Raw genomic sequence first — 222,810 nt, forward strand, 5'->3', positions numbered from 1 at the left:
CCTGGAGTCTGTGGGAGGGCCAGACCATCCGCCTGCTGCCCGACGCGGCCAACACCGCCAAACACTCCAACGACGCCTTCTCGCTGGCCTTCGCACGCATCGAGAACCACTACTTCGTGCACGATGGCTGGTTCGAGGAGGGGCAGCTGATTCGCGACGCGCACAGGCTGGCCGGCGTTCCGGGTGTGATCGTGCAAGGGCGTTACGACGCCTGCACCCCGGCCCGCACCGCCTGGGATCTGCATCGTGCCTGGCCGCAGGCCGACTTCCATATCGTGCCCGATGCCGGCCACGCGTTCAACGAACCCGGCATCCTGGACCTGCTGATTGAGGCCACCGACCGTTTCGCGGACTGAGCACGGGGCTTTGTGATGGCCGGGATAATCCCGGCCATGAACACCTTAGACGAGTGGCTGGCCCATTGCGAGCGCCAGCATCCCCAGGGCATCAGCGGTATCGAGCTCGGCCTGGAGCGGGTGCAGCGGGTGGCGCAGCGCATGCGCCTGTCCATGCCCTGCCCGGTGATCACCGTGGCCGGCACCAATGGCAAAGGCTCGACCTGCGCCATGCTGGAGGCCATCTACAGCGAGGCGGGTTACCGCACGGGCGTCTACACCTCACCCCACCTGGTGCGCTTCGAGGAGCGCTGCCGCGTAGGGCGTGAACCCGTCGCCGCCGATGCCTTGCTACCTGCGTTTGCCGAAGTGGAGCGTGCGCGACTGGGCGATGGCGGTTCCGGCGACGAGGGCCTCGTGGTGCTGACCTATTTCGAGTTCACCACGCTGGCCATCCTGCGCACGCTATCGGACAGCGGCATCGACGTGGCCATTCTGGAGGTGGGCCTGGGCGGCCGGCTGGATGCGGTGAACATCATCGACCCCGACTGCGCCGTCATCACCTGCATCGCGCTGGACCACATGGCCTTGCTGGGCAACGACCGCGAAGCGATCGGCTACGAGAAGGCCGGCATCATGCGCACGGGACGGCCGGTTGTGCTCAGCGATCCGGTGCCGCCGCAGAGTGTGCTGGACCGGGCGCTCGAAGTCGGCGCCCAGCTCTGGCGCATCGGCAAGGACTTCCATTTCGCGGGCGACAAGCAGCAGTGGGGCTGGGCCATGCACCCGTCCCAGGGCGGACGCAAGTTCAGCGGTCTGGCCTATCCGGCCCTGCGCGGCGCCAACCAGCTGGTGAACGCCTCGGGTGTCCTGGCCGCCGTCGAGGCGCTGCGACCCAGCCTGCCGGTGACGGCGCAGGCCGTCCGCAACGGTCTGGCCATGGTTGAGCTGCCCGGCCGCTTCCAGATCGTGCCCGGAGAGCCTGCGCTCGTGCTCGATGTCGCCCACAACCCCCATTCCGTGGCCGCGCTGGCCGAGAACCTCGACGCCATGGGCTACTACCCGGTCACGCACGCGGTGTTCGGCGCCATGGCCGACAAGGACCTGCCTGCCATGCTGGAGCGCATTGCGCCGCTGATCGACCGCTGGCACCTCACCGATCTGCCACTGCCGCGCGCCAGCCGGGCGACCGATCTGGCCGCGGCGCTTGATAGTGGCGCCAGCAAGGCGCCGGGCGGGCGTTCGCGGGTGGCCGGATGCCATCCGTCGCCGATGGAGGCGCTGCGCGCCGCGGTGCTGGAGGCAGACCCGGCTGATAGAATCGTGGTCTTTGGTTCCTTCCACACGGTGGGGGGTGTTCTGAAGGATGGCGTGCCGCGTCTGGCGGCCAGGCACCTCGCGAACTGATCCTCTCCGCGATCTCCGCCGGACCCATTTCCGCATGCTCACATCCCGTTCCGGTTCTGCGGGCCACACCGCCTCACCGCCGCCGCAAAGCATCGAGGCCGTGCGTCGTCGGGCCAGGCACCGCCTGATCGGGGCGGCCGTGCTGGTGCTGGTCGGGGTGCTCGGTTTCCCGTTGCTGTTCGATACGCAGCCGCGCCCGATCACTGTGGATGTGCCGATTGAGATTCCTGCTCGCAACACGCCCTCAACACCCGGGCCGAAGACAGAGGCGCCTGCCGCTGCCAGGCCGGCGCCAGTGGCAACGGCCGACAGCCTTGCCGCGCGTGAGGAGGTGGTCGAGCCCAAGGCTGTCGCCAAGCCGGCCGACAAGCCAGTTGAAAAGCCTGCTGAGAAGCCCCAGCTTGAGAAGCCTGCGGCCGACAAGGCAGTGGCGGAGAAAGCCACAGAAAAACCATCAGAAAAGCCCTCCGACAAGGCCGCCACCGGTAACGAGCGCATCGTGGTGCAGGTGGGCGCCTTTTCTGAAGTCGAACGTGCCCGCGAAGCACGACTGAAGCTGGAGCGTGCCGGTCTCAAGACCTACACCCATGTGGCGGAGACGCCGCAAGGGCGTCGCATTCGCGTGCGGCTGGGGCCCTTCGCCACACGCGCGGAGGCTGAAAAGGCCGCGGAGCGCGCCAAGGCGCTGGGCCTGTCGACGGCCCTGCTCTGGTTGTGATGGCGTCGGCCCGAGGCCTGGGGGCGGCGACATGAATGCAGTGGATGGTTTGCTGCTGTTCGTTCTGCTGCTGTCGGCCGTGGTGGGCATGTGGCGGGGCCTGGTGTACGAAGTGCTTTCTTTGATGGTCTGGGTGGCGGCGTTCGTGCTGGCCCAGGCCTACGCAGGAGAGGTGGCGCGTCTGCTGCCGCTGGACGGGCTCTCAGCGGCCCTGCGCATGGCGGTGGCATTCGTCCTGGTGTTCGTGGCCTGTGCGTTTGCTGGCGGGTTTGTGGCGTGGCTGGTGAAAAAAATGGTAGCGGCCGTGGGTTTGCGCCCCATTGACCGTGTGCTGGGTGGTGTGTTTGGCCTGCTGCGTGGTGCAGTGGTGCTGCTGGCGGTGGCGGTGGTGGTGGGCATGACCCCGCTCCAGTCGCAACAGGCCTGGCAGACCTCCACGGTGGCGCAGCTGCTGGGTGACAGCCTGCAGGCCCTGCGGCCGCTGCTGCCCGAGCCGGTCGCCCGCTACCTGGCCTGAGTCGACAGTCTTTGTTTCGTTGAGGATCTGATCATGTGTGGAATCGTGGGCGTGGTGAGCCAGGCGCCTGTCAATCAGCTGATTTACGACGCCCTGTTGCTGCTGCAGCACCGGGGACAGGATGCCGCCGGCATCGTCACCCAGCAGGGGCGCAAGTTCTTCATGCACAAGGCCAAGGGCATGGTGCGCGACGTGTTTCGCACCCGCAACATGCGCGCGCTGCCGGGCAATGTGGGCCTCGGCCAGGTGCGTTACCCCACCGCGGGCAATGCCTTCAGCGAAGAAGAGGCTCAGCCCTTCTACGTCAACGCGCCGTTCGGTCTGGTGATGGTGCACAACGGCAACCTGACCAATGCCCAGGGTCTCAAACAGGAGCTGTTCCAGACCGACCACCGCCACATTAATACCGAGAGCGATTCCGAGGTGCTGCTCAACGTGCTCGCGCACGAGCTGGAAAAGTCCACCCGCGGGGCCTCGCTCAAGCCGGCCGACGTGTTCGCCGCCGTGCGTGGCGTGCACCGTCGCATCAAGGGCTCGTACGCGGTGATCGCGCTGATCGCGGGCCACGGTCTGCTGGCGTTTCGCGATCCCTTCGGCATCCGTCCGCTGTGTATCGGCCGCAATGCCGACGGCTCGCGCATGGTCGCAAGCGAATCGGTCACGCTAGAAGGCAACGGCTTTGAACTGGAACGCGATGTCGCACCCGGCGAGGCCGTGTTCATTAACCTGGATGGCCAGGCCAGCTTCGAGCAGTGTGCGGACAGGGTCAGTCACAACCCCTGCATCTTCGAATATGTCTACTTGGCCCGACCGGACTCGGTGCTCGACGGCATTTCGGTCTACCAGGCGCGACTGAACATGGGCAAGACCCTGGCCAAGCGCCTGGTGTCCACCGTGCCGCCGAGTGAAATCGACGTGGTCATTCCGATCCCGGAGTCCTCGCGTCCCAGCGCCATGGAACTGGCGCAGATCCTGGGGCTGCCTTACCGCGAAGGGTTCGTGAAGAACCGCTACGTCGGCCGCACCTTCATCATGCCCGGTCAGGGCGTGCGCAAGAAGTCGGTGCGCCAGAAGCTCAACGTGATCGCCAGCGAGTTCAAGGGCCGCAACGTGCTGCTGGTGGACGACTCCATCGTGCGTGGTACGACTTCCAAGGAGATCGTGCAGATGGCGCGCGACGCCGGTGCGCGCAAGGTCTACATGGCCAGCGCTGCGCCGCCCGTGCGCTACCCCAATGTGTACGGCATCGACATGCCCACCGCACAGGAGCTGGTGGCGCACGACCGCACGGTCGAGCAGGTTCGCGAACTCATCGGCTGTGACGCACTGATCTACCAGGACGTGGACGCGATGAAGCAGGCCATCGCAGCGCTCAACCCGAAACTGGCTGGCTTCGATGCCTCTTGTTTCGATGGGGTGTATGTGACCGGTGACATCACGCCCGAGATCATCGCGCGCATGAACCAGGGCCGCGACCAGACCGAAGAGGGGCAGGAAGACAGCTCGCGCCTGGCCCTGCCCAACGCCCAGACCGCCTGATCCCTTATGTCTTCGAACGCGAAATCCGCAGACGCGCTGCACCGCGAAACCCTGGCGGTGCGGCTGGCGACCGAGCGCAGCCAGTACGGCGAGAACTCCGAGGCCCTTTACCTGACCAGCGGTTATGTGCAGCCGTCCGCCGAAGACTCCGCTCGCCGCTTCGCCGGTGAAGACGACGGTTACACCTACGGCCGGTCCGGCAACCCGACGGTCACAAGCTTCGAGATGCGCCTGGCCGCCATGGAGGGTGCCGAGGCCTGCATGGCCACCGCCTCGGGCATGGCAGCGGTCATGCTGATGTGCTTCAGCCTGCTCAAGGCGGGCGACCACGTCGTCATTTCGCAGTCCATGTTCGGTTCCACGCTCAAGCTGATCGGTTCCGAGTTCGCCCGCTTTGGCGTGGAGACTTCGGTGGTGCCGCAGACCGATCTGGCGGCATGGCGCGCGGCCATGCGGCCCACGACCCGCCTGCTGTTTGCCGAAACACCCACCAACCCGCTGGGCGAGGTGTGCGACATCCAGGCCCTGGCCGATCTGGCGCACAACGCTGGCGCGTTGCTGGCCGTGGACAACTGCTTCGCCACACCCGCGCTGCAGCGCCCCAGCGCGCTGGGGGCCGACATCGTCATGCATTCCGGCACCAAGTACCTGGACGGGCAGGGCCGTGTGATGGCCGGCGCCCTGTGCGCCAGGGAAGCCATGGTGCGCGAGAAATTCCTGCCGGTGCAGAAGAACTCGGGCATGGTGCTCTCGCCATTCAACGCATGGGTGGTGCTCAAGGGCCTGGAAACGCTGGACCTGCGCATGAAGGCGCAGAGTGCGCAGACGCTGGCACTGGCGCACTGGCTGGAGGCCCACCCCGCTGTGGGCCGCGTGTACTACCCCGGCCTGGCCAGCCATCCGCAGCACGAACTGTCCATGCGCCAGATGAACGGTATTGGTGGCGCGGTGCTGTCGTTCGATGTGAAGGCTGGCAGTTCTGAGCAGGCACGCGAGCGCGCCTTCCATGTGCTCGACTCGCTGCAGGTCCTGTCGTTGTGCACCAACCTGGGTGACACCAAGACCCTGTGCACCCATCCGGCCAGCACCTCGCACGGCAAGCTTTCCGAAGCGCAGCGGCAGGCCGCTGGCATCGGCCAGGGCCTGATCCGCGTGGCCGTGGGCCTTGAACACCTGGACGACATCCGCGCCGACCTCGACCGCGGGCTCTCCAGTCTCTGATTTTTCTTTTTTCCCATGACCGTCCGCACCCGCTTCGCACCATCGCCCACCGGCTTCATCCATCTGGGCAACATCCGTTCCGCGCTCTACCCGTGGGCCTTTGCCCGTGCCACCGGCGGCACCTTCATCTTGCGCATCGAAGACACCGACCTGGAGCGCTCCACCCAGGCTGCGGTGGACGTGATCATCGAGGGCATGAAGTGGCTGGGCCTGGACCACGACGAGGGCCCGTTCTACCAGATGCAGCGCATGGACCGCTACAAGACGGTGCTGGCCGAGATGCAGGCCCAGGGCCTGGTCTACCCCTGCTACATGAGCGTGACCGAACTCGACGCGCTGCGCGAACGCCAGATGGCCAACAAGGAGAAACCACGCTACGACGGCACCTGGCGACCGGAACCCGGCAAAACGTTGCCCGCGATCCCCGAAGGTGTGAAGCCGGTGCTGCGCTTCAAGAACCCGCAAGGCGGTTCGGTGGTGTGGGAAGACAAGTGCAAGGGCCGCGTCGAGTTCAGCAACGACGAGCTCGATGATCTGGTGATTGCGCGCCCCGACGGCACACCCACCTACAACTTTTGCGTGGTGGTGGACGACATCGACATGGCGATCACGCACGTGATCCGTGGTGATGACCACGTCAACAACACGCCGCGCCAGATCAACATCTTCCGGGCCCTGGGCAAGGAGCCGCCGGTCTACGCCCACTTGCCCACCGTGCTCAACGAGCAGGGCGAGAAGATGAGCAAGCGCAACGGCGCCAAGCCGGTGACGCAGTACCGCGACGAAGGCTATTTGCCCGATGCGATGGTGAACTACTTGGCCCGCTTGGGCTGGAGCCACGGCGACGACGAGATCTTCAGCCGCGCGCAGTTCCTGCAGTGGTTCAACCTCGACCACCTGGGCACGAGCGCCGGCCGCTTCGACGACGCCAAGCTGCGCTGGGTCAACGCCCAGCATCTCAAGGCGATGGACGACGTGGCGCTGTCGGCGTTGGTCGCTGAGCAGTTGTCCAAGCGTGGCATCGCAGGCGACGAACGCCTGCCCCGCATCTGCGGCCTGTTCAAGGACCGCTGCGACACCACCGTGGCGTTGGCCGACTGGGCGGCTGCCTTCTATGCCGACGTGGCACCCTCGGATGCCGAGCGCACGCAACACATCACCGACGTTGTTCGCCCCGCATTGCAGACCTTGGCCAACAAGCTGGTTGACTGCGCCTGGGACAAGGCCAGCCTTTCCGCTGCAATCAAGGAGACCATCACGGCGCACGGCCTGAAGATGCCGCAACTGGCCATGCCGGTGCGCGTGCTGGTGATGGGCACGGCCCAGACGCCGTCGCTTGATGCGGTGCTGGAACTGCAAAATCGTCAAACAGTTTTGTCGAGGTTGCAGAAAGCCTGAAAAATGGTCTATAATTTGAGTCTTGCTGATTCGCACTGAGTTGTTCGCAACAAAGCAAAATCAGCATCCCAGAAATGGATTTCGTGGGGGTATAGCTCAGCTGGGAGAGCGCTTGCATGGCATGCAAGAGGTCAGCGGTTCGATCCCGCTTACCTCCACCAAAATTGAAGAATTGGGCAACGTAGTTTTGCTACAATGCACAGTTCGGTTCTTAGGTTTTGACCCTATCGTCTAGAGGCCTAGGACATCACCCTTTCACGGTGAGTACCGGGGTTCGAATCCCCGTAGGGTCGCCAAGTTTGTGGCACTTGGCTCTGCTGCGAGAGCAGCAGGCGAAAGCTGCACCACTGCGGAGTGGTAGTTCAGTTGGTTAGAATACCGGCCTGTCACGCCGGGGGTCGCGGGTTCGAGCCCCGTCCACTCCGCCAGTTTTGATTAGCCGTTCAGATCTCTGGTCTGAACGGCTTTTTCATTTCTGCAACGCGCGTGCCGGCGTGTCTGCTCTTACGTTTGCGCATTGCTGAACTGTGGCCGCCGCTTCACCAGTCCCGTTGACAGGGCTGTGCCTGCCATGATGACGAGGCCGCAGCCGATCATCCACGGGGTGATGGCTTCGTCGAGAAAGACGCGCCCGTAAATCAGTGCGAACACGGGTACCAGGAACGTCACGGTGAGCGCCTTGCTAGGTCCTGCCTGGGCAATGATGCGAAAGAACAGGACGTACGCGAGCGAGGTGCACAGCAGGGCCACGGCGATCAGCGCGCCCCACGCGCCGGTGCTGACAGGCTGGTCCGGCCACAGCCACAGCGTTGGCAGCGCCAGCCCCAGGGCGGCTCCAATCTGGCTGCCCGAAGCCGTGGCCAGCGGATGGACGCCGGTGAGGTGGCGTTTGGTGAAGCTGGCCGCCAGCCCATAGCAGAACGTGGCAACGAGACAGGCCAGCATGGCCAGCAGGGCTTGTCCAGCGGAGGCGGCCCCCGGTGCCAGGCTGAAGCCGGATTTGCCGATCACCAGCAGGCAGACCCCCACGAAACCAACGGCCAGGCCCGTGGCGCGCCAGGCGTCGGGCCGGTCCTTGAGCCATGCCCAGGCCACCAGAGCCCCGGTCAACGGCACCGTGGCGTTCAGGATCGACGTCAGGCCGGTGCTGATGTGCATCACTGCATACGCGAACAGGGCGAACGGGATTCCTGAGTTGAGCAGGCCGACGAACAGGATGTGGCCCGCACGTCTCCTGAAATCGCTCCACACACCTGCGACCAGAAACACCGGCAGCAGGAACAGCGCCGCGAGGGCCACCCGCAGGCCCGCTGTGGGCAAGGCGCCAAATTCGGCCGCACCCAGTCGCATGAAGAGAAAAGACGAGCCCCAGAGGGCGGCGAGCAAGAGAAATTCGAGAACAAGTGTGGGCGACATGGCTTCAGTGTGCCGTCAAAGGCGGTGTGACACGCCACTCCGTTGATGAAGTTCGCTCCTGGCTTTGATGCACTTTGTCGATCAATGCTCCTTCGAGCCGCAGAAGTGCCTGCTTGCGGTCCAGCCCGCCGGCATAGCCAGTCAGTGAACCGTTGCCGCCGATCACACGGTGGCAGGGCACCACGATGGACAGGGGATTGCGACCCACGGCAGTGCCCACTGCGCGCATGGCTCGGGGCTTGCCCAGACCGGCGGCCAGGGCGCCGTAGCTTGTGGTGGCTCTGGCCGAAATCTTCATCAAAGCGTGCCAGACTGTCTGCTGGAAAGCGGTGCCTTGTTTGAAATCGAGGGGGAGATCGAAGCCCTGGCGCTGCCCCTGGAAGTACTCGTCCAGCTGCTGCACCGCTGCGTCGAACACCGGATGGGACGACACGGTGGGCCAAGCGGCCAGCCGGTCGGCGGTGGGGGCATGGCGTTGCCGTTCCACAAACCAGAGGCCCGCCAGCCCCTCGGGGCTGGCCACCAGCCGCACATCGCCCAGCGGGCTGCCCACGATGGTCTGGACGCGGCGGTCAAGAGTGGTGTTCATGGGGAATCTCCTCGGGAAGGTGGAAATGTGAGGGCGAGGCCCAAGTGCGGATCACGGCGTAGCTGCGCCAGGGTTGCCAGCGCCGGGCGATGCGTTCGGCCTCCCGTCGGGCCGCGGTGGCGGGCAGGTCCCGCAACCCCAGCGCTTGCAGGAGCACGACGTCGCCGCTGGGCCAGGCATCGGGCCAGCGCAGCGCCCGCATCGCGATGTACTGGGCAGTCCAGGGGCCGATACCGGGCAGTGCTTCCAGGCTCTTCAGGGTCGATGCCGGGTCGGCGCGACCGTCGAGCACCAGACAGCCATCCGCCACTGCGCGCCCCAGCGCGCGGATCGCCTGCTGGCGCTGGCGCACGATCCCGATCTCGCCCAGCACCTTCCCATCGACGTCGGCGACTGCCCCGGGGGTCGGGAACAGCCGCTGCAGACCCGGTGGACCATCAGCCAGCGGGGCGCCCAGCCGCTCCACCAGACGGCCGCACAGGGTGCGGGCGGCGGCCACCGTCACCTGCTGACCCAGCACGGCGCGTACCGCCAGCTCGAAGCCGTCAAACGCACCGGGTACGCGCATTCCGTCGCAGCTTGGGAAATCGGGGTGGAGCACGGCGTCGATGGCCTGAGGGTCGGCGTCAAGGTCCAGGGCCACCCGCACCCGGTCGATGACTGCGGGCAGTGCCGGCAGCAGGCCCTCGCTCACCCGCAGAACGATGCGGTGCTCGTCCTCAAGGAATCGGATCTGCAGCCAGCCGCAGGCGACGGTGCCCCGTACCGCGATGCGCAGTGTTCGCGCCAGGTTCTGCTGCACCGGGTCGACGGCTTCGAGGCCCGGTAGGGCCCGGTCGGCGAAGAAGCGCAGAACCTCCTGGACCCGGTACGGCGGTCGCCAGGAGAGCCGCACCTCGGCCGGTGCCCGGGTGGCTTTGGGTAAACCGAGGGACCGGCTGCGCCGCAGCTGGGTCGGATTGAGGCCGTAGCGGCCCACGAAGGCGTCGTTGAAGCGGCGCAAGCTGCTGAATCCAGCGGCCAGTGCCACCTGCGATACCGGCAGGTCGGTGTCGGCCAGCATCTGTTTGGCGGCCAAGAGGCGTCGTGTCTGCAGGTACTGCAGGGGCGAGACGCCCAGCCGGTTCTCAAACAGGCGGCGGATGTGGCGTGCACTCACGCCCAGGCGTGCCGCCAGTTGCTCCAGCGGCGGTTCATCCGCCCCCGTGTGCCAGGTCTCCGGCGCGTCCAACAAGGCCGTGGCCTGGCGGATCAGGATGTCCCCGGCGTCCTCCGTCGACCAGTGGCGGTCACGCGGCGCGAGCTCCGGCCGGCAGCGCAGGCAGGGCCGAAAGCCCGCCTGTTCGGCTTGGGCGGCGTGTTCAAAGAACAGGCAATTGTCGCGTTTGGGCGTGCGCACCCGGCAGATCGGGCGGCAATAGATGCCGGTGGAGGTGACGCCGGTGAAGAAACGGCCGTCAAAGCGGGCGTCGCGCGCGCTCAGCGCTCGGTAGAGGGCGTCGTCGTCGGGCAGGTTGGAGTGCTCCATGGCGGCCATCGTAGGGGTTTTGTCGAGCCGAGACTGGCCATTTCCGGACATGTCCTGGGCCGGCAGGCCTGGCCCGGCCACCTACAATCGCCGGTTTGTTCTCCCGAGCGACGACCATGCAAGTGACCGCCTCCATTTTCAAGGCCTACGACATCCGGGGCATCGTTCCAGGCGCCCTCAACGAAGCGGTGGCGGAAGCCCTGGGCCTGGCTTTCGGCACGGTGGCCCTGCAGCAGGGTGAGCGCTCGGTGGCCGTGGGCCGCGACGGGCGGCTCAGCGGCCCGGGTCTGTCGGCGGCGCTGATCCGGGGCCTGGTGGCCGCGGGCATCGACGTGATTGACATCGGCATGGCGACCACACCCATGCTGTATTTCGCCGCCAGTACCCTCTGCAGCAGCGGCATCCAGGTCACCGGTAGCCACAACCCAAAGGACTACAACGGTTTCAAGATGGTTATGGGCGGCCGGGCGATCTACGGCGAGGACATCCAGGCCCTGCGCCGGATGATGGAAACCGAAAGCCATGTGCGTCAGGACGGCGGCCGTGTGCGCCATGTCAATGTGCTCAAGCCCTACACCGACCGCATCGTCGGCGACGTGAAGCTCTCGCGCCCGATGAAAGTGGTGGTCGACTGCGGCAACGGCGTCGCCGGTGCCTCGGCCCCGGCGCTGTTCCGGGCCCTGGGCTGCGAGGTGATCGAGCTGTTCAGCGAGGTCGATGGCGAATTCCCGAACCACCACCCGGACCCGAGCAAGCCCGAAAACCTGCAGGACGTGATCCGCACGCTGCGCGAGACCGACGCCGAACTGGGCATGGCCTTTGATGGCGACGGCGATCGCCTGGGCATCGTGACCAAGGACGGCCAGACCATCTTCCCCGACCGCCAGATGATTCTGTTCTCGCAGGATGTGCTCTCGCGCGTGCCGGGCGGCCAGATCATCTTCGACGTCAAGTGCTCGCAGCGTTTGGCGCCGGCCATTGAGGCGGCCGGTGGTGTGGCCAACATCTACAAAACTGGCCATTCGCTGATCAAGGCGCGCATGAAGGAGCTGGACAGCCCGCTGGGCGGCGAGATGAGCGGCCACATCTTCTTCAAGGAGCGCTGGTTCGGCTTCGACGACGGCAGCTACGCCGGTGCACGCCTGCTGGAGATCCTCAGCCGCAGTCCCGATGCCAACGCTGTGCTCAACGCCTTGCCCACCTCGCACAGCACGCCGGAGCTCAACGTGGCCTGCGCCGAAGGCGAACCACACGCGGTGGTGGAACAGTTGCTGACCCTTGCGCGCTTCGAGGCGCCCGCCAAGGTCTCGACCATCGACGGTCTGCGCGTCGACTGGCCCGACGGTTTCGGCCTGATCCGCGCCTCCAACACCACGCCGGTGCTGGTGCTGCGATTCGAGGGACACACCCCTGAGGCCCTGCACCGCATTGAACACGCCATGCTGGATCTGCTGCGCCAGGTCAAGCCGGACGCGGTGGTGGGTGCGAGCGCGCACTGAGGGACTGCGGGTGCCGAGCAGCCACGACGTGTCCCTGGACCCTTCGCGCCTGAGCGGTGGTGCCCTGGGAGCGGTCACCATCATCGTGGTCACGCGCGAAAGCGCGCACTGCCTACCGGCCCTGAACACGCTGCTGTCGCGCTGCCCGAACGTCATCGTGTCGGACAACGGCAGTGCCGACGGTACGGCCGGATCGGCGCGCCGGCTCTGGCCGCATGCGATCGTGCTGGACCATGGCCGCAACCTGGGTTTTGGCGCTGCCAACAACCGTGCGCTGGCCCGGGTGCAGACCCCGTTCGCCTTCCTGCTCAACCCAGACTGCGAAATCGACGGTCCGGGTCTGGAAGCCCTGCTGGCAACAGCGGCGGCCATGCCCCAAGCCGCGGTGCTGGCGCCGCAGCTGGTCAGTGCCTCCGGCAAGCCCGAGATCAACTACCGTTTTCCGCAAACCTGGTGGGCACCTCGCGGTCCGGGGGCGTCGGGTCCCACCTGTGTGGGCTTCGTCTGTGGCGCGGCGATGCTGCTGCGCATGGCTTCGTTTCGCGAGGTCGGATTCTTCGACGAGCAGTTTTTCCTCTACTACGAGGACGACGATCTGTGTCTGCGCCTGTTCAACGCGAAGCTGAACATCGTCGTGGTGCCTGCCGTGCAGGCCATCCACCACTCGCGCGGTTCGGTGCGCGGCGCGTCGCCATGGCGGCATGAGTACGCGCGGGGCTTTCACCACGCGCAGTCCAAGCTGCAGTTCGCTACCAAATACCGCTCGCGCGAGGAGGCCCAGCGACTGCGCCGCTGGCTGTTGCTGACCACCACCCTGGGGCTGCCCCTGCGGGCCATCGTGTTTTCGCCCAAGCTGCTGGCCCGCATGTTCGGCCGCTGGCGCGGGCTCATCGGCTGGAGGGCCCGTGGCTGAACATCGCAAGCCGACGCTGTGCATCGGCATCCTCACGCTCAACGAAGCCCACCGAATCGCACGCTGCATCCAGAGCGCGTCGTTCGCCGACCAGGTGGTGGTGATCGACAGCGGCAGCGAGGACCGCACGCGCGAGATTGCGCAGGAGATGGGCGCCCAGGTGCACCTGTATGCCGACTGGCGCGGGTTTGCCGAGCAGCGCAACCGGCTCATGGCCCATGTAAAGGCCGACTGGATCTTCTTCCTGGACGCCGATGAGGTGATCCCGCCCGGCCTGCAGGACGAGATCCGCGCGGCGGTGGTGTCCAGTGAGAACGCCGTCTGGAAGATCTACTGGGACCAAGTGGCGTTCGGCCGCACCCTGCACCGCATGGCCAAGACCGAGGGCGGCGTGTGGCGGTTGTTCCGCACCGACCAGCTGCTGCGTTACGAAGGCGTGGTGCACGAGCACGCCGTGTTGCGCGACCCGGCCACGCCCGTGAAGACCTTCCGCACCCGGCTGCTGCACCACTCGCGCGAGTCGGTCTACGGCGGACTGCTCAAGATGGCGCAGTACGCTCAGCTGGGCGCGGTGCGCCGCGTGCAGGCCGGACGCCGCGGTGGCGTGCTGCGCGGGCTGGCCTCGGCCACCAGCAACTTCATCCGTCTGTACATCTTCCGGCGCGGCTTCCTGTGCGGCGCGGAAGGCTTCCTGTTCTGCCTGTTGGTGGCACTGGAGTGCTTCTTCCGCTACGCCATCATCCGCTACGACCGGCCGGTGCCCGGTGACACCATGGTCAAGCGCTGAGTCGCCGCCTACCTCCTGAACCCGGCACCCCATTCCCACGACAAGCCTGCAATGAGTTTCCGAACGTTGGCCCGCAGGGCCGCCATCTACAGCCTGGCGCTGCTGTTCGGCGCGTTTCCGATGTCGGTGGCGCTGGCCAACAGCCTGATGCTGATCGTCGTCGTCCTGTGGGCGCTGAGCCTTGATGGCACGGACCTGCGCGAGTTCCTGCGCAGCTCCTGGGCCAACCCGGTGGTGCGCCCGGCGCTGGCGCTGGCGCTGTTGATCGTCCTGGCCTCGTTCTGGTCGCCGGCCACCTGGGCAGAGATTGGGGGCTACTACAAGAAGTACGTGAAGTTCCTGCTGCTGCCGGTGTTCATCTTCCTGCTGGCGCGCCGCGAGGACCGGGCCCATTGCTGGACGGCGTTCGGTCTGGCGCTGCTGTTCACACTGGTGTCCACCTGGCTGAACGTGTGGTTCCAGCTGCCCTGGTCGCGCACCTACAACCAGGGCTTCGGTGCCGACCACACGGTGTTCAAGGACCACATCTCGCAGGGCATCATGATGTCGCTGTTCACCGTCCTGTGCGCGCACTGGGCGATCAAGGCCACCTCGAACTGGAGCAAGGTCCTGTGCTGGCTGGTGGCCGGGCTGGCGGCAGTGAGCATCCTGGTGCTGACGCAGGGGCGCACCGGCTACCTCAGCCTGCTGTTGGCGACGGTGGTGTTCTCGCTGTCGGTGCTCTGGCGCCGCCCGCAGATGCTGCTGGGTGTGGTGCTGGTCGGTGCCTTGGCCCTCATGTCGGCCTACACACTCTCGCCGCAGTTCCAGCACCGGACCAACCTGGCGTGGCAGGAGGCGCAGAACCACAGCGCGGGCACCGTGACCTCGATCGGCGCGCGGATTGAGGTCTGGCGCTTCATGGTTCGGCAGACCGACTTCGACAACGCCAAGCTGATGGGGGCCGGAACGGCGTCCTACCCGGTACTGGCGCGTTCGTATTTCAAGGACCCGAAGTTCTGCGACGCCATCTGTCCGCATCCGCACAATCAGTTCATCCTGTTCTATTTCGAGCAGGGGCTGCCGGGGTTCGTGCTGATCCTCTGGTTCATGGGCGCCATCGTGCGGCAGGGGCTGCGCTTCAACTCGACGCACCGCGCGCTGATGCTGGCGTTCGTGAGCATCATGCTGACCTCGAACATGACCCACAGCTCGCTGTGGCTGTCGACCGAAAGCCACTTCTTCATCCTGATGACCGCGCTGCTGATGGCATCGGCGGGCCAGCGTCGCACGCCGGTCGCTCAGGCCTCGCCGGCGTAGCCTTTGAGCAGGTCGTCCCAGCGCGCCTCGTCCCAGTAAAAAGGACTGCGCCGACCCTGTTCCTTGCGCAGCGACCGGCGCAGACGCTCCAGGTTCTCCTGCTTCCAGGCCCCGTCTGGGCGCACGTCGCATTTGTCGAAGTCCACGATCCAGGCGCGGCCCTGCGCATCCAGCAGCAGGTTGTGGCAGTTCAGGTCGGAATGGAACACCTGGCGGTCGTGCAGCTGGCGGATGGCGCGTCCGAGTGCGATCCAGTCCGCGGCGGGCAGCGGGCCTTCGGACAGTGCCTGGGCCACGTTGCGGGTCTGCGGAATCATCGCGACCACGATGTCGGCGGTGTGGCCGATGAGGCCCCGCACCTGTCGTGCGGCCACCGGTGCGGGCACCGGGAGGTCCCAGGCGCGCAGGCGGCGCAGCAGGGTGAACTCGTTCATGGACCGGCTGGACAGAGGCGCGCGCCCGAAGTAGCGGTCGGGGCTCAGCCGTGCCATCAGGCCACCGCGCCGGTAGTGGCGCAGCACGCCCTCGCCGTGGTCCAGCGCGACGCGGTGGGCCTGGCCGCGGCCACTGCCCGTCGCCAGCGCCGTGCTTTCGCTGGATGGCGGTGTGAACAGGTCCGGCGTGGCCTCGGCCACCTGGGCAGGGTCGAACCAGATGGTCTGGCCGTCTGGCGATGAGGTCTGGGCCGGCGCGAGGCGCTCGGGCCGCATCGGGCCCCAGACCTGGTGCAGTGCCTGCAGGCTGCGCTGGCTGCTGCCCTGCTGGCGCAGCACGAAGTCGCGCGCCTGCTGGCCTTTGCGCTGCAGCAGGGCCTTGTCGCGCATCCACTGCGCTGCGGTGTGCAGCATCAGGCGGGCCGAGTCGACGCGCTCACCCGCGCCGCAGGCCTCGACGTCCTGGTACAGCTCCTGGAAGTGGTGGGTGTGCGGGCCGAACAGCACCGGCCGGGCGCAGGCCATGGCCTCCAGCGCGTTGTGGCCGCCGATGGGCACCAGGCTGCCGCCGATGAAGCAAACGCTCGCGTGCAGGTACCAGGTGCCCAGCTCGCCCATGGTGTCGGCCAACAGCACCGCGGTGCCGGCCGCGGGTGTTTCGCCGCGGCTGCGCCGCACGAAGTTCAGGCCGCTGGCGGTGATCTGTTCGGCCACCTCGTCGAAGCGCTCCGGGTGACGCGGCACGAGGATCAGCAGCGCGCCGGGGTGCTGGCGCGCCAGCTCGGGCCAGGCCAGCAACAGGGCCGCCTCTTCGCCGTCGTGGGTGCTGCCGGCCACCACGATGGGCCGCCCCGCCAGCCAAGGCAGGCGGTCGGGACTCTCGGGCGTGTCGCGCTGGTCGAACTTGAGGTTGCCGGTGAGTACCAGCCGGTCGGCGGGCACGCCCAGGGCCGCGTAGTGCTCCACGCTGGGCGCGTCGGCCGCAGCGACCACGGCCATCTGCGACCACACGGGCGCCATCAGGGCGCGCCAGCGCTGGTAAAACTGTGCCGAGTCGGCGGACAGGCGGGCGTTGACCAGGGCCACAGGCGTGAGCCGCTGCCGGCACTGCCAGAGCATCTCGGGCCAGATCTCGCGCTCGATAAGCACCAGCAGGGAGGGCTGCAACCGGTCCAGGAAGCGGCGGGTGGCGCCGGGCGTGTCCATGGGCGCGAAGACGTGGCGGATCTGGTCGCCCCAGTGAGAGCGCAGCGTGCGTGCGCCCGTGGGCGACTGGGTGCTGACCGTGATGGCATGGTCGGGCCAGGATTCGCGCAGCGCTGCGATCAGTGGGCGCGCCGCCTGCACCTCGCCCACGGACGCGGCATGGATCCAGAGGCCGCCCATGGACGCGGGCTCGATGCGGATGAAGCCCAGCCGCTCGCGCAGCCGCTCACGGTAGCCGGCGTCCTTGCGGCCGCGCAGCCACAGCCAGCCCAGCAGGGGCAGCGTCAGACTTCGCAGCAGCAGCCGGTAGCCGTGCTGGGCCAGGCTGGCCTTGTTCAGCGCCAATGGTCGGCGACCCACTGGGTCGGCAGGACGCGGCGGTACCACTTGCCGCTGACACCGGCGATGGCGTCGGGTGGGTTGGGCTTGCCGTGGAAGGCGATGAGGCGGGCGCCCTTGGGGATGGTGGGCGGCTTGAACCAGCCCATGATGCCCGGCTGCAGGCAGTGGCGCTTGAAGCTGCGGCACCACTCTTCGGGCCAGTAGCTGAGCTTGCCCTGGCGCGCAAGGTAGAGCGTGATGAACTCCTGCTCGTTGCGCACCGGCGCGACCGAGGCGGGGTAGTCGTTCTTCAGATGCTCAAGCGCATCGGCGTGCGCGCCAATGGTGTAGAGGTAGCACGAGGTGTTGCCCGTGCCGTCTTTCTTGTCCCATTCCTTGATCACGATGAACTCGCCCTTCTGCTCGAAGAACGGGTCCAGGCTGTCCAGGATGACGATGTCCAGGTCCAGGAACAGGGTGCGGCCCTGCAGGTCGTACAGCGGGTTCGCGAACGAGGTCAGCTTGAGCCAGCCGTGACCGAAGGTCCAGGGTTTGCGCTGGTCGAACTCGTCGAAGCCGACCATGGGGATGGGCTTGACCTCGACGGCGGGGTCGATGCCGGCGCCGTCATCGGTCAGACAAACAAAACGGAACGGCCGGTGCAGGTGGCGGCGGACCATGCTGTGCAGCTTGTTGACGTACTCGGGGCCATACTTTTTGCCCCATTTGATGCACAGCACATTGACCGCTTGCATGAATCACCTTTGGCTCTCACCCCGCAGGCGGACGACATGTCCGCCGCAGGAGGTGCAGCAGTTTATCGCAGCACCGCTGCCGGGAAGATCAGCGGGCGAGCAGGGTGTTGACCGGCTGCAGGTCGTCCGCCTTGAGCACGCCGCCGGCCTGCTTCAGGCGCAGTTGGCCCACCAGCACGTTGTAGCGCGCCACGGCCAGATCGCGCTTGGTCTGGAACAGCTGGCTCTGGGCGTTGAGCACGTCGATGTTGATGCGCACGCCCACCTGGTAGCCCAGCTTGTTCGCGTCGAGCGCGCTCTGGCTGGACGCCTCGGCCGCTTCCAGGGCCTTGACCTGACTGGTGCCCGAGACCACGCCGAAGTAGGCGCTGCGGATGGCCTGCGAGATGTTGCGCAGCGCGGTCTCGCGGTCGGCGCGCGACTTCTCGACCAGCGCAAGCGCTTCGCGGACCCGGTTCTCGATCGCGTTGCCTGCGTACAGCGGCAGGTTGAACTGCAGGCCGACGCTGGCATTGTTGGTGCGCACGTTGCCGGCAGTCGGGAAGTTCGAGTTGGGGCCGCGCGCCACCTGGTACTGGCCGACCAGGTCCAGCGTGGGCTTGTGGCCAGCCTGGGCCTTTTGCACCTCGACCTCAGCGATCTCGAAGGCCTTGTCGGCCTGGCGCACCGCAGGGTGCTGCGTCAGCGCCTGTTCCACCCAGGCCTCGGCGCTGGCGGGTTGCACCGCCGGCAGGTTCACGGGCGTGGCCAGGGGCTTCGGGCTGGCGCCGCTGCGGCCGACCAACTGGTCGAGGGCGAGCTTCTTGACCAGCAGATCGTTGCTGGCGGCGATCTCCTGGGCCAGCACCAGGTCGTAGCGGGCCTGGGCCTCGCGCGAGTCGGTGACGGTGGAGGTGCCGACCTCGAAGTTGCGCTTGGCGGCGGCGAGCTGCTCGGCCACGGCGGTCTTCTGGGCCTGCACGAAGGTCAGGGTGTCCTGCGCGGCCAGCACGTCGAAGTAGGCCTGTGCGGTGCGCACCATCAGGTCCTGCTCGGCGGCCTCCAGCTGGGCGCGGGCGATCTCCACCGAGAGCTGGCCCTGCTCGTCGTTGTAGCGGTTGACCGGGCGGTACAGCGGCTGGCTGGCCGAGAGGGTGAGGTTCTGAGAGTTGCTTGTGCGGCTGGTGTCGGTGACGTCGTTGCGGCTGTTGGTCCAGTTGGCTCCGGCGCCCAGCCCCGCCTGCGGACGCAAGCCGGCCTTGGCCTGGTCGGCCTTGGCCAGGTTGGCGTCGTACTGGGCACGTGCCGCCTGCAGCGTGGTGTCGTAGCCCCGTGCGGCCTCGTACAGCTCCACCAGGCTCTGGGCCTGGGCACCCGCCGCACCCAGCGCGAGAGCGACCGCGAGGGACAGGCGGGTCAGGGCTGAAAGGCGAGGAGCGAAAGACGGGGCGGTCATGGGGTTTCCTTGGGAACGGGGCGCGCGCGAGGTCAGTAGGTCGGAACCCCGGGATCGCGTTGCTGGGACCAGGCGTCGATGCCGCCGTGGACGTTGACGACGGCGGTGAAGCCGTTCTGGATCAGGAAATGCGCCACCTGGGCGCTGCGTGCGCCGTGGTGGCACAGGCAGGCGATGGGTCGGTCGCGTTCGAGTTCGAGGTAGCGGGCCGGGACGCTGCGCATCGGCATGGCCACCAGCTCGAAGCCGTCTGGCCGGACCGAGGCGGTCTGCAGTTCCCAGGGTTCGCGCACGTCCAGCACCACCGGCAGCACACCGGGCTTCTGTGCGCTGGCGTGCTGCAGCCAGTCGTCGAGTTGGGCGGGGTGGATGGCTTGCATGGCGTCGCGGTTCAGAAGGAGAAGCGCGAGGGCTCGGCAAAGTTCCGCAGGCGCGGCGCGATCGTGTCCCAGGGCTGCTGGGTGCTGAAGCCGGCATCGTCCACGCGGGTGACGACGGTGGCGCGCATCACCGGCTCGTGGCCGACGATGGTGACCAGGCGGCCGCCCTTGGCCAGCAGGGCCAGCAGCCCGGCCGGCACTTCGGCGACCGAGCCGGCCACCAGGATGGCGTCCCAGGGGCCTTCGGCGGCGCAGGCTGCGAAGCCGTTGGCGGCGGCGTCGGCGACCCGCACATCGGCGTTGGTGATGCCGGCCTGCTGCAGGTTCTTGCGCGCGGCGCTGGCAATGGCCTCATCGATTTCCAGCGAGACCACGCGCTGGGCCAGGCTGGCCAGCAGGGCGGTGGTGTAGCCGCTGCCGGTGCCGATCTCCAGCACCTTGTCGGTCGGTTTGATGGCCAGGTCCTGCACCATGCGGGCCTGCACACGCGGGGCGAGCATGACCTGATCGGCGCCCTGGCCCAGGGGCAGCTCCATGTCGACATAGGCCAGCGCCTTCTGCGCGGGCGGGACGAACTGGTCGCGCTTGACGCGGTCGAGCAGCTCCAGCACGGCCGGGTCCAGCACCTCCCAGGGGCGGACTTGCTGTTCGATCATGTTGAAGCGGGCGCGGTCGAGGCTCAGGGGCGTCGAAGAGGTCATTTTGATACTCCGGTGGGTATATTAGCCGATCTGTTCCGATTTTACCGAGCGGGGGTCATCGGGCTGCTGACGCTGCCGGCACAAAGCCCAGCCGGCGCCGCACCCAGTTCGCCAGATCGTCCATGTAGCAATAGACCACGGGCACCACCACAAGGGTCAGGATCGACGAGGTGATCACGCCACCGATCACGGCCTGGCCCATGGGGGCGCGCTGCTCCGAGCCCTCGGTGAGGGCGAAGGCCAACGGCACCATGCCAAAAACCATGGCGAGCGTGGTCATCAGGATCGGGCGCAGCCGCACTTTGGCGGCCAGCAGCAGGGCGTTCTCGCGGTCCAGCGGCGGCTGGCCTTCGAAGCCCTCCCTGGCCCGGATCGCGAAGTCGACCAGCAGGATGGCGTTCTTGGTCACCAGGCCCATCAGCAGCACGATGCCGATGACCGAGAACATGCTCATGGTCGAACCAAACATCAGCAGCGCCAGCACCACGCCGATCAGGGTCAGCGGCAGCGAGGTCATCAGCGCCAGCGGCTGCAGGAAGCTCTGGAACTGGCTGGCCAGGATCATGTAGATGAAGATGATCGCCAGCGCCAGCGCCGAGACGGCATAGGCGAACGACTCCTGCATGTTCTTGGTTGAGCCGCCGAACTCGTAGCGGTAACCGGGCGGGAAGCTCATCTGGTCGAGCACCTGGCGGATCTCGCCCGAGACCTCGCCGGCCGAGCGGCCGTAGACGTTGGCGCTGATCGCGACCTCGCGGTTGAGGTTGCGGCGGTTGATCTGGTTCGGGCCGGTGGACTCGACCACCTCGGCAATCTGGCCCAGGCGCACCACACGCGCCGAGCCGTCGGCGTTGTTGCCGACCACGAAGGGCAGTTGTTCCAGGTCGTCGGCGCGGGCACGCTGCTCCGGCGCCAGCCGCACGTTCACGTCATAGCTCTCGCCGTCGGCCGCACGCCAGTTGCCCACGGTCTGGCCGGCCACCAGGGTGCGCAGGCTGCTGGCCACCGCGGCGCTGTTGAGGCCCGCGTCGGACGCGATCTCGCGGCGCATCACGATGTCCACCGTGGGTTTGTTGGGCTTGACGCTGGCGTCCAGGTCGACCAGGCCGACGATGGGTCGTACGCGTTCCATCACCTGGGTGGTCAGGCGCTCCAGCTCGGCCAGGTCGTCGCCCTGCAGCGAGAACTCGATCTGCTTGTTGCCGCCCACCGGGTCGAGCAGGCCGGCGTGGGTGACGGTGATGCCGGGTACGGTGCGCAGCCGGTCGCGCAACTTCGCGGCCATGGCGTCGGCGTTGAGCGTGCGCGCCTGGCGGTCCACCAGGCGCACGTAGACGCTGGCGTACATGGTGCCCTGCGCGTTGCCGGTGTTGATGGTCGAGAGCGTGTACTTCACCTCAGGGAATTCGCGCAGGATGGCCTCGACCTGCTTCGTCTTCGCCTCGGTCGCCTGCAGCGAAGAGCCCACCGGCGTGTGGAACGAGAGCGAAGTCTCGGAGAAGTCGGCCTTGGGCACGAACTCGGTGCCCAGCAGCGGCAGCATGAAAACACTGCCGACGAAGACCGCCAGCGCCAGCGCCATGGTGGACAGCTTGTGCGTCAGCGACCAGCGCAGCGCGCCCTGGTAGGTGTCGGCCAGGCGGTCCTGCACCTGGTCGAACCAGCCGGTGATGCGGCCGATGGTCTTGTCGTAGAGCGAGGTGGGTGCGAGGTGTTTGCCGTGTTTCTCGATCTCGGGGTCGTGCCAGACCGAGGACAGCATGGGGTCGAGCGTGAAGCTCACGAACATCGAGATCAGCACGGCCGCGACCATGGTGATGCCGAACTCGTGGAAGAACTTGCCGATGATGCCGCCCATGAAGCCTATGGGCAGGAACACCGCGACGATGGACAGCGTGGTGGCCAGCACCGCCAGACCGATCTCCGAGGTGCCGTCCATGGCGGCATCGAACGGGCGCTTGCCCATTTGCACGTGGCGCACGATGTTCTCGCGCACCACGATGGCGTCGTCGATCAGCAGGCCCACCGACAGCGTCAGCGCCATCAGCGTGATCATGTTGATGGTGAAGCCGAACAGGTTCATGAAGAAGAAGGTGCCGATCACCGAGATCGGCAGCGTCAGGCCGGTGATCACCGTCGAGCGCCACGAGTTCAGGAACAGGAACACGATCAGCACCGTCAGCAGTGCGCCCTCGATCAGGGTGCGGCGCACGTTCTCGACCGAGACCCGGATCGGCCGCGAGCCGTCGGCAATCGGTTCGAGCTTCACGCCCGGCGGTAGATCGGCTTTCAGTGCTTCGACGGCGGCCTTCAGCCCGTCGGTGACCGCAATGGTGTTCTCGTCCTGTGCCTTTTGCACCTGCAGCAGCAGCGTGCGCTGGCCGTTGTAGAGCGCCAGGCTTTCGACCTCCTGCGTGCCGTCGCTCACCCGCGCGACCTGCGACAGGTGTACGGGGCTTCCGCCGCGCCGCGCCACGATGATTTGCTCGAAATCCTGCGGGTTCTTCAGGCGCGAGAGCACCTGCACCACGCGGTCGCGCTCGTTCGTCTTGAGCGTGCCCACTGGCAGGTCCTGGTTCTCGTTGCGCACCGCCGTTGTGACCTGGTCGGCGGTGACGCCCAGCGCTTCCATTGCGGCTGGATCGAGGTGGATGTTGACCGCGCGCCGGGTGCCGCCCACCAGGGTGACCGAGCCCACGCCGCGCACGTTTTCCAGCCGCTTCTTGAGCGTCTGCTCGGCCCAGGTGGTGAGTTCGACCGCGCTGGGGGACTTGCCGTTCGATGTGTCCGGCAACACGGCCACAGACCAGATGGCACGGCTGGCCGGATCGAACCGCAGCACGCGCGGTTCCTTCACGTCGGTGCGGAAGCTCGGCTTGAGGATGGCGATCTTCTCGCGCACGTCGTCGGCCGCCTTGCGGCCGTCGATGTGCAGCTGGAACTCGATGATGACGACCGACTGGCCTTCGTAGCTGCGGGAGGTCAGGGCGTTGACGCCGGCGATGGCGTTGACCGACTCTTCGACCTTCTTGGTGACCTCCGATTCAACGATCTCGGGCGAGGCGCCGGGGTACTCGGTGGTGACCACGACCACGGGGAAGTCGATGTTGGGGAACTGGTCGACCTTCAGGCGCTGGAAGGCGAACAGCCCCAGCACCAGCAGGGCCAGCATGACCATGGTCGCGAAGACCGGGTTGCGCAGCGAAACGCGGGTGAACCACATGGTGCGGCGCTCAGTTGGCGGCGGCCTTGGCCGGGACCGTGGCGGCGGGCGCCGCCAGCTTCACCTCGGTGCCTTCACGAATCAGCCCGGCCTGCACACGCAGCAGCTGCGTGCCCGCGGGCGCGGCGGCCACGCTGTCGACCACCAGCATGTTCTCCCCCTGGTGCTGGCCCTGGCGGCCCAGCGTGACCGGCACATGGGCGATCTTGCCGCTCTGGATCACCTGGATATAGGGCTGGGGCTTGTCGTTGCGCACCGAGGACAGCGGTACCGCCAGCGCCTGGAGCTGGCCGGTGACGATCACACCCTGAGCGAACAGACCCTGTCGCATGCCGGCCGTGGCGGGCAGGCGCAGGTAGACCAGCACGCTGCGGCTGCCGGCCTGCACGCTGGGGTTGATGCGCGCCACGGTGGCGTCGACCGGCTTGTCAAGACCTTCAACCTGGAGCCGTGCCTTCTGACCCACTGCCACACGGGCGGCGTCGGCCGGGGCCAGAGCGGCCTCCAGCTCGAAGCCGCTGAGGTCCACCACCTCCAGGATGCGGGCGTCCACACCGACGCGCTCGCCGTTCTGCACCAGCCGGGCCGAGACCTGGCCCGACAGCGGCGCGCGCAGCGTGGTGTCGCCCAGCGCCTTGCGCGCGATGTCCAGCGCCGCGACGGCGGCCTGGTGGTTGGCCTCGGCGGCGGCCAGGTTGTTGGTCGAGGTTTCCAGCGCGGTGGCCGAGATGAAGCCCTGTTGCACCAGCGACTGGTTGTTGTCCTGTGCGCGCTTGGCGATCGCCACCTGCGCCAGCGCCGACTTCGCCTGCTGCTCGGCCTGGCGCACGCGGGCCTGAGCTTCGGTGCTGTCGATGCGGGCGACCACTTCGCCCGCCTGGACCGCATCGCCCTCGCGCTTGGTGATGCCCTGCACCTCGCCGGCCACGCGGGCCTTGATGGCCGCGGTCTGCAGCGCGCGCAGCGAACCCGAGACGCCGACCGACTGCGCCAGCTCCAGCCGCTCCACCGTGGCCACGTCCTGTGGCGGCAGCTCGTACACAGGTGCCTTCTGCGCGGCGACGGCGGCTGCGGTGGCGGCCTCGTTCTGCGCCTTGCGCTTGCCCAGCGCACGCGCCACGCCCAGGGCGATGGCGATCACGAGCAGGGCCAGCAGCAGCCATTTGATCCAGCCGGAACGGGAAGCGGGTGCGTTCATGGGTTTTTGGGAAGAGGTCTGGTGTTCAGGGGCGCACGCGCATGCCGTCCAGCAGCAGGCCGACCTGCGTGTCGAGGAAGGCCTGCGGGTCCAGCCGGTCGGCGGGCGGGCAGCAGGGCGCCATGGAGTGTTTCCACATCAGCAGGAAAATCATGGGTGCGATCAGGCTGTAGACCGCGCTGTCCAGGTCCATCGGCCGGAAGTCGCCGCGGTCGACGCCGCGCTGCAGGACGCGCTTGAGCAGGTCCTTGCCGGGGTCGATCACCTCGTGCTGGTAGAAGTTGGCGATCTCGGGAAAGGTGCCAGCTTCGCTCATCACCAGCTTGGTGATGCCCGAGGCGTCCGTCATGCCGATGCGTTCCCACCAGGCGTTCATGGTGTAGCGCAGCAGTTCGGCACTGCTGCCCTGGAAGGCGTCCAGCTCGTTGTTCCACTCGCCGAAGCGGCCGGCAATGGTTTCGCGCACCACCGCCTTGAACAGCTCTTCCTTGCTCGGGAAGTAGAGGAAGAGGGTCCCTTTGGAGACCCCCGCGCGCGCGGCGACTTCCTCGACGCGCGTGGCGGCGAAGCCTTTTTCAACGAACAGGGCGAGCGCGGCGTCCAGCAGTTCGCCCGGGCGGGCTTCCTTGCGGCGTTCGCGTTTGGTGGGGGAGAGTGCGGAATTCATCTTCTAATGACTGACTGGTCAGTAGTTTAGTTCCGCACCCCCGCAGCGTCAATCTGCGCCAGCAGCGTGCGCAGGTGGGCCGTCACATCGGCCGGCCAGTCCGCCGCCAGTGCGTTCACCCGCGCCAGATCGCCCGCGAAGAGCGCGCGGCTCACCTCTTCGTACTGCGGGAGGTCGCCGCACACGATGGACATGAAGCGGTAGGCCGCCTCGGTGGCGCGCCGTTGCGCGTCGGCTGGGCCACCTTCGCGCATGGCCGACTGCACCAGCTTGCGCAGCGCGACCGAGGCGCCGCCGGGCTGTCGGGCGAGCCAGTCCCAATGGCGCGGCAGCAGGGTCACCTCGCGGGCGGTCACGCCCAGCTTGGGCCGGCCGGGGCCGCGAGGTGCGTCGCTGCCCGGTGCTTCGTCTGATTCGTTGGCGGCCGGGGAGGCGGGCAGCTGCGCCAGCAGCTGGGCGGCGGGCGTGCGCCAGTTCAGTTCGATGCGTTCGCTGGTGACCGCGTCGAGCACCAGCGGCAGCACCTCGGGCTGTGCCGCCAGGCGCTGCTGCACGGCGGCGATCACGCCGGCCGGCTCGCCGCGGGCGAGCCGGCGGTGGTGTTCAAAAACGATCCAGTGTGGAGAAAGCGATGGCATGTGAGCGGCGTCCGAATATTACCCGGGTAAAAGTATAATTCATTTTTACCCGGGTAATAAGTGGGCCGCCGCCTTCAGGGGGTCGCCGCACGCAGGGCCAGTGCCCGCTCCACGATGCTGGCGGCGTCCACCGCGAAGAAGCGCCGCAGCGCTGCACGTGTGTCGCTGCGGCCAAAGCCGTCGGTGCCCAGGGTGGCGCAGGGCCGCCCGGCGGGCAGGTAGGCGCGCACGCTGTCGGGCACGGCGCGCACGTAGTCGGAGGCGGCCACGATGGGGCCGCGGGTCTGGCCCAGCAGGCGAGCGATGTAGGGCTCGGCCGCGCCCGCCGCGGCACCTTCGCGCGCCAGTTCGCTCCAGCTGGTGACGCTGACCACGTCGACGCCCAGGCCCTGCGCCGCCAGCTGCTGCGCGGCCTGCCGCACCTCGCCCAGGATGGCGCCCGAGCCCATCAGCGTGACGCCGGGTCCTTCGGCCGGTCCCAGGCGCTCGAACAGGTAGGCCCCGGCGATCACGCCGGCCGCCACGCCCTCGGGCAGGTCGGGCTGGGCGTAGTTCTCGTTCATCAGCGTGACGTAATAGAAGACGTCGCGCTGCTGCTCCAGCATCTCGCGCATACCGTGGTCGAGGATGACGGCGAGTTCGCCCGCGTAGGCCGGGTCGTAGGCCTTGCAGTTGGGGATGGTGGCGGCCACGAGGTGGCTGCTGCCGTCCTGGTGCTGCAGACCCTCGCCGCCCAGCGTGGTGCGGCCCGAGGTGGCGCCCAGCAGGAAGCCGCGGGCGCGCTGGTCGGCCGCGGCCCAGATGGCGTCGCCCACGCGCTGAAAACCGAACATCGAGTAGTAGATGTAGAAGGGCAGCATGGCCAGGCCGTGCACGCTGTAGCTGGTGGCCGCAGCCGTCCAGCTGGCAATCGCCCCGGCCTCGCTGATGCCTTCTTCCAGGATCTGCCCGTCCTTGGCCTCGCGGTAGCTCAGCACCGAGCCGATGTCTTCCGGCGCGTAGCGCTGGCCCACGCTGCTGTAGATGCCGACCTGCTTGAACAGGTTGGCCATGCCGAAGGTGCGCGCCTCGTCGGCCACGATGGGCGCGATGCGGGGACCGAGCGTCGCGTCCTTGAGCAGGTTGCCCAGCATGCGCACGAAGGCCATGGTGGTGCTCATCTCCTTGCCGCCGGCGGCCAGGGCGAACTGGCCGTAGCTGTCCAGGGGCAGCACCGGCACCGCCTCGCAGGTGGTGTAGCGGCGGGGCAGGTGGCCGCCCAGCGTGGCGCGCCGCGCGTGCAGGTACTGCATCTCGGGGCTGTCGGCCGCGGGTTTGTAGAAGGTGAGGCTTGTGGCCTGCTCATCCGTCAGCGGCAGGTTGAAGCGGTTGCGGAACTCGATGAGGTCGGCGTCGTCCAGCTTTTTCTGGCTGTGCGTCGTCATCTTGCCCTGCCCCGCTTGTCCCATGCCATAGCCCTTTTTGGTGTGGGCCAGGATCACCGTCGGCTGCCCCTTGTGGGCGGCAGCGGCGGCGTAGGCGGCGTGAATCTTGACGAGATCGTGTCCGCCGCGCTTGAGGCGGTCGATCTGCTCATCGGTCATGCCCTGGGCCAGGGCGGCCAGTTCGGGGTTCTGACCGAAGAAGTGTTCTCGGTTGAAGCGGCCGTTCTTGGCCGCAAAGGTTTGCATCTGGCCGTCCACCGTGCCCTGGAGCGCGCGCACCAGGGCACCGCTGCGGTCGCGGGCGAACAGGCCGTCCCAGTCGCTGCCCCAGACCAGCTTGATCACGTTCCAGCCCGCGCCGGCAAACAGGCGTTCGAGCTCGTCGATGATGCGGCCGTTGCCGCGCACCGGGCCGTCCAGCCGCTGCAGGTTGCAGTTGACCACCCAGACCAGGTTGTCCAGCCGCTCGCGCGCGGCCAGGGTGAGTGCGCTCATGCTCTCGGGCTCGTCCATCTCGCCGTCGCCGAACACGCCCCAGACCTTGCGGCCGGCGCAGTCGAGCAGGTTCCGGTCACTCAGGTAGTGCATGAAGCGCGCGTGGTAGATCGAGCTGATCGGCCCCAGGCCCATGGAGCCGGTGGGGAACTGCCAGAAGTCGGGCATCAGCCAGGGGTGGGGGTAGCTGGAGAGGCCGCGCGCACCGTGTTCGGGCGCCACGATTTCCTGCCGGTAGTGTGCGAGGTCGGCCTCGCTCAGGCGGCCTTCGAGGAACGCACGCGCATACACACCCGGCGCGCTGTGCGGCTGGAAGAACACCAGGTCGCCGCCATGGCTGTGACTGCGCGCGTGGAAGAAGTGGTTGAAGCCGGCTTCGAACAGGTCGGCCGCGCTGGCGTAGCTGGCGATGTGGCCACCCAGTTCGCCATAGGCCTTGTTGGCGCGCACCACCATGGCCAGGGCGTTCCAGCGCATCAGCGAGGCCAGCCGCTCCTCGATGGCCAGGTCGCCCGGGAACGGCGGCTGGTCTTCGACCGCGATGGTGTTGACATAGGGCGTGTTGCGCTCGGGCTGCCAGCCCACGCGCTGTTCGTGCGCCAGACGCGCCAGTTCGTCGAGCATGGCGCGGGCGCGCGCCGGTCCCTGGGTGTCAATGAGCGAGCGCAGGGCGTCGCGCCACTCCTGTGTCTCGGCCGGGTCGAGGTCGGGGGTGTCCAGGTGCATGGGGTCGGTGCGGCTGTTCAATGGCATTTCTCCGGGTGAGCGCAGAACTGTAGGCAGGGTGCACGCGCATTTGTTGCCGGACTTGCTGAACAATAGGCCTCTTGCCGGCACAAAACACCGCACATCGAATGAAAAGCAGCACAAACCACCTCGACGCCACCGATCGCCGGATTCTGGAAGAGCTCCAGCGCGACGCCAGCCTGTCCAACGTCGAACTCGCGCGCCGCGTGCACCTCTCGCCTTCGCCCTGCCTGGCCCGGGTGCGCGCCATGGAAGCCAGCGGGCTGATTCGCCAGTACGTGGCCCTGCTGGACGCGGGCCAGCTCGGCCTGCACCTGAACGTGTTCGTTTCCATCAGCCTCCGGCAGCAGAGCCGCAAGGCGCTGCAGGCCTTCGAGGAGCGCATCACCCTGCGCGAGGAGGTGATGGAGTGTTACCTGATGTCCGGCGACGCCGACTACCTGCTGCGAGTGGCGGTGCCCGACATGCCGGCGCTGGAGCGCTTCATCCTCGAACAGCTCTCGCCCATCGCCCAGGTCGAGAAGATTCGCTCGTCGTTTGCGCTCAAGCAGGTGCGCTACAAGACGGCGCTGCCGCTGGAGCCGACCTGAGGTTCTGGCTTCGCCTGGCCGCCCTCAACCCAACCGGATGCCCACCCGTGTGATGCGCCCGCCCTCCAGCGCGCGCACGCTCAGCTCGGCCGCGCCGAGCATGGCGCTGTCGCCCTCGACCGCGGGGCGGCGCAATTCCTCGCGCATCCAGGTCGCCACGTCGGTCTGCGCGTCGGGCGGCACCGGCAGGCCATAGAACGCGCACAGCGTGTCCATCGGCGTCGCGCCGTCTATCACGAAGTCGCCGAATACCAGGCGGTTCGCCCGCAGGTCGTCCGGTTCGGGCAGCGCCAGGCCCAGGCGCCGCGCGCTCCAGGCGATGGTCGAGCCCTGCAGCAGCAGCGAGGTCAGCACCACCACGAAGGCCACGTTGAAGAAGGTCTGCGCGCCGGGCACCCCCGCCATCAGCGGGAACATGGCCAGCACGATGGGCACCGCGCCGCGCAGACCCACCCAAGAGACGAACACGATCTCGCGCGGCGGAAAGCGCAGCGGCACCAGACACAGCGCCACCGCCAGCGGCCGCGCCACCAGCATCAGCACCAGCGACACACCCAACGCAGGCCACAGCGTGGGCAGCAGCATCGACGGCGTGACCAGCAGGCCCAGCAGCAGGAACATGCCGGCCTGCGACAGCCAGGCGTAGCCGTCCATGGCCGAGAGCGTGGACCGCACCTGCCGCCGCGCGCGGTTGCCCGCGATCACGCCCATGGCGTACACCGCCAGAAAACCCGAGCCGCCCAGCCAGGTGGTCGCGGCGAACACCGTCAGTCCGCCCGAGACCAGCAGCAGCGCGCGAATGCCGCCGCCGCCGTCCTCGCCGCGCCCCAGCCGCTTGAGCAGCTCGGCCATCGCAAAGCCGGCGCCCAGCCCCAGTGCCCCGCCCCAGCCGAACTGGAGGGCCAGCGAGCGCAGCACTTCCAGCGCCGACAGTCCTTCGCCGGACCCTGCGGTGGTCGCGGCCAGCGCCACGCCGATGAGCGCCAGCGTCAGGTACACCGCCATCGGGTCGTTCATGCCCGACTCGATCTCCAGCGTCGCGGCCACGCGCTCGTTCAGCCGCACACCCGAGGACTTGAGCAGCGAGAACACCGCGGCCGCGTCGGTCGAGCCCACGATGGCCCCCACCAGCAGCGCCATCGGCCAGGGCAGGTCCAGCAGCCAGCGCGCCGCTGCACCGGTGATGCCCGCGCTGAGCACGACGCCCAGCGTGGCCAGCACCAGCGAGGGCTTCAGGCCGGTGCGGAAGGTGTCGAAGTCGGTGCGCAGACCGCCATCGAGCAGGATCACCGCCAGCGCGATGTTGCCGACCCAGAAGCTCAGCCGGAAGTCGTTGAACACCAGCCCGCCCGGCCCGTCTTCGCCGGCCAGGATGCCCGCCAGCAGGAACACCAGCAGGAAGGAGAACCCGGCCCGCGTCGAGACCACGCCAGCGAGCACGCTGACGAACACCAGCGCGGCTGCAACCAGCAGCGGCAGGGCGAGGAAATCGAGTGAAAGGGCCATGCCCGCAAGCTAACAGAATGTGTGCCAGCTTGGGGTGGGGGGCTGCCAGTCGGGGTGTGAGGGCCACATGGCGTCGGGCCGCCGCCTCGTGCCATGCCGAGTGCACTACGCCGGCAGATCCTCGTGCAGGCAGAGGCAGTTGCCCTCGGTGTCCATGAACCAGGCGGCCTTCTCGGCGCCGAGCACGCAGACGTGGTTCACCGTTTTCAGGCCTGGAAAGTCATAGTCCTCGAACACCACGCCCGAGCGTTTCAACTGCTCGATGCTGGCGGCGATGTCGCTCACCTGGAAGCTGATCGCGGTGTGGTCGGCCTTGGTGCCGTCGGGTTTGAACCCGCCTGGCGCCAGTCCCAGGCAACCCTCGTAGAACGCCCGTGCGCGGTCGATGTCTTTCACGGGCAGCATGGTGGTGACAGAAGCAGTGGACAACATACCCAGTCCTTTCGCTCGATCCGGCCATCTTCAAGCCGCCTGGCGCCCGCCAGGCCACCGTACCGGCGCAACAGCAGAGGCCTGCCGGTGCGCCGGCGCCAGTGGCCCTCATCGGGAAGCGGGGCCTTGTCACCAGTACCATGCCGGCTCCCCACCACTGGAGCACCGGCATGCGACCAGCCACCAGGCCCACCACCATCCAGCTCACACCCTCGGACATCGAGCGGGCGCATGGCCTGCTTGACGTGTTCAGCGAGGCCTTCGAGGACCCTGACACTTACGAACGCGCGCGGCCCGGGCCGGACTACCTGCGCCGTCTGCTGGGGTCCGACACCTTCATCGCCCTGGCCGCAGTGCAGGGAGACCAGGTGGTGGGCGGACTGGCCGCCTATGAGCTGCACAAGATCGAACAGGCGCGCAGCGAGATCTACATCTACGACCTCGCCGTGCGCGCCAGCCACCGCCGGCTCGGTGTGGCCACCGCGCTCATCCGCCACCTGCAGGCACTGGCCCGGCAGCGCGGCGCCTGGGTGGTGTATGTGCAGGCCGACCACGGCGACGACCCGGCGGTGGCGCTGTACACCAAGCTGGGTGTGCGGGAAAACGTGATGCACTTCGACCTGCCGGTGGACCCTGCCTGAGCCGAACATGGATACCCTCGAACTCTTCATCGACCTGCACCAGAACAACCCCCGCCAGGGGCCGGCGGGGACGCGCAGACCGAACTCGTGCTGCGCCTGACCGTGACATCCGAACTCACCTGGACCACGGACACCCGCCCGGCCGAACTGCAGGCCTTCTGGGACGCCGCCTACCCCGAAATCGCCACCGCCGCAGACAAGATCCGCGTGCTGGAGCGGCACGGCTATTCGCCGCTGGGCTACTTCGTGCTGCCCGAGACCTGCTGGCGCGATGCCTACTACCGCCCGCTGCGGGAGGGGTTCGCCGACTTCCTGAACCGCCACGGCCACAGCGAGGCGGCGACGGCCGTGGTGGCGGAACACGAGCAGGAGATTGCGCAGTACGAAGCAAACTCGACGTACTTCAGCTATGGCGTGTACGTCGCCAGGCGGGGCGCATTCACGCAGACCTCCCGCCTGTCCCCATGACGCTGCCCTTCGAATACCAGAACCCCACGCTCCAGTTCGAGCGCTTCATGGTCGACGCCCGCGACTGCGCCGGGCTGCCCACCACCAACATGGCCTGGAACATGGTGGTGGGTGTGCTGCACGCGTTCCGCCAGAGATTGACCGTGCCGCAGGCCCTCGCTTTTGCGGCCGTGTTGCCACCGGTGACCCGGGCGCTCTTCATGGAAGATTGGCCCTTCGATCGGGCGCCAGTGCCTTTTGGCGGGCCGGACGAGTGGCTGGCAGACGTGCGTGCCGTGCGCACGGAGCACAACTTCTCACCCGCCGACTCGGTGGTGTCCGTGGCGACGGCTTTGCGTCGGCATGTGGATGTGGCGGCTTTTGAGAAAGTACTGGCGCAGCTGCCACCTGAGGCCCGCCGGTACTGGCAAGCGAGACCTGCCCAATGACACCCACCCGGCTTCAACTCCAGCGCTGGCAGGCGCTCAACAGCGAGCAGCGTGAGCAAGTGCTGGCCCTGCACATCTCGCCCGAGCAGATCGAGTTCGCCGGCACCACCGCGCAGGCCGTTTCGGTGTGCGAAGACGCCCCGACGGACGAGGTCGCCGGCCTGGCCATTCTTGAATCGGCGTCGCCCATTGGCTTTGTGCTTCTCAGCCGGGTAACCCGGTTGCCGGATTGGGCCCCAGCGGGCTCTGCTGCGCTCAGGGCCATGCGCATCGACAGCCGCGAGCAGCGCAAAGGCCACGGACGCGCTTCGCTTGCGGAGGTGGCCGCGTGGGTGTCGGAACACTGGGCGTCCTGCAAGACGCTCGCGCTGTGTGTGGACGACCAGAACCTGGCCGCCCGACGTGCTTATGAAGTGGCGGGGTTCACCGAGTACGCGGAGCCGAAGGTTGGGCGGATCGGGTTGGTGCGGTACCTGTGGAGGTCGTTGATTGAGCCGCAGCCTTCGTCCGACAATTCAGGCGAATCGGCGTGACGGGCTGGATCCTCGATAAACATGAATCACCAAGAACTGCATCGACTGGCCAATGGCCGACGCATCATGCACCTCTGCCTCTTCGGCTGGCTGGGCATGACCGCGTTTCAGCTGGACAGCACGCCTCTGCTGCTTCCTTTGTTTCTGCTGCTCAGCGGTGCAGCAATGACGGGCAGCGCCAGGGTGACAGGAGCGGTCGGCATGACGAGGCTGGCGCGCTGGGCATGTGTCCTCGGTGCCGCCGTACCCATTGTTGGCCTGCTGGTCATGGGGTGGCTGTCATCGAAAGCTCGGCGACAGTTGTTGGCTGCTGGATGGACGTTGGGCATGTTCGAGGCTCGTGCGCCGATTGACCGAGGTCGTTGCATCAACGAACCCGTCGGGCCCATGGGCGATGAGTCTCGATAAACATGCACAGACTCAGATGACCGTGCGCATCTGTCCCGAGCCAGACCGGTTTGCCATTCCTCCGTCCGATGGAAGGCAATTGCTGCCGTTCTACCGTGACGTGTTCGAGGCCGTCTTTGTACTGCTCCACCCGTTTCTGCGCCCCACAGGGACACCGCTTGAACGCTTCCTGGATGGTCCTGATGTTGATCGTGAGCACATCTGCCGCATCTGTGAAGCCGTTTCCTGGGCCCAGGTTCAGCAACTGGGCAGCTTCTCGTCACTGGCCGAGATTGACATTGCCTTGCGCACTCAGATCCACGGGCTGCGGGAGGGATTTGCTTCGCCGACTCTGGCCGGGCAGCTTCAGTCCTGTCTGGACAGGTCGGGGCTAGTTCAACCCGTAGAAGGCTGTTTCTCTGAACTGACCCATGACAAAGTATTGGCCTTTATTCAGGAGGAAGGTCATTCATGGGTCTGGGTAGGCGATGAGTTCGGCACCGAACGCAAGCTGCACTGGATTGACGACCTCAAAAAGCCCGACTCCGACGTGACGGTGGGCCGGCGCAGTGTCTTCACGCCAGATAAGAGCCTCTTGTGGACAACGCACTGGGATAGTCACTTCGCGTTCGTGTGTGGCTCGGGTCGGACGATTGATCGGATGGCCAACGACGAGCGGTTTGAGGGGTTTCGGTGTGATCGGGACACCGAGGTGTACTGGAGCCTTCAGCAACGATGAGCCAGAAACAAGAAGGGCTGCCACTGGCAGCCCTTCTTGTTGAGGCATGCAACCCGTTCAGTTCGCGAACGCCGCGATCCCCGTGATCGCACGGCCCAGGATCAGGGCGTGCACATCGTGCGTGCCCTCGTAGGTGTTCACCACTTCCAAGTTCACCAGGTGGCGGGCCACGCCGTATTCGTCGCTGATGCCGTTGCCGCCCATCATGTCGCGGCTCATGCGGGCGATGTCCAGCGCCTTGCCGCAGCTGTTGCGCTTGAGGATGCTGGTGATCTCGACGGCGGCCGTGCCTTCGTCCTTCATGCGGCCCAGGCGCAGGCAGCCCTGCAGGCCCAGGCTGATTTCGGTCAGCATGTCGGCCAGCTTCTTCTGGATCAGCTGGTTGGCGGCCAGCGGGCGGCCGAACTGCTGGCGGTCCAGCACGTACTGGCGGGCGCGGAAGTAGCAGTCTTCGGCGGCGCCCAGCGCGCCCCAGGCGATGCCGTAGCGCGCGCTGTTCAGGCAGGTGAACGGGCCCTTCAAGCCACGCACCTCGGGGAAGGCGTTCTCTTCCGGCACGAACACCTCGTCCATGACGATTTCACCGGTGATGGAGGCGCGCAGGCCGACCTTGCCGTGCACGGCCGGGGCGCTCAGGCCCTTCCAGCCTTTTTCCAGGATGAAGCCGCGGATCTGGCCGCCGTCATCCTTGGCCCAGACCACGAACACGTCGGCGATCGGGCTGTTGGTGATCCACATCTTGGCGCCGGACAGGCTGTAGCCGCCGTCGACCTTCTTGGCGCGGGTGATCATGCTGCCGGGGTCGCTGCCGTGGTTGGGTTCGGTCAGGCCGAAGCAGCCGATCCATTCACCCGTGGCGAGCTTGGGGAGGTACTTCTGCTTCTGCGCTTCGCTGCCGAATTCGTTGATCGGCACCATCACCAGCGAGCTCTGCACACTCATCATCGAGCGGTAGCCGGAATCCACGCGCTCGACCTCGCGCGCCACCAGGCCGTAGCAGACGTAGTTCAGGCCGGCGCCGCCGTACTGCTCGGGGATGGTCGGGCCCAGCAGGCCCAGCTCGCCCATTTCACGGAAGATGGACGCGTCGGTGGTCTCATTTCGGAAGGCCAGCTGCACGCGCGGCAGCAGCTTTTCCTGGCAGTAGGCGCGGGCGGCGTCCTGCACCTGGCGCTCGTCGTCGGTGAGCTGGGCGCTGAGGTGGAACGGGTCTTCCCAGTTGAAAGTGTTCTTGCTCGTGGCCATGGTGCGGGTCTCCGTGTGAATGGGTGGTGCTCAAGTGGGACGGATTGTCGCGGCACCATGAATAGCTGTCTAATATTGATTGCCGATTGATCAATACGCAGAGCAGATTCATGGAATTCCGTCACCTGCGCTGTTTCACCGTGCTCGCCGAGGAGCTGCACTTCGGCCGCGCGGCCCAGCGCCTGGCCATGACGCAGCCGCCGCTGTCCATGGCCATTCAGCAGCTCGAAGCCGACGTGGGCGCGCGCCTGTTCGAGCGCAACAGCCGTGGCGTGGCGCTCACTGCCGCCGGCCAGGCCTTTCTGCCGCGCGCGCAGGCGCTGCTGGAGCAGGCGGCGCTCGCCGCGCGCGAGGCGCGCGACGTGGGCCAGGGGCTGGCCGGGCAGCTGCAGATCGGTTTTGCCGGCACGGTGCTTTACCGCGGTCTGCCGCAGGTGCTGCGCGAGTTCTCAAAGGCGCACCCCAAGCTGCGGCTGGCGCTGCGCGAGCTCTCCAGCAGCGAACAGCTGGTGGAGCTGGTGCACGATCGGCTGGACCTGGGCTTCGTGCACACCACGCGCGTGCCGGCTGGCTTCTCGCAGATCCTGGTGTCGAGCCAGCCGTTCATGGCCTGCCTTCCGGCCAGTCACCCGCTGGCGAAGAAGCGCCAGCTGTCCTTGCAGGCGCTGAAAGAAGAGTCGTTTGCCATCGTCATGCGCGCGGTATCGCCCGACTACCACGACCGCATCCTCGCCGCCTGCGCCGACGCGGGCTTCGAGCCCGCGCTGGGTTTCGAGTTGCGGCACTGGCTGAGCGTGGTGTCGGTCATCGCGAAGGGCCTGGGCGTGGGCCTGGTGCCCGCGGCGCTGCAGCAGGCGGGGCTGCCGGGCGTGGTGTTCCTGCCGCTGGAGCAACCGCTGGCGCCCTACGACACGCACTGCCTCTGGCGCACCGGGCGCGACCAGTCGGCGCTGGGGGTTTTTCTGGCTGCGGTGCGCGAGGTGGCGGGCGGCTGACGGGGCGGTGCGACCACCACCCTGAACGGGATGGTCAGGCGGCCGCCTGTTCGGGTTGCCAGCGCAGGTCGGCGATGTCGCGCGACGGCGGGGCACCGAACATGCGCCGGTATTCGCGGCTGAACTGCGACGGGCTTTCGTAGCCCACGCGGAAGGCTGCGGTGGACGCGTCCAGGCGGTCGGACAGCATCAGCCGCCGAGCCTCGGTCAGGCGCAGCTGCTTCTGGTATTGCAGCGGGCTCATGGCAGTGAGCGACTTGAAATGGTGGTGGAAGGTGGTCAGGCTCATGCCCACCTCGCGCGCCAGGGTCTCCACCCGCAGCGGTTCCGCAAAGCGGGCGTTCAGGCTGGCAATGGCGCGGGCCACCTGGTGGCTCTGCGTGTCCACGGTGGCGATCTGGCGCAGCCGCCCGCCCGCCTCGCCCGCCAGCAGCCGGTAATGGATCTCGCGCCGTATCAGCGGCGCCAGCGCGGGAATGTCCTGGGGCTGGTCCAGCAGCGCCAGCAGGCGGTCGAAGGCTTCGAGCAGTGGCGCCGTCAGGGCGCCGGTGGTCATCGCGCGGGTGTCGGCCTCGGGCCGGCGGACCGTGGCTGGGGGCATCTCCAGCATCAGCGAGGCGATGTCGCGCCAATCCAGTCTCAGGGCCACGGCCAGGTAGGGGCGTTCGGGGCTGGCCTGCATCAGCGCGGTCTTGACCGGCAGGTCCATCGACGTGATCAGGTAACGGTCTTCACCGTAGCTCAGGCTTTCATTGCCCAGCACCACGCGCTTGCTGCCCTGCACGATGACGGCCACACACGGCTCGTAGACGCTGCAGCTGTTCAGGGCCGGTTCGTCCAGGCGCATGAACATCAGGCCAGGGATCTCGGACGGCTGGAACATGCCGTTGCTGTTGGCCTTTTCCTGGATGCGCCACGCCAGCGAGGCACGGGGTGCGTTCAGGGCATCAAGAGTGGAAGGATCGGGCATGTCTGTCCTCGATTGGGGAGCAGCCGCGCATGGTATCGGCGCTGGCGGGTTTGTGTGGTGCGGTCGAAGGAATGGGCAAGCATCGCGCAGGTTCTGGCTAGCGCAGGCACGGAGTTCGGTTCCACACTGCGCCCCTTGTGATGCCTTGCCCCACAACAACCCAGGAGAAACCATGACCCCCTTGCAAGTCAACGGTCGCGCCCAGTCGCTGGACGTCGATCCCTCCACGCCCGTGCTCTGGGCCTTGCGCGACACGCTGGGCCTGACCGGTACCAAGTTCGGCTGCGGCGCGGCGCTGTGCGGCGCCTGCACCGTGCACGTCGATGGCCAGGCCGTGCGCTCCTGCGTCACGCCCGTCGCCAGCGTGGCGGGCAAGCAGATCACCACCATCGAAGCCGTCACCGCCGGTGACGACCGCGTGGGCAAGGCCGTGCGCGACGCCTGGGTCAAGCACGACGTGGCCCAGTGCGGCTACTGCCAGAGCGGCCAGATCATGAGCGCAACGGCCTTCCTGAAGTCGCTGCCCAAGGGGGCGCAGCCCAGCGCCGCCGACATCGACAGCGCCATGGCCGGCAACGTCTGCCGCTGTGGCACCTACGCCCGCATCCGCGCCGCCGTGGCCGATGCCGCCCGCGCCCTGGCCTGAAGGAGACAACACCATGTTCAACGCCATCTCCACACAAGAACTCCCGCGCGCCCTGCAACTGATGCTGGTCCGCGACCAGGCCCCCACGTCCGTCGCCGAACTGCCGCGCCGCACGTTCCTCAAGCTCGGCGCCGCCAGCGGTTTTGCGCTGGGCATGTTTCCGCTGCTGTCGCAGGCGCAAGGCACGGCCGCCGCCCCCGCCGCGCTCAAGCCCACACAGGTGCCTGGCGCCTTCGTCGCCATCGCAGCCGACGGCACCGTCACTGTCACCGTCAACCGGCTCGAATTCGGCCAGGGCGTGCAGACCGCACTGCCCATGGTCCTGGCCGAGGAGCTGGACGCCGACTGGAGCCAAGTGCGCAGCCAGCTGGGCACCAACGACATGGCCTACGCCGATCCAATGTTCGGCATGCACCTCACGGGCGGCTCCAACTCCATCAAGCACAGCTTCACCCAGTACCGCGAACTGGGTGCCCGCGCCCGGGCCATGCTGGTGCAGGCGGCCGCCACGCGCTGGGGGGTGGCCGCGGCCAGCCTGCGCACCGAGAAGGGCGTGGTCATCGGTGCCGGTGGCCGGCGCGCCACCTATGGCGAACTGGCCCAGGCCGCCATGGTCCTGCCGGTGCCGGCCAGCGTCACGCTCAAGGACCCCAAGCAGTTCCGCCTGATTGGCCAGCCCACCACGCGGCTGGACGCCGCTGCCAAGAGCAGCGGTCGGCAGGACTTCGGTATCGACGTGCGCCGCCCCGGCCAGCTGACCGCCGTGATCGCGCGGCCGCCGGTGTTCGGCGCCAGACTCAAGTCTGTGGACGACACGGCGGCGCGTGCCGTCAAAGGCGTGAAGGCCGTGCTGCGCGTGCCGCTGGACCGTGGCGCGGAGGGCGTGGCCATCGTGGCCGACGGTTACTGGCCGGCCAAGACCGCGCGCGACGCGCTGAAGCTGGAATGGGACACCAGCGCGGTCGAGAAGGTGGACAGCGCGCGCCAGCTGGCGCAGTACCGCACGCTGGCCAGTCAACCCGGCGCCAAGCACTTCGACGCCGACATGGCGCCGCTCGCGAACGCCCCGAAGAAGATCGAGGCCGAGTTCGTTTTCCCGTACCTGGCGCACGCGCCCATGGAGCCGCTGAACTGCACGGTGGAGCTGTCCGAGCAGGGCGCCACGCTGTGGGCAGGCTCGCAGATGGCTGGGCTGGACGGCATGGCCGCCGCGCGCACGCTGGGCCTCAAGCCCGAGCAGGTGAAGGTGCTGGTTCAGTCGGCCGGCGGGGGCTTCGGCCGGCGCGCCATTCCCACCAGCGACTACGTGGTGGAGGCCTGCACCATTGCCAAGGCCGCCCAGGCCGCCGGTCTGCGCGCGCCGGTGCGCACGTTGTGGAGCCGCGAGGACGACATCAAGGGCGGCTACTACCGGCCCATGCACCTGCACCGCGCGCAGGTGGGCTTTGATGCGCAAGGCCAGGTGCTGGCCTGGGACCACGTGATCGTGGGCCAGTCCATCCTCGCCGGTTCGCCCTTCGAGGGGATGATGGTCAAGAACGGCGTCGACATGACCGCGGTGGAAGGCATGCGCGCGCCGTACCCGCTGCCCATGCGGCTGACGGTGCACCACCCCAAGATCAACGTGCCGGTGCTGTGGTGGCGCAGCGTGGGCAGCACCCACACGGCCTTCGTCATGGAAACGCTGATCGACCAGATCGCCCGCGAAACGAACCAGGACCCGGTGGCCTACCGCATGAAGCTCTTCGGCGCCGAGCACCCGCGCCACCGCGCGGCCCTTCAGCTGGCGGTGGACAAGAGCGGCTACGGCAAGAAGACTCTGCCCGCAGGCCGCGCGTGGGGCGTGGCGGTGCACGAGTCCTTCGAGTCGGTGGTGGCCTACGTGGTCGAGGCTTCGGTGAAAGACGGCCAGCCGGTTCTGCACCAGGTCACGGCCGGCGTGCACTGCAACCTGGTGGTCAACCCGCGCACCGTCGAGGCGCAGGTGCAGGGCGCGGCGCTGATGGGCCTGGGCATGTGCCTGCCGGGGGCGGCCATCACACTCAAGGATGGCGTGGTCGAGCAGCAGAACTTTGGCGATTACACCGTGGCGCGCATCACCGACATGCCCGCCATCGCCGTGCACACCGTGCCCAGCGCCGACCCGCCCACCGGCATGGGCGAACCCGGTCTGCCGCCGCTGGCGCCGGCGTTCGCCAACGCCATCAGCCGCCTCACTGGCCAGCCGCTGCGCGAGCTGCCCTTCAAGCTGGCTTGATGAACACCGCTATGGAAGACCTGGACACCCAAGTCCTGCGCTGCGCGCAGGCCTGGCACACCGCAGGGCTGCCGGTGCTGCTGGTCACGGTCACACGCACCTGGGGCTCCTCGCCCCGGCCGCCGGGCTCGCTCATGGCCATCAATGGCCGGGGCGAGGTGGTGGGCTCGGTCTCGGGCGGTTGCATCGAGGACGACCTGATCCGCCGCGTTCGCGACGAGGGTGTGGACGCGGTGTGTGCCCAGGGCCGGCCCGCCACGCTGCGCTACGGCATCTCGGCCGACCAGGCGCACCGCTTCGGCCTGCCCTGCGGCGGCACGGTGGAACTTGTGCTGGAGCCGGTGGCCGCGCACAGCCGCCTGCCCGAGTTGCTGCAGGCCAACCTGGAGCGGCGCAGCACCCAGCGCCGGCTGGACCTGCGCAGCGGCGCGGTGGACCTGCAGCCCGGCCGTCGCGACGGCGTGCCGGAGCTGACCGACGCCGCCCTGTTCACCCATTTCGGGCCGCGCCACCGGCTGATCCTCATCGGCGCGGGCGACCTCTCGCGCTTCCTGAGCCAGATGGCGCTGGGGCTGAACTTCGAGGTCATCGTCTGCGACCCGCGCGAGGAGCAGCACGCCGGCTGGGCGCTGGACGGCGTGACCCTCAGCCGCGAAATGCCGGACGACCTGATCCTGCGCCTGAAGCCTGACGCCCGCACCGCCGTGGTGGCGCTGACGCACGACCCCAAGCTCGACGACCTGGCGCTGATCGATGCCCTGCAGTCCGAGGCCTTCTATGTCGGCGCCATCGGCTCGCGCCGTCACACCGGCCTGCGCCGCGACCGCCTGCGCGAACACTTCGGCCTCGCCGAGGCCGAGCTGGACGCGCTGCATGGCCCGGCCGGGTTGTTCATCGGCAGCAAGACGCCGGCCGAAATCGCACTGTCCATCATGGCCGAGGTGGTGGCGGCGAAGAACGGCGTGGCACGGGCTGCGACGGTCCCTGTGGCCGAGGGCAAGGCCGCACTGCCGGCGGGCGGCCATGCGCCGGGCATGGACATGGCCGTGACCTGCAAGGTGTGACCCGGGCGGGGCATACTTGCCCGGCAAGGAGACCACCATGACCCATTCAACCATCGTGCTCGGGGGCGGCTGCTTCTGGTGCACCGAGAGCGTGTACAAGGAAGTGCGCGGTGTGACCGACGTGGAGTCGGGCTACAGCAACGGCCAGGCCCCGCGGCCCAGCTACGAAGACGTGTGCACCGGCACCACCGGCTGCAACGAAGTGGTCAAGCTCGAGTACGACCCCGAGCAGGTGAGCACGCGCGAGTTGCTGGAGATCTTCTTCGTGGTCCACGACCCGACCACCCTGAACCGCCAGGGCAACGATGTGGGCACCCAATACCGCAGCGGCATCTACTTCACCACCGAGGAGCAGCGCGCCACCGCGCAGGCGCTGATCGACGAGCTGACGGCCGACAACGCCTTCGGCCGGCCGATCGTGACGGAGGTGCTGCCGCTGGCGAACTACTGGCCCGCCGAGGAGTACCACCAGGACTTCTTCGAGCGCAACCCGCACCAGGGCTACTGCATGGCGGTGGCGGCGCCCAAGGTGGCGAAGTTCCGCAAGACGTTTGCCAGGCTTGCGAAGTGATTTAAAGCCCAGGGCTCCGGCGCGAAGTGTCTGAGCCAGGAATGCCGCGGAACCGGCTTTGCCGGGCCGCAGGCGTTGCCCCCTAAAGGGGGTCGGGCGAAGCCCGGCGGGGGTGGGTCAATTTCGGCCAGAGCACGATGACGGCCAGTCCGCCGAGCACGAGGGCGCCCGCACCCAGCTTCCAGCCCGGCAGGGCCTCGCCCAGTGACAGCGCCGAGGCGCCCATGCCGAACACGGGCACCAGCAGCGCCAGGGGCGTGACGGTGGCGGCGGGGTGGCGGGCCAGCAGCCAGTTCCACACGCCGTAGCCGAACAGGGTGTTGCCCAGCGCCTGCCACAGCACGCTGCCCCACACCACCGCGTCGGCGCCCTGCAGGGCCGCGGTGATGGCGGGCACCCCTTCGGTCAGCACCGAGATGAGCAGCAGCGGCGGCACCGCGAACGCGCTGCTCCAGACCATGAAGTGCAGCATGTTGACCGGCCCGAGCGACTTCACGACCAGGTTGGCGCAGGCCCAGAAGAAGGCCGCACCGATCACCAGCATCAGCCCCACCAGGGTGACGGTGGCGTCCAGATGCGCGGCGATGACACCCAGCCCCGCCAGCGCCAGCAGCAGGCCCGTGACCTGAAAACCCCGCACCCGCTCGCGCATCAGCACCAGGGACATGCCGATGGTGAAGAACACCTGAATCTGAACGACCAACGAGGCCAGCCCGGGCGAGATGCGACCCTGGATGGCCAGGAACAGCAGACCGAACTGGCCCACGCCCAGCAGCACTCCAAAGGCGGCCAGCTTGCGCCACGGCGCGGTGGGGCGCGGAATGAACAGCAGCCAGGGCAGGGCCGACAGGGCAAAGCGCAGCGTGGCAAACAGGAAAGGCGGCAGCCCGTCCAGCCCCCAGCGGATGACTACGAAATTCGTACCCCAGACAAAGACAACGGCGAGGGCAAGCAGGAGGTGGGAGGGGGGCAATCGGGGCTCCGCGGGCGGTGGGGAGGGCAGTGTATCGGCCGGGTCCGTCGCCGGTCGGTCGCGCCCGTGCGTGACATTGTTCCGAATGGGCGTCAGACAAGAGGTTTCAGTCGCTCGCTACAACCTGTAACAAAAGCATTCAAACCCGGAAAAGGCTTGATTTTCCTCAACTTTTTTCGTGATCTGACTTCAGTCTGACGTGCTGCTTGCCGATGAAGTGGGTGTACCGGCATTCCGTCCCAAGACGCGCACCAGCAGCGTCGATGCCTGGTGCAGAGGACACAGGCATGAACAAGTCTTACAGGTCGATCTGGAATCCAAGCCTGGGTTGTTATGTCGCGGCGCCGGAGAGCGCCACGGCCCATTCGTCGGGGACCTCGTCGGCGCGTGCGGTGCGCAGCAGCTGTCCGGCGCGCAGCCGTTCGGTGATGGCGCTGGAGCCCCGCATCCTGTTCGACGGCGCCATGCTGGTCACCGCCGTCGAGACCGATGGCGAACAGGCCCCCGAGTCCAGCGCCGTTGAAAACGCCGACACGGCGGAGCCAGACGCCAGCGAGCAGCCGGCGGCCACCACCGGGCACACCCCCGCCACAGAGACGAGCGACGACGACACCAGCGAAGTCGCGGTGACGGAAGAGACATACGAGGCCGCCGCGCAGGAGGTGGACGCCGCTGCGGAGGAACCGCCCACCCCAGACACCAACGCCAGCACCGACGACGATTCCGACGACGACACCGACCTGGCCACCGAGCCGGCACCGTCGGCTCGCAACGAAGTGGTGTTTGTCGATGGCCGCGTGAGCGACCCCGGCGCCTTCGCTGCCGACGGCCGCGAAGTGGTGGTGCTCTCGACCGGGCAGGACGGCCTGACCCAGATCGCCAACGCACTGGCCGGCCGCACCGGCGTCGATGCCATCCACATCGTCAGCCACGGCAGCGATGGACAGCTCCTGCTGGGCAGCAGCGCCATCACCGCCGATACCATCCAGACCACCCAGCTGACGTCGCTGCAGTTGATCGGCCAGGCCCTGTCCGCCGACGGCGACATCCTGATCTACGCCTGCGACTACGCTGCCGGCGCCGACGGCCTGCAGGCGATGGACCTGATCGCCGACATCACCGGCGCCGACGTGGCCGCCTCCACCGACGCCACCGGCCACGAGTCGCTGGGCGGCGACTGGGCGCTGGAGCAGAGCACGGGCGAGATCGAGGCCCAGTCACTGGACATGGCCTCGTGGGAGGGCGAGCTGCCCGCCTATACCGGCGACGCCCTGGCCACGAACCTGACGCTGTCGGGCAGCGCCACCGCCGTGGCGCCCGACACCATCCGCCTCACACCCAACACCGGCGGCCAGAGCGGTGGCGCGCAGTCCTCGTTCGAGATCGACCTGACCGAGGACTTCAGCCTGTCGTTCAGCGTCTACCTGGGCACCAGCGACTCGGGGGCCGACGGCGTGACCTTCATCATGCACAACGACCCCGATGGTGCGCTGGCACTGGGCGACACGGGTGGTGGGCTCGGCGCGATGGGCATTGCCAACGGCGTGGTGATCGAGTTCGACACCTACAACAACGGCGGCCCCGACCTCGCCAACGACCACACCTCGATCTGGGACTCCGACAGTGGCGAGGTCATCGTGGCCGCGCAGGACCTGGGCGACATCGAGGATGGCACCTGGTACCCGGTGGAGGTGAGCTGGGATGCGGCGACCGAAACCCTGTCCTACTCGTTCAATGGCGTGTCCATGGGCAGTGCCACGGGCCTGCTGTCGGCCGGGCGCTTCGGCTCTGGCAGCACGGTGCACTTCGGATGGACCGCCGCCACCGGTGGCGCCATGAACGAGCAGGCGGTGCGTATCGACTCGTTCACCGGTGAAGTCAACTTCGCACCCGTCGCGACCGACGACGCCTTCACCGTCAGCGAAGACGGGTCGACCCTGCTCGGGCAGGTGCTGGCCAACGACAGCGACCCCGAAGGTGGCGCGCTGAGCGCCACGCCCCTGAACGCCGTGGGCTCGGCGGGCGGCAGCCTCGGCACCGACGACTCGGGCAACCTGGTGTTCCTCCCGGGCTCGTCCTTCGACGACCTGGCCGCGGGCGAGACGCGCGACACCACCTTCACCTACACCCTGCATGACGAACAGGGCGCCACCGCCACCGCCACCATCACGGTGACCGTGCAGGGCGCCAACGACGCACCCGATGCCCAGAACGACCACTACGACGTGACCGAAGACGGCGCCTACACCCTGGGCAGTGTGCGCGCCAACGACAGCGACGTCGACAGCAGCGAACTCTGGGCCGAAATCAACACCACGGAAGGCTCCAACGGCGGCACCTTCACCCAGGACGACGCCGGCAACCTGATCTTCATTCCCGGCAGTGCTTTCGACAATCTCGCCGCAGGCGAGACGCGCGACACCAGCTTCTCCTACGTGCTGCACGACAGCGAGGGCGGCCAGTCGTCGGCCACGGTCACCGTCACGGTGCACGGTGTGAACGACGCGCCGGTGGCCGAGGCGGATCAGTATGTGGCCTCGGAAGACGCGGCCATGTCCCTCGGCCGCGTGACGGTGAACGACACGGATGTGGACGGCAGCGAACTCTGGGCGGACACCTCGGCCACCGGGGCCGGCGACCAGGGCGGCTTCTTCAGCTTCGACGACTCGGGCAGCCTGGTCTTCAACCCCGGCACCGACTTCGACGACCTGGGTGCGGGCGAGAGCCGGGACACGCAGTTCGTCTACACCCTCTACGACGACCTGGGCGCCAGCACGACCGGCACCGTCACCGTGACCGTGCTCGGGGCAAACGACAACCCGGTGGCCCAGGACGACAGCTTCGACGCCGACGAGGATGCGTTGCAGTCGCTGGGGAGCCTGACGGGCAACGACAGCGACGCCGACGGCGACGAGCTGCAGGTGGTGTTGCCCGGCGTCGTGACCGGCAGCACCGGCGGCCGCTTCTGGCTGGACGACTCCGGCAGCCTGATCTTCGACGCCAACGGCGACTTCGACGACCTGGCCTCCGGCGACACGCGCGAGACCTCGTTGACCTATTCCGTCACCGATGGGCTGGGTGGTTCCTCCGAGGCCACGGTCACTGTGACGGTGCATGGTGTGACCACCGATCCGGGCCAGGACCCGCCGCCCCAGGGTGGCGATGAAACGGGTGTGGCCCCCGACTCGCCCACGTACCCCAACCAGATCGTGTTCGTGGATGCGCGCGTGCCCGATCCCCAGGCGTTTGCCCTCGACGGCCGCGAGCTGGTGATCCTGTCCACCGAGACCGATGGGCTGGACCAGATCGCCAGCGCGCTGGCCGGTCGCACCGGCATCGAGGCGATCCACATCGTCAGCCACGGCAGCGAGGGCACGGTGACCCTGGGCCTGGGCGACATCAACGCCGGCAACGTGCAGGCGGGGCAGATCCAGGCCCTGCAGACCATCGCCCAGTCGCTGACGGTGGAGGCCGACATCCTTATCTACGCCTGCGAGTTCGCGGGCGGCCAGGACGGCTTGAACGCCATGCTGCTGCTCTCGCAGTACACCCAGGCGGACGTGGCCGCCTCGCTGTTCGTCACCGGCTCGCCCACACTGGGCGGCAACTGGTCGCTGGAGGCCACGGTGGGTTCGGTGGAAGCCACGGCCCTGGCGCCGCAGAACTGGAACCACCTGCTGGACGTGCCGCAGGCACCGCAGGAGCCTCAGGTGGCGCCGGAGCAGACGCAGCCCCAGGCACCGCAGCGCGCCGACGCCACCCCGGTGGCCAAGCGCTTCTTCCTGACGCCGACAGACGCGGCCCCCCAAGAGCGCTCGGCGGACGGGCTGCGCCACATGCACACCGCCGCCGAGCCGCGCGCGCTGTCCCTTGAATCGCCCGGTACCGTCCGGGTCCAGGGGCTAGAAACCGTGTTGCGCGAACGCGTGGCCGCCGCGCAGCCCCTGCCGTCCACCGACCTGGCTCCGGCGCTGCCCCAGGCCGATGCACAGGCGCCCGCCACCGACACGGGTCTCACACCGGTGTGGCCGGTGGAGCGCCCGCAGATCTGGAGCGCATCGCAGCCCTGGCTGGACGAACTGGCGGTCCAAGACGCCGAGGCCGACGACGCGCCACAGGCCGCACCGGGCTTGCGCGCCCAGCTCAGCCAGTGGGCCCAGTGGGGCATGGGCCGGCCGCTGACGCGCGCCGTGGCCCGCGCCTGAGGCGGCTCAGGGCTGGTGCAGCCGCCCGGCCGCGAACCGGGTCTGCCGGTGCGTGGCCTGGCGCGCCAGGTCCGGGTCGTGGCTGACCAGCAGCATGGCGCAGTCGCTCTCGGCCATGGCTTCGCACAGGGCGGCCATGGTCTCGCGCTGGGTCAGCGCGTCCAGCCGCGAGGTGGGCTCGTCGGCGAACACGAACACCGGCTGCAGCAGCATGGCGCGCAGGATGGCCAGACGCTGCAGCTCGCCGCCCGAGACCTCGCCGGGCAGGCGATCGAGCAGCTCGTCCGACAGGCGCAGCCGCTGCAGCCAGTGGGCCATGGGGGTGGCGTCCAGCCGGTGCAGTTTGAGGAGATCGTCGAGACCCCGGCGGATGGTCTGGCCGGGTGCGAACGAGGCCACCGGGTCCTGGTAGAGCTTCTGGAAGCGCCAGGCCGGCACCCCGGCGCGGCGCCGGACCGTGCCCTGGCGCGGTGTGAGTGCGCCCACCATCACGTTGCCCAGCGTGGTCTTGCCACAACCGCTGGGGCCGACCACGGCCACCGACTCGCCCTCGGCAATCGGCAGGCTCGCACCCTGCAGCACGGCGCGTTCGCCAAAGCTCACGCTCACCTGCTCGGCGGCGATGACCGTGTCGCCCGCTGCCGCTCCGCGCGCCGGGGCCAGCGAGGGCCAGTGGCGCGGCTGCGCCGCGATCAGCTCGCGCGTGTAGCCATGCTGCGGCGCCTGGAGCACCGTGTTCACATCGCCCGCTTCCACGATGTGGCCCTGGCGCATCACGGCCACGCGCCCACCCAGCCGCAGCGCCAGGTCCAGGTCGTGGGTGATGGTCAGCAGTGCCTGGCCCTGCTGCTGGGCGTCGGCCAGCAACCGGGCCACCTGCTCGCAGGCACCGGCGTCCAGGCCCTTGGTGGGCTCGTCGGCGATCAGCACGCGCGCATCGCTCTGGCTGGCGCAGGCCATGCCCACGCGCTGTGCCATGCCGCCCGAGACCTGGTGCAGCCACTGCCGACCGGCGTGGGCCAGGCCCAGCGCGGCGAGGTGGCGGTCGGCCTGCTCCAGCGCCTCGGGCCAGCGGCGGCTGGCGGCGTAGCGGCCGGCCTCGGCCACCTGGGTGCGCAGGCGCATCACCGGGTTGAGGGCGGTCCAGGGTTCCTGCGGAAGCATCACGATCTGGGTGCCCCACAGCGGCTGTGTGAGCGTGCGCTGGCCGTGCGTCTCGCGACCGACGATCTGCACCTGGCCGCTGGCCTGCATGACGCCGGGCAACGTGCCCATGATGGCCTGGGCCAGCAGCGACTTGCCCGCGCCGGATTCACCCACCAGGGTGAGCCGTTCGCCGGCCCGCAGCTCGAAGCTGCAGCCTTGCAGCAGCATCCGCCCCACGGGCAGCGCCTTGCTGGGTCGCAATGCGATGCACAGGTCCTGCACACGCAGCACGGTCTCGCCGGCGATGTGACTGGGTGTGTTGGGTGCGTTCATGTGGGCACTCCTGTGTGGACCTCATCGGCCGCGCGGCCGACCACGGCCTGCAGCGCACCGATCACCAGCACCAGCGCCACCACCGGTGCGGCGAGCAGCCAGGGCGCTTCGTAGTAATAGGGCAGGGCCTCGGTCATCATCAGGCCCAGCTCGGCCTGAGGAGGGCGCAGGCCCACGCTGATGAAGCCCAGCGCGGCAATCGCCAGCACGGCCGTGGCGACCGCGTAGGCCCACAGGCGGGCCAGCACACCCGCCACCGGGCGCAGCACGTGCCACCAGGCGATGTAGGCCGGGCCGAAGCCCAGCAGGCGCGCCGCCTGCACCGGCTGTCCCAGCAGGGCCGAGCGCGTGTGCGAGCGCATCAGGCGGAAGAACTCCACCCAGGCGGTGAGCACCAGGCCGCTGTAGAGCGCCCACTTCTGGCCCGGGGCCATGGCGGCGATCAGCAGCACCCAGAGCAGGCCGGGGATGGAGGCCACCGCGTCGGCCGCGACCGACGCGGCCCGGTCCACCCAGCCGCCGCGCGCCGCGGCCAGCAGACCCAGCACCGTGCCCAGGGCCACGGCCAGAGCGGCCGAGGCCAGGGCCAGGCCGAGCGAAGTGCGCAGGCCTTCACCCAGTCGGGCCAGCTGGTCGCGGCCCAGGTGGTCGGTGCCCAGCCAGTGCGCGGCGCCAGGCGCCTGCAGGCTGGCCATCAGGTCCTGCGTGTGCGGGTCGGGCGCCAGGAACGGGGTGAGCAGCGCCGTGGCCGCCACCCCAGCCAGCAGTGCGCTGGAGACGAGGGTTGTGGCTTTCATGGGGTGGGCTCCGCGGTGGGGTTGGCGGGAGCCGGTGCGTCGGGCTGGCGGCGCGCGGTCTGCGCGTCGGCCAGGCGAGGGTCCAGCCCATGCAGCAGCAGGTCCACCGCGCTGCTGAGCAGGACGAACAGCAGGGCCATGGTGACGGCAGTGCCCTGCACCATGGGCACATCGCGCGCGATGACGGCGTGCACCAGGGCGTGGCCGATGCCGGGCCAGGCGAACAGGGTCTCCACCACCACCATGCCTTCGATCAGCAGCACCAGCTGCACGCCCGCATAGGCCAGCGTGGCCAGCAGGACCTGAGGCAGTGCGTGGCGCCACAGGGCGGCGCGCAACGGCAAGCCCTTGACCTGGGCGAACTCGAACGCGTCCGAACGCAACAGCCTCAGCGCCACGTCGCGCACCACCTGGGTGAAGCCGGGACACAGCGCCAGGGCCAGCGTGAGCGCTGGCAGAACGACATGGTCGGCCTCTTCATGGCCGGCCACCGGGAACCAGCCCAGTTCCACCGCCAGCAGCGTGGACAGCACCACACCGATGAGGAAGGACGGGCTGGCGCGCAGCACGGTGTTGAGCTGGTCGATGGCGTGGCGCAGCCAGCCATCGGGGCGCAGCGCGGTCCAGAGGCCCAGCGCCAAGCCCAGGAGCAGCGCCAGGGCCCAGGCCACCAGCGACAGCCACAGGGTGTGACCCAGCTGCACCGCGAGCAGCGAGACCACCGTGTCGCCCAGCACCACCGAGCGGCCCAGGTCGCCCTGCGCCATCTGCCCCAGCCAAGCGGCCCAGCGCACGAGGGCCGGGCGGTCCAGGCCGAGTTCGGCGCGCACCGATTCCGCGATCTCGGTGTTGACCACGTCGTAGCCGTAGCGGCCGGCCGCGATGCGGTAGGCCGAGTCGCCGGGCAGGGACTCGGCCATCACGAAGCACAGCGTGCCCACGGCCAGCAGCACGAACACCACCTGCAGCAGCAGGCGGGACAGCAGACGGCCCGGCATCACGCGGCCCAGCCCATGCGGCTGATGCGGTAGCTGCGCTCCAGCGGGTCCACGCTCACGTTCACCAGGCGCGTGCTGGCGGTCATGGAGTGCTGGTACCAGGCCACCGGAATGACCGGCAGCTCGGCCTGCAGAACGGTGGCGATGGCGCCGCGCAGCGCGGAGCGGCGCTTGGGATCGACCATCAGGCTCATGTCGGCCAGGGTCTGGCTGACCTGGACGCTGTGCCAGCCCATGGCGCCCCAGTCGCCGCCCTTGGGGCCGAAGTCCTGCAGCAGGATGCCCAGCGGGTCGGGCACCAGGCCGTAGTTGCGGGCCACCAGGGCCAGCTCCAGCGAGCCGTTCTGGTGGCCGCTGGGGATCTCGCTGGAGTTGCCGATGCTCACCGCCATGTCGATGCCCACGGCTTTGAGTTGGGCCTGGATCGCGGTGGCCAGGGGCGGCAGTTCCGGTCGGTCGGAGAAGGTGCGCAGCGTGAGCTTGAACGCCTCGCCGGCCTGGTTGCGCAGCACGCCGTCGGCGCCCGCCTGCCAGCCCGCCTCGCGCAGCAGCGCGCGCGACTGTTCAAGGTTCTGCGCCAGCGGCGCCAGGCCGGGCACATGCCATTCGGCCACGGCCGGCGGGAACAGCTGGGTGGCGGCGGCCTCGGGCGCGCGCATCAGGGCGGTCGCCATGCCGCTGCGGTCCAGCGCCAGACTCATGGCCCGGCGCACCCGCAGGTCGGCCAGGAAGCGGTGGCCGGCGTTGACCTTGATGTAGATGGTGCGGGGCAAGGGCAGCCGGTGGAGCTGCAGTTTGCGGTTGGCGCGCAGGCGCTCGTAGCCCACCGGGTCGTGGGTGTAGACCAGGTCGGCCTGGCCCGACGAGGCCATCATGCCCCGCGTCTCGCCGCGCGAGGCGCCCAGATAGTCCACCGCCTCAATCACCGGCTTGCGACCATCGAAGCCCTCGAAGCGGCGCGTGCGCAGGGACTGCGGCGCCTGGACCTCAACCACCTGGTAGGGACCGGAGCCGATGACCTGCCGCACGCTGCCGTCGGCCGCGTACGACGCGGGCGCCAGGATCAGCGTGCTGTTGTGCGCGAGGAAGGCCGGCAGCGCACTGAAGGGTTTGGCCAGCCGGAACACCAGCTCGCCGCCCTTCGCCGCGATCTGCTGCGCGCCCGTGTTGCGCAACAGGCCAGGCTGGGCCAGGGCCCGTTGCAGGCAGGCGGCCACGGCCTCCGCGGTGACCGGGGTGCCGTCATGAAAGCGCGCCGTGGGGCGGATGGCAAAGCGCCACTCCAGCCCGTCGGCCGAGGTGGTCCAGCGGCTGGCCAGGCCGCCCACGAACAGGCCCTTGTCGTCCACCTCGACCAGGGTTTCGGCCACCTCCAGCCGCGTGAAGATGTAGCCGGTCTTTGACGGGTCGAGGGTCATCACCTCCCAGGGGGAGACCACCTTGAGCGTGCGGGTGCCCTGGGCATGGACCAGGCTGGTGGGCAGGGCCGCGGCGGCGGCGGTCGCCTGCAGCAGGCGACGGCGGGTGTGGTTTGGCAGAGGCATGGCGGTTCTGATTGACATATATCAATTGATAATTATTCGCAATAAGAATGATCTTAGCGGATAGCGGATAGCGGATAGCGGGCGGGGCATCCCGCCGGCATCCCGGGCGGCGGTCAATGGGTGACCTGAGGCGGAGCGACCGACTGCGAAAGCCCTTGCAGGAGCAGGTCCCTGGGCAGATCGCGGCCGATGAACACCATGCGCGACTCGCGCGTTTCACCGTCGCGCCAGGGGACACCACGGTCCGCTCCCATGAGCATGTGCACGCCCTGGAACACGATGCGGCGGGCTTCACCTTCGATGTGAAGGATGCCCTTGTAGCGCATCAGTTTGGGGCCATGCACCTGCACCATGGCACCCAGGAAGTCTTCGATGCGCGCCAGGTCCAGTGGCCGCGTCTCGCGAAACACGAACGAACTCACATCATCGTCGTGCGCGTGGTCCACATCGGTCAGGAAGTCGGGCTCAATCTCGAGGATCGCATTGAGGTTGAAGCCGCGCAGGTCCAGCACTTCCTGCAGGTCGATCTGGCCGAAGCTGGCATCGGTGATGGCGGCGCGCGGGTTCATGCGCATCAGCCGTGCCTTGAGGGTCAGGATGTCGGTCATCGGCACCAGGTCGGTCTTGGTCAGCACGATGCGGTCGGCAAAGCCCACCTGTTCCTGCGCCTCGTGGTGTTCGCGCAGTTGATCTGGCGCATGCACCGCGTCCACCAGCGTGACGATGGCGTCCAGCAGGTAGTGCATGCCGATGTCTTCGTCGACGAAGAAGGTCTGCGCCACCGGCGCCGGGTCTGCCAGGCCGGTGGTCTCGATCACCACGCGGTCGAACGCTAGCGCGCCCGCCTGGCGCTTGGCGGCCAGCTCACCCAGGATGCGCACCAGGTCGCCGCGCACGGTGCAGCAGATGCAGCCGTTGTTCATCTCGACGATCTGCTCGCCGGCGTCCTGCACCAGCAGCTCGTTGTCGATGCCGGATTCACCGAACTCGTTCTCGATCACGGCGATGCGCTCGCCATGGTCTGCCTTGAGGATGTGGTTGAGCAGCGTCGTCTTGCCGCTGCCGAGGAAGCCGGTGAGGATGGTGACGGGGATCAGTCCTTGGGACATAGTGTGCTCCTGCGGTCAGGCGGTTTCGGCGGTGGCTTCCCATTGCGGGAAAGGGTCGGGCAGCTCGGACCACCCCTTGAGGCCCTTGCGGCTTTCGGTGTAGTTCAAGTGCATGGCCTTCCAGGCCTGCTCGATGGCGGCGCGGTCCAGGTTCCGGCCGATGAACACCACCTCGTTGAGGCGGTCGCCCCAGGGCTCTTTCCAGCGCGCCTCGATGGCCTGGCGTTGTGGCGATCCCTTTGACGGCCAGCGGTCGCGCGGGGCACTGGCCCACCAGCGGCCCACCGGTTCGTGGGTGGCGGTGTTGCCGGCGCGGGAGTAGCTCACCACCCACTGCGGCCGGCTGGCCAGCCAGACGTAGCCCTTGGCGCGGATCAGGCCCGGCAGGGGCAGGTCCATGAAGGTGGAAAAGCGCCATGGGTGGAGCGGCTCGTGGCTGCGCAGCACGAAACTCTCGATGCCATAGGCCTCGGTCTCGGGCGTGTGCTCGCCTTCGAGTTCGCGCGCCCAGCCGGGCATGGCGCTGGCGCGTTCCAGGTCGAACCGGCCGGTGCCCAGGATCTGCCGCAGCGGCACCTGGCCGTGGTCGGCGTAGACGACCTCGGCCACCGGGTTCAGTGCCTTGACCACGGCGGTCACCTCGTCGCGCCTCGCCGCATTGACCTTGTCGATCTTGTTGATGACCACCACGTCGGCAAACTCGATCTGGTCCGTCAGCAAGGCGGCCAGGGTTCGGTTGTCCTCGGGGCCGGCGGTCTCGCCTCGCTGTTCCAGCAGGTCGGTGCTGGTGAAGTCGGCGAGCAGGTTGAGCGCGTCCACCACCGTGACCATGGTGTCGATGCGGGCCACCTGGTTGAGCGACTCGCCGTCCTCGTCTTCAAAGTCGAAGGTGGCGGCCACCGGCATGGGTTCGCCGATGCCGGTGGACTCGATCAGCAGGTAATCGAAGCGCCCTTCGGCCGCGAGCTTGCGCACCTCCAGCAGCAGGTCTTCGCGTAGCGTGCAGCAGATGCAGCCGTTGCTCATCTCGACCATCTTTTCTTCGGTTCGTGAGAGCGCGGCGCCCGCGTTCTCGGCTCCGAGCTCGACCAACGAGGCGTCGATGTTGACCTCGCTCATGTCGTTGACGATGACCGCCACGCGCAGGCCGTCGCGGTTGGCCAGCACATGGTTGAGCAGCGTGGTCTTGCCCGCGCCCAGGAAGCCCGAGAGCACGGTCACGGGTAGGCGTCGGTCGCGTGGTGCAGCGTTGAAACCCATGGTCGTGCGCCGGTTCACTGGCCTTTGATGGCCTGTGTCATGGCCATGGTGTTGACTCGCATCATGGCCATGTAGGTCCCGGCCGGGCCGCTGGTGTCCGACAGGGAGTCGGAGAACAGCTCGCCAGCGGGCTTGACGCCCGTTTCGCGGCCAATCTGTTCGATCAGTCGCGGGTCGGAGATGCTCTCGACAAACAGGGCCTTGATCTGTTCCTTCTTGATCTGGCGCACCAGCTGGGCCACGCCCTTGGCCGAAGCTTCGCTGTCGGTGCTCACACCCTGTGGCGCCAGGAACTTCACGCCGTAGGTCTTGGCGTAGTAGCCGAAGGCGTCGTGCGAGGTGATGAGCTTGCGCTGCCCGGCCGGGATGGCGGCCCAGGCGGCCTTGATTTCGGTGTCCAGCGTCTGGAGCTGGGTGGTGTAGGCCGCGGCGTTCTTCCTGTAGCCCTCGCAGCCGGCGGCGTCGGCCGCGCACAGGCCCTTGGCGATGTTGGCCACATAGGTGATCACATTCGGGACGGCCTGCCAGGCGTGCGGGTCGAGTTCGCCGTGGTCGTGGTGACCGTGTTTCCCGGCTTTGTGGTCGTGGTCGTCTTCTTCGGTCTGCAGGGGCTTGATGCCCTGGCTGACCAGCACCGGTTGGCCCCTGTACCCGGCGGTCTTGAGCAGGCGCTGCATCCAGCCTTCAAAGCCGAGGCCGTTGGCGAACACCACCTGGGCCTGCGCCACCTGTTTCGCGTGCGAGGGTGAGGGCTGGAACACGTGCGCGTCGGCACCGGGGCCGACCAGCACGTCCACCTGAACGCGATCACCACCCACCTGGCGGACGAGATCGCCCAGGATGCTGAAGCTGGCTACGGCCTGGATGGGGGCAGTGGTCTGGGCGTGGCCCAGCGGGCTGAAGGCGAGGGCGCCGAGCGTGACAAGCGACGCAATGGCGCGACGACGAAGGTACTGTTGCATGGTGCGGGTCCTTGGAATGAGATGGGAGGAGAAAACGGTTCAGGCCCGCAGGTGGCGCGGGCCGGTGGGACGCTGGCGCAGCACGCCGCGCGGCGCGAAGGCCATGGACAGCAGGTAGACCGTGCCCAGGCCGAGCACGATGACCGGGCTGGTCGGCCAGTCGGCGTGGTAGGACAGCAGCAGGCCGGCGATGGACGTGAGCAGCGCGATGCCGGTGGCCACGGCCACCAGCGGGCCGAGGCGCCGCACCCAGAAGCGCGCGCTGGCGGCAGGCAGCACCATGATGCCCACCGCCATCAGCGTGCCCAGTGCGTGGAAGCCGGCCACCAGGTTGATCACCAGCAGGGCCAGAAAGCCGACGTGCGCCACCGCGCCCAGCCCGCTGACCTGGCGCAGGAAGCCCGGGTCCAGGCATTCGAGGATCAGCGGTCGTCGGATCAGGAACAGGGTGACCAGCGTCACGCCCGTGATGCCCCAGAGCAGCGCCAGCGCCGCATCGTCCAGCGCCAGCACGGAGCCGAACAGCACATGCAACAGGTCCACGCTGTTGCCGCGCACCGAGACGATGAGCACGCCCAGCGAGAGCGAGATCAGGTAGAAGGCCGCCAGGCTGGTGTCCTCGCGGATCAGCGTGTGGCGCGCCACCAGGCCGGAACCGATGGCCACCGCCAGACCGGCGACGATGCCGCCCACCGTCATGGCCGCCAGCGACAGGCCAAACAGCAGGTAGCCGATGGCCGCGCCCGGCAGGATGGCGTGCGCCATGGCGTCGCCCGTGAGGCTCATGCGCCGCAGCATCAGGAACACGCCCACCGGAGCGGCCGACAGCGCCAGCGCGATGCAGCCCAGCAGGGCCTGGCGCATGAAGGCGAATTCGATGAAGGGACCGAAGATCAGGTTGCCTTCGTTCATGGCGTGGCCTCCAGCGCGGGGCCCTGCGAGTGCATGTGCGGGTGATACCCCCTGGCGGGCGAGCCGGTCTCGCATTCGCCGGCCTGCTCGTCGAAGGGTTCGCGCAGCGACTGCGCGCGGGCCCAGTTCGCGTCGGTCAGCACCTCGGCCGTGGCGCCCCAGGCCACCGGCTCGCGCGCCAGCAGCAGGGTCTGGGGGAAGTGTTCGCGCACCTGCGCCAGATCGTGCAGCACGGCGATCACCGTCTTGTCCTGGCGCTGCCAGCCGTGCAACAGGGCCAGCAGGTCGGCGGTGGTGCGCTGGTCCACCGCGGCAAAGGGTTCGTCCAGCAGCACCACGGGCGCGTCCTGCAGGACCAGCCGCGCGAACCGCGCGCGCTGCAGCTGCCCGCCCGAGAGCGTGTCCAGCCCGCGCCTCTCGAAGCCCGAGAGGCCGACCGCGGCCAGCGCGGCATCGCACTGCTGCCGGTGCGCGGCGGTGAAACGCCCGAGCGCGCCGACCCGCCGCCACAGACCGCTGGCCACCATGCCACGCACGTCGATGGGAAAGCTGGCGTCGAGCTCGCTGTGCTGCGGCAACCAGGCGATGTGCTCGCGCCGCAGGCCTTCGATGTGGCCCGACAGCGGCGCCAGCGCGCCGGCCAGCGCCTTGACCAAGGTGCTTTTGCCGGCGCCGTTGGGACCGACCACGGCCACCAGCGCACCGGGTTCAATGTGCAGGCTCAGGTGGTGCACCGCCGGGTGGCGCTCGTAGCCCAGCGTCAAGTCGCGCAGGGTGATGGTGGGGGCTTGGGGGCCTGTCATTGGGCTGTGTAAACTGTTGCAACTCAATTGCGATAGCGCGAATGTTAACGCAACATTGTTGCGATAATGGAGGCCTTCCATGGCAACCCGACCCAGCCCCAAAGAACCGGTGACCGTGCCGGCCGAGATCCAGACCCGTCTGGAAGCCGCCGGCCTGCGCCGCACCCTGGCCACACGCGCGGTGCTGGGCCTGTTCCTGGCCAACCCGCAGGGCACGCTCAGCCACGCCCAGGCCCTGGCCTCGCTGCAGACGCGCGGGCTGGATATCAACCGCGTCACCCTCTACCGGCTGCTGGAACGCCTGGCCGCCTGTGGTGTGCTGCAGCGCCAGACCGACGACGACGCGCGCACCTGGCGCTTCCGACTGGCCGACCTGAGTGAGGACGGCACTGCGCCGCGCTTCGAATGCGACGCCTGCCATCGGCAGTTCCGCCTGGCCTCGGCGAGCGAACCGGCGCGGGCCGTGGCCGACGAGCTGATGCGCACGCTGGCGGGCATGGGGCACCGCGGCCTGCGGCTGGACATGGCCGTGCACGGCACCTGCGCCGACTGTGCCGACCCTGCGGGCAGCCCGGCGACGGAGCCCCGCCCGTGATCGAGACCCGCGGCCTTGCCTTCTCCTACCCGCAGGCGCCTGTCCTGAGCTTCCCCGACCTGGTGGTGCCGCATGGCGGCACGCTGCTGCTGCGCGGGCCCTCGGGCAGCGGCAAGTCCACCTGGCTGGCCTTGGTGGCGGGCCTGCTGACGCCGGCGTCGGGCGAGGTGGTGGTGGCCGGGCAGACGGTGCACACGCTGGCCGGCGCGGCCCGCGACCGCTGGCGCGCGCGTTGCCTGGGTTTTTTGCCGCAGAAGCTGTTCCTGAGCGAAGCGCTGTCGGTGGCCGACAACCTGGCGCTGGTGTTCTTCGCCGCCGGACTGCCGGTGGACCGGGGCGCCATCGGGCGTGCGCTGTCGGCGCTGGACCTGTCTTCTCTGGCGGAGCGCAAACCGTCGCAGCTCTCGGGTGGCCAGGCTCAGCGGGTGGCATTGGCGCGGGCGTTGCTGCTGCAGCCCAAAGTGCTGCTGGTCGACGAACCCACGGCCAGCCTGGACGACGAGGCCTGTGCGGCCGCGCTGGCGCTGCTGCAGCGTGGTGCCGCCGAGGTCGGCGCGACGCTGGTGATCTCGACCCACGACGCACGCGTGGTGCAGGCGCTGCCCGCCGCGCAGACGCTGCGGCTGGCGAGGGAGGGAGTGGCATGAACGTGCTGAGCCTGTCCTGGCGCTACCTCTGGTCGCGTCCGCTGTCCACGGCGCTGAACCTGCTGTTGCTCACACTCGGACTGGCTTCGATCGCCTTCGTGCTGATCGCACAGCACCAGGTGGACCGTGCGTTCGAGCGCGACCTGCAGGGCATCGACGCGGTGGTCGGCGCCAAGGGCAGCCCGATGCAGCTGATCCTGGCGGGTGTGTTCCACATCGACGTGCCGCCGGGCAACATCCCTCTGGACGAGGTGAAGAAGCTGCAGGCGCACCCGCAGGTGGCGCAGCTGATTCCGCTGAGCCTGGGCGACAACCTGCAGGGCTTCCGCATCGTCGGCACCACGCCGGACTACGCGATCCACTACGGCGCGACCCTGGCGCAGGGCGCGTTCTGGACCGCGCCGATGCAGGCGGTGCTGGGCGCCCAGGTGGCGCGCAGCACCGGTCTGGCGCTAGGCCAGTCTTTCGTCGGTGCGCACGGCCTGGGCAGCGGCGGCGCGGTGCACGGCGAGGCGCTCTATGCGGTGAACGGCGTGCTCGCGCCCTGCGGCTGTGTGCTCGACCGGCTGGTGCTGACGGCGACCGAATCGGTTTGGAAGGTGCACGACGACATGCACGCCACCGAGGACATGGACGAAGAAGACCGCGCGGCCATCGAGGCCGACCGGGAGGTGACGCTGGCCTTGATCCGCTACCGCACGCCGCTGGCGGCCGCGAGCTTTCCGCGCTTCATCAACGACAGCACGCCGATGCAGGCGGCCTCGCCGGCGGTGGAGATCACGCGCCTGCTGAGCATGGTGGGTGTGGGCACGCGTGTGCTGCAAGGCCTGGGCGCGGTGCTGCTGGCGGTGGCCGGGCTGTCGGTGTTCATCGCGCTCTGGGGCGCGGTGCGCGAGCGCCGCCATGACCTGGCGATGCTGCGCATGCTCGGCGCGCCGCCGACCCGCGTGGGCGCGCTGGTGCTGTGCGAATCGCTGTGGCTGGCGCTGATGGCCTGCACGCTGGGCTTGCTGGCGGCACACGGTCTGACCGCGCTGATGGGGCAGATGTTGATGGACCAGCAGTCGCTGGCCATCACGGGCTGGCAGTGGGTGCCCGCCGAAGGGTGGGTGCCGCTGCTGGCCCTGGGGGTGGCGGTGGTGGCGGCGCTGGTGCCGGCCGTCAGCGCCTATCGGGTCGATGTGACCCAGTTGTTGAACACGAGGTGAAACCGATGAAAAAGACCGCTCTCTTCCTGGCCCTGTCCGCCTGCATGACCACCGCCGCGCTGGCGCAGCACTCCGACAAGGAACTGCAGGAAGACATCCAGCGCCACCGCGCCATGGCCGCGGCCCACGAGGGCGCGGCCAAGTGCCTGGAGACCAAGAAGGACGAGAAGGTCTGCATGGCGGAACTTCAGGCCGCGTGCAGGGGTCTGGCGATTGGCAAATACTGTGGGATGAAGCACGCGCATTGATGGCCCACCCCCGCGCCGCGCTTCGCGCGTCACCCCCTCAAGGGGGCAACGCCTGCGGCCTGGCGAAGCCAGTTCCGCGGCGTTCTCGAATGAAGTCCTTGCTCTCGATATGAACTTTCTTTCTCGTTGCTTGCTGTTGCCGCTGGCTTGTTTCTCCGGGTTGGCGTTGGCGCAGCTGACGTCGCCCATTGGCACGCCTGCCGCGCCGGCCGCCGGGGCTGCAGCCGATCCCGTCGTGCCGCCGCATGTGCAAGGGCAGGGGGCTGGGGTGCACAGTCCGCTGTCGCCGTTTGCGCCGCTCAAGCCGCGCGAGGACGTGGTGCCCTGGTCGCTGCTTACCGACATCAAGACCGAGGTGAAGAACAAGCGCATCACACCGGTCTACACACCTGGCGTGCAGGCTCTGAACCAGAAGATGCAGAAGGTGCAGGGCTTCATGCTGCCGCTGGGGCCGGGCGAGCAGCAGCGCCACTTCCTGCTGGCGTCGGTGCCGCCCACCTGCTCGTTCTGCACGCCCGGCGGGCCAGAAAGCATGATCGAGATCCGCACCCGCGAGCCGGTGAAGTACAGCCTCAATGCGGTCGTGGTCGAGGGCAAGTTCCACGTGCTGCAGAACGACCCCTATGGCCTGTACTACCGCATGACCGAGGCGGTCGGTGTCAAGTAGCGCTGGTGCTGTAGGCTGCGGGCGGCGGCGTGAACACCGCGCCGTCCAGGCCCATCGCCATCGTGCCCACCCACCATGCAGTGTAGAGCGCGACGAACCCCCAGAGCCAGCGCCGGTCCGCACCCGCAGTGGCCAGCAGGGCCCCAACCAACGGGATGAACTGCTGGGCATGCATGCCCACGAAGTGCGCCGGCCGCAGGTCACCACCGCCCAGGTGCCAGCCCACCACCGGCAGACCCGCGCCCGACGGTGGCTGCACCGAACCCAGCAGGCCGCCAGCCCCTGCGCCGAGCACGAAGGTCAGCACCAGCCCCAACACCACTGAGCTTCGCCACACGGGCGACAGGTCGGCGCGGCCGTGGCGCGTGATGCGCCAGGCCAGCACCGGCTGCGTCGCCGTCATTGCCAGCGCACCCAGGCCCATCAGCGTGTACATGACCTGGTGGAACGGGCTGCTGAAGTTGAAGTGCGAGGCCTGGCCCAGCGCCGCCTGCAGCGTGATGTAGCCGATCTCGAACAGGCCGGCGGCCAGGGCCACCGCCACCAGCGCGCGCACGCTGGCGTGGCGCCGCTGTGCCTCGGGCAGCAGACCGACGAACCAGGCGGTGCTGAGCCAGAACAACCCGATCGAGGCCATGAACTTCAGCGGTTTGATCCAGACGTTGACCTCGCGCACGGTGCGTTCGTCCAGGCCCAGCGCCACCAGCGCCGGGAGCATGGCGGCCCAGATCAGCAGGGCGGCGATGGTGAGGGTGCGCTGGCGTTCGAGGGCTTCGCGCAGCAGGGCAGACGGGGCGATCAAATGTGTGCGGTCCGGCGCGATGGCGAGGGTGAGGGTGGAGGAGGGTTTCATGGGGCGACTCCGGTGGTGGATGGGACGGCGGAACGGCGGACGCTGCGGACCAGGGCAAAGGCCAGCACGCCCAGCGGTCCGAACAGGAAACACAGCACCAGCAGCGGCACGAGCAGGGCGTGCGGCCAGCCCAGGCGCGCGGCCTCGGCGGCGATCCAGCTGCCGACGAAGAGGTCGAAGGCCAGGTAGTGCACCCATCCAGCCACCAGCACGCCGGGCACGTCGAACAGCGCGCGCACCTCGGCCGGGCTGCCGAAGCCGCCTTCGCCGCGCCAGTGGGTCAGCAGCATCAGGGCGTACACGGCCGACAGCAGGACCGGCACCGCGCGGCCGGACAGCCAGCGCGCCCGGGCGCTCCAGGGCGCATGCGCGGGCGAGGCGATCAGGGCGATCCAGGCCAGCAGCGCCAGCGCATTGCAAAGGGAAAACACGGTATCCGGGGACATTGGTCGCTCCTGGGCGGGTTTCGCTGGTATCAACTAGACAGTGTCTGGTTGGATATCGTAGAGAGTCGACTTGACAGTGTCAAGTGATGCACACTCGGGCCATGCCTCCTCGTTCCACAGACCCCGCACAGCCCGACCTGAAACAGCGCATCCTCGAAGCCGCCGAGCACCTGCTCGAGGCCGAGGGCCTGGCAGCGCTGTCCATGCGCGAGGTGGCGCGTCGCAGCGGCGTGACCCATCAGGCGCCGTACCACCACTTCGCCGACCGCGAGGCCATCCTGGCCGAGCTGGTGATGCGCGGCTTCACCGAGCTGAGCGCCCGGCTGGCGCGGGCCAACGAGCAGATCTCCGACGTGGGCCGGCTGGAGGCGGGCATCGCCTCAGGCCTGGCCTATGTCGGCTACGCCATCGACCACCCGGGCGTGTTCCGGGTCATGTTCCGCCCGGAGCTGTGCGACGTCACCCGCTTCCCCGAGGCCCAGAAGTCCGGCACCTCGGCCTATGCGCAGCTGGAGCGGCTGGTGTCGGAAATCCACGGCGCCGACCAGGTGGCCACGCTCGCCATGGTCTATTGGTCGCAGGTACACGGCCTGGCCTGTCTGGTCATCGACGGACCCGTGGGTGTGCAACTGCCCGGGGCCGCCGAGCGGCGCGCTTACGCCCGGTCCGTGCTGGAGCCCTTTGCGCGCCAGATGCTGGCCCAGACCGGGCAGGGTTGACGGGGCGCGGGTAGCATCGCCCGGGTGAACCTCGCCAGCCATCCCGTCGTCGCCTCCCTCACCCCCGTTTTCCTGCTGATCGCCCTGGGCTACTTCGCCGGGCGCCGCGACTGGATCCGCGAGACCGCGGTGCGGGACCTCTCCAACTTGGTCTTCCTGCTGCTGATTCCCGCGCTGCTGTTTCGAACCATGAGCGGCGTGCACGTCGAGGCGCTGGACCTGCGGCCACTGGCGGCCTATTTCCCTGCCGCGCTGCTGCTGCTTGCTGCGTCCATCGCCTGGCGCGGCTTCAACCGCTCCAGCGTCGTGATGGCGCTGGGCGGGGTGTTCTCCAATATGGTGATGATCGGCATCACCCTGGTCGAGCTGGCCTACGGCAAGGCGGCACTGGTGACGCTGCTGACCCTGGTGTCGGTGCACGCGCTGATCCTGCTCACCGTGGGCTCGGTGGTGCTGGAACTGGTGGTCGCCCGCGAGGTGCGCGAAGGTGGCGACCGCGCGCCCCATGTGCTGGAGACCGCCTGGTCAGCTTTCAAGGGTGCGCTGATCCACCCCATTCCGCTGCCCATCATCAGCGGCCTGCTGTTCGCCCAGACTGGCTGGAGCCTGCCGGCGGTGGTCGACAAGCCGCTGCAGCTGCTGGGCAGCGCCTTCGGCCCGCTGGCCCTGGTGCTGGTGGGGGTCACGCTGGCGCGCACGCCACTGGGCGGGCATCTGAAACCCGCGCTCTGGATCACGGCGTCCAAGAACCTGCTGCTGCCGCTGCTGGTGGGTGTGTCGGCCTGGGCCTGGGGCATCAGCGGCCTGCCGCTGACGGTGATGGTGGTGGCCGCTGCGCTGCCCATGGGCGCCAACGTGTTTCTGTTCGCGCAGCGCTACGAGGTGGCCGAAGGACTCACGACTGCCGCCATGGGGCTTTCCACCACGCTGGCGCTGTTCACGCTTTCCCTCGTCATGCTCATCATGTCCTGGCTGAATTGACGAGGCGCGTGTTTCACTGGCTGATTTTTCTGGCTTCCTCGACCTGGTACTCAAAGTAGCGCTGGATGCCGAAGGCCAGACTGCCCATCAAGGCGATGGTGCCCACCAGCAGGCTCAGTACCAGAGCACCGATGGTCAGCCAGTTGGTCGCGCCGGCGCCGTCCTCGGGTGCTTGGTGTGGGTTGAACCAGCCGTTCCAGCGCGGCCGGTCGCTCAGCGCATAGACGATGCCGGCCAGGCAGCTGGTGGCGATGCTCATGCCCAAAAAAGGTATCAGCAACCACGACAGCACATCGTCCTGCCCCAAGGTCTGTACGCGCTCGACGCCCCACCAGCCCAGCGCCGACGCGATGGGGTGCAGCCACCCGATCCAGTCGCCCAGACCGCGCAGGTAGAAGCGGTGCAGGCCCATGTGGCCACCCAGGACGGCGAGCCACACGGTCAGGGTCTTGTTCTTTTTCGGATGGCTCATGCCCCGGCCTCGGGCGGCGTGCGGTCGCCCTCGCCGATGGCGCGCTGCATCATCACGATGTCCAGCCAGCGACCGAACTTCCAGCCACAGGCCTGGACGACGCCGACCTGTTCGAAGCCCAGGGCCTTGTGTACGCCGATCGAACCTGCGTTGGCCGAATCTCCGATCACCGCCATCACCTTGCGGATGCCGCCGCGTTCGAGCGCGGCGAGCAGCTCGGCCAGCAGCGCGCGGCCCAGACCCTTGCCGGCAGCTTCGGGGGCGAGGTAAATGGAGTCTTCTACCGAGAAGCGGTAGGCTGGTCGCGGCTTGAACCAGTTGCCATAGGCATAGCCCAGGATCTCGCCCGCTTCCTCCACCACCAGCCAGGGCAGACCCTTGGACAGCACGTCGGCGCGGCGGGCGGTCATCTCTTCCAGGGAGGGGGGCGTGGTCTCGAAGGTACCCGTGCCGTGCAGCACATGGTGGGCGTAGATGCGCGTTACGGCAGGCAGATCGTGCTCGGTGCTGGGGCGGATCAGGGGCATGGGAGGGGTAGAAATAAGGTGCTTGGGTTCTGTAGGCAGCCGGCTATAATGGCAGGCTTTGCAGCGTTTCGCTGGCCGGGTGGTCAGTCGTGTGTCTCAAGCGCTGCGAGAAAACACTGTCACGTGTTGTGCCGGTGTTCACCACCACCCGAAGGATAAATCATGGTCGTCATTCGACTCTCCCGCGGCGGCGCCAAGGCCCGTCCGTTCTACAACATCGTGGTCGCCGACAAGCGCAACCGTCGCGATGGCCGCTTCATCGAGCGCATCGGCTTCTACAACCCCCTGGCCAAGGGCGGCGAAGAGCCCCTGCGCATTGCCCAGGACCGCCTGACCTACTGGACCGGCGTCGGCGCCGAGCCGTCGGACACCGTGGCCCGTCTGGTCAAGCAAGCCGCCGCCAAGGCCGCTGCCTGATCGCCCTGCGTTCGCAGTGATCCCCTCGAGCGGCCCGTTCGAAGCATCGCCTCTGCCGGCGGATGCGGTCGAACTGGGCCGTTTTCTTGACGCCTGGGGCGTCAAGGGCTGGGTCCACATCCAGCCGCACAGCGCCGATACCCGCGCGCTGTTCGAATCATCTGATTGGTTCCTGTTGCCGCCCGAAGCCCGCTTCGCGCGTGGCTTTTCGGCGTTTCCAGGCCCTGTGCATGTGCGCGTGGCAGAGATCAAAGTGCATTCCGATGGCCTCGTCGCCCGTCTGGAGGGTGTGGCGGACCGCAATGGTGCCGAGGCGCTCAAGGGCGTGCGCATCCATGTGCCCCGCAGCGCCTTCCCGGCCGCCGCCGACGGGGAGTACTACTGGGTCGACCTGATCGGTCTGGACGTGGTCAACCGCGAAGGCGTGCATCTCGGAGTGGTGCGCGACCTCATGCCCACCGGTCCGACCTCGGTGCTGGTGATGGAATACACCGAGACGGTGGATGGCGTCGCCAAGATGGCCGAGCGCATGGTGCCTTTTGTGGCGGCCTACATTGACGATGTGGACCTGAAAGCCCGCCGCATCACCGCCGACTGGCATACCGACTACTGACCGGAGCGCGCCATGCGCTTTGACGTCATCACGCTGTTTCCCGAGCTCTTTGAGCCGTTCTTCCGCAGCGGCATCAACCGCCGTGCGTTCGAATCGAAGCAGGTGGACGTGCGCCTGTGGAATCCCCGCGACTTTGCCGAGGGCAACTACCGCCGCGTGGACGACCGCCCGTTTGGCGGCGGGCCGGGTATGGTCATGATGGCCGAGCCGCTGTGGCGCTGCCTGCAGGCCATCCGCGCCGACCGCGCCGACCGCGCCGACCCCGAGGGGGGCTGCGCGCCGGTGGTGCTGTTCTCGCCCATCGGCCAGCGGCTGGACCATGCCATGTCGGTCGGCTATTCGCAAAGCGCGGGAGCGGTGCTGGTCTGCGGCCGCTACGAAGGCATTGACCAGCGCTTCATCAACGCCTGCGTGGACCGCCAGATCAGCCTCGGCGACTTCGTGCTTTCGGGCGGCGAGATTGCGGCCATGGCCCTGCTGGATTCGGTGGCGCGCCTGATGCCGGGCGTGCTGGGCGATGAGGGCAGCCACCAGCAGGACAGCTTCAATCCGGCACTGGATGGCCTGCTGGACAGCCCGCACCACACCCGGCCCGAAGTCTGGAACGGTCCGGAGGGCTCTGTCGCAGTGCCCGAGGTGCTCATGGGCGGGCACCACGAGCGCATAGCGCGTTACCGCCGGGAGCAGAGCTTGGCCCTTACCGCCCACCAGCGGCCGGACCTGCTGGCGCAGGCCCGGGAGGCCGGGCGGCTCTCGTCCGCCGACGAAGTTTTCCTGCGCTCCCTGAAAAAGCTATAATCCAAGGCTTTTCGATCCTCTGGCCGGCCGTTGTGACCGGTGACCGCTTCCAGCGCGGTCAGGGAATTACAGCCTCTTGTGTAGCGCGGCCACGATCGTTGAACAGGAAACCATGAACCTCATCCAGACCCTCGAGCAGGAAGAAATTGCTCGCCTTGGCAAGACCATCCCGGCATTCGCCCCTGGCGACACGGTGATCGTCAACGTGAACGTGATCGAAGGCACCCGCAAGCGCGTGCAGGCCTACGAAGGCGTGGTGGTCGCCCGCCGCAACCGTGGCCTGAACTCCAGCTTCATCGTGCGCAAGATCTCCAACGGCGAAGGCGTGGAGCGGACCTTCCCGCTGTACAGCCCGCTGATCGCTTCGATCGAAGTCAAGCGCCGCGGTGACGTGCGCCGTGCCAAGCTGTACTACCTGCGCCAGCGCAGCGGCAAGTCGGCCCGCATCAAGGAAAAGCTGGGCGCATAAGCGCACTGCTTTCGCCAAGAGCCGCTCACCCGAGCGGCTTTTTTGTGCCTGTTTCATACTCGTGACCATGTCCTCCTCTGCACCAACGCGCTATCCACCCGCCTTTGATCCGCGCCAGGTGCCCGTGCTGCAGGGGGCCGGCGCAGAGGCGCAGGAAGCCGTATCTCCCAGTCGCCTCACTCCCGAAGGGCTGCGCGAGCGCTTCGCGCGCCCTCCGGTGTGGACTCCGGAGCTGGTTCGCGAGCGCCGTTTCACCGACCGGGCGCCAGCGCCAGCGGCTGTGCTGATCCCGCTGGTGGTGCGCGAGCGCCTGGGACTGTTGCTGACACAGCGCACGGCCCACCTGTCCACCCACTCCGGGCAGATTGCGTTTCCCGGAGGCAAGGTCGATCCCGAAGACCGGGACGCCACGGCTGCCGCCTTGCGCGAAGCCCAGGAGGAAATCGGTCTTGAACCCGTGCACATCGAGGTGTTGGGCAGCCTGCCGGAATACGTGACCGGTACACAGTTCCACATCACACCGGTGGTGGCACTGGTGCATCCTGGGTTCGCGCTGCTGCCCAACCCGGGCGAAGTGGACGATGTGTTCGAGGTGCCGCTGGAGTTCCTCATGGATCCGGTCAACCACCGCCGCCATGGATTCGAGTGGAACGGTGAAATGCGCGAGTGGTATTCGATGCCCTACCAGGAAGGTGCGACGGAGCGCTTCATCTGGGGGGCCACAGCCGGAATGCTGCGCAACCTGTATCGTTTCCTCACCGCCTGAGGCGTCGGGCCCTGCGGGGCGCTCGCTATCATCGGGCCATGATCTTTTTTGCCATCCTGCTGGCTTTCCTGATCGAACAGGCACGTCCCCTGTCGATCGACAACCCCGTGTTTGCTGGTCTGCGAAGCTGGGCCCGGCTGGTGCGCCGCAACCTGGACACCGGCCAGGCGGTGCACGGATGGCTGGCCTGGGGTTTGGCCACCATGGTGCCGGGCCTGCTGGCGACCCTGGTGTACTGGGGCCTCTGGCAGTTCAGCAACGTGCTGTCATTCGTCTGGCTGGTGCTGGTGCTCTATGTGACGCTGGGCTTTCGTCAGTTCAGCCACCACTTCACCGACATCCGACAAGCGCTGGAGGTGGGTGACGACCTGCTCGCCCGTGAAAAGCTGGCGCAGTGGCTGCATGTGGAAACCAGCAGCCTGCCCCGGGCCGAAGTGCTGCGGCAGGTGATCGAACAGTCGGTGCTGGCCGCGCACCGCCACGTCTTTGGTGTGCTGGCGGCGTTTGTCGTGTGCTGGCTGCTCGGACTGGGGCCTGCCGGGGCGGTGTTCTACCGCATGGCCGAGTATCTCTCGCGCAACTGGCGGATGCGCCCCGATGGCACTCCCAGTCAAGCCACCCAGCAGGCCGCAGCCACGGGATGGCAGTGGATAGACCATGTGCCTGCCCGCGCGACCGCGTTGGGTTTCGCGGTGGTGGGCAACTTCGAGGAGGCTGTGGCGAGCTGGCGGGGTGAAGCCGAACAGTTCGGTCCGGGCACCGATGGCGTGGTTCTGGCCGCCACTTCCGGCGCAATCAACGTGCGTCTGAACGCTCGCGAAGGAAAACCGGAAGAGGCCGAAGGCGTGGCGACCAAGCCCGAACCCCAGCTGGCCCATTTGGCCAGCGCAGTCGGCCTGGTATGGCGCAGCGTGGTGCTCTGGATGCTCCTGCTGGCGCTGTTGACGCTGGCCCGGCTGCTTGGCTGAGCAGGTCAGTAGCTCCGCTTGGCGGAGAGCTCGGCAAACAGGTCTTCATAGATGCGGTAGCGGGTGGGGGCGATGATGTGGTCGTCACCGGAGGCCTCGCCCTGCACCTTGGCGCGCACCCCACAGCCGGGTTCGTGCAGATGGGTGCAGTTGTAGAACCTGCACGCGCCGAGCGCCGCGCGCAGATCGGGCATGAGGCTGGCCAACCGGGTCGCGTCGATGTGGTTCAGGCCAAACTCCTGGAAGCCGGGCGAATCGATCAATGCGGTGGTGCGCGCCGTGTCGACCCAATACCAGGTGGTGCTGGTGGTCGTGTGCTTGCCCGAGTTCAGTGCACGCGAGATTTCACCCGTCTGTGCCTGGGCCTGTGGCACCAGGCGGTTGACGAGGGTGCTCTTGCCGACACCGGATGGGCCGAGCACCAGGGTGGTCTTGCCCTCCAGTCGCTGCACGAGCGCGTCCAGGCCAGAAGAGGCATCGTGCTCGCCCTTGAGCCGCAGTGGCAGCACCGTCAAACCCATGGCGCGGTAGGGGGCCAGCCGCTCCCAGGCACGCTCGAACAGGGCGCCGAGATCAGCCTTGTTGAGCACGATCAGTGGTGCTATGCCTTCGGCCTCTGCGGCCACCAGCGCGCGCGTCAGCTGGCTCTCGGAGAACTCCGGCTCGGCCGCCAGCAGCACCAGCACCTGGTCGAGGTTGGCGGCGAACGACTTGGTGCGCAGTTCGTCCTGGCGGTAGAAAAGGTTGAGCCTTGGTTCGACCCGCTCGATGCTGCCTTCATCCCCGGTGGGCATCCAGTGCACCCGGTCGCCCACCACGGCCTGGCTTTTTTTTCCTCTCGGGTGGCAGATGCGGCGTTGTCCGTCCGGGCTCTCGACCAGGCAGTGCCGCCCGTGGGCGGCGACCACCAGTCCGATATCGACAGAGCCCTCGGATTCCGGTGCCCGGCCCGCGGCATCGGCGCGCGAACGGGAGTGGGGCGAGTGGTTCATGCGGCCGCACCCTGCAGACGCGCAATGCGCTCGCTGGCAGGCGGGTGAGAGTAGTAGAAGCGGGCGAACACCGGGTCGGGGGTGAGGGTGCTGGCGTTGTCCTTGTAGAGCTTGAGCAGGGCGCTGGCCAGGTCGTTTCCATCGGTATGGGCGCAGGCGTAGGCGTCTGCCTCGAACTCGTGGCGGCGCGAGAGCTGCGCAATCAGCGGCGAGAGGAAGTAGGTGAACAGCGGGACCACCATCAGGAAGAGCAGCAGCGCCAGTGCGTCGTTGGGGGCATCCAGTGACGGCACCACGCCCAGCCCGGTGTAGAACCAGGCTTGGCGTGACACCCACCCCAGCACCGCAAAGCCCACCAGGCTGAGCGCGAACATCAGCACGGTGCGCTGCAGGATGTGGCGCCGCTTGTAGTGGCCCAGTTCGTGCGCCAGCACGGCGTCGATCTCCGGCGGCGCGAGCTGTTTGAGCAGGGTGTCGAAGAAGACCACGCGTTTGGCGGCGCCGAAACCGGTGAAGTAGGCGTTGGCGTGGGCGCTGCGCTTGCTGCCGTCCATTACGAACAGTCCCTTGGCCGCGAAGCCGCAGCGCTTCATCAGGTCGTTCACGCGGGTTTTGAGTGTTTCGTCCTGCAGCGGCTCGAACTTGTTGAACAGAGGGGCGATCAGCGTGGGGTAGAGCACCAGCAGCAGCAGGTTGAACACCATCCAGGCTCCCCAGGCCCAGAGCCACCAGGTGGGGCCGGCAGCGCCCATGAGCCACAGGACCAGCGCCGCAATGGGCAGCCCGATCAGTGCGCCAACCACGGCACCCTTGAGCAGGTCGCCGAGCCACAGGCTCAGGCTCATCTTGTTGAATCCGAAGCGCTCTTCGAGCCGGAAGGTTGACCACCAGCCCAGCGGCAACGTCAGCACCGCGCCGATGAGCGTGAACGCGCCCAGCAAAGCGAGCTGTTGCCACATGCCGGGCTCCATCCACTGCAGCAGCCACTGGTTGAGCGCATGCAGTCCGCCCAGCAAGGTCCAACCCAGCAACAGGGCGGCTTCGATGGCCGATTCGAGCATGCCGAAGCGGGCCTTGGCGACGGTGTAGTCGGCGGCCTTGCGGTGGGCATCCAGCCCAATGGTGGCAGCGAACGGATCGGGGACCCGGTCGCGGTGGCGAACCACATGACGGATCTGCCGGCTGGCGAGCACCGTGCGGACGATCAGTCCGCCCACGAGCAAGGCACAGAAGAGGTAGGTGAAGGCGAGGGCGCTGCTGTCCATGTCCGAGAGTCTATCGAAGCGGCGCCATGGCTGCCGCGCAGGGACATGGCGGTCATCGGCGAAAATCGGCGCATGAGCCAAGACCACACCAACCCGGCTGCGATGGCCGCCGAAACCCCTGTTCCCACTTTGAGCAAGAGCGACCAGAACCTGGTTTGGCTCGATTGCGAGATGAGCGGGCTAGACCCTGAAAAGGAGCGCTTGCTGGAGATCGCTGTGGTGGTCACGGGCCCCAACCTCGAGCCCCGGGTGGAGGGGCCGGTATTTGCCATTCACCAGAGCGACGCGGTCCTCAATGGCATGGACGCCTGGAACAAGGGCACCCATGGCAAGAGCGGCCTGATCGACAAGGTCAAGGCCAGCACCATCGACGAAGAGCAGGCACAGGCCGAGCTCCTGGCCTTCATCGGCCAGTACGTGCCAAAAAATGGCTCCCCCATGTGCGGCAACAGCATCGGGCAGGACCGGCGTTTTCTGGTGAAGTACATGCCCAAGCTGGAGGCGTATTTCCACTACCGCAACCTGGACGTGAGCACCATCAAGGAACTGGCCAAGCGCTGGAAGCCTGCGGTCTACGACAGCTTCAAGAAACACCAGAGGCACACGGCACTGGCCGATGTGCATGAGTCCATCGACGAGCTGGCTCACTACCGCGAGCACTTCCTCCGGATGGACTGAGCTCTCGGCAAAGACAACAAAAAAAGGGCCTGCGGCCCTTTTTTTGTTGTCGTCTGCCGGAGTGGCCTTTAGGTTCTCAGAACACTGTGAGGCTGAACCAGTAGGCCACCGCCGCCACAAAGGCCGACGCCGGAATGGTCAGCACCCAGGCCCAGACGATGTTGCCCGCCACCCCCCAGCGCACCGCGCTGGCGCGCTGCACCGAACCCACGCCGACGATGGCGCCGGTGATGGTGTGGGTGGTCGACACGGGAATGCCCAGCGCCGTGGCCAAGAAGAGCGTCATCGCACCGCCGGTCTCTGCGCAGAACCCGCCCACCGGCTTGAGCTTGGTGATCTTCTGTCCCATGGTGCGAACGATGCGCCAGCCGCCGAACATGGTGCCCAGACCAATCGCCGCATAGCAGGACACGATGGTCCAGGTTGGGGGTGACTTGTCGGCGGAAGAGGCATAGCCGGTGGCGATCAGCAGCATCCAGATGATGCCGATCGTCTTCTGCGCGTCGTTGCCGCCATGGCCGAGGCTGTAGGCACCCGCCGAGACCAGCTGAAGTCGCCGGAACCAGCCGTCGACCTTGAGCGGCCGCGTGCGGCGGAACACCCAGGCCACCAGGACCATCATCAGCGAGCCCAGAATGAAGCCCAGCAGCGGCGAGACAAAAATGAAGGCCACCGTGCGGAGCACGCCTGTCGCGATCAGTGCGCCTGCGCCAGCCTTGGCAATCACGGCACCCACGATGCCGCCGATAAGCGCGTGCGACGAGCTGCTGGGAATGCCGTAGTACCAGGTGATCAGGTTCCAGGTGATCGCCCCGGTGAGGGCGCCGAACACCACGTGCGTATCGATCACCGAGGGGTCGGCGATACCCTTGCCGACGGTGGCCGCGACGCTGAGCTTGAAGATGAAGATCGCAACGAAGTTGAAGAAGGCGGCGAACACCACCGCCTGCCCTGGCTTGAGCACGCCGGTGGAAACGATGGTTGCGATCGAATTGGCGGCGTCATGAAACCCGTTCATGAAGTCGAAAATCAGCGCCAGCGCCACCAGCATGACCACGACCCAGAGGGCCGCCTGAACGGTCGTCATGGCAGGACCCTTCCGATCAGGAGTTCTCGAGGACGATGCCCTCGATCAGGTTGGCGACGTCCTCGCACTTGTCGGTGATGGTTTCGAGCAGCTCGTAGATGGCCTTTAGCTTGATCACCTCGCGCACTTCCGGCTCCTCACGGAACAGCTTGCTCATGGCCGAGCGCATGACGCGGTCAGCGTCGGATTCGAGGCGGTCGATCTCTTCGCAGGTCTTGACCGCGGCTTCGGCGGTCTTGGGGTCGTTGACGTCCTTGAGCAGGCTGATCGCGTGCTTGAGCCGCTCGCAACACTTGACGCTCAGGTCGGTCAGTCGCGAGATCTCGTCGGTCATGTGGCGCACGTCGTACAGCGCCATGGTTTCAGCCGAGTCCTGGATCAGGTCGGCCACGTCGTCCATGGTGTTGATCAGCGAGTGGATCTGCTCGCGGTCGATCGGCGTGATGAAGGTGGTGTGCAGCAGGCGGTTCACTTCGTGGGTGATGCGGTCGGCCGCACGCTCGGCGTGGTCCACTTCCTGGTTGTACTTGTCCCTCAGGAGCGGGTCGCTGTAGTGAGCCACCAATTGCGAGAAGGCATGCGCAGCCTTGACGATCTGTTCGGCGTGCTGGTTGAACAGCTCAAAAAAATTGCCCTCTTTGGGCAACAGCTTGCCAAAAAACATGGCGTCTCCGGTGGTGGAATATGAAAAAGATGTGACGTTTATGCGTCGAATCGGTGGATTTTAGCCGCCGGCATTTTTTGCCAAAGGACACGCTTGGGGCCTGCGCGGCACCGGCGCGCTTGGATAGCTTGGGGAAAACCCCGATTCGTGCAATAATCTCTGGCTGCCCTTCCACGACAAGGGCGGATTTGTGCATCTGCCTCACACAAGAGGCCTCCCGAATGCCCGCCGGCATCGTCAAACGACGCCAAGGCCGGACACGGACGAGGCCAATCGCTGAGTTAGCCGGAGACCCTCCGGCTTGTCCCGCGCGGTACCGTTTGTGGTTGATGTTTTGTAACCACGAACGGATCAGATACCTGCGGGTTCCGGCCAACGGCCGGCATCTCCCATGGACCTGTTCTGTTCAATGACGCCCGTTGTGGCGCCAGGACGAACATGAGCGACGCTTTTGAAGATCGCGGCGAATTCACGCCCGACATTTCCTCCAACGAACTGCTGGCCGACGCGCCCGTGGCCACGGAACCCAATGCCTTCGAGGTGCTGGGTCTGGCCCCGGAACTTGTCCGGGCGGTGGCCGATCTGGGTTACACCCAGCCCACCCAGGTGCAGTCGATGGTCATTCCCAAAGCCATCCGTCAGGAACACCAGACCGACGAGCGTTATGCCGACCTGATGGTTTCCAGCCAGACGGGCAGCGGCAAAACTGCGGCCTTCCTGCTGCCGGTGTTGCACACCCTGCTCAAGCAGCAGGACGCTCGGGCCGAAGCCGAGCGCCTGGCCTTCGAGAAGGAAACCGCCGAAGCGCTGGCCGCCGGCAAACCCGCCCCCAAGCGCGCCAAGCGCAAGGACCCCACCAACCCCCGCAACTTCAAGGCCGCCACGCCCGGTGCGCTGGTGCTGTGCCCGACCCGCGAACTCGCGCAGCAGGTGGCGCACGACGCCATCGACCTGGTGCGTCACTGCCGCGGCCTGCGCATCGCCAACGTGGTCGGTGGCATGCCGTACCAGCTGCAGATCGCCCGACTGCAGAACGCCGATCTCGTGGTTGCCACGCCGGGCCGTTTGCTGGACCTGCAGCGCTCGCAGCAGCTCAAGCTGGACCAGGTGCAGTTCCTGGTGGTCGACGAAGCCGACCGCATGTTGGACCTGGGCTTCTCGGATGACCTGGCCGAAGTCAACCAACTCACCAGCCAGCGCGACCAGACCATGATGTTCTCGGCCACCTTCGCGCCGCGCATCCAGCAACTGGCCCTGCGCGTGATGCACGAGGGCGGTAAACACGTGCAGAAGGTGCAGATCGACAGCCCGCAGGAAAAGCACGCCAACATCAAACAGGTGCTGTTCTGGGCCGACAACGCCGAGCACAAGCGCAAGCTGCTCGATCACTGGCTGCGCGACGCATCGATCAACCAGGCCGTGGTGTTCTGCAGCACCCAGGTGGAATGCGACGGGCTCGCCACCGACCTCCAGCAGACCGGTTTCCACGCCGTGGCCCTGCACGGTGCTCTCAGCCAGGGCCTGCGCAACCGCCGTCTGATGGCACTGCGCAGCGGACAGGTCCAGATTCTGGTGGCCACCGACGTCGCCGCCCGCGGCATCGACGTGCCGACCATTACGCACGTCTTCAACTTCGGCCTTCCCATGAAAGCCGAGGACTACACGCACCGCATTGGCCGCACCGGCCGCGCCGGGCGCGATGGCCTGGCCGTGACGTTCGCCGAGTTCCGCGACCGCCGCAAGATCGGCGACATCGAGGCCTACACCCGCCAGCGCATTGCTGTGGAGGTGGTGCCCGGTCTGGAGCCGCGCCAGCGCCCGCCGCAGCCCGAGTTCAATGGCCGCGGTCGCCCCGGTGGTGGCCGTCCGGGCAACGACCGTTTCCAGCGCCCCTCCGGCGACCGATTTGGTGGTGACCGTTTCGGCAGCGACCGCCGTCCGGCACCGCGCGGGCCCCGCGTCGAAGGGCGCTTCGACGCCCCTCGCTTCGAAGGCCGCGATACCGCGCCGCGTGGCGATGTGCGTTTCGACAGCCGTCCGGACCAGCGCCGCGATCACGCGCCCGCGCGTGGATTCGGCAAGCCCCAGGGTGGATCAGGCAACTGGGGACGCGGTGACGCCGGTGCGTCCCGTCCGGCCGGCCCGCGCCGCCAGCCGCGCTGAGTTCGGTCAGCGCGTATTGCTAAACATCAGCGGCGCCAACCGTTCGATGTAGAAGGCTGCGGCACCTGTGGACAGGTGCCCGTAGTCATAGGAGAGCGGCTGCGTGGCATCTTCAGACAGCCGGGTCAGGCATCCTTGGGCATTGCAGAAGAAGTCCATCCCCGAGATGAACTCGATGCCCATCTTTCGGGCACGCTCGCGCATGATCTCGGTCGCATTGCGCACCTCCGGATCGAGAAACGCCTCACCCAGCCTTAGGGGCGGACGGGCTTGTACAGGCCCTTTTTTCCATTCCTCCAGCAGGATCTGCGGCAGGTGCTTCTTCCAGTAGGGAACGGCGCCCAGCAGGATGATGCGGGGCACTCCCGCCTGTTGGATCTGCTCCACAGTGGCTTCGAGGTTGCGCAGGTCGTAGCGCTTGTTGTGCCACCACGAGTAGAGGATCACGATGTCGGGTCTGGTGTCCCGGATCGCCTGGATGTTGGCGTCGTTGAGGCTTCTGCACAATGGCCTGGGTTCGATGCCCAGCACCGACGGGCAGATGGCGGCGGTGCGCTCAGCCAAGCCAAACTCGTAGCGGCCTGATTCCTTCAGCGCCCTGAAGCCTGGGTACAGCGACCCCGCGTGCGAATCCCCCCAGACGAAGACCAGCGGCCGTTTCTGTTCGATGCAGAAAGGCTTGTAGTGAGATGGAGGCAGGCGGTAGTCCAGCATGCACTCCTTGTCCCGCCAGCCATCAACGACGGCCGACCGGCCCCCGGTGGACATGATGTGGCGCACCAGGTCTGGAACGCGCTGCTCGAATCCGTGGTATCGGTGGATGGCGAAGCCGGCGGCCGTGACCAGGCACAGGCCCACGCAGAGGGCGATGATGACCTCCGTGCCGTTCATGCGCCCGATGCGGATCGGCTTTTCGATGAACCGGTGGGTCGCCCACGCCAGGACAAAGGCCAGCGCCATCCACGCCAGCGGCCGCTCCCAGCCTGGCTCGCCCATGGACTTGAGGTGGGAAAAGGATTGCAGCGGCCAGTGCCAAAGGTACAACGGGTAGCTGATGAGGCCGATCCCCACCAAGGGCTTGCTCGACAGCACGACCCGGTTGAGCCAGCCCGAGGGGCCCGCTGCGATCAGCAGTGCTGTTCCGAGGGTGGGCAGCAGCGCCCGCCAGCCGGCAGGTGCCGTCTCCGGCGCTATGTTCATCAGCGCCAGCGTCAGCAGGGTCGCGCCGATCCAGGCGAGCGCATTCGGGTGCCCGACAGCCACGTTTGCATGCCCCGTACTCAGCAACGCCCCGACCAGCAGCGACAGGAGCAGGGCCGCTGATCGGTCGAACCCGGCTGCGGTCTGGTCTTGCGCCAGAAGCAGGAGGACGGACAGCAGCAGCGCAGCAAAGGTCCAGCGCATCGCGTTCATGTGCCAGCTGTGAAGCGCCCACATTGCGAGAGGCCACAGCAGGCAGAACGGCACCCATATGGTCAGTGGCCAGAGATGCAGCAGCGGCTTGCTGGCAGACCCTGCAGCAAAAGAGCCAGGCTCTGCCGTCAGGTTGGGAACGAACGTGCTGCCTGCCACGACCTGCTGGCCCAGTTGGCGGTAGTCCGCCGGTGCCAACAGGAACCAGCCTGCGACCAGCACCGCGGCGAGCACCAGAAGCGGCGCTGGGGCGAGGTGTCTGATGCGCCGTGCGTAGAAGCTGCCAAGACTGAAACCCGGGTTCTGCAGCTCTGACAGGACGCTTGAGCTGATCAGGTAGCCGAGAACGACGAAGAAGACGTCGATGCCCGCAAACCCTCCACTGAGGGCGCCTGGAAAGGCTTGGTGGAGCACCACAGACACCACCGCAACCGCTTTCAGACCATCAAGGTCGGGGCGGTACGGGGCGTAACGGGCTTCGGCAGGCATGGGCTGGCGGCTGCGCCGGTGGCGCCAGGGGACGGCACTGGGCCGAGGTGACCTGCATCCAGGTCTTCAGAGGCCTGGATGCCCGACGATCACGCGTACAGCTGGCGGGCGATGGTGTGTGCCAGGGAGTCGGGCAACTCGACATCGTCGAACATCAGCATCTGACCGGCACTCACTGCTCGGGTCAGCACGGCGTTCTGGATCATGCCGATGGGAACGTGGCCCTTGACGTCCGCGATGCGGGCGGCCTCGCCGCGCACCTGGAAGCCGCCGATGGCGCGGTTGATGCGCGTGCCCGCGGGCATATCGTGTTTGGCAATGCCCACGATGGAGATCGTCGGATTGCTGGAGTTGTTCAGCAGCACGCCACCGCCATGGAGCACCCGCCGCACGGTCTTGATGATCTCGTACTGGCAGAGATGGAAGGGGCGGACCAGTACGTAGTAGGGGCCGTCCCCGAGCTTGAGGTAGTTCAGTGCCTTCCACTCGGACTTGTCGTGCGTGCCGACCACGAACACACCGGCGTTGCCCGGCGCCAGCACGTAGTCCGAAATGGCCTGTCCGCGCTCGGCCGCGCCGCGTGCCAGCTCGATGGCCGCCTTGGTGACGTCGGTGGCTTTGGGGCCTTCCATGCCCTGGCGCGTGATCGTGCCGCCGAAGCCGTTGGCCACCAGGGCCTGCTCGATCTGGATCTTGGTGCCGTCGGTGAAAGAGGTGGTCTGCTCGACGCTGATGCCCTGCTTGCCGGCCCAGTACGCCATTTCTTCGGGCGTCGGGTGGTGGTTCAGGAAGCCCTTCATGTTGCCGTACACGAGGGGCTTGAAGCCCATCATCACCGCCTCTTCGCGCAGGGCTGCGATGGAACCGGGCTGGTCGCCTTCGGCCTCGGTCAGCAGGCCCTTGTCGGCGAAGTAGGAGCCGGTGGTGACGTGGAACTCGGAGTTCATCGTGACGACCGGCTTGCCGGCCTTCAACGCGATGTCAATGATGCGCGTGGCGTGCAGCACGTCGCCGCTGCATTCGACGATCAGGTCGGACTGATCCAGAAGTTCCTGCTCGGAGTGCGTGAAGCGGTCGGTGAACGGAAATCCTTCGACGCTGGCAGCAGGGCGCCGGGTGAGCACAGCGCTCAGGGTCAGGTCGGTGGCGTGGTTGTGGATCAGCCGGGCAAAGCCGCTGGCGATGAAGCCGGTTCCAACCAGGCCGATGCGTTTTTGGGGGCTGTTCATGGTGTGTGATGACAGTGGTTGGTGAGGCCGCTCAGACGCTGTAGCGCAGGCGGCTGTCGGATTCCTGGCTCGCTTCCTGCGGCGCGTAGCCGGACACCAGTTCGGTCAGGAGATCCTTGGTCCCTTCGACGTTCCGTTGCTCCAGCAGGGATTCCAGCTGCTGCAGCTTTTCCAGCAGCACAGGCCAGGCGAGGAACTCTTCGTGGGCTTTCATGATGCGGGGATGGGAGGTCGGGCGCGGGTTGTTGCCGATCAGGAGTTCCTCGAACAGCTTCTCGCCCGGGCGCAGGCCCGTGATCTCGATCTCGATGTCGCCTTCGGGGTTGTTCTCGTCGCGCACGCAGAGACCCGAGAGCTCGATCATCCGGGTGGCCAGATCCATGATCTTGACGGGATCGCCCATGTCCAGCACGAACACGTCGCCGCCCTTGGCCATGGCACCCGCCTGGATCACCAGCTGGGCCGCCTCGGGAATGGTCATGAAGTAGCGTGTGATGTCCGGATGGGTCAGCGTGATGGGGCCGCCATCGCGGATCTGGCGCCGGAACTTGGGAACCACCGAGCCGGAGGAGCCGAGCACGTTGCCGAAGCGAACCATCGAGAAACGCGTTTTCGGAGCCGTAGCAGCCAGCGCCTGCAGCGCCATTTCCGCCAGGCGCTTGGATGCGCCCATGATGTTGGTCGGGCGCACCGCCTTGTCGGTGCTGATAAGCACGAAGTCGCTCACACCGTGCTCCGCCGCCGCCCTGGCGGCGGTGAGGGTGCCCAGCGTGTTGTTTCGGATGCCTTCGATCGGGTTGTGCTCCACCAGGGGCACATGCTTGTAGGCCGCTGCGTGGTAGACGGTGTCGGGTTTCCAGTCGGCAAAGATCTCGTTGAGCCGCTGCGCGTCCCGCACCGAGGCCAGCACCGGCACCAGCAGGGTGGCGTTGTCTTCGATCTTTTCCTGCAGTTCCTGCTGGATTTCGTACAGCGCAAATTCGCTCTGCTCGATCAGCACCAGCGTGCTCGGATTGACCGAGAGGATCTGCCGGCACAGCTCGCTGCCGATGGAACCGCCGGCCCCGGTCACCAGCACCACCTTGTCGGTGATGTTGCGTCCCAGCAGGATGTGGTTGGGCGCGACCGGTTCGCGCCCGAGGAGGTCGTCGATGTCCAGTTCACGCAGGTCGGAGGTGCTGACCATGCCCTGCGCCAGTTCGCTGACCGCGGGCAGGGTGCGCACCTGGACATGGGCCCGCAACATCTTCGCGATCATTTCGTTGCGCCGGTGGCGGCTGACCGAGGGAATTGCGAGCAGGACGGTGCTGACCTGCAGCGAGGTCACCAGGCCCGGAAGGTCGGCGGGGCTGTAGATCGACAGTCCATTCAGCACATGACCATGCAGCCGGTCGTCGTCGTCCAGAAACCCCACCACCCGCATTTCATGGCTGTTGGTCATGGCCGCTGCCAGCTGGCGCCCGGCGTTGCCGGCGCCGTAGATCAGCACCCTGGGCAGGGCGACCATCCGCAGCTGATTGCGGTAAAGACCTCCGAGCCAGAAACGGGCCAGCATGCGCGAGGCACCGACGGTTAGCAGCAGCAACATCGGTTGGATCAGACCCACCGTGCGGGGCACGCCATCCACACCGTAGGCGGTGAACACCGTGGCGAACAGCAGACCGTAGACCGCCGTCGCCTTCAGGATGGTCTGCAGCGCGGAGAGGCCGGTGTAGCGGAAGATGGCCCGGTAGAACCCATTGACCACGAAAATTGGCAGCGCCAGCAGCAGCGACACGCCAACGGCCCACATGGGTTGCCAGTAGCTGTCACCCGACAACTTGACCCACTCGCCCAGGCGCAGGTAGTACGACAACCAGACGGTGAGAATGCACAGTGCGGCGTCCACCGACAGCACCACCACACGCTTGGCAGGGCGGGGCATGGCCAGAATGGGCTGCGCAAATCGGTTCAGCATCGTGTGGTCGTTGAATCGTGTGTCAGTGGGTCACCCCGTCGCGGCGCAGCACGCGCCACGCCGTGAGGAAGATGATTTGCAGGTCCAGTCCCAGCGACTTCTTCTGTAGGTACTCGGCGTCCAGCCGGACTTTCTCGGGGATCGGCAACTCGTCACGGCCGTGGATCTGGGCCCAGCCCGTCAGGCCGGGAACCAGCCGGTGAACACCGGCCTCGGTGCGCAAGGCGATCAGATCGTCCTGGTTGAACAGGGCGGGGCGGGGACCCACCAGGCTCATGTCGCCTTTCAGGATGCTCCAGAGTTGTGGAAGCTCGTCCAGACTGGTTTTTCGCAGAAAGGAGCCCACTGGCGTCAGATACCGGTCGGGATCTGACAGCAGGTGGGTGGCCACGGCAGGTGTGTCCAGTCGCATGCTGCGAAATTTGGGCATCTTGAAAATGCGGTTGTCCCGGCCAATGCGATCGCTCCAGTAGAGGGCAGGACCGGGTGAGGTCCAGCGAACCACCAGGGCGATCAACCCGATGGGCAGCAGCAGGATGGCCGCGGCGCACAGCGCAAAGAACAGGTCGAAGGCGCGTTTCATGCCACCACATCCTGTACTGCGAGTCGCAGGCCCTGCTCCACTGCCAACCGGGGCGTCCAGCCTAAAACCCGCCTAGTATGCCCGATGTCGACCTGCAGCGACCCGATCAGTCGATCGATTTGAGGGCCTCGACCTAGCAATTTTCCCGCCATGCGCAACCAGGCCACGGGTACTGGCCACAGCCGTGCGGGTCGACCCATGGCACGCGCGAGCGCGCGCACCAGGTCCGGCGTCGAAAGATCCAGACCGTCCGATGCAAGAAAGGTGTGTCCTGCGGCGGCCGGATGTTCCACACAGAGGTGCAGCAGATCGGTCAGGTTGTCCAGTGCGAGGAGCGAGCGCCGGTTGTCCACCGCACCCAGAGGGAGCGGCGTGCCACGGGCCACCGCCTTCATGAGCTTGAGGAAGTTGGCCTTCACCCCGGGGCCATAGACCAGGGGTGGCCGGACCACCACCAGCTCCAGCCCGGTCCTTCTGGCCACATCCTGAAGGGCCAGTTCGGCTTCCCATTTCGACTGACCGTAGGCATCTTCTGGTGCTGGTGTCATGTCGGACGTGAACGGGTGCCCCGGCGCGGTGCGTTCACCATGCACCTTGAGTGAACTCAGGAACACCAGTCGACGAACGCCCGCAGAGGCTGCCGCAACGGCCAGGGACCGGCTGCCGTCTACATTGACTCGACGGTAGGACTGCAATGGGTCGGGGTCGGTGTCCTGCAGCATGTGCACGCGGGCTGCGCAATGGACCACACAGTCAACGCCCTTCAGGCTCTGGCCCCAGTCGGTTTCAGGTCCCAGGTCTCCAACGGCCCATGTGTCTTCTGCGCCGGACACCGAGCGCGTGATGGCCCGGACAGAGAATCCGTGCGCCTTCAGGTGCTGGCAAAGGGCGCGCCCGACAAAACCGTGGGCACCGGTGACGGCCACGATCACGGTCATTGCTGACGGCGGTCCCGGTTCTCCAGCGTCAGCGAGCGAATCTCCTCCATCAGCTTGCGGTTGGCCGACAGCAGGTCGGCCACGAAAGCGATCAGGATGGTGTGGAAGCCGATGATCAGCAGCGAGCTGGCCAGGATCAGGGACTGGATATGCCCGTCGTAGTCGACGGTCAGCCATTTGTAGAGGAAGCGCAGACCAATGAGGAAGCCCAGCGTGAACAGGGTGATGCCGATGCTGGCGAAGAATCGGAACGGACGGTAGATCACGAACACCCGGATGATCGTGACAATGCTGCGCTGGATGTAGGAGGCGATGCTCTTGACCAGGCGGGACGGGCGGAGATCACCGTTGACGCGGATCGGCACCGAGGTGATGGCCATGTTCTTCTGGCCCGCCTGGATGATGGTTTCCAAGGTGTAGGTGTAGTCGGAGAACACGGTCAGCCGGCGCGCGGCGGACCGGCTCATGGCTCGGAAGCCGCTGGGTGCATCTGGGATGCTGGTTTTGCTGGCCACCCGCACCACCCAGCTGCCCAGCTTCTGCAGCAGCTTCTTGATCGGGCTGAAGTGCTCGATGGCAGCGATGGGGCGGGCACCAATCACGATGTCGGCCTTGCCGTCGAGGATCGGTCGGGTCAGCGCCGGGATGTCGTCGGCGTTGTACTGGTTGTCGGCGTCGGTGTTGACGATCACGTCGGCACCGTGCTCCAGGCAGGCCTGCAGGCCGTTCATGAAGCCTCGCGCAAGACCCTGGTTGCGGGTGTGGCGGACCACGTGGTCAACGCCATGCGCCAGGGCCACCTCGACCGTGTTGTCGGTGCAGCCGTCGTCGATGATGAGCCACTCGACCTTGTCGAAGCCTGGCACCTCGCGCGGCAGGGCCGCCAGGGCGATGCCCAGGGTGGCGGCTTCGTTGTAGCAGGGAATCTGGATGATGAGTTTCAAGAGGAACTCCGTGGAGGTTGGCGGCGTGTGTCGGTATCGTGCTGGCAGGTCATTGCGGGCACAGGTCGTTTTTCAGCGGGCCCACGCTGCCGTCACGGTACTCGGCCAGAAGCCGGACGTCGCAGGGCTTCAGGGTGGTCGGCAGGCGCCTGGCGGTGAAGGCGAACCCGGTGTTCAGTGCGCGTTGCGTGCCCAGGGCAGCGGCGACATCGTCGCGCTTGATCAGCACCGGCACGGAAGAAACAAACTCGTCTCCGGCCAGGATCCAGAGGCGCTGAGCCTGATCACCCAGTTTGGTGTCATAGACCCAGCCTTTGGCCCGCAGCTCCCCATTGACAAGCGTGAGTGTTTCCACGTTGCCTTCGGTGGTGAGGCGGTGGGGGAGGCGGATCGACATCGATCCGAGACCGGTGCGGTCGGCGTATCCGATGTTGCGGGGCAGTTCCTGCAGGGCCTGATGCTGTTTGAGCAGCACCTGCGGCGCAGAGGCCCAGAACACCACGAGTGCACTGGCTGCAAAGAGGGTGGTGACCGTCTGTTTGAACCAGCCGGGCTGGCAGAGCACGAAGAACGGGAGCCATAACACCGGCAGGAGGTACATGTAGTAGCGCGGCTGCAGACCCGAGAGCACGCCATTGACCAGGTAGGCGCGGTAGCCGAACACCACGTGGACAACGACGGTGCCCAAGGTGGCCAGGGCCATGGCATCGAACAGCCGGACGGCCATGCGGTTGGAGGTGAGCAGCGGCGTGCTGAAGCGCACCACCAGCCAGCCTACGATGGGCAGACAGATCATCGTGTAGAACACCGGCTGCCAGCGGTCTCCGATGGGGGTGATGCTCAGGTGCGACATGATGCCGTGCAGCCGCCGCCACATGGCACTGACGTACTCCCGGACATAGCCTGCCAGATCGAGTGGCTCAGCGGGTGGTGTGCTGCCGTACAGCCGGCCAGGCGAAGGGAAAAATCCTCCGTGCTGCAGCCACGTGTAGACGTAGTAGCTCCCCACGATGGCGCAGAAGACGGTCACGTGGGGCCAGAAGCTGCGAACCAGCACCACCGGATGTATGCGGCGGAAATTGCGCAGCCCCCAGGCACCAAGGAACAGGATCATGAAGACGATGCCTGTGGCCTTGGTGAGGAAAACAATCAGCAGGCCGACCAGCAGCACGACCGGCGCCAGGGCGTCCGGTCCGTTGCGGGCGGGGTTGGTCATGCGCGACAACCCGTAGAAGCCCATGGACATGCCCAGATACAACAATGTGTCGTTGGACACGCTGCCGGCAATGTACGAGAACATGGGCACGCTGGCACAGGCGAAGAGCAGCAGCGCGGTGGTGGTCTGTGCAAGGCGCAGTTCCCGTGCCATCAGCACCACTAAGGCCAGCCCCAGTCCCACAAAACCGACACTGATCAGCCGGAAGACCAGGTAGTCCGCTTTCGGGCTCAGGGAGAGCAGCTTGCCGACGACACCCAGGGCGCTGTAGTACAGCGGCGGGTGGGCCAGGTAGTTGGCCTGGGTGAACCCCATGATCTTGCCGTCGCTGTAGTTCGGCAGAGCCTGCGGCGAACGGATGCTGTCATGGATGTAGGACAGATGCGGTACCTCGTCCGGCGGATAGCTCAGTGGCGAGTGGCCGGCCATGACCACGCCCTGAAGGATCACAAACATCAGCATGAACAGCGCCAACGGCATGCCTGCCCAGGTTTGAACACCCAGGCGGAGGCTGTTGAAAATGCGTCGAATCATGCTTGAGGTTCCGGCTGCCATCAGGCCATGTCGGCGTGGCGCACACGGGGCGGCCACGCCAGGCCGAAATCTTCGTGGTCCAGCGTGTGGTTGGGGCTGTAGGCCGGGTCGCGGGCCATGCTGACGGGCCAGCGCTTCCACATGTAGTCCACTTCCTTCTGAAAGCGGGCCTTCTTTTCAGGAGTATCTTCGTAGCCCCGGGTGGCCGACTCGTGGTGGAACAGCAGGGCGTGCGGCGTGAACAGGTTGCGAAGCCCCATCTCGGCGAACCGCAGGCAGAGGTCCACGTCGTTGCAGGCGACCTTGAGGTTGACGTCATCGAACCCGCCCACCTGGTCGAAGTGCTTTTTCTGCACCGCCATGCAGGCACCGGTGACGGCGCTGAAGTTGCTCGCCAGTGAGGCCCGTCCGACGTAGCCATGCGCGTACAACGAGAAGCCCTTGTGGGCATGTCCGGCCCAGCCGCCGATGCCCAGCACGACACCGGCGTGCTGGATGGTTGTATTGGGATACAGCAGCTTGGCACCGACAGCGCCGATGCCCGGACGGCAGGCCTGGCTCACCAGCTCCTCCAGCCAGTCGTGCGAGATCACCTCGATGTCGTTGTTGAGGAAGCACAGCACCTCACCGGTGGCCATAGAGGCGCCCAGGTTGTTGATGGCCGAATAGCTGAACGGGGAATCGTCGCGGATGACCCGGAAGTTGGGCGTTTGGGCCTGTTCGGCAAAGTAGGCCAGCGCCTCGGGGTCGTCCGAGCCGTTGTCCATCAGCAGGATCTCGTAGTTCTTGTAGGTTGACTTGTCCCGGATGCTCTCCACGCAGGTCCTGACGAGGTCCACCGCGTTGCGGGTCGGGATGATGATGCTGACTTTGGGCGCCGGCTTGGGCAGCCGGTGGCGAGCACGGTAGCCGTGACCGATGAACTGCGCCCGGGCGTTGATGCCCATGCGCTTGTAGTGGTCGTTGAGCGCCCGTTCGCCGGCGAGCATGGCGTAGGGCTTGATGTTCAGATCGGCTGTGGCGGTGCTGCCGGCATGGGCCCGCCAGTGGTAGAGGATGAACGGCACATGGACGATCTGGTCCGCCTTCACCTTTTCGATCACTCGCAGCACGAGGTCGTAGTCCTGGGCGCCCGCATAGGCTTCACGCAGGCCTCCCACCTCGCGCATGAGGTCGCCGCGGTAGAAGGCCAGGTGGGTGACCAGGTTGTGCGAATAGAACAGGTCCGGGTTCCAGTCGGTCTTGAAGTACGGGTCGTAGCGCTTGCCGTGTTCGTCGAGCTTGTCTTCGTCCGAGTACAGCATCCGCGCGTCGGGATGGCGGGCGATGGCCTTGACCATGTACAGCAGGGCGTGCGCCGGAAGCACATCGTCGTGGTCTAGGAACGTGATCCAGTCCCCCGAGGCCAGGGCCAATGCGCTGTTGGTGGCCGCCGAGATGTGCCCGTTGGTGTCGCGGAAGGTGACCTTGATGCGTGGGTCTTCGGCCATCCACTGTTCGAGTAAGGGGCGAACATCTGGGTCGGTCGACGCATCGTCAGCGATGCACAGCTCCCAGCGCGGATACAGCTGGTCCCTGACGGATTGGATCGCTTGGCTGAGCCAGTCGAGGTTAGGATTGTAAGTCGGCATGACGACGGACACGAGCGGTCCGTCGGTCATTGAGGCGGCTTCCAGCCCCAGCCGCTCGACCATCACACTGTCCAGTGTGTCGTAGCGCCGCACCCACTCTTTGTAGTCCCTTGGGTCGAAGGCTTTGGGGGCGTGGTCCGCCACATCGGGTGTGGCCTCCGCCTCGGCTGTGTTCGCGTGCAGAGCCTGCTTGAGGGCCATGGGCAATCCCTTGCCTGCGGCCAGTGCCTCGCGAAACACCCGCACCGAGTGCTTTACGTCTTGCGATAGGACGCTGATCCGTCGCAGCGGTGCGGTGACGCGCCAGCTGGTGGACAAATACAGGTTGTCAACGTGGACCGCATGTGCTTTGGCCGCCTCCTCGTGAGCCAGTACCCGTTGGGTCAGCGTCATGACCTGGTGCTGCGCGGATACCAGTTGCAGGTTGCGATCGGTGTAATCCTGCAGCAGGTCCACAAGCTGCTGCTCTCGGTCTTTGAGCTCTTCTGCCAGCCTGGCGCACTCATCCTCGAGCATCGCTGCGTTCGAAGGGGTGGTCATCGGGGCGTCTTGTAGGGACATGTTGGGTCTCAGATCAGATAGGCCTGTCGCAGCTCCCGCAGACGCCGTCGATAGGCGTCGGCCACCGCGCGGGAGGAGTAGTTGTTCCGGATATTGTCCTGGGCCCTACGCACCAGAGAGGCGGTCTCATCCCGACGGTCCACCAGGCGGCGCATCTGCGAGGCGGCCTGCTCCACGTCCGGATCGCACCAGTACTGGCCTTGGTGGAAGATGTAGTCCTCGGGAGAAAGGGGCACCAGCGGCCCGTCGACCAGAAAGCTGGTCTCGGGTGTGCAGAAATCCGTGTTTCCGGAGAACGCCGTGGTGACCGTGGGAAGGCCCAGCAGCATGGCCTCGGCAATGATGCGGCCGAAGCCCTCCGACCGGTGCAGCGACACGTAGGCGTCACAGGACGACATCAGCTGCACCAGTTCCACCCGGTCCATGGTTCGGTCAATCACCGTCACACGGTCGTCGCCAGCGATTTCTTCGGCGACTGTTTGCCAGCCCTCCGAGGACCTGTCCAGCGAAATCGCCTTGATCACCAGCCCCACGTTGGGGTCGTTCCCAAAGGCCTGCTTGAATGCGCGCACCGCGGCCACGGGGTTCTTTCGAGACAGCCACGAAGCGCCATCGAACATCACGAGAAACAGGAAGCGGTTGGCTGACAGTCCGAACTGGGCGCGGTTCGCGCCCGGGTGAGCCGGCAGCTCCACCGCCAGAGGCATCTTGTGCACCGGCTTGTCGGTCTTGCCCGCGAAGGCTTGTCGCACGAACTCGCTGTAGACCCAGACCTCGTCCACAGAATCGATCACCCCGGTCAGGTGCTCGGGCCAGACCGGCAGTTCCCAGTGCCAGCCGCCGATGTTGTAGGTGCCGGCGTCCAGCAGCTTACGCCCGCCTTCGAGCCCTAGACGAATGATTTCAGTCGGAGGCAGGCAATACAGAGTCACCGGCCAGCGCGGCTGGTCCACGATGTGCCCGTCCAGCGAATGGTCCACTTTTTGCGGACCCTTGATAGGTGCATCAATGACGGCGCAGGGTATGCCGGCCAACTCGGCGGAACGGACGGCCATGCGAACGTCTTCGGCAATGCCGATCACACTGCGCGCGTAGCCCACGATGTTCATGCCCGCCTGCTCGTCCAGCGGGTCCTGGAACAGCTGAACCAGGGAATGATGCTCGCGCAGGCCATGCTCTTGCCACCAGGCGAGCAAGCCGTCGCATCCCGATGGCTGGCGCAGATCGAACGCAGTCCGAAGATCGGCCCGCCCCGTCCAGATCCGGTACAGCACATACGGCAAGGCCTTGGCGCATGCTCCGTGCGCGGAGTCGCGCGCATCGAAGGCAGAAGCGATGCCGTGCAGAAGCCGACGCAGTGGTGTGTGCATGAGCAGAGACCAGGCAGCAACGCCAAACTCTGCGAAGCCGCTCTGGTGCCACCACACCAGGCCGTTGAACCAGCCGGCTTCGGTGTTCGGGCCGAACACCGTCTCGTCCAGGTCGTTGCGCCCCTGGACCACCAGCGTGAGGAAGCGGGGCCATGGGCGCTCCTGGGGGCCGAGGTGGTCAATACCGCTCAACTCGGGACCGACCACCCAGTCAACGCGCGGATGCTCCATATGACCAAAGCGCAGCCACCACTGAAGGAACCCGGCTCGGCCATGTTTCGTGGTCGTGTCGTGCAAGGTCTGGAGATCCGGTCGGTCGCGCCAGATCATCTGCAGTGGCAAAGGGAGCACGTCTGTGAACGCGGCCTCGCCGATGACTGCCCGCCGGCTGTGGGCATCAAACCCCGGCATGAGGTCGAGCACAGTGGGCCAGTTGCCTTTCAGCGAACACGACAGTCCTGCGCCGCCATCGGCGAGAAACTGCGCCATGCTGTAAGCACGCAGGTGGTCCTTGTCCTTGTCGGACAACCGCCATTCCACTTCGGGGTAGTCCCGGTGCAATGGGCCTTCCCACAGCGCATACAGCGCGAGACGGTCTGTGAAGCGAGCGATGTCCAGGTGCCTCAGATCGGGGCGGATGGCCACCATGGCCTGGATGCCTGCGGGCACGCTCACGAGCCAGTTTGCTTGGTCACTGGGTGCCCGTGCGGACCAAGCGGTATGAGAAGACACTGGGATTCCTGTAAGAAGGCACAAGCGGTGGACTGCGCCACCATGCGGGGAACCAATAATTATAGGTGGCCGCCTTGTGGCGCCTCCCGACCGGAAACAGACTCACCAGGGGTGCGACGGAGCGGGCTACCCGTGGGCCTGGAGGATGGCCGAGAGGCAATCCACCAGCGGGCGCTCCGGCAGGGGGCCAATGGTTTCGATCAGCTTCCCGGGGGCGCCGCACAGCCGGTGCACCTCGTTGGTGCGGACGAAAGCCGGATTCACCCGCACTTCCATCGTGTGGCCCGTGAGGGACTCAAGCATGGCGAGCACCTGCTGCAGGTTGTAAGTGAGGCCTGTGCACAGGTTGTAGATCTGCCCGACTGTGGCCTGTTCAAGCAACAGGAGGTAGGCCTCGCAGACCATGCGAACGTCGTTGAACTCCCGTTCGACATGCAGGTTTCCCAGCTCGATGACGGGTGCCCGGCGTGCAAAATGATCGACCAGCTTCGGGATCAGAAACGACGGTGACTGGCCGGGACCGGTGTAGTTGAAGGGGCGGGTGATGAAGATGGGCAGGCGGTCGGCGTAAGCCAGGGCCATGTGCTCCATGGCGAGTTTGCTGGCGGCGTAGTGGTTGACCGGAGCGGGTGGCTGCGTCTCTGCAATGGGGGACTGCTCGCAGTTGCCATAGACGTTGGCACTGCTGGCGATCAAAACGGACTTCAGATGCGGCTGACCTTGCAGCAACGCCTTCAGGAGAACGGTGGTGCCGACGGTGTTGACCTTGTAGAAGTCCGATTCGTGCGCATGGTCGACGGAGCTGATGCCGGCCAGATGTACCACGTGTGTGATGGCCTGGTTTGCGAGTTCCTGTTGAATGGACTGCCCATCGCCCAGGTCTGATTGCAGCGTCACCACCTGATGGCCTCGGGACTGCGCCAGCCTCATGAAGTGCTGGCCGGTGAAGCCTGTGGCGCCAGTGAGCAGGATGCGGGACGTCATGGTGGGGAGGGGTGCAATGAACTAAAGGGCTGTGCGATGATACGCAGCCTCTTGAAAGTTAACTTTTAGCGTAGTCGACGGGTCTTTTGTGAAGGGTGGTGACATGTTGAAGTTGTGGGGTCAAAGCGGGGGCGCGTGGGCCGTGTGGGCCAGATGCCTGGGTGTGCGAACGGGGCTGTCTTCTGCGCAGCGCTGGGTTTGCAGCCTGTTGCCCGCGGCGGTGTTCGTGACTGGGGTGGCATGGGCACAGCCGAGTGGTGTGCGTTCGGCGGCCGACTACCAGCGGCACAACAGCGTGCTGCAGGCGGCGGCGGCCAAGGGCTCGGTGCCAGTGATCGTGGAGCTGGTTCCACAACAAAAGTCCGGAGATGTGACGGCCCGGTCCCAGCAGAGCCAGGCCGTTCAACTGGCGGAACTTCGCGCGATACAGAACAGGGTGCTGTCCCGTCTGGTCACTGCACGGTCGAACGCCGGCATGAGGACGCCCCAGGCCATGGCGCGCCTCAAACAGTTCAACTATTTCCCCGGCATCGCTTTGCGGGCCTCGGCACAGGACGTGCAAGCGCTGCTGAACGATCCGGAGGTGCTGCGGGTGTATGAGGACGTACTTCGCAAGCCAAAGATGCTGGACAGCTCTGCGCGGATTGGCATGGTGTCAGGAGCGTTTCAGGGGCGCACTGGCGCTGGGCAAGTCGTTGCAGTGCTTGATTCCGGTGTTGACAAGACACACTCCTACTTGGCTGGCAAGGTCGTGTCGGAGGCCTGCTTTTCGACGACCGATCTGTTGGGCGCCAGCACGTCGATGTGTCCCGGCGGCGCATCGTCTTCCACTGCGGTGGATTCCGGCGTTCCTTGCTCGTCCTCGGTGTTCGGCTGCGACCATGGGACTTTGGTCGCCGGTGTGGTCGCTGGCAGCACTCACCCCAGTTATGGTGGTGGTGTCGCGCAGTCCGCACAGCTGATTTCTATACAGATCTACAGTCGGTTTGATGATTCAACGAGTTGCGGTGCTTCTCTTCCATGTACTCTGGCATGGACCTCTGATGAGGTTTTGGGCCTTGAACATGTTTATAGCTTGCGCTCGACGTACCGCATTGCAGCAGCGAACCTCAGCCTGGGTGGAGGGGAGTTTTCGAGCAATTGCGATGGGGAGCCCGAATATCCCATCGTCGCCAGCTTGCGCGCTGCGGGCATCGCGACCGTGGTGTCGAGTGGCAATGAGTACTTGTCTTCGCAGCTAGCGGCTCCTGCCTGCCTCTCGAACGTCATCAGCGTTGGAAGTACTTCCGACACCGATGCGGTGTCGAGCTTTTCCAACAGCGCGGCCATGCTCCAGCTACTGGCCCCGGGCGAAAACATCACCACCACCACCGTTGCGGGTGTCTATGACACTGTTGACGGCACTTCCTTCTCAGCACCCATGGTGTCCGGCGCTCTCGCGGTGCTGAGGGAGCAGCATCCCCAAGCCAGCGTGGACACCTTGCTAGGCATGCTCAAGAACACGGGTTTGAGCGTGGTCGACAGCAGAAACTCGTTGATGAAGCCGCGCATCCGGGTGGACCAGGCGATGTCGGGACTGGACAGTCTGACCCGGGTTTCCAATGGAAAGCCGCTGGTCAACCAGTCGGCCGCTGCGGGTCAGTTCAGCTACTACACGGTGGTCGTGCCCACGGGGGCCAGCAACCTGAGCATCCGCACGCAGGGTGGAACCGGCAACCCCACACTGTATGTCCGGCGAGCGTCTAGGCCCACCGTCTCCACGTTCGATTGCAGTTCTAGCAACGCCGGCACGTCGGAAAGCTGTTCCATCCCTTCTCCGGCGGCCGATACGTACCACGTTATGCTGTCCGCCGCAGCGGCCTATTCAGGGGTGTCTTTGCTGGCCGATTTCGATCTGAACTGTGCCAGTTCGAGCAATGTGGTATTGCCCACTGCGATCAGTGGCTCTGCGGAGTACACGACCTGTGGAACCATTGCGTCGAACACTTCCGGGACAGCCGTGCCCACCACAGGAGTGCTTCAACTCAACGCACCTGGCGGCATTCGGCTGCGTACCGGGTTCCGTCTGAACTCAGGTGGCCGGCTGTGGGTGCGCGTGTATCCAGAACTGAATTAATGCAGTCCAACCACTACTTCCTTATCTGAATATTCACTTTCTCTGTACGAGGGTCCCATGAACCACTTCGCAATTGCCAGAAAATTTCTGCCCCTGATATCGGTTGCAGTGCTTGCATCCGGAGCGGTGCATGCCAATGAACTGTATGTGGAGCCCACCGGCGTGGGCATTGGTATCTCTACTCCTGATCGGCTGTTGCATCTTCGTGGTCCCAATGCGGTTTTCCGCATGGACCGTCCAGCCGACACAGCGGCTTTCATCATCAATCGCACCGATTCGAGCTATGTGCCAATGAAAGCGTTCGTGGTTGGGGTAAACGCGTCGGCGCCTGGAAACGGGGAGTTCGTTATCAATGACCTTGGTGCCGCGACCACCGGCGGTGGGGTCCGGCGGATGACGATCATGTCTAACGGTGAAACCCGTTTCGAGGGGGTGGTTCGTGCCGCAGCATTTGCTCAAACCAGTTCCATCCGGTTCAAGAGCAACGTGCAGGTGCTGAAAAACCCCGTCGATGACCTGAAGCGGCTGCACGGCGTCAAATTCGACTGGAAGGAATCCGGCAACCCCTCGATCGGTCTGATCGCCGAAGAAGTGGTCAAGGTGTTCCCGGAACTTGTCGAAATGGATGGCGCGGAGCCGGGAGCCGTCAACTATTCGGCCATGGTCGCGGTGCTGCTGGAGGCTGTGAAACAGCAGGATGAGGAGATTCGGAAACAGAAGGCGGAGCTCGACGAGGTCAAAGGCAAGCTGGCTGCTGTCAATGCAGGGGGCGTGGAGAGCCGCTTGGTGGCGCTGGAGGCCGCCTATGTGAAGCTTCTGTCACAAGCGGGTGCCAAATCGGCAGAGCTGGCGAAAGCCGACCAGTGAGCTATCGGGGTAGACCTCAGGCCTGCTCTTCAGCTCCTCCCCGGAGTGTCAACGCGGACAGGTAGAAGAGGACATCTCCGGAGGCGGTGACGATCCGGCCCAGGACCACGGCAACGAGCAAATCCGAAGGGGCAAACAATCCCTTCAGAAGAAACAGCAGCACGGTTTCCCGCACCCCCACACCAGCGGGTGCTCCCGGGGTGACGAGGCCTGCCAACCATGCGAGCACATAAGCACCACAGGCGGCGGGGAGCAACAAGCTGGCCTCTGGGGGCGTCTTATAGGTGGCCATCAGCACCGTCAGAAACACCGCGCCGGAGGTTGCTAGAAAGCAGGTTTGCAAACACATGGCTCTGGCAATACCCGGTACACCGCCGCGGCGAAGCGCTGCATGAATGAGGGCAGAGAGCCCCACCCACAGGGCGATGGCTGGCAAAGGGGGCAAGGGCGGCCAGAACAGCGGGAGGGCCAACGTCCCGAACAATGCCCCCAAGGCAGCAAGCAGGATCAACTCCCAGAGTGCCGAAGTTGCAAGGGGACGTGCAGCCCATCCTGCCGCCATGCCCAGCGTCTGGCGGCCCGCCAGATGAAAGATGTTGCCAGGGATGTACTTGTTGATTTGTGAAACGCCGTAAATCCTGAGAGCCTTGAGCCACGGCACGTGGACATCTAGTTCTCTCAGCAGATGCCACCAGGCACGAGCCAACAAGATGTTGGCAGCGCCATACGCAACAGAGGAGATACCGAGAACTGCCCAGGTGGTGGAGCCCCATCCCGAGATGTCGATTTCTCTCCAGTGGTGGGCAATCCCGAGGACAACGAACAGGATGCCAGCAAGTGCAAGGATGCTGCTGGCGGCGTGGAGAATGCGCTTCAGGCGGGGTTTCCGATTCACCCGTCAGGCTTTCACTTTGCAGAGCAGCATGGTCCAAGGCAGCGGCGTCTTCACGTCGACCACTTCGAAGAACTGCTGGGCAAGGGAAATGAACTGTCGTGTGGACCAATGTTGCAGATGACCGGGGGTATTTCCCAGGCTTCGCCAATAGGCGCCTCGCGCCATGTTCAAAGCCCGCCAGATAGGCTCCCGGGGAACCGTGAGGATCACGTGCCGACTGGCCACCCGTTGAATTGCGGCAAGCCCCTTAAGCGGATCCGCAAGATGCTCCAGCACCTCACTGCATACGATCAGATCCGCATCATCGGTACCGGGTTCGATGTCATAGATGCTGCGCACGGAAAACATGCCGGGGTCCAGCTTTGCGTTCACCGCGTTGTCTCTGGCGATGGCAATGACCTTTTCCGAGAAGTCGCTGCCCCGTGCAGCGATCCCTTGTTGAGCCCACTCCAGCACCCAGTGACCCTCACCGCAGCCAAGTTCGTGGATGTTCTCGGGTGCAGCCTGGGCGACCAAATGGGCCAGCCCATTGTTGAACTGGCGCATGATCCCGCGTACCAGCGGGTTGCGAGATTCATACTTGTCATACACGTTACCGACAACGATCCCGTGATCTTGCAAGCCATGTGAAATCTTCAATCTGGTATCCGTTTCAAACTATAAGTAGCGCTTGCGCGAACGGCTTGGTCAAGGAGCATCGCGCCGTTGATCTTCGAGACTGGTCAGCTGGACGCTTTGCACGAGCACGGTGTCGGTTCTCTGCACACGCATTCTGATCTCCAGAGCGCTTTCATCTTCTGGAATCTCGACATCGAGCAAGACCGGGGATTCGGAGCTGCATCCTTCCTTGCATATCTGAGCCTGAAGATGGCTTTTGCCAGCCCGCTCATTCACGACGTCTACAACTGCCTCACTGGCCCTAGGCGCAGACACACGGATTGCCAGTCGATAGTTGCCCTTGGGCAGCTCCATGTACGGCCCGAAGAACAGGTAGCCTGTTTTGCCTGTGCTCGCAAGTCCCGTACTGCCGTTTAACCCGACTTGAGTATGTCGGCTCAGATCTTTGCTGTCGCGATAGAGCAAGGTCCTTGCCAAGTAGTCCTTTTCCTTGGAGCGGTTGACCATCAGTGATGAGGGTTCTTCTGGGATGTGGTATTGCGCATTATTGAGGCGCTCCTGTTTCTCTATCAAATAAAGGCCGCTGTCCATTTCCTTGATCATGGGGATGGCGTTGGAAATGTCTTCGAACAGCTCTGGACGGTAGGTCAGGAACGGACCATCGCACTCTTTCAGCCATCGCTCAGGCTGCATCCGCATGAACACCATGTTTGTCAGGTGTAGGGCATGGAGACCCAAACGCTCGTCCTGTAGGGTTGGCGCTTCCTGATGTACTGGCTTTTCAAATGCAACACAGGTGCCATCTGGATAATTAGCCTTGATGATGTCTGGTAACGGTGTTGGCCGGCTGTATCCATGAAGGATATCTTGATGCCAGTTGTACTGCGTCGTGAGCGAAAGGGTTGCTGAGAATGCCCAAGCCAAGGGCAGCGTGAATTTCGGCACCGAAAACGCGATGACACAACCTGCACAGCCCATCAGATACCACTGGAGGAAACTGCTTTTTTCAAAAAGATATTGCGGCCAGAATGCTGGAGTGGCGAATATGTTGTTGATGGGAGCTGCATTAGACCATTTGTCCAGCAGAAGCCCTGTGGCAGCAAGGAATGGCAGTATCAAAAGAAAGCCGAGAAAAACCCTTTTTCTTTTGAGGTTTTGTGCAATGTGGGCAAAGCCTATCGAAAGGATGAGCGGTAAGGCTGTGTCGATATAGCGTCCATACTGCCAATGCTGTATGTCATTCGCCGTCTCGTACGTCTCAAGTTGAAGAGCTGCCATCAAGGCGATACCGAACAGAGTCAGCAGACAGTAGAAAGAGAGGATGGCCTCTTGCGATGAGATGCCGCTTCGCAGATTTCTTGTGAGAAACCAAGTGCCTACGACAAACACACCGAGGGTGCTGATCATCAGGTATGAAAATTCGCCCATCAAACGAAGCAGGCTCCTCCCAATCACGGCAGGGTCGAGAAGCTTGCCCAGTACTTCCACATAGCTTTTGTAGTGAGTCGTTGGCAGGAAGCCATCCGGTGTCATGGCGTGGTTGATCCACGGGTGGATCCACGCTTTGTAAGTGATGACCAGAGCAGCTGTGATCACCAGGAACCTCAGCAGCAGTCCAATTCGTTCTTTTTGGGGGGAGGCTACTGCAAGAGTTGCTGTCAGAGCTCCAATAATGGCCAATCCTGTTGGGTGAATCCAGAACGTGATTCCAGCGCAGATTGCCAATGCTTCCGGAGACTGCCAGCCTCTTTTGATCAACGCGTTGAGCAAGAGCAGGCTGAGCAGGATGCTTGCAACAATGAGCGGGCTAGGAAACGCGTAGCCGGTCAGTGTGGGCCAAGCCGGATAGGTGGCCAAGCCTGTAACCGATGCCAGTATTGCCGCCGGACGCGCGGACGGGTAGATGACCGGTGTGAGCCGCTGAATCATGAACAGACTCAGGACCCACAATATGACGTTAAGAGCTACGACTCCTGTCCACACACGCGAAATTTCGGTGGTGAGCAGGAAAACGGGAGCCAGGAGAATGCTGTATCCAGCGTGGTAACTGGATGCCGCATCAATGGACCTTCCCGCAAGAAATGCAGCTTTGGCCAGATAGCCGATCTCGTCCTGAAGGTAGGCGGGGCCTTCAAAACTCAATGAGAGCAGGAAATAGAGCACTGCCGACAACAGGATGACGGCCCTGACTGCCAGGCGATGCACGGCATCCGACACGCACAGCGGGATGGTCGTTGACGTGTTCGTTGGTTCCATACCCGTTGGCATTGGCGGATGGCGATCAAGTGGGGGACGGGGTGAGGCATCCTCCAGCGGTTTGATCTGGCTCAGAACGAATGGCCTGTCCGATTGCGCCGCAGATCGGCCTCCACCATCATCTGGCACAACTGCTCCAGTGTGGTTTGAGGCTCCCAGCCCAAAGTGGCTTTCGCGTGCGCGGGGTTGCCAATCAGCAGCTCTACCTCGGCCGGACGATAGAACCTGGGGTTGACGCGCATCACGGTCTTCCCGCTGGTCACATCCACCGCCGTCTCTCCCTCCGCCTGACCGCGGAAATCGACCTCGATTCCGGCACCCTTGAACGCCATGCGAACGAAGTCGCGCACAGTCTCAGTCCGATTCGTGGCGAGCACGAAAGTGTCGGGCTGGTCGGCCTGCAGCATGCGCCACATGCCCTCGACGTATTCCTTGGCGTAGCCCCAGTCGCGCTTGGCATCCAGGTTGCCCAGTTCCATGCAGTCGAGCTGGCCCAGCTTGATCTTGGCCACCGCGTCGGTGATCTTGCGGGTGACGAACTCGCGCCCACGCAGCGGGCTTTCGTGGTTGAACAGGATGCCGCTGCTACCGAAGATGCCGTAGCTCTCGCGGTAGTTGATGGTCATCCAGTGGGCGTACAGCTTGGCCACACCGTAGGGGCTGCGCGGATAGAACGGGGTGCTCTCGGTCTGCGGAACCGCCTGCACCTTGCCAAACATCTCCGAGGTGCTGGCCTGGTAGAAGCGGATCTTGCGGTTGACCAAGCGGATCGCTTCAAGCAGGTTGACGGCTCCGAGTCCTGTGATCTGGGCCGTGGTGGTGGGCTGATCGAAGCTCACGCCGACGAAGCTTTGCGCCGCCAGGTTGTAGATCTCGTCGGGCTGCACTTTCTGCACCAGGGCGATGCTGGCGCCCAGGTCGGTCAGGTCGTACTCGACCAAGCTGAGGTTGGGGTGGTTCTGGATGCCCAGCTCTTCGATGCGCCAGAAATTGACGGAACTGGTGCGGCGGTAGGTTCCGTGAACGGCGTAGCCCTTGTTCAGAAGCAGTTCCGCGAGGTAGGCGCCGTCTTGGCCCGTGATGCCTGTGATGATGGCGGTTTTCATGCCATTGATCCTTTGTCGAATGAGCTTCAGATGTGGATTCCAATCAAGCCAAGCAGAAGCTCAGACTTGCTCTCCCAGTCGTTGGAATGAACGTCGGCGGAGTCTGGTTCGATGTTCAGCCACGCTGTCGATGTCTTCCTGCCGGGCTCCTTCTTCTGCAACAAGTCCTCAAGGGAATGTGCAAATGCCCGGGAGGCGCAGATTATCCGGTCGAACTCACCGGCCATACCGATCCAATCGGCGGCGCTGGCGTCCTCTACGCATTGGTCGGTCCCACCGACCGTTGGTTCAAGCCGGTCACCGACAAGAAGCTGCACCGAAACACCGCTGTTGCGCCACTCGCGGACCAATGCGAGTCGCAGGTGGAGACTTTCGGTTGAGGGGAACAGCGAGAGGAAAACGTCAGCATTCCATGCGTCTACAGGTTCGTCGCTTGTCCAGTCGTTGACAACCTGCAGAGCTTCGCAGGTGAGTTGCCTCGCGTAACGGTATTGCTGCTGACCAGCTTGGGCACAGATGGGTTCAACCCGCCATTGCGGTTGAGACAGCTTTGAGTACTGACGGATCAGAGAGAGGATGGCTTGTTTTGCTGCACCCGAGAGGTGTGGGTGGTAAAGGCTTGACACGTCCAGCAACAGTTGCCTTTTCCTTGGCTTCGGCGGGAAATTCCTAGCCATGAGGCCAGCGAATGCCATCAGTTCTTGTTCATCCCAGTCTTTGGTCGCAAGGTGGGTCAATACGCCTTGCAATCCCGTCTTTGAACGGTGATAGATGCGTTCGATGGCTGAGAAATACTGTTCTGCACAGTGCTCCGGAGCGTGCTGCTGCTCAATGATTCGTTGCGCTTCGTTGCCCAGGCTTGAACGCTTGTCCGGGCTTGTCCACAGTGTTTCAAGCACGTTTACAAGCTCACTGTCCTCAAATTCATCGGGCAGCATCCAAACCCCCTGCGGGTCGATGTCTGCCATGCTTCCATTCGCGTTTATCACGGTCGGCAGTCCATGGCTCATGCAGTCCAGGACGGCGGCCGATGTCTCACCGCGCGAACGCGCACGCAACTGCACCGCTACATCTGCAGCAGCAAGGTAGCACTGGAAATCCTCCGAGTCTACCCAGCCCGTGATTCGGACCCTGTTGGTCAGCCCTGCTTGTTCAATTTTATTAAGCAGATCGAGGCCGTACTCGCCGCTTTGGTTTTCGCCTACAAACACCAAATGGGTGGCCGCTGATGTTGTCAACGATGATTGCAAGAATGCGGTCAGGAGGCGGTGGTTGAGCTTGGACGGCCCGAGAAGTCCAAATGAGCAAACCAGAAAGTCCGCACTCGGAATTCCCAGACGGCTTCTTGCTTGTTCCCGGGAAATGCCTGTGGCCTGGGTCCTCAGCAGCGGGATGACCGTCCAATGATTTGAACTGCCTTTGCCATAGTGCTGATCTGCGAGTTGTCTGGAGTACTCGCTGTGGACAATGACCCCCAGCGAGGCTTGTAGAACCGCTAGGTTGCACGGGTACTCCCAAATGACGTCGGCAATATCGGGTTGCTGAAAACGTTGTTGGACCGCGCGATAGCCATGACTGGCGTACAAGCCTCGGGCCAGCGCACCTGGATTCAAACCTGTGAGGTCCCGGTGGGCTTGCGCGCCCGAAAGAAAAAAGTCGTGCAACACCACAACCCCGGGGAACTGCTCCAGCAGATCAAACATGTGGGTGTGAAAGTGCGAGTTACCGAAGTGGTAAATCACACGGTCATAGCAGCTATGGTTCGATCTAAACCATTCGATACTGTGCACCTCGCAATGGGTATTGATCCACGTATCGTTCACCTCGTCCTGGTCGACCACGACGTCCACGGCGTACCAGTTCGTCAGCACACGCAGCAAGTCGGCGCTGTAGTAGCTGATACCACTGCGGGCAGGCGGAAGTGGGGAGATATATGCCAGCCGAGGGCGCACGTCGGTCGGATGTGCGGATGCTTTGTGCCGGCCGACACAGTCCTTCATGGCTGACAAGGCCCGTTGTGCGGTGTCGTCCCAGGAGAACTTTCTGCATTGCAGCGTGCTATGTGTTTCAAGCCTTTGACGAAACTCCTTGTCTGTCAGCGCCTGCACCAGTTTCTCAGTGATCGCGTCGATGTTCCTGGGATCGAACAGGGCGTCGTCCAGTCCGACCACTTCGGGGATGCTGGAGGTGTTAGATGCGATGACAGCCTTTCCGCACTGCATGGCCTCCAATGCTGGCAATCCGAAGCCTTCATGCAGGCTAGGAAAAATGAAGAAGGTGCAGCCGTTGTACAGCTTGGCGAGATCGTCTTCGGACACAAATCCCGTCATGACCAACTCGTGTTCCCGCAGTCCTTGGCTGCGTGCCAGTTCTTGAAGTCGTTCGCGGTCTGCGGTTTGCACCGAACATACGATGGCTAGTTGATGGTTTTCCCGGAGGGACGCAGGGATCCTGGCATAGGCCGTGATGAGGCCTTCGATGTTTTTGCGGTGGTCGATGCCGCCGGTATACATGACGTACGGACGGTCCAGTCCGTACCGCTCCGCCAGGTGTGTCTGATCGGTCGCTGAAAGCGGACGGGGTGAGAATTGTGTTTCGCCCGCTGTGGAGATATTGACCACCCGCTCCGCAGAAAACCCGAGCCAATCAACCGCCTCTTTGCCCGAGGACATGGAAATCGAGAGCAGCAGGTCAGCCTGCTTTAGATGTTCGATTTTTCCCCGGTACCAGGTGTCTACCAACGGATTGGCCAAGTAGACATCCTGATGAATCAGTGGGATGAGGTCGTACAGAACGACAGCCGTGGGGAAAGGTGATCTCTTGGCAACGCTAGTGACGGCGTCGTCCGTCAGACCTTCGAAAAGGCTCGTGACTAGAACAATGTCCGGCTCCAGCCCGTGGAAGAAGGCGAGCCGAGTTAGTTCGGCGAGAACCCTACGGTCCTCGTTCTGAGCTTCGTTGCTCGATACCGGACCATCAAAGTGCCAGACCTTGATGTTCTGCGGCGGCAAAAGGTCTCTGAACTGATTCCGAATCGGTTCGATGGTGTCGGGGAACAGCCCGCTTAGAACCACAACAATCTCGTGCTCATTCGAGCACTTCAGCAATGAAGTGGTCAGGGAGTTTGAATATCGCCCAATCCCTCTGTTTCTGGAGCCCGTGCTTTGATATCCCTGAAGATCAATGACGATTCGCATCGCTTGTGCGCCTATTCCCTGTTCTTCGCGTTGATCAGAATCTGGTGAATCTGTCGTGTTCTGGGGGTTGGATCGACGTGATTTTCCGGGCTTGTGCGGTGTTCCGCGGTGATCGCACCGTCATGGTTCTGATCGGTGGGAATCGGCTGCAAGCCTCGGAGCTTGTTGATCGCCATCTTGAACCGCTGGCGCAAGCCGTGGATCAACAGCAGGCGAATCTGGATGCTCACCCAGCGGATCGGGGAAGTGACGCGCCAGGATGCGCTGGTTCGAATGGCGGTGACCGATCGCGCGAGTTCTTGGCACGTCCTGTGGGCCGCTTGCAGGTCGTTGTTCAAGCGAGCTAGGTCGGCCTCAAGTCGCCGCACTCGTTCATGACTTTCCGTAAGTTGGGCTTCAAGCCGCCGGGTACTTTGCGAGTACCGACGAACCAGTTCCGTACTGCGAGCTACTTCTTGTTGTGCCTTGTGGGTCTCGTTGATCGCCAGCCTGCAAAGATGATGGTCCGCTACCAGGGCATACTGGTCAAAGACGTTGGGTGGTGATCGGAACTTCTCGATCAATTCACCATGCTCATTGGACACGTAGAACCGGTTGAGCCCGTCAAAGTAGGCGAACGTGTATCCCTTTCGGAAGATCAGGTGTTCCCATTCCTGATGGGTCTCGGTGGTCGACATGGGCAAGGTGGCTTCGATCACCACAATCCATGGCCGGACAGGCGCAGTCTTCCAGCCTTCCAGCACGTTCTTCTCCGCGCCCTCTACATCCACCTTCAGCCAGTGCACCTCCCGGTCGCCCTGTGACTGCAGCACCGTGTCCAGGGTCATTACCGGCACGGAGGTTTTCTTGCTGTTGAAGCCTTTGGAACGATGCTCGGCGGCGATCTCGGAGTTGGACGTGGACAGTCCGGTGTCCGCGAACTCGAAGAAGCTGAGGATGCCTTCTTCCCGGCCCAGCGCCACCTGTAGCACCAGTTCATCGGGACGCGCATTGCGCAGCTTGTCGGAGTACTGCAGCGTCGGTTCAACGTGCAGGCCCCGCCACCCCCGTTCGTAGAAGGCAAGACTGACCGAATGCAGAAAGGGATCCTGCGCGCCGACGTCGATGTAGCTGCCGTTTTGAACATGCCCGAGCGCGCGCCACAACATGACGTCCTCGAAGTTCTGGGAGTGGGAGACAAATGTCATAGCTGGCCGACTTCAATGGTAGGGTCGATCCACGCTAGCCCGGCAAAATGGGCTTTGTTGAGATTGACAACGGTGAACACCAGGGCCAGATCTTTCCATTCGTAGTTGTTGACTAGGTGCGTGTCTGAACTCGTCAGGGCCGTCTGAATGGAATAGGTTCCAGGCCCCAGGTTGGCGGGGAAACGGACCTCATACCTCAGCTGGGCGCCTGCCTGCACTTGGTTCAAAACCTGGTTCTTGAGGTGCGTGTTGGTTCCGTAGACAACATGACCCAGGCGATCTTTGATGCCATAGCCCATCACCAGCTGATCGATGTCGCGGTCGACACTGACATCAATCCGCAGCGTCACCTGCTGACCCACATCGACAACTTCGACGGCTTTGCCTTCTTCGTCCCGAAGAGATACGTGTGTGGTCTTCGCATCGCCAGTTCCGGAGATGGTCTGCTTTTTGCCATCGTCCTTGACGACGGTCTGCACCGTCTGGTTCTGGTTGCTTGCCAGCATCGCGTTGTAGTAGTCCATCACCTCTTCGGGAGCGCCTTCCATGGCTAGTCGTCCTGCACTCAGCAGGATGGCACGGTCGCAGATGGACTGGATGGCACCCTTGTCGTGACTCACGATGAGCAGTGTGGTCCCCTGTTCCCGGAACTCGCGGATGCGCGCGAAGCTCTTGTGCACGAAGTAGGCATCGCCCACTGACAGCGCCTCGTCCACGATCAGGATGTCCGGCCGGATGGCGGTGGCAACACTGAACGCCAGACGCATCTGCATGCCGCTGCTGTACACCCTCACCGGCTCATCGATGTACTCGCCGATTTCAGCGAACGCCTCGATGTCGGGCATCAAACGGTGGATTTCCTCCACCGAATAGCCCAGCAACTGGCCTGCCATGACAGCGTTCTGTCGCCCGGTGAAGTCCGGGTGGAAGCCCATGCCCAACTCCAGCATGGCCGCCACGCGTCCAGTCATCTGGACCGACCCGGTGGTGGGACGGGTGGTGCCAGTGATCATTTTGAGCAAGGTGCTCTTGCCCGCGCCGTTGATGCCGATGATGCCGACGGCCTCGCCAGGGTTTACCGTGAAGTTGATGTCCTGCAGTACCCATTTGAGGGCGTGCTGCCGGGGGTAGAAGGGCAGCAGCCATTCGGCCAGCCGCGCACGGCGCGACTTGTACTGCTTGTAGGCCTTGCCCAGGTTGGTGACGGTGATCGTGCCCATGATGATGTGTTCTGCTGGCAGCGTCTCAGAGCTCGTCCACCATTTCACCGGCCCGGCGGCGGAACAAGTACAGACCGTAGGCGCACAGGGCCAGCGCCAGCATCGCCACCGGCCAAAGGCTGTACCAGTTAGGCCAGCGGCCATACACCAGCACGTCCTGGTAGGCCGAGATCATCCGGAACATAGGGTTCCAGCGCATGTAGCCTTGCCCCTCTGGCGGCAGGATGGAGGTCGGGTAGACCACGGGGGTGAGCCAGAACCAGAAAGTCAGGAAGATGCCGAAGAACTGCCCCACGTCGCGGAAGAAGACGTTGAGCATGCCCAGCGTGATGCCCAGGCCTATGGCGAAGGCCACCTGCAGTGCCAGCAGCGGCGCCATGGCGGCGAAGGCGATGCCAGGGAAGTTGCCGCTGACGATCAGAAAGATCAGGAACAGACCAAAGACGATGGCGAAGTTCAGCAGTGCGTTGCTGACCACGATCACCGGCAGGCACAGCCGCGGGAAGCTCAGCTTCTTCAGCAGATTGCCGTTGGCCACGAACATGTTGGTGGCGCTGTTGGTGATCTCAGCAAAAAGGCCCCAGGTCAGCAGCCCAGAGCACAGGTAGATGCTGAATGCGTACGTTCCCTCCACCTGGGGCAGGCGCGCCTTCATCACCTCGGAAAAGATGACTGTGTACACCACAATCATGGACAGAGGATTCAGGATGTTCCAGGCCGCACCAAGAACGGAATTGCGGTACTTGGACTGGAACTCGCGCTTGACGCTGCCGAGGATGAAGCCGCGGTAGGCCCAGAGGGCTCGGAACACAAGCATCACGTCCTGCCGTACACGTCGGCCAGACGGACGATGTCATCCTCACCCAGATAACTGCCGCACTGCACCTCAATCAACACCAGTTCCCCTTCCCCGGTGTTCTTGAGCCGGTGGCGTTCCTTAAGCGGTATGAACCGGTACTCGCCGGCGCGGGTGGGAATCTCGGAGTCCCCGATCTGGACCAGTGCATCTCCCTGCACCACAACCCAGTGCTCGGAACGCTTGTGGTGGTACTGCAGGCTCAGGCTCTGGCCCGGGCGCACGGTGATGCGCTTGACTTTGTAGCCATATTCTTCCTTGAGGGTGGCGTAGGTACCCCACGGCCGCTGCACGGCGGCGGGTAGCATGGTGGTCTGGTGGGCGGCGCTTTCAGGGTGCCGTTCCTTGAGCATCTCGACCACGCGTTTGACATTCTGGGCCTGCTCCTTGCTGGCCACCAGCAGGGCATCCGGCGTGTCCACCACCACCAGATCCTTGACGCCGACGGTGGCGATCACCTTATGACCATGGCTTTCCACATGCACATGCGTACCGGTGGTGTCAACGGCCGCCCAGTGGGTGTCTTCGGTGATGCCCATGGTGTTGCCAGCAGCATCCGCCGAGTGCGACTGGGCCACGGAAGGCCAGGCCCCGACGTCGCTCCAGCCGAAGCGGGCCGGCACCAGCATGACGTTGCCAGCCTTTTCCATGACGGCATAGTCGACACTGATGTCAGGCTGCAGGCCAAAGGTGTGGGCATCAAAGCGCGTCACCTGGGCCGCGCCGACGGCGCCCGTGGGCGGCAGCGCCGCGGTGTGGCCGCTGCTCATGACACCTTGCGCGGTGGTCAGCACATCGGGCGCGTGTTCTGCGAACGCATCCAGGATGCACTTGGCGGTGAAGCAGAACATGCCGCTGTTCCAGTAGTAGCGACCGGTGGCCAGATACTCCTGCGCGGTGGCCAGGTCTGGCTTCTCGACGAACTGCAGCACCGGTTGCGCCTGGCGGCCGATCTTGGCGACCTCGATGTAGCCGAAGCCGGTTTCGGGACCGGTGGGCTGAATGCCGAACACCACCAGATGACCATCCAGCGCATGACGGGCCGCTGCCAGGGCATTGGCCACAAAGGACTTGGTGTCAGGAATCAGGTGGTCGGCGGGCAGCACCAGCATCACCGCGTCGTCACCATGCAGCTTCTGACAGGCCAGTGCGGCCAGCGCGATGGCCGGCGCCGTGTTGCGACCCTTGGGTTCGAGCAGGTAGTGAGGAAGGGGCGGGTCCGACAACTCGGCCAGCAGGCCCTGGGTCAGGAACAGGTGGTCCTGGTTGGTTACCACGATCAGGTGGTCGGTGCCACAGGCCTGGCCTCGGCTGATGGCCTGTTCCAGCAGGGTTCGTCCACCCAGCTTCATGAAAGGCTTGGGGTAGGCCTGCCGCGATGCGGGCCACAGGCGGGTACCTGCACCGCCGGAGAGCACAACGGAAACGAGTTTCATCGGTAGCTAATCGTCCCTTGGGGTGTCAGTCGAAAACTTCCGCGTTCTTGAGCAGCAGGGCTGCCCGGTCCTTGGCAGAGAGAGTCGGCGTTCCGTCGTATCCCCAGTCGATGCCCAGATCCGGGTCGTTCCAGAGGATGCTGCGCTCGTGCGCCGGGGCGTAGTAGTCGGTTGTCTTGTAGAGAAACTCTGCGGTGTTGCTGAGCACGACGAAGCCGTGCGCAAAGCCCTCGGGCACCCAGAGCTGGTGCTTGTTCTCGGCCGTCAGGTGGGCACCCACCCACTTCCCGAACGTGGGCGATGAGCGGCGGATGTCGACGGCGACATCGAACACCTCACCCTGGACCACGCGCACCAGCTTGCCCTGGGCTTGCTGCACCTGGTAGTGCAGACCGCGCAGCACGCCCTTGGTGGATTTCGAGTGGTTGTCCTGCACGAAGCGCACGGGGCGCCCCACCGCTTCTTCAAAGCGGGCGTGGTTGAAGCTCTCGAAGAAGAAGCCGCGGTCGTCGCCGAACACCTTCGGCTCGAACAGGATGACCTCAGGAATGGACTGTGGGGTCGCTTTCATGGTTCAGCGCACTTCGTCTTTGATGATCTGCTGCAGGTATTGGCCATAGCCGTTCTTGGCCAGTGGCTTGATCAGCTTCTGCACCTGATCGACGTCGATCCACTTGCTGCGGTAAGCGATTTCCTCCGGGCAGGCCACCTTCAGACCTTGGCGCTTTTCCAGGGTGGCGATGAACTGGCCGGCTTCGAGCAGGCTGTCGTGGGTGCCGGTGTCCAGCCAGGCGTAGCCTCGGCCCATCACCTCGACCTGCAGCGAGCCGGCTTCCAGGTACAGGCGGTTCAGGTCGGTGATCTCCAGTTCGCCGCGGGCCGAGGGCTTGAGGTTCTTGGCCAGCTCCACCACCTGGTTGTCGTAGAAGTACAGGCCGGTGACCGCGTAGTTGCTCTTTGGCTTGGCCGGCTTTTCTTCCAGGCTGAGCACCTTGCCCGAGGGGTCGAACTCGGCGACACCGTAGCGCTCGGGATCGTGCACGTGGTAGGCGAAGACAGTGGCACCGTCCGGGCGGCGCGTGGCGTTGCCCAGCAGGGCCGCGAAGTCGTGGCCGTAGAATATGTTGTCGCCCAGCACCAGAGAGGACGGGGCGTTGCCGATGAACTGCTCACCGATGATGAAGGCCTGGGCCAGACCGTCGGGGCTGGGCTGCACAGCGTACTGCAGGTTCAGGCCCCACTGGCTGCCATCGCCCAGCAGGTCGGTGAAGCGCGGCGTGTCCTGCGGGGTGGAGATGACCAGGATGTCGCGGATGCCGGCGAGCATGAGAGTGCTCAGCGGATAGTAGATCATCGGCTTGTCGTACACGGGCATGAGCTGCTTGCTCACCGCCTGCGTCACGGGGTACAGGCGCGTGCCGGAGCCGCCGGCCAGGATGATGCCTTTTCTGTTCATGGCGTCCTCAGGATCTGTTGCAGGATGTGCCCCAGGCCTTCCTGCCAGTGTGGCAGTTCAAAGCCAAAGGTGGAGCGAAACAGGGTGGTGTCCAGGCGCGAATTTGTCGGGCGCCGGGCTGCCGTGGGGTATTGGTCGGAGCTGATAGGGTGCACTTCGTTGGGCGTGACACGCAGGGCGTGCCCCGTGCGCAGGGCGTACCCGATCACGAAGCGGGCGTAGTCGCACCAGCTGGTTTCCCCCCCGGCCGTTGCGTGGTACAGGCCGTAGGGGAACGGATCCGAGCCTGCACGTTGCATCTGGCGCACCAGATGCGCTGTCACATCGGCGATCAGAGCGGCCGAGGTGGGCGCGCCCACTTGGTCGCTGACCACGCGCAGCTCGTCGCGTTCGGCCGCCAGCCGCAGCATGGTTTTGGCGAAGTTGCTTCCGTGGGCACCGACCACCCAACTGGTGCGCAACACGAGGTGTCGCGGAGTGCTGCGCATCAGGGCTCGTTCGCCCTCGCGCTTGCTGCGTCCATAGGCCCCCAGAGGTGCCGTCGGATCCGTTTCCGCGTAAGGCGTGGTTTTGTGACCGTCAAAAACGTAGTCGGTGGAGTAGTGGATGACTGCGGCGCCAAGACGCGCAGCCTCCTCACCCATGACCCCGGGGGCGATGGCATTGACAGCCGTGGAGAGTCGTCCGCCGGCTTCGTCTTCGGCGCGGTCCACCGCGGTGTAGGCGGCGGGATTGACGATGATGTCGGGGCGCGAGGCCCTGATCAGGGCTCGCAGCGCCTGTTCGTCGGCCAGGTCGCAGTCGCCTGAATCCACTGCATGAACGGTGCCCAGTGGCGCCAGGGCTCTCTGCAACTCAAACCCGACCTGGCCGTTCTTGCCGGTCAGGAGAATCTTCATGCAAGCGCTCCGTATTGCTGGCCGATCCAGTTCCGGTAGTCGCCGCTTTGCACGTGCGCCACCCAGTCGGGATGGTCGAGGTACCACTGCACCGTCTTGCGGATGCCGGTCTCGAAGGTCTCGGCGGGCTTCCAGCCGAGTTCGCGGTGGATCTTGGTCGCGTCGATGGCGTAGCGGCGATCATGACCCGGGCGGTCTTTCACATAGGTGATCTGCGTGGCATAGGACTGTCCGTCGGCCCGGGGACGCAGCTCGTCCAGCAGAGCGCACACCGTCTTCACGATCTCGATGTTCGGCTTTTCGTTCCAGCCGCCCACGTTGTAGGTTTCACCGGTCGTACCGGCCTCCAACACGCGGCGGATGGCGCTGCAATGGTCCTTGACGAACAGCCAGTCGCGCACCTGCATGCCGTCGCCGTAGACCGGCAGCGGCTTGCCGGCCAGGGCGTTGACGATCATCAGCGGGATCAGCTTTTCGGGGAAGTGGTAGGGGCCGTAGTTGTTCGAGCAGTTGGTGGTCAGCACCGGCAGGCCGTAGGTGTGGTGGTACGCGCGCACCAGGTGGTCGCTGGCCGCCTTGGAGGCCGAGTAGGGGCTGTTGGGCGTGTAGGGCGTGATTTCGGTGAACGGGGCATCGTTCGGGCCAAGCGTGCCGTACACCTCGTCGGTCGACACATGCAGGAACCGGAAGGCCGACTTGGCTTCACCTTCGAGGGAGCCCCAGTACGCGCGCACAGACTCCAGCAGATGGAAGGTGCCGACCACGTTGGTCTGGATGAAGTCCTCGGGGCCGTGGATGGAGCGGTCGACATGGCTCTCGGCGGCGAAGTTCACCACGGCCCGGGGCTTGTGTTCGGCCAGCAGGCGGTCCACAAGGGAGCGGTCCCCGATGTCACCCTGGACGAAGATGTGGCCGGGGTTGCTCTGCAGGCTGGCCAGGTTCTCGGGGTTGCCAGCATAGGTCAGCTTGTCCAGATTCACGACGGGTTCCTGGGACTGTGCGACCCAGTCGAGCACGAAGTTCGCGCCAATAAAGCCTGCGGCGCCGGTAACCAGAATCATCTTTACTCCTGCTTGGTGTGTCGGGCGAGATCGTGGAAGTCCGTCACCCACCCATCGGGTGGAGCGGCTCTGAAGGGCTTGTGTCTTGAAAGGGTGGCTATACCAGTGGCAGGCGGCCCAGGTGCTTGCCAAAGTAGCGCGCCATGCTCGCAGCATGCCAGCGCATGTACCGGAAGTTGTGCCGGCTGGCGCGCTGGGCCTCATGCACCACCGTGACCCCCGGATCGCACATCACTTTCCAGCCCGATTTCCACAGGCGGGCGCAGATGTCCACATCCTCGTAATAGAGATGGAATTTAGCATCAAAACCTCCCACATCCCGAAACGCCTGGGCGCGAAACAGCAGGAACATCCCTGCAACCCATTCGACCGGGCGGGCGTCCGACTGGGGCGTGAGGTGGTAGCGACCATCGCTCATGCCAGCGAGTTTCTGCGCCAAGTTCCAGGGGGTGGGAAAGCGCCGCGCGTTGTCCTCTGGCTGTCCGGTCGAGCCGAGCACCAGTGGGGCCACCAGCCCCACCGCGGGATCCTGCATCGCGGCCAGGAGCCCTGGAAACGGGTTGGTCAGCAGGCGTATGTCCGGATTCGCCACACAGTAGAACGCTTGTTCGCACCCTTCGAAAGCCTGGTTGTGGTTGCGAGCAAACCCCATGGGCGACGGGTTGTGCCACGCACGGACGGTCATGCCGGCTGGAGGGAGCAGGGGGGCGTCCGGGATGTTCTCGGTCACCACCAGCTCGTTCACCTCGGGCGTTCCGGCCAGGTCCTGCAGGAACTGGTTGGCCAGCCGGGCCTGGCCGTGGCTGACCATGGACAGGCGGATGCTCACAGGCGCCTCAGAACGCGGTAGATCAGGCGCTGCAGGGGTGGAAATGGCAGCGACAGCTGGGATGCCAACCAAGTGGTGAGCCGTTGGCGGGTGGTCAGCTCACCACCAAAGCGTGCCATGAAGCCACGTGCCTGGCGGGCGTTGAGACGAAAGATCTCGCCGTGCCGGTCGTCGAACAAACGGTGCAGGATGGTCTTGAAGGCCACTGGCTGGTCTTGCGCCTTGGCTCCGATGGCATTGCTGGCGTGCTGGCGGTAGTCGATCAAGGACTTGTCCAGGTACCGGCGGCTTCCCAGCGCGCTGGCCACCAGCGATAGCCACCAGTCGTGCATGATGGCTTCTGGCGGGACCGGCAGAGCCTTCTCCAGCAAGGCTCGGTTCATCAGGCTGGTGCAGCCGGTCAGCGTGTTGCTCAGGATCTGGGCTGAAAGGCTGCTGAGGTCGGGGCGCAGGCCCTGGTAGCGGGCCATTGATGGGGCGATCTCCCGGCCGTCCTCTTCGATGACACGCAGGTCGCTGTGCACGAGAGCTGGCGCTCCCGGCCGTGCTCGCTCAAGCGATTGAATGGCTTCCAGTCCGATGGCCAGTTTGTCGTGGTGCCAGACGTCGTCCTGGTCGGAAAGCGCGATGTAGGCCGCGCGCCCGAATCCGGACGGCTCCAGGTCCAGGGCCTGCCGCATGAGACATGAGAAGTTGCCGCTTGCGCCCAGGTTGCCGAGGTTGTCCTCAAGCACGGTGATGCGATCAGGCCAGCGCAGGCGCAGCTCATGCAGAAGGATAGGTGAGCCGTCGTTCGATCCATCGTCGCGGCACAGGAGGTGGGTGCTCACGCCACTCTGGTTCAGGATGGACTCCACCTGTTGCGTGAGGAAGCGCTGGCCGTTGTACACCGGCAGCAGCACCAGTACCCAGGGCGGAGCAGGGTCAGAAAAGGTAGGAACGGGAGACTGGCTCATGGAGTGTGATGGGTGGACCGCCGGGTCTGGTCAGAGCTGGTTGAGCGCCAGGCCCAGCCAGAACGATGCACGACCGGAACGGGTCTGCCGCCAGAGGCCGCTGTGGCGGCCCGCCTGCATGCGCCCGATCAGGTCTGGACGCCGGCGCATGTCCTGGAAGCGGCGAAGCAGTTCCAGTGCTTTGGGCTGCAGCTCATGGGCAATGTCGTTCATGGCGGCCTCCGTCTGGTCGCCCCAGGCGCGGTACTGCCCCTTGAACAGCATGCCCATGCGCAGGACCTTGTCCCAGGAACGGCCCTGCGATCCGATCAGGTTGTCGGCGTGCTGCCGGTAGAGCAGGCAGGGTTCCGGGTCGAAGTGCATCTGCCCGCCACATCCGGTGACGACCTGGTAGGCCGTCCAGTCGTGCAAGACCGAATGTTCGGGTTTGATACGGCGCATCAACCGCAGCAGCGGCTGGTTGAACACCATGGTGTTGCCGCTGGCCACGTTCTGCAGCAGGGCATTGCCGAAGCCCAGGGGGCGATGTGGCAGGCGGCTGATGCCAATCGGCTCCAGCCGCTCGTTGACCAGACGGGTGCGCGCGGCATACAGCGCCGGCTGGCCCGCGGTCAGCCGAAGAGAGCGGAACGTGGTCACTGCACGGGAAAGCTTTTCCGGAAGCCATACGTCGTCCTGGTCGCTGAACGCGATGAGGTCGTGGTTGGAGGTGGGCTCAACAGCGCGCAGGAGGTGAAAGAAGTTGGCTGTGGAGCGCCGCCCGGGGCCTTTGATGACCCGGATGCGGTGGCTGCCATGTTCGTGCGCGAATGTCTCGCACACTCGCACCGTGTCGTCTGTCGATCCGTCGTCGCTGATGGTCAGCGTCCAGTGCGTGTGGGTCTGACCGGCGATCGACTCCAACTGCTCGCGGATGTACCGGGCGCCCTGGTAGGACGCCAACAACACATGAACGCAGGGCGTGGCGCCGGACGATTCACTCATTCGGCGGTGCGCCGCGTTCCCAGCACCTCGTGCAGGATCGCGGTGAAGCGTTTTCCGAAAGTTTCGGTGGCGCACTGTTGCCTGAACACCTTGTGGCCGTTGGCCGCGATGCGCTGGCGCAGCGGCTCGTCGTTCTTGAGGCGCAGGATGGCGTCGGCCAGCGCCTGAGGGTCGGCGGGGTTCACCAGCAGCACGCTTTCGCCGTCCTTGAGCAGCTCCTGAACGGGCTCATTGCGGCTGGTGATCAGGGGTTTGCCCACGCCAATGGCTTCCACCACCTTGTTGGTCAGCACCAGCTTGGCGCGTTCGTTGTCGCCGAAGATGCCCAGGCACACATCGGCCTGGGCCATCAGCTCGGCCAACTTGGCGTACGGCACGGGTTCAAGGAATTTCACATGCGGCAGGCCCAGTTCGCGGGCCAGTTGCATGTCCTCTTCGTAGGTCAGCCCTTTGCCCACAATCTGGAACTTCACGCCATGAGGCTCCAGTAGCTTGGCGGCCTTGAGGATGTGACGCACGCCATGGAACGGGATGTATTCGCCATGGAAGTGCACGAGGAACTCGCCATCGGGGGGGCGCGAAGACCCCGGCTTGATCACGCTGTCGTCCACCGCGAGGAAGAGGCGGCGGAACTTGCTGGTCTCGGTGTGGATGGTGCGGCCGAAATGGCCGATGACATGGTGGCTGTCCAGGATCGACAGCTTGGTCATCTTGTAGGACAGCCAATCGCTGAGGCCGTAGATGCGGGCCTTGAGGGTGCCGGGCGCCGCCTTCTCCCGGTCGAAGACCATGGTGTCGTAGGTCGTGATGTACATGTCGAACAGGATGGGCTTCCAGGTCAGCAGCCGCACCAGTGGTGCCAGCAGTTGACCGTAGAAACCGACCACGACCGCATCACAGCGGGGAGCGTTCAGAAGGGTCTTCAGCAGCAGGCCGGGGTAGTGCTTGAACGACTTGTCCTTCGGCAGGCATTCGATGACCTCGAAGCCGTTCTGGCGCATGGCGTTGAGCACGATGCGGGTGCGTGAGTAGGCGGCCTCCCGTCCGGCGACATACAGGATTTTCATCAAAGGCTGGGTCAGAAGCGGAGGTTGGCCTTGAACACCACACTCTGTGTCTTGCGCACGTCCTGCAACTGGGCACCGTAGGTGGCGCTGAACTGGAGATGGCGAGCCACGTCCATGGTGGCCTGCAGACCCAGCTGGGTGCGCTCGACCTTGGACAGCGGGAAGATTTCACGCTGCACGACGCCGGGCGAGCCCGACTCGCGCATTGACACGGTCACGGTGTCGCGCGACAGACTGGAGGTGTGGTGCAGGCTGCCGCCGAAGCGCAGCTTGCGCTGGCCGCTCAGGCTGATCGGGTCGGTCTGAAGATCCACGCCGATGCCAGACAACCACTCGTTGACGCGGTTGGAGCTGAACAGCACGTCGGTGGTGTACAGGGTCGTTGTCAGGGCCGGGTCCAGGCTGTGCGACTGGTTGGTCAGCGACACCCAGGGCGTGACGCTGAAGAAGTCGCCACGCATTGGGTAACGCATCTTGTTCTCGAACGACCAGGTGCTGCCGCTCTGGCGGTTTTCCAGCGTGCGGCGGACCAGGCCGTCCTGTGCGTGGCTGGCGAACTTCAGGTCCAGGTGAGAGAACTGGCTGCTCATCACCCAGCCCGACACCGGCTTGTTCCAGTACAGCGACACGGCGTCGGAGGTGTACTGCTTGGAGTTGCGCATCTCGGTCGTGGACAGGTACTTGACCTGATCCTGCTGGAACACGGCGATGCCCAGGCGGCTGCTCTGTGCGTTGTCGGCCGATCCGACACGCATGTCGAAGGCCAGGCCGGTGGGTGCCGAGCCCTGCTGCGTCTGGGCGAACGGCTGGAACACGCGGCTGTTGCGCGCATTGAACTGGAAAGCATCCCCTTCCCGCAGACCCAGCGGCAGCAGCCGGAAGCCGGGCTGCAGCGTTTTCTGCTCGGCCATGGACAGCACCAGCGTGCCGTTGTCGATGTCCTGGTTGATGCGGCCAGCCGAATCGGCGCCGGCGCTCACGCTGTTGGCCCAGTCCCAGCCACGGGTCAGGTAGTGCTGGTAGACGCGGGTGATGATGTCCTGGCCACGGTTCCCGAAGTGGGTAGCGTCGTGGTACAGCGTGTCGGTGGCTGAGCGGGAAGGATTGGCCGATGCGACATTGTTGAAGCCGAACTTGGCCGGCTCACTGAACACGCGCTGGAACACGGTGTACATGTCCACCGCAATCACATTGGGTGTGGCGTTGGCCACGGAGGCGATGTAGTTGTTCCAGCCAATCACCTGCTTGGATGCGAGCGACGACACGCCCGGTCCGCGGCCCCAGTCGTGCAGCTGGGTGACAAACAGTCGGCGGTTGTCGGCTGCGGCACCGGCCGCGATCAGGCGGGCCACGCCATCCGAATAACCCTTCTTCGCGTTGGTCAGGTTGTTGTCCGGCGATCCGTTGCGGCCCATGTCGTTGTGGCCCAGGTAAACCACGGTCAGGTCCCGGTCGGCGATGGCGCTGCCACGGCTCTGCCAGTTGTCGATCTGCTTGTCGAAGGCACGGGCTTCGCCGTAGCTGGCGCGGGCACCACCGATGGCATAGATGTCAGACTTGGTGACCGTTCCCCGAGCCTGCATCTGCGTGGCCCAGTTGATGGTGCCGATGGAGTTGGTGAAGCTCGGGTCGGAGTAGCTGTCGCCGAACACCCGCATGGTGTTCACATGCACCTCGCCCAGCGAACTGCCGCCACTGCTGCTGTAGGGGTTGGCCACCGAAGGGGTGGAGCCGCCGGAGCTGGCGCAGCCGGTGATCAGTGCGGTGACCGCCAGGGTCATGGTCGACAGGGCGTGGTGGGACTTCATGAAGGTTCTCCCCGAATAAAGGTGTCTGGTGGGTCAGTCGCTGCCGAACAGGTCGCGGGTGTAGACCTTGTCCTGCACATCGGCCAATACTGGCGTGAGGCGGTTGGTGATGATCACGTCCGATTCCTTCTTGAAGGTCTCAAGGTCGTTGACCACCGGCGAATGGAAGAACTCGTCTTCCTGCAGAGCGGGTTCGTAGATGATGACGCGGATGCCCTTGGCCTTGATCCGCTTCATGATGCCCTGGATGCTGGAGGACCTGAAGTTGTCAGAGCCCGCCTTCATGATCAGGCGGAACACGCCGACCGTCTTGGGCTTCTGCTTGAGGATGCTCTCGGCGATGAAGTCCTTGCGCGTGGTGTTGGACTGGACGATCGCCTGGATTAGGTTCTGGGGCACGTGCTGGTAGTTGGCCAGCATCTGCTTGGTGTCCTTGGGCAGGCAGTAGCCGCCGTAGCCGAAGGACGGGTTGTTGTAGTGGTTGCCGATGCGCGGATCGAGGCCCACGCCCTCGATGATCTGGCGCGAATCCAGGTTGTGCGCCGCGGCGTAGGTGTCCAGCTCGTTGAAATAGGCCACCCGCATGGCCAGGTAGGTGTTGGAGAACAGCTTGACCGCCTCGGCCTCGGTCGAGTCGACGAACAGCACCGGGATGTCCTGTTTGCGCGCGCCTTCCTTGAGCAGCCCTGCGAAGGTCTCGGCCCGCGCCGACCGCTCGCCCACGATGATGCGCGAGGGGTACAGGTTGTCGTGCAGCGCCTTGCCTTCGCGCAGGAACTCCGGCGAGAAAAGCAGGTTCTGGCATCCGGTCTCTTCGCGCACCTTGGCGGTGTAACCCACGGGCACCGTGGACTTGATCACCATCACGGCCTGCGGATTGATCTGCATCACGTCGCTGATCACTGCCTCGACCGACCGCGTGTTGAAATAGTTGGTCTCGGGGTCGTAGTCGGTGGGCGTCGCAATGATGACGAAGCTGGCGCCTTCGTAGGCTTCGTGTTTGTCCAGTGTGGCGCGCAGGTTCAGCGGCTGGTGAGCCAGGAAGTCCTCGATGTCCGTGTCGGCGATCGGGCTCTTGCGCGCATTGATCAGCGCCACCTTCTCGGGAACGATGTCCAGTGCGACAACTTCGTGGTGCTGGGACAGCAGCACGGCGTTGGACAGCCCGACATAGCCGGTGCCAGCAACCGCAATCTTCATGGGAAACCTTGTGTAAGAGCTAGGCCTAAAACCTTGGAATTTTGCCATAGGGGCCTTTTGGACCCTTATGGATTCCTTAGGCCAGGATTCCCAGCGCGAACGGCAGGCTGACCATGCCCAGCAGTGTGGACAGGGTCACCAGACCGGCCACATAAGGCCCGTCGTAGCCCATGCGGGCGGCCAGCACGTAGCAGCTGGAAGCCGTCGGCACGGCGGAGAACATCAGCAAGATGGTGGTCTGGGTGGGGTCCAGGCGGAACGCCATGGCCACCCCGAAGGCGATGAGCGGCATGCCCAGGTGTTTCGCGCACAGCACCATGACGCCGAGTTGCTTGGCCTTGGTCAGGCTGCCCAGCTGCATGCCCGCGCCAGCGGCCATCAGCCCCAGGGCCAGCGAGGCCTGCCCGATGCGGTTGACCGTCGGTTCCAGCCAGGGTGGTACCGTGAATCCGAGCAAATTGGCGACCAGCCCGCTGGCGGTGGCGATGATCAGCGGATTGCGCATGAGCTCGCGGACGAAGCCTTTGTTGGCATGGCGGGCCATCGGCCAGACGGCGCCCACGTTGAACAGTGGCACGCAGACCCCGATCAGCACTGCGATCATCAGCAGTCCCTGGGGGCCGGCGATCTTGTCGGCCAGCGCGAGGGCGATGAAGGAGTTGAACCGGAACCCCACCTGTGCGCTGGCGGCGTGCAGCCGCGCGTCCAGTCGGCGCCCCAGCCAGGGCCAGTGAGGCAGCGAATAGGACAGCGCGATGCCACAGATGCCCAGCGCCAGGCCGGCCGCCATCAGGCTGGAGGCGGCACCCAGGTCCAGCGGGCTCTTGACGATCGAGTGAAAGAGTAGGACCGGAAACAGGAAGAAATACACCAGGCTTTCCAATGGCTCCCACACCATCCGGTTCAGGGCGGTGAAGCGGCAGACCAGGTAGCCGCAGAGAATCAGCGAGAAGTCCGGAAAGAGCAGTTGGGCAAAGTTCACCGGGCGAGCATAGCGCCCGGACGCGCCTGCTTCCGGGGGTTTGTACTTATGTAGTCTCCCCATGGTCAAGCCGGTGTAGCCTGTCTACAGTCCCGGGGAGCTGGCAGGGGTAATGTGCCCGCTGCTATTGTTTTGTGCACAACGAAGGAGAGATCGCATGTTTGCTCGCCGTTCCCTGATGGGGCTGGGTTTGGTTGCCATGTCGCTGGGTGCGACCGGCGTGACCTGGGCGCAGGCCTACCCGACCAAGGTCATTCGCTTGCAGGTGCCGTTCGCGCCCGGGGGCACGACCGACATCGTTGCGCGCGTCATGTCCGAGCCGCTGGGCAAATCACTGGGGCAGAGCGTGGTGGTCGAAAACAAGGCCGGTGGCGGCGGCGTGATCGGTGCCACCGAGCTGGCTCGTGCCCCCGCGGACGGGTACATCCTCGGCATGGCCACGGTGTCCACCACCGCGGCGAACCCTGCGATCAACCCCAAGATCCCGTACAACACCCTCACCGACTTCACGCCCATCATCAACATCGCCGCCACGCCCAACGTGATTGCGGTGCACCCCAGCTTCCCGGCCAAGGACTACAAGTCCTTCATCGCAGAGCTCAAGAAGAGTCCCGGCAAGTACAGCTACGCCAGCTCCGGCACCGGCGGCATCGGTCACCTGCAGACCGAACTGTTCAAGAGCCTGGCCGGCGTGTTCATGACCCACATTCCCTACCGCGGCGCCGGGCCTGCCCTGAACGACACGGTGGGCGGCCAGGTGCCCATCATCTTTGACAACCTCCCGTCCGCCCTGCCGCACATCAAGGCCGGTCGCCTGGTGCCCATCGTGGTGGCTGCGCCGCAGCGCCTGCCGGTGTTGCCCGATGTGCCGACCTTCAAGGAGGTGGGGCTGGAGCCTGTGAACCGTATGGCCTACTACGGCCTCATCGGTCCCAAGGGCATGCCCAAGGACGTGGTGGACAAGCTCTACAACAGCACCAAGACGGCGCTAATGGACCCGGCGGTGCGCAAGCGCATTGAGGACACCGGCTCGCTGATCGTGGCCAACACGCCCGAGCAGTTTGCGGCCCAGATCAAGGCCGAGTACGAGGTGTACAAGGAAGTCGTCACCAAGCAAAAGCTTTCGCTGGATTGATGGACAGCACCGCGCTCGCGCGCAGCGAGGAAAGCGCGGGCGCCTTCGTGGATGCCCTCTGGCTGGAGGAGGGCCTCTCGCGCAACACGCTCGACGCCTACCGGCGCGACCTTGTGCTGTTCGGCCAGTGGCTGGCAGCCCATGGCGCGCGCTCCCTGCAGCAGGCGGGCGAGACCGACATCCATGCCTACTTCGCCAGCAGACACGCCGAGACCCGGGCGACCACCGCCAACCGGCGCCTCACGGTCTTCAAGCGCTACTTTCGCTGGGCGATGCGCGAGCGCCTCATCGACGCCGATCCCACCCTTCGGCTGACGGCGGCGCGGCAGCCGCTGCGCGTGCCCAAGACTCTGTCCGAAGCCCAGGTCGAGGCGCTGCTGAACGCGCCCGACACCTCCACGCCGCTCGGCCTGCGCGACCGAGCCATGCTGGAGCTGATGTATGCCAGCGGCCTTCGGGTGAGCGAGCTGGTGACGCTGCGCACCTTTCAGGTGGGCCACCAGGACCATGTGCTGCGGGTCACGGGCAAGGGCAACAAGGAGCGGTTGGTGCCGTTCGGACAGATTGCGGGCGAGTGGCTGCAGCGCTATCTGAAGGAAGGGCGCCTCGAGATCCTGGGCGGTCAGGCCAGCGAAGACCTGTTCGTCACCGCGCGCGGCAGCAAGGCCGGCGAGGCCATGAGCCGGGTGATGTTCTGGAACTTGGTCAAGCGCTACGCGCTGGCCGCAGGCATCACCTCGCCACTGTCGCCCCACACGCTGCGCCACGCCTTCGCCACCCACCTGCTCAACCACGGCGCCGACCTGCGTGCTGTGCAGATGCTGCTGGGCCACGCCGACATTTCGACCACCACCATCTACACCCACGTCGCGCGCGAGCGGCTCAAGTCCATCGTGGCGCAGCACCATCCGCGCGGTTGAAAGAATGGTCCTGGGGGTATAACCTGGGTATGGATGGCTTCTTGCAAACCCCCGTGGCGCAGGCCGCAATGCTCGCGGTGGCGGGCGCGCTGGCGTTCTGGCTGAAGGATGTGCCCGGGCTGGTGCTGTCCTGGGGCAAGCGCTTCTTCATCTCCACGCTGACCATCGACTCTCGCGACGAGTTCCTGTTCTCGGCGCTGGTCGAATACATGGACGCCCACCCCTCGCTGCGGCAGGTCAACCAGTTCACCGCCCGCAGCGTGCGCCAGGGCACGGAATACCAGAGCCTGGCCGAAGACCTGCGAGCCGGTCAGGCGCCCCGGGCCTATCTGTCGCCTGGCGAAGGCCTGCACATCCTCTGGATCGATGGCCGGCTGGTCTGGATCCGCCGCGAGTTGCAGGTGACGCAGAGCGTGTTCGAACGCATCAGCCTGTCGCACTTCGGGCGCACCGGCGACTGGCTGGAGGCCTTCCTGCAGCGCGCCATCGACGCACGCGCCAGCCGGGAGAGCGACACGCTCTCGGTCTACATCCCCAACCCCTTCCACGGCGGCGACTGGATGCGGGCACGCCTCGGCTCGCGCCGTCCGCTGTCGTCGGTGGTGCTCAAGGCCGGGCAGGCCGAGGCGCTGCTGGCCGACCTGCAATCGTTCTACGCTGCCCACGAGCGCTATGCCGAGCTGGGCATCCCCTGGCGGCGCGGCTACCTGCTCTACGGACCGCCGGGCACCGGCAAGACCTCGCTGGTCACCGCGCTGGCGTCCGAGTTGCACCTGAACGTCTGCACGCTCAGCCTGGCCTCGCCCATCGTGACCGACGAGAAGATACACACCCTGCTGGCGGGGGTGCCGCAACGCTCGCTGCTGCTGATCGAGGATGTCGACGCCTTTTTCCGCCAGCGCGACGCGGCGCACGCCCAGGTGCGGCTGTCGTTCTCCGGCTTCCTCAATGCGCTGGACGGTGTGGCGACGCAGGAGGGCAATGTGCTGTTCATGACCACCAACCACGCCGAGCGGCTGGACGAGGCGCTGATCCGCGCCGGGCGCATCGACGAGCGGGTGGAGCTTGGCGCGTGTGATGAGGCGCAGTTGCGGCGGCTCTACCTCAAGTTCGATCCGGACGAGGTGGCGGCGCTGGCGTTTGCTTCGGAGCACGCCCCAAAGGGTCTGTCGCCGGCCCACGTGCAAGGGACGCTCATGCGGCGCTTCGGGACATCTCGGCGACAGACCTGATGTCGCTCACTGCGGCGGTCGTTGCACCAGCTCCACCAGCAGCCCCTGTTCGGTGACCGTGATCTGGCCGGGCCGTAGGCCCAGCAGGTCGGCCATGGCGGCTTCCTTCTGCGGCAGCTGGTAGAGCACCACTTCGCGCAGCGACTGCTCCGCCAGCGCGGGGGCATAGGTGTTCAGCAGGTCCACCGCCTCGGGCTGCAGGCCGGGGAAGCGGAAGCGGTAGACCTTGAGCTGGTGCGCCCGCAGCGAGCGGTCGCTGTGTTCGTAGCGCAGCGCGAAATCGACCGTGAAGCTGCCCTGTTGGGTGCGGGCCAGCGCGGCGCCGGCGGCTGCCACCGGCATTTCGGCGCGCAACCGGTTCTGCGCCGGCAGCAGGCCCAGGCGCGGCGCGCCCAGGTCCAGGTTCACCAGCCCGGCGACCGGGTAGCGCACGGGAAACCGTTTGGCCACCTCGGTCTGCAGCAGGTCCTGCGGCACCGTGATGCGGGGCAGAGCGGGGATCGGTTCAGCCGACGCGGCGCCGGCGGTCTGCGCCAGGCTGTGCCCGCACAGGCCCACCGTCACCAGGGAAAGAAGAAGGCGGCGGTGCACGAGGAGGACTCCGCTCAGCGGTAGAACACCTCGACAGAGCCCTTGAGCTGGATCAGCACAGGCTGTCCGCGGCGGTCCACCGTCTTGCTCGACTGCACCTTGACCCAGCCTTCGCTGATGCAGTACTCGGCGACGTCGAAGCGCTCCTTGCCGTTGAAGCGGATGCCGATGTCGTGTTCGAACACGGCGGCCACGTGGTGGGGGCTGCGCGGGTCGATGCTCAGGTGGTCGGGGAGTTCGGGGCGGGCGGTGTCGGACATGGCGGGTATCGGCAGGAATCGTGAAGTGCTGATTGTCCCGCATCGGGTGCCGGCTCAGTCCACCAGCACGCGTACCTTCACGCTCTTGCCCTTGACCTTGGTGGTGGCCAGCCGGCTGGCCACCTGCTGCGCGATGCCACGGTCCACCGCCACGTAGGTGGACCATTCGTTCACGTTGATCTTGCCCACCTGTTCCCGCGTGTAGCCCAGATCGGCGGTGAGCGCGCCCAGCACGTCGCCGGGGCGGATCTTTTCCTTGCGCCCGCCCTGGATGTGCAGCGTGGCCATGGGTGGCTGCAGCGGCTCTTTGCTCGTGGGCGTCAACTCGCTCACCGGGTGCCATTCTGACTCGCGCTTTTGCAGCTGTTCGATGCGCCCCACATAACCCATCTCGTCCATGCTCGCCAGGCTCAGCGCCAGGCCGCGCTCGCCTGCACGTCCGGTGCGACCAATGCGGTGGATGTGCACCTCGGGGTCGGGTGTCACGTCCACATTGATGACGGCGGCCAGGCTGGCGATGTCCAGCCCACGCGCGGCCACGTCGGTGGCCACCAGCACCGAACAACTCCTGTTCGCAAAGCGCACCAGCACCTGGTCGCGTTCGCGCTGTTCCAGTTCGCCGAACAGGGCCAGTGCGCTGAAACCCTGGGCCTGCAGCACGGCCACCAGGTCGCGGCACTGGGCCTTGGTATTGCAGAACGCGATGGTGCTGGCCGGGCGGAAGTGCAGCAGCAGCTGGCCGACCACGTGCAGGCGGTCTTTGTCGCTCACCTCGTACCAGCGCTGTTCGATCTGCTGGTTGCTGTGCTGGGCCTGCACGGCGATGGTCTGCGGGTCGCGCATGAACTGCGACGCGAGTTTGGCGATGCCCTCGGGATAGGTGGCCGAGAACAGCAGTGTCTGGCGTTCCTTGGGACACTGCTTGGCGACCTTGGCGATGTCGTCGAAAAAGCCCATGTCCAGCATGCGGTCGGCCTCGTCGAGCACCAGGGTGTTGAGGGCATCCAGCTGCAGGCTGCCGCGTTCCAGGTGGTCCATGATGCGGCCGGGCGTGCCGACCACGATGTGCGCGCCGTGCTCCAGCGTGGCCAGTTGTCCGCGCAGTGGCACGCCGCCGCAGAGCGTCACGACCTTGATGTTGTCGTCTGCGCGCGCCAGGCGGCGGATCTCGGTGGTGACCTGGTCGGCCAGTTCGCGCGTGGGGCAGAGCACCAGGGTCTGTACGGCGAAGCGGCGCGGGTTCAGGTTGGCCAGCAGCGCCAGCGCGAAGGCGGCAGTCTTGCCACTGCCGGTCTGAGCCTGGGCGATCAGGTCCTTGCCCAACAGCGCGGGCGGCAAGCAGGCCGCTTGGATGGGCGTCATGCGCAGATAGCCCAGCTGCTCCAGGTTGGCCAGGGTGGCGGGTGAGAGCGGGAGCTGGCTGAAGCCGGCGTCGGAGGAGGCGGGGGAGGCGGGGGAGGCGGAGGTCATCCGCGATTATCCGCACACGCCGTGCCGAGGGCGGCTCAGGCACTCAAAGTGAAGTGAAACGCAGCCCCCAGCCCCGGCTCGGAAAACGCCCATACGCGACCGCCGTGGCGCATGACGATGCGCTGCACGATGGTCAGTCCGATGCCAGTGCCGGCGTATTCGTCCTCCCGGTGCAGGCGCTGGAAGGGTCCGAACAGGCGGTCCGCCGAGGCCATGTCGAAGCCGCAGCCGTTGTCACGCACGAAGAACACCGTTTCTCCGCCGACCGACTTGGCGCCGACGTCGATGCGCGTGATCTTGCTACGGACGCAGAACTTCCAGGCGTTGCGCATCAGGTTGTCGAGCAGGGCGCGCACCAGCGTCGGGTCCGCCAGCGCCTCGAGTTTGGGCGAAATACGGATGTCCGCCACGCGTTGCGGCTCGGACTCCATGAGCTGGCTGGCGATCTCGCCAGCAATGCCGCTGATGTCGACCACCCGCAACTGCATGGGGACCTGGTTCAGGCGCGCCATGTGCAGCAGGGCGTCGATCAGGGCCCGCATGCGCTGGCCGGTGGCGGCAATCCGCTCGACCAGGTCGATGCCGTCGGGATCGAAGCGGGTGGGCTGTGTCTGCAGCAACATGTCGCTCAGGCCGATGATGGCGCGCACCGGCGCGCGCAGGTCGTGTGCCACTGAGTAGCTGAACGCCTCAAGTTCCTTGAGGCTCTGGTTGAGCTGATCGGTGCGTGCGGTGACCAGGTGTTCCAGGCTCTCGTTCAAGGTCTTGAGCCGCAGTTCACTCTGCTTGCGCTCCGACACGTCCTGCACGACGCCGGTGACTCGCTGGTCGGAGACGTGGCCTGCGTCGATCTTGATCCACCGGGGCGTGCTGCCTTCCGCGAGCACACGGAACTCCTCGCTGAAGTGCATGAGGGCTTTCAGGCAGTGATGGAGCTTGGCTGCGATGGCGTCGCGCTCGGTGGCGTCCACGCGCGAGAGCAGGTCGGGCAGTGTCAGCGGCTGGTCGTGTGGCCAGCCGATCAGGTCGGCGGTGCGGTGCGACGGGGTGATGGTGGTGGTGGTCTTGTCCAGCTCCATGACCCCCAGGCTGGCGGCATCGAGTGCCTGCTGCAGCAGGCGTCGGCTGTCGTTCAGCTCGTTCTCCAGCCGCTGGCGCTCGAACGCCATCTGGATGGTGGCGTGCAGCTCGCGCTCTGAAAAGGGCTTGAGCAGGTAGCCATAGGGTTGGGTCTTGCGGGCCCTGTCCAGGGTCGAGTCCTCGGAATAGGCGGTCAGGTAGATGACTGGGACGGCGTGCGTCTCCCGCAGCTTCGCCGCCACCTCGATGCCGTCCATGTCACCCTGGATGTGGATGTCCATCAGCACCAGGTCGGGCTGCATCTGCGACACGAGATCGATGCTTTCCTGGCCCGAGACCGCGATGGCGGGCACGTCGTACCCCAGCATCGACAGGCGCTGCTGCAGGTTGAAGGCCACGATGCTCTCGTCTTCCACCACGAGGATGCGGGCGGGCTGGTTCATGGCTGGTCTCCGGGAGGGATGCGGACGGTAAACCGCGTGGGGTTGGCGCGCTGCACTTCCAGCGTGCCCTGCAACTGGCGCGTCAGCAGCCGCACGAGTTGCAGGCCCAGCGAACCGGTTCGCTCCAGATTCTGATCCTCCGGGATGGCGACACCGTTGTTGCTGATGGCAAGGTTGACACTGCCGTCATTGCCCTGTTCCAGCACCACCTGGATGGAGCCGCGCCGCTGGCCTGGAAACCCGTGCTTGAGCGCGTTGCTCACCAGCTCGTTGACGATCAGGCCACAGGGGATCGCCTCGTTGATCGGCAGCTTGACCTGGGTGGACTCGATGTTGATCGCGACATGACCGGCCACCGTGCCGTAGGAGTCCATCAGGCTGGGCAGCAGCTCGTCCAGAAAGCGCTGGAAGTCGACCCGCGCAAAGTCGTGCGACTGGTACAGCGTCTGGTGGATCATCGACATCGAGCGGATGCGGTTCTGGCTGTCGCGCAGCATGGCGACCAGGTCCGGGTCGTCGATCTTGAGCATCTGCAGATCGAGCAGACTGTGGATCACCTGCAGGTTGTTCTTGACCCGGTGGTGCACCTCTTCCAGCAGCAATTCCTTCTCGCGCAGTGCGTCGCTGATGCGGCGTTCGTTCTGTTTGCGCTCACTCAGATCGATGATCACCGACAGGATCATCGGACCCTCACCGGTGTCCACCGGGTTGATGCCAATCTCCACCGGGAACTCGCTGCCGTCCTTGCGCAATCCGCTGAGATCACGGCCTGCGCCCATTGGCCTTGCCGTGGCCTCGGTCTGGAAGCCGCGGCGGTAGCCGGGATGCGCATGCCGGTAGCGTTCGGGCACCAGCATCTCCACGGGCTGCCCCAGCAACTCTTCGCCCGTGTAGCCGAAGGTGGCTTCGGCGAGTCGGTTCACGCGGGTGATCACGCCTTGCTGAGTGACCACGACCATGGCCACCGGTATGCGGTCAAATGCCTGCCCGAGGTATTCGTCCAGCTGGATGTTTGGTGCGCTCATGGCCAACGTGTGGGAGTGGTGCCGAGTGTTGGTCCAGCATATAGGGGAATGGACCACGCTGCGAGTGAAAAGCACCGCGCGGGCGCGCGTCGCGCTTCCTGCTTGATACGAACGAACTCGTTTTGGTCTCAGGCGCTGAGCAGATAGTCCAGTTCGGCTTGGCTGAATCCCGCCGCCCGGCGGGCCTCATCGTTGAAGGGCGGGCGCAGCCGAGGCGCCGAGTGCACCCGCGCCAGGTGCCGGTAGTACGACAGCGGCTCCAGGCCCTGCCGCTCGCACAGCCAGCCATACCAGCGATTGCCGATGGCCACATGCCCGACCTCGTCGCGCAGGATGATGTCCAGAATGTCCACGGCGCGCAGCGCGGCCGGGGTGCCGACTTTGCGCAGTCGCGCCTGGATCAGCGGCGTCGCATCGAGGCCGCGCGCCTCTAGCGTACGCGGCACCAGGGCCATGCGCGCGGTGACGTCGTGCTGCGTCTTCACGCACATCTCCCACAGGCCGTTGTGCGCCGGGAAGTCGCCGTAGTCGTGGCCCAGGCTTTGCAGGTGTTCGCGCAGCAGGCCAAAGTGGGTGGCCTCTTCATCGGCCACGCGCAGCCAGTCGCGGTAGAAGCTGGCGGGCATGTCATGGAAGCGCCAGACAGCATCGAGCGCCAGATTGATGGCGTTGAACTCGATGTGGCAGACCGCGTGCAGCAGGGCGGCCAGGCCTTCGGGCGTGAAAGGCGAGCGCTGCGCCACCGCCATGGGCGGCACCAGCAGCGGCTGTGCCGGGCGACCGGGCAAGACCCGGTCATCGGGCTCATGGATGGACCGTGCTGGCGCCAGCGCCGCTTCACGCGCGGCCTCGTCGGTCAGTGCCAGCAGCCGCTGCCACAGCGCATGGGCAGCCTGCGCCTTGGCCTGCGGGTCCGGCAGGCACAGGGCGTCGAGCGCCGCCTCGCGCAGGCTGAGTTCGGTGCTGGGGACAGTGGGCATCCCTACAATTCTAGGTTTGCCCCGCAGCCCACAGGAGACTCCCCGCATGGCGATCTATGAACTCGATGGCACCCGCCCGCAGGTGGCCGAATCGGCCTGGGTGGCCGAGAACGCGCAGGTGATCGGCGACGTCCAGCTCGCGCCCGGAAGCAGCGTGTGGTTCGGCGCCACGCTGCGGGGCGATACCGAGCCCATTGTGGTGGGCGAGGGCAGCAACATCCAGGATGGCTCGGTGCTGCACACCGACAAGAACCTGCCGCTGACCATCGGCCGCCACGTCACCGTGGGCCACCAGGTCATGCTTCACGGTTGCACCATTGGCGATGAGTCGCTGATCGGCATCGGTGCCATCGTGCTCAACGGCGCGAAGATCGGGAAGAACTGCCTGGTCGGTGCCGGTGCGCTGGTCACCGAGGGCAAGGAGTTCCCCGACGGCTCCATGATCATCGGCAGCCCGGCCAAGGCCATGCGACAGCTCACACCCGAGCAGATCGAAGGACTGCGCCGCAGCGCCTTGCACTACATGGAGAACGCCGAGCGTTACCGCCAGGGCTTGAAAAAAATCGGCTGACCCTGATCTGCCAACGTTCTTTTTCTGAAAGCACAGAGTGTCCGAACTCCACAAATTCCTGTTTGAAGGCCTGCCGGTGCGCGGCATGCTGGTGCGCCTGACCGACAGCTGGCAGGAAATCCTGCGTCGACGCCAGCAGGCCGGGGGCTATCCGGCCGCGGTGACCGAGCTGCTGGGCGAAATGGCCGCGGCGGCCACGCTGATGCAGGCCAACATCAAGTTCAACGGCGCGCTGATCCTGCAGGTCCAGGGCGATGGTCCGGTCAAGCTGGCTGTGGCCGAGGTACAGCCCGACCTGGCATTGCGCGCCACCGCCACCGTGACCGGCGAGGTGGCGGCCGACGCGCCGCTGTCGCACATGGTCAATGTGAACAATCTTGGCCGCTGCGCCATCACGCTCGACCCCAAGGACCGCCTGCCGGGTCAGCAGCCCTACCAGGGGGTGGTGCCGCTGTTCGGCGACCGCCACGAGAAGCTGGAGAAGCTCAGCGAGGTGATCGAGCATTACATGCTGCAGAGCGAGCAGCTCGACACTCGTCTTGTTCTGGCCGCCAACGACCAGGTGGCGGCCGGCCTGCTGATCCAGCGCCTGCCGCTGCAGGGTGAGTCCAACCTGGCCGGCGCGGGCGCGGTGGCGCGCGACGAGGACCAGATCGGCCGCAACGAGGACTACAACCGCATCGCCATCCTGGCCGCGAGTCTGAAGCGCGAGGAGCTGCTGACGCTGGACGCCGACACCATCCTGCACCGCCTGTTCTGGGAAGAGGACGTGCGCCGCTTCGAGCCGCAGACCGGCGCCGACGGTCCGCGTTTTGCCTGCACCTGCTCGCGCGAACGTGTGGCCGGCATGCTCAAGTCGCTGGGGCGCGAGGAGGTCGAGTCCATCATCGCCGAGCAAGGGCAGGTGGAAGTGGGTTGCGATTTCTGTGGTGCCCAGTACCACTTCGACCCGGTCGACGCCGCGCAGGTGTTCCTGCAGGCGGCGGCGCAGCCGCCCGTCGCGGGCGGCACGCACTGAGCATTTACTTCAGGATGTCGAGCACATCGTGGCAGGCGCCCATGGTGTGGTAGTCCACCTTGCCCGCCGGGCTCTTTTCGTCCGAGTACTTGCGGTTGTCGGCCGTCAGGATGCGCCACCACGCGCCGTGTTCGTGGTCCACGAAATGGCGCCATGAATAAGCCCAGAGATGGTCGTAGGCGGCCCAGTAGCGCGGCTCGCCGGTGACGGTGGCCAGCCGGGCGGCGGCGGCGAGTGACTCGGCCTGGACCCAGAAGTACTTGTCGCTGTCGCAGATGCTGCCGTCGGGCCCGAAGCCGTAGTACAGGCCGCCGCGCTCGCCGTCCCAGGCCTTGTGCATCGCGGTGTCGAAGAAATGGCGGGCGCGGTCAACGAGGGCTGCGTCCGGCCGGCGCTCGTGCAGTTGCAGCAGCAGCTTGGTCCATTCGGTCAGGTGGCCGGGCTGGAAGCCCCAGGGGCGGAAGATGTTGGTCTTGTCGTCCTTGTTGTAGTCCCAGTCCACCGACCAGTCGGCCTTGTAGTGCTCCCAGACCAGCCCGTTGGCCAAGGCCGCCTGCCGCACGGTGATGTGCTCGGCCAGCAGGGCGGCGCGGTCCAGGTAACGCGTCTCCTGTGTGGCGTCAAACGCTGCGAGCAACGCTTCGCACAGGTGCATGTTGGCGTTCTGGCCGCGGTAGGGCAGGACCTGCCAGTCGGCCGTGGCCTCGTCGGCATACAGGCCGTGGGCAGGTTCCCAGAAGCGTTGCTCCAGCAGCTCGTAGGTCTGCGCGATGCCAGGGTGTGCACCGGTCACGCCGGCCATGTGGGCGTGCGCATGGGCCAGCAGCACGAAGGCCAGGCCGTAGGCGTGGTTGGTGGCGTCGAGCACGCGGGCCTGGCCGTTGCGCCAGTCGATCAGCCAGGCGTAGCCGCCGGTCGCGGGGGTTCGGTGGACCGCCAGGAAATCGAAAGCCTGTTGCAGTGCCTGCCGCGCCACGTCACCGCCCAGCCCGCGCCGCACTGCCATGCCCAGGGTCACCACGTAGCGCGTGCTGCTCACCAGGTGCCGGGTGTGGGCGTCGTAGATGCTGCCGTTGTCGCGCAGGAAGTGGTACAGGCCGCCGCGAGGGTCCAGTGCCCTGGGCAGGTAGAACGACAGCGTGTCTTCGATGTGGGCGCGCAGGAAGGCTGGCGAGCGGTAGTCGGGCAGGGGGGTGGCGGGCATCATGGGCGTGTGTCTCCAGTGTTGTTGCGTGCAATCAGGCCGCTGAACAGCCGGTGTTCGCAGTCCGGGTCGCTGCATTTCTCGCAGTTCCAGGCGCGGCGACCGCTGGTCTGGGACGGTTCGGTGGTGGTGAGGTTCAGCCCAAGGCGGCGACCGATGGCACGCAGCGCTTGCTCGGTGCGGGCCTGTCCGTGGCCGTGGATGGTCTGGAAGGCCTGCCCTGCGGCCCGCAGTTCGCGCCGGATCGCTGTGTCCACCGCATCGCGCACGGCGGGGCTGTCGCGAAAGAAACCGTCGGCGACCCAGGGCAGGTCCAGGCCCATCAGCAGGGTCAGGTCCACGTGGCGCTGCCAGGCCAGGGCCTCGCTCCAGAGCGAGCGGTCATTGAAATAGAGCTCGCTGTAGGCCGCGATCACGAGCGGAGAGGTGTCGGCTATGACGATGTCCACCCCTTGCCGGGAGGCCACCTCGTCGGTGATGCGGGCCTGTTCACGGGCCAGGGCGGCCTGTTCGTGCGCATGGGGCGCGCGGCCCTGCTGTTCGCACCAGTGGCGCAGGTGCTCGGGCACCTCGGCGGCTGCCAGACCCGTTTCCGCAAGGTGCCCGCACAAGGCACGGGTCAGGGATGTCTTTCCGGTGGATTCGCCGCCGAGCAGCGTGACCACAAGTGCCACGGCGCAGCTCAAGGCTTCTTGTGGGCGATCTGCACGAAGATCTCGTTGGGCCGGACCATACCCAGATCGTTGCGGGCCAGTTCCTCGACCATGCCCAGTCCTTCTTCTAGGTCGCGCACCTCGTTGGCCAGCCGCTCGTTGCGTTGCCGCGCTTCCTGGTTGACCACCTCCAGCGCGGCCAGCTCGGTCTTCATGCGCGAAACCTGGGGCACGCTGCCCCGGCCGAACCACAGCTGCGCGTGCAGCACGAGCAGCAGCGTGATCAGCAGGCCGGGGACAAAGCGGTGTGCCATTTCAGGGATTCAGTGATCAATGCGCGCGCCGCATTCCATCCAGCACACACCGTGGAACCGGCTTTGCCGGGCCACTGGTGTGCTCCCCCCTCCGAGGGGAAGACGCGAAGCGGCGCAGAGGGGCATCACTTCAGGTTGTAGAACGCGGCACGGCCGGGGTACACCGCGACGTCACCCAGGTCTTCCTCGATGCGCAGCAGCTGGTTGTACTTGGCCATGCGGTCCGAGCGCGAGAGCGAACCGGTCTTGATCTGGCCCGCGTTGGTGCCGACGGCGATGTCGGAGATGGTGCTGTCTTCGGTCTCGCCCGAGCGGTGCGAGATCACGGCGGTGTAACCGGCGCGCTTGGCCATCTCGATGGCGGCGAAGGTTTCGGTCAGGGTGCCGATCTGGTTGATCTTGATCAGGATCGAGTTGGCGATGCCCTTGTCGATGCCTTCCTTCAGGATCTTGGTGTTGGTGACGTACAGGTCGTCGCCCACCAGCTGGACCTTCTTGCCCAGGCGATCAGTCAGCACCTTCCAGCCGTCCCAGTCGCCTTCGGCCATGCCGTCTTCGATCGAGATGATGGGGTACTTGTCGACCCAGGTGGCCAGCATGTCGGTCCACTGCTCGGCGGTCAGGGCGATGCCGCCTTCGCCTTCGAGCACGTACTTGCCGTCCTTGTAGAACTCGCTGGCGGCACAGTCCAGGCCCAGGGCGATCTGCTCGCCTGCCGTGTAGCCTGCCTTGTCGATGGCCTGCAGGATCAGCTGCAGCGCGGCTTCGTGGTTCTCGACCGACGGGGCAAAGCCGCCTTCGTCGCCCACGGCGGTGCTGATGTGCTTGTCGTGCAGGATGGCCTTGAGGGCGTGGAACACCTCGGCGCCCCAGCGCAGGGCTTCGCGGAACGACGGCGCCCCCACGGGGATGATCATCAGCTCTTGTAGATCCAGCGAGTTGTTGGCGTGTGCGCCGCCGTTGATGATGTTCATCATCGGCACGGGCATCTGCACCGCGCTCATGCCGCCGAAGTAGCGGTACAACGGCAGGCCGGCTTCTTCGGCGGCGGCGCGGGCCACGGCCATCGACACAGCCAGCATGGCGTTGGCGCCCAGGCGGCCCTTGTTCTCGGTGCCGTCGAGGTCGATCAGGGTCTTGTCCAGGAAGGCCTGCTCCGAGGCGTCCAGGCCCAGCACGGCTTCGCTGATCTCGGTGTTGATGTTCTCCACCGCTTTCAGCACGCCTTTGCCCAGGTACCGCTTCTTGTCGCCGTCGCGCAGCTCGATGGCTTCGCGCGAGCCGGTGGAGGCGCCCGACGGCACAGCGGCGCGGCCCATCACGCCCGACTCCAGCAGCACGTCGCATTCGACGGTGGGGTTGCCACGGCTGTCCAGGACTTCGCGGCCGACGATATCAACGATTGCACTCATGGTTTCTACCTTTGGAACAAGTCAAAAAAGAAATCGGAATGGGGCGCTCAGACGCCCTCAACGGCAAACATGCGGATCGAGCCCGCGCCCTCGCGCAGGGAGCGCGCATGGGTGTAGGTTTCGGAGTGGTAGTAGGCCTGTGCGGTGGCGATGTCCTTGAACTTCAGCACCACGACCCGCTGCGGCTGCCAGCCGCCTTCGAGCGGTTCGACCCGGCCACCGCGCACCAGCACCTCGGCGCCGAACTCCTGCATGGCGCGCGTGCTCCACTCGCGGTAGACCTTCATCTGCTCTTCGTTGGTGACGGTCACGTCCGCAATGATGTACGCGCTCATTGGAAATCGTTCTCCAGCAGCGGATTTGTTTTGGTTACGGAATCGAGCGCGACCAGGGTTTCCAGCAGCGCCTTCATGCGGCCCAGCGGCACCGCGTTCGGGCCGTCGGACCAGGCATCGGCCGGTTTCGGATGGGTTTCCATGAACAGACCGGCCACACCGGCTGCGACACCCGCGCGGGCCAGCACGGGCACCATTTCTCGTGCGCCACCGCTGACCGCGCCCAGGCCGCCGGGCTTCTGCACCGAGTGGGTCACGTCGAACACCACCGGCGCGCCAGACTTGCGCATCTCGGCCAGGCTGGTCATGTCGGCCACCAGGTTGTTGTAGCCAAAACTCACGCCGCGCTCGCAGGCCAGGAAGCGGTCCTCCGACAGGCCGGCATCTTTGGCCGCGGCACGTGCCTTGTCGATCACGTTCTTCATGTCCCAGGGCGCGAGGAACTGGCCCTTCTTGATGTTCACCGGCTTGCCCGACTGGGCCACGGCGCGGATGAAATCGGTCTGGCGGCACAGGAAGGCCGGGGTCTGCAGCACGTCGACCACGCTGGCCACTTCGGCCACCTGCGACTCGTCGTGCACGTCGGTCAGCACCGGCAGACCGGTCTGGCGGCGCACCTCGTCCAGGATCTTCAGGCCGGCGTCCAGGCCGACGCCGCGCTGGCTGGTGCCAGACGAACGGTTGGCCTTGTCGAACGAGCCCTTGTAGATCAGCGGGATGCCGAGCGCCGTACAGATCTCCTTGAGCTGCCCGGCGACGTCCAGCGACATCTGCAGGCCTTCGATGGAGCAGGTGCCCGCGATCAGGAAGAAGCGCTTGTCCAGGCCGACGTCGAATCCGCAGAGCTGCATGGCTGTGTTCCGATCAGGCCTTCGCGGCCTTCTGGTGCTCGACCGCCGCCTTGACGAAGGCGTTGAACAGCGGGTGGCCGGCCCAAGGGGTGGACTTGAATTCAGGGTGGAACTGCACGCCAATGAACCAGGGGTGCACGGCTTGCGGGAGTTCGACGATTTCGGTCAGCTGCTCGCGTTGGGTCAGCGCCGAGATCACCAGACCCGCCTGGCGCAGCCGGTCCAGGTAGTTGACGTTGGCTTCGTAGCGGTGACGGTGGCGCTCGGTCACCACGTCGCCGTAGATGCTGTGCGCCAGCGTGCCTTTGGCCACGTCGGAGCTTTGTGCGCCCAGGCGCATGGTGCCGCCCAGGTCGGAGTTGGCATCGCGCTTCTGGATACTGCCGTCGGCGTCTTTCCACTCTTCGATCAGTGCGATCACCGGGTGCGGCGTGGCGGCATCAAATTCGGTGCTGTTGGCGTTCTCGAGGCCCGCCACGTGGCGCGCGTACTCGATGGTCGCGACCTGCATGCCCAGGCAGATGCCCAGATAGGGGACCTTGTGTTCGCGGGCGAAGCGGGCTGTGGCGATCTTGCCTTCCACGCCGCGCTGGCCGAAGCCTCCGGGCACCAGGATGGCGTCGTACTGCGCCAGCTTGGCGCTCACATCGGCGCCTTCCATGGTCTCGGAATCGACGTGGTCGATCTTGACCCGCACATGGTTGCGCATGCCGGCGTGGCGCAGGGCCTCGTTGACCGACTTGTAGCTGTCCGACAGGTCGACGTACTTGCCGACCATGGCGATCTTCACCTCGCCCTGCGGGTGCTCGGTTTCGTAAACCAGATCGTCCCAGCGCTTGAGGCTGGTGGGCGGCGTGTTCAGGCGCAGCTTGTCGCAGATCAGGCCGTCCAGGCCCTGCTCGTGCAGCATGCGCGGCACCTTGTAGATGGTGTCCACGTCCCACATGCTGATCACGCCCCATTCGGGCACGTTGGTGAACAACGAAATCTTGGCGCGTTCGTCCTCGGGAATGCGGCGGTCGGCGCGGCAGAGCAGGGCGTCGGCCGAGATGCCGATCTCGCGCAGCTTCTGCACCGTGTGCTGGGTCGGCTTGGTCTTGAGTTCGCCGGCCGCAGCGATCCACGGCAGGTAGGTCAGGTGCACGAAGGCCGAGTTGTTCGGGCCCATGCGCAGGCTCATCTGGCGCACGGCTTCGAGGAAGGGCAGGGACTCGATGTCGCCCACCGTGCCGCCGATCTCGACAATGGCCACGTCCACCGCATCGGGCGTGCCGATGCCGGCACCGCGCTTGATGAATTCCTGGATCTCGTTGGTGACGTGCGGGATGACCTGCACCGTCTTGCCGAGGTAGTCGCCGCGGCGTTCCTTCTCCAGCACCGACTGGTAGATCTTGCCGGTGGTGAAGTTGTTGGTCTTCTTCATGCGCGTTTCGATGAAACGCTCATAGTGACCCAGGTCCAGGTCGGTTTCGGCGCCGTCGTCGGTGACGAAGACCTCGCCGTGCTGGAAGGGCGACATGGTGCCCGGGTCCACGTTGATGTACGGGTCGAGCTTGATGAGGGTGACTTTGAGGCCGCGCGATTCAAGGATCGCAGCCAGGGAAGCAGAAGCAATGCCCTTGCCGAGGGAGGACACCACACCGCCGGTGACGAACACGAATTTGGTCATGACTCGGGCGAGCCGGGCGCTCGCAGGAGGTGGAAATGGCGATTATAGGCGCCACCCCCTGTTGGCCCGGCCGCGCGGACTGGTCACGACGCGGTCGGTCCGCGGGCTGTGATGGTCAGCGGTTGCCGCGCACCCGCAGCAGGAAATTTCGCTCCAGCTTGCCGCCACCGCTGGCCTGCGCCGTCACCGTCACGAGAAAGTCCTCGTCCTGTCCGGAGGTGTTGTCGTAGCACTCGGGAAAGCCCTTGCAGGTCTGGGTGATGAGGCCGGTGCTGCTGTTGATGCGCAGGTTCGACAGCAGTGCCGCCACCGCGCTGCCCGAGGCGCTGACGCCGTCCACCTTGAACGAATAACTCAGGGTTTCGCCGGCGGGCGGTGTGGCCGATGTGTCGATGGCCCAGCGGGACTGGGTGGCGGTGCTGCCGGCATAAGCGGGGTTGACCGGTCCGAAGTCGGCTTCGTTGCCGGTATAGAAGCTGCCGTCGGGCCGAATCTTGTCCAGCGGGTGGTAGCTGTCGCTGTCGGCAAACCAGACGTTGGCCAGTGCGCCCCCCGTGGGCGCTTCGCCCTCCGGTCCGTCGGAGCCTCCTCCACAGGCGGCAAGGGAGGCCAGGACAAGGCTGGCGCTGAGGAGCAAGGGGAGGCGGGGCATGTGCATGGCCAAGGGTGTCCTGATGTGGAAGGTTGGTCAAAGCGCGGATTATGAATTCGCGCGGCCTCGGCCTGTCGGCAGGCGTTTCAAACTGCTACATTGCGGCCATGAGCGAACTCGCCGGCAAACACATTGTCCTGGGGCTGTCGGGCGGGATCGCCTGCTACAAGGCGGCCGAATTCTGCCGAGCCCTGATCAAGGCCGGTGCCACCGTCCAGGTGGTCATGACCGACGCGGCCTCGCAGTTCATCACACCGGTCACGATGCAGGCCTTGTCCGGCCGCACGGTGTTCAGTTCCCAGTGGGACGACCGCAACGCCGCGGGGGTGGACAACAACATGCCCCACATCAACCTGAGTCGGGAGGCCGACGCGATCGTGGTGGCCCCCGCCAGCGCCGACTTCATGGCCAAGCTGCTGCACGGCCGGGCCGACGACCTGCTCAGCCTGATGTGCCTGGCGCGCCCGATCGACAAGGTGCCGCTCATCCTGGCGCCGGCCATGAACCGCGAGATGTGGGCCCACCCGGCCACGCAGCGTAATGTGGCCCAGCTCAAGGCCGATGGCGCCACGGTGCTGGACGTGGGAGTGGGTGATCAGGCCTGTGGCGAGATTGGCGACGGGCGCATGCTGGAACCCGATGAACTGCTGTACGAGCTCATCCGCTTCTTTACGCCCAAGCTGCTGGCCGGCCAGCAGGTGCTGGTCAGCGCCGGCCCGACCTTCGAGGCGATCGACCCCGTGCGGGGTCTGACCAACCTGTCCAGCGGCAAGATGGGTTTTGCCATCGCGCGGGCGGCGCACGAGGCGGGCGCCCACGTGACCCTGGTGGCCGGGCCGGTGAGCCTGCCGACGCCCCGCGGCGTGGGGCGCATCAACGTCAAGTCCGCGCTGAACATGCAGAAGACGCTCAATGTGCTGAGCCAGAGCGCCACGGTGTTCATTTCTGCGGCGGCGGTGGCCGACTGGCGGCCGGTCGAGATGGCCGTGCAGAAAATCAAGAAGGACGGCACCGGACAGGTGCCGACCCTGGGTTTTGTCGAGAACCCCGACATCCTGGCCGGCATTGCCCAGACCGCACGGGCCCAGAGCCGGGCGCTGTACTGCGTCGGCTTCGCCGCCGAGAGCGAGGACCTGCTGGCCCATGCGCAGGCCAAGCGGGTTCGCAAAGGGGTGCCTCTGCTGGTGGGCAACATCGGCCCGGACACCTTTGGCCAGGACGACAACGCCCTGCTGCTGGTGGATGAGCAGGGCAGCTCGGAGCTGCCACGGGCGTCCAAGCTGCAGCTGGCGCGGCAGCTCGTTGCGGAGATCGCGCAGCGCCTACCCAACCCCTCCCCACTGCCATCCACCACCTGACCCGGTGGCGCCGGTTGCCCGGCGCGGGCACACTCGCTATCATCGAATAAGCAATTGCTTATTCGATGATTTGGAGGAGACGCCCATGCCATCCCGAATTCCGACCCGCCGATCTCCGGTCCCAGGGGCCCCGTCCGGCGCTGTCAACGAATCCCGGCGCCACTGGCTGCGTGCCGCTGCTGGCATGGGGGCCGCCGGGCTGGGCTTGGCCCTGGTGCCCGAGGTCCGGGTGTTCGCCCAGCAGGTCCAGGAGTTCATCGAAGGCCCGCCGGTGCCGGATGTCAAACCCGAGCAGCTGTCGCCCCACGTCTGGATGGTCTACGCCAAAGAAGGCTTTCCGACACAGGAGAACCAGGGCCTGATGGCGAGCGTCATCTTCGTGGTGACGCAGAAGGGTGTGGTGGTGCTGGACAGCGGCGCCTCGCTGCAGATCGGCCAGATGGCGATCCGCATGATCAAGACGGTGACGCCCAAACCGGTGATCGCCGTCTTCAACAGCCACTACCACGGCGATCACTGGCTGGGCAACCACGCCTTCGCCGAAGCCTATGGCAAGGACCTTCCGATCCACGCGCTGGCCTACACGCGCGAGCAGATCGCCGGCCACGAGGGCAACACATGGCGCAGCCTGATGGAGCGCTGGACCAACCAGGCCACCCTGGGCACCAAGGTGGTGGCGCCCAACCAGACCGTGGCGCACGGACAGGTGTTCGATTACGGCGACGTGCAGATCCGGCTGCACCACTACGGCCGAGCGCACACGCCGTCGGACCTGTGTTTCGAAATCGTTCAGGACAAGCTGACCTATGTGGGCGACATCGCGATGGAGAACCGCATCGCCAACATCGACGACGGCTCCTACCCCGGCACCTTCAAGTACTACGACGCCTTGAAGAAGGCCGCGGGCGACCAGCTCTGGCTGCCGGGCCACGGCCGGGGCAGCAAGGACCTGCTGGACACCTACGGCACCTTCATGAAGGGCATCTGGGAGCCGAGTGTGCAGGCGGTCAGGGACGGCATTCCGCTCGACGGCGCCAAGGCGCTGGTGCTGAAGGATCCGCGTGTCGCCAGCCGCGCCAAAGCCATGGCCGGCTTCGACAGCAACATCGGCAAGTACACCAGCCTGGCTTACCTCGAAGCCGAGAAGGAAGCGTTCTGAACCTTCAGGACCACCAGGGCAGCAGCCGCTTCATCGCGGCGACTTCACCCGGATGGTCGGGCAAGTAGCCGGTCATCGACTGCAGGCGCTGCTGCCAGCGCGTGCTGCGCAACAGCCTGAGCAGGGTCTGCACGGGCGCCTGCTCCAGCGCCGATTTCAGGCACACCAGCAGGTAGCGCTCGTCCGTCAGCGGCACAAAACCGAGCCCCTGGCTGCGCGCCGTGTATTCGGTGCCCAGACCCACGTCGGCGTCGCCACTGGCCACGGCCTGTGCCACCGCCGCGTGGGAGTTTTCCTCGCGGTCGAAGCCCTTCAGGTCCGCGCTGGTCAGTCCCTCCTTCGACAGCAGCTCCTCCAGCAGCAGCCGGGTGCCGGTGCCGATGGCGCGGTTGACGAAGCGCGCGCGCTGCTGCGACACATCGCGCAGATCTCGCAAGCGCAAGGGGTTGCCCGGCGCCACCATCAAGCCCTGCGAGCGGCGTGCAAAACCGATCATCTTGTGCGTGCCAGGCTTGAGCAGCGGGCGGTAGGTGCGGGCGCTGCGGCTGTCGGCATCGGCAAACGGCTGGGTGTGAAAGCCCGCCAGCAGGCAGCGCCCCTCGTTGAGGGCGCGGATCGCGTCGACGCTGCCGGTGAAGCGGATGTCCAGGTGCACACCGGGTTCGCTGCCGTTTTGCGAGGACGAGGCCAGTTCCTGCAGCTCGGCCAGCGCATGGTCGTGGCTGGCGTACAGCGTCAGAACCTCGCTCGGGCGCTGCTGGTCGTCGAAGGCCAAGGCAAAGGCCCGCTCCAGCTCGGCGCGCAGGCTCTCCATCTGCGGCCCCAGCCGCGCCTGGGCCAGCCGCTCGGCCATCAGGAGGCGCTGGCCGAAGGGTGAGAGCAGGGCAGACTGCCCGCGCTCCCAGACCAGCAGCTCGCGTCCCAGTTGCTGTTCCCATTCCTTGAGCTGGCCCCAGACATGGCGGTACGAGAGGCCCAGCTGCCGGGCTGCAGCGGAGATCGATCCCTGCTCGTGCACTGCGTGCAGCACATCCATCATCGGGTTGCGCAGCAGGGCCGATCCCTGACCGCGCTCCGGGCGTTCGGCCATCAGCGAGTAGGACATCGCGATCCGTTTCATGGGAGGCGAGTGTGCCTCAGACCTCGCTTATGCAAACGTGTGCCTATGTTGTGTTGTTCATACCGAGTTGCCACGTACTCTCAAACCCGTAGCGCCCGCTTATGCTGCGGCGCAACGTATGAATACCTTTTCCGATAGCGCGGTCACCGCGCTGGAACTCATCCTCTCGGGCGATGCCAGCCTCTGGGCCATCGTGACTCGCTCCCTCGCAGTGAGCGCCACGGCCTGCCTGCTCGCCTGCGGCCTGGGTCTTCTGCTGGGCGCCTGGCTGGCAGTGGCGCGATTTCCCGGCCGCTCCGTCGTGCTGACCCTGCTCAACACCTTCCTGGCGATTCCCTCGGTGGTGGTGGGCCTGGTGATCTACCTGCTGCTCTCGCGCTCGGGGCCGCTGGGTTTTCTGGGCTGGCTGTTCAGCTTCCAGGCCATGGTGCTGGCGCAGGCCGTGCTGGTGTTGCCGCTGGTCACCGCGCTGACGCGCCAGGTGGTCGAAGACGCCGACCGCAGTCATGGCGAGCAGCTGTCTTCGCTGGGGGCGGGCCTGGGCCTGCGCAGCCTGCTGATGGCCTGGGACGAGCGTTACGCGCTGCTCACGGTGCTGATCACCGCCTTTGGCCGTGCGGTGTCCGAAGTTGGCGCGGTGATGATCGTCGGCGGCAACATCGACGGCTTCACCCGTGTCATGACCACCGCCATCGCTCTCGAGACCAGCAAAGGCGACTTGCCGCTGGCGCTCGGTCTGGGCATCGTGCTGCTGGCGGTGGTGCTGCTGCTCAATGCCCTGGTGGCGCTGCTGCGCCGCTGGCGTGAGCACCTGGACGGTGGCGATCTGAGGATGGCCACGACATGAAGGTGGAACTCTCCGCCACGGGCGAGGTGTTCGGCAGCTCTGGTGCAGCGCCGGCGGTGCTGACACTGGCAGCGGTGCATGTGAGCCTTGGGCCTGCGGCGCAGGTGGAGGCGCTGCGCGACATCACGCTGTCCATCCACGCGGGCGAACGCGTGGCCCTGGTCGGTCCCAACGGCTGCGGCAAGAGCACGCTGTTGCGCACGCTGCACGGCCTGCTGCCCATCGCGCAGGGCCGGCGCGAGGTGCCACAGGCCTCGCGCATCGCCATGCTGTTCCAGCGTCCGCACATGCTGCGCATGTCGGTGCAGCGCAACCTGCAGCTGGGCCTGTGGCTCAGCGGTGTGCCCTGGGGCCAGACGCGCGAGCGCGCCCGCCAGGCGCTGGAGCGGGTGCAGCTGGCGGCGCTGGCCGAACGCAACGGCCGAGCGCTGTCGGGCGGGCAGCAGCAGCGCGTGGCGCTGGCGCGGGCCTGGGCGCTGCGGCCTGATGTCTGGCTGCTGGACGAGCCCACCGCGAGCCTGGACCCGCACGCCAAGCGCGATGTCGAGGCGCTGATCGCCGACTTCGGCGACGAAGCGCCCGCACCCGGCCGATTGCCGCCCACGCTGGTGTTTGCCAGCCACAACCTCGGTCAGGTCAAGCGCCTGGCCAGCCGGGTGATCTATCTGGAACAGGGCCGGTTGCTGGCCGATCTGCCAGTGACCGACTTTTTCAACCACGCTTTCCTGGAGGCGCACTGCCCCCAGGCCCATCTGTTCGTCAAAGGAGAGACCACATGACCCCATCCACCGCTTCCCGTCGCACCATCGTGCGCCTGCTCGCCGCCGCCGGCCTCGTGTCGGCTGGGCTGCTGGGCACCACCTCGGCGCTGGCCCAGAGCAGCATCGTCGTGGCCTCGACCACGTCCACCGAGCAGTCGGGTCTGTTCGGTCACATCCTGCCCGCCTTCAAGCAGGCCAGCGGCATCGACGTGAAGGTGGTGGCGCTGGGCACCGGCCAGGCCATCGACATGGCACGCCGCGGCGACGCCGACGTGCTCTTCGTGCACGACAAGATCGCCGAAGAGAAGTTTGTCGCCGACGGCTTCTCGGCCAAGCGCCAGGAGGTCATGTACAACGACTTCGTGCTGATCGGCCCCAAGGCCGATCCGGCCGGCACCAAGGGCAACGACATCGTGGCCGCGCTCAAGAAGATCGCGACCGCCAATGCGCCCTTCGTCTCGCGCGGCGACAAGAGCGGCACCCACGCGGCGGAGCTGCGCTTCTGGAAGATGACCGACACCGATGCGAACAAGGGATCGAGCTACAAGGAATGCGGCTGCGGCATGGGCCCAGCGCTGAACATCGGCGCCAGCAGCGGAGCGTATGTGTTGGCCGACCGCGGCACCTGGCTCAACTTCAAGAACCGCGCCGACTTGGCCGTTCTGGTGGAAGGTGACAAGCGCCTGTTCAACCAGTACGGCGTGATGCTGGTGAGCGCCGCCAAGCACCCGCAGGTGAAGACGGCCGAGGGCCAGAAGTTCGTCGACTGGGTGACCGGCCCGGCCGGCCAGAAGGCGATTGCCGACTACAAGATCGGCGGCGAGCAGCTGTTCTTCCCGAACGCGAGCAAATAAGTCCCCCCCTGCGCCGCTTCGCGTCTTCCCCCCCGGGGGGACGGCGCGAGTGGCCCGGCGAAGCCGGTTCCACCGCGCCCACTGGATCGGGCATCTCGCTCCGGAGCCGTGTTTGGCGCCCCTTTCTAGCGCACCATCGCCACGCCCTTGATCTGCGCGTAGACCAGCTGACCCGGCGCCAGGCCCAGGCGCCGGGCCGAGAGGCTGCTGATGCGCGAGAGCAGTGTGGCGCCCTGGCCGTCCGCGCCCAGGCGCAGGCTCACCACCACCTGCCCCGCGGTGTTCTCGGTCACGCTGTCCACCACCGCCGGCAGCACGTTGAGCACGCTGGTCTGCGAGGGCATCACCAGCGACAGGCTCACGTCTCGCGCCTGGATGTGCAGCCGTGCGCGCGTACCCGGCTGCGGTACACCCTGGCGCGACTGCGGCAGCAGCAACTGCCCGCCTTCGATCTCGTACACCGCGAGCTGGTCCGCCGGCGAGTAGCCGCTGCAATGGCCCTGCAGCACCGAGACCGCGCTGTCGCCCCGAGAGAGTGGCAGGTCGCTGCGCGTGAGCATGTCGGCCAGCGGTCCGTCCGCCCGCACACGGCCCTGCTCCAACAGCACCACATGGTCGGCCAGCCGCGCCACCTCATCCAGCGAATGGGTCACGTAGACCACCGGCACATCCAGCGACTCGTGCAGCTGTTCCAGCCAGGGCAGGATCTCGGCCTTGCGCGCGGCGTCCAGGGCGGCCAGCGGCTCGTCCATCAGCAGCAGCTGAGGGCTCGTCGCCAGCGCGCGCGCAATCGCCACCCGCTGGCGCTCGCCGCCCGAGAGCTCGTGTGGCCGACGCTGCAGCAGGTGGCCGATGCCCAGCAGATCCAGGCCGTGGCGCCAGTCGTGCCGGCGCTGCGCGGCTGGTGTGCGGTCGAAGCCGAATCGCAGATTGCCTTCGACCGTCAGGTGGTCGAACAGGCTGGCTTCCTGGAACACATAGCCCAGCGCGCGCTGGTGCGTGGGCAGGAAAACGCCGCGCGCGCTGTCCTGCCAGGTCTGGCCGGCCACCACCACCGTGCCGGTGGCCTTGCGTTCCAGCCCGGCGAGCACGCGCAGGCAGCTGGTCTTGCCGCTGCCCGAAGGGCCGAACAGCGCGGTGATGCCGTGGCCCGGCAGGGCCAGCTCCACGTCCAGTGCGAAGTCGCCCCGGTCGAGCCGGGCGTTCAGGGTCAGTGTGGTCTTGCTCATGAGGTGCGGACCCGACGCGCCTGTCGCGCGTTGAAGAACTGCAGCGCCATCAGCACCGTGAAGGCAAACACCAGCATCACCGCCGCCAGGCGGTGCGCGTCCGCGTATTCGAGCGCCTCCACGTGGTCGAAGATCTGCACCGACACCACCCGCGTCACACCCGGGATGTTGCCGCCCACCATCAGCACCACGCCGAACTCGCCCACCGTGTGCGCGAAGCTCATGATGCAGCCCGTCACCAGGCCCGGCCGGCACAGCGGCAGCACCACATGAAAGAAGCGGTCCAGCGGCGAGGCCCGCAGCGTGGCCGCCGCCTCCAGCGGCCGCTCGCCCAGGGCCTGCATGCTGTTCAGGATGGGCTGCACCATGAACGGCAGCGAATAGAACACCGAGGCCACCACCAGCCCGGCGAAGGTGAAGGGCAGGGTGGGCAGACCCAGGGACACCATCCATGAGCCGATGGGCCCGTTCGGCCCCAGCCCTACCAGCAGGTAGAACCCCAGCACCGACGGCGGCAGCACCAGCGGCAGCGACACCAGCGCCCCCACCGGCTTCGCGAGCCAGCCGCGCGAGCGCGTCAGCCACCACGCCAACGGCGTTCCCAGCAGCAACAGGATCAGCGTGGTCAGCGCCGCGACCTGGAAGGTCAGCCAGAGCGCCTGCCAGTTGTCGGGGGTGAGGAACATGTCAGAGCTCGTAGCCGTAGGAGCGGATCAGGTCCCTGATGTTCGGGCTTTGCAGCAGCTTGAACAGCGCCTTCGCAGCCTCGTTGTCCGCGCCCCGCTTGAGCAGCACCGCGTCCTGGCGGATCGGGTCGTAGTGGGTCTGCGGAATCACCCACATCGCCCCTTCCTTGAGCGTGCCGCCCTCAAGCACCTGCGACATCGCCACAAAGCCCACGTCGGCGTTGCCGGTCTTCACGAAGTTGAAGGCCTGGCCGATGCTCTCGCCCTGCACCAGCTTCGGCGTGATCGCTTCCTTCAGTCCCAGCTTGTCCAGCACCTGCAGCGCGGCGGCACCATACGGCGCCGTCTTGGGGTTGGCATAGGCCACCTTGCCCAAGTCGGCCGCCTTGAGCACCGCGCCCTGGGCATCTACGCGGCCGGGCCTGACCGACCACAGCACCAGCTTTCCGGTTGCGTAGGTGAAGCGCGTGCCCGGCTGCGCCAGACCGTCCTTCTCCAGCAGCTCGGGGCGCTCGTTGTCGGCAGAGAGAAAGGCGTCGAACGGTGCGCCGTTCCTGATCTGCGTGTAGATGGCGCCCGAAGCGCCAGTGGAGATCTTCAGCGTGTGGCCGGTGGTCTTCTGCAGCACAGCGGCAATCGCCTTGATCGGCTCGGCAAAGTTGGCGGCGATGGCCACCTGGGCCTCGGCGGCGTGGGCGGCGGTGTGCGCGAACGCGGCGCACAGGAGGGCGGAAAGGGAAGAGAGCAGCAGACGCATGGGCACCTCGCAACACGGGGGCAGCCGGAAAGGCGGGAGGGATCGTTATCCCAAAATGGAATAGCGAGTGTAGCGGGTGTGGTGGGGTAATCGGGCGCTTACTGCTCGGCCTTCAGACGGACAGGGTGCTGCGCGAGGTTGTAGGTCCGTTCAGCAGCAGGTTGCAGTAGTACGCTGGGGACCACTCAAGGAATGTTCTCGCAAATGAAGCGGTCATTCATGAACTCTCAGAGGTCCTGGTCCAAATGACCTGCCCCCCACCAACGGGTGGTAGTCCGCACGTATGCGCGTGTGCGCCCCCGACCGCCAACGGAGACAGGCACGGCGATTCAAAGAAGTGTCAGTTGGGTTCCGAAGTCGAGCGGTCAGGACGCCGACCAAACCACCGCCACATCGGCTTTGTTGGCTTGCTCCAGCATGCTCACCAGTGGCACCAGCCGCTGTGACAGCCGCACATCGGGGTCGGCATCGTCCGTGACGGGGAGCGGTTCCGGCGCCGACCTTTCTTCCTTCAGGCGCAAGGCGTGGTCCTCCCGCCAGGCGCGCTGCAGGATGTCGATGGCCCGGGGCAACTGATCCGGGCTGATCACGCCCTCCGGCGTGAGTTCTTTGCCGATCAGCCGCAGTGCACCCTGGGCATCGGCGCCCAGCATGACGAGATCGGCCGTGGCCTGTGATTTGAATCGGTACAGCATGGGCAACTTTCGGTTGGAGTGACAGGAGGGTGGGCCCGCCGGCACATCCGTCACCAGCGACCACAGCAACAACAACCGTACGCCAACTGGCCGCTTTGCGCAAACCCGAAAGTCGAGCACGTGCCCGATGCGTGTCATGAGGCATCCGTGGGTTCGCCAGCGCACAGACGCACGCCGGCCCGGACGCCAGCATGCGTGCACGGGTCTCGCAAAAGCATGGCCCTGCGGCACCGCTGTTCGCGGACGCTGCCATTCCTCTCCTACCGAAAGCCCCCATGAAAACCAGCACCCAACGTTTCTCCATCCTCCTGCTCGCAGCCGCTGCGCTCACCAGCGTGGTGGGCTGTGCCTCCACCGCCACCCAGGAAAGCACCGGCCAGTACATGGACGACACGGCCATCACGGCCAAGGTCAAGACGGCCATCTTCAACGACGCGTCGCTCAAGTCGGCCGAGATCAACGTCGAGACCTTCAAGGGCGTGGTCCAGCTCAGCGGCTTCGTCAACTCGGCGGGCGACATCCAGCGTGCGGTGCAGCTGGTGCAGGGCATCAGCGGCGTGCGTTCCGTGCGCAACGACATGCGCCTGAAATAAGTGTCCCCTCCCACCACCCAAGAAAGAACGCCATGAACACCACCGTCAAGACCCTCGGCGACGAAGCCTCGAACTTGGCCCACGAGGCCGCACTCGGCACCGAGCACGCCATCCGCTCCACACAACACCTGGCCCAGCAGGGGCTCGACGGACTGGGCACCGCGCGTGCACAGACCGGCGCCGCCCTGCAACAGCTGGCGCACGACACCAGCGCGCTCACCCACCGGGGCATGGAAGCCCTGCGCGACGGAGGCCAGCAGCTGCGCGAGAAGTCCTCGCACGCGCGCCAGGCCACCGCCGAGTACATCCAGCACGAGCCGATCAAGTCCGTGCTGATCGCGGCCGCGGTGGGTGCGGGTCTCATGGGCCTGCTGACGCTGTTGAGCCGGCACCGCGGCAACGGCCACTGACTCACGGACGCCGGCACATGATCCATCCTGTGTTCCGCCTGGCCGCGGCACAGCCCATGCTGCTGGCCGCGCATGTGGGCGCCTATGCCGGGCTGGTGTCCGAAGAGCTGCACACCGGTGCGGCCGCGGTCCAGCGGCGCCTGCTGTGGCAGCTCGGTGGCGCCTTGTGTCTGGCGGTTGCGGCGGTACTGGCCGGGGTGGCCTTGCTGCTTTGGGCGTCGCTGGCGCCGGGTGCGGCACCGGCCGCGTGGCTGTTCGTGGCCACGCCGCTGTTGCCCGCGGTCCTCGGGCTGGCGGCGTGCTGGCGGGCCCAGGCCCACCGCAACGGCGAACCCCTGGCCCGGCTGCGCGCACAACTGGCCGAAGACGCTGCCCTGCTGGCCGGTCACACCGCGCCATGAACACGCCCACACCGTTCTCCCAGGCGCTTCCTGCCAGCAGCGCACAGCTGCGTCTGGCCGAGAGCCGGGCACAGATCGCCCGCTGGCTCGAACTGGACCGCCAGGCGCCCGCCGCTTCGTCGGCACTGGGCTGTGCGGTGCGCAGCGCACTGCCGCTGCTGGGTGGTCTGCGTGCCCACCCGGGAACGGCCGTGGTGCTGGGCGCGCTGGCACAGGCCTGGCTGCGGTCCGGTCCGCCGCCATCCCCTGTCGGGAGCGGCTTCATACGCCCGCCGTGGGACCTGGCCATCACGCTCGCACGCCGCCATCCCAGGACCAGCCTGGTCGCGGTGGGCGTCACCGGTCTGGCGCTGTGGTGGTTGAGCCGTTCGTCCAGCCGCCCACCGTCTCGCTGAATCTCCTCACCCCTCGAAAGGAATCGCCATGCTGTACACCATCGCCCTCGCTCTGCTCATCCTCTGGCTGCTGGGTCTGGTCACCTCCTACACCCTGGGGGGCTTCATCCACATCCTGCTGGTGGTCGCCATCGTCATCGTGCTGCTGCGCGTGATCCAGGGGCGCAGCCCGCTGTGATGCCGGTGCGGAGCGAGCCGGTCCGATCCGGTCGCCCCGCCCGACTCACTCCCGGGGTTCGCCCTGGGCGTTGACCGTCACACTCGGCCCCGGCCGGTCGGTCAGTTGCACGTGGTGAAGGACGCCGCGGAACTCGTAGGTCACGTCCCAATAGTCGACCCGGTCGCGGCCGCCCGAGGGGCTGCAACGCTGGACGTCCTGGGTGGTGGGACTGTTCTGTGAGGGTTGGCCCACCTGGGAGCCGATTGCTGCACCGGCCACCACACCGCCCACGGTGGCCAGGTCCTTGCCGGACCCGCCACCGATCTGGTGACCCAATATGCCGCCGATGACCGCGCCCGCCAGCGCACCCGGGACATTGGCGCTGCTGCGCGTTGACGGCACCTCTTCACGCTCCATCCAGCAGCGCTGGCCGCCGGCGATCATCACGGCGCGTGCCGACAGGACTTTCGCCTCATACAGCCGTTCGTCGGGCGCACGCCGGTAGTCCCGCCGCCCCGATGACGGCGCATCCGCCGGATAGCTGGGCCGAACCGTGGCCGGATAGCGGTCGGCCGGGGCCGGTGCCGCGCAACCGGACAAGCCAGAGATGACTGGCACCAGCACAACGGCGATGCACAGGCGGGTGAGCGGGGTGGGAAGACGGGTGTTCATGGTGAAGCTCCTGACGGTGGACCGAACGGTTCAACGAACGGGATGACACAGGCTGCCCAACCCTTGTTCGCCGCCATCAGGCTAGGCCTGGGGGAGGCGAGGGTCTGTTCGACGGCGCACAGACCATCGCGCCCCGAATCCTTACAAATGTTCTGCGGGCCAACCGGCCACTTTCACCCACCCCAGACAGACGCAGACCATGACACACACACCGACTTCCCCCCCCACCTGGGACACCGCTTCGCTGGGCCGACCGGCCGGCGCATCGGCCCTGGAACACAGCGCCCTGAGCGCCCACCTGAGCGACTGCGGCGCCCGCCGCGGCCGCCTGCGCGATCTGCGCTCGGGCGCGGACGGCCTGCGGCAGGTGCTGTCCGCACGCGTGGTCTCTACCGCGCTGGTGCTGACCCTGCTGCTGGGTGCCATGTGGCTGTTGAGCTGAATGGCCTTGGCCAGCCTGCGGGCCCGATGGGAATGGATACCGCCCCTTCTTGACGGGATGCTCGACGCCCGCCGGGGCGTGGCGCTGGAGCCGATCCGTTCCGAACTCTTCGGTGTGGAGCGGCTGGTGCAACATGGCCGAAGCCTCGGCAGCACGCACCGCGCCGGTCCGGCCCGCTTCGGCCAGGCCACGTTCTACCCGCGCCTGCAGAGCAACGTGCGCACCCTGCGCGCGGCCTACCAGTTCGTGGCGCACGAGGCCAAGGCCGGGCAGGACATCAGTCCCGCGGCCGAATGGCTGTTTGACAACTTCCAGCTGATCGAGGCGCAGCTGCGCGAGATCCGCGAGGGCCTGCCCGCGCGCTTCTACCGCTCGCTGCCGGTGCTGCTGGACGCACCGCTGGCCGGGCTGCCGCGCATCTATGGCGTGGCCTGGGACTACGTGGCGCACACCGACAGCGCGTTCGACGAAGACCTGCTCGTGCAGCTGCTGGACGCCTACCAGGATGCGCGGGAACTCAGTCAGGGCGAGCTGTGGGCATTGCCCACCACCCTGCGTGTGGTCCTGGTGGAGAACCTGCGCCGCCTGGCCGACCGCATCGCCAGCCAGAAGGCCGCACGCGAACTCGCCAGCCTGTGCGCGCTGCGCATCAACAGCATGGGCCTGCCGGAGCTGCAGGCACTGCACACACTCATGGTCCGGCGCGGGGTCGGCCCCGAGTTCCTGTGCGCACTGGTGAGGGCCCTCATCGGCCGGGTGGCCATGCCAAGGGAAGACGGGCTTCGACAGGCCCAGGCCTGGCTGCAGGTCCAGGTGCCCGACCTGGCCGCACTGCAGGCGCAGGAAGCGGCCGACCAGGCGGCCGACCACCTGAGTGTGGGCAACGCCGTCACGGCGCTGCGCCGGATCGGGGCGGCCGACTGGCAGGACATCGTCAGCCGGTCCAGCCGCGTGATCCGCGAGATGCTGGCCTCGCCAGTGTTCGCGGCTGAGGACGACACCACCCGCAACGCCACGCTGCACGCCATCGAACGCCTGTCGGTGCACAGCGGCCACAGCGGCGCGCACGTGGCCCGCGAGCTGATCCATGCCATGGGCGGAACCCGCCCGCCCAGCCTGGCCTCGCACTGGCTGCAGGGAAACGGCCGCCCCGAGCTGGAGCGCACGCTCGGCGTGCGCCAGCACCGCAGGGGCTGGTGGCGGCCCTTGTTGCGGGTCTCGCGCACGCCCGCCTACCTGGGCACGCTGGCGCTGGGCAGCGCCGGGCTGGTGGCCGCGCTGCTGCCCGTGCCGGTGTGGGCGACCGCCAGCCCGGCCACACTGGCGCTCACCGTACTCACGGGTCTGTTGATCCTGCTGCCCGTGTCCGAAGCGGTGGTGGCGCTGGTCAACCGGCTCATCAGCGAATCGGTGCCGCCGGTGCACCTGCCGCGCCTGCTGCTGGCCAAAGGCATCCCGCCGGAGGCACAGGTCATGGTCGTGATACCCGCGCTGCTCGGTCACCGTGCGGGCATCGACGCCCTGGTGCGGCGTCTGCAGCTGCACCACCTGGCCAACCCCGAGGCACACGCCCAGTTCGCCCTGCTCAGCGACTGGAGCGACGCCGACACCGAACACCACCCGGACGACGACGCGCTGCTGGCGCATGCAGCCGACGCGCTGCGCACGCTCAACCGGCAGCACCCGGTCGCCGCCGACGCCCCCGCGCGCTTTCTGCTGCTTCACCGCGCACGCACGTTCAGCGCCACCCAGGCCCAGTGGCTGGGCTGGGAGCGCAAGCGCGGCAAGCTGCAGCAGCTGGTGGCCCGGCTGGCCACCGGCGAGCCCGGCCCGTTCTTCGACCTGGGCGAACTTTCGCGCACCGCCGCGCACACCCGCTATGTGCTCACCCTCGACAGCGACACACAGTTGCCCCCCGGACGCCTGCGCGCGCTCGTGGGAGTGGCCGAACACCCGCAGAACCGGCCGGTGCTGGACGCCGGTGGCCGGCGCGTGCTGCGGGGCTATGGCATCCTGCAGCCGCACCTGATCCCGCCGCTGCCCACCGGGGGCGTGCAGACGCCCTGGCAGTGGCTGTTCGCCGGGCAGAGCGGCATCGACCCCTACAGCGCCATGAGCTCGGACGCCTACCAGGACCTGTTCGGTGAAGGCAGTTTCACCGGCAAGGGTCTGCTGCACGTGGCCACGCTGCACACCGTGCTGGGCGAGCGTCTGCCCACGGAACGGATCCTCAGCCACGATCTGCTCGAAGGCGCGATGGTGCGCTGCGCCGTGGTGAGCGACGTCACCCTGATCGAAGCCGAACCCGAGCACAGCGACGCCGACGCGGCCCGCCAGCACCGCTGGATGCGCGGCGACTGGCAGTTGATGCCCTTTCTGTGGCAGTACCGGCGCTGGCCCCTGGGCGCCATCAACCGCTGGAAGCTGCTGGACAACCTGCGCCGCTCGCTGGTGCCACCGGCCGCATTGGCGCTGACCGTCCTGGCGCTGGGCGGCCTGGGCCTGAGCCTGCCGGTGGCGATGGTGCTCGCGGTGACCGCCTACACGGCCGGCCCGCTGATGGGGGCGCTGGCGGCCTGGGTGCCGCGCCGCTGGGACCTGGCCGGCGAGCGCTTTGTGGTCACCGCGGCGCTGGACTTGCTGCGCGCCCTGGCCGCCGGCCTGTGGCAGCTGGCCCTGCTGCCGCAGAACGCGCTGCGCGCACTCGACGCCGTGCTGCGCACCGCCCACCGCCTGGCCCGCAGCCACCGCCAGTTGCTGCAATGGACCACCGCCGAGGCCACCCAGGCCGGCCTGGGCACTGGCCTGGGGGCCACGCTGCGCCGCCACCGCGCCGGGCCGCTGCTGGCGCTGGCCGGCGCCACGGCGTTGTGGGCGTCGGGCTTGCAGCCCGGTGCCCTGGGCTGGACCCTGCTTGCGCTGTGGGCCGCGGCGCCACTGGGGGTCTGGGCGGCCAACCGGCGCTGGGCCGTGTACCCGCCGCCACTGTCCACCACGGACAGCGAATGGCTGCACGGCGTGGCGCGCGACACCTGGCGCCTGTTCGAACGCACGGTGGACGCGCCCGACCACCACCTGCCACCCGACAACCTGCAGAGCGCGCCCTACGAGATGGTGGCCCACCGCACCTCGCCCACCAACATCGGCCTGTACCTGCTGAGCGCTGCCTGCGCGCGGCGGTTCGGGTGGATCGGCACGCAGGAGCTGCTGAGCCGGCTGGAGGCGACGCTGGCCACCCTGCACCGGCTCGAACGCCACCGCGGCCACTTCCTCAACTGGTACGACACCCGGACGCTGCAACCTCTGCTGCCCCGCTACGTGTCGACCGTGGACAGCGGCAACCTCTGCGTGCACCTGCTCGCCGTGGCCCAGGCCTGCCGCGAGCTGACACACGATGCCGACGGCCACGCCGCCTGCGCGCAAGCGATCGTGCGCTCGCGCCGGCGTCTGCAACCCCTGCTGGAACTGCTGCCGCAGCGGCTGCACCGGCCACTGGCGCAAACCGCGCTGGGCCGCCTGTTCGCCGCCGAGCCGCAGGCGCCCGGCGAGACGCCCCTGCCGGTGGACTTCCCTGCGCTGCTGCAGGCCGCCACGATCGAGCTGGACAGCCTTCCCCCCACCGGCCACCCGGGCATCGTGGACCATGCGCCCACCGCGCACGACGAGCTGCAGTGGCTGCTCGGCGACCACCTGGCCACCTGGCGCTCGGCGCTGCGCGACCAGGCCGCCGCCGCCGCTAGCTGCGACGCGCTGCAGTCGCACACCACACACCGCCTCCAGGCCCTGACCACCGCCTTCGAGACCCTGGCCTGGGCGGCCGATTTCCGCTTTCTGTACCACCCGCGGCGCCACCTGCTGCACATCGGCTACCGGCTCGACGATCAGCTGCTCGACACCGCCTTCTACGACCTGCTGGCCTCCGAGTCGCGCAGCACCAGCCTGCTGGCCATCGCCAAGGGCGACCTGCCGGTCAAGCACTGGACGGCACTGGGCCGGCCGTTCTTCGCCAGCGGGCAGCACGCGGTGCTGCGCTCCTGGTCGGGCTCGATGTTCGAGTACCTGATGCCCACCCTGGTGATGGCCGAGCCGCGCGGCAGCGCACTGGGAGAGGCGGCGCATTCGGCGCTGCGCGAACAGCGCGCCAGCGTGCAGGCCACCGGCCTGCCCTGGGGCCAGTCCGAAAGCGCCTACGCGGTGCGCGACCAGACCCTGGCCTACCAGTACGCCCCGCAGGGCGTGGCCCGCCTGGCGCTGCGCCGCACGCCGCCGGCCGAACACGTGGTCGCACCGTATGCGAGCGTGCTGGCCACGCTGGTGGACGCGCGCGCCGCCTGCGCCAACCTGCGCCTGCTCTGCGGGTTGGGCGCGCGCGGACGCTACGGACTCTTCGAGGCCCTGGACTACACCCCTGCGCGCCAGAGCCATGGCCATGCCCACACCCTGGTGCGCACCTGCATGGCCCACCACCAGGGCATGAGCATCGTGGCCCTGGCCAATGTGTTGCACGGTGGTGTGGCCCAGCGCTGGGGCATGGCCCATCCGCGGCTGCAGGCGGTGGGCACGCTGCTGCACGAACGCGCTCCGCGCGAACTGGTGCCGCCGCTGCCACTGCCTGGCCTGGCGCCGCAGGAGCTGCACGCCCGCACGCCCGAACCGGTGCGCACGCTGGTGCCTGGCGAACAGGCGCTGGAGCCCACGCAATTGCTGTCCAACGGGCGCTACACCGTCACGCTGCGTCCCGGCGGTGCGGGCTGGAGCCGGCACGGGCAGACCGGCATCACTCGCTGGCGCGACGACGCGCTGCGCGACGCGCACGGCAGCTTCCTCTACCTGCGGCGCGACGCGGCCCTGCCTCCGGTCTCTCTGACCAGCCACCCGGCGCCTGACCCGTCGGCACACTACCTCGCCCACTTCCACGCCGACCGGGTGGTGTTCGACGCCGCTTGGGACGATCTGCGCGTGAGCACCACCGTCTGGGTCAGCCCGGAGGACGACATCGAGCTGCGCCAGGTGGTGCTGCACCACGAGGGCGACGAGCCCATCGAGCTGGAGCTGATCTCGGCTTTTGACGTCCCGCTGGCCAGCCACGCGGCGGACGAGGCCCACCCCGCGTTTTCGGGCCTGTTCGTGCAGGCCGACTGGCTGCCCGCGCAGCAGGCGCTGCGCTTCGTGCGCACGCCGCGCCTGCCCACCGAGCGGGCGATGCAAGCGGTGCACTTCGTGGCCAGCACGCAGGGCCAGGTGCTGGGCCTGAGCTGCCAGACCGACCGCGCCCGCTGGCTCGGCCGCCTCCACCCGGCCAGTCAGCCGCTGGCCGACCTGCAGGCCGTGCCCGGCCAGCCCGAGACCCTGGGCACCGGGCTGGACCCGGTGGCCGCACTGGGCGTGCGCCTGCGCATCGAACCCGGGACACAGGCCTGCGTGACCTTTGCCACCGCCGCCAGCGAAGACGCCGCCACCCTGATGGCGGTGGTCGACAAGTACCGCCAGCCCAGCTACGTGGAGCGCTCCTCGGTCATGTCCGCGACGCTGGCCAGCATCCCGGTGGCGTCGGGCCGACCGCACACCCAGGACTTGCCGGCCCTGCACGCGCTGACCACCGCGCTGGTGCTGACCCTGCCCCGGGTGGCCATGGCCGACCCTGGCGTGGCCGAAGCCCCGACGGTCGTCGAGAGCGACCGGCGCCTGCTCTGGCCGCTGGGCCTGTCGGGCACGCGCCCCCTGGTGCTGGTCACGGCCGGACCGACCAAGGGCATGGGTCTGCTGCGCGCCATGGTCCAGGCGCAGCGCGAATGGGCCCGTGCCGGCGTGCCCTGCGACCTGGTGGTGCTCAGCCACGAGGCGCACTCGTACCACATGCCGCTGGAGCACGAGCTGACACTGATGACCGAACAGCCCGGTGCGACGCCCGCGGCCCCGGCGGGCACGCCCGCGGTGAGCACACTGCACCGCTTGCGCTTCGACCAGCTCTCGCCCGCCCAGCTGGTCACGCTGCAGGGCCTGGCGCGCGTGCACCTGGTGGCCGACGGCCGGCCGCTGCTGGCGCAGGTGAGCGCGTGGAGCGAGCGGCATGCCACACCGACGGCCAGTGCATGGAAGGGTTTGGTCACCGAGACCGTGCCGGTGCGCCGGCTGCCGGCCAGTCCTGGCCTGTCCAACGGCCACTTCGGTCCGGACGGGCGTGATTTCGGCTTCAGCGTCGGCGCCGACCAGCAACCGCCACGGCCCTGGATCAACGTGCTGGCCAACCCCGGCTTCGGCTGCATGGTGTCCGACAGCGGCGCAGGCCCCACCTGGGCGCTCAACAGCCGCCTGAACCAGCTCACCGCCTGGTCCAACGACCCGGTGGCCGACCCGCCGGGCGAGTGGTTCCTGCTGCAGGACCGGCGCAGTCGCGACATCTGGAGCGTGACCCCCTCGGCCTGGGGCGCGCAGGACGTCGACTACGCCGTCACGCACACCCAGGGGCTGACCTCCATCAGCCACCGGCGCGGCCCGCTGGCCGTCAGCGTGCACTGGTGTGTCGATCCGGTGACGGCGCTCAAGCAGGTGCGCATCCGGCTGGAGAACCAGGGCGGCAGCAAGGCCCACCTGCGCATCACCGGCCTGGTGGAATGGCTGCTGGGCGAACAGCGCAGCGACCGCGCCACCCTGGTCACCCAGCCCTGCCTCGCGACGCCGCCCGAAGTCGGCCTGACCGGCCTGTTGTGCACGCAGACCGAAGCGGCCGCGGGCCTGGGGGACGGCACCGCGTTCTTCTGCGAATCGCACGAAGGCGTGGACGCGCCCGAGGCCATCGACTGGACCTGCGACCGCCGCGCCTTCTTCGACGCCCGCGGCCAGCTGGTCCTGCCCCAAAGCCTGGGACAGCGCAGCGGCGCGGGGCTGGACCCGTGTGCCGCGCTCTCGCGCCCCATCACCCTGCGGCCGGGCGCGGTCATCGACCAGGTGTTCCTGATCGGCCACGCCGCCAGCCCGGACGCCGCACGCACCCTGATGCGCCAGGCCGTGCGCAGCAGCGCGCGGGTGCGCGAACAGGCCGCGCAGGCGCAGTGGGAGCGCCTGCTGGGCGCCACGCAGGTGCAAACGCCCGACCCGCTGTTCGACGCCATGGTCAACCGCTGGCTGCTCTACCAGACCGTCTCGTCGCGCCTGTGGGCCAAGGCCGGCTTCTACCAGGCCGGCGGCGCCACCGGCTACCGCGACCAGCTGCAGGACGCCATGGCCCTGGTCTGGGCCGACCCGGCGCTGCTGCGCGCCCAGGTCCTGCGGTGCGCGGCGCGCCAGTTCGAGGAAGGCGACGTGCAGCACTGGTGGCACGAACCCGGTGGCGCTGGCGTGCGCACGCATTTCTCGGACGATCTGCTGTGGCTGCCGCTGGCCATCGCGCACCACGTGCAGGCCACCGGCGATGCGTCGCTGCTGGACGAGACGGCCCCCTTCCTGAGCGGCCCGCCGGTGCCCGAGGGCGCCGAAGACCGCTACGACGTGCCCGCCGTGAGCGCGCACCGCGCCAGCGTGTTCGAACACGGCGCGCGCGCCATCGACCACAGCCTGCGCGTGGGCGCGCACGGTCTGCCGCTCATGGGCAGTGGCGACTGGAACGACGGCATGAACCGCGTGGGTCACGAAGGGCGGGGCGAATCGGTCTGGCTTGGCTGGTTCCTGTGCCACATCGTGCGCGCCTGGCTGCCGCTGGCGCTGGCGCGCGGCGACCACCACCGGGTGGAGCGCTGGGCTGCGGCGCTGGCAGGCTGGCGCGAGGCCCTGGCCACCCAAGCCTGGGACGGCGCCTGGTTCAAACGCGCCTTCTTCGACGACGGCAGTGCCCTGGGCAGCCATACCAGCGCCGAGGCCCGCATCGACCTGATCGCCCAGGCCTGGGCGGTGCTCTCGGGGGAAGCCACGCCCGAGCGACAGCACCTGGCCATGCAGGCGGTGGACACCGAACTGATGGACATGGAGCACGGCCTGGTGCGCCTGCTCGTCCCGCCGCTGGTGGACGCCGTGCCCAGCGCCGGCTACATCCAGGCCTATCCGCCCGGCGTGCGCGAGAACGGCGGCCAGTACACCCACGCCGGCGCCTGGGCACTGATGGCCGCGGCTCTGGTGGCGCTGCGCGAGCCGGACAACGCCTGGGCCCGCAACACACCTTACCGGTTGTTCACCTGCCTGAGCCCTGCGCACCGGGCCGCTCACCCACAGTGGGGGCAGGTGTACGGGCTGGAGCCCTATGCGGTGGCGGCCGACGTGTACAGCCAGCCACCCTATGTGGGGCGTGGTGGCTGGAGCTGGTACACCGGCGCCGCCGGCTGGCTGCACCGGGGCGCGGTGGAGTCGATCATGGGTCTGAACCTGCAGGCGGACGAACTGTGGTTCACGCCCTGCCTGCCATTGCACTGGCCACGTGCCGAACTCACGCTGAAGAGGAACGGGTGCCGCCTGCACTTCGTGCTGCTGCGCGCCGACATGTCCACGGCCCTGTCCGCCTGTGCCAGACTGAACGCGGGCCTGCTGCGGGTGGACAAACGCCTGCGCTGGCGCGATTGGCCGACCGACAGCACGTTCGTCGTTCCGGTGGACTGAGCGGTTGCCGGTGCGGCTCAGCCGCGGCGGCGCACCACAGGGATGTGCAAGCGGTCCGGCGCCTTGTGAGGTGAGCTGTGGCCGCTGGTGCTCATTACTCGGTCCCAGAAGCCGCTGGTGACGCCAAAGCAGCAGGGCTGCAGCAGGTGGTGGTGGCGGGCATGGGCATACCGGCGGGCCTGCCACCAGGGATGAACCATCTGTGCGTGGTGCAGGGCATGGTGCGTGGCCACATAGGCCAGGTAGCCCGCGAGCACGCCCAGCGTGAGGGCTCCGCCGCGCAGGGGCCCCAGCGCCAGCACCGCCGGCAGTGCCACCAGCAGGCTGAACAGCGGCGCGCTCACGAGCGTCGGTGTGCCGATCAGCGCCTTCGGCCGCCGGTGGTGTTCGCCGTGCCAGCGCGCAAAGGGCTCAAGCCCGTGCAGCACGAAGCGGTGCAGGGCGTACTCGAGCGCGGTCCACAGGACGACGCCGGCCAGGGCCAGTCCCACCAGGGACCACCCCGTACCTTCCGGTGCCTGCAGGGTGAGCCAACCGCTCAGGGTCGCCACCGCAAGGCCGTAGGCGATGAAGTCGCTGCGGTTGGATGGGTGTTCGATGGAAAAGGCGGACATGCGGTCTCCTGAGGGCTGCTGTGGCGTGGGTGCCGGCCCTTTCAATGCTCGGCCCGGTGCGTCCGCCGGTCTGTGCTGCAGCGAACGCAGGTGCCCTTGCATGCGACTTTCGTATGTGCGATACCGAACATACGCAGCGGGAACACGCGCCTACACTCGAAAAAGTCACGCATCTCGGGCGCGGGTTCTTGCACGCCCCTACAAGGAGCCCCCCGTGGAACCCATGCCCGCGCCGCTTGCCAACCACCTGCTGGCCTCGTTGCCTGCGACCGAATGGGGGCGCTTCTCCCCGTTGCTCGAACCTGTCGAGCTGCCCCTGGGCAAGGTGCTGTACGAGTCGGGCGCCACCATGGGCCACGTCTACTTCCCGACCACTGCCATCGTTTCGCTCCTGTACGTGATGGAGGACGGAGCGTCGGCCGAAATCGCGGTGGTGGGCAACGAAGGCGTGGTGGGCATCGCGCTGTTCATGGGTGGTGAGACCACCCCCAGCCGTGCCGTGGTGCAGAGCGCGGGACAGGGCTATCGCCTGCGCGCCGCCGTCATCAAGGACGAGTTCAACCGCTCCGGGCCGGTCATGCACCTGCTGCTGCGTTACACCCAGGCGCTGATCACGCAGATGGCGCAGACGGCGGTGTGCAACCGCCACCATTCGCTGGACCAGCAGCTGTGCCGCTGGCTGCTGCTGAGCCTGGACCGGCTCAAGGGCAGCGAACTGATGATGACGCAGGAACTGATCGCCAACATGCTGGGCGTGCGGCGCGAAGGCGTGACCGAGGCCGCGCTGAAGCTGGCACGCATGGGGCTGATCCGCTATGCGCGGGGCCACATCACGGTGCTGGACCGGGCGGCACTGGAAGCGCGCGTCTGCGAGTGTTACGCCGTGGTCAAGAAGGAATACGACCGGCTTCTGCCGCACCGCCTGGCGGAATAAACCCCGGGCCCGCCCGCCGCGCGGCGGGCCACGGGACGGCGTGATCGGTCAGCGGGTGCCCGTGACTTCGATCTCCACGCGTCGATCCGGCTGCAGGCATTCGATCAGACGGGCACGCGACAGGCTGTCGGGACAGTCGGCCGCAGCGGTCACCGGCTGGCCCTCGCTCAGGCCGGTGGCGCTGATGCGGGCCGGGTCGATGCGGCCGTGGATCACCAGGTAATCCTTGACCGATGCGGCCCGCGCATCCGAGAGACGCTGGTTGAAGGCGTCGGACCCCATGCGGTCGGTGTGGCCCTCCACGCTGATCGATTCGTAGGTGGCCCCGCTGAGCTGCTGGCTGAAACGGTCCAGGTCGTTCTGGCCCTGCTGCTGCACCACCGACTGGTTGGAGCCGAACAGGGCATCGGCCGACAGGCTCAGGCGCTCCGGCTCACGCGGCACAACCGCGGGTGCCGCTGGTGCGGGCGTGGGCTCAGGCGCGGGGGCGGGTGCCACAGCCACTGGTGCCGGTGCCACGTACACGGGGGCTGCGGCCATGCGCGGCGCCGCCGTGCGACCGAACGGAAACACCAGGCTCACCGAGGCGACATCGATGTTGTTGCGGCGGCCGGTGATGTCCTTCACGCGGTAGCGCTCCATCTCGCCGCGCACCCACATGGCGGGGGTCAGCTGGTACTGCGCGCCCAGTCCGACCTTGTAGTTGGTGTTGTTGTGCTTGCTGCTGAACGCGACGCCGGCGCCCGCGCCGGTGCCGCTGTAGCGCTCCTCGGACCATGCGTGGTGGGCACCCACCCTCGCCAGGCCGGCGAAGCGCTCGGTCAGTGGCAGCGTGCCCACCACGTCGAAGTTCAGGCCACGCACCTTGGTGGCTCCGGACAGCGAGCCGGCCGGAGAGGTCTGCGTCGTGAACCGGCTCTTGCCCAGGCTGTAGTAGCCCGTTTCCAGCGCGAGGTTGCGGTTGATCTGGTAGCCGCCAAACACCTTGAAGGCGTTGTCGTTGCGGTCGCTGGAACTGGAGAGCGTGTCGACACCGGGCAGCAGCACGCCGGTGGTGCGGGCGGTCTCGTTGGCCGAGCGGGCGATGCCGGCACCGACGCCGCCATAGAAGTGGCTGCTGCTTTGGCCCAGTGCGGGCACGGCGAGCAGGGCGCCAAGGCCGGCAAGCCCGATGAGGCGGAAAGATGAGGTGTGGTTCATGGGGTCTTTCTTGCGTTGTGGACGCGTTGCGCGGATTGCGTGGTCCGTTTGTAGAGGCCCTGACGAGGGCCGTCGGTGCGCTGTCCAACATGGCGCTTGACCCGTGAGCGTGCGCTGTCGAACAGTCGGCACCGAAACGACACCACACACTGGGCTTCCACCGGTCACACCGAGGCGCCTGCACCATGTCCACATCCGAGAACTTCCTGATCCGCCAATTGCCCCGGACGGCACGCAAGCACCTGCTGGACCAGTGCGCGCTGTTTGATCTGGTGCTGTCCGACGAGCTCAGCGTGCGCGGCCAGCCGCTGGGCCATGCGCACTTTCCCATCGAAGGGTTCATCTCCATGGTGATCGACATGGACGACTATCCGGAACTGGAGGTGGGCATGGTGGGGTGCGAATCCATGCTGGGCGCGGAGCTGCTGCTGGGCGTGACCCCGGCGCCCTGGCGGGCGCTGGTGCAGGGTCCGGGCCACAGCTGGCGCATTGGCGCCAAGGCCCTGCGTCGCGAATGCGCCACCAGCCCGGCGTTGCTCCAGGCGGTGCAGACCAGCCTGCTGGTGCGTCTGCACCAGCAGGCACTGGCCTCGGCCTGCGAGCGCTTTCACATGATCGGCCAGCGCCTGGCGCGCTGGCTGTTGATGAGCCAAGACCGGGCGCAGAGCGACTGCTTCCACGTCACGCACGAGGGCATGGCCACGATGCTGGGCGTGCGCCGCGTGGGCGTGACGCTGGCGGCCAGCGAACTGCAGGACAGTGGTCTGATCCGCTACCACCGGGGCGAGCTGACCGTGCTGGACCGGATCGCCCTGGAAGCCCGCGCCTGCAGTTGCTACGCGACCGACCGGGCGCTGCACCAGACGCTGTTTCCCGCCCAGTCCGCGTAAAGGAAGACGGCAGCGACCCGTTCAACCGAGCCAGCTGTCTTCGGCCTTGGCGGCCCATTCCTCCAGCTGTCGCTCGGCTTCATCCTTGGCAATGCCATAGCGTTCCTGGATCTTGCCGGCCAGCTGGTCGCGGCGACCCGCGATCTCGCGCAGATCGTCTCCGGTCAGCTTGCCCCACTGGGCCTTGGTCTGCCCTGCCAGTTGTTTCCAGTTGCCTTCGATGGTGTCCCAGTTCATACAAGTCCTTTGGTGGCGGTGAACACCGCGTTCACCGTTCCTGTTTGTCGCAGGGCCGGGTTCCGGCGTCTGTGCGCCATCGAACCCGGATGCGCGTTGGGCTCAATCCTTGTCGGCGGGCATGCCTTCGAGCAAATCGGCCAGTTCGTCTGCGTGCTCCTCTTCCACCGCCAGGATCTGCCGGAGCAGGTCGCTGGTGGTCGGGTCCAGGTCTTCGAGAACACGGATCATGTCGCGGTAGCTGTCGATGGCTATGCGTTCGGCCACCAGGTTCTCGCGGATCATCTCGGGGAGTGTCTTGGCGGCCACATATTCGGCGTGGCTGCGCTCGCTCAGGCTGTCGGGTGAAAAATCGGGCTCGCCGCCCAGTTGGACGATACGGGCCGCCAGCTGGTCGGCGTGGCTCTGCTCTTCGTTGGAATGCACCAGGAACTCGGCGCCCACGGCCTGTCCGTGGATGCCGCGCGCCATGAAGTGGTGACGCCGGTAGCGAAGCACGCAGACGATTTCGGTCGCCAGGGCCTCGTCCAGCATCTTCAGAACCTGGGACCGGTCGGCGCTGTAACCCTCGGTGACGGCGCCGCGTTAGATGTGCTGGCGCGCCTGCTTGCGCAGCACCTTGACGCTCGTGAGTTTGGGGTGGGTGGCCATGGCGTTCACTTCTTGACCATGAGTTCGTTCTTCACGCCACTGACCCCTTCGGTGGCTGCAGCCAGTTTGCCCGCCTGCTCGATCTGGTCCGGGCTGTTCACAAACCCGGTCATCTGAACCTCGCCCTTGTGGGTGAGCACGCTGATATCAAGACTCTTGATGCCGGGATCGGCCAGCAGCGCGGACTTGACCCGTGCCGTGACCGCGGTGTCGTCGATCGCAGTACCCACGGTACCGGGTGCGCCCTTGAGGGAAATGCCGTTCTCCACATCGGTCACACCGGCCACGGCCCTCGTCAGGGCCAGGGCCTGATCAATCTGAGCCTGGCTGTCGACAAACCCGCTGAGTTGCACCACGCCCTTGCGGGTTTCGACCTGCAGGTCGAGGCTCTTGACCAGGTCGTCGGCGATCAACGCGGACTTGACGCCGGAGGTGATCACGGTGTCGTCCACCTGGGTGCCCAGAGTCATGGGCGGTGATGGCGGCACGACGAGCTCAGGTTCGGCAGGCTTGTTGCAAGCCCCGAGTGTGGTCAGGGCCAGGAGGCCGGTGGCCAGGACAGTGGTCCGGATGCGGTATTGATGGGTCATGAGGGGCTCCTTGGGTTGAAAAAAGAACGCTCAGCGGGCGAGATAGCCGCCGTCGACGGGGTGGTACGAGCCGGTGACGAAAGATGCTCGGGTGGAGGCCAGCCAGACCACGAGCTCGGCCACCTCTTCGGGCAGGCCCAGGCGACCGATGGGATGTGCCGCAACCAGCGCGGCGTGCACGGCGGGGTCCGCGTCCAGCGCGCTGATCATGGGGGTCCGGATGAAGCCGGGACCGACCGCATTGATGCGCACACCCTGTGCGCTGTATTCGAGCGCGGCCGCCTGTGTGAGACCCAGCACACCGTGTTTGGCGGCGGTGTAGGCGGCGGCCGTGGCAAAGCCGACTGCGCCCAGGATGGAGGCGACGTTGACGATCGCGCCGCCGCCGCTGCGCAGCAGGGCCGGGATCTGACAGCGCATGCCAAAGAAGACACCGGAGAGGTTGACGTTGATGACTTGTGCCCAGCCGTCCAGCGGGTAGTCGGCCAGCAGCGCCGACGGGCCGCCGATGCCGGCGTTGTTGCAGGCCACATCCAGCCGGCCGAAATGCACCATGGTCTGGTCCACCAGGGCCTGGGCGTCGTCGGGCTGTCCCACGTCCGACGTGGCGAACAGCGCCTCGGTGCCCAGGTCGCGCACCTGCCGCAGGGTCTCGTTGCCCGCGTGTGGGTCCAGGTCGGCCAGTACCAGGAGCGCGCCCTCGCGGGCGGCGACCAGCGCGATGGCTCGGCCAATGCCCGATGCAGCCCCGGTGACGAGCACCACTTTGTCTGTCAGCATGGAGTGACCCCAATCCAGGATGGCGACCGTGGACGTCAACGGACGCAGGCCCTGTCGATAGCGGACGCCACCGGCGGGGAGATGGTTGGACCTTAGGGTGTGGTGTGCAGGGGGTCTGTGCGCTACCTGACAGAGCATGGCGCCAAGGAGTGGTCCGAAACCCGCGCGCACCAGCGTTGCGGTGTTCGCAGGAGTACCATGGACCGCCTCAGGGGTGCGCTGGACGTGACACCGCCCCGCACCGATTCGCTTGAATCGCCAGTGGTGGCAGCGCCGCCCCTGGTGGGACAAGTCCTTTTCAGGAGCTGTCCCTTGTCAACCAGACGAACCAAACCGCCGGTCGCCGACACAGGTGAACACGCCGAGCTGCACCGGCAGGGGGCCAAGGCCGCCGCTCGCGGCGATGCACGTGCGACGAACCCGATGCTCGACGTGGTCAACCAGCCCGATGCCACTGGCGAGAGCAACACGGTGTGGACGGGGCGTCGAGACGCATGGGATCGAGGCCACACCACGCAGCTCGCACCGGCCGGCGAACTGCTGAGCAGTGTGAAGACCGCCGCACCCTCCCTGGGCTCACGGGATGAGGCCCTGTTCGGCGTCACCCGCGTGCTCACCTTTGCGGGTGCCACCGGACTGACGGAAGCCAGCGGGTTCTTTTTCGAGCGAGATGCCCGGCTGTACCTCGTCACCAGCCGGCATGTGCTGTTCGACGCCCAAAGCGGGCACGCGCCCGACCGCATCGAGATCGAGATGCACACCGATGAGCGCGATCTGACACAGATGGCCCGCTTGTCGATCCTGCTTCACCGCGATGGCGTGGCCACATGGCACCAGGCCAGCGACAGCGGCGGAGAGATCGATGTGGCCACCATCCAAATCGATCGGAATGCGATGCCAACGGGCTGCGTGCTGCAGCCATTCAGGCCGCAGCACCTGGCGGTGGGGTTCGATCAATTCGATGTGGGCGACCGGCTGGCCATTCCGGGATTTCCCCTCGGCTTCTTCGACACCGTGCACCACCTGCCGGTGGTGCGCCAAGCCAGCATCGCATCGTTCTTCGGCATCCGCTTCCAGGGACAGGGCCTCTTCCTCACCGATGCCCGGATGCACCGTGGCAGCAGTGGCTCGCCGGTGCTGGCGCGTCTGGACGGCGACGGTGCAGGGCACCCGCGGTGGAGTCTGCTGGGCGTGCACTCCAGCCGCATGGACATGGCCACCCGCGACCTGGTGCAGGACGAATCACTGGGGCTGAACTGCGCCTGGTATGCCGATGTCCTGATGACCTTGACGACCGGTGACCTTTGATGAAACAGCGCTCAGGGAGCGACACGGCCTTGCTGTACAGAAAGTTGTTCATGCCGAGGACAGCGCTGTTTCTGAATCGACCCGGGAGTCTTGGAATCCAGGGTCGATTGAGGTGGCGAGCAGGTCTGACTGCCATGGGCAGAAGGCGATTCGCTGCATCAAGGGGCTCAAAGTCGACGACAGACCTCTGATCGCAGTGGCCTGGCCGCTTTCGGTGGGTTAGTAGTCGTTCAAAGAACATGGACCGACGTCCGTTGTCAGCCTGAAGCAGCCAGTGAACCGCCGCTTCCCGTGTTGAATTTCTACCGGGTCACGCACACCGGACCCACCGGAACCTCAAGCCCGCATGGCTATCGTAGGCGGGCTGTGTTCTGTGACACGGCTGTCTTGAAGCTGGTTCATCGCCTGATCGGCATGCAGCAGGCCCTGCTGTGACATCTCGGCCGGGGTGTTGGCCGCAACCCGTGCGTCGATGCTGCCGTCCTTGATGGTGTAGCCGTCGCATTGACCGAAGCGGATCTGGCCGCTGGTCACGTGGAACTGGTTGATGCCGGTGAGGCCGTTGGCGCAGGCGTGGTGGGCCACGGCGGCCACCGTGTTGTCCATGCCCTGGTCCCAGGGCAGGCCGTGGCGCTCAGCCAGTTGCCGGACCTGTTGCTCGCTGTCGTTCAACAGTTTGCGGGCATGAGGCGACAGTTCCTGCGCGGCGGCGCTTTTCGTCGGAACAACCTCCGGCTTTTTCATGTGCGGGTCGATCTTTTCTTGTGGCGCCAGCCCGTGCTCGCCAACAGGCACACGGTCGCTCCACTCAAGTTGCCCCGCACTGTTCATCACAACCGTTCGCCCCTCGTTCACAGCCTGGCGAACGAGGGCGGCAAGCTGTTCCGGCGTCGCCTTGGGATTCTCCGCGCCGATCTTGATGCCGATCGAGTTGTTGTAAAGATCCATGGCTTCGCGATTGGCGGGGTTGCCGGGCGCGCCCTCATGTGCGGAGGTGAAGGCGAGCGCCCAGTCTGGCCCGTACTCCTGGGCAAGGCGGGCACTCCAGTAGGTGTGGCGGAAGGCGTCGCGGTGCCCATCGTTTCCCTGCCATTCGCCTGCGCGGTGCGCGGGCACGCTGGCCGGGACCTGGTTGTCGGGAAACTGTGATTCACATTGCCTGAAGGCGTCTATATAGATGTCGTGAAATGTTTTGAGTCCAGACAGGCCACGATCCCAGGTCATGCGGTCCAGCAATGCGCCTTCCGTCCTGGTCATCCCCTGGGCGAGGGACTCGGTAAACGGGACATCGAACGCGCCGAAGACCCGGGGGCGGTACCGGATCATTTCATCGTCTGGCACCTGGTATTGGCTGCGCAGGGCCTCAAGGCTGGGGCGCGATTCACTCACGATGAGCTCCTGTCTGTGAGCGGTGGCCTTCAATACTCAGCCGATCGGAGGGAGGCGATCACACCTTCCTTGTAGCGAATCTCGTAATACTTCTCGTCAGGGCTCCATGCCAGGCCCAGCAGATACTGATCGGTGCCGGTTGCCGGGTCGTGTGAATCGGGTTCTCCAAGCAGCCGGATCACCTCTGTGCGGGGCATGCCCACGCGTATCGTGTTTTCCAGCGACGAGACCATGTGGATGCGTTGGTTGTCCGGCGCCTTGACGCCCCGTTGGGCTTTCCAGGTGTCGGAATCGAAGCTGTCTGTCTGCATGGAGCAAGCCGAGATGAATAGGGGAACGAACAGAGCGATGATCGCCGCGAAACTGAGCGACCACCGTGATTGCCGGGTTTGACGTTCTTTCTTGGCTTCCATCGGTCGGGGTTTCGTTGTGGGGACGCAAGGTCTTCAAAGGCTTGGGCGAGGCTATCAGACGCGGAGCGCCCGGTTGGATGGATTGCATTCGATTACAAACAGGTTTTTTTGACCGTCCCATGTCTTCCATGCCTGCTGTCTCACTTTCCGAAGCCCTCGGCCACGCCCCCGCCGACAAGCGCCTCGAAGTCCTGCGCCGCGTGGCGGAGACCGGCTCGATCTCGCAGGCCGCGCGCGATGCGGGCATCAGCTACAAGGCGGCCTGGCAGGCCATCGATACGCTGAGCAACCTCAGCGGGCAGTCGCTGGTGGAGCGCACGGTGGGTGGCTCGGGTGGCGGCGGTGCGCGCATCACGGCGCAGGGGCTGCAGCTGCTGGCGCTGGCCGATGAGCTGGCGCGGGCGCGTGATGCGGTGCTCTCGCGCTTTGCCGGTGGGCCTCCGATGCCGTTCGGTCTGGGGCTGCGCACGAGCATGCGCAACCAGCTGCCGTGCCGTGTGGAGGCGGTGGAGCCGCTCGGGCCCGACGACCCTGCGGTGCTGGTGCGACTGCGCACGCCGGGGCAGGCGCTGCTCACGTCCAGCGTCACGCGCGAGAGTGCCGACCTGCTGGCGCTGGCCCCGGGGCTGGAGGTGCTGGTGCTGTGCAAGGCGACGGCGGTGCGCATCGGCCGCGGTGAGGTGGAGGATGCGGACGGTGGGTGTGCGCTGCCGGGCCGCATCGAGCGGCGCTCGCGCGGGCTGGGGCGCGACGAAGTCGTGCTGTCGCTGGACGGCGGCGGTCAGTGGGTGGGTTTTGCCGAGCACCCGTTCCCTGCACGCAAGGGCCAGCGGGCGGTGGCCACCATGTCGTCCAGCGCCCTGGTGGTGGGCCTGGCGGGCTGACACACCGGCCGCCTTTGGCAGCGGCGTTCATATGAACGGGTGTGCCGTGGCAGCCTGACGCACTGTTCACGGGTCTGGACCCGAATGGCGCAACCCTGCGCTTTGTGTTGTCAATAAAAAGAGCAGTCGTCTCAGATTGAGTCGCTTCTTCGTGGTGGCACGGATGTTGTGGAAGGGATGTCAGCCGCAATGGCTTCTTTCACTTTCCACCCTTTCAGAGGACGACACATGATCTACGCAGCTCCCGGCGCCGCAGGCGCCAAGATCACCTACAAATCCCAGTACGACAACTTCATCGGTGGCCAGTGGACGCCTCCGGTCAAGGGCGAGTACTTCGAGGTCATCACGCCCACCACGGGCAAGCCCTACACCATGGCGGCCCGCTCCACGGCAGAAGACATCGAGCTGGCGCTGGACGCCGCCCACGCCGCCGCCGACAAGTGGGGCAAGACCGACGCCGCCACGCGCAGCAACATCCTGCTGAAGATCGCCGACCGCCTGGAAGCCAACCTCGAATTGCTGGCCTACGCCGAGACCATCGACAACGGCAAGCCGATCCGCGAGACGCTGAACGCCGACATCCCGCTGGCCGTTGACCACTTCCGTTACTTCGCCGGTGCCCTGCGTGCGCAGGAAGGTGGCATCAGCGAGATTGACGAGAACACCATGGCCTACCACATCCACGAGCCGCTGGGCGTGGTGGGCCAGATCATTCCCTGGAACTTCCCCATTCTGATGGCCGCCTGGAAGCTGGCTCCCGCCCTGGGCGCCGGCAACTGCGTGGTGCTCAAGCCGGCCGAGAACACGCCCATCTCCATCCTGATCCTGGCCGAGCTGATCGCCGACCTGCTGCCCCCCGGCGTGCTGAACATCGTCAACGGTTACGGCCGTGAAGCCGGCATGCCGCTGGCCACCAGCAAGCGCATCGCCAAGATCGCCTTCACCGGCTCCACCACCACCGGCCGCGTGATCGCGCAAGCCGCGGCCAACAACCTGATTCCCGCCACGCTGGAACTGGGTGGCAAGTCGCCCAATATCTTCTTCGCCGACGTGATGGACAAGGACGACGCGTTCCTGGACAAGGCGATCGAAGGCCTGGTGCTGTTCGCGTTCAACCAGGGCGAGGTCTGCACCTGCCCCAGCCGCGCCCTGATCCAGGAAAGCATCTACGACAAGTTCATGGAGCGCGTGCTCCAGCGCGTGGCCGCCATCAAGCAGGGCGACCCGCTGGACACCGACACCATGATGGGTGCGCAGGCGTCCAAAGAACAGCTGACCAAGATCCTGTCGTACCTGGACCTGGGCAAGCAGGAAGGTGCCGAGGTGCTGTGCGGCGGTTCGCAGGCCAAGCTCGGCGGTGACCTGGGCGGCGGCTACTACGTGCAGCCCACGCTGTTCAAGGGCCACAACAAGATGCGCATCTTCCAGGAAGAGATCTTCGGCCCGGTGCTGGCCGTGACCACCTTCAAGGACGAAGCCGAAGCCCTGGAAATCGCCAACGACACGCTCTACGGCCTGGGCGCCGGGGTGTGGAGCCGCAACGGCAACGTGGCCTACCGCATGGGGCGCGCCATCAAGGCCGGCCGCGTGTGGACCAACTGCTACCACGCCTACCCGGCCCACGCCGCCTTCGGTGGCTACAAGGAATCGGGCATCGGCCGCGAGACCCACAAGATGATGCTGGACCACTACCAGCAGACCAAGAATCTGCTGGTCAGCTACAGCGAGAACAAGCTCGGGTTTTTCTGATGGTCGACAAAGTGGTGGCCACCCCGGCCGCCCTGGAACTCATAGCGTTCCTCAAGGGCAAGCACGGGGATGGCCTCATGTTCCACCAGAGCGGCGGCTGCTGTGACAACAGCGCGGCCAACTGCTACCTGCTGGGCGAGATCACCATGGGCCAGGGCGACGTGTTGCTGGGCGCCATCGGCGGCTGCGAGTTCTACATGAGCAAGTCGCAGTACGCCACCTGGCGCCACACCCAGCTCATCATCGACGTGATCGAGGGCCACGGTGGCACCTTCTCGCTGGAGGGGCCGGAGGGCAAGGCCTTCCACACGCGCTCGCGGGTGTTCACGGCGGAAGAGATGGCCGAGCTGGAGGCGGAGAAGCCGGCCTGACGGCGGCTGTCTCTTTGGTGGGGCCACCGACGCGCGTGTCGGGGCTAACCCTGATGTGCGCGCGTGGTCGATTCGTTCTGCGCGCAGGGACGGGCTGCCGCGGGAGTGCGAGCCTAAGCTGGCGGCACCGCATCACCCAACCCCAACCAGGAGACCACCATGAAGCCGAAGACCCAAGAAGCGTATGTGCAGATCGATGCCGTTGAATGGCAGCCCTTCCCCGATGCCTTCTCGACCGGCGGCATTCGCTGGAAGCTGCTCAATGTGGCGCCCGAGATGGGCTCGTGGACGGCCATCTTCGACTGCCCCGCGGGCTCGTCCTTCGCCGCCCATATTCACGCCGGCCCCGGCGAATACTTCCTCACCCGCGGCCGCATGGACGTGCGTGGCGGCAAGGCGGCCGGTGGCGACACGGCGGTGGCACCTGGCTACGGCTTCGAGTCCTCCGGCGCGCGCCACGACCGCACCAACTTTCCCGTCGACAGTGAGTTCTACATGACCTTCCTCGGGCCCCTGACCTTCATCAAGCCCGATGGCTCGCCCATCGCCGTGATCGGCTGGGAAGAGGCCCAGGGCGCCTGGGGTTGAAACAAGGAGAACCGCTGTGTCCCAACTTGCATCACCCGATCGTGTGCGAACGGCGCAAGAGGTGTTCGATCACCACCTCCGGGCCTTCGGCCAGGGGCTGGACGCCCTCGTCTCCGACTACACGGAACATTCGTCCATCTTCCTGAAAGACCAGACCATCACCGGCCTAGACGGCATCCGGGCGTTCTTCGACGCTTTCCTGAAGGGCATCGAACCCGGCTTCTGGGCGTGTTTCAAGATCGTCCGGCAGGAGGTCAGTGGCGACACGGCCTACCTGGTGTGGGAGGCGTCGCCCTTCATCAAGCTGGCCACCGACACCTTGCTGATCCGCAATGGAAAGATCCACGTCCAGACCTTTACGGCGCTGGCCTAGAAAGGGGAACCCCATGACACAGATGAACCCATTCCATCGGCGGCGAACGCTGGTCGGGGGCGCGATGGTGCTTGCACTGCCGCTCCTGGCCACGTCCAGCGACGCGGCTGCAGGGGAGCAGGCAGCGGGCGCCACGCGGAAGGTGCTGGAGCACCACCTGGGCGCTTTCGCGAAAGGCCTCGACGAGCTCATGCGCGACTACTCCGCCGCGTCGGTCATCCTGACCCACGACAAGCAGTACCGGGGCGTGGCCGACATCAGGGGCTTCTTCGACGGCTTCCTGAAATCGGTCAAACCCGGGTTCTGGGAGGCGTTCAAGATCAACGCGCAAGCCATCGACCGCGACGTGGCCTACCTGGTGTGGGAAGCCAGACCGTTCGTGAACATCGCGACCGACACCCTGGTGATCCGCCGCGGGAAGATCATGGTCCAGACGTTCACGGCGGCTTGAAGACGTGACCGCCGCCAAGCTCATCCACACCATGATCCGGGTGCGAGATCTGGAGGCCTCGCTTCGGTTCTACCGAGAGGTGCTGGCGCTGACCCCGTCGCACCGGCTGGACTTCCCGGAGTTTTCGCTGGTGTACCTGCGCAATGCCGAGACCCATGTCGAGATCGAACTGACCTGGAACAAGGGACGGCAAGAGCCCTACACCCATGGCGACGGCTATGGGCATGTGGCGGTCGTGGTGGACGATGTGTCTGCCTGGCATGCAGAACTTGTTCGCGGCGGCCACGACCCTTTGCCGGTCAAGGAATTCAAGGCGGGCGACACGCTGCTGGCGCGCTTTTTCTTCATCCTGGACCCGGACGGCTACAAGATCGAGGTGCTGGAGAGGCACGGCCACTACCGCTGACAGCTTGGCGCCCGCAACGCCCGGACCTATCATGCCGAAGGGAGCCCGTACGGTCCGGCAGAAGACCTCGGAACCATCGGAGACGCAGATGCTGATGAAGACCCAGTCGCCAGATCCCGCGCCCATTCACGAGTGGTCCACGGCGGGACTGACCCGCTCCGACACCACCGACGCCTGGCAGGCCGCGCTCACCGCGAACTACGGCGAGTGGCAGGTGTCCCAGGCGGTTGGCAACGGGTTCACCGCCAGCGTTCGCAACCGGGATTTCAACGGGGTGCGGGTGGTCGAATGTGTCTGCGACCCCTGCACCGGGCGGCGCCTGCCGCAGTTCATCGAGCGCGCGCCGGAGCCCTACATCGGCGTCCAGATCACCAAGGCCGGCCGCGAGCGGTTTCACTTCGGCGACGAAGACATCAGCCTGGGCGCGGGCGACATGGTCATCTGGAGCGGCTCGCAACCCACCGAGTTCACCGTGATGGAGCGCCTGCACAAGGTCTCGCTGGTGCTGCCGTGGGCAGACGTCCAGGAGCGGTTGCCCCGCGGCTCGGCGTTCACCGGCACGGTCATCGACAGCCGCGTAGGGATCGGGGCCGTGCTGTATTCCCATGTCGACAGCCTGGCCCGCCAGCTGGAGGTGTTCACCGAGAACGACCACGCGGCCGTGCGACGGGCCACGCTGGAGCTGCTGGCCGCGGCCATGAGCCGCCGGGTGGAGGTGCCGCAGCGCGCGCTGGCGCAGCGCTACCTGAAGCAGCTGCAGGACCACATCCTGAACAACCTGCAGGACGAGCATCTGTCGCCGACCAGCATCGCCGCCGCCAACCACATGTCGCCCCGCTACGTGCACATGCTGTTCGCGCAGATCGGCGTGAGTGCGTCGGCCTGGATCCGGACGCAGCGGCTGGAGCGCTGCAGGGAAGACCTGTGCAAGCGGGCGTACCGCGACAGCAGCATCGCGGAAATTGCCTACGCCTGGGGGTTCACCGATCCCTCGCACTTCGCGCGTGTCTTCAAGCAGCAGTACGGCTTGGGGCCAAGGGAGTACCGGGAAGGGGCGCGGCCGGCCAGGTGACAGGTGGTCCTGTTGTTCACGGTTCCACTGGCCGTCGCCGCGCGTGGCGCACCACGCCCTGTGCATCGAACTCGATGATCGCCTCGTGGCGGTCCACCGCCGACTGCCCCAGCTCAACCAGATCGGCGAGGTCGCCAATGACCGGGATCAGGCTGATCGCCATGGGAACGCGGATGCCTGGCGCCTGGTAGACCCAGACCGTGCGCTCGTCGTCCTGGTGGGTTTCATCGGGTCGACCGAGCCGCTGCGCCACCTCTGGCTGACGGGTGGCACCGATCTGTACCTCAAAGTCCGCACCTTTGCCGATCTGCACGCGCGAAGGATGTCCGCTGCTGGGTCGCGGGTGTCCGGCCACCTCGCGCACCGCCTGGGCCACCGCATCGGGTCGCTCGGTCTGGATGTGGTGGCCGCTGTCCCACAGCGGGTCGATGGCGGCCACGCCGGTGAGCGTCTTCCAGTCGTTCTGCAGTGCTTGCAAGGTCGGGGCCAGGTCTTTCTCCATGTCTTTGTATCGCCGGCTGACCAGCAGGCGGCTGGGTGCATGCAGCGCTTGCCGCTGGTCCAGCCCTTTCAGGCAGTCCGTTTGCTGACCGAATTCGTTGCGCAGCGCCTGGCTCCGCTGCATCTTCACCATGCCCTGCAGGGCGGTGGCCAGCAGCGGGCGCTCAGCCTGCAGCATCGCCCAGTGGCGCGGGTGCGTCGGGTCAAGCAACACGAAGCCGGCCACGTCCTGCGGGTACAGGCGCGCATAGACGTACTGGTGCAGTCCCCCGAGCGAATGGCCGACCAGCACATAGGGCGGCTTCAAACCGGCAGACCGCAGCGCTTCTCGCGTGTCGGTCGCGATGGTGCAGGGGTCGCGCGGTCGGTCGGTGTCGGGCTGGTCACCGTAGCCGGGACGGTCGAAGCTGAAGACGGTGAAGTCCTTCGCCAGTTCGTCGCCCACGGCCTGCCAGGTGTTGCGGGACATGCCGTAGCCGGAGGCCAGCACCACGATGGGCTGTCCTTGGCCCTGGATCTCGTGCGCCGGACCGGGCGACTTCGGGCCGGAGGCGCATGCCACCAAGGCCAGCGGAATCGACAGCAACAGGCTACCTGCCGAAGTTCTTGTGCCGCTCATTCGCCGCCCTCCCGAACGAAACGCATGCCGCTGTGCATGAGCACCACCTGGGCGCCTTCCTGTCCAGCGAGCACCGTGTCGCCGCGCCCGCGCCCCATGCCACGGATGATGGCCTGTTGGTCGTCCACTGGTGCCAGAGCCACACGGGTGCTGTCCGCACCGGCGTCGACCTCGACCTGCAGCAGGCCAGCCTCTTCGAACAGGCGGACTGACTTGAACTGCTCGGCGAGAAACGGGTCGTTGCCGGCATAGCGGTAGCGGCCGAGGCGTTGGCGCCAGCTGTCGGCGATGGGCACCGGGTCCAGCCGTGTGCCCAGCAGGGCGAAGCGCCCCTTGCGGCGCACCAGCAACCAGGTCTGACGGTCGGGAGTGTCGTGCCGGGTGAAGGCCACCTCCCCGAGGCGGCCGAGATTCACCGGGAACAGGCCGAGCAGGCGGTATCGAAGGCGGGCATAGCCATCCCCATCGCTTACCAGATCCAGCTGTTTGCCCTTCGACGAGGCGCTGGTTGTGGCCCCTTCTGACTTGATGTGGACCACGCCCAGCGGTGTGTCGTAGTGACCTGCGAGGCGACTCAGCGCCACCGGTGGATGGACCTTGTCCTGGCCTTGCTTCAGCGGGCGCACCGGGTCAATGCCGGTCCGGGCCATGGCCATCAAAGCCATGGCCTTGAGGGCGGTTTCCTGCGCGAGTTCGCCCGCAGTGACCGCGCTGGACATCACTGCAACGGCCAGCTTCAGCTGGGGCAGCAGCATCAGCTGGGCATGGTGGTGGGGCGTGCCGCCGGCGTGCCACAGCAGGGGGCCGACACCGTCCAGTTCTTCGTTCAGCACATGCCAACCAAGCCCCACGCTGGCCGGGTCGCTCAGTGACGGGTGGGAGGGGGCGTTCTGCATGGCGCCCAGCGAGGTTGGGGTGAGGATCTGGTGGCCGGTCATGCGCCCGTCGGAAAACCACAGGCGCGCGAGTTGCAGCAGGTCGATCACGGTGGCGTTCAGGCCACCCGCAGGCATGTCGCGCAGCCCTGGTTCGGGCTCGACCTTGCCTTTGGCGTCGAGCGCCACCGCGGCGTGCGGGCCCGTGGGCGGCGCGATGGCAAAACTGGAATCGATCATGCCCATGGGCTCCAGCAGCCGGGCCTGCATCCAGCGGGCGAAGGGTTCGCCGGTGAGATGTTCGATGGCAGCGCCCAGCAGCGAGAAGCCCAGATTGCAATAGGCCTGAACCTCGCCAGGCGGGAAGGCGAGGTGCTCCTCGCGCAGCGCCAGAACCAGGGCCGACAGCGACTGAGGGTCATCGGTCCACATGCCCTGCGCGCGGTCAGACGGCAGGCCGGAGCGGTGCTGCAGGATCTGGCGCACGGTCACCGGGCGGGCGCCTGTGAAGCGGCTGCGGATGCGGAACGCCGGCAGCGCCTCGCTCAAGGGCGCGTCCAGGTCGAGCCGCCCCTGTTCGGCCAGCTGCATGGCCGCCATGGTGGTGAACACCTTGGAGATCGAGCCGGCGCGGTAGCGGGTGCGCGCGGTCGCGGGAATCGCTTTGGACGGGTCGGCCTGCCCGTAGCCGGCGGACCAGGCCAGCTGCTGTCCGTCGAGCACGGCCACACTCAGGTTGGCCGGTGGGTGCCGGCGCATCTGCTGCTGCACCCAGGCGTCGAGCTGGCCGAGCGCCGCGGCGGTGTCGCCCTGGCGGATGGGCGGGACGGGCGACGGGCGCGTGGCGCAGCCGGGCAGGGCGGCGGCGCCCAGGGCGATGGCCAGGCCCTTGAGGGCGGTGCGTCGTGGTGGAACGGTCATGGTGTGCGGACTCCCTGAGTTGGCGATGTGCGCAGCCTAGCGGCCCAGCCTTTAGCGAAGCCAAAGCTTGGCTGGCTAGACTGCCGCCATGCATGTGCTGCTGTTTGAAGACGACCTCGACCTGGGCCAGGCCATCGTGAACGCCCTCCGGCAGGAAGGGCTGTCGGTCCTCTGGCACCGCACGGCCGAGGGGGCGCAAGGGCTGGAGACCACGGGCATCGACGCCGTGCTGCTGGACCTGGGGCTGCCGCGGGTGGACGGCATGGATTTGTTGCGCGGCTGGCGCAGGGCCGGCTGGTTGGTGCCCGTCATGGTGATCTCGGCCCGCGCGGAGTTGCCGCAACGTCTGGCGGGTCTGGACGAGGGGGCCGACGACTACCTGCCCAAACCCTTTGCCATGGCCGAACTGATTTCGCGCCTGCGTGCGCTGCACCGGCGGCAGGCGCGCCAGGCCAGCGAGCGCTGGCGCATCGGGACGCTGGAGATCGCGCCCAGGGACAACCGCGTCTGGGTCGATGGTGAGCCGGTGGAGCTGTCCGGCCGGGAGTTCCAGTTGCTCGAAGCCCTGGCGCGCAGCCCGGACGCGGTGGTGTCCAAGAGCGCCCTGGGCCGGCGTCTGCAGCCGCTGGGCGATCCCCTGGAGGGCAGCGTGATCGAGGTCCACATGTCCAACCTGCGCCGAAAGATCGGCGCGCACCGCATCCGCACGCTGCGCGGTGTGGGTTACCAACTGATCGCATGAAACACTGGCTGGGGCCGTCCCTGCTGCGGCGCACCGTGCTCGCATTGCTGGCCGCGCTGTTGCTGGTCTGGGTGGTGCTGTCGCTCAAGGACTTCCTGACTTTCAAGCAGGACGTGCGGGACCGCGAGTCGTTCGGCAAGATTGCCCAGGCGACGCTCAACGCCCTGCAGGGCATGGACGCAGCGCAGGCCCGGGTGGCCCTGCTGGCGGCCGACCGGCAGTACAACGAGCTGCGCCGCAATGCCGAGAACGCCGCGCCTGGTTCGTTGCTGTTTCAGCTTCGGTCGGCCGATGGATCGGTGGTTTACGAGTCCGTGGCTGGCGCGCCGTTTCCTGATGCAAGCGGCGCCAGTCCGTCGGGAGAAATCGAACACAAGGGAACACGCTACTGGGTCATGACGCAGGAAGACGCGCGCTGGCGCTTGGTGGTGTGGGTGCCGGTGGTGAGCGACGCCACTGCCATGGCCCTGATCGGCCAGGACATCCTGGGCTACCTGCTGGTGGCCTTGCCGTTTGTCGTGCTGCCGATGGCCTTGGCGGTGTGGCTGGGGTTGCGGCCCTTGCGCTCGCTGACGCGCCAGATTGCGCGCCGGCGCCCCGACGATCTGACGCCCTTGGAGGAGCCGACCGGCTATGTGGAACTGGCGCCGCTGGTCGATGCGGCCAATGTGCTGCTGGAGCGTTCGCGCCACCAGCGGGCGTTGGAGCAGTCCTTTGTGCAGGACGCCGCACACGAGCTCAAGACACCGCTGGCCGTGGTGGCGGCGCAGGCCCACGTGCTGGCCCATGCGCGCGACGAAGCCCAACGCCAAGCGGCGCAGCGGGCGTTGGAACAGGGTGTGCAGCGCGCCTCGCACCAGGTCAACCAGTTGCTCATGCTGGCGGCGCTGGAGCATGCGGCGCACCAGCCACCGCAGGCGGTCGATCTGGTCGAGATGGCGCGCGAGACGCTCATCGAGCTTGAGCCCCTCGCCACGGGTCGGGGGAGCACCCTGGCCCTGCAGTCACCCGACGAGATGATGGAAACCGTGGACGCTGACGCCCTGCGGCTGGTGCTGGTGAACCTGGTGCGCAACGCCATCCAGCACGGCGTGGATGGTGGTTCGGTCGAGGTGTCGCTGGTCCACCAGGGTGGCCGGGTGACCCTGGCGGTGGCCGACGACGGCCCCGGTATTCCGGCCCACGAACGCCTCCTGGTGTTTGATCGCTTCTACCGCTCCGGTTCGTCCGGATCAAAAGGCAGTGGCCTGGGGCTTGCGATCGTGCAGCGGGCCGCGCAGAGACTGAACGCCCAGGTGTCCATTGCCGACCGGCCCGGCGGGCAGGGAACTGTGTTCATGGTGACGTGGCCTGCGGCGGCCTGAACCTCGTCCGGTGTTCCATTCCTGAACATTCGCGGTCCCACCGCGCGTGGCATGGAACTTGTTGGAGGATGGCTCCTTCCCGGAGACAAGACATGACCCCACGCCCCACCTTCACCCTGCGGCGCCTGAACGCCGCGCTGCTCATGACCCTGGCCGGCACGGCCGGCGCCCAGACCCTGCAGGAGGTCGTCGTCAGCGCCTCTCGGCAGGAGCAGCTGAGCTTCGACGCGCCGGCTTCGGTGCAGGCCGTCGGCCAGGACGCCATCGAGGTGGCTGGTCCGCGCGTCAACTTGTCGGAGGTGATGACCCGGGTGCCTGGCATCACGGTGCTCAACCGCCAGAACTACGCGCAGGATCTGCAACTCTCGATCCGCGGTTCGGGCTCGCGTTCGCCGTTCGGCATCCGCGGCGCAAGGCTCATCGTCGACGGCATTCCCGCCACCATGCCCGACGGGCAGGGCCAGGCCTCGACCATCAGCCTGCCCTCGGCGCAGCGCATCGAGGTGCTGCGCGGCCCGCTGGCCCAGCTCTACGGCAACTCGGCCGGCGGCGTGCTGCAGGTGGTCACCGCTGACGGCCCGGCCAGACCCGAAGTGCGTTTCAGTGTCGACGCCGGCTCCGACCAGCTGCGCCGCTATGGCCTGCAGGCCGCGGGGCAGAGCGGTTCGCTGAACTACGTGATCGACCACAGCGACTTCTCCACCGACGGCTGGCGCACCAACAGCGCGGCCAAACGCAAGCACACCAACGCCAAGCTGCGCTGGGCGGCCAGCGAGCAGACGAAATTCACCCTGGTGGCCAACGTCTTCGACCAGCCCGAATCGGGCGACCCGCTGGGCCTGACGCGCGAGCAGTTCCAGGCCAACCCGCGCCAGGCGGTGGCGAACGCCACGCTGTACAAGGCCGGCAAGGACGTGTCGCAGAACCAGGTCGGCCTGGTGGCCGATCACAAGCTCGACGACCGCAGCGAACTCTCGGCGCGGGTCTACGCGGGCGAGCGCGATCTGGACAACCGGCTCTCGATCCCGCTGGTCGCGCAGACCTCGCCCACGGCGGCCGGCGGCGTGGTGCAGCTGGACCGCAGTTACAGCGGCACCGGCCTGCGCTACGCGCGGCGCATTGCAGCCGGTGAAGGCGAGGTTCGGTTGAGCGCGGGGGTGGATGTGGAGCGCATGAGTGAGCGCCGCCGCGGCTTCATCAACAACCTGGGCGAGCAAGGCGAGCTCAAGCGCGACGAGGACGACAGCGTCGACAGCACGGGCCTCTACACCCAGGCCGACTGGTCGATCAACGAAGGCTGGAGCGCGGTGGCCGGTCTGCGCGCCAACCGCGTGAGGTTCCGGGTGCAGGACTTCTTCGTGCGTCCCGGCAACCCCGACGACAGCGGCCGTGTGCGCTTCAACGCCACCAACCCGGTGATCGGCCTCACCCGCCACCTCAGCGCCGACACCAACGTCTACGCCAACGTGGGCCGCGGCTTCGAGACGCCGACGCTGACCGAGATCGCCTACACCGCCGACGGCAGCGGACCCAACCTGAACCTCAAGTCCGCGCGCAGCACGCACGTGGAGCTGGGCCTGAAGGCGAAGCTGGGCGAAGGCCAGCGCCTCGATGCGGCGCTGTTCCACATCGGCACCCGCGACGAGATCGTGGTGGCTTCCAGCAGCGGCGGGCGCACGGTCTACACCAACGCCGGTAAGACCAGTCGCTCGGGCATCGAGCTGGCGCACAGCGCGCAGTGGAGCCCCGAGTGGCGCACGCACCTGGCGTTTTCCACGCTGAACGCGCGCTTCGACCAGGCCTTCACCAGCAGCAGCGGCGCCACCGTGGCCAAGGGCAACCGCATCCCCGGCACGATGAACCGCTCGCTGTTCGGCGAGGTCGCCTGGCAGCCGCGCGCCTGGCCCGGCTTCACCGCCGCGCTGGAGGCGCTGCACCGCGGCTCGATGGTGGTGGACGACGTGAACAGCGACCGCACCGACGCGGCCACGCTGTTCAACCTGCGCCTGGGCTGGGAGCAGAAGCTCGGCGCGTGGACGCTCAAGGAGTACGTGCGCGTCGACAACCTGGCCGACAAGGCCACCATCGGCTCGGTGATCGCCAACGACGGTAACCGCCGCTTCTTCGAGCCGGCACCGGGCCGGCAGTGGGGCTTGGGCGTGACCGTCGGCTACGCCTTCTAGGCCGGGCGGGGCTTACAGCCCCGGCTTCTGCAAGGCCTTGAGCACTTCCGTCTGAAAGTCCGGGCCGTCGGCGGCGGCCATGAAGGTGTCGATGCTGCCGTCGAAGCGCACCGTGCCCTGGTGCAGCAGCAGCAGCCGGTCGGCGGTCTTCACCTCTTCGATCAGGTGCGTCGCCCAGAGCACGGCCAGGCCCTGCTCGCTGCACAGGCCGCGCACCGTGTCCAGCAGCTGCTGGCGCGAGGCCGGGTCCAGGCCCACCGTGGCCTCGTCCATCAGCAGCAGGCGCGGCCGGTGCAGCAGGGCGCGCACCAGTTCCACCTTGCGCCGCGTGCCGCCCGAGAGGCTGCGCACCACGGCCTTGGCCTGGTCCTGCAGCCCGATGGCAGCCAGCTGCATGGCTATGCGCTCGCGCGCCGTCTTGCGCGGGATGCCGTGCAGGTCGGTGTGGAAGAGCAGGTTGGCCATCACCGTCAGGTCCAGGTCGAGTGCGCTTTGCTGGAACACCACGCCCAGGCCTGCGAGCGCGCGTGCCGGGTGGGCGCGCATGTCGTGGCCGAGCACGGTGATGGCGCCCTGGTCGGGTGTGAACAGGCCGGTGAGCAGCTGCAGCAGGGTGGACTTGCCGGCGCCGTTGGGGCCGAGCAGGGCCACCATCTCGCCGGGCCTCAGCGACAGGCTCACGCCCTTGAGGGCGGGTTTGTCGTTGTAGGCCTTGTGCAGACCTTCGGCCTTCAGCACGGTGTCGGAGGCGAGGGCGGTGTGTTCGGTCATGAGGCGGGTTTGGCCAGCAGGTTCATGCGCGCGAGCAGCTTCTTCTCGCGCTCGACGGTGGCGAGCACGGCCTGGCGGTAGTCGCGCGTGCCCAGGTAATCCAGCGACTGATCGTACCGGGCGAGCGCACTGGCGTGGCGTTCGCTGAACATGGCCTTGTGGAACACGTCGTGCAGTTTCTGCACCACGGCGGGCGGCGTGGCGGCCGGCGCGGCCAGGCCCCAGGGCGAGGTGTAGACCGCCTGCGGGTAGCCCAGCTCGCGCATGGTGGGCGCATCGGGCCAGCGCGGGTTGCGCGCGGCGTTGAAGGTGGCGAGCACGCGCATCTGGCCTTTCTCGACCCAGGGCGCGAAGCCGGTGGAGTTGACGCCGGCCATGATCTGCGCACCGGCGATGGCCAGCATCTGGTCGGCCGTGCCCTTGTACGGCACGTGCACGTACTTCACGTTGTGCTGCAGCAGGATTTCTTCCATCGCCAGGTGGGCGGTGGTGCCGATGCCGGTGGAGCCCATGATCAGCTCGCCGGGGTGTTTGATCGCCCAGTCGATCAGCTCGGTGGCCGACTTGAACGGACTGCTGGCCGGCACCAGCAGGCCGAAGCTCACGCCCGAGACCTGCAGGATGGGCGCGAGGTCGGTCACCGGGTCCCAGGGCACGTGGTTCATCAGCGCGTGGCGGTAGACGGTGATCGGCACCTGGCCGATGGTGTGGCCGTCCGGCTCGGCCGCCTTCAGCGCGGGCGCCACCAGCGTGCCGGCCGCGCCGGGCTTGTTGACCACCAGCACCGGCTGGCCCAGCAGCGGCTCGGCCTCTTCGCAGAGGATGCGGATCGTCAGGTCGGTCTGTCCGCCCGCGGGCCAGGGCACGATGAGCTGCAGCGGCTTGGATGGAAAGGGCGCCTGGGCCCGCGCCATCGGCGCGGCGGATGCCATGGCCAGCGCGCCCGCCTGGCACAGGAAGTCGCGGCGCGTCGGGCGCCGGGCCGGGGGTGTGTCACGGCTCAGGGTTATCCCTGTGTCATTTTTGAACGCTGGGAACAGCGGTGTGTGTCTCATGGCGTGGCCTGATAGTCTCCTGTCCCTCGGAGAGCCCTCGGGACGGGGCATCTTCAGGCAAATTCTGTTCCCGCAACAGTCCATGGCGCACTGGCACCGAATTTGCAGAAGCACCGCGCGCCCGAGGCGGGCATCGCCCGGTCGCCGACCTGTTGACAACATCAAGGAGACAAAGACATGGCCCTTAGTGCCGCCGCATTCCGCCGTTCCCGGCCCCTGACAGCGGCCCTGTGCGCCGCTGGCGCCTCGCTCGCCTTCGGCCTGCCGGCCCACGCCGAGAGCAAGGTCTACGTGTCCAGCGAGAAGGACAACAAGCTCTACGTGTTCAACACCGCGGGCGAACGCCAGGGCGCCATCGACGTGTGCAAGCGCCCGCGCGATATGTCGTTCAACGCGGATGGCTCGCAGATCTACGTGGTCTGCGGCGACAGCAATGCGATGGGCGTGGTGGATGTGGCGGGCGGCAAGCTGGCCGGCACCGTGCCGCTGGGCGAGAGTCCCGAGATGTTCGACCTCAGCCCCGACGGCAAGACCGCCTACGTGTCGGTGGAAGACGACAGCGTGCTGGGTGCCTACGACATCGCCACCAAGAAGGCGCTGTTCGAAGTGAAGACCGGTGGCGAGCCCGAGGGCGTGCTGGTCACGCCCGACGGGAAGACGGCCTATGTCACGTCCGAAGTGGCCAACGTGGTCCATGTGATCGACCTGGGCACGAAGAAGGTCACGAAGAACATCAAGGTTGGCAAGCGCCCGCGCCGCTTCGTGATGTCCCCCGACGGCAGCGAGCTGTGGGTCACCAACGAGCTCGATGCCACCGTGAGCGTGGTCGACACCAAGGCCCACACCGAGAAGCAGAAGATCAAGTTCACCGTCAAGGGCATGCGCGACGCCGACATCACCCCCGTGGGCATGGCCATCAGCCCCGACGGCAAGAGCATGTGGGTGGGCCTGGGCCGAGCCAACCACGTGGCCGAGGTGGACGTGGCGAGCAAGGCGGTGAAGAACCAGATCCTGGTGGGCAAGCGGGCCTGGGGCCTGGGCTTCACGCCCGACGGCAAGACGCTGTTCGTGGCCAACGGCCTGTCGGACGACATGACGCTGATCGACACGGCGTCGGGCAAGGCACTGAAGACGGTGCCGGCAGGCCGAGTTCCACATACGGTTCTCGTGAGCAAATGACGTTGCATCCGAGCAGACCTTTGCGTGCCCTGCTGGGCGCGCTGGCTCTGGCGGCGGCGCTGCCGTCGTTCGCCGCCACCAAGGTCACCATCGCGGTGGTGTCGCTGGACGGTGACCCGCGCCACGCGCCGCGCCGCATGGAGAAGGCCTACCCCGGCCATCCGACCGGGCGCGCCATCGACGGGGTACAGCTCGCGGCCGAAGACTCGGCATTTGAACTGGACGCCGCCGGCATCGCGCTGGAGGTCAAGGACGTGGTGCTGCCGAACGCGGGGGGGCTGACCAAAGCGCTGGCCGAGCTGAAGGCCGCCAAGGTGCAGCACGTGGTGGCCGACCTGCCGGCCGCCGAGTTGCGTGCGCTGGTGCAGGCGGCGCCGGCCGCGCTGGGTGGCGCCATCGTGTTCAACGCCGCGGCCGACGACGACGCGCTGCGCGGCGCGCAGTGCGCGGCCCACCTGCTGCACACCATCCCCAGCCGCGCGATGCTGAGCGATGCGCTGGCGCAGTACCTGGCCGCGCGCAACTGGCGCAAGGCGCTGGTGCTGCAGGGGCCTTTGCCGGGCGATGCGCCCATGCTGGAGGCCTTCAACCGCGCGGCCAAACGCTACGGCATCAAGGCCACGTCCACCAAACCCTTCAAGCTGACTGGCGACCCGCGCGAGCGCGACCTGGGCAATGTGCGCCTTCTGACCGGCAGCGACCGCGAGCACGAGGTGGTGGCGGTGCTCGACAGCGACGGCGAGTTCGCGCGCACCGTGCCCTACGCCACACAACTGCCGCGGCCGGTGGTGGGCGCCAATGGTCTGGTGGCTGTGCCCTGGCACCCGCTGTGGGAGCGCAACGGCGGCCCGCAGCTCTCGCGCCGTTTTGCCAAGGAGCACAAACGACCGATGACTGGCCACGACTGGGCCGCCTGGATCGCGGGCCGTGCGGTGGCCACGGTACTGGTCGATTTGCCCAAGGCGCCCGTGGCCCAGCAGCTCAAGGCCCTGCGCGGCGGGCCGGTGGCGGTGGACGGCTTCAAGGGGCCGCGCCTGTCGTTCCGCGCCTGGGACGGGCAGCTGCGCCAGCCGATCTTCCTCAGCCATGTGGACGGCGTGATCGGCGTGGCCCCGCTGGACGGCGTGTTGCACCCCAAGGAAGTCATGGACACACTGGGTGTCGACGAAGCGGAAAGCGCATGCAAGCAGCGACCCTGAACACCCCCGACCCGGCGCCCGCCCTGTTGCCGCACCTGCTGCGCGCCCTGCGGGCGGTGGTGGGCCGCGAGATCGGCCGCTTCCTGCGCCAGCCCTCGCGCCTGGGCTCGGCCCTGGTGCGGCCGCTCTTGTGGTTCGTGGTGTTTTCCGCGGGCTTCCACAACGTGTTCGGTGTGGCCATTGCGCCGCCCTACGAGACCTACGTCGAATACAAGGAATACATGGTGCCCGGCCTGCTGGGCATGGTGGCGCTGTTCAACGGCATGCAGAGCTCGCTCTCGATGGTCTACGACCGCGAGATGGGTGTGATGCGCCTGCTGCTGACCGCGCCGCTGGCGCGCGGCTGGCTGCTGGCCTTCAAGCTGCTGGCGGGCACGGCCCTTTCGGTGCTGCAGATGGTGGTGTTCCTGGCCATCGCCTGGGCCTTTGGCGTGGAGCTGCCGCTGCTGCACCTGCCGGCCGCGCTGCTGGCCATGGTGTGTGGCGCGGTGATGCTGGCCTCGGTGGGGCTGGTGCTGTCGGTCTACGTGAAGCAGCTGGAGAACTTCGCCGGCACGATGAACTTCGTGATCTTCCCGATGTTCTTCATCAGCCCCGCGCTGTACCCGCTGTGGAAGCTCGAAGAGTCGGGCGCCTGGTGGCTGCTCAAGCTGGCGCAGGCCAACCCCTTCACCCATGCGGTCGAGGCGATCCGCTTTGCGATGTACGGGCAGTTCCATGGCACCGCGTGGGCCGTGGTGCTGGGCTGCACGGTGGTGTTTTTCGCCGCGGCGCTGTGGGGCTACGACCCGCAGCGCGGCTCGATCAGCAAGAAGCCTGGCGGTTGAGCCAGGCCCGGAGACCCAGTCATGCGCCTTGCTTCCAACCGCCGCCAATGGTTGCTGTCGACCGCAGCGCTGATCGGAGGGTCTGCGCTGGCGCAGGAAGACCAGACCGGCGGCGATCCGCTGGGCTCCATGCAGTACCCCAGCCTGCGCGAGCAGACCATTGGAAAGGCCACGGCGACGTTCAGCGAAGCGGTGATCGTCAAGGGGCCGGCCTTCGCCGACGACGCGATGAATGTGCCGCTGCTGGTGGATGCGCGGGGTCTGTCCGCTGTCGGGGGCGGGGTGGTGCGCATCCGGGTGTCGGTGGACCGCAACCCGGTGCGCCAGGTGCTGGACTTCGAACCCCTGCAGGCGCTGCCGATGCTGGCCTTCCGCATCCGCATGGAGCAGGCCTCGCCGGTGCGCGCCTTCGTGCAGACCAGGGACGGCCAGTGGCACGTGGGCAGTACCTGGGTGCAGGCGGCGGGCGGCGGCTGCACGGTGCCGGGCATCACGCGCGCCGACGGCTCCTGGAGCAAGACACTGGGCCAGGTGCAGGCGCGCTTCTTCAACAACGTGATCGAGGGCAGCCGCCGCCTGCGGCTGCGCGTGATGCACCCGATGGACACCGGCCTGGTGGCCGGCATCCCGGCCTTCTACATTGAGCAGATGGAGCTGCAGGACCCGGGTGGCCAGCCCTGGTGGCGCATCGCGCTGCACGAGCCGGTGTCGGAGAACCCGCTCATCACCTTCGAGCTGCCGCCGCAGTCGCCACCGGCGTTCCGCCTGCTCGGCCGCGACAACAACGGCAACCGCATCGACGCCGAGGTGAGGGCATGAGGCGCCTGGGCGTGGTCACGCTGTGGACGCTGGCGGCAACCGCGGCATTGGCGCAGCCGGTAGCCGTGCCTCCGTTCGCCTCCAAGCCCGACCTGGCGCGGCTGGACTACGACCTGAAGCCACGCCCCATCGCGCCCGGCACTTGGGTGATCGAGGGCGAGGTGGCCGACTTCTCGCGTGCCAACGGCTGCAACATCATCAACACTGCCTTCATTGACACCGGCGACGGTGTGGTGGTGATCAACACCGGCCCCTCGCGGCTGTACGGCGAGCAGCAGCGGCGCGCCATCGAACGGGTCACGAAAGCGCCGGTGCGCAAGGTGCTGCAGCTGAACCTGCACCCCGACTATTTCTTCGGCCACCAGGCCTGGGCCGACCGGCCGACCGAGGCGCTGACGGGCACCATCGCCGGCGCGCGCGCCGAGGGCGGCGCCTACGCCGACAACCTCTACCGGCTCTGCGGCGACTGGATGCGCGGCACCGAGTCCACGCCGTCGCGCGAGGCCATCGACCCCAAGAACCTGCCGCAGACACTGTCACTCGGAACGCACAAGCTGGCGCTGATGCGCCTGCACGGCCACACCGCCGACGATCTGGTGGTGCTGGACGTGACCACCGGTGTGCTCTTCGCCGGGGGCCTGGTGTTCACCGAGCGCGTGCCGACCACGCCGCACGCAGACTTCGCCGCCTGGCTGGCCAGTCTGGACATGCTGGAGCGGTTGATTGCCAGCGGCCAGGCGAAAACCGTGGTGCCCAGCCACGGCCCGGTGCACGAGGGGCTGGCCGGACTGCGCCAGACACGCGACTGGCTGCAGTGGCTCACGAACCTGATGCAGACCTCGGCCGAGCGTGGCCTGGACCTGGGCGAGGTGCTGCGCACGCCGGTGCCCGAGCGCTTCGCGAAGTGGGCCGCGCAGCCTGCGGAACTGCAGCGCTCGCTGACCCAGTGGTACCCGCGCTACGAGCAGCGCGTGCTCGCTGCGCCGCAGCGGTGACACATTTTTGAACAGTGTCACAGAGGTGTCCCGGCCACTGTGGCGCGGTTGGCGCAGTTGAGGCCTTCGAGGACCTCTCCCGGGCCCTCCAGCGCGCTCAAACGTCGGTGTAAACCCTAGTCCTTTTGGGGGCAGCCCGCTGGCACAGATGTTGCCCTTTCCAGCCTGTGATGTGTACGCCAGGCACCGGAGGGTCGGAGCCACGAGCGGTCCGGCGGCACCCACCACAGAAAAGCCATCAACCCCCGAACGAGCAGGAGACCCACAGTGAAACGCACCCTACTGAGCCTTTTGGTCATGGCCGCCACGGCCCACGTCAGCGCCCAGGGCGTGACCGACGCCATGATCGCCAACGACGCCGCGACACCCGACAACGTCCTGAGCTGGGGCCTGGGCACGCAAGGCCAGCGCCACTCCACCCTGACGGGCATCAACGCCAAAAACATCAACAAGCTGGTCCCGGTGTGGTCCATGTCTTTCGGCGGCGAGAAGCAGCGCGGCCAGCAGAGCCAGCCGCTGGTGCACAAGGGCAAGATGTTCGTCACCGCCTCCTACTCGCGCATCTACGCGGTGGACAGCAAGACCGGCAAGAAACTCTGGAAGTACGAGCACCGCCTGCCCGAGGGCATCATGCCCTGCTGCGACGTGATCAACCGCGGCGCCGCGCTCTACGACAACCTGGTCATCTTCGGCACGCTGGACGCCCAGCTCGTGGCCCTGGACCAGGACACCGGCAAGGTGGTCTGGCGCGAGAAGATCGACGACTACTCTGCGGGCTACAGCTACACCGCGGCCCCGCTGATCGCCGAAGGCCTGCTGATGACCGGCGTGTCCGGCGGTGAGTTCGGTGTGGTCGGCCGCGTGGAAGCGCGCGATCCCAAGACCGGCAAGATGGTCTGGACGCGCCCGGTGGTCGAAGGCCACATGGGTTACAAGGACGGCAAGGAAAACGGCATCACCGGCACCACCAACGCCACCTGGCCGGGTGAGACCTGGAAGACCGGCGGCGCGGCCACCTGGCTGGGCGGCACCTACGATCCCAAGACCGGCCTGGCCTACTTCGGCACCGGCAACCCCGGCCCGTGGAACAGCCATGTGCGCAAGGGCGACAACCTCTACTCCGCCTCCACCGTCGCCATCGACGTGAAGACCGGCCAGATCAAGTGGCACTACCAGTCCACCCCCAACGACGGCTGGGACTACGACGGCGTGAACGAGTTCGTGACCTTCGACATGGACGGCAAGCGCGTCGGTGCCAAGGCCGACCGCAACGGCTTCTTCTATGTGAACGACGCCGAGACCGGCAAGCTGCTCAACGCGTTCCCCTTCGTGAAGAAGGTGACCTGGGCCACCGGCATCGACCTCAAGACAGGCCGTCCGAACTACGACCCCGCCAACCGCCCGGGTGACCCGACCGCCGCCGGTGGAGACGGCACCAAGGGCAAGGCGGTCTTCTCTGCTCCGGGCTTCCTGGGTGGCAAGAACCAGATGCCCATGGCCTACAGCCCCAAGACCGGCCTGTTCTACGTGCCCACCAACGAATGGGGCATGGAGATCTGGAACGAACCCATCACCTACAAGAAGGGCGCGGCCTACCTGGGCGCCGGCTTCACCATCAAGCCGCTGTTCGACGACCACATCGGTTCGCTGCGCGCCATCGATCCGAAGACCGGCAAGGTGGCCTGGGAAGTCAAGAACGAGGCCCCGCTCTGGGGTGGCGTGCTGACCGCGGGTGACCTGGTGTTCTGGGGCACGCCCGAGGGCTACCTGAAGGCCGCCGATGCCAAGACCGGCAAGGTGGTGTGGCAGTTCCAGACCGGCTCTGGTGTGGTGGCGCCTCCCATCACCTGGACGCAGGACGGCGAGCAGTACATCTCAGTCGTCTCCGGCTGGGGTGGTGCGGTGCCGCTGTGGGGTGGTGAAGTAGCCAAGAAGGTCAACTTCCTGGAGCAGGGCGGCTCGGTCTGGACCTTTAAGGTGATGAAGTGACCCCCCTGCGCCGCTGACGCGGCTTCCCCCCTGTGAGGGGGGACCACACCTGAGGCCCGGCGGAGCCGGTTCCTCGGTGTGTGCTGGATGGGGCACTTCCTCCGATGAAGTTCTGGAGAGGGCCCTGTCCATTTTTTTCGTCTGTTGTTTCTACCGGTTTCTGATCATGCGCACTTTTCTTCTCCTCTCCAGTCTTGTTCTCTCCACCGGCGCTGCCCACGCGGTCGATGAAGCGGCCGCGATCGAGCTGGCCAAGAACAATGGCTGCCTGTCCTGCCACTCGGCCAAGGAAAAGATCGTCGGCCCCGCCTACAGCGATGTGGCCGACAAGTACAGGAACGACAAGGACGCCGTGGCCAATCTGGTCCAGTCGATCCAGTACGGCAGCAAGGGCAAATGGGGCCGCATTCCCATGCCTGCGCACCCGAGCATGAGCGCGGCGGACATCAAGACCCTGGCGCAATGGGTCATGACCGCGCAACACTGACCGCGCTGGCCGCGGCGCTTTGCATGGGCGCCGCGGTGGCACAACCGGTCCTGCCCGAGGGTGAGAAGTCCCTCGTGGCGGTCGCGCGCGATGGCCAGCGCACCCGCATCGGCACCGTGACCTTCGGTGCTCCCAGTAGCGGCCGGGCCAGCTTCCTGGTAAAGATGGACCACGCGGTGATGCGCGACCACTTCCTCTCGATGCGCGAGTTCAAGTGCCTGCCGGCGGTGCAGGAGATCACCTGCTTCGTTCCTTATCCTTACCCGCACCCGGGCACGGTCGGCGCCGGTGACTACGCCTGGCTGGAGCACAACCTGCTGTTCTTCTTCAAGCAGCCGGCCGACTTCGGCGCCAAGCTCTGGAACGGCATCATCTTCAAGTTCGCCCTGACGCCGACGGGTCTGGTGGGCACACCTCAGGCGGTGGACCTCAACCGCATCGGCGTGCCGCCCGAGAAAGCCGACGAGCCGCCCTACGGCCGCTTCGACCGCGACGACTTCGCGCCCGGTGCGCGCTGGGTGCAGGAGCTGCGGATCGAGTGACGAGGGTGCGGGCCAGCGGCCCGCGCGCCCGTCTCAATCCTTGTCGCAGTCCGACTTGCCCAGCGCGTCGCAGTCGTCGTCGCTGTCGTCCGAATCGTCGTCGTGGTCGTCCCCGTCGTCATGGTCGTCGCCATCGTCGTCGTGGCAATCGGACTTGCCGGTGGCGGTGCAGTTGTCGTCGTTCGCGTCGTCATCGGAGCTGTCGTCACCGTCCTCGATCTTGACGCGGCTGGCCACTAGGACGCCGTTGGCCATGGTGCCGTAGACCTCGACGCGCATGCCCACGCTCAGGGTGCGCGGGGCGGCGCTGGCGTCGACGGGGATGCCGTCCACGCTGAAGCTGGTAGGGCTGGCGTAGGCCGTCACGCGGCCTTCCAGTTCGTTCGGGTTGGCGTTGTCGTCGTCGCGGTCGTCGCTGTCATCGAGTTCGACCTTGTTCGCCTGCAGCGTGCCATTGACCATTTCTCCATGGACCTCTACGCGACTGCCGGTGGTCATGCCCTGGGGCGTGGCGCTGGAGCCGCTGGCGTCTACCGGAATGCCATCGACGCTGAAGCTCTGCGGGCTCTCGTAGCTGGTCACGGTGCCGGTGAGGGACCGGCCGCTGGCGGTGGGGCTGCTGTCCCCGCTGCCACCGCCACAGGCGGCCAGGCCTGCCACCAGCAGGGACGTGGTGATCAGCCGCCATGCGGACAAGGACAAACGGGTTGACGTGGTGGGGGCGTGCGTCATGGTGAAGGGTCCTCGGTGTTGTTGTGAATGACGGTCGTGCTGCGCGCCAGCCTGTGGTGGCGCAGTCGCTCGCGTCGGCGCACAGGATCACTGGTGAGCATTAAGGCTGCCTGAAATGGCGAGGGGTTTTTCAATGCTTACCTTTGGTTGCGCGGCATCCGGCCAGGGCGCTGGCCTGAAACAAACGGACACCCAGGGTGGTACCCCGGTGGGTAGCATCCGTGCTCCGTCAACCACACAGGACAACAACCATGAAGACACCCCACACCACCTCTCTGACCAGTGGCCTGCTGGCCATCGCCGCGGTGGTCTGCATGGGTGCAGCCACGGCCGCCGACGTGGTGGTGACCGTCGGGACCACCCCGACGCCGACACCCACGGCGCCGACGACCTCGCCCTCGGCCCGCCAGCAGGAACTCACCATGCAGCTGGCCAAGGCCGATCTCAGCAAGCAGGGCATCACCGAACCGACCACCGAACAACTGGCTCTGGCGGCCAGCAATGTGCAGGCCCTGCGCGACAAGGGCATGGGCTGGGGTGCCATTGCGAACAGCCTGGGGCTGCGCCTGGGGGCGGTGGTCAGCGCGGCCAACCGAGCCGATCAGGCCGACAAGGAAGCCTTGCGCAGGACGAAGCCGCAGGACACGGTGAGCACCGACGCGCCCAAACAGGACCGCGTGGGCCTGGCGCTGGGACGTCCGTCCGATGCGGGCAAGGGCCGCAGCGACGGCGCTGGCAGCTCGGGCAACGCCGGTGGCGGCAAGGGTGGTGGCAACGGCGGCGGAAACAGCGGTGGCAAGGGCGGCGGCAAGAACTGACCGCTGAACGTGGGCCGAGTTGTTTAGCGCAGCTGCTCGGCCCGCAGCACGCCGCCGGTCATGAAACCCGTCGGGACTTTCTCTTCGCGCTCCAGCTTCACCAGACCCTTGCCCCTGCAGTACCACTCCCGGCTGATCAGGGGCACGTCGGTGAAGCCGTTGACCGGATCGGTGTAGAGGTTCAGCCGCGCCTGGCCCACCACACGCAGGCAGGGCCGGTGCTCGCTGCCGTCGGCCAGGGTCACCACGTCGTCCACCGCCTCGATGCGCCAGGTCATCTGGGCCTTGTGCGTGTGCTTCAGATCGCGCGGGTGTTCGTTTTTGCGTTGCAGAAGGTAAGGCACGGTGACCGTGGTCCACTCCGTGCCCACCGCATAGGGCGCCTTGAGGACCCACATGGGCTCCGCATCTGCCGTGGGTTGTTCATCGATGTCGGTGCGGGTGGCGATGCGGCGCACACCCTGCTCGTCGACCTTCAGGTAGTAGCTCACACCGGCCGAGTGGTGGCGCACAGCGACCGGCTGGTCCTGGAACACCGCCGGTTCGTCGACGCGCATCACCCACTGTTCAGGTTCGCGCGCCTCGTCTGTCTGATAGCTCACGGAAAGGGTCTGCTCGTCGCCGACGCGCAGCGGAAACCACTGATTGCCCAGGTCGCGGCCCGAGCAGGCAGACAGCAGCGCCAGCGGCGCGCAGAGGATGAAGTGGCGGCTCATTTTTCGGGCAGCTGAGCACGCGGGAGATCGCGCAGCTTGATCTCGACCTTGTCGTTGCTCGCCGGGCGCAACCAGGGCAGGCTGCCGGTGCCGCGCTTCGGCTCGGTCTCGCCGAGCTGGGTGTTGCCGTCGCGCGCCTTCTTGATGCCATCGCCCAGGATTCGGTGCAGGTCCTTTTCGTAGGGCAGCTTGAACTGGCGCGGCATGGCCAGCGGTGCATCGTCCTTCATCGGGTGCACCCATAGAAAGATCGCACCCGGGTGGCCCCGCCCCGGGCTGGGTTCGTCGAACACCGCCGACAGCAGCACGAACTGGCGCGGCAGTTCGTCCTCCGCCGGCCAGCCGGCCAGACCGCGGAAGGTCTGGAACGAGAACACATAGAAGCCACTGACCAGCACCACCAGCGAAGCCTTCAGGCCCCAGTGCCAGCGCGTGCCCAGGCACAGGATCAGCAGCAGGAAGGCCAGCAGCGCGTAGGCGATGGACAGCAGCAGCAACTGGGAAGAAACGGCAGGAATCATGGTTCTTGTTGTGATGGGGTTCAGAGCCCGGCGCGCTGCACGATGGTCTTGGGTGTCGTTGAAAGCGCCAGCACCTGGCCCGCTTCGTCCAGCGTGAAGCGCACCAGGGTGCGTTCGTCGCCCTTGCGCGGAATCTGCTGGGTGCCGGTGTAGACGATCTCGGCCTGCGGGTTGACCTTCACCACCGCAACCGTCACGTCCACCGGCTGCTGGTCGCCGCTGTCGTAGTAGTGGGCGTTCACCACGTATTCGCCCGGCACGATGCCGCGCAGGGTCACGATCTCCTGGCGGATGGCGCTGCTGATCAGCTTGCCGTTGACCAGCACGCTGTTGTTCTTGGCGCCGCGATCGTCTCGGTCCAGGTGCAGCATGCCGGCGTCGCGTTGCCGGAACCACAGGGTCCTGCCGCCGGGTTCGAGCACCCAGGTGTCCACGTCGTTGGGGTTGTTGTCGGGCCACGAGACCGTCACCATGAATTCGGCCTTGGCCGGCACGTCGCCGGCCTTGCGGGCCTGCGGGTTGAAGGCCAGGATGGCGATGACGAAGCAGAAGACGAAGGCGATCAACATGTTGAACAACATGTCGTAGAACGGATCGGCCTCGGTGTCACGGACCGGTCGGCCGATCGCCATCGCGCAGTCCTTCGTTCTTGAGCGAGATTGCCAGCGCGTCGGCCACCAGCGCGTCGGCAAAGCGGTCCAGCCGCATCAGCTGCAGGCCCAGCAGGATGTTGCCAGTCAGGCCCGTCACCGTGGTCAGCAGCGCGATGCCCAGGCCACCGGTCAGGCTCTTGAGCAGCTGGGCGCTCTGGCTGGGGTCGAAGCTGTCCATCTGGCCCAGCTGCAGCGCGAGGATGGAAAAGCCGATCACCTTGCCCAGCAGGCCCAGCTTGAGCTGGATGCCGTTGAGCCACCAGGCCATCTCGTGCGGGCCGTGCGCATGTTCGCCCAGCACCTGCAGCCACGACGCCCGGTCGGCGCCGGGCTGTTCGGTGCCCTGCAGGAACTCGCTGCTCCAGCCCTGCGCCCGACCCGCATCGAGCGCGCTGCGCTGGCGCCCCAGCTCCCAGGCACGGCGCCCCGCCCAGAGCGAGCAGCCGATGAACAGCACCACGATCACCAGCGTCAGGTGCGTGGGGTCGGCTTCCACCAGACGGTGCCAGGCGCCTGCGCGCCAGAGCAGCCAGGCCGCGAACACCAGCAGACCCATGTAGGCCAGCCAGAGCAGGAACAGGCCCTGGTCGCTGCGCTCAATGTTCAGTGTCGGGCGCGATGCACCGGGCATGCGCCGCACCAGCAGGGCGCCGAACATGCGGTGGGTGGTGCTGCTCATGGCGACGGATGCAAGACCCGCGATTCCGCATCGCTGCGGAACACGATCGGGATGTTGCGACGCTTGGGCGCGTCGCGCACCACCGCCACCACCTTCTCGTGGTGCGCCGACTTGCTGCACACCGGGTCGGTCTCGGCAGGGTCGCCCGTGAGCAGGAAGGCCTGGCAGCGGCAGCCGCCGAAGTCCTTGTGCCGCTCGTCGCAGCTGCGGCAGGTCGGCTTCATCCAGGCGTCGCCGCGGTAGGTGTTGAACGCGTTGCTGCGCTGCCAGATGTCGGCAATCGACACGTCCTTCACATTCGGCAGCTGCAAGCCGGGCAGGTCGCGCGCGTTGTGGCAGGGCATGGCCAAGCCGTCGGGCGCAATGGACAGGAACACCGCACCCCAGCCGTTCATGCAGGCCTTGGGGCGTTCCTCGAAATAGTCGGGCACGACGAAAAGCACGCGGCATTTGTGACCGTCGGTCTTCGCGTCCTGCTCGGCGCGGTACGCGTTGACCTCGGCCTCCGCCTGCGCCAGTTCCTCGCGCGTGGGCATGAGGTGGTCGCGGTTGACCCAGGCCCAGCCGTAGTACTGGGTGTTGGCCAGTTCCAGGTACTCGGCCTCCAGCGCCACGGCCATGTCGATGATCTTGCGCACGTGGGGCAGGTTGTGCCGGTGCAGCACGCAGTTCATCACCATCGGCCAGTCGTGCGCCTTGATGAGCTTGGCCACGCGCTGCTTGAGGTCAAAGGTCTTGGTGTGGCTCAGGAAGTCGTTCAGCTCTTTGGTGGAGTCCTGGAACGAGAGCTGCACATGGTCCAGCCCGGCGTCCTTGAGTTTCTGCGCCCGCGCGGGTGTCAGGCCTACGCCCGAGGTGATGAGGTTGGTGTAGTAGCCCAGGCGGTGCGCTTCCTGCACCAGCTCTTCGAGGTCGTCGCGCAGCAGCGGCTCGCCACCCGAGAAGCCCAGCTGCGCCGCGCCGAGCTTGCGCGCCTGCGTCATCACGTCGACCCACTGCGCAGTCGTCAGCTCGTCCTTCACCTGCGCATGGCGCGTGGGGTTGTAGCAGAACACGCAGTGCAGCGGGCACTGGTAGGTGAGCTCGGCCAGCAGCCACAGCGGCGGGCCGGCGGGGATGGGCGTTGCGCTCAGAAGCTCAGTCGATCCAGCCACGGCGTTGGCCCTCTTCGAGCAGGTTGCGGACTTCCGGGCCGATGCCCTGCGCGTTGAACGCGGCTTCCAACTCGCTCACGATGGCGTCGACCGAGCGCGCCCCATCGCAGCGCTTGAGGATCTCGGCCGCGCTCGGGTTGAGCTGCACCATGCCTTCGGGGTAGAGCAGCACCCAGCGCGACTGCGCTTCTTCGTACTGCAGCCGGAAACGGCGCGAGAGCCGGGGGTGTTCGGGCAGGATGGCTGTCATTGACATGCCTTCTCAATCGCGTCGAGCATGGTCCACAGAATGTCCAGCTTGAACTGCAGGATGTCCAGCGCGTGGTGTTGCTGCTCGCGGGTCTGGAAATGCGCCAGCGTCACGCGCAGGCCGTGTTCCACGTCGCGGCTGGCCAGCGGGATGCGGCTGCGGAAGTAGGCCAGGCCGTTGGATTCGATCCAGGGGTAGTGCGTGGGCCAGGTGGCCAGGCGGTCCTTGTGGATCTGCGGCGCGAACATCTCGGTCAGCGACGAGCACACCGCTTCCTGCCAGGGCGCCTTCGCCGCGAAATTCACATAGGCGTCGCAGGCGAAGCGCACCGCCGGCACCACGTGCTGCAGCGACCACAGCTCTTCGCGCGAGATGCCCACCGCTTCGCCCAGCCGCGTCCAGGCCTCGATGCCGCCGGCAGCAGAGCCCTGGTGATCGCCATGGCCGTCGTGGTCGAGGATGCGCTCGACCCAGAGGCGCCGGTGCTCGCGGGCGGGCATGTTGGCCAGAATGGCGGCGTCCTTGCGCGGGATGCAGATCTGGTAGTAGAAGCGGTTGGCCACCCAGCAGCGGATCTCGTCGGGCGTGCAGCCGCCCGAGTTCATGCGCACGTTGAACGGGTGGTGGATGTGGTAGCTGCGGCCCTTGTCGCGCAGCTGGGCTTCGAACTCTTCGGCGCTCCAGGCCGGCAGGCCGGCGTGGGGGCGATGGTGGTGGGCGATCTCCATGGCGTGCTCAGAAATGAATGTCCATGCCGTCGTGGGCGACCTCGATGCCGTGGGCCGTGAGTTCGGCGCGCTCGTCGGAGTCTTCCACCAGCATCGGGTTGGTGTTGTTGATGTGGATGAGGATCTTGCGCACGCCGGCGGGCAGACGGTCCAGCCGTTCGATCATGCCGCCCGGGCCGCTCTGCGGCAGGTGCCCCATGTCCAGCGCGGCCTTGGCCGAGAGGCCCAGGCGCTGCATCTCGTCGTGGGTCCAGAAGGTGCCGTCGACCAGGACGACCGCGCAACCGCTCATGAGTTCGATGAGCTGTTCTGTGACCTCGGCCAGGCCAGGCGCGTAGAAGGCCTTGGCGCCGGTGGCCGGGTTGGTGATCAGCAGCCCGATGTTGTCGCCCGGCCGCGGGTTGCCGCGGAAGGGCGAGTACGGCGGCGGTTTGGACGAGAGCGAGACGGTGTGCAGCTGCAGGCCGGGCAGGGCGGCGATGTGCACCGCGCTGCCGTCGATGGGCAGCTCCTGGCGCGCCGTGTCGCAGTAGTGCGAGAGGATTCCGGTGATGGGGAAGCCGCTGCCGATGTCGGAGAAGACCTCGGGCGTGGCCAGCAGTGGCAGCGGCGTCTTGCGCTCGCGCAGCATCAGCAGGCCGGTGACGTGGTCGATCTGCGCGTCCATCAGCAGTACGGCGGCGATGCCGCTGTCGCGGATGGCTCGGCCCGGCTGCAGCTCGGGGTTGTCGCGGATCTGGGTGAGGATGTCGGGCGAGGCGTTGACCAGCAGCCAGTCCTGGCCGTTGTCGCTCACCGCAATCGAGGACTGGGTGCGGGCGCGGGCCTTGAGCGTGCCCCGGCGCAGGCCGCTGCAGTTGGGGCAGTTGCAGTTCCACTGCGGGAAACCGCCGCCGGCGGAAGAACCTAGGACGCGGATGCGCATGGATGGGAAAGGCAGGGGTGGAAAAAAGGCGCACGTGTGCGAGCACCCGTGCGCCTGAGGTCGCTTGCGCTGGTGGTCAGCGGTTGGCGATGTACATCGTGATTTCGAAACCGAAGCGCAGGTCGGTGAAGGCGGGGGTGGTCCACTGCATGTCTTGTCTCCAAAGTAAGGTTGGCATGAATCGTGACTGCTAACCTGCCTGCCTCGTCGCAGTTCAAGTCGCACCCGATATGAGCAAATTCGATGCCACCACGTCAAGCCCCTGGCGGCGCCAGCGGGATCTGTACCGTGGCGGACCACACCACCTGGCCTGGCATCTGGGGGGAAACCCTGAGGGCGCACCCTGGCTGGTGCTGCACGGTGGTCCGGGCAGCGGCGCGAACCCCGGTCTGCTGGCGCCTCTGGATCTGTCGCGGCACCTGGCCATCGTGCCCGATCAGCGGGGCAGCGGCGCCAGCAGACCGCGCGGGAGCATCGTGCGCAACCACACGGCGGCGCTGGTGTCCGACCTAGAAACCCTGCGGCGGCAGCTGGGGCTGGAGCGCTGGTCGCTGCTGGCTGGCTCCTGGGGCACGGTGCTCGCGCTGGCCTACGCGCAGGCCCATCCGCAGCGGGTGCAACGGATGGTGTTGCGCGGCGCCTTCGCGCTGTCGCGGCGGGAGATCGGTGGCCTGTTGAATGGCGCGGCATCAGGGAAGACCCTGAGTGTTCCTGTGACCTTCTGGCCAGCGCCACGCAGTGTGGCACTGCCCGCGCTGCTGGCTCGTCTGTGCCAGTTGCTCCAATCCGGTACACCCGCTGTTGCAGGTCTGGGCGCGGCGCGGCGCTGGGCACTGCTCGAATCGCGCGCCGCGGCGCGGGGCCTGTGGCGCGCGCTGCTTGCTGCCGAAGGGTCCGTGGCCGCAGGCCGAGCTGCCTGGGCTTCCCAGCGGCGGCGCGATAGGCGCATGGCGGCGGGGTTCCAGCGCCGTGGGGGCCGCATCGACGGCACGGACCGGGCGCTGCTGCGCAAATTCCGCATCCAGTCTCACTACCTGTTGCGGCGCGGCTTTGTGCGACCGGGCGGGCTGGACCGGGCGGTGCGTGTGGTCGCGCTCGCGGGTGTGCCGGTGGACTGGGTGCACGGCGCGTTTGACGCGGTGTGCCCGCCGCAGAACAGCCGGCGCTGGCATGCGCAGATGGAGCGCCTCGCGCCCGGAAGTTCCTCGCTCACGCTGACCCGCGCCGGACACCTGGGCCACGAGCCACACACGCTGGCCGCGCTGCGCCAGAAGGTGAGGCGGTCGTGAGACCCGGCTTGATGGCCTGGTATCGCTGGGTGCTGGCCGTGCTGCTCCTTGGGCAGGTCGCGTCTCTCCGGGCGGCCCCGGACTGCGACTCGCTGCAGCCGGTGCCCTGGCGCGCCGTGGCGCCGGGCGCCTGGGTCTGGCTGCCACCGGACGGCAGCGATGTGTCGGCCGACAACGCCGGCCATGTGGTGCCCACCAGCGTGCTGGTGTCAGGGCGCCAGGCGCTGGTCATCGACCCCGGGCCCAGCCACTGGCACGGCGAACGTGTGCGGCGTTCGCTGGCCTGCCGCTTTGGCGCGCAGGTGCGCTGGATCGTCAACACCCACGCGCATTCCGAGAACGTGCTGGCCAACTCAGCCTTTGCCGCCGACGTGGCCGCCGGCCGCACGCAGATCCTTGCGACCGCAGCCACCCGCGAAGGCATGGCGCTGCGCTGCCCGGACTGTCTGGCCAGCCTGACCCGGCGGGTGGGTGAAGCCGGCATGGCGGGCACGCGCATCGTGCTGCCCACGCGCACGTTGTCCGAAGGCGAGGTGCTGCGCCTGGGTCGCTGGCGATTGCGCGTGATGCGGGTGGAGCACGCGCACACCGAGGGCGACCTGGTGCTGTGGGACGCGCGGCAGCGCGTGTTGTGGGCCGGTGGGCTCGTCTACCAGCGCCGTGTGCCCGAACTCGCGCAAGGTCATCTGGAGGGCTGGATCGCTGCACTGGACCGGCTGCAGGCTCTGGGGCCCAGGCAGGTGATCGCCACCACCTGGTCGGTCGCGCCAACGTCGGGACACCCGTCCGCGCTGCAGGACACGCGCGCCTACCTCGGCGCGCTGCGCGATAAGACCTTGCAGGCCATGGACGAAGGCGGACAGCCGCAGGAGATCGACCGCGTCGCCTTGCCCGCCTTCCGCGACTGGGCGGGCTACGAGGAAAGGCACGGCTTCAACGTGCTGCGCGCCTGGCGCGAACTGGAGCCCGTGTGGATGGACCGCCAGCCCTCAGCCCAACAGATCGGGCGGTAGCAGGTGCTTCTTTCGGTAGATCGTGTTGCGCGAGACGCCCAGCGCTTTGGCCGCGGCCGACACATTGCCGCCGTGCAGGCGCAGCATCTGCGCCATCGCGCTGATCGCCACGTCCTGCAGCTTCTGTCCATCCACCGTGGGTTCGGGCATGGGCGGCGCGCTGGGCACCTCCGGCAGCGAGGCGTCGACGGTCGGTACCGGCGTGCTCAGGCGCTGCGCCACCGGGTGCGGCAGGCCGTGTTCCAGCTCTTCGAGGAAGTCGTCCGGCAGGTGCTCCATGTCGATCATGCCGGCACAGCCGACCATCACCACCGCCGTACGCAGCAGGTTGTGCAGCTGGCGGAAGTTGCCCGGCCAGTGGTAGCGCTTGAAGATGTCCATCACCCGCGGTGCGATGCCTATGTTCTGGCCGCTCTCGCACAGCGACTTGACGATCTTTTGCACCACCAGGTCGAAGTCGGTGCGCTCGCGCAGCGCCGGCAGGCGCACCACCAGGCCGTTGAGACGGTAGTAGAGGTCTTCGCGGAAGTCGCCGCGCGCGATCATGTCCTTGAGGTTCTTGTGGGTGGCGCTGACGATGGCCACGTCCACGTCGACCTCCTTGCCCGCACCCAGCGGACTCACCCGCCGCTCCTGCAGCACACGCAACAGCCGCGCCTGCAGGTGCTTGGGCATGTCGCCGATTTCGTCGAGGAACAGCGTGCCACCGTTGGCTTGCAGGATCTTGCCGATCGAGCCCTTCTTGCGCGCGCCGGTGAAGGCGCCTTCTTCGTAGCCGAACAGCTCCGACTCGATCAGGGTGTCGGGAATGGAGGCGCAGTTGACCGAGACAAAGGGCTGGCCCGAGCGGTTGGAGTCGCCGTGGATGGCCTGCGCCAGCAGGTCTTTGCCGGTGCCGGTCTCGCCCAGGATCATCACCGGGATGTCCTTGCCCGAGACCATGCGCAGCTTGTGGATCACGGCCGAGACCTGCGGGTCGCCGGTGTCCAGGTACTGCAGCGTGGAGAGGTGCGGCTTGCGCGGCACCACCTTGGCCACCGCAGGCGAGGGTGTGGCGGCGGCCTGTTCTTCGGCCTGCTGCGGCGTCACCGGCATGGGCCGGCCTGCGTTCCAGGGGTTGGCCGCCTTGATCTTGACGCGGCACCACACGGCCACGCCGTTGTGCAGCACCAGCTGCTTGGGCGTGGGAAGGGTGCCGCTGAACAGGTCGACCAGCGAGGAGATCGGGATGCCGAACAGCGAGGAGAAGGTGTGGGCCTTGAGCGCAGCAAACGGCAGCCCGATCTGGAACTGTGCGCTGCGGTTGGCCGAGATGAAGCGGCCCTCGGGCGAGAACACCGCGATGCCTTCGACCAGGGTGCCGAGAAACTCCGAGCGGGTGTGGAAGTGCACCCGGATCGCCTTCGGGAAGATGTCGGCGAACATGTGGTTCTCGATCATCTGCGCCGACATGCGCACCAGGGCCAGCGTGTGCTGGTGAAAGCTGCGCTGGTCGCCGGTCACGTCCAGTGCGCCGATGACCTGACCGTAGGGGTCGAAGATCGGCGAGCACGAGCAGGTCAGGAACTTGTTGGCGTTCAGGAAGTGCTGGTTGCCATGGACGGTGAGCGCCTCTTCTTCGGTCAGCGCGGTGCCGATCGCGTTGGTGCCCTTGGTCTGCTCGGACCAGTCCATGCCGGGCATCAGCGCCACGCGCGAGGCTTTTTCCAGGAAGTCGTTGTCGCCCAGCGAGTGCAGCACCATGCCCTTGGCCGAGGTCAGCAGCACCATGCTGTGGGTGTTGGCGATCTGGTCGTACAGCGTCTCCATGACCGGTGCCGCGTGCTGGAACAGGAAGCGGTTTTCGTCCAGGGCGCTGGTCAGGTCGCCACGCAGCGGGCTGGAAAAGTCGGGTTCGCTCTGTTCGGTGATGCCGAATGCACGCGAGCGCTGATGCGACTGGCCGATCGGATCATGTCCGGCCTCGTGGGGGGCAGAAGGCATGCTGACACGCTCTCGGCCGGGTGGCGTGTACATGGCGGCACTCATGTTGTCTCCAGGGTCCGGGGGAAGGCCTCCCCAGTAATCCATCGACCAGTTCGGCTCGATGGGGCCGAACTGAAGCGGATCGTGGTCGTTGCTGTCCTGACTCATGTGATTTTCTTCATATCTGTGCCACGAATCAACAGTGGGAAATCCCTGAATGAAACAAGCTGTGGCGGGTGCCTCCTTCCGGTACAAAGCAAATCCCCGGCCAGCTCACAGTGGCCCCTTGTGCCCGTTCGGAATGGGACAGTGGTGGGGGTGTGGGACAACGGGGTGGTTCAATTTGGAACACATGGGCATTGCAATTGGGCCGGGATGCGGGTGACACAGAGGCGGTTCTTTTTGTGGCCCGCTTATTGCTGACCGGGTGTCAGAAGCCCTTTTTTCTGAACCTGGAGACAAGCCCATGAACGTCCGTTTTTCCCTCGCATCCCGACGCGCTGTCGCCCTGCTGGTGGCCGGCCTGACCGCCACCGCTGTGTATGCCCACGGGGACGTGGTCCCGCAGGCCGTGGACACCAGCACCCTGCCGCAGCTGGGCGCCAAGTGGCTGGACGCCAACCCCTACAACGAGCAGAGCCCGGCCCGCAAGGAGGCGCTGCGCATCGGCACCTCAGCCTACAACCAGAACTGCGCCCGCTGCCATGGCCTGGAAGCCATCTCCGGCGGCATCTCGCCCGACCTGCGCAAGATGGACAGCGACTGCTCCGGCCTGGCCGACGCGGCCAAGAAGGCCTCCTGCATGAAGGAAATGGACGACTACTTCATCTCCACCGTGCGCCGCGGCCGCGTGCGCGACGGGCGTGTCTACATGCCGCCGTTCGAAGGCACGCTGACGCAGGAAGCGATCTGGACCATCCGCACCTACATCGAGACCCGCCGCGAACCCTGAGCCCACGCCACCGGCGGGGCCGTCAGCGACAACATCACAGAGAGACAAGACCCATGACCGACTCCACCCTGAAGACTTCCAGGGGCCTGCGCCGCCGCGAAGCGCTGGCGCTGCTGCCGGCCGCGCTGGCCATGCCCTGGCCGGTGCTGGCGCAGACCGACCTGAGCGACCTGGCGCGCATCCGCGCCAACGGGGCGCTCAAAGTCGCGGTGTACAAGGACAACGCACCGTTCTCCAGCGGCCCGGCCACGGACATGAAAGGCCTGGACGTGTCACTGGCCGAGGCGCTGGCCCGCCAGATGAATCTCAAGCTCTCGCTGCTGCCGTTCGACGCAGGCGAGAACATGAACGACGATCTGCGCAACATGGTCTGGCGCGGCCACTACCTGGGCTACGGGCCGGCCGACGTGATGCTGCAGGTGCCGGCCGACCGCTTCCTGGCCAATGGGAACCCGCAGGTGACGATCATGGCGCCCTACATGCGCCAGTCGAATGTGCTGCTGCACGACAGCCGGCGTCTGGCCTCGGCCGCTTCCCCCGAAGACCTCAAGGGCCTGCCGCTGGCGGCTGAGCGCGGCGCGGGGGCGGCCAGCGTGCTCATGGGCTATGGCGGTGGGCTGTTGCGCAACCAGGTCTCGATCTACCCCTCGGGCGTCGAGGCCGCGCAGGCGGTGATCGACGGCAAGGCCGCAGGCGCGTTCGTGCTGCGGGCGCAGGCCGAGGCCGCGCTGTTCCAGCGCAAGGCGTCGGTGGAGCAGTTCCCGCTGTCCAAACTCAACCTCAACAACGGCATTGCCGACACCGGCTGGCCGGTGGGCATGGCGATCAAGGCGGCCCACAAGGACCTGGCGACCGCGCTGGACACGGCCATGAAAGCACTGCGCGAGAGCGGCGAGCTGCTGGCCATGTTCAAGCAACATGGCTTGACCCTTACGGCTCCTTGAAGGAAGCGCAGCCGGAGCGCGCGCCCCCAGACCAGTCGCCCCGTTGGACCGGCTTTGCCGGACCACAGGGGCGGTCCCCTCGCGCAGCAGGGGGGAAGCCGCGCAGCGGCGCAGGGGGCTATTTCTTTTTCGTGAGTTTGCGGTAGACCGTCGCGCGGCTGATGCCGAGCGCGCGGGCCGCTTCCATGACGTTGCCGCGCGCGTCTTCCACCGCGCGGCGGATCAGGGCGGCCTCCACGTCCTTGAGCGGCACACTGTGGCTGGCCGGGCGCGGCGAGCCGGAGACGCGGCCTGGTCCCTGGGCCAGCAGTTGCAGCCGCAGGCCGGACCACAGCGGCACCTCGAACGCCGGGCGCTGCGCGCGGGCCGCGTCGAACAGGCCATCGGTGGGCACCGCGAAGACCTCGCTGCAGTGCATCGCGCCCTCCTGCGGCATCAGGCCCAGCATGTCGGAGGCCGCGCGGTTGGCGCCGATGATGCGGCCGTCGTCGTCCACACAGACCAGGCCGTCGTTGTCGTCGCCGAGCACACGGCCCGGCCAGTTCAGGCGCAGCAGCATGCGGTGCGGGCGCGAGGTGGTCAGCGCGTTCTCGATGCTGCGCGCCGACTGCGTCACCAGGTGCTTGAGGGCGGGTTGTTCCGCCACGTCGATACCCGTCAGGTCCAGCATGCCGACGCAGTGACCGTCCGGCCCCCAGATCGGCGCGCCGGCGCAGCTGAAGGCGCCGTTGTCGTGGAAGAAGTGTTCGCCGCGGTGCAGCCAGACCGGCTCGTGGTCGGTCAGCGTGGTGCCGATGGCGGTGGTGCCGACGGCGCGCTCGGAGAGGTCGACCCCCACGCGCGCGATGGCCGCGGCCCGCGGGTTGTTGCGGTCGACCGGGCCGTCCACGTCGATCACCGTGCCGCGGGCGTCCGTGAGGATGGCGAAGTAGCGGGTGTGCACCATCGCCCGCGAGAGCGAGCGGATCACCGGCGCGGCGGCCTGGATCAGGGGCTGGCTCGCCTCCAGCGCCTGGCGCATGCCGCTGGCCGACACCGGCTCGAAGGCCACGCGCTGGTGCGGGTCCTGTCCCATGGCCAGGCAGCGACGCCAGGAGCGTTCGATCGGAGCGGCCAGCCAGGGTGAGGGGGCGCTGTCGCGCGCCTCCAGCACCGACAGGCGCGCACGTTCGATCAGGGCCAGACGCTGGTCAGGGAGCAGGGGGGAATGGACGGTGGTGGTCACATCGGCCTCGGCGTTCGTGGGCGGAACGACAGTGTTGCAGATTGAGACAGTGCCCGGGCAGGCACCCGGACAATGCACCTCTTTTGCAGTCAACCGCAAGTCACATGCCACGCCGTGGCCGGGGCGGCGGCGCTCAGGCCACGCGCGACGCGCTGAAGCAGACGGCGCCGCCGTCGTCCGCGCTGCGGGGCTGGAGCTGGTCCTTGGCCGGACCGACCTGGGCGTCGCGCGGCAGCGCCACACCGTTCTTCACCGCCAGCACCTCGGCCATGATGCTGACCGCGATTTCCGAGGGCATCTTGCTGCCGATGTAGATGCCGATGGGGCCGCGCATGGCGGCCAGGCTCTCTCCGGTCTGGTCGAAGTGTTCGATCATGCGCGCGCGCCGGGCCTCGTTGTTGCGGCGCGAGCCGATGGCGCCGACGTAGAAGGCCTCGGTGCCCAGGGCTTCGAGCAGGGCCAGGTCGTCGAGCTTGGGGTCGTGCGTGAGCGCGATGACGCAGGTGCGGCGGTCGACGCCGAAGGCCTGCACCACGTCGTCGGGCATGCCGGTGAGCAGCTTGGCGCCGGGCACGTTCCAGCTGCCGCGGTACTCCTCGCGCGGGTCGCAGACCGAGACCGAGAAGCCGCAGAAGATCGCCATGGTCGAGAGGTACTCGGCCAGCTGGCCGGCGCCGATCAGCAGCATGCGGTATTCGGGCCCGAAGGTGTTGCGCAGCACGCGCCCATCGTCGCTTAGCGCCTGCGGCCGCTCGCAGGCCGCGACCGTGACGTGTCCGGTGGCTAGGTCGGTGCTGCGCTGCATCAGCCGCCCCTCGCCCAGCGCCGTCACCAGCGTTGCCAGAGCGTCGGTGTCGGGGTTGAACTCCAGCATCAGTTCCAGCGTGCCGCCGCAGGGCAGGCCGAAGCGGTGGGCCTCGTCGGCGCTGACGCCGTACTTCACGCGCTCCGGCGGGCCGTCGGGGATGTCGTGGGTGCCCGCGCCCGCAGCGCCGTCCGCGCGTCGGTAGCGGTAGATCAGGTCGTCCTCGATGCAACCGCCCGAGACCGAACCGATCACGGCGCCGGTCTCGCACAGCGCCATGATCGAACCGACCGGGCGGGGCGAGGACCCCCAGGTGCGGATCACCGTGGCCAGCAGCGCGCGCTGGCCTTGCTGGCGCCATTGCAGCAGTTGGCGCAGCACCGTGATGTCGAGGTTTTCCATGGCGTCTCCAGTACAGGCGGCAATTGTGAGCGGAGCAGGCCTCAGCGGCTGAACCACCACAGGGCCAGCAGCATCACACCACCCGCGATCCAGACCCAGGTGGGAATGCTCCCCCCGCTGGGGGCGGTGGCCTCGGCCACGGCCACCGGTGCCTCGCCCGCCGCAGCGGCCTGCGCCGCGGCATCGCGTGCGGCGTAGGCTTCGGGGTGGGCCTGTTGCATGGCCTCGTCGAAGCGCTTGAAGAAGTCTTCGGCCATCGACTTGGCCGTGCCGTCGATCAGGCGCTGGCCCAGCTGCGCCACCTTGCCGCCGACGGTGGCGTGCACGGTGTAGTCGAGCTCGCAGCCGCTGCCGTTTGGCGTCAGCCGGACCTCGGCCGTGCCTTTGCCGAAGCCGGCCACACCGCCCTGGCCCTCGAAATTGATCTTGTAGGACTCGGGCGCGACGATGTCCGAGAGCAGGATCTTTCCAGCGAACTTGGCCGCCACCGGCCCGATCTTGACCGCCATGCCCACCGCGTACTGGTTCTCGCCCGTGGCCTCGACCTTGTCGCAGCCGGGGATGCAGGCCTTGAGAACGGCGGGGTCGTTGAGCGCGTCCCAGGCCTGTTGCTGGGTGACGGCCAGGGAGCGGTTGCCTTGCATGTCCATGGTGGTGTGTCCTCTTTGTTTTGGGGTTTCTGAGTGAATGGGTCAGCGCCGCAGCACGGCCGCGATGCTGGCGGCCAGGTCTTCGAGCTTGCTGAGGTTGTGCACGGCGAGCATGCCGTGCGCGTGGTGGTGCAGGGCCGCGGCGCCCCGGGCCAGCGGGGCATAGCCCTCGAAGCGCAGCAGCGGGTTGAGCCAGAGCAGTCGGCCGCAGCGCCGCCGCAGCCAGGCCAGCGATTCGGACAGCGCCTCGGGCTCGCCGGTGTCCAGGCCGTCGCTGACGATCAGCACCAGCGTGCGGCGGCCAACCAGGCGGCGCGCGTGCTGCTGCTGCAGCGCCTGCAGCGAGGCGCCGAGCTGGGTGCCGCCGGCGAAGTCGGCGATCAGCTCGTTGGCGGCGACCAGCATGTCGTCGGTGTCGGCGAGCCGGAAGGCCGGTGTGAGGTCGGTCAGCCGGGTGCCGAAGGCGAACACGTCGCGGCGCCGGTGGTGGCGCGTGGCCGCGTGCAGGAAGGCCAGCAGCAGCCGGGTGTAGCGCTCCATCGAGCCCGACACGTCCACCAGCACCATCAGCGGCAGTGGCTGCTCACGGCGCGAGAGCTGCGGCAGTTCCATCAGCTCGCCGCCGTGGCGCACCGCGCGGCGCAGAGCGCGCTGCCAGTGCGGCCGCGTGCCGCCAGGGCCGGGCTGGCTGCGGCGCGAATCGTAGGTCGGCAGCGGCAGGCGGATGTCGCGCGCCAGCCGCTCCACCAGCCGGTACTCGGTGCCCGAGAGGGTGTTGAAGTCGGCATGGTGCAGGCGCCGGATGTCGCTGGCCGTCATGGCGGCGTCGAACTCGACCTTCTGGTCTTCCTGTTTCGGCTTGGCCTGCTGCCCGAAGCTCTTCTGAGGCGACAGCGCTTCGCGCACGCGCGGCCGGCGCTGGCTCGGCTCGGCCTTGCCCTCGGCGCTGGGCAGCAGCTGCGACAGCAGCTTCTGCGCGATCTCGGGGTTGCGGAAGTAGGTGTCGAACAGCTCGCGGAACACCAGGCGGTCCTGCTCGCGGGTCACGAACACCGCCTCCATCGCCGCGCTCACGTCCTCCTTGCGCTCCAGCCCGACCGCCATGGCGGCGCGCGTGGCCAGCGCAATGCGCGAGCTGTCCACGCGCACGCCGGCGCGGCGCAGCGCGCGGCCGAAGCCGGCGATGTTGTTGGCCAGTTTGCCGGTGCGGGCGTCTCCGAGCTGCATGAGCGGCGGACTCAGGCGGGCGTGTCGGCCGGCTTGAGCAACTCGGCGGCCATGTCGCGCGTGAGTGCGGCCACGTCCTCGCGCTGCTTGAAGAGGATGCCGGCGGTGTCGCTCAGCACCTCGGGGTCGACCGACAGCGTGTCCAGCGCCACCAGCGCCTTGGCCCACTCGACGCTCTCAGCGATGCCGGGCGAGCGCTGGAAGGCATTGGCAAAGGGCTGGCTGCGCAGACGCTGCACCACGTCGGCCACCTGGGTCGCCAGCGCGGCCGAGGCCTGCGGCACCTGGGCGCGCACGATGTCCAGCTCGCGCTCGCGCTCGGGGTAGTCGAGCCAGTGGTAGAGGCAGCGGCGCTTGACCGCGTCGTTGAGCTCGCGCGTGCGGTTGCTGGTGAGGATGGTGACCGGCGGGCAGGCGGCGCGCACCGTGCCGAACTCGGGAATGCTGACCTGGTACTCGCCCAGGTACTCCAGCAGGAAGGCCTCGAAGGGCTCGTCGGCGCGGTCGACCTCGTCGATCAGCAGCAGGGCGCCGGGCTCGGGCGCCTGCAGCGCCGCCAGAAGCGGCCGCTTGATCAGGTAGCGCTCCTGGTAGACCTCGCGTTCGATGCGCGCCACCTCATCGGCGCCGCCGTCCGTGTGTGCCACTTCGAGTCGGGTCTGTGCAGCGCGCATGTGCAGCAGCTGCGCGGCGTAGTTCCATTCGTACAGTGCCTCGCGCTGCTCCAGCCCGTCGTAGCACTGCAGGCGCAGCAGGGCGCGGCCCAACGCCACCGACAGCGCCTTGGCCAGCTCGGTCTTGCCCACGCCCGGTTCGCCTTCGAGCAGCAGCGGGCGCTGCAGCTTCAGGGCCAGGAACACGGCGGTGGCCAGGCGGCGGTCGGCGTAGTAGCCGGCCGACTGCAGGGCGTGCATCAGGACGTCGATCGAGGCAAAAGCGCTCATGGGAATGTTCTGTGAAGGAAAAAGGGCCCCGGGTCGGTGAACGCGGGGCCCTGGCGGTGACAGCCGGAAATCAGGCCAGCTGGGCGACGGCGCGCTGGGTCAGCACGCTGATCAGGTTCGCACGGTAGGCCGCGCTGGCGTGCAGGTCGGCACTGCAGTCGTCGGCGCTGATCTTCACGCTGGCGGCGGACTGCGGCGTGAAGCTGGCGTTCAGCGCGGCTTCCAGACCGGCGTGGCGGAACACGCCGTTGCCGGCGCCGGTCACTGCCACGCGCACGCCGCCGTCGGTCTGCGCCACGAACACACCGATCAGCGCAAAGCGCGAGGCCGGCTGGTTGAACTTCAGGTAGGCCGCCTTCTTCGGAATCGGAAAGCTGATCGCGGTGATCAGCTCGCCGTCTTCCAGCGCGGTGGTGAACATGCCCTGGAAGAAGTCGTCGGCGGTGATCTTGCGCTTCGTGGTGTGCACCGTGGCCCCCAGACCGAGCACAGCGCTGGGGTAGCAGGCGGCGGGGTCGTTGTTGGCGACCGAGCCACCCAGCGTGCCCATGACGCGCACCTGCTTGTCGCCGATGTGGCCGGCCAGGTGCGTGAGGGCGGGAATGGCGGCGGCCACCTCGGCGCTGTTGGCCACGTCGATGTGGCGCGTCATGGCGCCAATCACCAGGGCGTTGCCCTCCTTGCGGATGCCGGCCAGTTCCTTGACGCCCCCGAGGTCGACCAGCTGGCCGGGATCGGACAGGCGCAGCTTCATCGAGGCCAGCAGGGTCTGGCCGCCGGCCAGGGGCTTGGCGCCTGCGGCGGCGGCTTTCTGTGCGTCGGCCAGAGTGGCGGGTTTGTCGAGCGTGAATGCGTACATGGTGTCCTCCTCCCGGTCAGGCCTTGGCGGATTGAATGGCTTCCCACACACGCCCCGGCGAGGCGGGCATGTCGAACTCCTTGACGCCCAGCGGACGCAGGGCGTCGAGCACGGCGTTGATCACCGCGGGTGGCGAACCGATGGCGCCGGCCTCGCCGCAGCCCTTGGTGCCCAGCGGGTTGTGGGTGCAGGGGGTGCAGATGGTGCCGATCTTGAACTCGGGGAAGTCGTCGGCGCGCGGCATGGCGTAGTCCATGAACGAGCCGGTCAGCAGCTGGCCGGACTCCTTGTCGTAGACGCAGTTCTCCAGCAGCGCCTGACCGATGCCCTGCACGATGCCGCCGTGCACCTGGCCCTCGACGATCATCGGGTTGATGATGGTGCCGAAGTCGTCGACGGCGGTGAACTTGTCGACGCGGGTCTTGCCGGTCGCGGGGTCCACCTCGACCTCGCAGATGTAGGTGCCGGCCGGGAAGGTGAAGTTGGTCGGGTCGTAGAACGCGGTCTCGTTCAGGCCCGGCTCCAGCTTGTCCAGCGGGTAGTTGTGCGGCACATAGGCGGTCAGCGCAACCTGGCCGAAGGTGACCTTCTTGTCGGTGCCCTTCACGGTGAACTCGCCGTTGGCGAACTCCACGTCGGCGTCGCTGGCCTCCATCAGGTGGGCCGCGATCTTCTTGGCCTTGGTCTCGATCTTGTCGAGCGCCTTCATGATCGCCGCACCACCGACCGAGATCGAGCGCGAGCCGTAAGTGCCCATGCCGAAGGGCACGCGACCGGTGTCGCCGTGCACCACGTCCACCGCCTCGACCGCGATGCCCAGTCGCGCGGCCACGACCTGCGCGAAGGTGGTTTCGTGGCCCTGGCCGTGGCTGTGCGAGCCGGTGAAGACCGTCACGCTGCCGGTGGGGTGCACACGCACCTCGCCGCACTCGAACAGGCCGGCCCGCGCACCAAGGGCGCCCGCGATGTTCGACGGCGCGATGCCGCAGGCCTCGATGTAGCTGCTGTAGCCGATGCCGCGCAGCAGGCCTTTGGCCGCGCTGGCGGCCTTGCGCTGCTCGAAGCTGGCCACGTCGGCCATGTCTTCGGCCTTGGTCAGCGCGCCGAGGTAGTCGCCCACGTCGTACTGCAGGGCCACCGGCGTCTGGTAGGGCCAGCTGTTGATGAAGTTGCGCTTGCGGATCTCGGCCTGCGACAGGCCCAGGTCCCAGCCGCAGCGGCTCACCAGGCGCTCCAGCAGGTAGGTGGCCTCGGGGCGGCCGGCGCCGCGGTAGGCGTCGACCGGCGCGGTGTTGGTGAACCAGGCGTCCACTTCCACGTAGATCTGCGGGCAGGTGTACTGGCCGGCCAGCAGGGTGGCGTAGAGGATGGTCGGCACCGCCGACGCGAAGGTCGAGAGGTAGGCGCCCATGTTGGCGTCGGTGTGCACCCGCATCGCCAGGAACTTGCCGTCCTTGTCCATCGCCATCTCGGCGTGGCTGATGTGGTCGCGGCCGTGCGCATCGGTCAGGAAGGACTCGCTGCGTTCGCAGGTCCACTTGATGCTGCGATTGGTCTGCTTGGCGGCCCAGGTCAGGGCCACGTCCTCGGCGTAGAGGAAGATCTTGGAGCCGAAGCCGCCGCCCACGTCGGGCGCGATCACGCGCACCTTGTGCTCTGGCAGGCCGAGCACGAAGGCGGTCATCAGCAGGCGCTCGACGTGCGGGTTCTGGTTCGCGACGTAAAGGGTGTATTCCTCGGTCGCGCGGTTGTAGCTGCCGATGGCCGCGCGCGGCTCCATGGCGTTGGGCACCAGGCGGTTGTTGGTCAGGTCGATCTTGGTCACATGTGCCGCGTTGGCGAACGCGGCATCGACCTGCGACTTGTCACCGATGGCCCACTTGTAGCAGTGGTTGTCCGGCGCGGCGTCGTGCAGGGCGGGGCCCTTGCTGGCTTCGCGCATGTCGATCACGGCCGGCAGCACGTCGTAGTCAACGTCGACCGCCTCGGCGGCGTTCTTGGCCTGCTCCAGCGTGTCGGCGATCACCATGGCCACCTGGTCGCCGACGTAGCGTGCCTTGCCGATGGCGAGGATCGGGTGCGGCGGCTCCTTCATCGGCGTGCCGTCGGTCGAGGTGATCAGCCAGCCGCAGGGCAGCCCGCCCATCTTGCCGTCGATGTCGGCGCCGGTGAAGACGGCCACCACGCCCGGCATCGCCTTCGCGCGCGAGGTGTCGATGCCCTTGATGGCGGCGTGCGCGTGCGGACTGCGCACGAACACCGCGTAGGTCTGCGCGGCCTGCGTGATGTCGTCGGTGTACTGGCCAGCACCGGTGAGGAAACGGTAGTCCTCCTTGCGGCGGACGGGTTCGCCGATGTGCGGCAGGTTGCTGATGTCGGATGCACCCATGTCGTGTCTCCTCAGGCCGAAGCCATATCGGCCTTGCCCTTGAGCACGGCCTTGACGATGTTCTGGTAACCCGTGCAGCGGCACAGGTTCCCTTCGAGCAGCTCGCGCACCTCGGCCTCGCCGGCCTGGGGGTGGTGCTTGCAGATGTCCACGGCGCTCATGACCATGCCAGTGGTGCAGAAGCCGCATTGCAGGCCGTGGCACTCCTTGAAGGCGGCCTGCATCGGGTGCATGGCGCCGTCGGCCGCGGCCAGGCCTTCGATGGTGGTGATCTCCGAACCGCTGACCTGGGCGGCCAGCACGCTGCACGACTTGATGGCGCGGCCGTCCTTGATGACGGTGCAGGCGCCGCACTGCGAGGTGTCGCAGCCGACGTGGGTGCCGGTGAGCTTGAGGTGCTCCCGGAGCACCTGGACGAGAAGGGTGTGGGGCGGAACGTCGACCGACCGTGCCTGGCCGTTGACCGTGAGCTGAACCTGCATCTGTGTCTCCTGATGGTTGGGGCCTCTTGGGGTCCTCAATCAGTGAAACATTGCGTCGCCACGGTGATTTGAGTGTTAACCCTCAATTGGAAATTCAGGGCCAAAACATTCTCAAATTGAGACGTCTGGAAAAGGTGTCGAAATGCATTGATTTCAAAAGGAATTTGTGAAATCAAATGCATTCCTTTGTTATGCATTCTGGTTCCTATCTCGTGGTGCATGGCTTGGTGAAATTCGAATGGTGATTTCAATTATTCCTTTTGAAATCAATTCGTTGTGCACAGCAGCATGCGGTCGTCTCAATCTGAGACTTTCTGAGGGTGGGGTGGAGCTTTCCGGGTTAACCCTGAAGAAGGGGCTGTGCTTCACGTCAACAATCGTATGAACACATGGTCATAAGCCTGCCGATAGCCCATGTGTGCCCCACCACCGGAGAAACTACATGCAGAAAACACTCCACATCAACGCCGACAAGTGCACCGGCTGCCTGCAGTGCGAAATGGCCTGCTCCTTCGAGAACTACGGCACCTACGCCACCTCGAAGTCGCGCATCAAGGTCTTCGACTTCCACCACACCGGCAAGAAAGTGCCCTACACCTGCACGCAGTGCGACGAGGCCTGGTGCCTGCACGCTTGCCCGGTGGAGGCGATCACCGTGGACAAGGCGACCGGCGCCAAGGTGGTGAACGAGACCACCTGCGTGGGTTGCAAGGTCTGCACCATCAGCTGCCCCTTCGGCACCATCAACTACGTGCAGGAAACCGGCAAGGTCCAGAAGTGCGACCTTTGCGGTGGCGAGCCTGCCTGTGCCGACGCCTGCCCGACCGGCGCGATCACCTTTGTCGACGCCAACTGGACCGGCATGGACAAGATGAAGCAGTGGGCCGACAAGCTGGGCAACCAGGCGGCCGCCTGATCCCCCAACACATACAAGGAGCATCAACATGTCTTGGGCTGGAAAAATCCTCCGCGTCAACCTGACCGCGGGCACCGTCACCTCCGAACCGCTGAACATGGAGTGGGCCAAGGCCTACCTGGGTTCGCGCGGCCTCGCCACCAAATACCTCACCAGCGAAATCGACCCCAAGGTCGACCCGCTGTCGCCGGAGAACAAGATCATCTGGGCCACCGGCCCGCTGACCGGCACCATGGCCTCCACCGGCGGCCGCTACACCGTGGTCACCAAGGGCCCGCTGACCGGCGCCATCGCCTGCTCCAACTCGGGCGGCTACTGGGGCGCCGAACTCAAGATGGCCGGCTGGGACATGGTCATCTTCGAAGGCAAGTCGGCCAAGCCGGTCTACCTCTACATCAACGACGACGTGGCCGAGCTGCGCGACGCCGGTCACCTGTGGGGCCAGAGCGTCTGGAAGACCGAAGAGATGCTCAAGACCAGCCTGCAGGACCCGCTGCTGCGCGTCTCGAGCATCGGCAAGTCGGGTGAAGTCGGCGTGCTGTACGCGGCCGTGGTGAACGACCTGCACCGCGCGGCCGGTCGCTCGGGCGTGGGCACTGTCATGGGCAGCAAGAACCTCAAGGCGATTGCCGTGCGTGGCACCAAGGGTGTCGGCAATGTGCGCGACCCCAAGGCCTTCATGGCCGCCGCCAAAGCCGCCAAGAAGGTGCTGGCCGACAACGCGGTGACGGGTCAGGGCCTGCCCACCTACGGCACCCAGGTGCTGATGAACGTGATCAACGAAATCGGCGGCCTGCCCACGCGCAACCACCGCGACGTGCAGTTCGAAGGCGCCAAGGACATCTCCGCAGAAGCCATGGCCACGCCGCGCGCCACCGACGGCAAGAAGCACCTGGTGACCAACCAGGCCTGCTTCGGCTGCACGATCGCCTGCGGCCGCATTTCCAAGATCGATGAGGGCCACTTCTCGGTGCAGAACAAGCCCGAATACTGGGGCGCTTCGGGTGGTCTGGAATACGAAGCCGCCTGGGCCCTGGGTGCCGCCAATGGCGTCAACGACCTGGAAGCGCTGCAGTTCGCCAACCTGATCTGCAACGAAGAGGGCATGGACCCGATCAGCTTCGGCGCCACCATCGGCGCCGTGATGGAGCTGTACGAAATGGGCGTGCTCACCAAGGAGCAGATCGGCATCGAGGCGCCGTTCGGCTCGGCCAAGGCTCTGTGCGAACTGGCCGTGATGACCGCGCGCGGCGAAGGCTTCGGCAAAGAGATCGGCATGGGCTCCAAGCGCCTGACCGCCAAGTACGGTCACCCCGACCTGTCCATGAGTGTCAAGGGCCAGGAATTCCCGGCCTACGATGGACGCGTGATCCAGGGCATCGGCCTGGCCTACGCCACCTCCAACCGTGGCGCGTGCCACCTGCGCGGCTACACCATTGCCTCCGAAGTGCTGGGCATCCCGGTCAAGACCGAGCCCTCCGAGAGCGCGGGCAAGCCCGAGCTGGTCAAGGCCTTCCAGGACGCGACCGCCGCCTTCGACTCCGCCGGCATCTGCATCTTCACCAGCTTCGCCTGGACCCTGGCCGACGTGGCGCCCCAGGTGCAGGCCGCCTGCGGCGAGGAGTTCACGATGGAACACCTCAACCACATCGGCGAGCGCATCTGGAACATGGAGCGCGAGTTCAACAACGCGGCCGGCTTCACCAAGGCCGACGACAACCTGCCCAAGCGACTGATGACCGAGGCTGCCAAGACCGGCCCGGGCAAGGGCACGGTCAGCAAGCTCGGCGAGATGCTGCCCAAGTACTACGAGGTGCGCGGCTGGGACACAGAAGGCCGTCCGACCGCCGACACCAAGGCGCGCCTGGGTCTCTGATTGTTGCCATCGGGGACAACGAAGAAGCGGTCCCCGTGACCGCTTCTTTTTTTGCAGTTTGGAGAACAGAACATGACCCACCACGTCATCCTCGGCGCCGGCCCGGCCGGTGTCATTGCAGCCGAAACCATCCGCAAGCACGCACCCAAGGACCAGATCACGATCATCGGTGACGAGAACGAAGCGCCGTATTCGCGCATGGCGATTCCCTACCTGCTGATCGGCAAGGTGGGCGAGGAGGGCACGCACCTGCGCCACACGGCCGGGCACTTCGAGAAGCTGAACGTCACCGTCAAGCGCGGTGTGCGCGCCAAAGTGCTGGATTCGGCGAAGCGGACCATCGAACTGAGCGACGGCAACACCATCAGCTTCGAAAAGCTGCTGATCGCCACCGGGTCTTCTCCGGCGACGCCGCCGATTCCCGGCATCGACGGCCCCGGCGTTCACAGCTGCTGGACCTTGGCCGACGCGCGCGCAATCGCCAACCTCGCCAAGCCCGGCGCCAAGGTGCTGCAGATGGGCGCGGGCTTCATCGGCTGCATCATCATGGAAGCGCTGCAGCAGCGCGGTGTGGAGCTGTCGGTGGTCGAGATGGGCGACCGCATGGTGCCGCGCATGATGGGCCCCACGGCCGGCGGCATGATCAAGGACTGGTGCGAGACCAAGGGCGTGAAGGTCTACACCGGCGCCCGGGTCGAAGCCATCGAACGAGGCACCGGCGCGGAAAAGGGCTTGCTGGGCAAGATCGCCGAGGTGGTCGGCATCGGCCAGAGCGCTCCCGCCGACGGCCGGATGACGGTGCGCCTGTCGACTGGTCAGCAGCTCGAAGCGGACCTGGTCATCAGCGCCACCGGCGTGCGGCCCAACATCGGCTTCCTGGAGAACTCCGGCGTGCGCTGCCTGGTCGGCGTGTTGACCGACGAGCACCTGCAGACCAACGTGCCCGGCATCTACGCCGCGGGCGACTGCGCCGAAGCCTTCGACAAGGTCAGCGGCAAGACCATCGTCAGCGCCATCCAGCCCAACGCCGCCGAGCAGGCGCGCGTCGCGGCGCTGAACATGGTGGGCCAGCCGGCCGAGCTGATGGGTGTGACCCAGATCAACGTGCTCGACACCCTGGGCCTGATCTCCAGCAGCTTCGGCAACTGGGAAGGGCTGCCGGGCGGCCAGCACGTGGAGCTGACCGACAAGGCCAATCACCGGCACCTGAGCCTGCAGTTCAAGGGCGACCAGATGGTGGGTTGCAACAGTGTGGGCTGGACCGACCATGTGGGCGTCATGCGCGGTCTGGTCGAGGGCCAGGTGAAGCTGGGCGAGTGGAAGGACCGGCTCATGGCCGACCCCACGAAGCTGATGGACGCATACCTCTCGGCGGCGCAGGGCCAAGGCCACTGGAGCGGTGCAGCCGACGACCGGCGCAGGGCATGATCCGGGCATGAAGATCACCTTCAAGCTTTTTGCCACGCTCACCGACCACCTGCCGCCCGACGCCCGGCGCAGCAACCAGATCGAACTGGACGTGGCGCCCGATGCGCCCATCAGCCAGATCATCGAACCCTTCGGCCTGCCGCCGAAGCTGGTGCATCTGGTTCTGGTCAACGGCAAGTACGTCGCACCCGAGCAGCGCCTGAGCACAACGCTGCGTGAGGGCGACGTGCTGGCCATCTGGCCGCCGATCGCGGGCGGCTGAGCGCGTCGGACCCGCAACCATGCAGTCGGTCTACCCCGAGCGTTTCGAGCGCGATGTGGGCTGCAGCGAGGCTGAGTGGCTGGGCTGGATGCCGCGGGCCCTGGGGACCCATGCCTGGCGGCGCGAGGGGCAGCGCATCACCGTGGACATTCCCCCAGGCGCTCTGGACATCGCCTGGGAACCCCTGCCCGAGCGCCGCATCGCGCTGCTGCGCATGCAGCGTTTGAAGGTGGTGTTCGAGTTCCGCGGGCTGGATGCGGACCAGCGGCGGACCTTCATGAAACCCTTTGATCTGAGCCTTCAGCGCGGCGGCGGTTGAACTTTGGTGTCACGTCCAGCAGGGCCCTGAACACTTTGGGATGTGTTGTAAAGCTTTGTTTTTGCCGTGAATTTTTTCTCTTTTGCGTCGATGTACTTCACAGGCCCGGGTCGCTGACCGGGGTTGGTACCGAAGTCCAACGCTCGAAAGGGAATGACATGAAGCTCTCGATCGCGATGCTGTCTGCAGGCGCCCTCCTGGCGCTGACCGCCTGTTCCACCGCACCCGTGAACACCACGGCGACGCCGGCCCAGCCGGTGTTCCAGGCGAAAGTCACCGAATTCCAGCACCCCGAGGTCAACGAGGCCGCGAGTGCCTTTGTGTCCCACTACAAGCAGACCGTCGAGCAGAGCCTGCAGACGGGCAAGTACCAGAGCGAGTTGGCTGCCCGGTATCTGAACGCAGAGTCCTGCTTCGAGAGCCGGGCCAGCCGCCTGCTGGACAAGCCGCTGACGGCGGAAGCGAAGACCGGTCTGCTCAAGGCCCATGTGCCAGCCGAGAAGCGCAAGGCCTACGAGACCCTGGCCCGCGGGCACGTTGTCCGCGCCAATGGCCTGGAGACTTTTTCCTGCGAGATCGCCGGCCTCGCCATCGATCGCAGCAACGTGCGCTACTGACCCCGCGCGGTGGGCAGGTCCTGCTAGGCTGCAGGACCATGAACCTGCTCACCTCGATGCGCTACTTGGTGGCCCTGCACGACCACCGCCACTTTGACCGCGCCGCCAAGGCCTGTCACATCACCCAGCCGGCGCTGTCGAACGCGCTGCGCGCGCTGGAGCGCGAACTGGGCACGCCCATCGTGCGGCGCGGCCGCACCTACTCCGGCCTGACCCCCGAAGGCGAACAAGTGTTGGCGTCCGCTCGCCGCATGCTTCGCGAACACGAGGCCCTGCAGCAGACCCTGGCCAGCCAGCAGGACCAACCGGTAGGCAGCCTGCGGCTGGGCGTGGTGCCCTCGGCCGTGCCGGTGGCCACGCGCTTCTGTGCGCTGCTGCAGTCGCGCCACCCTGGTATTGCGCCAGTGCTGCTGTCCCTCCCGTCGGGCGAGATCGAAGCGGGCCTGAAGGCCTTGACGCTTGATCTGGGCCTGGGTTTCCTCGAGCGGGTCAGTGCCCGCAGCAGCGGCTTCCAGGTCATCCCCCAGTACCAGGAGCGCCTGTACCTGGTCACACGCGCGCCTGCCTCGGCGCGCGCCAAATCGTCACCACCCAGCCGCATCGGCGATCCGCTGAACTGGGCCGACACGGGCGGGCTTGACCTGTGCCTGCTGACGCCCGACATGCACAACCGCAGCATCGTCGATGGCGCGTTTGCCCGCGCCGGGGTGGCGGTCAAGCCGGTGATGGAGACCAACTCCGTGCTCTCGCTGGCGCTGGCGGTCCGCTCCGGCTCCCTGACCAGCGTGATGCCCGGTGCCCTGGTGTCCAGCCTGCGTGATCAGCCCGGCCTGCTGTTCCGGCCGCTGGTGAAGCCCGAGGTGCAGACCCCGGTGGGGTTTCTGGTGCGCCGCGAGGTGGCGCTCACGCGGGTGCAGGAGGCCGCCCTGGCCCTGGCCCGCGATGCGGACTGGCGCGCCGAGCTGGCGGCGAGCAGCGGTTCATTCAACATTTGAATGAACCCATGTCGCGAACCAATTTGACGGCGCACGGCACAGCGGACACAGTGCGGCGATGCAATCGTCCGCCTCTCGCACCATTCCGATCATTCCCTTGGGCGGCGTCGCCCAGACCGCCCGCCCACCACAGCGCACCCGCGACCGGCTCAAGGGCCGCCAGGCTACGCCCGAGGCCCTGCAGGCGCTGCGCGCCCTGATCGGGGAACGGCCCGCCGCGGGTCACCGCCGCGACCTGCTGATCGAACACCTGCACCGCATCAACGACGCCCACCATGGCCTGCCCGAGGCCCTGCTGGTGGCGCTGGCGCGGGAGATGAACTTGCCGGTGGCCGAGGTCTACGAGGTCGCGAGTTTCTACCACCACTTCGAGGTCCTGCGTGGCGACGAGGCGGGGCCGGCGGTCACGGTGCGGGTCTGCGATTCGCTCAGCTGCAGTCTGGCCGGCGGCGGTGAACTGCTGCAGCGCCTGCGTGCACGGCTGGGCGAGGGCGTTCGCGTGCAGTCCGCACCCTGTCTCGGTCGCTGCGCCCAGGCGCCGGTGGCACAGGTGGAGCAGGCGGCGGTGCCGCACGCAGACGAGGCAGTGATCGAGGCGCTCACGCAGCGGGTGCTGGCCGGCGAGTCGCTGCCGCGCGAGCGCGTGCACGGTTTCACCGATCTGGCGGCCTACCGCGCCGGTGGAGGCTACCGTCTTGCAACTGCAGTGGTGCAGGGCGCGTACGACCCCGAAACCCTGATCCAGACGCTGGAGCATGCCGGGCTGCGGGGCCTGGGCGGCGCCGGCTTTCCGGCCGGCCGCAAGTGGCGCATCGTGCGCGGCTTCGCGGCGCCGCGCCTGATGGCGGTCAACATCGACGAGGGCGAGCCCGGCACCTTCAAGGACCGCCACTACCTCGAACGCGACCCGCACCGCTTTCTTGAAGGCGTGCTGATCGCGGCATCGGTGGTGGGCATTCACAAGGTCTACATCTACCTGCGCGACGAATACCACGACTGCCGCGCGCTGTTGCAGGAGCAGATCGCCGCGCTGCAGGCCGACCCGCCGTGCCCGCTGCCCGCCATCGAGCTGCGGCGCGGCGCGGGCGCCTACATCTGCGGCGAGGAGTCCGCGATGATCGAGAGCATCGAGGGCAAACGCGGTGAACCCCGGCTGCGCCCGCCCTACATCGCCGAGGTCGGCCTGTTCGGCAGGCCCACGCTGGAGCACAACTTCGAGACGCTGTACTGGGTGCGCGAGATCGTCGAGCGCGGTGCCGACTGGTTCGCCTCGCACGGCCGCCATGGCCGCAAAGGGCTGCGCAGCTTCAGCGTCAGCGGCCGGGTGCGAGAACCGGGCGTGAAGCTGGCCCCGGCCGGCATCACCCTGAGCGAACTCATCGACGAGTACTGCGGCGGCATGGCCGAAGGCCACACGCTCTACGCCTACCTGCCCGGCGGTGCCAGCGGTGGCATCCTGCCCGCCCACATGGCCGACATTCCGCTGGACTTCGACACCCTGCAGGCGCACGGCTGCTTCATTGGCTCGGCCGCGGTGATGGTGCTGAGCCAGCACGACCGCGCGCGCGACGCGGCGCTCAACGTGATGCGCTTCTTCAAGGACGAGAGCTGCGGCCAGTGCACGCCCTGCCGCGTCGGCACCGACAAGGCGGCGCGCCTGATGGAGGCCGCGGTGTGGGATCAGGACACGCTGCGCGATCTCGGCGACGTGATGGGCGATGCCTCGATCTGCGGCCTGGGTCAGGCCGCGCCCAACCCGATCCGCTCGGTGCTGAAGCACTTTGCGCACGAAGTCGGAGGTGCGGCATGAACCGCGCGCTGAGTCCCGAGCAGCTGATGCCGGCCAAGCTGAGCTTCGAGCTGGATGGCCGTGAGGTTGAGGCATTTGAAGGCGAATCGATCTTCGACGCCGCGAAGCGCCATGGCATCAAGCTGCCCCACCTCTGCCACAGCGACCCGCTGCGGCCCGACGGCAACTGCCGCGCCTGCGTGGTCGAGGTGGCGGGTGAGCGCGCCCTGGCCGCCAGCTGCTGCCGCAGCGTGACCCCGGGCCTGAAGGTGCTCACCGACAGCCTGCGCGCGAAGAAGTCGCGCCAGATGGTGCTGGAGCTGCTGTTGTCCGACATGCCCGACCAGGGCCACCAGTGGGCCGATGACCAGGGTCTCCAACCGCATGGCGAACTGAGCGACTGGGCAGGGCGCGAGGCCGTGTCGGTGCGTCCTGCGTTGCAGGCGCTGCGTCGCGAGCAGCCCGCGCCCGATGTCTCGCACCCCGCCATGGCGGTGAACCTCGACGCCTGCATTCAATGTCGGCGCTGTGTGCGCGCCTGCCGCGAGGAGCAGGTGAACGGCGTGATCGGGTTCGCCGGTCGCGGTGGCCATGCCGAGATCGTGTTCGACCTCGGCGACCCCATGGGCGCGAGCAGTTGCGTGGCCTGCGGCGAATGTGTGCAGGCCTGCCCGACCGGCGCGCTCTCACCCAAAAGCCTGGTGGGCTCGCAGGTGGTGGACCGCTCTGTGGACTCGGTGTGTCCCTTCTGCGGCGTCGGGTGCCAGCTGACCTACAAGGTGCGCGACGACAAGATCGTGGCGGTGGAAGGCCGCGACGGCCCGGCTAATCACGGGCGTCTGTGCGTCAAGGGCCGCTTCGGTTTCGACTATGTGCACCATGCGGGTCGACTCACGTTCCCGCTGGTCCGCCGCGAGGGCGTGGCCAAACACGGCGACGCCGTCCCACCGCGCGACGCCGACTGGCGCGACACCTTCCGCGAGGCCAGCTGGGACGAGGCGCTGGCGCTGGCCGCCGGCAAGCTCAAGGCGCTGCGTGACCGCCACGGCCCGAAGAGCCTGGCCGGCTTCGGCTCGGCCAAGGGCACGAACGAAGAGGCCTACCTTTTCCAGAAGCTGGTGCGCACCGGCTTCGGTTCCAACAATGTCGACCACTGCACGCGCCTGTGCCATGCCTCCAGCGTGGCGGCGCTGCTCGAAGGCGTGGGCTCGGGTGCGGTGAGCAACCCGGTGAACGACGTGGCGCACGCGGAGCTGATCCTTGTGATCGGCTCCAACCCCACGGTCAACCACCCGGTGGCCGCAACCTGGATGAAGAACGCGGCGCAGAGCGGCACGCGCATCGTACTGGCCGACCCGCGCATCACCGACATCGGCCAGCAGGCCTGGCGCACGCTGCCGTTCCGGCCCGATACCGACGTGGCGCTGCTCAACGCAATGATCCACACCGTCATCGACGAAGGGCTGGTGAACCAGGACTTCATCGCACAGCGCACGAGCCACTACGAGGAGCTGGCGCAGAGCGTGGCGCGCTTCAGCCCCGAAGCGATGGCGCCGGTCTGCGGCATTCCCGCACAGACGATCCGCGAGGTGGCGCGCGCGTTTGCCACCGCGAAGGCTGCGATGATCCTCTGGGGCATGGGCGTGAGCCAGCACGTGCACGGCACCGACAACGTGCGCTGCCTGATCGCGCTGTGCGCCATCACCGGCCAGATCGGCAAGCCGGGCAGCGGGCTGCACCCGCTGCGGGGCCAGAACAACGTGCAGGGCGCGAGCGACGCCGGCCTGATCCCGATGATGTTCCCCAACTACCAGCGGGTAGACAACGCATCGGCTCACGCCTGGTTCGAGGATTTCTGGGGCACGCCGCTGGACCGCTCGCCGGGCTACACCGTGGTCGAGCTGATGGACAAGGCGCTGGCCGACGAGAGCGACCCGCACAAGCTGCGCGGCCTCTACATCATGGGCGAGAACCCGGCCATGAGCGACCCGAACCTGAACCACACGCGCCACGCGCTGGCCTCACTCGAACACCTGGTGGTGCAGGACATCTTCATGACCGAGACCGCCTGGCTGGCCGACGTGATCCTGCCCGCCAGCGCTTGGCCCGAGAAGACCGGTACCGTGAGCAACACCGACCGCATGGTGCAGCTCGGCCGCCAGGCCATTGACCCGCCGGGCGACGCGCGTGCCGACCTCTGGATCATCCAGCAGATGGCGCAGCGCATGGGTCTGCAATGGAACTATGAGGGCAAATACCACGGCGTGGCCGCCGTCTATGACGAGATGCGCCAGGCCATGCACGCGGCCATCGGCGGCATCCGCTGGGAGCGGCTGGAGCGCGAGGGCAGCGTGACCTATCCCTGCCTGGCCGACGACGACCCGGGCCAGCCCATCGTCTTCATCGACCGCTTCCCGACCCAGGACGGCCGGCTGCGGCTGGTGCCGACCGAGCTGGTGTCGGCGGACGAAACGCCCGATGCGGACTACCCCATGGTGCTGATCACCGGCCGCCAGCTCGAACACTGGCACACCGGCAGCATGACGCGCCGTGCGACGGTGCTGGATGCGCTGGAACCCGAGGCCACGGCGAGCCTGGCCGCGGCGGACCTGGCGCGGCTGGGTGTGCAGCCGGGCGAGCGCATCACCGTGCGCTCGCGCCGCGGCGAGGTGACGCTGCGCGCGCGGCAGGACGATGGCACCGCCGACGGCTGCGTGTTCATCCCGTTTGCCTACGCGGAGGCGGCGGCCAACCTGCTGACCAACGCGGCGCTCGACCCGTTCGGCAAGATCCCGGAGTTCAAGTACTGCGCGGTGTCGGTGCAGAAGGCGGGGTGATGCTTCATACCCCTGGGAGAATGGCTAAGATGAAGCGCCTTGTCCCACTTCATCGGAACACGCCATGAGCGACAACGCCAGTGTCACCATCACCCGCCAGTCCGGCTACCAGTTCCTGGTCGACTTCGGCGAAGCCCTCCCGCACCTGCTGGCCGACGAACCCGCGCCGCTGGGGCAGGGCGCCGGGCCGGCGCCCGATCACATGCTGCTGGCCGCGGTGGCCAACTGCCTGAGCGCCAGCCTGCTGTTCGCACTGCAGAAATTCAAACAGGACCCGGGCGCGCTGACTGCCACCGCCACTCCGGAGATGGGGCGCAACGAGAACAAGCGCCTGCGCATCCAGCGCATCCATGTGCAGCTGGAACTGGGCAAGACCGCCGCCGAACTGGAGCACCTGGACCGCGTGCTCGCGCAGTTCGAAGAGTTCTGCACCGTGTCGATGAGCGTGCGCCAGGGCATCGCCATTGATTTGCAGGTGCGCGACGGCGCGGGGGCCGTGCTCAAGGGGTGACGGCGATCCGGCGGGCCCCGCTGGCCGGGGGCATCCACCAACAGGTGCGTCTGATCAAGTGATCGTCCGCCAGCAGCCCGGACAATCCGGGTAGAGTGCTGACGCGGGCTACCCTGGCCTGTATCCGAGAGAGATGGCGAACCGATGCGACTGACCCAGTGGACCGACTACAGCCTGCGTGTGCTGATGTATTGCGCAGCCTGCGAAGGCCGTGCCCTGCCGCCCACCGTCAGCGAGATTGCCGAGGCGCACGGCATCTCGCGCAGCCACCTGACCAAGATTGTGATGATCCTCGCCGGCCGCGGCTGGCTGGCCACGACCCGGGGTCGGGGCGGCGGCCTGCGGCTGATGGCCGATCCACGCCAGCTTACCCTGGGCCAGGTGATCCGGGAGACCGAGCCCGACCTGAACCTGGTCGAGTGTTTCGACGGCATGAGCAACACCTGTCGCCTGGATGGCTACTGCCGGCTCAAAGGTGCGCTGAGCCAGGCGATGAGTGCTTTTCTGGCGGCGCTGGACGGGGTCACGCTGGCCGATCTGCTCGCCCCCAGCCCGCGAATCGCCGGTCTCGCAGGGCAACTGCCCCACCTGATCCCGATCCAGATGGCGCCGCTCAAGCGGGCTGCGGGCAAGACCCCTTCTCGCAAGACAGTCAGGCGACCCGCCTGACCCTGATCATTTCGGCAGTCCTCGGGTGCCCGTGCCCAGGAACGCCGACTAAGCCGATCCCCACCAGGCACCTGCCATCTTCATGCCCAGCAGCGTGAGCGCCAGCGAACCCAGCAGGTGCAGCGCAGCGGCACCCAAGGCCAGCAGGTAGCGCGCGTGCTGCAGCATGGACACCACCTCGGCCGAGAAAGTGGAGAAGGTGGTCAGCGCGCCCAGGAACCCGGTGACCAGCGCGAG

Annotated in this window: 212 protein-coding genes, 3 tRNA genes and 1 pseudogene (2 of these 216 cut by a window edge); 99 read left to right on the top strand and 117 right to left on the bottom strand. The window is 66.7% G+C overall.

Annotated features, from left to right (window positions below; all coding sequences use genetic code 11):
* The 10 genes from pip to ACFOPI_RS16065 all read left to right on the top strand — a co-directional run.
* A protein-coding gene (gene pip / locus ACFOPI_RS16020; RefSeq protein ID WP_382175805.1) for a prolyl aminopeptidase crosses the window boundary here: on the top strand, window positions 1-356 show its 3' portion. It extends 592 nt beyond the left edge of the window; only the last 356 of its 948 coding nucleotides appear in the window; its start codon lies off the left edge, out of view; it ends in the stop codon at window positions 354-356.
* 36 nt (window positions 357-392) lie between these two features.
* On the top strand, window positions 393-1,742 hold the full coding sequence (gene folC / locus ACFOPI_RS16025; protein ID WP_382175807.1) for a bifunctional tetrahydrofolate synthase/dihydrofolate synthase: 1,350 nt from the start codon (window positions 393-395) through the stop codon (window positions 1,740-1,742).
* 34 nt (window positions 1,743-1,776) lie between these two features.
* Entirely contained in the window at window positions 1,777-2,460 is a 684-nt protein-coding gene (locus ACFOPI_RS16030) for an SPOR domain-containing protein (RefSeq protein WP_382175810.1), read from the top strand.
* A gap of 31 nt (window positions 2,461-2,491) precedes the next feature.
* Entirely contained in the window at window positions 2,492-2,977 is a 486-nt protein-coding gene (locus tag ACFOPI_RS16035; RefSeq protein WP_382175812.1) for a CvpA family protein, read from the top strand.
* Window positions 2,978-3,010: 33 nt separating this feature from the next.
* Window positions 3,011-4,516 (top strand): amidophosphoribosyltransferase, encoded by a 1,506-nt coding sequence (purF, locus tag ACFOPI_RS16040; protein WP_382175815.1) that lies wholly within the window; start codon window positions 3,011-3,013, stop codon window positions 4,514-4,516.
* A gap of 6 nt (window positions 4,517-4,522) precedes the next feature.
* Entirely contained in the window at window positions 4,523-5,737 is a 1,215-nt protein-coding gene (locus ACFOPI_RS16045; protein ID WP_382175818.1) for an O-succinylhomoserine sulfhydrylase, read from the top strand.
* A gap of 15 nt (window positions 5,738-5,752) precedes the next feature.
* A complete protein-coding gene (gltX, locus tag ACFOPI_RS16050; protein ID WP_382175821.1) occupies window positions 5,753-7,135 on the top strand; it encodes a glutamate--tRNA ligase in 1,383 nt (460 codons plus the stop codon).
* An 85-nt stretch (window positions 7,136-7,220) separates the two neighbouring features.
* Window positions 7,221-7,296, top strand: a tRNA-Ala gene (locus ACFOPI_RS16055).
* Window positions 7,297-7,355: 59 nt separating this feature from the next.
* Window positions 7,356-7,431: transfer RNA gene (locus ACFOPI_RS16060), tRNA-Glu, on the top strand.
* A gap of 55 nt (window positions 7,432-7,486) precedes the next feature.
* Window positions 7,487-7,563: transfer RNA gene (locus ACFOPI_RS16065), tRNA-Asp, on the top strand.
* A gap of 76 nt (window positions 7,564-7,639) precedes the next feature.
* Here ACFOPI_RS16065 and ACFOPI_RS16070 read toward each other — a convergent pair.
* Genes ACFOPI_RS16070 through ACFOPI_RS16080 form a run of 3 tightly spaced genes read right to left on the bottom strand, consistent with a single transcriptional unit; the run spans window position 7,640 to window position 10,668 of the window.
* Complete coding sequence (locus ACFOPI_RS16070; protein ID WP_382175824.1) at window positions 7,640-8,551, bottom strand: DMT family transporter; 912 nt, start codon at window positions 8,549-8,551, stop codon at window positions 7,640-7,642.
* A 4-nt stretch (window positions 8,552-8,555) separates the two neighbouring features.
* Window positions 8,556-9,140, bottom strand: coding sequence for a methylated-DNA--[protein]-cysteine S-methyltransferase (locus tag ACFOPI_RS16075; protein WP_382175827.1), 585 nt, complete (start codon window positions 9,138-9,140; stop codon window positions 8,556-8,558).
* Window positions 9,124-10,668: an Ada metal-binding domain-containing protein gene (locus ACFOPI_RS16080; protein ID WP_382175830.1), complete on the bottom strand. Its 1,545-nt coding sequence runs from the start codon at window positions 10,666-10,668 to the stop codon at window positions 9,124-9,126. The genes ACFOPI_RS16075 and ACFOPI_RS16080 overlap by 17 nt, the downstream gene beginning before the upstream one ends.
* 116 nt (window positions 10,669-10,784) lie before the next feature.
* Between ACFOPI_RS16080 and ACFOPI_RS16085 the strand changes: the two genes are divergently transcribed.
* Genes ACFOPI_RS16085 through ACFOPI_RS16100 form a run of 4 tightly spaced genes read left to right on the top strand, consistent with a single transcriptional unit; the run spans window position 10,785 to window position 15,166 of the window.
* Window positions 10,785-12,167, top strand: coding sequence for a phosphomannomutase/phosphoglucomutase (locus ACFOPI_RS16085; RefSeq protein ID WP_382175833.1), 1,383 nt, complete (start codon window positions 10,785-10,787; stop codon window positions 12,165-12,167).
* Window positions 12,168-12,195: 28 nt separating this feature from the next.
* Window positions 12,196-13,080, top strand: a complete 885-nt coding sequence (locus ACFOPI_RS16090; protein ID WP_382175836.1) for a glycosyltransferase family 2 protein — start codon at window positions 12,196-12,198, stop codon at window positions 13,078-13,080.
* Window positions 13,073-13,867 (top strand): glycosyltransferase family 2 protein, encoded by a 795-nt coding sequence (locus ACFOPI_RS16095; protein ID WP_382175838.1) that lies wholly within the window; start codon window positions 13,073-13,075, stop codon window positions 13,865-13,867. Before ACFOPI_RS16090 ends, ACFOPI_RS16095 begins: the two co-directional genes overlap by 8 nt.
* 51 nt (window positions 13,868-13,918) lie before the next feature.
* Window positions 13,919-15,166, top strand: a complete 1,248-nt coding sequence (locus tag ACFOPI_RS16100; RefSeq protein WP_382175840.1) for an O-antigen ligase family protein — start codon at window positions 13,919-13,921, stop codon at window positions 15,164-15,166.
* On the opposite strand, the gene ACFOPI_RS16105 is transcribed toward ACFOPI_RS16100, so the two are convergent.
* From ACFOPI_RS16105 to mdeB, 10 genes are all read right to left on the bottom strand, one after another.
* Window positions 15,148-17,151: a 3-deoxy-D-manno-octulosonic acid kinase gene (locus ACFOPI_RS16105; protein WP_382175842.1), complete on the bottom strand. Its 2,004-nt coding sequence runs from the start codon at window positions 17,149-17,151 to the stop codon at window positions 15,148-15,150. The genes ACFOPI_RS16100 and ACFOPI_RS16105 overlap by 19 nt on opposite strands.
* Window positions 17,142-17,882 (bottom strand): glycosyltransferase, encoded by a 741-nt coding sequence (locus tag ACFOPI_RS16110; protein WP_382175845.1) that lies wholly within the window; start codon window positions 17,880-17,882, stop codon window positions 17,142-17,144. Before ACFOPI_RS16110 ends, ACFOPI_RS16105 begins: the two co-directional genes overlap by 10 nt.
* 88 nt (window positions 17,883-17,970) lie before the next feature.
* The gene (locus tag ACFOPI_RS16115; protein ID WP_382175847.1) at window positions 17,971-19,317 is read right to left on the bottom strand and encodes a TolC family outer membrane protein; all 1,347 of its coding nucleotides are present in this window, start codon (window positions 19,315-19,317) and stop codon (window positions 17,971-17,973) included.
* Between the two features lie 32 nt (window positions 19,318-19,349).
* Entirely contained in the window at window positions 19,350-19,697 is a 348-nt protein-coding gene (locus ACFOPI_RS16120; protein ID WP_382175850.1) for a rhodanese-like domain-containing protein, read from the bottom strand.
* A gap of 11 nt (window positions 19,698-19,708) precedes the next feature.
* Window positions 19,709-20,398: a protein-L-isoaspartate O-methyltransferase family protein gene (locus ACFOPI_RS16125; RefSeq protein WP_382175852.1), complete on the bottom strand. Its 690-nt coding sequence runs from the start codon at window positions 20,396-20,398 to the stop codon at window positions 19,709-19,711.
* Between the two features lie 55 nt (window positions 20,399-20,453).
* The gene (locus ACFOPI_RS16130; protein WP_382175855.1) at window positions 20,454-23,621 is read right to left on the bottom strand and encodes an efflux RND transporter permease subunit; all 3,168 of its coding nucleotides are present in this window, start codon (window positions 23,619-23,621) and stop codon (window positions 20,454-20,456) included.
* A gap of 10 nt (window positions 23,622-23,631) precedes the next feature.
* On the bottom strand, window positions 23,632-24,819 hold the full coding sequence (locus tag ACFOPI_RS16135; RefSeq protein WP_382175857.1) for an efflux RND transporter periplasmic adaptor subunit: 1,188 nt from the start codon (window positions 24,817-24,819) through the stop codon (window positions 23,632-23,634).
* A 25-nt stretch (window positions 24,820-24,844) separates the two neighbouring features.
* Window positions 24,845-25,486: a TetR/AcrR family transcriptional regulator gene (locus ACFOPI_RS16140; protein WP_382175860.1), complete on the bottom strand. Its 642-nt coding sequence runs from the start codon at window positions 25,484-25,486 to the stop codon at window positions 24,845-24,847.
* 26 nt (window positions 25,487-25,512) lie between these two features.
* Window positions 25,513-26,124, bottom strand: a complete 612-nt coding sequence (locus ACFOPI_RS16145; RefSeq protein ID WP_382175862.1) for a DUF2239 family protein — start codon at window positions 26,122-26,124, stop codon at window positions 25,513-25,515.
* Window positions 26,125-26,198: 74 nt separating this feature from the next.
* Complete coding sequence (mdeB, locus tag ACFOPI_RS16150) at window positions 26,199-28,796, bottom strand: alpha-ketoglutarate dehydrogenase (RefSeq protein WP_382175865.1); 2,598 nt, start codon at window positions 28,794-28,796, stop codon at window positions 26,199-26,201.
* A 101-nt stretch (window positions 28,797-28,897) separates the two neighbouring features.
* Here mdeB and ACFOPI_RS16155 point away from each other — a divergent pair, with 101 nt between their 5' ends.
* Window positions 28,898-29,380: an Lrp/AsnC family transcriptional regulator gene (locus tag ACFOPI_RS16155; RefSeq protein WP_382175868.1), complete on the top strand. Its 483-nt coding sequence runs from the start codon at window positions 28,898-28,900 to the stop codon at window positions 29,378-29,380.
* Window positions 29,381-29,404: 24 nt separating this feature from the next.
* Here the strand turns inward: ACFOPI_RS16155 and ACFOPI_RS16160 are convergent, their stop codons facing one another.
* Both ACFOPI_RS16160 and ACFOPI_RS16165 read right to left on the bottom strand, forming a co-directional pair.
* Window positions 29,405-30,886: a potassium/proton antiporter gene (locus tag ACFOPI_RS16160; protein ID WP_382175871.1), complete on the bottom strand. Its 1,482-nt coding sequence runs from the start codon at window positions 30,884-30,886 to the stop codon at window positions 29,405-29,407.
* A 105-nt stretch (window positions 30,887-30,991) separates the two neighbouring features.
* The gene (locus tag ACFOPI_RS16165) at window positions 30,992-31,318 is read right to left on the bottom strand and encodes a VOC family protein (RefSeq protein ID WP_382175875.1); all 327 of its coding nucleotides are present in this window, start codon (window positions 31,316-31,318) and stop codon (window positions 30,992-30,994) included.
* 170 nt (window positions 31,319-31,488) lie between these two features.
* Here ACFOPI_RS16165 and ACFOPI_RS16170 point away from each other — a divergent pair, with 170 nt between their 5' ends.
* The 6 genes from ACFOPI_RS16170 to ACFOPI_RS16195 all read left to right on the top strand — a co-directional run bounded on the left by ACFOPI_RS16170 (window position 31,489) and on the right by ACFOPI_RS16195 (window position 34,514).
* The gene (locus tag ACFOPI_RS16170; protein WP_382175878.1) at window positions 31,489-31,959 is read left to right on the top strand and encodes an AAC(3)-I family aminoglycoside N-acetyltransferase; all 471 of its coding nucleotides are present in this window, start codon (window positions 31,489-31,491) and stop codon (window positions 31,957-31,959) included.
* 87 nt (window positions 31,960-32,046) lie between these two features.
* Window positions 32,047-32,427, top strand: a complete 381-nt coding sequence (locus ACFOPI_RS16175; RefSeq protein WP_382175881.1) for a hypothetical protein — start codon at window positions 32,047-32,049, stop codon at window positions 32,425-32,427.
* Complete coding sequence (locus ACFOPI_RS16180; protein WP_382175884.1) at window positions 32,424-32,855, top strand: DUF2267 domain-containing protein; 432 nt, start codon at window positions 32,424-32,426, stop codon at window positions 32,853-32,855. The genes ACFOPI_RS16175 and ACFOPI_RS16180 overlap by 4 nt, the downstream gene beginning before the upstream one ends.
* Window positions 32,852-33,388, top strand: a complete 537-nt coding sequence (locus ACFOPI_RS16185; protein WP_382175887.1) for a GNAT family N-acetyltransferase — start codon at window positions 32,852-32,854, stop codon at window positions 33,386-33,388. The genes ACFOPI_RS16180 and ACFOPI_RS16185 overlap by 4 nt, the downstream gene beginning before the upstream one ends.
* A 21-nt stretch (window positions 33,389-33,409) precedes the next feature.
* The gene (locus ACFOPI_RS16190; RefSeq protein ID WP_382175890.1) at window positions 33,410-33,796 is read left to right on the top strand and encodes a hypothetical protein; all 387 of its coding nucleotides are present in this window, start codon (window positions 33,410-33,412) and stop codon (window positions 33,794-33,796) included.
* Between the two features lie 16 nt (window positions 33,797-33,812).
* Window positions 33,813-34,514: a DUF2711 family protein gene (locus ACFOPI_RS16195; protein ID WP_382175893.1), complete on the top strand. Its 702-nt coding sequence runs from the start codon at window positions 33,813-33,815 to the stop codon at window positions 34,512-34,514.
* A gap of 57 nt (window positions 34,515-34,571) precedes the next feature.
* On the opposite strand, the gene ACFOPI_RS16200 is transcribed toward ACFOPI_RS16195, so the two are convergent.
* Window positions 34,572-35,759, bottom strand: a complete 1,188-nt coding sequence (locus ACFOPI_RS16200; protein WP_382175895.1) for an acyl-CoA dehydrogenase — start codon at window positions 35,757-35,759, stop codon at window positions 34,572-34,574.
* Between the two features lie 110 nt (window positions 35,760-35,869).
* Between ACFOPI_RS16200 and ACFOPI_RS16205 the strand changes: the two genes are divergently transcribed.
* Window positions 35,870-36,754: a LysR family transcriptional regulator gene (locus ACFOPI_RS16205; protein ID WP_382175898.1), complete on the top strand. Its 885-nt coding sequence runs from the start codon at window positions 35,870-35,872 to the stop codon at window positions 36,752-36,754.
* A 34-nt stretch (window positions 36,755-36,788) separates the two neighbouring features.
* Here ACFOPI_RS16205 and ACFOPI_RS16210 read toward each other — a convergent pair whose 3' ends face one another.
* Complete coding sequence (locus tag ACFOPI_RS16210; protein WP_382175901.1) at window positions 36,789-37,724, bottom strand: AraC family transcriptional regulator; 936 nt, start codon at window positions 37,722-37,724, stop codon at window positions 36,789-36,791.
* A gap of 172 nt (window positions 37,725-37,896) precedes the next feature.
* Between ACFOPI_RS16210 and ACFOPI_RS16215 the strand changes: the two genes are divergently transcribed.
* The 4 genes from ACFOPI_RS16215 to msrA are packed head-to-tail and all read left to right on the top strand — an operon-like array spanning window position 37,897 to window position 42,262.
* On the top strand, window positions 37,897-38,370 hold the full coding sequence (locus tag ACFOPI_RS16215) for a (2Fe-2S)-binding protein (protein ID WP_382175904.1): 474 nt from the start codon (window positions 37,897-37,899) through the stop codon (window positions 38,368-38,370).
* A gap of 13 nt (window positions 38,371-38,383) precedes the next feature.
* The gene (locus ACFOPI_RS16220) at window positions 38,384-40,627 is read left to right on the top strand and encodes a xanthine dehydrogenase family protein molybdopterin-binding subunit (RefSeq protein WP_382175907.1); all 2,244 of its coding nucleotides are present in this window, start codon (window positions 38,384-38,386) and stop codon (window positions 40,625-40,627) included.
* An 11-nt stretch (window positions 40,628-40,638) separates the two neighbouring features.
* Window positions 40,639-41,691 (top strand): XdhC family protein, encoded by a 1,053-nt coding sequence (locus tag ACFOPI_RS16225; protein ID WP_382177198.1) that lies wholly within the window; start codon window positions 40,639-40,641, stop codon window positions 41,689-41,691.
* 37 nt (window positions 41,692-41,728) lie between these two features.
* Entirely contained in the window at window positions 41,729-42,262 is a 534-nt protein-coding gene (gene msrA / locus ACFOPI_RS16230) for a peptide-methionine (S)-S-oxide reductase MsrA (RefSeq protein ID WP_382175910.1), read from the top strand.
* An 82-nt stretch (window positions 42,263-42,344) separates the two neighbouring features.
* On the opposite strand, the gene ACFOPI_RS16235 is transcribed toward msrA, so the two are convergent.
* Window positions 42,345-43,235, bottom strand: coding sequence for an EamA family transporter (locus ACFOPI_RS16235; protein WP_382175913.1), 891 nt, complete (start codon window positions 43,233-43,235; stop codon window positions 42,345-42,347).
* A gap of 287 nt (window positions 43,236-43,522) precedes the next feature.
* Here ACFOPI_RS16235 and ACFOPI_RS16240 point away from each other — a divergent pair, with 287 nt between their 5' ends.
* Window positions 43,523-47,440 (top strand): DUF4347 domain-containing protein, encoded by a 3,918-nt coding sequence (locus ACFOPI_RS16240; protein ID WP_382175915.1) that lies wholly within the window; start codon window positions 43,523-43,525, stop codon window positions 47,438-47,440.
* Window positions 47,441-47,446: 6 nt separating this feature from the next.
* Here the strand turns inward: ACFOPI_RS16240 and ACFOPI_RS16245 are convergent, their stop codons facing one another.
* The 9 genes from ACFOPI_RS16245 to ACFOPI_RS16285 all read right to left on the bottom strand — a co-directional run bounded on the left by ACFOPI_RS16245 (window position 47,447) and on the right by ACFOPI_RS16285 (window position 57,304).
* The gene (locus tag ACFOPI_RS16245; protein WP_382175918.1) at window positions 47,447-48,919 is read right to left on the bottom strand and encodes an ABC transporter ATP-binding protein; all 1,473 of its coding nucleotides are present in this window, start codon (window positions 48,917-48,919) and stop codon (window positions 47,447-47,449) included.
* Window positions 48,916-49,716 (bottom strand): ABC transporter permease, encoded by an 801-nt coding sequence (locus tag ACFOPI_RS16250; RefSeq protein WP_382175921.1) that lies wholly within the window; start codon window positions 49,714-49,716, stop codon window positions 48,916-48,918. The genes ACFOPI_RS16245 and ACFOPI_RS16250 overlap by 4 nt, the downstream gene beginning before the upstream one ends.
* The gene (locus tag ACFOPI_RS16255; protein ID WP_382175924.1) at window positions 49,713-50,714 is read right to left on the bottom strand and encodes an ABC transporter permease; all 1,002 of its coding nucleotides are present in this window, start codon (window positions 50,712-50,714) and stop codon (window positions 49,713-49,715) included. The genes ACFOPI_RS16250 and ACFOPI_RS16255 overlap by 4 nt, the downstream gene beginning before the upstream one ends.
* The gene (locus ACFOPI_RS16260; protein ID WP_382175927.1) at window positions 50,714-52,258 is read right to left on the bottom strand and encodes an ABC transporter substrate-binding protein; all 1,545 of its coding nucleotides are present in this window, start codon (window positions 52,256-52,258) and stop codon (window positions 50,714-50,716) included. The genes ACFOPI_RS16255 and ACFOPI_RS16260 overlap by 1 nt, the downstream gene beginning before the upstream one ends.
* A 113-nt stretch (window positions 52,259-52,371) precedes the next feature.
* Complete coding sequence (locus tag ACFOPI_RS16265; protein WP_382175930.1) at window positions 52,372-53,367, bottom strand: CobW family GTP-binding protein; 996 nt, start codon at window positions 53,365-53,367, stop codon at window positions 52,372-52,374.
* A gap of 15 nt (window positions 53,368-53,382) precedes the next feature.
* Complete coding sequence (locus tag ACFOPI_RS16270; RefSeq protein WP_382177200.1) at window positions 53,383-54,627, bottom strand: GTP-binding protein; 1,245 nt, start codon at window positions 54,625-54,627, stop codon at window positions 53,383-53,385.
* Between the two features lie 14 nt (window positions 54,628-54,641).
* Window positions 54,642-55,589, bottom strand: a complete 948-nt coding sequence (locus ACFOPI_RS16275) for a metal ABC transporter substrate-binding protein (protein ID WP_382175934.1) — start codon at window positions 55,587-55,589, stop codon at window positions 54,642-54,644.
* 39 nt (window positions 55,590-55,628) lie between these two features.
* The gene (locus ACFOPI_RS16280; RefSeq protein ID WP_382175936.1) at window positions 55,629-56,501 is read right to left on the bottom strand and encodes a metal ABC transporter permease; all 873 of its coding nucleotides are present in this window, start codon (window positions 56,499-56,501) and stop codon (window positions 55,629-55,631) included.
* Entirely contained in the window at window positions 56,498-57,304 is an 807-nt protein-coding gene (locus ACFOPI_RS16285; RefSeq protein ID WP_084383038.1) for a metal ABC transporter ATP-binding protein, read from the bottom strand. Before ACFOPI_RS16285 ends, ACFOPI_RS16280 begins: the two co-directional genes overlap by 4 nt.
* A gap of 79 nt (window positions 57,305-57,383) precedes the next feature.
* On the opposite strand from ACFOPI_RS16285, the gene ACFOPI_RS16290 reads away from it, so the two are divergent.
* The 5 genes from ACFOPI_RS16290 to ACFOPI_RS16310 all read left to right on the top strand — a co-directional run bounded on the left by ACFOPI_RS16290 (window position 57,384) and on the right by ACFOPI_RS16310 (window position 60,669).
* A complete protein-coding gene (locus tag ACFOPI_RS16290; RefSeq protein ID WP_382175939.1) occupies window positions 57,384-57,899 on the top strand; it encodes a Fur family transcriptional regulator in 516 nt (171 codons plus the stop codon).
* Window positions 57,896-58,546: an ABC transporter ATP-binding protein gene (locus tag ACFOPI_RS16295; protein ID WP_382175941.1), complete on the top strand. Its 651-nt coding sequence runs from the start codon at window positions 57,896-57,898 to the stop codon at window positions 58,544-58,546. Before ACFOPI_RS16290 ends, ACFOPI_RS16295 begins: the two co-directional genes overlap by 4 nt.
* Window positions 58,543-59,754 carry an ABC transporter permease gene (locus tag ACFOPI_RS16300; RefSeq protein WP_382175943.1) on the top strand — a complete coding sequence of 404 codons (1,212 nt, stop codon included), beginning with the start codon at window positions 58,543-58,545 and terminating at the stop codon, window positions 59,752-59,754. The genes ACFOPI_RS16295 and ACFOPI_RS16300 overlap by 4 nt, the downstream gene beginning before the upstream one ends.
* Window positions 59,755-59,759: 5 nt before the next feature.
* On the top strand, window positions 59,760-60,002 hold the full coding sequence (locus tag ACFOPI_RS16305; RefSeq protein WP_382175945.1) for a hypothetical protein: 243 nt from the start codon (window positions 59,760-59,762) through the stop codon (window positions 60,000-60,002).
* A 268-nt stretch (window positions 60,003-60,270) separates the two neighbouring features.
* On the top strand, window positions 60,271-60,669 hold the full coding sequence (locus tag ACFOPI_RS16310; RefSeq protein WP_382175947.1) for a DUF3299 domain-containing protein: 399 nt from the start codon (window positions 60,271-60,273) through the stop codon (window positions 60,667-60,669).
* Here the strand turns inward: ACFOPI_RS16310 and ACFOPI_RS16315 are convergent.
* Window positions 60,662-61,522, bottom strand: coding sequence for a hypothetical protein (locus ACFOPI_RS16315; protein WP_382175950.1), 861 nt, complete (start codon window positions 61,520-61,522; stop codon window positions 60,662-60,664). The two genes, ACFOPI_RS16310 and ACFOPI_RS16315, sit on opposite strands and share 8 nt — an antisense overlap.
* Window positions 61,519-61,968 (bottom strand): abscisic acid-deficient protein Aba4 family protein, encoded by a 450-nt coding sequence (locus ACFOPI_RS16320; protein ID WP_382175953.1) that lies wholly within the window; start codon window positions 61,966-61,968, stop codon window positions 61,519-61,521. The genes ACFOPI_RS16315 and ACFOPI_RS16320 overlap by 4 nt, the downstream gene beginning before the upstream one ends.
* A gap of 101 nt (window positions 61,969-62,069) precedes the next feature.
* On the opposite strand from ACFOPI_RS16320, the gene ACFOPI_RS16325 reads away from it, so the two are divergent.
* Together ACFOPI_RS16325 and ACFOPI_RS16330 are read left to right on the top strand one after the other, a co-directional pair.
* Window positions 62,070-62,687, top strand: a complete 618-nt coding sequence (locus ACFOPI_RS16325) for a TetR/AcrR family transcriptional regulator (RefSeq protein WP_382175956.1) — start codon at window positions 62,070-62,072, stop codon at window positions 62,685-62,687.
* 24 nt (window positions 62,688-62,711) lie between these two features.
* Window positions 62,712-63,668 (top strand): AEC family transporter, encoded by a 957-nt coding sequence (locus tag ACFOPI_RS16330; RefSeq protein WP_382175959.1) that lies wholly within the window; start codon window positions 62,712-62,714, stop codon window positions 63,666-63,668.
* Window positions 63,669-63,681: 13 nt separating this feature from the next.
* Here the strand turns inward: ACFOPI_RS16330 and ACFOPI_RS16335 are convergent, their stop codons facing one another.
* Window positions 63,682-64,140: a hypothetical protein gene (locus tag ACFOPI_RS16335; protein ID WP_382175962.1), complete on the bottom strand. Its 459-nt coding sequence runs from the start codon at window positions 64,138-64,140 to the stop codon at window positions 63,682-63,684.
* Window positions 64,137-64,667 carry a GNAT family N-acetyltransferase gene (locus ACFOPI_RS16340; RefSeq protein WP_382175965.1) on the bottom strand — a complete coding sequence of 177 codons (531 nt, stop codon included), beginning with the start codon at window positions 64,665-64,667 and terminating at the stop codon, window positions 64,137-64,139. The genes ACFOPI_RS16335 and ACFOPI_RS16340 overlap by 4 nt, the downstream gene beginning before the upstream one ends.
* 162 nt (window positions 64,668-64,829) lie before the next feature.
* On the opposite strand from ACFOPI_RS16340, the gene rpsP reads away from it, so the two are divergent.
* From rpsP to ACFOPI_RS16370, 6 genes are all read left to right on the top strand, one after another.
* Window positions 64,830-65,084, top strand: a complete 255-nt coding sequence (rpsP, locus tag ACFOPI_RS16345) for a 30S ribosomal protein S16 (protein ID WP_066253981.1) — start codon at window positions 64,830-64,832, stop codon at window positions 65,082-65,084.
* Window positions 65,085-65,100: 16 nt separating this feature from the next.
* Window positions 65,101-65,697: a ribosome maturation factor RimM gene (gene rimM / locus ACFOPI_RS16350; RefSeq protein ID WP_382175968.1), complete on the top strand. Its 597-nt coding sequence runs from the start codon at window positions 65,101-65,103 to the stop codon at window positions 65,695-65,697.
* Window positions 65,698-65,709: 12 nt separating this feature from the next.
* Entirely contained in the window at window positions 65,710-66,495 is a 786-nt protein-coding gene (trmD, locus tag ACFOPI_RS16355; RefSeq protein WP_382175971.1) for a tRNA (guanosine(37)-N1)-methyltransferase TrmD, read from the top strand.
* Window positions 66,496-66,607: 112 nt separating this feature from the next.
* Complete coding sequence (rplS, locus tag ACFOPI_RS16360; RefSeq protein ID WP_066254627.1) at window positions 66,608-66,964, top strand: 50S ribosomal protein L19; 357 nt, start codon at window positions 66,608-66,610, stop codon at window positions 66,962-66,964.
* A gap of 67 nt (window positions 66,965-67,031) precedes the next feature.
* Window positions 67,032-67,730, top strand: coding sequence for a CoA pyrophosphatase (locus ACFOPI_RS16365; protein WP_382175974.1), 699 nt, complete (start codon window positions 67,032-67,034; stop codon window positions 67,728-67,730).
* 38 nt (window positions 67,731-67,768) lie between these two features.
* Window positions 67,769-68,698, top strand: a complete 930-nt coding sequence (locus ACFOPI_RS16370; protein ID WP_382175976.1) for a CobD/CbiB family protein — start codon at window positions 67,769-67,771, stop codon at window positions 68,696-68,698.
* Between the two features lie 5 nt (window positions 68,699-68,703).
* Here the strand turns inward: ACFOPI_RS16370 and rsgA are convergent, their stop codons facing one another.
* Window positions 68,704-69,690: a ribosome small subunit-dependent GTPase A gene (gene rsgA, locus ACFOPI_RS16375; protein ID WP_382175979.1), complete on the bottom strand. Its 987-nt coding sequence runs from the start codon at window positions 69,688-69,690 to the stop codon at window positions 68,704-68,706.
* Complete coding sequence (locus ACFOPI_RS16380; RefSeq protein WP_382175982.1) at window positions 69,687-70,955, bottom strand: M48 family metallopeptidase; 1,269 nt, start codon at window positions 70,953-70,955, stop codon at window positions 69,687-69,689. Before ACFOPI_RS16380 ends, rsgA begins: the two co-directional genes overlap by 4 nt.
* Before the next feature lie 72 nt (window positions 70,956-71,027).
* Here ACFOPI_RS16380 and orn point away from each other — a divergent pair, with 72 nt between their 5' ends.
* Complete coding sequence (gene orn, locus ACFOPI_RS16385) at window positions 71,028-71,633, top strand: oligoribonuclease (RefSeq protein ID WP_382175985.1); 606 nt, start codon at window positions 71,028-71,030, stop codon at window positions 71,631-71,633.
* Between the two features lie 76 nt (window positions 71,634-71,709).
* On the opposite strand, the gene ACFOPI_RS16390 is transcribed toward orn, so the two are convergent.
* Both ACFOPI_RS16390 and ACFOPI_RS16395 read right to left on the bottom strand, forming a co-directional pair.
* Window positions 71,710-72,720, bottom strand: a complete 1,011-nt coding sequence (locus ACFOPI_RS16390; RefSeq protein ID WP_382175988.1) for an inorganic phosphate transporter — start codon at window positions 72,718-72,720, stop codon at window positions 71,710-71,712.
* A gap of 16 nt (window positions 72,721-72,736) precedes the next feature.
* A complete protein-coding gene (locus ACFOPI_RS16395; RefSeq protein ID WP_382175991.1) occupies window positions 72,737-73,384 on the bottom strand; it encodes a DUF47 domain-containing protein in 648 nt (215 codons plus the stop codon).
* 438 nt (window positions 73,385-73,822) lie between these two features.
* On the opposite strand from ACFOPI_RS16395, the gene ACFOPI_RS16400 reads away from it, so the two are divergent.
* The gene (locus tag ACFOPI_RS16400; RefSeq protein ID WP_382175994.1) at window positions 73,823-75,547 is read left to right on the top strand and encodes a DEAD/DEAH box helicase; all 1,725 of its coding nucleotides are present in this window, start codon (window positions 73,823-73,825) and stop codon (window positions 75,545-75,547) included.
* A gap of 6 nt (window positions 75,548-75,553) precedes the next feature.
* Here the strand turns inward: ACFOPI_RS16400 and ACFOPI_RS16405 are convergent, their stop codons facing one another.
* The 10 genes from ACFOPI_RS16405 to ACFOPI_RS16450 all read right to left on the bottom strand — a co-directional run bounded on the left by ACFOPI_RS16405 (window position 75,554) and on the right by ACFOPI_RS16450 (window position 90,128).
* On the bottom strand, window positions 75,554-77,449 hold the full coding sequence (locus ACFOPI_RS16405; protein WP_382175997.1) for an acyltransferase family protein: 1,896 nt from the start codon (window positions 77,447-77,449) through the stop codon (window positions 75,554-75,556).
* A gap of 89 nt (window positions 77,450-77,538) precedes the next feature.
* A complete protein-coding gene (locus ACFOPI_RS16410; RefSeq protein WP_382176000.1) occupies window positions 77,539-78,678 on the bottom strand; it encodes an SAF domain-containing protein in 1,140 nt (379 codons plus the stop codon).
* A gap of 31 nt (window positions 78,679-78,709) precedes the next feature.
* A complete protein-coding gene (locus tag ACFOPI_RS16415; protein ID WP_382176002.1) occupies window positions 78,710-80,635 on the bottom strand; it encodes a polysaccharide biosynthesis protein in 1,926 nt (641 codons plus the stop codon).
* Between the two features lie 22 nt (window positions 80,636-80,657).
* Window positions 80,658-81,218, bottom strand: coding sequence for a sugar transferase (locus tag ACFOPI_RS16420; RefSeq protein WP_382176005.1), 561 nt, complete (start codon window positions 81,216-81,218; stop codon window positions 80,658-80,660).
* Window positions 81,215-82,156, bottom strand: a complete 942-nt coding sequence (locus tag ACFOPI_RS16425; protein WP_382176008.1) for a UDP-glucose 4-epimerase family protein — start codon at window positions 82,154-82,156, stop codon at window positions 81,215-81,217. The genes ACFOPI_RS16420 and ACFOPI_RS16425 overlap by 4 nt, the downstream gene beginning before the upstream one ends.
* Window positions 82,153-83,100, bottom strand: a complete 948-nt coding sequence (locus ACFOPI_RS16430) for a glycosyltransferase family 2 protein (protein ID WP_382176011.1) — start codon at window positions 83,098-83,100, stop codon at window positions 82,153-82,155. Before ACFOPI_RS16430 ends, ACFOPI_RS16425 begins: the two co-directional genes overlap by 4 nt.
* Window positions 83,101-83,149: 49 nt before the next feature.
* The gene (locus ACFOPI_RS16435) at window positions 83,150-84,850 is read right to left on the bottom strand and encodes a hypothetical protein (RefSeq protein WP_382176014.1); all 1,701 of its coding nucleotides are present in this window, start codon (window positions 84,848-84,850) and stop codon (window positions 83,150-83,152) included.
* Between the two features lie 20 nt (window positions 84,851-84,870).
* A complete protein-coding gene (locus ACFOPI_RS16440; protein WP_382176017.1) occupies window positions 84,871-87,042 on the bottom strand; it encodes a glycosyltransferase family 2 protein in 2,172 nt (723 codons plus the stop codon).
* Window positions 87,043-87,050: 8 nt separating this feature from the next.
* Window positions 87,051-89,087: a glycosyltransferase family 4 protein gene (locus ACFOPI_RS16445; protein WP_382176020.1), complete on the bottom strand. Its 2,037-nt coding sequence runs from the start codon at window positions 89,085-89,087 to the stop codon at window positions 87,051-87,053.
* Between the two features lie 183 nt (window positions 89,088-89,270).
* Entirely contained in the window at window positions 89,271-90,128 is an 858-nt protein-coding gene (locus ACFOPI_RS16450; protein ID WP_382176023.1) for an NAD-dependent epimerase/dehydratase family protein, read from the bottom strand.
* A gap of 103 nt (window positions 90,129-90,231) precedes the next feature.
* Between ACFOPI_RS16450 and ACFOPI_RS16455 the strand changes: the two genes are divergently transcribed.
* Window positions 90,232-92,244 carry a S8 family peptidase gene (locus tag ACFOPI_RS16455; protein WP_382176026.1) on the top strand — a complete coding sequence of 671 codons (2,013 nt, stop codon included), beginning with the start codon at window positions 90,232-90,234 and terminating at the stop codon, window positions 92,242-92,244.
* A gap of 57 nt (window positions 92,245-92,301) precedes the next feature.
* On the top strand, window positions 92,302-93,111 hold the full coding sequence (locus ACFOPI_RS16460; RefSeq protein ID WP_382176028.1) for a tail fiber domain-containing protein: 810 nt from the start codon (window positions 92,302-92,304) through the stop codon (window positions 93,109-93,111).
* Between the two features lie 16 nt (window positions 93,112-93,127).
* On the opposite strand, the gene ACFOPI_RS16465 is transcribed toward ACFOPI_RS16460, so the two are convergent.
* The 20 genes from ACFOPI_RS16465 to ACFOPI_RS16560 form a co-directional block, all read right to left on the bottom strand.
* Entirely contained in the window at window positions 93,128-94,006 is an 879-nt protein-coding gene (locus tag ACFOPI_RS16465) for a hypothetical protein (RefSeq protein ID WP_382176030.1), read from the bottom strand.
* A gap of 3 nt (window positions 94,007-94,009) precedes the next feature.
* The gene (locus tag ACFOPI_RS16470) at window positions 94,010-94,645 is read right to left on the bottom strand and encodes a class I SAM-dependent methyltransferase (RefSeq protein ID WP_382176033.1); all 636 of its coding nucleotides are present in this window, start codon (window positions 94,643-94,645) and stop codon (window positions 94,010-94,012) included.
* Window positions 94,646-94,693: 48 nt separating this feature from the next.
* Window positions 94,694-96,880, bottom strand: coding sequence for a hypothetical protein (locus ACFOPI_RS16475; protein ID WP_382176036.1), 2,187 nt, complete (start codon window positions 96,878-96,880; stop codon window positions 94,694-94,696).
* Between the two features lie 71 nt (window positions 96,881-96,951).
* Entirely contained in the window at window positions 96,952-97,986 is a 1,035-nt protein-coding gene (gene gmd, locus ACFOPI_RS16480; RefSeq protein ID WP_382176039.1) for a GDP-mannose 4,6-dehydratase, read from the bottom strand.
* 26 nt (window positions 97,987-98,012) lie between these two features.
* Complete coding sequence (locus tag ACFOPI_RS16485) at window positions 98,013-101,183, bottom strand: glycosyltransferase (RefSeq protein WP_382176042.1); 3,171 nt, start codon at window positions 101,181-101,183, stop codon at window positions 98,013-98,015.
* An 11-nt stretch (window positions 101,184-101,194) separates the two neighbouring features.
* Window positions 101,195-102,370, bottom strand: a complete 1,176-nt coding sequence (locus ACFOPI_RS16490; protein WP_382176045.1) for an FkbM family methyltransferase — start codon at window positions 102,368-102,370, stop codon at window positions 101,195-101,197.
* A complete protein-coding gene (locus tag ACFOPI_RS16495) occupies window positions 102,367-103,590 on the bottom strand; it encodes an ABC transporter ATP-binding protein (protein WP_382176047.1) in 1,224 nt (407 codons plus the stop codon). Before ACFOPI_RS16495 ends, ACFOPI_RS16490 begins: the two co-directional genes overlap by 4 nt.
* Before the next feature lie 25 nt (window positions 103,591-103,615).
* Window positions 103,616-104,407, bottom strand: a complete 792-nt coding sequence (locus tag ACFOPI_RS16500) for an ABC transporter permease (RefSeq protein WP_382176050.1) — start codon at window positions 104,405-104,407, stop codon at window positions 103,616-103,618.
* Window positions 104,407-105,882 carry a mannose-1-phosphate guanylyltransferase/mannose-6-phosphate isomerase gene (locus tag ACFOPI_RS16505; protein ID WP_382176052.1) on the bottom strand — a complete coding sequence of 492 codons (1,476 nt, stop codon included), beginning with the start codon at window positions 105,880-105,882 and terminating at the stop codon, window positions 104,407-104,409. Before ACFOPI_RS16505 ends, ACFOPI_RS16500 begins: the two co-directional genes overlap by 1 nt.
* A gap of 25 nt (window positions 105,883-105,907) precedes the next feature.
* A complete protein-coding gene (rfbC, locus tag ACFOPI_RS16510) occupies window positions 105,908-106,453 on the bottom strand; it encodes a dTDP-4-dehydrorhamnose 3,5-epimerase (protein ID WP_382176055.1) in 546 nt (181 codons plus the stop codon).
* Between the two features lie 3 nt (window positions 106,454-106,456).
* Window positions 106,457-107,338 carry a glucose-1-phosphate thymidylyltransferase RfbA gene (rfbA, locus tag ACFOPI_RS16515; protein ID WP_382176058.1) on the bottom strand — a complete coding sequence of 294 codons (882 nt, stop codon included), beginning with the start codon at window positions 107,336-107,338 and terminating at the stop codon, window positions 106,457-106,459.
* Window positions 107,335-108,237 carry a dTDP-4-dehydrorhamnose reductase gene (gene rfbD / locus ACFOPI_RS16520; RefSeq protein WP_382176060.1) on the bottom strand — a complete coding sequence of 301 codons (903 nt, stop codon included), beginning with the start codon at window positions 108,235-108,237 and terminating at the stop codon, window positions 107,335-107,337. The genes rfbA and rfbD overlap by 4 nt, the downstream gene beginning before the upstream one ends.
* Complete coding sequence (gene rfbB / locus ACFOPI_RS16525) at window positions 108,234-109,298, bottom strand: dTDP-glucose 4,6-dehydratase (protein ID WP_382176063.1); 1,065 nt, start codon at window positions 109,296-109,298, stop codon at window positions 108,234-108,236. Before rfbB ends, rfbD begins: the two co-directional genes overlap by 4 nt.
* Before the next feature lie 97 nt (window positions 109,299-109,395).
* The gene (locus ACFOPI_RS16530) at window positions 109,396-110,127 is read right to left on the bottom strand and encodes a glycosyltransferase (protein WP_382176066.1); all 732 of its coding nucleotides are present in this window, start codon (window positions 110,125-110,127) and stop codon (window positions 109,396-109,398) included.
* A complete protein-coding gene (locus ACFOPI_RS16535) occupies window positions 110,124-111,083 on the bottom strand; it encodes a glycosyltransferase family 2 protein (protein ID WP_382176068.1) in 960 nt (319 codons plus the stop codon). Before ACFOPI_RS16535 ends, ACFOPI_RS16530 begins: the two co-directional genes overlap by 4 nt.
* Before the next feature lie 30 nt (window positions 111,084-111,113).
* Window positions 111,114-112,067: a glycosyltransferase family 2 protein gene (locus ACFOPI_RS16540; RefSeq protein ID WP_382176071.1), complete on the bottom strand. Its 954-nt coding sequence runs from the start codon at window positions 112,065-112,067 to the stop codon at window positions 111,114-111,116.
* Entirely contained in the window at window positions 112,064-113,134 is a 1,071-nt protein-coding gene (locus ACFOPI_RS16545) for a glycosyltransferase (protein ID WP_382176074.1), read from the bottom strand. The genes ACFOPI_RS16540 and ACFOPI_RS16545 overlap by 4 nt, the downstream gene beginning before the upstream one ends.
* Before the next feature lie 11 nt (window positions 113,135-113,145).
* Complete coding sequence (locus tag ACFOPI_RS16550; RefSeq protein ID WP_382176077.1) at window positions 113,146-114,942, bottom strand: SGNH/GDSL hydrolase family protein; 1,797 nt, start codon at window positions 114,940-114,942, stop codon at window positions 113,146-113,148.
* 33 nt (window positions 114,943-114,975) lie between these two features.
* On the bottom strand, window positions 114,976-116,142 hold the full coding sequence (locus tag ACFOPI_RS16555) for a nucleotide sugar dehydrogenase (protein ID WP_382176079.1): 1,167 nt from the start codon (window positions 116,140-116,142) through the stop codon (window positions 114,976-114,978).
* A gap of 76 nt (window positions 116,143-116,218) precedes the next feature.
* On the bottom strand, window positions 116,219-117,124 hold the full coding sequence (locus ACFOPI_RS16560) for an AEC family transporter (protein WP_382176082.1): 906 nt from the start codon (window positions 117,122-117,124) through the stop codon (window positions 116,219-116,221).
* 178 nt (window positions 117,125-117,302) lie between these two features.
* Here ACFOPI_RS16560 and ACFOPI_RS16565 point away from each other — a divergent pair, with 178 nt between their 5' ends.
* Genes ACFOPI_RS16565 through ACFOPI_RS16575 form a run of 3 tightly spaced genes read left to right on the top strand, consistent with a single transcriptional unit; the run spans window position 117,303 to window position 120,411 of the window.
* On the top strand, window positions 117,303-118,259 hold the full coding sequence (locus tag ACFOPI_RS16565; protein ID WP_382177203.1) for a tripartite tricarboxylate transporter substrate binding protein BugE: 957 nt from the start codon (window positions 117,303-117,305) through the stop codon (window positions 118,257-118,259).
* On the top strand, window positions 118,259-119,179 hold the full coding sequence (gene xerD / locus ACFOPI_RS16570) for a site-specific tyrosine recombinase XerD (protein ID WP_382176085.1): 921 nt from the start codon (window positions 118,259-118,261) through the stop codon (window positions 119,177-119,179). Before ACFOPI_RS16565 ends, xerD begins: the two co-directional genes overlap by 1 nt.
* Window positions 119,180-119,208: 29 nt before the next feature.
* Window positions 119,209-120,411 carry a BCS1 and AAA domain-containing protein gene (locus ACFOPI_RS16575; protein WP_382176089.1) on the top strand — a complete coding sequence of 401 codons (1,203 nt, stop codon included), beginning with the start codon at window positions 119,209-119,211 and terminating at the stop codon, window positions 120,409-120,411.
* 6 nt (window positions 120,412-120,417) lie between these two features.
* Here the strand turns inward: ACFOPI_RS16575 and ACFOPI_RS16580 are convergent, their stop codons facing one another.
* From ACFOPI_RS16580 to ACFOPI_RS16605, 6 genes are all read right to left on the bottom strand, one after another.
* The gene (locus tag ACFOPI_RS16580) at window positions 120,418-121,002 is read right to left on the bottom strand and encodes a DUF1439 domain-containing protein (RefSeq protein WP_382176091.1); all 585 of its coding nucleotides are present in this window, start codon (window positions 121,000-121,002) and stop codon (window positions 120,418-120,420) included.
* A gap of 14 nt (window positions 121,003-121,016) precedes the next feature.
* Window positions 121,017-121,262 carry a DUF3297 family protein gene (locus ACFOPI_RS16585; RefSeq protein WP_382176094.1) on the bottom strand — a complete coding sequence of 82 codons (246 nt, stop codon included), beginning with the start codon at window positions 121,260-121,262 and terminating at the stop codon, window positions 121,017-121,019.
* Between the two features lie 54 nt (window positions 121,263-121,316).
* Window positions 121,317-122,732, bottom strand: a complete 1,416-nt coding sequence (gene dbpA / locus ACFOPI_RS16590; protein ID WP_382176096.1) for an ATP-dependent RNA helicase DbpA — start codon at window positions 122,730-122,732, stop codon at window positions 121,317-121,319.
* A 35-nt stretch (window positions 122,733-122,767) separates the two neighbouring features.
* The gene (locus ACFOPI_RS16595) at window positions 122,768-124,255 is read right to left on the bottom strand and encodes a sensor histidine kinase (RefSeq protein WP_382176099.1); all 1,488 of its coding nucleotides are present in this window, start codon (window positions 124,253-124,255) and stop codon (window positions 122,768-122,770) included.
* Window positions 124,252-125,280 carry a sensor histidine kinase gene (locus ACFOPI_RS16600; protein ID WP_382176102.1) on the bottom strand — a complete coding sequence of 343 codons (1,029 nt, stop codon included), beginning with the start codon at window positions 125,278-125,280 and terminating at the stop codon, window positions 124,252-124,254. The genes ACFOPI_RS16595 and ACFOPI_RS16600 overlap by 4 nt, the downstream gene beginning before the upstream one ends.
* Before the next feature lie 128 nt (window positions 125,281-125,408).
* The gene (locus ACFOPI_RS16605) at window positions 125,409-126,260 is read right to left on the bottom strand and encodes a ferritin-like domain-containing protein (protein ID WP_382176105.1); all 852 of its coding nucleotides are present in this window, start codon (window positions 126,258-126,260) and stop codon (window positions 125,409-125,411) included.
* Window positions 126,261-126,306: 46 nt separating this feature from the next.
* Between ACFOPI_RS16605 and ACFOPI_RS16610 the strand changes: the two genes are divergently transcribed.
* Window positions 126,307-126,831, top strand: coding sequence for a gamma carbonic anhydrase family protein (locus ACFOPI_RS16610; RefSeq protein WP_066155517.1), 525 nt, complete (start codon window positions 126,307-126,309; stop codon window positions 126,829-126,831).
* A gap of 37 nt (window positions 126,832-126,868) precedes the next feature.
* Window positions 126,869-127,849, top strand: coding sequence for an Hsp33 family molecular chaperone HslO (hslO, locus tag ACFOPI_RS16615; RefSeq protein WP_382176108.1), 981 nt, complete (start codon window positions 126,869-126,871; stop codon window positions 127,847-127,849).
* A 4-nt stretch (window positions 127,850-127,853) separates the two neighbouring features.
* Here the strand turns inward: hslO and ACFOPI_RS16620 are convergent, their stop codons facing one another.
* The 8 genes from ACFOPI_RS16620 to ACFOPI_RS16655 all read right to left on the bottom strand — a co-directional run bounded on the left by ACFOPI_RS16620 (window position 127,854) and on the right by ACFOPI_RS16655 (window position 134,939).
* Window positions 127,854-129,056 carry an AGE family epimerase/isomerase gene (locus tag ACFOPI_RS16620; RefSeq protein WP_382176111.1) on the bottom strand — a complete coding sequence of 401 codons (1,203 nt, stop codon included), beginning with the start codon at window positions 129,054-129,056 and terminating at the stop codon, window positions 127,854-127,856.
* The gene (locus tag ACFOPI_RS16625; RefSeq protein ID WP_382176113.1) at window positions 129,053-129,727 is read right to left on the bottom strand and encodes an AAA family ATPase; all 675 of its coding nucleotides are present in this window, start codon (window positions 129,725-129,727) and stop codon (window positions 129,053-129,055) included. The genes ACFOPI_RS16620 and ACFOPI_RS16625 overlap by 4 nt, the downstream gene beginning before the upstream one ends.
* 8 nt (window positions 129,728-129,735) lie before the next feature.
* A complete protein-coding gene (locus ACFOPI_RS16630) occupies window positions 129,736-130,020 on the bottom strand; it encodes a septum formation initiator family protein (protein WP_382176116.1) in 285 nt (94 codons plus the stop codon).
* A 125-nt stretch (window positions 130,021-130,145) separates the two neighbouring features.
* On the bottom strand, window positions 130,146-131,432 hold the full coding sequence (gene eno, locus ACFOPI_RS16635; protein WP_382176118.1) for a phosphopyruvate hydratase: 1,287 nt from the start codon (window positions 131,430-131,432) through the stop codon (window positions 130,146-130,148).
* Window positions 131,433-131,479: 47 nt separating this feature from the next.
* Complete coding sequence (locus ACFOPI_RS16640; protein WP_382176120.1) at window positions 131,480-131,767, bottom strand: DUF1330 domain-containing protein; 288 nt, start codon at window positions 131,765-131,767, stop codon at window positions 131,480-131,482.
* A complete protein-coding gene (kdsA, locus tag ACFOPI_RS16645; RefSeq protein ID WP_382176122.1) occupies window positions 131,764-132,618 on the bottom strand; it encodes a 3-deoxy-8-phosphooctulonate synthase in 855 nt (284 codons plus the stop codon). The genes ACFOPI_RS16640 and kdsA overlap by 4 nt, the downstream gene beginning before the upstream one ends.
* Window positions 132,619-132,631: 13 nt before the next feature.
* Window positions 132,632-134,287: a CTP synthase gene (locus tag ACFOPI_RS16650; RefSeq protein WP_382176125.1), complete on the bottom strand. Its 1,656-nt coding sequence runs from the start codon at window positions 134,285-134,287 to the stop codon at window positions 132,632-132,634.
* Window positions 134,288-134,402: 115 nt separating this feature from the next.
* Window positions 134,403-134,939 (bottom strand): hypothetical protein, encoded by a 537-nt coding sequence (locus ACFOPI_RS16655; RefSeq protein WP_382176127.1) that lies wholly within the window; start codon window positions 134,937-134,939, stop codon window positions 134,403-134,405.
* 107 nt (window positions 134,940-135,046) lie between these two features.
* Here ACFOPI_RS16655 and coaBC point away from each other — a divergent pair, with 107 nt between their 5' ends.
* A complete protein-coding gene (gene coaBC / locus ACFOPI_RS16660) occupies window positions 135,047-136,297 on the top strand; it encodes a bifunctional phosphopantothenoylcysteine decarboxylase/phosphopantothenate--cysteine ligase CoaBC (RefSeq protein WP_382176130.1) in 1,251 nt (416 codons plus the stop codon).
* Between the two features lie 85 nt (window positions 136,298-136,382).
* On the top strand, window positions 136,383-137,456 hold the full coding sequence (locus tag ACFOPI_RS16665; protein ID WP_382176132.1) for an MBL fold metallo-hydrolase: 1,074 nt from the start codon (window positions 136,383-136,385) through the stop codon (window positions 137,454-137,456).
* A 4-nt stretch (window positions 137,457-137,460) separates the two neighbouring features.
* Here the strand turns inward: ACFOPI_RS16665 and ACFOPI_RS16670 are convergent, their stop codons facing one another.
* On the bottom strand, window positions 137,461-138,576 hold the full coding sequence (locus ACFOPI_RS16670; protein WP_382176135.1) for a substrate-binding domain-containing protein: 1,116 nt from the start codon (window positions 138,574-138,576) through the stop codon (window positions 137,461-137,463).
* Between the two features lie 118 nt (window positions 138,577-138,694).
* On the opposite strand from ACFOPI_RS16670, the gene ACFOPI_RS16675 reads away from it, so the two are divergent.
* From ACFOPI_RS16675 to ACFOPI_RS16685, 3 genes are read left to right on the top strand one after another with little or no spacing between them, the layout of a single operon-like run.
* A complete protein-coding gene (locus tag ACFOPI_RS16675; protein ID WP_382176137.1) occupies window positions 138,695-139,423 on the top strand; it encodes an ABC transporter permease in 729 nt (242 codons plus the stop codon).
* Window positions 139,420-140,202, top strand: coding sequence for an ABC transporter ATP-binding protein (locus tag ACFOPI_RS16680; protein ID WP_382176140.1), 783 nt, complete (start codon window positions 139,420-139,422; stop codon window positions 140,200-140,202). The genes ACFOPI_RS16675 and ACFOPI_RS16680 overlap by 4 nt, the downstream gene beginning before the upstream one ends.
* Window positions 140,199-141,038 carry an extracellular solute-binding protein gene (locus tag ACFOPI_RS16685; RefSeq protein ID WP_382176142.1) on the top strand — a complete coding sequence of 280 codons (840 nt, stop codon included), beginning with the start codon at window positions 140,199-140,201 and terminating at the stop codon, window positions 141,036-141,038. Before ACFOPI_RS16680 ends, ACFOPI_RS16685 begins: the two co-directional genes overlap by 4 nt.
* Window positions 141,039-141,163: 125 nt before the next feature.
* Here ACFOPI_RS16685 and modC read toward each other — a convergent pair whose 3' ends face one another.
* From modC to ACFOPI_RS16705, 4 genes are all read right to left on the bottom strand, one after another.
* Complete coding sequence (gene modC / locus ACFOPI_RS16690) at window positions 141,164-142,267, bottom strand: molybdenum ABC transporter ATP-binding protein (protein WP_382176145.1); 1,104 nt, start codon at window positions 142,265-142,267, stop codon at window positions 141,164-141,166.
* Entirely contained in the window at window positions 142,264-142,953 is a 690-nt protein-coding gene (gene modB / locus ACFOPI_RS16695) for a molybdate ABC transporter permease subunit (protein WP_382176148.1), read from the bottom strand. The genes modC and modB overlap by 4 nt, the downstream gene beginning before the upstream one ends.
* Before the next feature lies 1 nt (window position 142,954).
* Window positions 142,955-143,710 (bottom strand): molybdate ABC transporter substrate-binding protein, encoded by a 756-nt coding sequence (gene modA / locus ACFOPI_RS16700; protein ID WP_382176151.1) that lies wholly within the window; start codon window positions 143,708-143,710, stop codon window positions 142,955-142,957.
* Window positions 143,711-144,075: 365 nt separating this feature from the next.
* The gene (locus ACFOPI_RS16705) at window positions 144,076-144,543 is read right to left on the bottom strand and encodes a DUF1840 domain-containing protein (protein ID WP_382176154.1); all 468 of its coding nucleotides are present in this window, start codon (window positions 144,541-144,543) and stop codon (window positions 144,076-144,078) included.
* Window positions 144,544-144,680: 137 nt separating this feature from the next.
* Here ACFOPI_RS16705 and ACFOPI_RS16710 point away from each other — a divergent pair, with 137 nt between their 5' ends.
* Genes ACFOPI_RS16710 through ACFOPI_RS16730 form a run of 5 tightly spaced genes read left to right on the top strand, consistent with a single transcriptional unit; the run spans window position 144,681 to window position 146,382 of the window.
* Entirely contained in the window at window positions 144,681-144,998 is a 318-nt protein-coding gene (locus ACFOPI_RS16710; protein ID WP_066260987.1) for a BON domain-containing protein, read from the top strand.
* 32 nt (window positions 144,999-145,030) lie between these two features.
* Window positions 145,031-145,408: a hypothetical protein gene (locus tag ACFOPI_RS16715; RefSeq protein ID WP_133155781.1), complete on the top strand. Its 378-nt coding sequence runs from the start codon at window positions 145,031-145,033 to the stop codon at window positions 145,406-145,408.
* A 17-nt stretch (window positions 145,409-145,425) separates the two neighbouring features.
* Window positions 145,426-145,809, top strand: coding sequence for a hypothetical protein (locus ACFOPI_RS16720; protein WP_382176158.1), 384 nt, complete (start codon window positions 145,426-145,428; stop codon window positions 145,807-145,809).
* A complete protein-coding gene (locus ACFOPI_RS16725) occupies window positions 145,806-146,204 on the top strand; it encodes a hypothetical protein (RefSeq protein ID WP_382176161.1) in 399 nt (132 codons plus the stop codon). The genes ACFOPI_RS16720 and ACFOPI_RS16725 overlap by 4 nt, the downstream gene beginning before the upstream one ends.
* 28 nt (window positions 146,205-146,232) lie before the next feature.
* Window positions 146,233-146,382 (top strand): lmo0937 family membrane protein, encoded by a 150-nt coding sequence (locus ACFOPI_RS16730; protein WP_382176163.1) that lies wholly within the window; start codon window positions 146,233-146,235, stop codon window positions 146,380-146,382.
* A gap of 45 nt (window positions 146,383-146,427) precedes the next feature.
* On the opposite strand, the gene ACFOPI_RS16735 is transcribed toward ACFOPI_RS16730, so the two are convergent.
* Window positions 146,428-147,036, bottom strand: coding sequence for a glycine zipper 2TM domain-containing protein (locus ACFOPI_RS16735; RefSeq protein ID WP_382176165.1), 609 nt, complete (start codon window positions 147,034-147,036; stop codon window positions 146,428-146,430).
* Window positions 147,037-147,235: 199 nt separating this feature from the next.
* Between ACFOPI_RS16735 and ACFOPI_RS16740 the strand changes: the two genes are divergently transcribed.
* The gene (locus tag ACFOPI_RS16740; protein WP_382176168.1) at window positions 147,236-147,478 is read left to right on the top strand and encodes a hypothetical protein; all 243 of its coding nucleotides are present in this window, start codon (window positions 147,236-147,238) and stop codon (window positions 147,476-147,478) included.
* 57 nt (window positions 147,479-147,535) lie between these two features.
* Window positions 147,536-156,064, top strand: a complete 8,529-nt coding sequence (locus tag ACFOPI_RS16745; RefSeq protein WP_382176170.1) for a GH36-type glycosyl hydrolase domain-containing protein — start codon at window positions 147,536-147,538, stop codon at window positions 156,062-156,064.
* 17 nt (window positions 156,065-156,081) lie between these two features.
* On the opposite strand, the gene ACFOPI_RS16750 is transcribed toward ACFOPI_RS16745, so the two are convergent.
* Window positions 156,082-156,678, bottom strand: a complete 597-nt coding sequence (locus ACFOPI_RS16750; protein ID WP_382176173.1) for a sterol desaturase family protein — start codon at window positions 156,676-156,678, stop codon at window positions 156,082-156,084.
* Between the two features lie 223 nt (window positions 156,679-156,901).
* Between ACFOPI_RS16750 and ACFOPI_RS16755 the strand changes: the two genes are divergently transcribed.
* Window positions 156,902-157,612, top strand: coding sequence for a Crp/Fnr family transcriptional regulator (locus ACFOPI_RS16755; protein WP_382176176.1), 711 nt, complete (start codon window positions 156,902-156,904; stop codon window positions 157,610-157,612).
* Between the two features lie 48 nt (window positions 157,613-157,660).
* Here ACFOPI_RS16755 and ACFOPI_RS16760 read toward each other — a convergent pair whose 3' ends face one another.
* Window positions 157,661-158,812 carry an OmpA family protein gene (locus ACFOPI_RS16760; protein ID WP_382176179.1) on the bottom strand — a complete coding sequence of 384 codons (1,152 nt, stop codon included), beginning with the start codon at window positions 158,810-158,812 and terminating at the stop codon, window positions 157,661-157,663.
* Between the two features lie 185 nt (window positions 158,813-158,997).
* On the opposite strand from ACFOPI_RS16760, the gene ACFOPI_RS16765 reads away from it, so the two are divergent.
* Window positions 158,998-159,702, top strand: coding sequence for a Crp/Fnr family transcriptional regulator (locus ACFOPI_RS16765; RefSeq protein WP_382176182.1), 705 nt, complete (start codon window positions 158,998-159,000; stop codon window positions 159,700-159,702).
* Window positions 159,703-159,723: 21 nt separating this feature from the next.
* On the opposite strand, the gene ACFOPI_RS16770 is transcribed toward ACFOPI_RS16765, so the two are convergent.
* The 4 genes and pseudogenes from ACFOPI_RS16770 to ACFOPI_RS16785 form a co-directional block, all read right to left on the bottom strand.
* Window positions 159,724-159,939 carry a CsbD family protein gene (locus ACFOPI_RS16770; RefSeq protein ID WP_382176184.1) on the bottom strand — a complete coding sequence of 72 codons (216 nt, stop codon included), beginning with the start codon at window positions 159,937-159,939 and terminating at the stop codon, window positions 159,724-159,726.
* Between the two features lie 102 nt (window positions 159,940-160,041).
* Window positions 160,042-160,590 (bottom strand): annotated as a pseudogene (locus ACFOPI_RS16775) (ferritin-like domain-containing protein).
* A 5-nt stretch (window positions 160,591-160,595) separates the two neighbouring features.
* Window positions 160,596-161,180, bottom strand: coding sequence for a BON domain-containing protein (locus ACFOPI_RS16780; RefSeq protein WP_382176187.1), 585 nt, complete (start codon window positions 161,178-161,180; stop codon window positions 160,596-160,598).
* Window positions 161,181-161,210: 30 nt separating this feature from the next.
* The gene (locus ACFOPI_RS16785; RefSeq protein WP_382176190.1) at window positions 161,211-161,960 is read right to left on the bottom strand and encodes an SDR family oxidoreductase; all 750 of its coding nucleotides are present in this window, start codon (window positions 161,958-161,960) and stop codon (window positions 161,211-161,213) included.
* 312 nt (window positions 161,961-162,272) lie between these two features.
* Here ACFOPI_RS16785 and ACFOPI_RS16790 point away from each other — a divergent pair, with 312 nt between their 5' ends.
* Entirely contained in the window at window positions 162,273-163,268 is a 996-nt protein-coding gene (locus ACFOPI_RS16790; RefSeq protein ID WP_382176192.1) for a CrpP-related protein, read from the top strand.
* A gap of 336 nt (window positions 163,269-163,604) precedes the next feature.
* Here the strand turns inward: ACFOPI_RS16790 and ACFOPI_RS16795 are convergent, their stop codons facing one another.
* Window positions 163,605-164,657 carry a DUF6973 domain-containing protein gene (locus ACFOPI_RS16795; protein WP_382176195.1) on the bottom strand — a complete coding sequence of 351 codons (1,053 nt, stop codon included), beginning with the start codon at window positions 164,655-164,657 and terminating at the stop codon, window positions 163,605-163,607.
* A 29-nt stretch (window positions 164,658-164,686) separates the two neighbouring features.
* On the bottom strand, window positions 164,687-165,070 hold the full coding sequence (locus tag ACFOPI_RS16800) for a hypothetical protein (protein ID WP_382176198.1): 384 nt from the start codon (window positions 165,068-165,070) through the stop codon (window positions 164,687-164,689).
* A 128-nt stretch (window positions 165,071-165,198) separates the two neighbouring features.
* Here ACFOPI_RS16800 and ACFOPI_RS16805 point away from each other — a divergent pair, with 128 nt between their 5' ends.
* From ACFOPI_RS16805 to ACFOPI_RS16840, 8 genes are all read left to right on the top strand, one after another.
* A complete protein-coding gene (locus ACFOPI_RS16805) occupies window positions 165,199-165,954 on the top strand; it encodes a TOBE domain-containing protein (RefSeq protein ID WP_382176200.1) in 756 nt (251 codons plus the stop codon).
* A 228-nt stretch (window positions 165,955-166,182) separates the two neighbouring features.
* Complete coding sequence (adh, locus tag ACFOPI_RS16810) at window positions 166,183-167,703, top strand: aldehyde dehydrogenase (protein ID WP_382176203.1); 1,521 nt, start codon at window positions 166,183-166,185, stop codon at window positions 167,701-167,703.
* On the top strand, window positions 167,703-168,074 hold the full coding sequence (locus ACFOPI_RS16815; protein ID WP_382176206.1) for a DUF779 domain-containing protein: 372 nt from the start codon (window positions 167,703-167,705) through the stop codon (window positions 168,072-168,074). The genes adh and ACFOPI_RS16815 overlap by 1 nt, the downstream gene beginning before the upstream one ends.
* Before the next feature lie 159 nt (window positions 168,075-168,233).
* Window positions 168,234-168,662 carry a 2,4'-dihydroxyacetophenone dioxygenase family protein gene (locus ACFOPI_RS16820; RefSeq protein ID WP_382176209.1) on the top strand — a complete coding sequence of 143 codons (429 nt, stop codon included), beginning with the start codon at window positions 168,234-168,236 and terminating at the stop codon, window positions 168,660-168,662.
* 16 nt (window positions 168,663-168,678) lie between these two features.
* On the top strand, window positions 168,679-169,035 hold the full coding sequence (locus ACFOPI_RS16825) for a nuclear transport factor 2 family protein (protein ID WP_382176212.1): 357 nt from the start codon (window positions 168,679-168,681) through the stop codon (window positions 169,033-169,035).
* Between the two features lie 13 nt (window positions 169,036-169,048).
* Window positions 169,049-169,486, top strand: coding sequence for a nuclear transport factor 2 family protein (locus ACFOPI_RS16830; protein ID WP_382176214.1), 438 nt, complete (start codon window positions 169,049-169,051; stop codon window positions 169,484-169,486).
* 31 nt (window positions 169,487-169,517) lie between these two features.
* Entirely contained in the window at window positions 169,518-169,892 is a 375-nt protein-coding gene (locus tag ACFOPI_RS16835) for a VOC family protein (RefSeq protein WP_382177205.1), read from the top strand.
* Window positions 169,893-169,980: 88 nt separating this feature from the next.
* Entirely contained in the window at window positions 169,981-170,964 is a 984-nt protein-coding gene (locus ACFOPI_RS16840) for a helix-turn-helix domain-containing protein (RefSeq protein WP_382176217.1), read from the top strand.
* Window positions 170,965-170,980: 16 nt separating this feature from the next.
* On the opposite strand, the gene ACFOPI_RS16845 is transcribed toward ACFOPI_RS16840, so the two are convergent.
* Entirely contained in the window at window positions 170,981-172,084 is a 1,104-nt protein-coding gene (locus ACFOPI_RS16845) for an alpha/beta fold hydrolase (RefSeq protein ID WP_382176220.1), read from the bottom strand.
* Window positions 172,081-173,880: a serine hydrolase domain-containing protein gene (locus ACFOPI_RS16850; protein ID WP_382176223.1), complete on the bottom strand. Its 1,800-nt coding sequence runs from the start codon at window positions 173,878-173,880 to the stop codon at window positions 172,081-172,083. The genes ACFOPI_RS16845 and ACFOPI_RS16850 overlap by 4 nt, the downstream gene beginning before the upstream one ends.
* Window positions 173,881-173,968: 88 nt before the next feature.
* On the opposite strand from ACFOPI_RS16850, the gene ACFOPI_RS16855 reads away from it, so the two are divergent.
* The 3 genes from ACFOPI_RS16855 to ACFOPI_RS16865 all read left to right on the top strand — a co-directional run bounded on the left by ACFOPI_RS16855 (window position 173,969) and on the right by ACFOPI_RS16865 (window position 178,169).
* Entirely contained in the window at window positions 173,969-174,622 is a 654-nt protein-coding gene (locus ACFOPI_RS16855) for a response regulator (RefSeq protein ID WP_382176225.1), read from the top strand.
* On the top strand, window positions 174,619-175,986 hold the full coding sequence (locus ACFOPI_RS16860; RefSeq protein WP_382176228.1) for a sensor histidine kinase: 1,368 nt from the start codon (window positions 174,619-174,621) through the stop codon (window positions 175,984-175,986). The genes ACFOPI_RS16855 and ACFOPI_RS16860 overlap by 4 nt, the downstream gene beginning before the upstream one ends.
* A 92-nt stretch (window positions 175,987-176,078) precedes the next feature.
* Window positions 176,079-178,169 carry a TonB-dependent receptor family protein gene (locus tag ACFOPI_RS16865; protein ID WP_382176231.1) on the top strand — a complete coding sequence of 697 codons (2,091 nt, stop codon included), beginning with the start codon at window positions 176,079-176,081 and terminating at the stop codon, window positions 178,167-178,169.
* 12 nt (window positions 178,170-178,181) lie between these two features.
* Here ACFOPI_RS16865 and ACFOPI_RS16870 read toward each other — a convergent pair whose 3' ends face one another.
* A complete protein-coding gene (locus ACFOPI_RS16870; protein WP_382176234.1) occupies window positions 178,182-178,940 on the bottom strand; it encodes an ABC transporter ATP-binding protein in 759 nt (252 codons plus the stop codon).
* Window positions 178,937-179,872, bottom strand: coding sequence for a tripartite tricarboxylate transporter substrate binding protein (locus ACFOPI_RS16875; RefSeq protein ID WP_382176236.1), 936 nt, complete (start codon window positions 179,870-179,872; stop codon window positions 178,937-178,939). The genes ACFOPI_RS16870 and ACFOPI_RS16875 overlap by 4 nt, the downstream gene beginning before the upstream one ends.
* 300 nt (window positions 179,873-180,172) lie before the next feature.
* On the opposite strand from ACFOPI_RS16875, the gene ACFOPI_RS16880 reads away from it, so the two are divergent.
* The 8 genes from ACFOPI_RS16880 to ACFOPI_RS16915 all read left to right on the top strand — a co-directional run bounded on the left by ACFOPI_RS16880 (window position 180,173) and on the right by ACFOPI_RS16915 (window position 188,032).
* Window positions 180,173-181,174, top strand: a complete 1,002-nt coding sequence (locus ACFOPI_RS16880; protein ID WP_382176239.1) for a PQQ-dependent catabolism-associated beta-propeller protein — start codon at window positions 180,173-180,175, stop codon at window positions 181,172-181,174.
* Window positions 181,171-182,373, top strand: coding sequence for a branched-chain amino acid ABC transporter substrate-binding protein (locus ACFOPI_RS16885; protein WP_382176241.1), 1,203 nt, complete (start codon window positions 181,171-181,173; stop codon window positions 182,371-182,373). The genes ACFOPI_RS16880 and ACFOPI_RS16885 overlap by 4 nt, the downstream gene beginning before the upstream one ends.
* On the top strand, window positions 182,355-183,200 hold the full coding sequence (locus ACFOPI_RS16890) for an ABC transporter permease (RefSeq protein ID WP_382176244.1): 846 nt from the start codon (window positions 182,355-182,357) through the stop codon (window positions 183,198-183,200). Before ACFOPI_RS16885 ends, ACFOPI_RS16890 begins: the two co-directional genes overlap by 19 nt.
* A gap of 21 nt (window positions 183,201-183,221) precedes the next feature.
* Window positions 183,222-184,019, top strand: coding sequence for a quinoprotein dehydrogenase-associated SoxYZ-like carrier (locus ACFOPI_RS16895; protein ID WP_382176246.1), 798 nt, complete (start codon window positions 183,222-183,224; stop codon window positions 184,017-184,019).
* Complete coding sequence (locus ACFOPI_RS16900) at window positions 184,016-185,014, top strand: quinoprotein relay system zinc metallohydrolase 1 (protein WP_382176249.1); 999 nt, start codon at window positions 184,016-184,018, stop codon at window positions 185,012-185,014. The genes ACFOPI_RS16895 and ACFOPI_RS16900 overlap by 4 nt, the downstream gene beginning before the upstream one ends.
* A gap of 297 nt (window positions 185,015-185,311) precedes the next feature.
* Window positions 185,312-187,003: a PQQ-dependent methanol/ethanol family dehydrogenase gene (locus ACFOPI_RS16905; RefSeq protein WP_382177208.1), complete on the top strand. Its 1,692-nt coding sequence runs from the start codon at window positions 185,312-185,314 to the stop codon at window positions 187,001-187,003.
* A 166-nt stretch (window positions 187,004-187,169) separates the two neighbouring features.
* The gene (locus ACFOPI_RS16910; RefSeq protein WP_382176252.1) at window positions 187,170-187,490 is read left to right on the top strand and encodes a c-type cytochrome; all 321 of its coding nucleotides are present in this window, start codon (window positions 187,170-187,172) and stop codon (window positions 187,488-187,490) included.
* Window positions 187,466-188,032, top strand: coding sequence for a hypothetical protein (locus tag ACFOPI_RS16915; RefSeq protein WP_382176255.1), 567 nt, complete (start codon window positions 187,466-187,468; stop codon window positions 188,030-188,032). Before ACFOPI_RS16910 ends, ACFOPI_RS16915 begins: the two co-directional genes overlap by 25 nt.
* Before the next feature lie 33 nt (window positions 188,033-188,065).
* Here the strand turns inward: ACFOPI_RS16915 and ACFOPI_RS16920 are convergent, their stop codons facing one another.
* Window positions 188,066-188,764 carry a DUF5666 domain-containing protein gene (locus ACFOPI_RS16920; protein WP_382176257.1) on the bottom strand — a complete coding sequence of 233 codons (699 nt, stop codon included), beginning with the start codon at window positions 188,762-188,764 and terminating at the stop codon, window positions 188,066-188,068.
* A gap of 251 nt (window positions 188,765-189,015) precedes the next feature.
* Here ACFOPI_RS16920 and ACFOPI_RS16925 point away from each other — a divergent pair, with 251 nt between their 5' ends.
* On the top strand, window positions 189,016-189,582 hold the full coding sequence (locus ACFOPI_RS16925; protein WP_382176260.1) for a hypothetical protein: 567 nt from the start codon (window positions 189,016-189,018) through the stop codon (window positions 189,580-189,582).
* 23 nt (window positions 189,583-189,605) lie between these two features.
* Here ACFOPI_RS16925 and ACFOPI_RS16930 read toward each other — a convergent pair whose 3' ends face one another.
* The 9 genes from ACFOPI_RS16930 to pqqA form a co-directional block, all read right to left on the bottom strand.
* Window positions 189,606-190,298, bottom strand: coding sequence for a hypothetical protein (locus tag ACFOPI_RS16930; RefSeq protein WP_382176263.1), 693 nt, complete (start codon window positions 190,296-190,298; stop codon window positions 189,606-189,608).
* Window positions 190,295-190,819 carry a hypothetical protein gene (locus ACFOPI_RS16935; RefSeq protein WP_382176266.1) on the bottom strand — a complete coding sequence of 175 codons (525 nt, stop codon included), beginning with the start codon at window positions 190,817-190,819 and terminating at the stop codon, window positions 190,295-190,297. Before ACFOPI_RS16935 ends, ACFOPI_RS16930 begins: the two co-directional genes overlap by 4 nt.
* A gap of 20 nt (window positions 190,820-190,839) precedes the next feature.
* Window positions 190,840-191,451, bottom strand: coding sequence for a hypothetical protein (locus tag ACFOPI_RS16940; RefSeq protein ID WP_382176269.1), 612 nt, complete (start codon window positions 191,449-191,451; stop codon window positions 190,840-190,842).
* A complete protein-coding gene (locus tag ACFOPI_RS16945) occupies window positions 191,426-192,151 on the bottom strand; it encodes a hypothetical protein (RefSeq protein ID WP_382176272.1) in 726 nt (241 codons plus the stop codon). Before ACFOPI_RS16945 ends, ACFOPI_RS16940 begins: the two co-directional genes overlap by 26 nt.
* On the bottom strand, window positions 192,148-193,305 hold the full coding sequence (pqqE, locus tag ACFOPI_RS16950) for a pyrroloquinoline quinone biosynthesis protein PqqE (protein WP_382176275.1): 1,158 nt from the start codon (window positions 193,303-193,305) through the stop codon (window positions 192,148-192,150). Before pqqE ends, ACFOPI_RS16945 begins: the two co-directional genes overlap by 4 nt.
* On the bottom strand, window positions 193,289-193,561 hold the full coding sequence (gene pqqD, locus ACFOPI_RS16955) for a pyrroloquinoline quinone biosynthesis peptide chaperone PqqD (RefSeq protein ID WP_382176278.1): 273 nt from the start codon (window positions 193,559-193,561) through the stop codon (window positions 193,289-193,291). The genes pqqE and pqqD overlap by 17 nt, the downstream gene beginning before the upstream one ends.
* On the bottom strand, window positions 193,552-194,283 hold the full coding sequence (gene pqqC / locus ACFOPI_RS16960) for a pyrroloquinoline-quinone synthase PqqC (protein ID WP_382176280.1): 732 nt from the start codon (window positions 194,281-194,283) through the stop codon (window positions 193,552-193,554). Before pqqC ends, pqqD begins: the two co-directional genes overlap by 10 nt.
* A gap of 7 nt (window positions 194,284-194,290) precedes the next feature.
* On the bottom strand, window positions 194,291-195,208 hold the full coding sequence (gene pqqB, locus ACFOPI_RS16965) for a pyrroloquinoline quinone biosynthesis protein PqqB (RefSeq protein ID WP_382176282.1): 918 nt from the start codon (window positions 195,206-195,208) through the stop codon (window positions 194,291-194,293).
* 76 nt (window positions 195,209-195,284) lie between these two features.
* Window positions 195,285-195,359, bottom strand: coding sequence for a pyrroloquinoline quinone precursor peptide PqqA (gene pqqA / locus ACFOPI_RS16970; protein WP_068167214.1), 75 nt, complete (start codon window positions 195,357-195,359; stop codon window positions 195,285-195,287).
* 79 nt (window positions 195,360-195,438) lie between these two features.
* Between pqqA and ACFOPI_RS16975 the strand changes: the two genes are divergently transcribed.
* A complete protein-coding gene (locus tag ACFOPI_RS16975; protein WP_382176284.1) occupies window positions 195,439-196,497 on the top strand; it encodes an alpha/beta fold hydrolase in 1,059 nt (352 codons plus the stop codon).
* Window positions 196,494-197,510, top strand: a complete 1,017-nt coding sequence (locus tag ACFOPI_RS16980) for an MBL fold metallo-hydrolase (protein WP_382176287.1) — start codon at window positions 196,494-196,496, stop codon at window positions 197,508-197,510. Before ACFOPI_RS16975 ends, ACFOPI_RS16980 begins: the two co-directional genes overlap by 4 nt.
* Here ACFOPI_RS16980 and ACFOPI_RS16985 read toward each other — a convergent pair.
* Window positions 197,487-199,538, bottom strand: a complete 2,052-nt coding sequence (locus ACFOPI_RS16985) for a sigma-54-dependent Fis family transcriptional regulator (protein ID WP_382176289.1) — start codon at window positions 199,536-199,538, stop codon at window positions 197,487-197,489. The two genes, ACFOPI_RS16980 and ACFOPI_RS16985, sit on opposite strands and share 24 nt — an antisense overlap.
* A gap of 403 nt (window positions 199,539-199,941) precedes the next feature.
* Here ACFOPI_RS16985 and pedF point away from each other — a divergent pair, with 403 nt between their 5' ends.
* Both pedF and ACFOPI_RS16995 read left to right on the top strand, forming a co-directional pair.
* Window positions 199,942-200,427 (top strand): cytochrome c-550 PedF, encoded by a 486-nt coding sequence (pedF, locus tag ACFOPI_RS16990; RefSeq protein ID WP_066155669.1) that lies wholly within the window; start codon window positions 199,942-199,944, stop codon window positions 200,425-200,427.
* Between the two features lie 53 nt (window positions 200,428-200,480).
* Window positions 200,481-201,371, top strand: coding sequence for a substrate-binding periplasmic protein (locus ACFOPI_RS16995; RefSeq protein ID WP_382176292.1), 891 nt, complete (start codon window positions 200,481-200,483; stop codon window positions 201,369-201,371).
* Window positions 201,372-201,489: 118 nt separating this feature from the next.
* Here ACFOPI_RS16995 and ACFOPI_RS17000 read toward each other — a convergent pair whose 3' ends face one another.
* The 8 genes from ACFOPI_RS17000 to ACFOPI_RS17035 all read right to left on the bottom strand — a co-directional run bounded on the left by ACFOPI_RS17000 (window position 201,490) and on the right by ACFOPI_RS17035 (window position 210,354).
* Window positions 201,490-202,596 (bottom strand): helix-turn-helix domain-containing protein, encoded by a 1,107-nt coding sequence (locus tag ACFOPI_RS17000; protein WP_382176295.1) that lies wholly within the window; start codon window positions 202,594-202,596, stop codon window positions 201,490-201,492.
* Window positions 202,597-202,729: 133 nt separating this feature from the next.
* Window positions 202,730-203,803: an XdhC family protein gene (locus tag ACFOPI_RS17005; RefSeq protein ID WP_382176298.1), complete on the bottom strand. Its 1,074-nt coding sequence runs from the start codon at window positions 203,801-203,803 to the stop codon at window positions 202,730-202,732.
* Between the two features lie 41 nt (window positions 203,804-203,844).
* Window positions 203,845-204,453, bottom strand: coding sequence for a CoxG family protein (locus ACFOPI_RS17010; protein ID WP_382176301.1), 609 nt, complete (start codon window positions 204,451-204,453; stop codon window positions 203,845-203,847).
* 42 nt (window positions 204,454-204,495) lie between these two features.
* Window positions 204,496-205,680 carry a vWA domain-containing protein gene (locus tag ACFOPI_RS17015; RefSeq protein ID WP_382176304.1) on the bottom strand — a complete coding sequence of 395 codons (1,185 nt, stop codon included), beginning with the start codon at window positions 205,678-205,680 and terminating at the stop codon, window positions 204,496-204,498.
* Between the two features lie 11 nt (window positions 205,681-205,691).
* Window positions 205,692-206,624 (bottom strand): AAA family ATPase, encoded by a 933-nt coding sequence (locus tag ACFOPI_RS17020; RefSeq protein WP_382176306.1) that lies wholly within the window; start codon window positions 206,622-206,624, stop codon window positions 205,692-205,694.
* Between the two features lie 70 nt (window positions 206,625-206,694).
* Window positions 206,695-207,483, bottom strand: coding sequence for an FAD binding domain-containing protein (locus tag ACFOPI_RS17025; protein WP_382176308.1), 789 nt, complete (start codon window positions 207,481-207,483; stop codon window positions 206,695-206,697).
* Window positions 207,484-207,499: 16 nt separating this feature from the next.
* Window positions 207,500-209,872, bottom strand: coding sequence for a xanthine dehydrogenase family protein molybdopterin-binding subunit (locus ACFOPI_RS17030; RefSeq protein WP_382176310.1), 2,373 nt, complete (start codon window positions 209,870-209,872; stop codon window positions 207,500-207,502).
* Window positions 209,873-209,883: 11 nt separating this feature from the next.
* Window positions 209,884-210,354: a (2Fe-2S)-binding protein gene (locus ACFOPI_RS17035; protein WP_382176313.1), complete on the bottom strand. Its 471-nt coding sequence runs from the start codon at window positions 210,352-210,354 to the stop codon at window positions 209,884-209,886.
* A 442-nt stretch (window positions 210,355-210,796) separates the two neighbouring features.
* On the opposite strand from ACFOPI_RS17035, the gene ACFOPI_RS17040 reads away from it, so the two are divergent.
* From ACFOPI_RS17040 to ACFOPI_RS17090, 11 genes are all read left to right on the top strand, one after another.
* The gene (locus ACFOPI_RS17040) at window positions 210,797-211,270 is read left to right on the top strand and encodes a 4Fe-4S dicluster domain-containing protein (protein ID WP_382176316.1); all 474 of its coding nucleotides are present in this window, start codon (window positions 210,797-210,799) and stop codon (window positions 211,268-211,270) included.
* A gap of 28 nt (window positions 211,271-211,298) precedes the next feature.
* Window positions 211,299-213,146, top strand: a complete 1,848-nt coding sequence (locus tag ACFOPI_RS17045) for an aldehyde ferredoxin oxidoreductase family protein (RefSeq protein WP_382176319.1) — start codon at window positions 211,299-211,301, stop codon at window positions 213,144-213,146.
* A gap of 72 nt (window positions 213,147-213,218) precedes the next feature.
* Window positions 213,219-214,574 (top strand): NAD(P)/FAD-dependent oxidoreductase, encoded by a 1,356-nt coding sequence (locus ACFOPI_RS17050; protein ID WP_382176322.1) that lies wholly within the window; start codon window positions 213,219-213,221, stop codon window positions 214,572-214,574.
* A 7-nt stretch (window positions 214,575-214,581) separates the two neighbouring features.
* The gene (thiS, locus tag ACFOPI_RS17055) at window positions 214,582-214,836 is read left to right on the top strand and encodes a sulfur carrier protein ThiS (protein WP_382176325.1); all 255 of its coding nucleotides are present in this window, start codon (window positions 214,582-214,584) and stop codon (window positions 214,834-214,836) included.
* 19 nt (window positions 214,837-214,855) lie between these two features.
* Window positions 214,856-215,155 (top strand): hypothetical protein, encoded by a 300-nt coding sequence (locus tag ACFOPI_RS17060; RefSeq protein WP_382176328.1) that lies wholly within the window; start codon window positions 214,856-214,858, stop codon window positions 215,153-215,155.
* A 158-nt stretch (window positions 215,156-215,313) separates the two neighbouring features.
* Window positions 215,314-215,772 (top strand): hypothetical protein, encoded by a 459-nt coding sequence (locus ACFOPI_RS17065; protein ID WP_382176331.1) that lies wholly within the window; start codon window positions 215,314-215,316, stop codon window positions 215,770-215,772.
* Window positions 215,773-215,810: 38 nt separating this feature from the next.
* Entirely contained in the window at window positions 215,811-216,767 is a 957-nt protein-coding gene (locus ACFOPI_RS17070; protein WP_382176334.1) for a LysR substrate-binding domain-containing protein, read from the top strand.
* Window positions 216,768-216,825: 58 nt separating this feature from the next.
* On the top strand, window positions 216,826-218,577 hold the full coding sequence (locus tag ACFOPI_RS17075; RefSeq protein ID WP_382176337.1) for an NADH-ubiquinone oxidoreductase-F iron-sulfur binding region domain-containing protein: 1,752 nt from the start codon (window positions 216,826-216,828) through the stop codon (window positions 218,575-218,577).
* The gene (gene fdhF, locus ACFOPI_RS17080; RefSeq protein ID WP_382176339.1) at window positions 218,574-221,393 is read left to right on the top strand and encodes a formate dehydrogenase subunit alpha; all 2,820 of its coding nucleotides are present in this window, start codon (window positions 218,574-218,576) and stop codon (window positions 221,391-221,393) included. Before ACFOPI_RS17075 ends, fdhF begins: the two co-directional genes overlap by 4 nt.
* Window positions 221,394-221,457: 64 nt before the next feature.
* Window positions 221,458-221,904 carry an OsmC family protein gene (locus tag ACFOPI_RS17085; RefSeq protein ID WP_382176342.1) on the top strand — a complete coding sequence of 149 codons (447 nt, stop codon included), beginning with the start codon at window positions 221,458-221,460 and terminating at the stop codon, window positions 221,902-221,904.
* Window positions 221,905-222,048: 144 nt separating this feature from the next.
* A complete protein-coding gene (locus ACFOPI_RS17090) occupies window positions 222,049-222,573 on the top strand; it encodes an RrF2 family transcriptional regulator (RefSeq protein WP_382176345.1) in 525 nt (174 codons plus the stop codon).
* Window positions 222,574-222,621: 48 nt separating this feature from the next.
* Here ACFOPI_RS17090 and crcB read toward each other — a convergent pair whose 3' ends face one another.
* On the bottom strand, window positions 222,622-222,810 hold the end of the coding sequence (gene crcB / locus ACFOPI_RS17095) for a fluoride efflux transporter CrcB (RefSeq protein ID WP_382176348.1). The gene runs 195 nt beyond the window's last position; the window shows 189 of its 384 coding nt (coding positions 196-384); its start codon lies beyond the right edge, outside the window; the stop codon is at window positions 222,622-222,624.

The sequence above is a fragment of the Hydrogenophaga luteola genome (assembly GCF_042648585.1).
Taxonomy (GTDB): domain Bacteria; phylum Pseudomonadota; class Gammaproteobacteria; order Burkholderiales; family Burkholderiaceae_C; genus Hydrogenophaga; species Hydrogenophaga luteola.

Excerpts from the sequence above, each read along its gene's own strand:
- folC (WP_382175807.1), top strand. The coding sequence starts at position 393 with ATGAACACCTTAGACGAGTGGCTGGCCCATTGCGAGCGCCAGCATCCC.
- ACFOPI_RS16030 (WP_382175810.1), top strand. The coding sequence starts at position 1,777 with ATGCTCACATCCCGTTCCGGTTCTGCGGGCCACACCGCCTCACCGCCG.
- ACFOPI_RS16035 (WP_382175812.1), top strand. The coding sequence starts at position 2,492 with ATGAATGCAGTGGATGGTTTGCTGCTGTTCGTTCTGCTGCTGTCGGCC.
- purF (WP_382175815.1), top strand. The coding sequence starts at position 3,011 with ATGTGTGGAATCGTGGGCGTGGTGAGCCAGGCGCCTGTCAATCAGCTG.
- ACFOPI_RS16045 (WP_382175818.1), top strand. The coding sequence starts at position 4,523 with ATGTCTTCGAACGCGAAATCCGCAGACGCGCTGCACCGCGAAACCCTG.
- gltX (WP_382175821.1), top strand. The coding sequence starts at position 5,753 with ATGACCGTCCGCACCCGCTTCGCACCATCGCCCACCGGCTTCATCCAT.
- ACFOPI_RS16070 (WP_382175824.1), bottom strand. The coding sequence starts at position 8,551 with ATGTCGCCCACACTTGTTCTCGAATTTCTCTTGCTCGCCGCCCTCTGG.
- ACFOPI_RS16075 (WP_382175827.1), bottom strand. The coding sequence starts at position 9,140 with ATGAACACCACTCTTGACCGCCGCGTCCAGACCATCGTGGGCAGCCCG.
- ACFOPI_RS16080 (WP_382175830.1), bottom strand. The coding sequence starts at position 10,668 with ATGGAGCACTCCAACCTGCCCGACGACGACGCCCTCTACCGAGCGCTG.
- ACFOPI_RS16085 (WP_382175833.1), top strand. The coding sequence starts at position 10,785 with ATGCAAGTGACCGCCTCCATTTTCAAGGCCTACGACATCCGGGGCATC.
- ACFOPI_RS16100 (WP_382175840.1), top strand. The coding sequence starts at position 13,919 with ATGAGTTTCCGAACGTTGGCCCGCAGGGCCGCCATCTACAGCCTGGCG.
- ACFOPI_RS16110 (WP_382175845.1), bottom strand. The coding sequence starts at position 17,882 with ATGCAAGCGGTCAATGTGCTGTGCATCAAATGGGGCAAAAAGTATGGC.
- ACFOPI_RS16115 (WP_382175847.1), bottom strand. The coding sequence starts at position 19,317 with ATGACCGCCCCGTCTTTCGCTCCTCGCCTTTCAGCCCTGACCCGCCTG.
- ACFOPI_RS16120 (WP_382175850.1), bottom strand. The coding sequence starts at position 19,697 with ATGCAAGCCATCCACCCCGCCCAACTCGACGACTGGCTGCAGCACGCC.
- ACFOPI_RS16125 (WP_382175852.1), bottom strand. The coding sequence starts at position 20,398 with ATGACCTCTTCGACGCCCCTGAGCCTCGACCGCGCCCGCTTCAACATG.
- ACFOPI_RS16130 (WP_382175855.1), bottom strand. The coding sequence starts at position 23,621 with ATGTGGTTCACCCGCGTTTCGCTGCGCAACCCGGTCTTCGCGACCATG.
- ACFOPI_RS16135 (WP_382175857.1), bottom strand. The coding sequence starts at position 24,819 with ATGAACGCACCCGCTTCCCGTTCCGGCTGGATCAAATGGCTGCTGCTG.
- ACFOPI_RS16140 (WP_382175860.1), bottom strand. The coding sequence starts at position 25,486 with ATGAATTCCGCACTCTCCCCCACCAAACGCGAACGCCGCAAGGAAGCC.
- ACFOPI_RS16145 (WP_382175862.1), bottom strand. The coding sequence starts at position 26,124 with ATGCCATCGCTTTCTCCACACTGGATCGTTTTTGAACACCACCGCCGG.
- mdeB (WP_382175865.1), bottom strand. The coding sequence starts at position 28,796 with ATGCCATTGAACAGCCGCACCGACCCCATGCACCTGGACACCCCCGAC.
- ACFOPI_RS16155 (WP_382175868.1), top strand. The coding sequence starts at position 28,898 with ATGAAAAGCAGCACAAACCACCTCGACGCCACCGATCGCCGGATTCTG.
- ACFOPI_RS16160 (WP_382175871.1), bottom strand. The coding sequence starts at position 30,886 with ATGGCCCTTTCACTCGATTTCCTCGCCCTGCCGCTGCTGGTTGCAGCC.
- ACFOPI_RS16165 (WP_382175875.1), bottom strand. The coding sequence starts at position 31,318 with ATGTTGTCCACTGCTTCTGTCACCACCATGCTGCCCGTGAAAGACATC.
- ACFOPI_RS16170 (WP_382175878.1), top strand. The coding sequence starts at position 31,489 with ATGCGACCAGCCACCAGGCCCACCACCATCCAGCTCACACCCTCGGAC.
- ACFOPI_RS16180 (WP_382175884.1), top strand. The coding sequence starts at position 32,424 with ATGACGCTGCCCTTCGAATACCAGAACCCCACGCTCCAGTTCGAGCGC.
- ACFOPI_RS16185 (WP_382175887.1), top strand. The coding sequence starts at position 32,852 with ATGACACCCACCCGGCTTCAACTCCAGCGCTGGCAGGCGCTCAACAGC.
- ACFOPI_RS16190 (WP_382175890.1), top strand. The coding sequence starts at position 33,410 with ATGAATCACCAAGAACTGCATCGACTGGCCAATGGCCGACGCATCATG.
- ACFOPI_RS16195 (WP_382175893.1), top strand. The coding sequence starts at position 33,813 with ATGACCGTGCGCATCTGTCCCGAGCCAGACCGGTTTGCCATTCCTCCG.
- ACFOPI_RS16200 (WP_382175895.1), bottom strand. The coding sequence starts at position 35,759 with ATGGCCACGAGCAAGAACACTTTCAACTGGGAAGACCCGTTCCACCTC.
- ACFOPI_RS16205 (WP_382175898.1), top strand. The coding sequence starts at position 35,870 with ATGGAATTCCGTCACCTGCGCTGTTTCACCGTGCTCGCCGAGGAGCTG.
- ACFOPI_RS16210 (WP_382175901.1), bottom strand. The coding sequence starts at position 37,724 with ATGCCCGATCCTTCCACTCTTGATGCCCTGAACGCACCCCGTGCCTCG.
- ACFOPI_RS16215 (WP_382175904.1), top strand. The coding sequence starts at position 37,897 with ATGACCCCCTTGCAAGTCAACGGTCGCGCCCAGTCGCTGGACGTCGAT.
- ACFOPI_RS16220 (WP_382175907.1), top strand. The coding sequence starts at position 38,384 with ATGTTCAACGCCATCTCCACACAAGAACTCCCGCGCGCCCTGCAACTG.
- ACFOPI_RS16225 (WP_382177198.1), top strand. The coding sequence starts at position 40,639 with ATGGAAGACCTGGACACCCAAGTCCTGCGCTGCGCGCAGGCCTGGCAC.
- msrA (WP_382175910.1), top strand. The coding sequence starts at position 41,729 with ATGACCCATTCAACCATCGTGCTCGGGGGCGGCTGCTTCTGGTGCACC.
- ACFOPI_RS16240 (WP_382175915.1), top strand. The coding sequence starts at position 43,523 with ATGAACAAGTCTTACAGGTCGATCTGGAATCCAAGCCTGGGTTGTTAT.
- ACFOPI_RS16245 (WP_382175918.1), bottom strand. The coding sequence starts at position 48,919 with ATGAACGCACCCAACACACCCAGTCACATCGCCGGCGAGACCGTGCTG.
- ACFOPI_RS16250 (WP_382175921.1), bottom strand. The coding sequence starts at position 49,716 with ATGAAAGCCACAACCCTCGTCTCCAGCGCACTGCTGGCTGGGGTGGCG.
- ACFOPI_RS16255 (WP_382175924.1), bottom strand. The coding sequence starts at position 50,714 with ATGCCGGGCCGTCTGCTGTCCCGCCTGCTGCTGCAGGTGGTGTTCGTG.
- ACFOPI_RS16260 (WP_382175927.1), bottom strand. The coding sequence starts at position 52,258 with ATGCCTCTGCCAAACCACACCCGCCGTCGCCTGCTGCAGGCGACCGCC.
- ACFOPI_RS16265 (WP_382175930.1), bottom strand. The coding sequence starts at position 53,367 with ATGTCCCAAGGACTGATCCCCGTCACCATCCTCACCGGCTTCCTCGGC.
- ACFOPI_RS16270 (WP_382177200.1), bottom strand. The coding sequence starts at position 54,627 with ATGGGTTTCAACGCTGCACCACGCGACCGACGCCTACCCGTGACCGTG.
- ACFOPI_RS16275 (WP_382175934.1), bottom strand. The coding sequence starts at position 55,589 with ATGCAACAGTACCTTCGTCGTCGCGCCATTGCGTCGCTTGTCACGCTC.
- ACFOPI_RS16280 (WP_382175936.1), bottom strand. The coding sequence starts at position 56,501 with ATGAACGAAGGCAACCTGATCTTCGGTCCCTTCATCGAATTCGCCTTC.
- ACFOPI_RS16285 (WP_084383038.1), bottom strand. The coding sequence starts at position 57,304 with ATGACAGGCCCCCAAGCCCCCACCATCACCCTGCGCGACTTGACGCTG.
- ACFOPI_RS16290 (WP_382175939.1), top strand. The coding sequence starts at position 57,384 with ATGGCAACCCGACCCAGCCCCAAAGAACCGGTGACCGTGCCGGCCGAG.
- ACFOPI_RS16300 (WP_382175943.1), top strand. The coding sequence starts at position 58,543 with ATGAACGTGCTGAGCCTGTCCTGGCGCTACCTCTGGTCGCGTCCGCTG.
- ACFOPI_RS16305 (WP_382175945.1), top strand. The coding sequence starts at position 59,760 with ATGAAAAAGACCGCTCTCTTCCTGGCCCTGTCCGCCTGCATGACCACC.
- ACFOPI_RS16315 (WP_382175950.1), bottom strand. The coding sequence starts at position 61,522 with ATGAAACCCTCCTCCACCCTCACCCTCGCCATCGCGCCGGACCGCACA.
- ACFOPI_RS16320 (WP_382175953.1), bottom strand. The coding sequence starts at position 61,968 with ATGTCCCCGGATACCGTGTTTTCCCTTTGCAATGCGCTGGCGCTGCTG.
- ACFOPI_RS16325 (WP_382175956.1), top strand. The coding sequence starts at position 62,070 with ATGCCTCCTCGTTCCACAGACCCCGCACAGCCCGACCTGAAACAGCGC.
- ACFOPI_RS16335 (WP_382175962.1), bottom strand. The coding sequence starts at position 64,140 with ATGAGCCATCCGAAAAAGAACAAGACCCTGACCGTGTGGCTCGCCGTC.
- ACFOPI_RS16340 (WP_382175965.1), bottom strand. The coding sequence starts at position 64,667 with ATGCCCCTGATCCGCCCCAGCACCGAGCACGATCTGCCTGCCGTAACG.
- rpsP (WP_066253981.1), top strand. The coding sequence starts at position 64,830 with ATGGTCGTCATTCGACTCTCCCGCGGCGGCGCCAAGGCCCGTCCGTTC.
- trmD (WP_382175971.1), top strand. The coding sequence starts at position 65,710 with ATGCGCTTTGACGTCATCACGCTGTTTCCCGAGCTCTTTGAGCCGTTC.
- rplS (WP_066254627.1), top strand. The coding sequence starts at position 66,608 with ATGAACCTCATCCAGACCCTCGAGCAGGAAGAAATTGCTCGCCTTGGC.
- ACFOPI_RS16365 (WP_382175974.1), top strand. The coding sequence starts at position 67,032 with ATGTCCTCCTCTGCACCAACGCGCTATCCACCCGCCTTTGATCCGCGC.
- ACFOPI_RS16370 (WP_382175976.1), top strand. The coding sequence starts at position 67,769 with ATGATCTTTTTTGCCATCCTGCTGGCTTTCCTGATCGAACAGGCACGT.
- rsgA (WP_382175979.1), bottom strand. The coding sequence starts at position 69,690 with ATGAACCACTCGCCCCACTCCCGTTCGCGCGCCGATGCCGCGGGCCGG.
- ACFOPI_RS16380 (WP_382175982.1), bottom strand. The coding sequence starts at position 70,955 with ATGGACAGCAGCGCCCTCGCCTTCACCTACCTCTTCTGTGCCTTGCTC.
- orn (WP_382175985.1), top strand. The coding sequence starts at position 71,028 with ATGAGCCAAGACCACACCAACCCGGCTGCGATGGCCGCCGAAACCCCT.
- ACFOPI_RS16390 (WP_382175988.1), bottom strand. The coding sequence starts at position 72,720 with ATGACGACCGTTCAGGCGGCCCTCTGGGTCGTGGTCATGCTGGTGGCG.
- ACFOPI_RS16395 (WP_382175991.1), bottom strand. The coding sequence starts at position 73,384 with ATGTTTTTTGGCAAGCTGTTGCCCAAAGAGGGCAATTTTTTTGAGCTG.
- ACFOPI_RS16400 (WP_382175994.1), top strand. The coding sequence starts at position 73,823 with ATGAGCGACGCTTTTGAAGATCGCGGCGAATTCACGCCCGACATTTCC.
- ACFOPI_RS16405 (WP_382175997.1), bottom strand. The coding sequence starts at position 77,449 with ATGCCTGCCGAAGCCCGTTACGCCCCGTACCGCCCCGACCTTGATGGT.
- ACFOPI_RS16410 (WP_382176000.1), bottom strand. The coding sequence starts at position 78,678 with ATGAACAGCCCCCAAAAACGCATCGGCCTGGTTGGAACCGGCTTCATC.
- ACFOPI_RS16415 (WP_382176002.1), bottom strand. The coding sequence starts at position 80,635 with ATGCTGAACCGATTTGCGCAGCCCATTCTGGCCATGCCCCGCCCTGCC.
- ACFOPI_RS16420 (WP_382176005.1), bottom strand. The coding sequence starts at position 81,218 with ATGAAACGCGCCTTCGACCTGTTCTTTGCGCTGTGCGCCGCGGCCATC.
- ACFOPI_RS16425 (WP_382176008.1), bottom strand. The coding sequence starts at position 82,156 with ATGACCGTGATCGTGGCCGTCACCGGTGCCCACGGTTTTGTCGGGCGC.
- ACFOPI_RS16435 (WP_382176014.1), bottom strand. The coding sequence starts at position 84,850 with ATGATTCGACGCATTTTCAACAGCCTCCGCCTGGGTGTTCAAACCTGG.
- ACFOPI_RS16440 (WP_382176017.1), bottom strand. The coding sequence starts at position 87,042 with ATGTCCCTACAAGACGCCCCGATGACCACCCCTTCGAACGCAGCGATG.
- ACFOPI_RS16450 (WP_382176023.1), bottom strand. The coding sequence starts at position 90,128 with ATGACGTCCCGCATCCTGCTCACTGGCGCCACAGGCTTCACCGGCCAG.
- ACFOPI_RS16455 (WP_382176026.1), top strand. The coding sequence starts at position 90,232 with ATGTTGAAGTTGTGGGGTCAAAGCGGGGGCGCGTGGGCCGTGTGGGCC.
- ACFOPI_RS16460 (WP_382176028.1), top strand. The coding sequence starts at position 92,302 with ATGAACCACTTCGCAATTGCCAGAAAATTTCTGCCCCTGATATCGGTT.
- ACFOPI_RS16475 (WP_382176036.1), bottom strand. The coding sequence starts at position 96,880 with ATGGAACCAACGAACACGTCAACGACCATCCCGCTGTGCGTGTCGGAT.
- gmd (WP_382176039.1), bottom strand. The coding sequence starts at position 97,986 with ATGAAAACCGCCATCATCACAGGCATCACGGGCCAAGACGGCGCCTAC.
- ACFOPI_RS16485 (WP_382176042.1), bottom strand. The coding sequence starts at position 101,183 with ATGCGAATCGTCATTGATCTTCAGGGATATCAAAGCACGGGCTCCAGA.
- ACFOPI_RS16490 (WP_382176045.1), bottom strand. The coding sequence starts at position 102,370 with ATGACATTTGTCTCCCACTCCCAGAACTTCGAGGACGTCATGTTGTGG.
- ACFOPI_RS16495 (WP_382176047.1), bottom strand. The coding sequence starts at position 103,590 with ATGGGCACGATCACCGTCACCAACCTGGGCAAGGCCTACAAGCAGTAC.
- ACFOPI_RS16500 (WP_382176050.1), bottom strand. The coding sequence starts at position 104,407 with ATGCTTGTGTTCCGAGCCCTCTGGGCCTACCGCGGCTTCATCCTCGGC.
- ACFOPI_RS16505 (WP_382176052.1), bottom strand. The coding sequence starts at position 105,882 with ATGAAACTCGTTTCCGTTGTGCTCTCCGGCGGTGCAGGTACCCGCCTG.
- rfbC (WP_382176055.1), bottom strand. The coding sequence starts at position 106,453 with ATGAAAGCGACCCCACAGTCCATTCCTGAGGTCATCCTGTTCGAGCCG.
- rfbA (WP_382176058.1), bottom strand. The coding sequence starts at position 107,338 with ATGAACAGAAAAGGCATCATCCTGGCCGGCGGCTCCGGCACGCGCCTG.
- rfbD (WP_382176060.1), bottom strand. The coding sequence starts at position 108,237 with ATGAAGATTCTCCTGACCGGCAAGAACGGCCAGGTCGGGTTTGAGTTG.
- rfbB (WP_382176063.1), bottom strand. The coding sequence starts at position 109,298 with ATGATTCTGGTTACCGGCGCCGCAGGCTTTATTGGCGCGAACTTCGTG.
- ACFOPI_RS16535 (WP_382176068.1), bottom strand. The coding sequence starts at position 111,083 with ATGAGCCAGTCTCCCGTTCCTACCTTTTCTGACCCTGCTCCGCCCTGG.
- ACFOPI_RS16540 (WP_382176071.1), bottom strand. The coding sequence starts at position 112,067 with ATGAGTGAATCGTCCGGCGCCACGCCCTGCGTTCATGTGTTGTTGGCG.
- ACFOPI_RS16545 (WP_382176074.1), bottom strand. The coding sequence starts at position 113,134 with ATGAAAATCCTGTATGTCGCCGGACGGGAGGCCGCCTACTCACGCACC.
- ACFOPI_RS16550 (WP_382176077.1), bottom strand. The coding sequence starts at position 114,942 with ATGAAGTCCCACCACGCCCTGTCGACCATGACCCTGGCGGTCACCGCA.
- ACFOPI_RS16555 (WP_382176079.1), bottom strand. The coding sequence starts at position 116,142 with ATGAAGATTGCGGTTGCTGGCACCGGCTATGTCGGGCTGTCCAACGCC.
- ACFOPI_RS16565 (WP_382177203.1), top strand. The coding sequence starts at position 117,303 with ATGGGGCTGGGTTTGGTTGCCATGTCGCTGGGTGCGACCGGCGTGACC.
- xerD (WP_382176085.1), top strand. The coding sequence starts at position 118,259 with ATGGACAGCACCGCGCTCGCGCGCAGCGAGGAAAGCGCGGGCGCCTTC.
- ACFOPI_RS16575 (WP_382176089.1), top strand. The coding sequence starts at position 119,209 with ATGGATGGCTTCTTGCAAACCCCCGTGGCGCAGGCCGCAATGCTCGCG.
- ACFOPI_RS16585 (WP_382176094.1), bottom strand. The coding sequence starts at position 121,262 with ATGTCCGACACCGCCCGCCCCGAACTCCCCGACCACCTGAGCATCGAC.
- dbpA (WP_382176096.1), bottom strand. The coding sequence starts at position 122,732 with ATGACCTCCGCCTCCCCCGCCTCCCCCGCCTCCTCCGACGCCGGCTTC.
- ACFOPI_RS16595 (WP_382176099.1), bottom strand. The coding sequence starts at position 124,255 with ATGAACCAGCCCGCCCGCATCCTCGTGGTGGAAGACGAGAGCATCGTG.
- ACFOPI_RS16600 (WP_382176102.1), bottom strand. The coding sequence starts at position 125,280 with ATGAGCGCACCAAACATCCAGCTGGACGAATACCTCGGGCAGGCATTT.
- ACFOPI_RS16605 (WP_382176105.1), bottom strand. The coding sequence starts at position 126,260 with ATGCCCACTGTCCCCAGCACCGAACTCAGCCTGCGCGAGGCGGCGCTC.
- ACFOPI_RS16610 (WP_066155517.1), top strand. The coding sequence starts at position 126,307 with ATGGCGATCTATGAACTCGATGGCACCCGCCCGCAGGTGGCCGAATCG.
- ACFOPI_RS16620 (WP_382176111.1), bottom strand. The coding sequence starts at position 129,056 with ATGATGCCCGCCACCCCCCTGCCCGACTACCGCTCGCCAGCCTTCCTG.
- ACFOPI_RS16630 (WP_382176116.1), bottom strand. The coding sequence starts at position 130,020 with ATGGCACACCGCTTTGTCCCCGGCCTGCTGATCACGCTGCTGCTCGTG.
- eno (WP_382176118.1), bottom strand. The coding sequence starts at position 131,432 with ATGAGTGCAATCGTTGATATCGTCGGCCGCGAAGTCCTGGACAGCCGT.
- ACFOPI_RS16640 (WP_382176120.1), bottom strand. The coding sequence starts at position 131,767 with ATGAGCGCGTACATCATTGCGGACGTGACCGTCACCAACGAAGAGCAG.
- kdsA (WP_382176122.1), bottom strand. The coding sequence starts at position 132,618 with ATGCAGCTCTGCGGATTCGACGTCGGCCTGGACAAGCGCTTCTTCCTG.
- ACFOPI_RS16650 (WP_382176125.1), bottom strand. The coding sequence starts at position 134,287 with ATGACCAAATTCGTGTTCGTCACCGGCGGTGTGGTGTCCTCCCTCGGC.
- ACFOPI_RS16655 (WP_382176127.1), bottom strand. The coding sequence starts at position 134,939 with ATGCCCCGCCTCCCCTTGCTCCTCAGCGCCAGCCTTGTCCTGGCCTCC.
- coaBC (WP_382176130.1), top strand. The coding sequence starts at position 135,047 with ATGAGCGAACTCGCCGGCAAACACATTGTCCTGGGGCTGTCGGGCGGG.
- ACFOPI_RS16665 (WP_382176132.1), top strand. The coding sequence starts at position 136,383 with ATGCCATCCCGAATTCCGACCCGCCGATCTCCGGTCCCAGGGGCCCCG.
- ACFOPI_RS16670 (WP_382176135.1), bottom strand. The coding sequence starts at position 138,576 with ATGAAACGGATCGCGATGTCCTACTCGCTGATGGCCGAACGCCCGGAG.
- ACFOPI_RS16675 (WP_382176137.1), top strand. The coding sequence starts at position 138,695 with ATGAATACCTTTTCCGATAGCGCGGTCACCGCGCTGGAACTCATCCTC.
- ACFOPI_RS16680 (WP_382176140.1), top strand. The coding sequence starts at position 139,420 with ATGAAGGTGGAACTCTCCGCCACGGGCGAGGTGTTCGGCAGCTCTGGT.
- ACFOPI_RS16685 (WP_382176142.1), top strand. The coding sequence starts at position 140,199 with ATGACCCCATCCACCGCTTCCCGTCGCACCATCGTGCGCCTGCTCGCC.
- modC (WP_382176145.1), bottom strand. The coding sequence starts at position 142,267 with ATGAGCAAGACCACACTGACCCTGAACGCCCGGCTCGACCGGGGCGAC.
- modB (WP_382176148.1), bottom strand. The coding sequence starts at position 142,953 with ATGTTCCTCACCCCCGACAACTGGCAGGCGCTCTGGCTGACCTTCCAG.
- modA (WP_382176151.1), bottom strand. The coding sequence starts at position 143,710 with ATGCGTCTGCTGCTCTCTTCCCTTTCCGCCCTCCTGTGCGCCGCGTTC.
- ACFOPI_RS16705 (WP_382176154.1), bottom strand. The coding sequence starts at position 144,543 with ATGACACGCATCGGGCACGTGCTCGACTTTCGGGTTTGCGCAAAGCGG.
- ACFOPI_RS16710 (WP_066260987.1), top strand. The coding sequence starts at position 144,681 with ATGAAAACCAGCACCCAACGTTTCTCCATCCTCCTGCTCGCAGCCGCT.
- ACFOPI_RS16715 (WP_133155781.1), top strand. The coding sequence starts at position 145,031 with ATGAACACCACCGTCAAGACCCTCGGCGACGAAGCCTCGAACTTGGCC.
- ACFOPI_RS16720 (WP_382176158.1), top strand. The coding sequence starts at position 145,426 with ATGATCCATCCTGTGTTCCGCCTGGCCGCGGCACAGCCCATGCTGCTG.
- ACFOPI_RS16725 (WP_382176161.1), top strand. The coding sequence starts at position 145,806 with ATGAACACGCCCACACCGTTCTCCCAGGCGCTTCCTGCCAGCAGCGCA.
- ACFOPI_RS16730 (WP_382176163.1), top strand. The coding sequence starts at position 146,233 with ATGCTGTACACCATCGCCCTCGCTCTGCTCATCCTCTGGCTGCTGGGT.
- ACFOPI_RS16735 (WP_382176165.1), bottom strand. The coding sequence starts at position 147,036 with ATGAACACCCGTCTTCCCACCCCGCTCACCCGCCTGTGCATCGCCGTT.
- ACFOPI_RS16740 (WP_382176168.1), top strand. The coding sequence starts at position 147,236 with ATGACACACACACCGACTTCCCCCCCCACCTGGGACACCGCTTCGCTG.
- ACFOPI_RS16745 (WP_382176170.1), top strand. The coding sequence starts at position 147,536 with ATGCTCGACGCCCGCCGGGGCGTGGCGCTGGAGCCGATCCGTTCCGAA.
- ACFOPI_RS16750 (WP_382176173.1), bottom strand. The coding sequence starts at position 156,678 with ATGTCCGCCTTTTCCATCGAACACCCATCCAACCGCAGCGACTTCATC.
- ACFOPI_RS16755 (WP_382176176.1), top strand. The coding sequence starts at position 156,902 with ATGCCCGCGCCGCTTGCCAACCACCTGCTGGCCTCGTTGCCTGCGACC.
- ACFOPI_RS16760 (WP_382176179.1), bottom strand. The coding sequence starts at position 158,812 with ATGAACCACACCTCATCTTTCCGCCTCATCGGGCTTGCCGGCCTTGGC.
- ACFOPI_RS16765 (WP_382176182.1), top strand. The coding sequence starts at position 158,998 with ATGTCCACATCCGAGAACTTCCTGATCCGCCAATTGCCCCGGACGGCA.
- ACFOPI_RS16770 (WP_382176184.1), bottom strand. The coding sequence starts at position 159,939 with ATGAACTGGGACACCATCGAAGGCAACTGGAAACAACTGGCAGGGCAG.
- ACFOPI_RS16780 (WP_382176187.1), bottom strand. The coding sequence starts at position 161,180 with ATGACCCATCAATACCGCATCCGGACCACTGTCCTGGCCACCGGCCTC.
- ACFOPI_RS16785 (WP_382176190.1), bottom strand. The coding sequence starts at position 161,960 with ATGCTGACAGACAAAGTGGTGCTCGTCACCGGGGCTGCATCGGGCATT.
- ACFOPI_RS16800 (WP_382176198.1), bottom strand. The coding sequence starts at position 165,070 with ATGGAAGCCAAGAAAGAACGTCAAACCCGGCAATCACGGTGGTCGCTC.
- ACFOPI_RS16805 (WP_382176200.1), top strand. The coding sequence starts at position 165,199 with ATGCCTGCTGTCTCACTTTCCGAAGCCCTCGGCCACGCCCCCGCCGAC.
- adh (WP_382176203.1), top strand. The coding sequence starts at position 166,183 with ATGATCTACGCAGCTCCCGGCGCCGCAGGCGCCAAGATCACCTACAAA.
- ACFOPI_RS16815 (WP_382176206.1), top strand. The coding sequence starts at position 167,703 with ATGGTCGACAAAGTGGTGGCCACCCCGGCCGCCCTGGAACTCATAGCG.
- ACFOPI_RS16820 (WP_382176209.1), top strand. The coding sequence starts at position 168,234 with ATGAAGCCGAAGACCCAAGAAGCGTATGTGCAGATCGATGCCGTTGAA.
- ACFOPI_RS16830 (WP_382176214.1), top strand. The coding sequence starts at position 169,049 with ATGACACAGATGAACCCATTCCATCGGCGGCGAACGCTGGTCGGGGGC.
- ACFOPI_RS16835 (WP_382177205.1), top strand. The coding sequence starts at position 169,518 with ATGATCCGGGTGCGAGATCTGGAGGCCTCGCTTCGGTTCTACCGAGAG.
- ACFOPI_RS16840 (WP_382176217.1), top strand. The coding sequence starts at position 169,981 with ATGCTGATGAAGACCCAGTCGCCAGATCCCGCGCCCATTCACGAGTGG.
- ACFOPI_RS16845 (WP_382176220.1), bottom strand. The coding sequence starts at position 172,084 with ATGAGCGGCACAAGAACTTCGGCAGGTAGCCTGTTGCTGTCGATTCCG.
- ACFOPI_RS16850 (WP_382176223.1), bottom strand. The coding sequence starts at position 173,880 with ATGACCGTTCCACCACGACGCACCGCCCTCAAGGGCCTGGCCATCGCC.
- ACFOPI_RS16855 (WP_382176225.1), top strand. The coding sequence starts at position 173,969 with ATGCATGTGCTGCTGTTTGAAGACGACCTCGACCTGGGCCAGGCCATC.
- ACFOPI_RS16860 (WP_382176228.1), top strand. The coding sequence starts at position 174,619 with ATGAAACACTGGCTGGGGCCGTCCCTGCTGCGGCGCACCGTGCTCGCA.
- ACFOPI_RS16865 (WP_382176231.1), top strand. The coding sequence starts at position 176,079 with ATGACCCCACGCCCCACCTTCACCCTGCGGCGCCTGAACGCCGCGCTG.
- ACFOPI_RS16870 (WP_382176234.1), bottom strand. The coding sequence starts at position 178,940 with ATGACCGAACACACCGCCCTCGCCTCCGACACCGTGCTGAAGGCCGAA.
- ACFOPI_RS16875 (WP_382176236.1), bottom strand. The coding sequence starts at position 179,872 with ATGGCATCCGCCGCGCCGATGGCGCGGGCCCAGGCGCCCTTTCCATCC.
- ACFOPI_RS16880 (WP_382176239.1), top strand. The coding sequence starts at position 180,173 with ATGGCCCTTAGTGCCGCCGCATTCCGCCGTTCCCGGCCCCTGACAGCG.
- ACFOPI_RS16885 (WP_382176241.1), top strand. The coding sequence starts at position 181,171 with ATGACGTTGCATCCGAGCAGACCTTTGCGTGCCCTGCTGGGCGCGCTG.
- ACFOPI_RS16890 (WP_382176244.1), top strand. The coding sequence starts at position 182,355 with ATGCAAGCAGCGACCCTGAACACCCCCGACCCGGCGCCCGCCCTGTTG.
- ACFOPI_RS16895 (WP_382176246.1), top strand. The coding sequence starts at position 183,222 with ATGCGCCTTGCTTCCAACCGCCGCCAATGGTTGCTGTCGACCGCAGCG.
- ACFOPI_RS16900 (WP_382176249.1), top strand. The coding sequence starts at position 184,016 with ATGAGGCGCCTGGGCGTGGTCACGCTGTGGACGCTGGCGGCAACCGCG.
- ACFOPI_RS16905 (WP_382177208.1), top strand. The coding sequence starts at position 185,312 with ATGGCCGCCACGGCCCACGTCAGCGCCCAGGGCGTGACCGACGCCATG.
- ACFOPI_RS16910 (WP_382176252.1), top strand. The coding sequence starts at position 187,170 with ATGCGCACTTTTCTTCTCCTCTCCAGTCTTGTTCTCTCCACCGGCGCT.
- ACFOPI_RS16915 (WP_382176255.1), top strand. The coding sequence starts at position 187,466 with ATGGGTCATGACCGCGCAACACTGACCGCGCTGGCCGCGGCGCTTTGC.
- ACFOPI_RS16920 (WP_382176257.1), bottom strand. The coding sequence starts at position 188,764 with ATGACGCACGCCCCCACCACGTCAACCCGTTTGTCCTTGTCCGCATGG.
- ACFOPI_RS16925 (WP_382176260.1), top strand. The coding sequence starts at position 189,016 with ATGAAGACACCCCACACCACCTCTCTGACCAGTGGCCTGCTGGCCATC.
- ACFOPI_RS16930 (WP_382176263.1), bottom strand. The coding sequence starts at position 190,298 with ATGAGCCGCCACTTCATCCTCTGCGCGCCGCTGGCGCTGCTGTCTGCC.
- ACFOPI_RS16935 (WP_382176266.1), bottom strand. The coding sequence starts at position 190,819 with ATGATTCCTGCCGTTTCTTCCCAGTTGCTGCTGCTGTCCATCGCCTAC.
- ACFOPI_RS16940 (WP_382176269.1), bottom strand. The coding sequence starts at position 191,451 with ATGGCGATCGGCCGACCGGTCCGTGACACCGAGGCCGATCCGTTCTAC.
- ACFOPI_RS16945 (WP_382176272.1), bottom strand. The coding sequence starts at position 192,151 with ATGAGCAGCACCACCCACCGCATGTTCGGCGCCCTGCTGGTGCGGCGC.
- pqqD (WP_382176278.1), bottom strand. The coding sequence starts at position 193,561 with ATGTCAATGACAGCCATCCTGCCCGAACACCCCCGGCTCTCGCGCCGT.
- pqqC (WP_382176280.1), bottom strand. The coding sequence starts at position 194,283 with ATGGAGATCGCCCACCACCATCGCCCCCACGCCGGCCTGCCGGCCTGG.
- pqqB (WP_382176282.1), bottom strand. The coding sequence starts at position 195,208 with ATGCGCATCCGCGTCCTAGGTTCTTCCGCCGGCGGCGGTTTCCCGCAG.
- ACFOPI_RS16975 (WP_382176284.1), top strand. The coding sequence starts at position 195,439 with ATGAGCAAATTCGATGCCACCACGTCAAGCCCCTGGCGGCGCCAGCGG.
- ACFOPI_RS16985 (WP_382176289.1), bottom strand. The coding sequence starts at position 199,538 with ATGAGTGCCGCCATGTACACGCCACCCGGCCGAGAGCGTGTCAGCATG.
- pedF (WP_066155669.1), top strand. The coding sequence starts at position 199,942 with ATGAACGTCCGTTTTTCCCTCGCATCCCGACGCGCTGTCGCCCTGCTG.
- ACFOPI_RS16995 (WP_382176292.1), top strand. The coding sequence starts at position 200,481 with ATGACCGACTCCACCCTGAAGACTTCCAGGGGCCTGCGCCGCCGCGAA.
- ACFOPI_RS17005 (WP_382176298.1), bottom strand. The coding sequence starts at position 203,803 with ATGGAAAACCTCGACATCACGGTGCTGCGCCAACTGCTGCAATGGCGC.
- ACFOPI_RS17010 (WP_382176301.1), bottom strand. The coding sequence starts at position 204,453 with ATGGACATGCAAGGCAACCGCTCCCTGGCCGTCACCCAGCAACAGGCC.
- ACFOPI_RS17015 (WP_382176304.1), bottom strand. The coding sequence starts at position 205,680 with ATGCAGCTCGGAGACGCCCGCACCGGCAAACTGGCCAACAACATCGCC.
- ACFOPI_RS17020 (WP_382176306.1), bottom strand. The coding sequence starts at position 206,624 with ATGAGCGCTTTTGCCTCGATCGACGTCCTGATGCACGCCCTGCAGTCG.
- ACFOPI_RS17025 (WP_382176308.1), bottom strand. The coding sequence starts at position 207,483 with ATGTACGCATTCACGCTCGACAAACCCGCCACTCTGGCCGACGCACAG.
- ACFOPI_RS17030 (WP_382176310.1), bottom strand. The coding sequence starts at position 209,872 with ATGGGTGCATCCGACATCAGCAACCTGCCGCACATCGGCGAACCCGTC.
- ACFOPI_RS17035 (WP_382176313.1), bottom strand. The coding sequence starts at position 210,354 with ATGCAGGTTCAGCTCACGGTCAACGGCCAGGCACGGTCGGTCGACGTT.
- ACFOPI_RS17040 (WP_382176316.1), top strand. The coding sequence starts at position 210,797 with ATGCAGAAAACACTCCACATCAACGCCGACAAGTGCACCGGCTGCCTG.
- ACFOPI_RS17045 (WP_382176319.1), top strand. The coding sequence starts at position 211,299 with ATGTCTTGGGCTGGAAAAATCCTCCGCGTCAACCTGACCGCGGGCACC.
- ACFOPI_RS17050 (WP_382176322.1), top strand. The coding sequence starts at position 213,219 with ATGACCCACCACGTCATCCTCGGCGCCGGCCCGGCCGGTGTCATTGCA.
- thiS (WP_382176325.1), top strand. The coding sequence starts at position 214,582 with ATGAAGATCACCTTCAAGCTTTTTGCCACGCTCACCGACCACCTGCCG.
- ACFOPI_RS17060 (WP_382176328.1), top strand. The coding sequence starts at position 214,856 with ATGCAGTCGGTCTACCCCGAGCGTTTCGAGCGCGATGTGGGCTGCAGC.
- ACFOPI_RS17065 (WP_382176331.1), top strand. The coding sequence starts at position 215,314 with ATGAAGCTCTCGATCGCGATGCTGTCTGCAGGCGCCCTCCTGGCGCTG.
- ACFOPI_RS17070 (WP_382176334.1), top strand. The coding sequence starts at position 215,811 with ATGAACCTGCTCACCTCGATGCGCTACTTGGTGGCCCTGCACGACCAC.
- ACFOPI_RS17075 (WP_382176337.1), top strand. The coding sequence starts at position 216,826 with ATGCAATCGTCCGCCTCTCGCACCATTCCGATCATTCCCTTGGGCGGC.
- fdhF (WP_382176339.1), top strand. The coding sequence starts at position 218,574 with ATGAACCGCGCGCTGAGTCCCGAGCAGCTGATGCCGGCCAAGCTGAGC.
- ACFOPI_RS17085 (WP_382176342.1), top strand. The coding sequence starts at position 221,458 with ATGAGCGACAACGCCAGTGTCACCATCACCCGCCAGTCCGGCTACCAG.
- ACFOPI_RS17090 (WP_382176345.1), top strand. The coding sequence starts at position 222,049 with ATGCGACTGACCCAGTGGACCGACTACAGCCTGCGTGTGCTGATGTAT.